Source organism: Pseudaeromonas pectinilytica (assembly GCF_054780855.1).
In genome coordinates, this window is sequence record NZ_BAAGVN010000026.1 from 1 (window position 1) to 169,689 (window position 169,689).

147 protein-coding genes are annotated in these 169,689 nt (G+C 58.2%); 72 read left to right on the forward strand and 75 right to left on the reverse strand.

The window, feature by feature from the left end; translation table 11 throughout:
* On the forward strand, window positions 1–567 hold a 567-nt coding region (locus tag ACYVG7_RS02045), incomplete at its 5' end, for a transposase (RefSeq protein ID WP_460881581.1).
* Between the two features lie 6 nt (window positions 568–573).
* On the opposite strand, the gene ACYVG7_RS02050 is transcribed toward ACYVG7_RS02045, so the two are convergent.
* The 13 genes from ACYVG7_RS02050 to ACYVG7_RS02110 form a co-directional block, all read right to left on the reverse strand.
* On the reverse strand, window positions 574–969 hold the full coding sequence (locus ACYVG7_RS02050) for a pentapeptide repeat-containing protein (RefSeq protein ID WP_460881582.1): 396 nt from the start codon (window positions 967–969) through the stop codon (window positions 574–576).
* A 400-nt stretch (window positions 970–1,369) separates the two neighbouring features.
* Window positions 1,370–2,017 (reverse strand): oxygen-insensitive NAD(P)H nitroreductase, encoded by a 648-nt coding sequence (gene nfsB / locus ACYVG7_RS02055; RefSeq protein WP_460881583.1) that lies wholly within the window; start codon window positions 2,015–2,017, stop codon window positions 1,370–1,372.
* Window positions 2,018–2,214: 197 nt separating this feature from the next.
* Window positions 2,215–3,228, reverse strand: coding sequence for a succinylglutamate desuccinylase (gene astE, locus ACYVG7_RS02060; protein WP_460881584.1), 1,014 nt, complete (start codon window positions 3,226–3,228; stop codon window positions 2,215–2,217).
* Window positions 3,229–3,270: 42 nt separating this feature from the next.
* Window positions 3,271–4,605: an N-succinylarginine dihydrolase gene (gene astB / locus ACYVG7_RS02065; RefSeq protein WP_460881585.1), complete on the reverse strand. Its 1,335-nt coding sequence runs from the start codon at window positions 4,603–4,605 to the stop codon at window positions 3,271–3,273.
* Window positions 4,605–6,101, reverse strand: a complete 1,497-nt coding sequence (astD, locus tag ACYVG7_RS02070) for a succinylglutamate-semialdehyde dehydrogenase (protein ID WP_460881586.1) — start codon at window positions 6,099–6,101, stop codon at window positions 4,605–4,607. Before astD ends, astB begins: the two co-directional genes overlap by 1 nt.
* 2 nt (window positions 6,102–6,103) lie before the next feature.
* Window positions 6,104–7,129, reverse strand: a complete 1,026-nt coding sequence (astA, locus tag ACYVG7_RS02075) for an arginine N-succinyltransferase (protein WP_460881587.1) — start codon at window positions 7,127–7,129, stop codon at window positions 6,104–6,106.
* Window positions 7,130–7,201: 72 nt separating this feature from the next.
* A complete protein-coding gene (locus tag ACYVG7_RS02080) occupies window positions 7,202–8,242 on the reverse strand; it encodes an arginine N-succinyltransferase (RefSeq protein WP_460881588.1) in 1,041 nt (346 codons plus the stop codon).
* Window positions 8,243–8,247: 5 nt separating this feature from the next.
* A complete protein-coding gene (locus ACYVG7_RS02085) occupies window positions 8,248–9,465 on the reverse strand; it encodes a bifunctional succinylornithine transaminase/acetylornithine transaminase (RefSeq protein ID WP_460881589.1) in 1,218 nt (405 codons plus the stop codon).
* A 91-nt stretch (window positions 9,466–9,556) separates the two neighbouring features.
* On the reverse strand, window positions 9,557–10,558 hold the full coding sequence (locus tag ACYVG7_RS02090; RefSeq protein WP_460881590.1) for a GlxA family transcriptional regulator: 1,002 nt from the start codon (window positions 10,556–10,558) through the stop codon (window positions 9,557–9,559).
* Window positions 10,559–10,589: 31 nt separating this feature from the next.
* Complete coding sequence (hisP, locus tag ACYVG7_RS02095) at window positions 10,590–11,372, reverse strand: histidine ABC transporter ATP-binding protein HisP (RefSeq protein ID WP_460881591.1); 783 nt, start codon at window positions 11,370–11,372, stop codon at window positions 10,590–10,592.
* Window positions 11,373–11,392: 20 nt separating this feature from the next.
* Window positions 11,393–12,109 carry an ABC transporter permease gene (locus tag ACYVG7_RS02100; protein WP_460881592.1) on the reverse strand — a complete coding sequence of 239 codons (717 nt, stop codon included), beginning with the start codon at window positions 12,107–12,109 and terminating at the stop codon, window positions 11,393–11,395.
* Complete coding sequence (locus tag ACYVG7_RS02105) at window positions 12,106–12,792, reverse strand: ABC transporter permease (RefSeq protein ID WP_460881593.1); 687 nt, start codon at window positions 12,790–12,792, stop codon at window positions 12,106–12,108. The genes ACYVG7_RS02100 and ACYVG7_RS02105 overlap by 4 nt, the downstream gene beginning before the upstream one ends.
* Window positions 12,793–12,846: 54 nt before the next feature.
* Window positions 12,847–13,626: a lysine/arginine/ornithine ABC transporter substrate-binding protein gene (locus ACYVG7_RS02110; RefSeq protein ID WP_460881594.1), complete on the reverse strand. Its 780-nt coding sequence runs from the start codon at window positions 13,624–13,626 to the stop codon at window positions 12,847–12,849.
* Window positions 13,627–13,690: 64 nt separating this feature from the next.
* On the opposite strand from ACYVG7_RS02110, the gene ACYVG7_RS02115 reads away from it, so the two are divergent.
* Complete coding sequence (locus ACYVG7_RS02115; protein ID WP_460881595.1) at window positions 13,691–13,951, forward strand: hypothetical protein; 261 nt, start codon at window positions 13,691–13,693, stop codon at window positions 13,949–13,951.
* 350 nt (window positions 13,952–14,301) lie between these two features.
* On the opposite strand, the gene ACYVG7_RS02120 is transcribed toward ACYVG7_RS02115, so the two are convergent.
* Window positions 14,302–15,264, reverse strand: coding sequence for a LysR family transcriptional regulator (locus ACYVG7_RS02120; protein ID WP_460881596.1), 963 nt, complete (start codon window positions 15,262–15,264; stop codon window positions 14,302–14,304).
* A 359-nt stretch (window positions 15,265–15,623) separates the two neighbouring features.
* Here ACYVG7_RS02120 and ACYVG7_RS02125 point away from each other — a divergent pair, with 359 nt between their 5' ends.
* Window positions 15,624–16,856 carry an MFS transporter gene (locus tag ACYVG7_RS02125; RefSeq protein WP_460881597.1) on the forward strand — a complete coding sequence of 411 codons (1,233 nt, stop codon included), beginning with the start codon at window positions 15,624–15,626 and terminating at the stop codon, window positions 16,854–16,856.
* 70 nt (window positions 16,857–16,926) lie between these two features.
* Here the strand turns inward: ACYVG7_RS02125 and prlC are convergent, their stop codons facing one another.
* Window positions 16,927–18,966, reverse strand: a complete 2,040-nt coding sequence (gene prlC, locus ACYVG7_RS02130; protein WP_460881598.1) for an oligopeptidase A — start codon at window positions 18,964–18,966, stop codon at window positions 16,927–16,929.
* Window positions 18,967–19,139: 173 nt separating this feature from the next.
* On the opposite strand from prlC, the gene ACYVG7_RS02135 reads away from it, so the two are divergent.
* The 7 genes from ACYVG7_RS02135 to ACYVG7_RS02165 all read left to right on the forward strand — a co-directional run bounded on the left by ACYVG7_RS02135 (window position 19,140) and on the right by ACYVG7_RS02165 (window position 30,583).
* Window positions 19,140–21,125: an ATP-binding protein gene (locus ACYVG7_RS02135; protein ID WP_460881599.1), complete on the forward strand. Its 1,986-nt coding sequence runs from the start codon at window positions 19,140–19,142 to the stop codon at window positions 21,123–21,125.
* A 128-nt stretch (window positions 21,126–21,253) separates the two neighbouring features.
* Entirely contained in the window at window positions 21,254–21,895 is a 642-nt protein-coding gene (locus ACYVG7_RS02140; RefSeq protein WP_460881600.1) for a hypothetical protein, read from the forward strand.
* Window positions 21,896–21,898: 3 nt separating this feature from the next.
* The gene (locus ACYVG7_RS02145) at window positions 21,899–22,804 is read left to right on the forward strand and encodes a DMT family transporter (RefSeq protein WP_460881601.1); all 906 of its coding nucleotides are present in this window, start codon (window positions 21,899–21,901) and stop codon (window positions 22,802–22,804) included.
* Window positions 22,805–22,951: 147 nt separating this feature from the next.
* Window positions 22,952–24,748 carry an aminopeptidase P family protein gene (locus ACYVG7_RS02150; protein ID WP_460881602.1) on the forward strand — a complete coding sequence of 599 codons (1,797 nt, stop codon included), beginning with the start codon at window positions 22,952–22,954 and terminating at the stop codon, window positions 24,746–24,748.
* A 175-nt stretch (window positions 24,749–24,923) separates the two neighbouring features.
* Window positions 24,924–26,273, forward strand: a complete 1,350-nt coding sequence (gene pssA, locus ACYVG7_RS02155) for a CDP-diacylglycerol--serine O-phosphatidyltransferase (RefSeq protein WP_460881603.1) — start codon at window positions 24,924–24,926, stop codon at window positions 26,271–26,273.
* Window positions 26,274–26,396: 123 nt separating this feature from the next.
* On the forward strand, window positions 26,397–28,466 hold the full coding sequence (recG, locus tag ACYVG7_RS02160; RefSeq protein ID WP_460881604.1) for an ATP-dependent DNA helicase RecG: 2,070 nt from the start codon (window positions 26,397–26,399) through the stop codon (window positions 28,464–28,466).
* 95 nt (window positions 28,467–28,561) lie between these two features.
* Window positions 28,562–30,583, forward strand: a complete 2,022-nt coding sequence (locus ACYVG7_RS02165; protein ID WP_460881605.1) for an AsmA family protein — start codon at window positions 28,562–28,564, stop codon at window positions 30,581–30,583.
* 9 nt (window positions 30,584–30,592) lie between these two features.
* Here ACYVG7_RS02165 and dtd read toward each other — a convergent pair whose 3' ends face one another.
* The 4 genes from dtd to typA form a co-directional block, all read right to left on the reverse strand.
* The gene (dtd, locus tag ACYVG7_RS02170; protein ID WP_460881606.1) at window positions 30,593–31,030 is read right to left on the reverse strand and encodes a D-aminoacyl-tRNA deacylase; all 438 of its coding nucleotides are present in this window, start codon (window positions 31,028–31,030) and stop codon (window positions 30,593–30,595) included.
* Window positions 31,031–31,104: 74 nt separating this feature from the next.
* The gene (locus ACYVG7_RS02175) at window positions 31,105–32,100 is read right to left on the reverse strand and encodes a LacI family DNA-binding transcriptional regulator (protein ID WP_460881607.1); all 996 of its coding nucleotides are present in this window, start codon (window positions 32,098–32,100) and stop codon (window positions 31,105–31,107) included.
* A 106-nt stretch (window positions 32,101–32,206) separates the two neighbouring features.
* Window positions 32,207–33,070 (reverse strand): virulence factor BrkB family protein, encoded by an 864-nt coding sequence (locus tag ACYVG7_RS02180; RefSeq protein WP_460881608.1) that lies wholly within the window; start codon window positions 33,068–33,070, stop codon window positions 32,207–32,209.
* Between the two features lie 114 nt (window positions 33,071–33,184).
* Window positions 33,185–35,011: a translational GTPase TypA gene (gene typA / locus ACYVG7_RS02185; protein WP_460881609.1), complete on the reverse strand. Its 1,827-nt coding sequence runs from the start codon at window positions 35,009–35,011 to the stop codon at window positions 33,185–33,187.
* 341 nt (window positions 35,012–35,352) lie between these two features.
* Between typA and glnA the strand changes: the two genes are divergently transcribed.
* From glnA to add, 5 genes are all read left to right on the forward strand, one after another.
* Window positions 35,353–36,762 (forward strand): glutamate--ammonia ligase, encoded by a 1,410-nt coding sequence (gene glnA, locus ACYVG7_RS02190; protein ID WP_460881610.1) that lies wholly within the window; start codon window positions 35,353–35,355, stop codon window positions 36,760–36,762.
* Between the two features lie 96 nt (window positions 36,763–36,858).
* The gene (locus ACYVG7_RS02195) at window positions 36,859–37,434 is read left to right on the forward strand and encodes a DUF4124 domain-containing protein (protein WP_460881611.1); all 576 of its coding nucleotides are present in this window, start codon (window positions 36,859–36,861) and stop codon (window positions 37,432–37,434) included.
* 69 nt (window positions 37,435–37,503) lie between these two features.
* A complete protein-coding gene (gene glnL, locus ACYVG7_RS02200) occupies window positions 37,504–38,556 on the forward strand; it encodes a nitrogen regulation protein NR(II) (RefSeq protein WP_460881612.1) in 1,053 nt (350 codons plus the stop codon).
* Between the two features lie 9 nt (window positions 38,557–38,565).
* On the forward strand, window positions 38,566–39,978 hold the full coding sequence (gene glnG, locus ACYVG7_RS02205) for a nitrogen regulation protein NR(I) (protein WP_460881613.1): 1,413 nt from the start codon (window positions 38,566–38,568) through the stop codon (window positions 39,976–39,978).
* Window positions 39,979–40,123: 145 nt separating this feature from the next.
* A complete protein-coding gene (gene add, locus ACYVG7_RS02210) occupies window positions 40,124–41,128 on the forward strand; it encodes an adenosine deaminase (RefSeq protein WP_460881614.1) in 1,005 nt (334 codons plus the stop codon).
* A gap of 71 nt (window positions 41,129–41,199) precedes the next feature.
* Here the strand turns inward: add and ACYVG7_RS02215 are convergent, their stop codons facing one another.
* The 4 genes from ACYVG7_RS02215 to yihI all read right to left on the reverse strand — a co-directional run bounded on the left by ACYVG7_RS02215 (window position 41,200) and on the right by yihI (window position 45,594).
* Window positions 41,200–41,667, reverse strand: a complete 468-nt coding sequence (locus ACYVG7_RS02215; protein WP_460881615.1) for an outer membrane lipoprotein — start codon at window positions 41,665–41,667, stop codon at window positions 41,200–41,202.
* A 157-nt stretch (window positions 41,668–41,824) separates the two neighbouring features.
* On the reverse strand, window positions 41,825–42,940 hold the full coding sequence (gene ald / locus ACYVG7_RS02220; protein WP_460881616.1) for an alanine dehydrogenase: 1,116 nt from the start codon (window positions 42,938–42,940) through the stop codon (window positions 41,825–41,827).
* Between the two features lie 625 nt (window positions 42,941–43,565).
* Entirely contained in the window at window positions 43,566–44,939 is a 1,374-nt protein-coding gene (gene hemN / locus ACYVG7_RS02225; protein WP_460881617.1) for an oxygen-independent coproporphyrinogen III oxidase, read from the reverse strand.
* A gap of 52 nt (window positions 44,940–44,991) precedes the next feature.
* A complete protein-coding gene (yihI, locus tag ACYVG7_RS02230) occupies window positions 44,992–45,594 on the reverse strand; it encodes a Der GTPase-activating protein YihI (protein WP_460881618.1) in 603 nt (200 codons plus the stop codon).
* A 200-nt stretch (window positions 45,595–45,794) separates the two neighbouring features.
* On the opposite strand from yihI, the gene ACYVG7_RS02235 reads away from it, so the two are divergent.
* Both ACYVG7_RS02235 and ACYVG7_RS02240 read left to right on the forward strand, forming a co-directional pair.
* Complete coding sequence (locus ACYVG7_RS02235; protein ID WP_460881619.1) at window positions 45,795–46,031, forward strand: hypothetical protein; 237 nt, start codon at window positions 45,795–45,797, stop codon at window positions 46,029–46,031.
* Between the two features lie 134 nt (window positions 46,032–46,165).
* The gene (locus tag ACYVG7_RS02240) at window positions 46,166–46,867 is read left to right on the forward strand and encodes a DUF3334 family protein (RefSeq protein WP_460881620.1); all 702 of its coding nucleotides are present in this window, start codon (window positions 46,166–46,168) and stop codon (window positions 46,865–46,867) included.
* A 122-nt stretch (window positions 46,868–46,989) separates the two neighbouring features.
* On the opposite strand, the gene ACYVG7_RS02245 is transcribed toward ACYVG7_RS02240, so the two are convergent.
* Window positions 46,990–47,607 carry a DNA-J related domain-containing protein gene (locus ACYVG7_RS02245; protein WP_460881621.1) on the reverse strand — a complete coding sequence of 206 codons (618 nt, stop codon included), beginning with the start codon at window positions 47,605–47,607 and terminating at the stop codon, window positions 46,990–46,992.
* A 162-nt stretch (window positions 47,608–47,769) separates the two neighbouring features.
* On the opposite strand from ACYVG7_RS02245, the gene yihA reads away from it, so the two are divergent.
* Window positions 47,770–48,408 carry a ribosome biogenesis GTP-binding protein YihA/YsxC gene (yihA, locus tag ACYVG7_RS02250; RefSeq protein WP_460881622.1) on the forward strand — a complete coding sequence of 213 codons (639 nt, stop codon included), beginning with the start codon at window positions 47,770–47,772 and terminating at the stop codon, window positions 48,406–48,408.
* A 782-nt stretch (window positions 48,409–49,190) separates the two neighbouring features.
* Here the strand turns inward: yihA and polA are convergent.
* The 3 genes from polA to ACYVG7_RS02265 form a co-directional block, all read right to left on the reverse strand.
* On the reverse strand, window positions 49,191–51,929 hold the full coding sequence (gene polA, locus ACYVG7_RS02255; protein ID WP_460881623.1) for a DNA polymerase I: 2,739 nt from the start codon (window positions 51,927–51,929) through the stop codon (window positions 49,191–49,193).
* A 411-nt stretch (window positions 51,930–52,340) separates the two neighbouring features.
* Entirely contained in the window at window positions 52,341–53,006 is a 666-nt protein-coding gene (locus tag ACYVG7_RS02260; protein ID WP_460881624.1) for a 7-cyano-7-deazaguanine/7-aminomethyl-7-deazaguanine transporter, read from the reverse strand.
* Between the two features lie 174 nt (window positions 53,007–53,180).
* On the reverse strand, window positions 53,181–54,452 hold the full coding sequence (locus tag ACYVG7_RS02265) for a PqiA/YebS family transporter subunit (protein ID WP_460881625.1): 1,272 nt from the start codon (window positions 54,450–54,452) through the stop codon (window positions 53,181–53,183).
* Between the two features lie 361 nt (window positions 54,453–54,813).
* On the opposite strand from ACYVG7_RS02265, the gene ACYVG7_RS02270 reads away from it, so the two are divergent.
* The 10 genes from ACYVG7_RS02270 to ACYVG7_RS02315 all read left to right on the forward strand — a co-directional run bounded on the left by ACYVG7_RS02270 (window position 54,814) and on the right by ACYVG7_RS02315 (window position 63,025).
* On the forward strand, window positions 54,814–55,566 hold the full coding sequence (locus ACYVG7_RS02270) for a hypothetical protein (RefSeq protein WP_460881626.1): 753 nt from the start codon (window positions 54,814–54,816) through the stop codon (window positions 55,564–55,566).
* Window positions 55,567–55,683: 117 nt separating this feature from the next.
* The gene (ubiE, locus tag ACYVG7_RS02275) at window positions 55,684–56,430 is read left to right on the forward strand and encodes a bifunctional demethylmenaquinone methyltransferase/2-methoxy-6-polyprenyl-1,4-benzoquinol methylase UbiE (protein WP_460881627.1); all 747 of its coding nucleotides are present in this window, start codon (window positions 55,684–55,686) and stop codon (window positions 56,428–56,430) included.
* 33 nt (window positions 56,431–56,463) lie between these two features.
* On the forward strand, window positions 56,464–57,075 hold the full coding sequence (locus ACYVG7_RS02280) for a ubiquinone biosynthesis accessory factor UbiJ (protein ID WP_460881725.1): 612 nt from the start codon (window positions 56,464–56,466) through the stop codon (window positions 57,073–57,075).
* Window positions 57,072–58,712 (forward strand): ubiquinone biosynthesis regulatory protein kinase UbiB, encoded by a 1,641-nt coding sequence (gene ubiB / locus ACYVG7_RS02285; protein ID WP_460881628.1) that lies wholly within the window; start codon window positions 57,072–57,074, stop codon window positions 58,710–58,712. The genes ACYVG7_RS02280 and ubiB overlap by 4 nt, the downstream gene beginning before the upstream one ends.
* Window positions 58,713–58,778: 66 nt before the next feature.
* Complete coding sequence (gene tatA / locus ACYVG7_RS02290; RefSeq protein ID WP_460881629.1) at window positions 58,779–59,030, forward strand: twin-arginine translocase TatA/TatE family subunit; 252 nt, start codon at window positions 58,779–58,781, stop codon at window positions 59,028–59,030.
* A gap of 3 nt (window positions 59,031–59,033) precedes the next feature.
* A complete protein-coding gene (gene tatB / locus ACYVG7_RS02295) occupies window positions 59,034–59,432 on the forward strand; it encodes a Sec-independent protein translocase protein TatB (RefSeq protein WP_460881630.1) in 399 nt (132 codons plus the stop codon).
* Window positions 59,429–60,166 carry a twin-arginine translocase subunit TatC gene (tatC, locus tag ACYVG7_RS02300; RefSeq protein WP_460881631.1) on the forward strand — a complete coding sequence of 246 codons (738 nt, stop codon included), beginning with the start codon at window positions 59,429–59,431 and terminating at the stop codon, window positions 60,164–60,166. Before tatB ends, tatC begins: the two co-directional genes overlap by 4 nt.
* On the forward strand, window positions 60,163–60,957 hold the full coding sequence (gene tatD / locus ACYVG7_RS02305; RefSeq protein ID WP_460881632.1) for a 3'-5' ssDNA/RNA exonuclease TatD: 795 nt from the start codon (window positions 60,163–60,165) through the stop codon (window positions 60,955–60,957). The genes tatC and tatD overlap by 4 nt, the downstream gene beginning before the upstream one ends.
* The gene (hemB, locus tag ACYVG7_RS02310; RefSeq protein ID WP_460881633.1) at window positions 60,954–61,970 is read left to right on the forward strand and encodes a porphobilinogen synthase; all 1,017 of its coding nucleotides are present in this window, start codon (window positions 60,954–60,956) and stop codon (window positions 61,968–61,970) included. The genes tatD and hemB overlap by 4 nt, the downstream gene beginning before the upstream one ends.
* A gap of 20 nt (window positions 61,971–61,990) precedes the next feature.
* Complete coding sequence (locus ACYVG7_RS02315) at window positions 61,991–63,025, forward strand: LacI family DNA-binding transcriptional regulator (protein ID WP_460881634.1); 1,035 nt, start codon at window positions 61,991–61,993, stop codon at window positions 63,023–63,025.
* Between the two features lie 294 nt (window positions 63,026–63,319).
* Here ACYVG7_RS02315 and ACYVG7_RS02320 read toward each other — a convergent pair whose 3' ends face one another.
* Window positions 63,320–66,205, reverse strand: a complete 2,886-nt coding sequence (locus tag ACYVG7_RS02320; protein WP_460881635.1) for an alpha-amylase family glycosyl hydrolase — start codon at window positions 66,203–66,205, stop codon at window positions 63,320–63,322.
* Between the two features lie 458 nt (window positions 66,206–66,663).
* Here ACYVG7_RS02320 and ACYVG7_RS02325 point away from each other — a divergent pair, with 458 nt between their 5' ends.
* Window positions 66,664–68,274: a phosphoethanolamine transferase gene (locus ACYVG7_RS02325; protein ID WP_460881636.1), complete on the forward strand. Its 1,611-nt coding sequence runs from the start codon at window positions 66,664–66,666 to the stop codon at window positions 68,272–68,274.
* A 250-nt stretch (window positions 68,275–68,524) separates the two neighbouring features.
* Here ACYVG7_RS02325 and ACYVG7_RS02330 read toward each other — a convergent pair whose 3' ends face one another.
* From ACYVG7_RS02330 to ACYVG7_RS02410, 17 genes are all read right to left on the reverse strand, one after another.
* Window positions 68,525–69,757, reverse strand: a complete 1,233-nt coding sequence (locus ACYVG7_RS02330; protein WP_460881637.1) for a beta-ketoacyl-ACP synthase — start codon at window positions 69,755–69,757, stop codon at window positions 68,525–68,527.
* Between the two features lie 266 nt (window positions 69,758–70,023).
* Complete coding sequence (locus tag ACYVG7_RS02335) at window positions 70,024–70,749, reverse strand: 3-ketoacyl-ACP reductase FabG2 (RefSeq protein WP_460881638.1); 726 nt, start codon at window positions 70,747–70,749, stop codon at window positions 70,024–70,026.
* Window positions 70,746–71,207: an ApeP family dehydratase gene (locus ACYVG7_RS02340; protein ID WP_460881639.1), complete on the reverse strand. Its 462-nt coding sequence runs from the start codon at window positions 71,205–71,207 to the stop codon at window positions 70,746–70,748. The genes ACYVG7_RS02335 and ACYVG7_RS02340 overlap by 4 nt, the downstream gene beginning before the upstream one ends.
* Window positions 71,204–72,385: a beta-ketoacyl-[acyl-carrier-protein] synthase family protein gene (locus tag ACYVG7_RS02345; RefSeq protein ID WP_460881640.1), complete on the reverse strand. Its 1,182-nt coding sequence runs from the start codon at window positions 72,383–72,385 to the stop codon at window positions 71,204–71,206. Before ACYVG7_RS02345 ends, ACYVG7_RS02340 begins: the two co-directional genes overlap by 4 nt.
* Complete coding sequence (locus tag ACYVG7_RS02350) at window positions 72,378–73,019, reverse strand: DUF3261 domain-containing protein (RefSeq protein ID WP_460881641.1); 642 nt, start codon at window positions 73,017–73,019, stop codon at window positions 72,378–72,380. The genes ACYVG7_RS02345 and ACYVG7_RS02350 overlap by 8 nt, the downstream gene beginning before the upstream one ends.
* Complete coding sequence (locus ACYVG7_RS02355; RefSeq protein WP_460881642.1) at window positions 73,012–75,480, reverse strand: MMPL family transporter; 2,469 nt, start codon at window positions 75,478–75,480, stop codon at window positions 73,012–73,014. The genes ACYVG7_RS02350 and ACYVG7_RS02355 overlap by 8 nt, the downstream gene beginning before the upstream one ends.
* Window positions 75,452–76,072 (reverse strand): outer membrane lipoprotein carrier protein LolA, encoded by a 621-nt coding sequence (locus ACYVG7_RS02360; RefSeq protein ID WP_460881643.1) that lies wholly within the window; start codon window positions 76,070–76,072, stop codon window positions 75,452–75,454. Before ACYVG7_RS02360 ends, ACYVG7_RS02355 begins: the two co-directional genes overlap by 29 nt.
* Window positions 76,069–76,491, reverse strand: a complete 423-nt coding sequence (locus ACYVG7_RS02365; RefSeq protein ID WP_460881644.1) for an acyl-CoA thioesterase — start codon at window positions 76,489–76,491, stop codon at window positions 76,069–76,071. The genes ACYVG7_RS02360 and ACYVG7_RS02365 overlap by 4 nt, the downstream gene beginning before the upstream one ends.
* Complete coding sequence (locus tag ACYVG7_RS02370) at window positions 76,488–78,125, reverse strand: HAL/PAL/TAL family ammonia-lyase (protein ID WP_460881645.1); 1,638 nt, start codon at window positions 78,123–78,125, stop codon at window positions 76,488–76,490. Before ACYVG7_RS02370 ends, ACYVG7_RS02365 begins: the two co-directional genes overlap by 4 nt.
* Window positions 78,103–79,827, reverse strand: coding sequence for a glycosyltransferase family 2 protein (locus tag ACYVG7_RS02375; protein ID WP_460881646.1), 1,725 nt, complete (start codon window positions 79,825–79,827; stop codon window positions 78,103–78,105). The genes ACYVG7_RS02370 and ACYVG7_RS02375 overlap by 23 nt, the downstream gene beginning before the upstream one ends.
* Window positions 79,824–80,240: a 3-hydroxyacyl-ACP dehydratase FabZ family protein gene (locus ACYVG7_RS02380; RefSeq protein ID WP_460881647.1), complete on the reverse strand. Its 417-nt coding sequence runs from the start codon at window positions 80,238–80,240 to the stop codon at window positions 79,824–79,826. Before ACYVG7_RS02380 ends, ACYVG7_RS02375 begins: the two co-directional genes overlap by 4 nt.
* Complete coding sequence (locus ACYVG7_RS02385) at window positions 80,224–81,633, reverse strand: AMP-binding protein (RefSeq protein ID WP_460881648.1); 1,410 nt, start codon at window positions 81,631–81,633, stop codon at window positions 80,224–80,226. The genes ACYVG7_RS02380 and ACYVG7_RS02385 overlap by 17 nt, the downstream gene beginning before the upstream one ends.
* The gene (locus ACYVG7_RS02390; protein WP_460881649.1) at window positions 81,630–82,220 is read right to left on the reverse strand and encodes a COG4648 family protein; all 591 of its coding nucleotides are present in this window, start codon (window positions 82,218–82,220) and stop codon (window positions 81,630–81,632) included. Before ACYVG7_RS02390 ends, ACYVG7_RS02385 begins: the two co-directional genes overlap by 4 nt.
* On the reverse strand, window positions 82,217–82,465 hold the full coding sequence (locus ACYVG7_RS02395) for an acyl carrier protein (protein WP_460881650.1): 249 nt from the start codon (window positions 82,463–82,465) through the stop codon (window positions 82,217–82,219). Before ACYVG7_RS02395 ends, ACYVG7_RS02390 begins: the two co-directional genes overlap by 4 nt.
* Before the next feature lie 16 nt (window positions 82,466–82,481).
* The gene (locus ACYVG7_RS02400; RefSeq protein WP_460881651.1) at window positions 82,482–82,736 is read right to left on the reverse strand and encodes a phosphopantetheine-binding protein; all 255 of its coding nucleotides are present in this window, start codon (window positions 82,734–82,736) and stop codon (window positions 82,482–82,484) included.
* The gene (locus ACYVG7_RS02405) at window positions 82,733–83,521 is read right to left on the reverse strand and encodes a lysophospholipid acyltransferase family protein (RefSeq protein ID WP_460881652.1); all 789 of its coding nucleotides are present in this window, start codon (window positions 83,519–83,521) and stop codon (window positions 82,733–82,735) included. The genes ACYVG7_RS02400 and ACYVG7_RS02405 overlap by 4 nt, the downstream gene beginning before the upstream one ends.
* Complete coding sequence (locus ACYVG7_RS02410) at window positions 83,506–84,219, reverse strand: beta-ketoacyl synthase chain length factor (protein WP_460881653.1); 714 nt, start codon at window positions 84,217–84,219, stop codon at window positions 83,506–83,508. Before ACYVG7_RS02410 ends, ACYVG7_RS02405 begins: the two co-directional genes overlap by 16 nt.
* Window positions 84,220–84,559: 340 nt before the next feature.
* On the opposite strand from ACYVG7_RS02410, the gene ACYVG7_RS02415 reads away from it, so the two are divergent.
* Together ACYVG7_RS02415 and ACYVG7_RS02420 are read left to right on the forward strand one after the other, a co-directional pair.
* Complete coding sequence (locus tag ACYVG7_RS02415; protein WP_460881654.1) at window positions 84,560–84,958, forward strand: hypothetical protein; 399 nt, start codon at window positions 84,560–84,562, stop codon at window positions 84,956–84,958.
* A 41-nt stretch (window positions 84,959–84,999) separates the two neighbouring features.
* Window positions 85,000–86,064: a methyltransferase gene (locus ACYVG7_RS02420; protein ID WP_460881655.1), complete on the forward strand. Its 1,065-nt coding sequence runs from the start codon at window positions 85,000–85,002 to the stop codon at window positions 86,062–86,064.
* Between the two features lie 41 nt (window positions 86,065–86,105).
* Here ACYVG7_RS02420 and tcdA read toward each other — a convergent pair whose 3' ends face one another.
* Window positions 86,106–86,927, reverse strand: a complete 822-nt coding sequence (gene tcdA, locus ACYVG7_RS02425; RefSeq protein ID WP_460881656.1) for a tRNA cyclic N6-threonylcarbamoyladenosine(37) synthase TcdA — start codon at window positions 86,925–86,927, stop codon at window positions 86,106–86,108.
* 156 nt (window positions 86,928–87,083) lie between these two features.
* On the opposite strand from tcdA, the gene ACYVG7_RS02430 reads away from it, so the two are divergent.
* The 5 genes from ACYVG7_RS02430 to ACYVG7_RS02450 all read left to right on the forward strand — a co-directional run bounded on the left by ACYVG7_RS02430 (window position 87,084) and on the right by ACYVG7_RS02450 (window position 91,782).
* Window positions 87,084–87,764 carry an EAL domain-containing protein gene (locus ACYVG7_RS02430; protein WP_460881657.1) on the forward strand — a complete coding sequence of 227 codons (681 nt, stop codon included), beginning with the start codon at window positions 87,084–87,086 and terminating at the stop codon, window positions 87,762–87,764.
* A 129-nt stretch (window positions 87,765–87,893) separates the two neighbouring features.
* Window positions 87,894–88,652 carry a glycosyltransferase gene (locus ACYVG7_RS02435; RefSeq protein WP_460881658.1) on the forward strand — a complete coding sequence of 253 codons (759 nt, stop codon included), beginning with the start codon at window positions 87,894–87,896 and terminating at the stop codon, window positions 88,650–88,652.
* The gene (locus ACYVG7_RS02440; RefSeq protein ID WP_460881659.1) at window positions 88,649–88,984 is read left to right on the forward strand and encodes a lipid-A-disaccharide synthase N-terminal domain-containing protein; all 336 of its coding nucleotides are present in this window, start codon (window positions 88,649–88,651) and stop codon (window positions 88,982–88,984) included. The genes ACYVG7_RS02435 and ACYVG7_RS02440 overlap by 4 nt, the downstream gene beginning before the upstream one ends.
* Before the next feature lie 62 nt (window positions 88,985–89,046).
* Window positions 89,047–90,759 (forward strand): ArnT family glycosyltransferase, encoded by a 1,713-nt coding sequence (locus ACYVG7_RS02445; protein WP_460881660.1) that lies wholly within the window; start codon window positions 89,047–89,049, stop codon window positions 90,757–90,759.
* 12 nt (window positions 90,760–90,771) lie between these two features.
* Entirely contained in the window at window positions 90,772–91,782 is a 1,011-nt protein-coding gene (locus tag ACYVG7_RS02450; RefSeq protein ID WP_460881726.1) for an NAD-dependent epimerase, read from the forward strand.
* A gap of 61 nt (window positions 91,783–91,843) precedes the next feature.
* On the opposite strand, the gene ACYVG7_RS02455 is transcribed toward ACYVG7_RS02450, so the two are convergent.
* Window positions 91,844–91,975: a lasso RiPP family leader peptide-containing protein gene (locus tag ACYVG7_RS02455; protein WP_460881661.1), complete on the reverse strand. Its 132-nt coding sequence runs from the start codon at window positions 91,973–91,975 to the stop codon at window positions 91,844–91,846.
* A 152-nt stretch (window positions 91,976–92,127) separates the two neighbouring features.
* On the opposite strand from ACYVG7_RS02455, the gene ACYVG7_RS02460 reads away from it, so the two are divergent.
* Together ACYVG7_RS02460 and ACYVG7_RS02465 are read left to right on the forward strand one after the other, a co-directional pair.
* Complete coding sequence (locus ACYVG7_RS02460) at window positions 92,128–93,327, forward strand: nucleotidyltransferase family protein (RefSeq protein WP_460881662.1); 1,200 nt, start codon at window positions 92,128–92,130, stop codon at window positions 93,325–93,327.
* Window positions 93,324–93,770, forward strand: coding sequence for a lasso peptide biosynthesis B2 protein (locus ACYVG7_RS02465; protein ID WP_460881663.1), 447 nt, complete (start codon window positions 93,324–93,326; stop codon window positions 93,768–93,770). Before ACYVG7_RS02460 ends, ACYVG7_RS02465 begins: the two co-directional genes overlap by 4 nt.
* Window positions 93,771–93,780: 10 nt before the next feature.
* Here ACYVG7_RS02465 and ACYVG7_RS02470 read toward each other — a convergent pair whose 3' ends face one another.
* Together ACYVG7_RS02470 and ACYVG7_RS02475 are read right to left on the reverse strand one after the other, a co-directional pair.
* Window positions 93,781–95,568 (reverse strand): ABC transporter ATP-binding protein, encoded by a 1,788-nt coding sequence (locus ACYVG7_RS02470; protein WP_460881664.1) that lies wholly within the window; start codon window positions 95,566–95,568, stop codon window positions 93,781–93,783.
* Window positions 95,568–95,834 carry a PqqD family protein gene (locus ACYVG7_RS02475; RefSeq protein WP_460881665.1) on the reverse strand — a complete coding sequence of 89 codons (267 nt, stop codon included), beginning with the start codon at window positions 95,832–95,834 and terminating at the stop codon, window positions 95,568–95,570. The genes ACYVG7_RS02470 and ACYVG7_RS02475 overlap by 1 nt, the downstream gene beginning before the upstream one ends.
* A gap of 157 nt (window positions 95,835–95,991) precedes the next feature.
* Here ACYVG7_RS02475 and ACYVG7_RS02480 point away from each other — a divergent pair, with 157 nt between their 5' ends.
* The 4 genes from ACYVG7_RS02480 (at window position 95,992) to ACYVG7_RS02495 (ending at window position 100,566) form a co-directional block, all read left to right on the forward strand.
* A complete protein-coding gene (locus tag ACYVG7_RS02480; RefSeq protein WP_460881666.1) occupies window positions 95,992–97,854 on the forward strand; it encodes an asparagine synthase-related protein in 1,863 nt (620 codons plus the stop codon).
* 9 nt (window positions 97,855–97,863) lie between these two features.
* The gene (locus ACYVG7_RS02485) at window positions 97,864–98,709 is read left to right on the forward strand and encodes a hypothetical protein (protein ID WP_460881667.1); all 846 of its coding nucleotides are present in this window, start codon (window positions 97,864–97,866) and stop codon (window positions 98,707–98,709) included.
* Window positions 98,706–99,566, forward strand: a complete 861-nt coding sequence (locus tag ACYVG7_RS02490) for a sulfotransferase domain-containing protein (RefSeq protein ID WP_460881668.1) — start codon at window positions 98,706–98,708, stop codon at window positions 99,564–99,566. Before ACYVG7_RS02485 ends, ACYVG7_RS02490 begins: the two co-directional genes overlap by 4 nt.
* Window positions 99,567–99,732: 166 nt before the next feature.
* On the forward strand, window positions 99,733–100,566 hold the full coding sequence (locus ACYVG7_RS02495) for an HDOD domain-containing protein (RefSeq protein WP_460881669.1): 834 nt from the start codon (window positions 99,733–99,735) through the stop codon (window positions 100,564–100,566).
* Between the two features lie 40 nt (window positions 100,567–100,606).
* Here the strand turns inward: ACYVG7_RS02495 and ACYVG7_RS02500 are convergent, their stop codons facing one another.
* The 11 genes from ACYVG7_RS02500 to ilvC form a co-directional block, all read right to left on the reverse strand.
* Entirely contained in the window at window positions 100,607–101,044 is a 438-nt protein-coding gene (locus ACYVG7_RS02500; protein WP_460881670.1) for a hypothetical protein, read from the reverse strand.
* Between the two features lie 183 nt (window positions 101,045–101,227).
* Window positions 101,228–102,580 carry an MATE family efflux transporter gene (locus tag ACYVG7_RS02505; RefSeq protein WP_460881671.1) on the reverse strand — a complete coding sequence of 451 codons (1,353 nt, stop codon included), beginning with the start codon at window positions 102,578–102,580 and terminating at the stop codon, window positions 101,228–101,230.
* Between the two features lie 170 nt (window positions 102,581–102,750).
* Window positions 102,751–103,170 carry an ExbD/TolR family protein gene (locus ACYVG7_RS02510; protein ID WP_460881672.1) on the reverse strand — a complete coding sequence of 140 codons (420 nt, stop codon included), beginning with the start codon at window positions 103,168–103,170 and terminating at the stop codon, window positions 102,751–102,753.
* Window positions 103,170–103,931 (reverse strand): MotA/TolQ/ExbB proton channel family protein, encoded by a 762-nt coding sequence (locus tag ACYVG7_RS02515; protein WP_460881727.1) that lies wholly within the window; start codon window positions 103,929–103,931, stop codon window positions 103,170–103,172. Before ACYVG7_RS02515 ends, ACYVG7_RS02510 begins: the two co-directional genes overlap by 1 nt.
* Window positions 103,932–103,946: 15 nt before the next feature.
* Window positions 103,947–104,819 (reverse strand): energy transducer TonB, encoded by an 873-nt coding sequence (locus ACYVG7_RS02520; protein ID WP_460881673.1) that lies wholly within the window; start codon window positions 104,817–104,819, stop codon window positions 103,947–103,949.
* A 5-nt stretch (window positions 104,820–104,824) separates the two neighbouring features.
* Window positions 104,825–106,897: a Fe(3+)-hydroxamate ABC transporter permease FhuB gene (fhuB, locus tag ACYVG7_RS02525; protein ID WP_460881674.1), complete on the reverse strand. Its 2,073-nt coding sequence runs from the start codon at window positions 106,895–106,897 to the stop codon at window positions 104,825–104,827.
* The gene (locus ACYVG7_RS02530; protein ID WP_460881675.1) at window positions 106,897–107,829 is read right to left on the reverse strand and encodes an ABC transporter substrate-binding protein; all 933 of its coding nucleotides are present in this window, start codon (window positions 107,827–107,829) and stop codon (window positions 106,897–106,899) included. The genes fhuB and ACYVG7_RS02530 overlap by 1 nt, the downstream gene beginning before the upstream one ends.
* The gene (locus tag ACYVG7_RS02535) at window positions 107,829–108,596 is read right to left on the reverse strand and encodes an ABC transporter ATP-binding protein (protein WP_460881676.1); all 768 of its coding nucleotides are present in this window, start codon (window positions 108,594–108,596) and stop codon (window positions 107,829–107,831) included. The genes ACYVG7_RS02530 and ACYVG7_RS02535 overlap by 1 nt, the downstream gene beginning before the upstream one ends.
* Complete coding sequence (locus tag ACYVG7_RS02540; protein ID WP_460881677.1) at window positions 108,593–109,402, reverse strand: hypothetical protein; 810 nt, start codon at window positions 109,400–109,402, stop codon at window positions 108,593–108,595. The genes ACYVG7_RS02535 and ACYVG7_RS02540 overlap by 4 nt, the downstream gene beginning before the upstream one ends.
* 189 nt (window positions 109,403–109,591) lie before the next feature.
* Window positions 109,592–111,790 (reverse strand): TonB-dependent siderophore receptor, encoded by a 2,199-nt coding sequence (locus ACYVG7_RS02545; RefSeq protein ID WP_460881678.1) that lies wholly within the window; start codon window positions 111,788–111,790, stop codon window positions 109,592–109,594.
* A 316-nt stretch (window positions 111,791–112,106) separates the two neighbouring features.
* Entirely contained in the window at window positions 112,107–113,591 is a 1,485-nt protein-coding gene (ilvC, locus tag ACYVG7_RS02550) for a ketol-acid reductoisomerase (protein ID WP_460881679.1), read from the reverse strand.
* A 179-nt stretch (window positions 113,592–113,770) separates the two neighbouring features.
* Between ilvC and ilvY the strand changes: the two genes are divergently transcribed.
* The 6 genes from ilvY to ACYVG7_RS02580 all read left to right on the forward strand — a co-directional run bounded on the left by ilvY (window position 113,771) and on the right by ACYVG7_RS02580 (window position 121,596).
* Complete coding sequence (gene ilvY / locus ACYVG7_RS02555) at window positions 113,771–114,658, forward strand: HTH-type transcriptional activator IlvY (RefSeq protein ID WP_460881680.1); 888 nt, start codon at window positions 113,771–113,773, stop codon at window positions 114,656–114,658.
* A 135-nt stretch (window positions 114,659–114,793) separates the two neighbouring features.
* The gene (locus ACYVG7_RS02560; RefSeq protein WP_460881681.1) at window positions 114,794–115,189 is read left to right on the forward strand and encodes a cytochrome b562; all 396 of its coding nucleotides are present in this window, start codon (window positions 114,794–114,796) and stop codon (window positions 115,187–115,189) included.
* A gap of 255 nt (window positions 115,190–115,444) precedes the next feature.
* Window positions 115,445–116,269: an HDOD domain-containing protein gene (locus ACYVG7_RS02565; protein ID WP_460881682.1), complete on the forward strand. Its 825-nt coding sequence runs from the start codon at window positions 115,445–115,447 to the stop codon at window positions 116,267–116,269.
* 299 nt (window positions 116,270–116,568) lie between these two features.
* Window positions 116,569–118,215: a glucose-6-phosphate isomerase gene (gene pgi / locus ACYVG7_RS02570; protein WP_460881683.1), complete on the forward strand. Its 1,647-nt coding sequence runs from the start codon at window positions 116,569–116,571 to the stop codon at window positions 118,213–118,215.
* 140 nt (window positions 118,216–118,355) lie between these two features.
* The gene (locus ACYVG7_RS02575) at window positions 118,356–119,168 is read left to right on the forward strand and encodes an undecaprenyl-diphosphate phosphatase (RefSeq protein WP_460881684.1); all 813 of its coding nucleotides are present in this window, start codon (window positions 118,356–118,358) and stop codon (window positions 119,166–119,168) included.
* A 109-nt stretch (window positions 119,169–119,277) separates the two neighbouring features.
* On the forward strand, window positions 119,278–121,596 hold the full coding sequence (locus ACYVG7_RS02580) for a putative bifunctional diguanylate cyclase/phosphodiesterase (protein ID WP_460881685.1): 2,319 nt from the start codon (window positions 119,278–119,280) through the stop codon (window positions 121,594–121,596).
* Here the strand turns inward: ACYVG7_RS02580 and rep are convergent.
* Window positions 121,593–123,617, reverse strand: coding sequence for a DNA helicase Rep (rep, locus tag ACYVG7_RS02585; protein ID WP_460881686.1), 2,025 nt, complete (start codon window positions 123,615–123,617; stop codon window positions 121,593–121,595). The genes ACYVG7_RS02580 and rep overlap by 4 nt on opposite strands.
* 163 nt (window positions 123,618–123,780) lie before the next feature.
* Between rep and ACYVG7_RS02590 the strand changes: the two genes are divergently transcribed.
* From ACYVG7_RS02590 to ACYVG7_RS02600, 3 genes are all read left to right on the forward strand, one after another.
* Window positions 123,781–124,272 carry a hypothetical protein gene (locus ACYVG7_RS02590; RefSeq protein WP_460881687.1) on the forward strand — a complete coding sequence of 164 codons (492 nt, stop codon included), beginning with the start codon at window positions 123,781–123,783 and terminating at the stop codon, window positions 124,270–124,272.
* Between the two features lie 185 nt (window positions 124,273–124,457).
* Window positions 124,458–125,678, forward strand: coding sequence for an aminotransferase class V-fold PLP-dependent enzyme (locus tag ACYVG7_RS02595; RefSeq protein ID WP_460881688.1), 1,221 nt, complete (start codon window positions 124,458–124,460; stop codon window positions 125,676–125,678).
* Window positions 125,678–126,136, forward strand: a complete 459-nt coding sequence (locus tag ACYVG7_RS02600; RefSeq protein WP_460881689.1) for a SufE family protein — start codon at window positions 125,678–125,680, stop codon at window positions 126,134–126,136. The genes ACYVG7_RS02595 and ACYVG7_RS02600 overlap by 1 nt, the downstream gene beginning before the upstream one ends.
* A 9-nt stretch (window positions 126,137–126,145) precedes the next feature.
* Here the strand turns inward: ACYVG7_RS02600 and ACYVG7_RS02605 are convergent, their stop codons facing one another.
* Window positions 126,146–128,317 carry a TonB-dependent receptor plug domain-containing protein gene (locus tag ACYVG7_RS02605; RefSeq protein ID WP_460881690.1) on the reverse strand — a complete coding sequence of 724 codons (2,172 nt, stop codon included), beginning with the start codon at window positions 128,315–128,317 and terminating at the stop codon, window positions 126,146–126,148.
* 380 nt (window positions 128,318–128,697) lie between these two features.
* On the opposite strand from ACYVG7_RS02605, the gene ACYVG7_RS02610 reads away from it, so the two are divergent.
* Genes ACYVG7_RS02610 through ACYVG7_RS02620 form a run of 3 tightly spaced genes read left to right on the forward strand, consistent with a single transcriptional unit; the run spans window position 128,698 to window position 134,407 of the window.
* The gene (locus tag ACYVG7_RS02610) at window positions 128,698–129,255 is read left to right on the forward strand and encodes a YfiR family protein (protein ID WP_460881691.1); all 558 of its coding nucleotides are present in this window, start codon (window positions 128,698–128,700) and stop codon (window positions 129,253–129,255) included.
* The gene (locus tag ACYVG7_RS02615) at window positions 129,252–131,954 is read left to right on the forward strand and encodes a response regulator (protein WP_460881692.1); all 2,703 of its coding nucleotides are present in this window, start codon (window positions 129,252–129,254) and stop codon (window positions 131,952–131,954) included. Before ACYVG7_RS02610 ends, ACYVG7_RS02615 begins: the two co-directional genes overlap by 4 nt.
* Complete coding sequence (locus ACYVG7_RS02620; protein WP_460881693.1) at window positions 131,951–134,407, forward strand: two-component system response regulator; 2,457 nt, start codon at window positions 131,951–131,953, stop codon at window positions 134,405–134,407. Before ACYVG7_RS02615 ends, ACYVG7_RS02620 begins: the two co-directional genes overlap by 4 nt.
* Before the next feature lie 17 nt (window positions 134,408–134,424).
* Here ACYVG7_RS02620 and ACYVG7_RS02625 read toward each other — a convergent pair whose 3' ends face one another.
* The 3 genes from ACYVG7_RS02625 to rhlB form a co-directional block, all read right to left on the reverse strand.
* Window positions 134,425–135,708: a DEAD/DEAH box helicase gene (locus ACYVG7_RS02625; protein WP_460881694.1), complete on the reverse strand. Its 1,284-nt coding sequence runs from the start codon at window positions 135,706–135,708 to the stop codon at window positions 134,425–134,427.
* 77 nt (window positions 135,709–135,785) lie between these two features.
* Window positions 135,786–137,294 (reverse strand): guanosine-5'-triphosphate,3'-diphosphate diphosphatase, encoded by a 1,509-nt coding sequence (gene gppA, locus ACYVG7_RS02630; protein ID WP_460881695.1) that lies wholly within the window; start codon window positions 137,292–137,294, stop codon window positions 135,786–135,788.
* Between the two features lie 13 nt (window positions 137,295–137,307).
* The gene (gene rhlB / locus ACYVG7_RS02635) at window positions 137,308–138,588 is read right to left on the reverse strand and encodes an ATP-dependent RNA helicase RhlB (RefSeq protein WP_460881696.1); all 1,281 of its coding nucleotides are present in this window, start codon (window positions 138,586–138,588) and stop codon (window positions 137,308–137,310) included.
* 131 nt (window positions 138,589–138,719) lie between these two features.
* On the opposite strand from rhlB, the gene trxA reads away from it, so the two are divergent.
* Both trxA and rho read left to right on the forward strand, forming a co-directional pair.
* The gene (gene trxA / locus ACYVG7_RS02640) at window positions 138,720–139,046 is read left to right on the forward strand and encodes a thioredoxin TrxA (protein WP_460881697.1); all 327 of its coding nucleotides are present in this window, start codon (window positions 138,720–138,722) and stop codon (window positions 139,044–139,046) included.
* A 192-nt stretch (window positions 139,047–139,238) separates the two neighbouring features.
* Window positions 139,239–140,504: a transcription termination factor Rho gene (gene rho / locus ACYVG7_RS02645; RefSeq protein ID WP_460881698.1), complete on the forward strand. Its 1,266-nt coding sequence runs from the start codon at window positions 139,239–139,241 to the stop codon at window positions 140,502–140,504.
* 95 nt (window positions 140,505–140,599) lie between these two features.
* Here rho and ACYVG7_RS02650 read toward each other — a convergent pair whose 3' ends face one another.
* Window positions 140,600–141,598: a D-alanine--D-alanine ligase gene (locus tag ACYVG7_RS02650; protein ID WP_460881699.1), complete on the reverse strand. Its 999-nt coding sequence runs from the start codon at window positions 141,596–141,598 to the stop codon at window positions 140,600–140,602.
* 205 nt (window positions 141,599–141,803) lie between these two features.
* Between ACYVG7_RS02650 and ACYVG7_RS02655 the strand changes: the two genes are divergently transcribed.
* The 4 genes from ACYVG7_RS02655 to fre are packed head-to-tail and all read left to right on the forward strand — an operon-like array spanning window position 141,804 to window position 145,060.
* Window positions 141,804–142,424: a hypothetical protein gene (locus tag ACYVG7_RS02655; RefSeq protein ID WP_460881700.1), complete on the forward strand. Its 621-nt coding sequence runs from the start codon at window positions 141,804–141,806 to the stop codon at window positions 142,422–142,424.
* A gap of 18 nt (window positions 142,425–142,442) precedes the next feature.
* Window positions 142,443–142,814 (forward strand): MmcQ/YjbR family DNA-binding protein, encoded by a 372-nt coding sequence (locus tag ACYVG7_RS02660; protein WP_460881701.1) that lies wholly within the window; start codon window positions 142,443–142,445, stop codon window positions 142,812–142,814.
* Between the two features lie 56 nt (window positions 142,815–142,870).
* The gene (ubiD, locus tag ACYVG7_RS02665) at window positions 142,871–144,340 is read left to right on the forward strand and encodes a 4-hydroxy-3-polyprenylbenzoate decarboxylase (protein WP_460881702.1); all 1,470 of its coding nucleotides are present in this window, start codon (window positions 142,871–142,873) and stop codon (window positions 144,338–144,340) included.
* Window positions 144,341–144,364: 24 nt separating this feature from the next.
* Complete coding sequence (gene fre, locus ACYVG7_RS02670; protein ID WP_460881703.1) at window positions 144,365–145,060, forward strand: NAD(P)H-flavin reductase; 696 nt, start codon at window positions 144,365–144,367, stop codon at window positions 145,058–145,060.
* A 219-nt stretch (window positions 145,061–145,279) separates the two neighbouring features.
* Here fre and ubiK read toward each other — a convergent pair whose 3' ends face one another.
* Both ubiK and recQ read right to left on the reverse strand, forming a co-directional pair.
* On the reverse strand, window positions 145,280–145,537 hold the full coding sequence (ubiK, locus tag ACYVG7_RS02675) for a ubiquinone biosynthesis accessory factor UbiK (RefSeq protein WP_460881704.1): 258 nt from the start codon (window positions 145,535–145,537) through the stop codon (window positions 145,280–145,282).
* 96 nt (window positions 145,538–145,633) lie between these two features.
* Window positions 145,634–147,496 carry an ATP-dependent DNA helicase RecQ gene (gene recQ / locus ACYVG7_RS02680; protein WP_460881705.1) on the reverse strand — a complete coding sequence of 621 codons (1,863 nt, stop codon included), beginning with the start codon at window positions 147,494–147,496 and terminating at the stop codon, window positions 145,634–145,636.
* 245 nt (window positions 147,497–147,741) lie between these two features.
* On the opposite strand from recQ, the gene ACYVG7_RS02685 reads away from it, so the two are divergent.
* Both ACYVG7_RS02685 and rarD read left to right on the forward strand, forming a co-directional pair.
* Window positions 147,742–148,275 (forward strand): AbiTii domain-containing protein, encoded by a 534-nt coding sequence (locus ACYVG7_RS02685; protein WP_460881706.1) that lies wholly within the window; start codon window positions 147,742–147,744, stop codon window positions 148,273–148,275.
* A gap of 204 nt (window positions 148,276–148,479) precedes the next feature.
* A complete protein-coding gene (rarD, locus tag ACYVG7_RS02690; RefSeq protein ID WP_460881707.1) occupies window positions 148,480–149,373 on the forward strand; it encodes an EamA family transporter RarD in 894 nt (297 codons plus the stop codon).
* Window positions 149,374–149,417: 44 nt separating this feature from the next.
* On the opposite strand, the gene ACYVG7_RS02695 is transcribed toward rarD, so the two are convergent.
* Entirely contained in the window at window positions 149,418–150,110 is a 693-nt protein-coding gene (locus tag ACYVG7_RS02695; RefSeq protein WP_460881708.1) for an aspartate/glutamate racemase family protein, read from the reverse strand.
* A 197-nt stretch (window positions 150,111–150,307) separates the two neighbouring features.
* Complete coding sequence (locus ACYVG7_RS02700) at window positions 150,308–151,627, reverse strand: PTS sugar transporter subunit IIC (RefSeq protein WP_460881709.1); 1,320 nt, start codon at window positions 151,625–151,627, stop codon at window positions 150,308–150,310.
* 282 nt (window positions 151,628–151,909) lie between these two features.
* Here ACYVG7_RS02700 and ACYVG7_RS02705 point away from each other — a divergent pair, with 282 nt between their 5' ends.
* The 10 genes from ACYVG7_RS02705 (at window position 151,910) to ACYVG7_RS02750 (ending at window position 162,819) form a co-directional block, all read left to right on the forward strand.
* Complete coding sequence (locus tag ACYVG7_RS02705; RefSeq protein WP_460881710.1) at window positions 151,910–152,215, forward strand: PTS sugar transporter subunit IIB; 306 nt, start codon at window positions 151,910–151,912, stop codon at window positions 152,213–152,215.
* A 46-nt stretch (window positions 152,216–152,261) separates the two neighbouring features.
* A complete protein-coding gene (locus ACYVG7_RS02710) occupies window positions 152,262–153,587 on the forward strand; it encodes a PTS sugar transporter subunit IIC (RefSeq protein ID WP_460881711.1) in 1,326 nt (441 codons plus the stop codon).
* A 60-nt stretch (window positions 153,588–153,647) separates the two neighbouring features.
* Window positions 153,648–155,030: a glycoside hydrolase family 1 protein gene (locus tag ACYVG7_RS02715; RefSeq protein ID WP_460881712.1), complete on the forward strand. Its 1,383-nt coding sequence runs from the start codon at window positions 153,648–153,650 to the stop codon at window positions 155,028–155,030.
* A 59-nt stretch (window positions 155,031–155,089) separates the two neighbouring features.
* Window positions 155,090–155,401, forward strand: coding sequence for a PTS N,N'-diacetylchitobiose transporter subunit IIA (gene chbA / locus ACYVG7_RS02720; RefSeq protein WP_460881713.1), 312 nt, complete (start codon window positions 155,090–155,092; stop codon window positions 155,399–155,401).
* Between the two features lie 25 nt (window positions 155,402–155,426).
* Window positions 155,427–156,347: an ROK family protein gene (locus ACYVG7_RS02725; RefSeq protein WP_460881714.1), complete on the forward strand. Its 921-nt coding sequence runs from the start codon at window positions 155,427–155,429 to the stop codon at window positions 156,345–156,347.
* The gene (gene manA / locus ACYVG7_RS02730) at window positions 156,344–157,501 is read left to right on the forward strand and encodes a mannose-6-phosphate isomerase, class I (protein WP_460881715.1); all 1,158 of its coding nucleotides are present in this window, start codon (window positions 156,344–156,346) and stop codon (window positions 157,499–157,501) included. The genes ACYVG7_RS02725 and manA overlap by 4 nt, the downstream gene beginning before the upstream one ends.
* A 146-nt stretch (window positions 157,502–157,647) precedes the next feature.
* Window positions 157,648–158,775, forward strand: coding sequence for a carbohydrate porin (locus ACYVG7_RS02735; protein ID WP_460881716.1), 1,128 nt, complete (start codon window positions 157,648–157,650; stop codon window positions 158,773–158,775).
* Window positions 158,776–158,928: 153 nt separating this feature from the next.
* Complete coding sequence (locus tag ACYVG7_RS02740) at window positions 158,929–159,891, forward strand: LacI family DNA-binding transcriptional regulator (RefSeq protein WP_460881717.1); 963 nt, start codon at window positions 158,929–158,931, stop codon at window positions 159,889–159,891.
* An 847-nt stretch (window positions 159,892–160,738) separates the two neighbouring features.
* A complete protein-coding gene (locus ACYVG7_RS02745; protein ID WP_460881718.1) occupies window positions 160,739–161,941 on the forward strand; it encodes a DUF5677 domain-containing protein in 1,203 nt (400 codons plus the stop codon).
* 161 nt (window positions 161,942–162,102) lie between these two features.
* Window positions 162,103–162,819, forward strand: coding sequence for a phospholipase D family protein (locus tag ACYVG7_RS02750; protein ID WP_460881719.1), 717 nt, complete (start codon window positions 162,103–162,105; stop codon window positions 162,817–162,819).
* A gap of 188 nt (window positions 162,820–163,007) precedes the next feature.
* Here the strand turns inward: ACYVG7_RS02750 and ACYVG7_RS02755 are convergent, their stop codons facing one another.
* The 5 genes from ACYVG7_RS02755 to ACYVG7_RS02775 all read right to left on the reverse strand — a co-directional run.
* The gene (locus tag ACYVG7_RS02755) at window positions 163,008–163,301 is read right to left on the reverse strand and encodes an antibiotic biosynthesis monooxygenase family protein (protein WP_460881720.1); all 294 of its coding nucleotides are present in this window, start codon (window positions 163,299–163,301) and stop codon (window positions 163,008–163,010) included.
* A 544-nt stretch (window positions 163,302–163,845) separates the two neighbouring features.
* Window positions 163,846–166,044 (reverse strand): DNA helicase II, encoded by a 2,199-nt coding sequence (uvrD, locus tag ACYVG7_RS02760; RefSeq protein WP_460881721.1) that lies wholly within the window; start codon window positions 166,042–166,044, stop codon window positions 163,846–163,848.
* 169 nt (window positions 166,045–166,213) lie between these two features.
* Entirely contained in the window at window positions 166,214–167,413 is a 1,200-nt protein-coding gene (gene traF, locus ACYVG7_RS02765; protein WP_460881722.1) for a conjugal transfer protein TraF, read from the reverse strand.
* A 189-nt stretch (window positions 167,414–167,602) separates the two neighbouring features.
* Window positions 167,603–168,136: an Lcl C-terminal domain-containing protein gene (locus ACYVG7_RS02770; protein WP_460881723.1), complete on the reverse strand. Its 534-nt coding sequence runs from the start codon at window positions 168,134–168,136 to the stop codon at window positions 167,603–167,605.
* 56 nt (window positions 168,137–168,192) lie between these two features.
* On the reverse strand, window positions 168,193–169,689 hold a 1,497-nt coding region (locus tag ACYVG7_RS02775), incomplete at its 5' end, for a PKD domain-containing protein (RefSeq protein ID WP_460881724.1).

Here is a 169,689-nt window from a genome sequence, read left to right on the forward strand (position 1 = left end):
AAAGTGGCAACGCCGGGCCAGAATCGCAAACATTACCTCGCTGGCGCCCTGCATGCCGGAACAGGTAACGTGACCTATGTGGCAAGCGATAGCAAAGACACGGACTTGTTCTTGTCACTGCTCCAAACACTAAAGCGGACTTATCGGCGCGCCAAGAGCATCACGCTGATCCTGGATAACTACATCATCCACAAGAGCAAAAAAGCACAGCGATNAAGCGATAGCAAAGACACGGACTTGTTCTTGTCACTGCTCCAAACACTAAAGCGGACTTATCGGCGTGCCAAGAGCATCACGCTGATCCTGGATAACTACATCATCCACAAGAGCAAAAAAGCACAGCGATGGCTGGCAAAAAATCCGAAGTTCATCGTGCTTTTTCAGCCGGTGTATTCGCCATGGGTGAACCAGATTGAGCGGCCGTGGCATGCCCTCCATGAAACGATCACCCGGAACCACCAATGCCGCACATTGGGTGAGTTATTACGTCGCGTGTTCTACTTCCTGGATCATGCCGCCCCGTTCCCCGGTAATGGACATGGGCTTATGCAACTGGAGCGAAATTAGGATCAGCTATTTAGTTTCTTCTGCAGTGCAGTACGATAAATTTGCATTTTCAAAGTCGCATTTATTGAAACTTGCTGAACCAATTTTACTCACAGCAATTGATGCTTCATTAAAAATACAGTTATTGAAAGACGAAAAGCATAAATCAGAAAAGTTGATATCACTCCCAGCAATAAAGCAATTTGTAAATGATGAGTTTCTCGCTACAATTCGATTTAAGTTAGATCTCGACAAATCGTACCCAGTAAATTCTGGACAGTCATACGTTGATTTATATGTATGCAAATCTGACTCAAAATTAGCATCAGACAAATCAGGTCGAACAGTTGGATTGGCAGCCCTCCATTCATTCCATACTTTAGCTCCTTGTTTAAATATTTTTACATGTTCAGAATTTGCCACCAGTCCTCCTAAAAATAAAAAAACCAATCACATTTCTGTTTTTGTAGAACATCCATGCGCCCTGTCGACTATGCCCTGCTCATTGGAAAATTCATACGACACCATTCTCAGAGAGTATTCAAAAACTTGCTGCCAATGTTTGCGGTATATCAAAAAGCGACGGAACAAAGTGACTTGGGGTGAATAAGATGCCGAGGTTGGCGGGTGGACGATAAGCCGACCGTGGGCGGCAGGGATGCCGCCTTCGAGCTACAGGGATGTATTCACGCGCGTCGGCGTTCGGTCAGACGCCAGAGCCCGGGCAAAACGGGACCAAGCGCGACGGCAACACAGAGCGCCGGGTAGAGAGACAAAAAAACACCCACCGCCTGAACGCGGTGAGTGTCTTAGAGTGAATAGCTTACAGCCGGGTCAGCACCTGCTCGGCAGGCAGCCGGGATTTGGGCAGCGCGGCGTTGAAGTCCTGCTCGCTGCCATAGCCGACGCTGGCGACGACGACGCTCTTGAGGCCAAGCTCGGTCAGGCCGAGGGCGGCGTCCAGCTTCTCGGGGAAGAAGCCTTCGATCGGCGTGGCGTCCAGATCCAGGGTCGCGGCCCCCATCAGCAGGAAACCGAGTGCAATATAGGCCTGACGAGCCATCCACTCCTGCTGCTTCTGGGCTGAGGTGCTGTTGAGACCGACATAGTAGCGGCGCGCCCCATCGGCACCCTTCTTGGCCTCCTCATTGCCGCCGAAGCGACCATCCAGATCTTCCTGCGCCAGTAGAGCCTGCAGGTGGTCGTCATCCAGCTCGGTCTTGGTGGCGATGACTACAGTCAAGGGGGCGCTGCGCACCTTCTCCATATTGTGTTCGGTCAGGGCCGGCACCAGCTTGTCCTTGCCCGCCTCGGAGGTAACGAGGAAGAAGTGCCAAGGCTGGGAGTTCACCGACGAGGGGCTATACCGCAGGATCTCCTGCAGTTGCGCCAGTTGCTCTTCGCTGAGCGGGCGCTGGGCATCATAGGCTTTGCAGGTGTGGCGGCTGCGCACCAGTTCGGCAATATTCATCAAGCATCTCCTTGCAAGGATCGAGAGGGAAATTAGGAAGCGAATCAGCGTCATACTACACCGGATAAGTCCCCGGATAATGACCGATTTTAGCTAAACTCTGCTGCTTATCCGTCAATAATCGACGGTACTCCCATCACCTGTTGCACGATAGAGCCGCCCTGGCAGCCCGGCCCCTAACCCGCCGTTTGCCTCGCTCATACTCTGGTAAACAGCGCCGAGAAGGGCTGCGGCACCAGCATCAAGCCGGCCCGCAGGCCGGGCCGCACCCCGGCATTGGGAAACAACAGATACTCCTCGGCCGCCTCGACCCGATAGCAGGTCTCGCCATCCTCGGCCAACAGGCTACCCTGGGGAAAGGGTGTGAAATTGAGGACCTGGCCATCAAACGCCAGACGGAAATCCGGGCTCAATTTTCGTAACTCCTGGCTGACGCGGAATACCTGGAGTTCATGTTCGGCACGGCGAACATCCGCGGAGAAGTCGCCGCTGACCTGGGCCGCCAGCGCCGCGGCCACACCGGCAAACTCGGCCAGGTCATTGGCGCCAAAGGGACGCGCCTTGCCCAGCTCCAGCGTGCAGCTGGCAGCGGCAAACTGTTCGCTGCTGTAGTGACTGAAGGTGCCTCCGGGCCGGTTGTGCTGGACCAGAGCCGTGATCCCGGCCTGAGGAAACCAGGCCAACAGCTCGGCGGCATAGGGGCGCGGCTGACAGGGCAACAGGGCGAAGCGCGGATGCAGGGAGCCGCGAATGGCGGTGTGCAAATCATAATGCAAGCGCGGCCGTGTCGAGGGATGGGGCCAGAACGCTTGCAAGACCGACTCCAGCTCGCGGGCCCGCACCACCTCGACCGGAGCTGCGCCCGCTGTGGCACCCTGCGGGTAACGGCCACCGAACAGACGATTCAGATCCAGCTGCTGATAGCGACATCCGGCCGCCATGGCAGGCGGGTTGCCCAGGATCAGCAGCAAGCGGACTGCCAGCGTCCGACGACCGGAGAGCAGCTCATCGAGCAGCGTCATCAGCAGCTCCACCGGCGCTGTCTCATCGCCGTGAATGGCCGCCGACAACACCAGATCCCGCAGCGGCGGCTGGTGCGGCTGCAACTCCAGCAGACCATGACCATGCCATTGCCAGCTCAACTGTGCCGTGCGCCCCCGGGTGGCTTCCGGAGTCTTTCCGGCCAATGTCATCTGCAGAAATTGCTTCATCGGGTCTCCCGCCGGGGATGGCTCCCCGTGCACTCAAGTCGGTTAACGTTGAAACGGATAAATAGAGCCCAAGCCCAGCAGCCGGGTCAGTTCATCCAGCGCCTGGCGGTTCTCGATCAGCAGTTGCGGATCGGCCAAATCGGCCTCGGTCAGTTGATCCCGATAGTGACGATCCACCCACTGATTGAGTGTCTGGAACAGGGTATCGTTCATCCGCACACCGGGGGCAATGGCCGCCAGCTCGGCGTCGTTGAGCACGACCCGCAACCGCAGGCAGGCCGGTCCACCGCCATTGCGCATGCTCTCCCGCAGATCGAAGACTTTCACCTCATCAATCGGGCCGCCGCTGGCGATCAGGCCGCTCAGGTAACGCCAGACCCCGGCATGTTGGCGCGACTCTTCCGGCACCACCAGCACCATGCGACCATCCGGCTTGCTCAGCAGCTGGCTGTTGAACAGATAGGTGGCCACCGCATCGGCGACCGAGACCTCTTCGGCCGGCACCGCAATCGACACCAGATCATGCCCCTGCCGCGCCAGCTTGCGGCGGATTTCGTCCAGTCCCTGCGCCTGATGGAGAAAGGCCTGCTGGTGGTGGAACAGCACGTTGCGATTGCTGACCGCAATCACATCGTTATGGAATACCCCCTGATCGATGACCTCCGGATCCTGCTGCAGCAAGACGCAGCGATCCGGATCCAGCTGGTGCAGCCGCATCACCGCCTCGCAGGCTTCCCGGGTCTGGCGGGCCGGATAGCGGCGGGGGGCCAGTTCGCCCTGCTCCGAACGACCATAGACAAATACCTCGACCCCGGCCTCGCCATACTCACCGCAGAGGCGGTTGTGGTTGGCCGCCCCCTCGTCCCCGAACATGGCCACCTGGGGCAGCGGCTCGTGATGCACAAAGGACTCGCCGCGGAAGATGGCCCTGAGCATGGCACCGGTCGTTTGCGCCTCGCTGGCGCGATGGAACTTGTTATTCAAGTTGGCCACCGTGAAATGCACCCGGCCATCGGCAGTATCACTGGAGGGTGAAACGGTCGCGGCATTGGCCGTCCACATCGCCGAAGCCGAACTGACGGCGCAGAGCAGACGTGGCGCTTGCTGCGCAGCGCGGGCCAGCACCTGGGCATCCGTGCCACCGAATCCCAGCTGGCGCAACAGATCGACCTGGGGCCTTTCATGGGGCGGCAACACCGCCTGCACAAATCCCAGATCCGCCAGCTGCTTCATCTTCAGCAGCCCCTGCCGGGCCGCCAGTTTCGGATTCGCCACCGCCTGCTGGTTACGAGTCGAGGCCACATTCCCGAACGAGAGCCCGGCGTAGTGGTGGGTCAGCCCCACCAGACCATCAAAATTGACTTCATAGGCAGACATTAAACGGCTCCTTGGGCGGCTTCAGCCGGAAAGACAACCCCGGCGGGCAGAGTCACTGGCAGCGAGATGGACTCGCTCTCCATGGAGGCCATGGGCCAGGCGCAGTAGTCTGCGGCGTAGTAGGCGCTGGCTCTATGGTTACCCGAAGCCCCGATGCCGCCGAACGGCGCGCTGCTGGCCGCGCCGGTCAGCGGTTTGTTCCAGTTGACGATCCCGGCCCGGGCCTCCAGCAGCAGGCGTTCGTAATCGGCACGCTCCGGCGAGAGAAGCCCGACCGCTAGCCCGAAGCGGGTCTGGTTGGCCAGCGCCAGCGCCTCGTCAAAGCTGTCGTAGCGCACCACGCACAGCAAGGGGCCGAAATACTCCTCATCCGGCCGCTGCAGCACAGAGGTCACCTCGAGAATACCGGGTCGCAGCAAGGCGCCCCGCTCACCGATCCGCGCCAGCGGCAAGAGTGCCCGGGCACCGCGAGCCAGCAACTGCTCCTGGGCCGCCAGCAGAGCATGCATCGCCTGATTCGAGATCACAGGGCCCATGAAGACCGCAGGCGTGGCATCCCAGCGTCCGATCGCCAGTTCAGAAGTCACCGCCACCAGGCGCGCCAGAAAGGCATCACCCGCCGCACCGCGCTTGACCAGCAAGCGGCGGGCACAGGTACAGCGTTGACCTGCGGAGATAAACGCCGACTGGATCGTCAGCAGCACGGCGGCATCCAGATCGGCATAGCCTTCGACGATCAGCGCATTGTTGCCGCCCATCTCCAGCGCCAGTATTTTCTCCGGTTGCCCGGCCAGTTGGCGGTGCAGCTGATAACCGGTTCCCGCGCTGCCGGTGAACAGCAGGCCATCGACGCCAGGATGGGCACTCAGCGCCATGCCGGTCTCCCGCCCACCCTGGACCAGATTCAACACCCCATCCGGCAACCCGGCCGCCACCCATAGCTTCATGGTCTCTTCAGCCGTCCAGGGCGTCAGCTCGCTGGGCTTGAATACCACACAATTACCAGCCAGCAAGGCGGGCACTATATGACCATTGGGCAGATGCCCGGGGAAGTTATAGGGCCCGAACACCGCCAGTACACCATGGGGTCTATGCCGCAACACAGCCGCGCCATCCGCCATCGCCATGCTGCGCTCACCGGTCCGCTCCTGATAGGCCTGCAGCGAGATCGCCACCTTGTTGATCATGGTTTGCACCTCGGTCAGTGCCTCCCAGGTCGGCTTGCCGGTCTCCCGGGAGATGACCTGGGCCAGCGCACTCTGATGCTCGCCCAGCAATTCGGCAAAGCGGGCCAGCACCGCCTGCCGCTCGGCCAGCGGACGGCGCGCCCAGGCCGGGAACGCGGTGCGGGCCGCGTCGACGGCCAGCCCGACATCACTGGCACTGGCCGAGTTGGATTGCCACAGCAGGCTCTCGTCCAGCGGATCGAACTTGCTAAACCGCGGGCCCAGCCCATGGTGCCAGGAGCCATTAATCAACACGGAAGGATGCAACATGCCTATTTCTCCTCGGCAAACAGGGGGACGAAGCGGACTGTATCCGCTGCTGTGACGTGCAGGGCGGCGGCGGTCTCGGCTGACAACACAACAGCATCATCACTCAGCGAGATGTGGGCCAGCAGGGCGCGGAATTGGGTGAAGCGATCATTGGAGAGCAGATAGAGGGGCCCTTCGGTCGATGGCGTGCCGAGGCGCACCGGCAGTACCCGACTGTCGCGTACGGCACGGATCTCGCTGACATAGGACTCCAGAGTCGGACCGCCGTCGAAGATATCCACATACCCTTCGTAGCGCAGCCCTTCGCTCTCCAGAATGGCGCGGGCCGGTGCGGTCTGCGGATGCACCTGACCAATCACGGCCCGGGTCTCGGGGGTGAGAAAATCCACATACAGCGGATGCTTGGGCATCAACTCGGCGATAAAGGATTTCTGGCCAATGCCGGTCAGGTAATCAGCCTCGGAGAAGTCGATGGCAAAGAACTGGCGTCCCAGCCCCTCCCAGAAGGGGGAGCAGCCGTCACTATCGGAGTAACCGCGCATCTCGGCTATCACCTTGTCGGCAAAACGCTCGCGAAACGCGGCCATAAACAGGAAACGCGCCTTGGAGAGCAGTTGGCCGTTCTTGCTGTGCCGGAACTCCGGATCCAGAAACAGGGTGCAGAGTTCGCTGTAGCCGGTATGGTCATTGCTCAGAAACAGGGTCGGCATCTGGCTGTAGACGCTCAACTCCCTGGAGGCATGAACCAGAGTCCCGACCCGGTAGTTGTACCAGGGCTCGGCCAGCCCGACCGCCGCTTCCAGACCACTGATCCCCACCACCTGCTGCTGTTCGCTCTCCTCGAGCACAAACAGGTAGCCCTGCTCGGCCAGGGGGGCTGTCTCATCCCAGCTGGCGAGCATTCGCTCGATCCGCGCCAGCAGGCGCTCTTCATTGAGGGGGAGCGAGGTCACACCGACCCCGGTCTTAGCCGCCAGTCGGGTGATCGCGGCCAGATCATCGCGCCGCACCGGACGAATGAGCATCATGATAACTATCCTTGTGCATTGAATTTAAAACGAAAAATGGACAAACATGGGCACAGCCGAGCGCAATGGTTGCTACTGCTCCGGCAGGGGTAACCAGCGCACGTCGTCCCCCACCCGGACTCCCAGATCCCGCGCCAGATCCGGACTCAACACCAGGGGGTTTTGCTGCGGATCGGCCAGTGGCGCCACCAGGGCCCGTACGTTCTCCAGCTGATCGTTCATCAGCAGATACCGGGTGTGACCGGCCTCTATGGGCTGGCACAGCGGCTCGACCGCAACCAGGGGGCTGACACGGCTGTGCTGCCAGCTCTGCAGCAGCCCGCGGCGCGCCGTGAGGACAGGGCCGGCATCGAAAATCTCGATGTAGTCATCCGCCTCGAAACCTTGTTCGACCAGCAGTTCAAATTGCAGGCTGGCATCCGGATGCACCTGTCCCATGACTGCCTGGGCCTCTTCGGCCAGCAGGGAGACATAGAGGGGATGATGGGGCATCAACTCGGCAATAAAGGTCCTGTTGCGAGTCCCGTGGTAGTACTCGACCTGGTTGTACTCGATGCCGAAAAACTTCCGCCCCACCTGCTCCCAGAAGGGCGAGCGCCCCTGACCATCCGCCACCCCGGGCATGACAGCCGCCAGATCCGGAGCAAACCGCTGCGGATGCTGGGCGATAAACAGCAGACGCCCCAGCGACAGCAGTTGCGGCCAGTGACCTTGCCGCCACTCGGGATCCAGATAGAAGGAGCAGAGCTGGCTGTGATCGCTCAGGTCATGGGCCAGCGTCAGGGCATGCAGGCGGTTGTGCACCTGTAACGCCCGGGAGGAGTGGATCAGGATATCGTTGCGGTAGGCGTAAAACGGCTCCCGATACCCCGCCTGGGCAATGATGGCCGCCGTCCCCAGCAAGCGGCCGCTGGCACGCTCTTCCAGCACGAAGAAGTAGCTCTCTTCACCCGGCACCTGCACATCGGCGCGCAACGAGGCCAGGGAGTGGCTGATCTTCTGCCGCAGATGGTCACGACTGACCGGCAGAGTGCAGACCATGGGGCCGCTGGCCAAGGCAAGCTGCTCTATCTGGGGCAGATCGGCCAGCTGGGCGGGTCGCAGCAGCACCATGGCGGTTATCCCTGTACCAGACGGGCAACCGCCAGCGCGAAACGCTCGAGTCCGGCCTCCACATCGGCCTGAGGAATAATCAGTGATGGCGCAAAGCGCACCACATCCGGCCCGGCAATCAGCGCCAGCAGACCGACCTCGGCGGCGTAATTGGTCAGCGTCTTGGCCTTTCCGGCATAGGCGGGAGCCAGGGCACAACCGATGAGCAGGCCACGGCCGCGGATCTCGCTGAAGAGGGAGTACTGGGCGTTGATCTGAGCCAGCCCTTGCAGGAACCACTCATGCCGCTCGCGAACTCCCGCCAGCACGTCAGGGGTATTGATGATCGACAGGCAGGTGTCAGCCACAGCGCTGGCGAGTGGGTTACCGCCATAGGTGGTGCCGTGGCTACCGACGGACAGCGCCGTCGCATGGCGGTTGGTGGCCAGCAGAGCGCCGATGGGGAAACCGCCGCCCAGCGCCTTGGCGCTGGTCAGCAGATCCGGCGTCACGCCATATTCCATATAGGCGTAGAGGGCACCGGTCCGCCCCACCCCGGTCTGCACCTCGTCGAATATCAGCAGCGCATCCTGGGCATCACAGAGTTCGCGCAAGCCGCGCAGGAAAGCGAGATCCGCCGGCACCACGCCCCCCTCGCCCTGGATCGGTTCGACGATCACAGCACAGGTACGGGGACCAATCACGGCACGGGCCGCTTCCAGATCGTTATAGGGGACATGGAAGATCCCGGCCGGCAAGGGGGCAAAATCCTGGGCATATTTGGGCTGGCCACCGGCGCTGACGGTGAACAGAGTGCGGCCATGAAAGGCGTTGCTGAAGGCGACAATCTCGCATTTCCCGGCTCCGGCCTTGTCATGGGCGTATTTGCGCGCCAGTTTCAGCGCCGCCTCGTTGGCTTCAGCGCCCGAGTTGCAGAAGAAGACCTTGTCGGCGAAGGTGGCCTCGACCAGTTGCCGGGCCAGACGCAGCACGGGTTCGTTGGTATAACCATTGCCCAGATGCCACAGTTGCCCAGCCTGCTGTTGCAGGGTTCGACAGAGCTCAGGGTGGGCATGGCCCAGCGCATTGACCGCGATACCACCGGCAAAATCGATATAATCCCGTCCGGCCTGATCCCAGACCCGGGAGCCTTCACCGCGCACCGGAATAAAAGGTGCGGGAGCAAACATCGGAATAAAATAATCATCAAACGCTTGACGGGAAACAGCTTCACGGCTGGACATGGCGACCTCGATATAAGGCGAATTGGAGTAGAGTCATTCTATATCCAGCGGCAAAACTGGAATTACATAAACGCGACCTATAGTTATATTTTCACCCTAATTCATTAGCCTGGCATGGGGCTTTTAATTTGCGATTACGTTCATCTCGGGGCGTTAAATTGAAAAATGATTTATAGGCACTGGAAAAATGCGGGCCACTGGAAAATCCGCAACCCAGACCGATCTGGATAATGGATTTATTACTACTCAGCAGTAATTGCTGAGCCCGTTTTAAACGCAATTCCAGATAATAACGCGCCGGCATGTTGCCCAGATCCCGCTTGAATAACCGCTCCAGATGACGCCGGGATAGATTCACCCGTCGGGCAATATCCTCGGTGGCCAGCGGCTCCTCGGTATGCTCTGCCATCAACTGCAGCGCCTGCTGCAATCGGGGTTGCAGCTCGCCGCCCTGCTGCAGAACCGGCTGACGTTGCGGTTCGTCAGCCTGCCGGATCCGCGCTAGACAGAGCCACTCGGCAATCTGGGCCGCAAGCTCTTCATCATCCTGTTTTTCAATAAGATGCAGCATGAAATCCAGAATAGAGGCCTGACCGGCACAACTGGCGCGCGTGCTTTCCAGATCCAGGATCCGGTCACTGAGCGCCAGCTCCGGAAACTGTTCTGCACTGGCCGGCACCCCCTGCCAGTGCAGGATCAATCCCTGGTCCTGCACCAGACCCGACGCCGCCAGCCAATAGCCGCCGAGCTGGACACCGATCAGCCGGGTGCTGGAGTGGGCCGCCAGACGCTGCAGGAATTTCCGGCTGCGCAGCGTTATTTTCTCATTCGGAAGTTGCTCACTGACAATAAATAAAAAATCCAACTCGGGCGTATCATCAATGGAATAATCAATCGCCACCGAGATACGGCCAGAAATAGTGAAGCAGGGCATCACATCTGCAATATAAAAGATCTTGTATCGCTCATAGCCTAATAATAAATTCGCCTGTTCCAGGGGTGAATGTATAGCGCCCAGCGACAGCATGGAGCAGGAACTTGCAATATAGATCCCGACATGAATCGTCGCTTCGGGATCTGTGATATACGGCATTATGAACACTCGACCAATAATGGAGCCCTGATTATTTCAAGGCCCCGGATAAAAATTGCTGCAGACGTTCACTCTTGGGGTTGGTAAATAATTCATCCGGATGTCCCTCCTCCTCAATCACCCCCTGATGCAGGAAGATGACATGGTTGGAGACATGGCGGGCAAAGCCCATTTCATGGGTCACCACCACCATGGTTTTTCCCTCATCGGCCAACTGCTGCATGATGCGCAGCACTTCGCCCACCAACTCGGGATCCAGCGCCGAGGTCGGTTCGTCGAACAGTAACACCTCCGGCTCCATGGCCAGGGCCCGGGCAATGGAAACCCGTTGCTGCTGCCCGCCGGAGAGATGAGCCGGATACTTGGCCCGGGCCCGTTCATCGATCCCCACCTTCTCCAGATAGCGGATCGCTCTATCGTGGGCCTCTTCCCGGCTCACCCCCAGCACATGCAGGGGAGCCGCCATGACGTTATCCAGCACCGTCATGTGGTTCCACAGGTTGAAATGCTGGAACACCATGGTCAGCTTGGTGCGCAACAGCTGCAGCTGCTGAGGGTCAAATACCTTCAGCTGATCATCCAGATCCCGCACCATGCGGATCTCTTTGCCATTGATGTAGATGGAGCCCTCGCTCGGCTTCTCCAGAAAGTTCAGACAGCGCAAGAAGGTGCTCTTGCCCGAGCCGGAGGAGCCGATGATGCTGATCACATCCCCCGCCTTGGCGCGCAAGGAAATTCCCTTGATCACCTTGTGGTTGCCGTACTGTTTGTGCAGCTCTTTCACCGCCAGCTTGTAATCCTGCATGTTCTGCATCGCTTCTAGTTTCCGTGACATCAGTGGTGAGTAATGGGTTTGAGATGGACCAGCCAGCGTTGTTCTGCCAGCCGGAACAGCGCCACCAGCCCGAAGGAGATCAGCAGGTAAATCAGCGCCGCCAGGCCGAAGGAGTAAAACGGCTGATAGGTAGCGGCATTAGCATCCCGGGCCACTTTCAGGATATCCGGCACCGTAGCGGTAAACGCCAGCGAGGTGGCATGCAACATCAGGATCACCTCGTTGCTATAGGCCGGCAGCGCCCGGCGCAACGCCGCAGGCAGGATAATGTGCCGGTAGAGACGCCAGCCGCTGAAGCCATAAGCCCGGGCCGCCTCCACTTCGCCATGGGCCAGATCGCGAATGGCGCCGGCGAAAATCTCCAGGCTGTACGCGCAGGTGTTCAGGGTCAGAGCCAGCAGGGTGCACAGATAGCCGCTGCGGAAAAACCAGTTCAGAAAATCCACCTCCCGCACCCAGCTCAGGGAGTAGACCCCGGAGTAGAACACCAGCAATTGCACATAGAGCGGCGTACCGCGAAACAGATAGGAAAAGCACCACACAGGTAGCCAGCATGCCTTGCGCCGGGAGACCCGGGCGACGGCCAGCGGCAGGGCCAGACAAAAACCGGCCACCACAGAAATGACCAGCAGCCACAGGGTCACGGCCACCCCGCTGAAGTGGTAACCATCACTCCAGAGGAAGGCCTTGCCGTACTCTTGCATCAATTCGATCATAACTGCGCCTCCCGCACACCGGCGCCATAACGGCGGGCGAGCCAGTAAAACACCAGGTTGGAGAGGGTGGTAAACAGCAGGTAGATGGCGGCGGCCACCAGGGTAAACAGGAAAAAGTGAAAGGTGCCCTTACCGGCGTTCTGGGTCGCCTTGACCACATCGGCGAGGCCGATAATCGAGACCAGGGCCGTTGCCTTGAGGGTCACCAGCCAGTTATTGGCTATGCCCGGCAGGGCAAAGCGCATCATTTGCGGAAAAGTGATGATATGGAAAATCTGCCAGGCGCTGAATCCATAAGCCAGCCCAGCTTCAGCCTGCCCCTTGGGGATGGCCATAAAGGCACCGCGGAAGGTCTCGGCAAAATAGGCGCCGTAGATAAAACCTATGGTCAGGACACCCGCGACAAAGGGATCTATATCCAGCTGGCTCACGCCCAGCCACTCGGTGAGCTGGTTCACGGCGATCTGCAGACCAAAGAAGATCAACAGCATCAGCACCAGGTCGGGGATCCCCCGCACCAGCGTGGTATAGACTTGGGCCAACGCCACTAGGCTGCGCCGTCCGGACATCTTGGCGCTCGCACCCAGCAGCCCCAGCAGCACCGAGACCATCACCGCCAACAAGGCCAGCTGCAGGGTCACCAGGGCGCCTTGCCACACCACCTTTTCATATCCATATAGCATAACGACTTCCCTTTGCGCCGGATCCCGGGCGGGCCAGAGGCCCGCCCGTTACTCTCATTTACCGTAGATATCGAAGTCGAAGTACTTGCTGGCAATCTTTTGGTAACTGCCGTCCTTGAGCATGGCGGCCAGCGCAGCATTCAGCTTGGCTTTCAGCTCGTCCTGACCCTTGTTCAGACCAATCCCGGCTCCGACGCCGAAGTACTTGGCATCCGCGACTTCCGGGCCGCTGAAGGCAAATTCAGCGCCCTGGGGCTGCTTGAGGAAACCTTCATTGGCGGCAACCGCATCCTGGAAGGCGGCATCCAGACGACCGGAAGCCAGATCGGCATACACCAGATCCTGGCTCTGGTAGACCACTACCTCGACGCCCTTCGGCTGCCATAACGCCTTGGCATAGGTTTCTGCGGTCGTGCCCTGGAACACACCGACACGCTTGCCTTGCAAGGCTGCCGCTTCCGGCGCCAGAGTTGCGCCCTTGGCCGCAATCAGACGGGCCGGGGTTCCGTACAGCTTGTCGGTAAAGTCGATCTCTTTTTGCCGTTGCTCGGTAATGGACATGGAGGAGAGGATGGCATCGATCTTCTTGGCCTTGAGGGCGGGGATCAGACCGTCGAAGTCACTCTCGACCCAGCGGCACTTGGCCTGGATCCGTTGACACAGCTCAGTGCCCAGATCGATATCAAAACCAGCCAGTGCACCATCGGGGGTCTTCATCTCGAAGGGGGCATAACCGGGCTCGACCCCGAGGCGAAGTTCCAGAGGTTCGGCAGCCAACAGAGTTCCGCTCACGGCAGCCGACAGCAGGCAAAGAGTCTTTAACAGAGTACGCATGTTTATTTTCCCTGACTTGATTGAATAAAGGATCCACATCAGGGAATAGAGCAGGATGTATGCCATGGCATACATGGGCTTTTTATCCGGACTGGGCAATAAATATCCTTTGAATAACTATTGGATACAGGGTGAATATAAACTCATTAATCCGCTGAATATTCCTCAGCCCATTCAGATTCGGCCCGCAAGATATTTAAATCGGCCCACCAGGCTATTCCCTGAAATGCGGCAGAGCGCCCAACCCATGGCCAAGAGAGAACCCCATAACAGTGCAAACCGCGCATCAGACCACCAGCGGCTCTTGCTGCAAAAACAATCATAAGCCGCATAATAAATCGCATTAAGCCGCAAATGATGCACTCTTTATCGGAACAAGGCGGGATCTACCCTAGATTTTAAAATGCGTCATTGCGCTTATGCAGCCCGATACCGTCGCCCTATTCACTGGGGTTCGCCCTATTCACTGAGGTTCGCCCTCAGCCCCAGGATATTGCATGGACGGAACTATAGCGGTGAAGTTGAATGGTGCTAATCAGGATTCAATAGGGATATATTTAAAAATAAACCGGATTTGCGACCGGAAAATATAGATCAGCGACAGAGTGAATATATATTCCGGCATGCACTTCAGTTGCGACTGATTTTCTGCCGAAATAATCGGATCCAGGATGGTTATTTCTCACCCACAGCACAAAGCGGCGGGTGCAGCACGGGCGCCACAAAGCTATCCCCAACCTGCAACGCGAACTCCTGCACAATCTGGCTGGCCAGCGCCACTATCTCCTGACAGAACTCCAGGCCGGAGCCCAGACGCCAGGAAGCCACCAGCGACAGGCTGGAGAGTCCATGGTGGGAGCCATCGCCGACCTGCAACAAGGTGAGTTTGCCCTGCTGCAGCTGTTCGCGGACCAGGACTGGCGGGATAGCCCCGACCCCGAAGCCATCCTCGATCAGTCGCCCCATGGCCGCAAAGGAGTTCACACAGTTCACTCGCGGCGCCACTATGCCATTGAGATGCAGCAGGCTGAGAATATCCTGATGGGGACGCGAGTGGGCACCGAAGGTGATGAGCCGCTCCTGGGCCAACTCGGCGAGCGAGCCATAATCGCGGTTCAGTGGTGATGCGCTGGCCACAATCCAGCCGATGGGATAGCGCGCCAGCTCCAGGTTCTCCACCGCATCCAACCGCAACAGATCGGTCTGGAAGACGATATCCAGATATCCTTTTTGCAACTGGTGGCTGAGACTGCGGGCACTGTCCGAGGTCAACTCCAGCTCCAGATGGGGGAAACGGGCGGAGATAGCGGCCACCAGCGCCGTCAGCCAGGTGTAGACCACAGAATCTATGACGCCGATGCGGATCTTGCCCTTGCCCTGGCGCGCCGCACCAACCGCTTGCTGGAGTGCGTGACTCTGACTGACCAGGCGTTCGGCATGCTCCCGGACCAGCTCGCCATCCGGGGTCAACGTCACCCCCTTGCTGTCGCGCACAAACAACCGAACCCCCAACTCCTCTTCCAGTACCGCAATCCGGTGCGATACCGTCGCCTGGGTCAGAAACAGCCGCTCGGCGGCCAGGCGAAAACTCTTCAATCTGGCAACCCAAAGAAAGGTCTCCAGCACTCGAACCTGCATATCGATCTCCAAACAACCCGAGCGCCTGTCACGGCAGATGGCGCCTCATCAGGATGAATACATGGGGGTTGGCCCGGTCAGGGCGACCGCGCCGTGCATCTGCAGCAACCTGCAGGTTACGGGCCAACTATTGAGATGGCGGCCACCTGAACCCGCGCATGTCCCGCGGCAGCGAATAAGCGCAACCACAGGGGGTGAACGAAATCTTCTATCACAGGCCATGCAAATTACTCGTTAGACAGGTCTGCATTCGAGCTCAATAATCGCCACATCAACGGGAGAGTGGGCCAGATACCCGTTGGATCCGCTAAAAAATGAGCCCAGCCAAGATTATTTCTGTAGCCAGTGCCGAGTCCACTATGAACCCTCAACAGCCTTCCCCGGCTGTCCATTCCCGCTTGGGATGGACTCCGGTTGCCTTCTCCTGCCTGCTGATCGCCGTCGGTCAATCCGGAGTCGGATTGATACTGCCCGCATTACCCGTGATGGGCGAATCCCTCGCCGTCTCCGGTCAGGAGGTCCAGTGGTTGCTGTCGGCCTTCCTGTTGGGCTTTGGTCCCAGCCAACTGCTCTATGGTCCGCTCTCCGACCGCTATGGCCGCCGTCCCGTGCTGCTCTCCGGGCTCTTGCTGGCGCTGGCCGGAGTGCTGATCTGCCTCATCGGCCATGACTCCTTAGGGGCCATTCTGACCGGACGCCTGCTGCAGGGGATCGGGGCCGGTGGTGCCTCGGTCATAGCCAGGGTCAGTCTGCGGGATCAGTTCGAAGGAGCGCGTCTGCGTCAGGTGATGTCTCATTTCGGCACCATGATGGCGCTGTTTCCGACCCTGGCCCCTCTGGCCGGAGGCCTGCTGACCGAACGCTGTGGCTGGCTAAGCCTGTTTATTGCCATGGCTGGATATCTGGTGCTGCTGGTCTTGTTGGTTGGCTGGCGCTTTGCCGAGACCCATACCGCCGTGGCGCAGGGCCCGAGCCCCCGGGACATACTGCGCCAGTACCGGCAGTTGTTGGCCAACAGCCATTTTTGCTGCTACTCGGGGATTGTCTGGATCCAGTATGGGCTGGGGATCCTCAGCCTCTCGCTCATCCCTTTCATCATGCAGCGGCAACTGGGGGTCGATAGCGAAACCTACGGCTACTGGACCCTGTTACCCGCCGCCGCCCTGATGCTGGGTGGTGCGCTGGCCAATCGCCTGCGCCAGCACCTGAGCCAGGAGCAGGTGCTTTGGCAAGCGGCCCTGCTGCAAGGACTGGCTGGTGTCGCCATGTGCGCCCTACCCGCCACCCCCTGGAGTGTCATGGCAAGCCAAGCCCTGTTTACCTTTGCCACCGGCATGGCGTTTCCCAATGCGCTTTCCTGTCTGCTCGAGCCCTTCCGGCGCAAGGCCGGGACCGCCACCGCACTGGCCGGTGCCGGCCAGATGCTGACCGCCTCCTTAGGCAGCGCCCTGTTGCTTCATGCCGGGGTCAATACCTTGCCCGAGCTCGGCTGCATCCTGTTCATCGGCGCGCTCTTGCTGGCCTTGCTGGTGCAACTCGGGCATCACGCGATCCCGGCCTCCGATGAATGGATCCGGCGCCAACAGGCCTAGACCCGGCGGCACACCACAATAAAAAACCCGGCGCAAATGGCCGGGTTGGATGTAACCGATCGAATCAGGGTTAGCCGGTGATGCCGCTGTGGCGCAGCAGGGCATCGATGGTCGGCTCCCGGCCACGGAAGGCGCGGAACAATGCCATCGGGGAGCGGGAGCCCCCCATCTCCAGCACCTGATGCAGGAAGTCCGCGCCGGTCTTGGCGTTGAAGATCCCCTCCTCCTCGAAGCGCGAGAAGGCATCTGCCGACAGCACTTCCGCCCACTTGTAGCTGTAGTAACCGGCCGCATAACCACCGGCAAAAATGTGCGAGAAGCTGTGCTGGAAGCGGTTGAAGGCAGGCGCCGGGAACACCGACAGCTTGCGCACATCATTCAGCACCGCCTGGACTCGAGCGCCTTGTGCCGGGTCAAACTCGTGATGCAGACGGAAGTCGAACAGCGAGAACTCCAGCTGACGCAGCATTTGCATCGCCGACTGGAAGTTCTTGGCCGCCAGCAGCTGATCCAGCTCGGCCTGGGGCAGAGGTTCACCGGTTTGATAATGACCGGAGAGGAAGGCCAGCGCCTCGGGTTCCCAGCACCAGTTTTCCATAAACTGGCTCGGCAACTCGACCGCATCCCAAGGCACACCGTGGATCCCCGCCACCCCGGCCACATCGATCTGGGTCAGCATATGGTGGATGCCGTGACCAAACTCGTGGAACAGGGTCACCACTTCGTCGTGGGTAAACAGCGCCGGTTGGTCACCGACCGGGCCATTGAAGTTGCAGGTCAGATAAGCCACCGGCCGCTGCAGAGAGCCATCCTGACGGAAGCGACGGCCGAGGCAATCATCCATCCAGGCTCCGCCGCGCTTGTGCGGACGGGCATACAAGTCCAGATAGAAGCTACCGCGCAGTTCGCCATCGCGGTCGTAGATATCGTAGAAATTCACATCCGGGTGCCAGGTCTCCACCGCCAAACGCGGCTGGATGCGCAAACCGAACAGGCGGCGTACCGTCTCGAACAGCCCGGAGATGACCCGCGGAGCCGGGAAGTAGGGACGCAACACCTCATCGGAGATGGCGTAGCGATGTTGTTTCAGCTTCTCGGCATAGAAGGAGAGATCCCAGGCCGCCAACTCGGTGACGCCAAACTGCTCGGCAGCAAACTGCCGCAATTCGGCCAGCTCCCGTTGTGCCTGGGGCCGGGAACGTTCGGCCAGGTCATTCAGGAAGCCCAGCACCTGCTGCGGACGCTCGGCCATCTTGGTCGCCAGCGAGTAATCGGCATAGGTGGCAAAACCCAGCAGCTGCGCCAGTTCATGGCGCAACGCCACGATCTCGTCCATCAAGGGCGAGTTATCCCATTTGCCGGCATTCGGACCCTGGTCGGAAGCGCGGGTGGCAAAGGCGGTATACAGCTCCTCACGCAGTGCCCGGTTCTCGCTGTACATCATCACCGGCAGATAGGAGGGGATGTCCAGAGTAAACAGCCAGCCTTCCAGCTCGCGACTGGTCGCGGCCTGTTTGGCGGCAGCGCGGGCGGATTCCGGCAGTCCGGCCAGCTCGGCTTCGTCCAGCACCTGACGCTGCCAGCCCAGGGTGGCATCCATCACCTGATTACTGAAATTGGAGGCCAGCTCGGAGAGCCGGGCCACAATTTGGCCATAGCGCTGCTGCTGCTCTTTGGGCAGACCAATGCCGGAGAGGCGGAAGTCGCGCAGGGTATTTTCGATCTGCTTGCGCTGAGGCTCGCTCAGACGCGGATATTCATCACTGGCCGCCAATTGCTGAAAGGCCTGATAAAGCCCTTCGTGTTGACCGACGAAGGTCTGGTATTCGGAAAGCAACGGCAGACAGCCATCGTGGGCCTCGCGCAACTCGGCGGAGTTGAGCACAGAATTCAGGTGCGACACCGGTGACCAGATGCGTCCCAGGCGATCGTCCACCTCTTCGAGGGGGGCGACCAGGCTATCCCAGGTCTGGGGTTCTGATCGTTTGAGCACTTCGGCGATACGCGCCTTGCAATCGGCAATCGCCTGTTCGATGGCCGGTTTGACATGCTCGGGCTTGATCTGGCTGAACGAAGGCAGCCCTTCCATGGACAACAGGGGATTCGACATAGTGCTACAACTCCTTAGCCCGCAAGAGATACGCCTCACGGATAAAACCTTATGGATCACTAAGATGTAGGCAGTGTCACCAATTATCAAGCATCCCTTGACTTGTTACTGGCCCAAGCGGTTATAAACTCTGTATATCGCTTGGTCAGCATTCATTCGAAGACAGGAACGCCATGTCCAGTTCACTCTCGAAAGCCCTCAAGGCCTCGGCCCGCCACAGCCTCTCCTTCCGGCTGCTCTCCTACATCCTGGCCTGTAGTACCCTGCTCGCAGTCCTCATCACCACACTGCAGCTGTTCTGGGACTACCGTCAGGATCGCGGCATGGTCGAGAGCAGTCTCAACCAGATCGAAGCCTCGTTTCTGCAACCCATAGCCTCCAGCCTATGGAATCTGGATGAAGAGCAGATCCAGGTACAACTCGAAGGCATCATGAACCTGCCGGCCATGCAGTTTGTCGAGGTCAAGGAGGCGATGGGCGACAGCCAGGTCCGCTTGCAGTCCCTGGGTAAGGAGTTACCCAGTTACGATATTTCCCGGGAATTTGATCTGGTCTATCAGGGCGAGAAGGTCGGCAAGCTGTTTGTCGCCTCCTCGCTGGAGATGATCTATCACCGCCTGCTGGAAAAGTCGGTGATCATCATGATCTCCCAGACCTTCAAGACGCTGATTGTCTCGTTCTGTATCTTGCTGATTTTCTACTACAAGGTCATTCGCCATCTCAACCGTATCGCCAGCTATACCGAAACCTTCTCCCTCGGCCATCTGGAAACGCCGCTGGAGCTGGAAAATCGCCCTCGGAGCCCGAAGAAACTCGATGAACTGGATTTGCTGGTCAACAGTATCAACCGCATGCGCATCTCCCTGGCCGATGAATTTGCCTCCCGACAATTGATGACCGAAAAGCTGCAGCAGGAGCGCGACTTCTCCACCACCCTCATCAACTCCTCTAACCTGGTGATCTGCTGTCTGGATACCCAGTTGCGCATCGTCACCGTCAACCCGGCAGCGGTGCTGCTCACCGGCTATGTGCAGCAGGAGATGCTGGGTCTGCCGTGGCCGGAGCGTTTCGTTTCGGTCGATGAGCGCGAGCTGCTGACCAAAGAGCTGGAGCAGGTTGGCGTACTGGAGAACCGCGAGGTCACCACCCTGGATCAGCAAGGCGAAGAGTTGATCCTGCAGTGGAGTTTTGTCCCCTTTTATGAGGGGCCGGATCTGAAATACCGCATCGCCTTCGGGTACGACATCACCCCGCTCAAACGGGTCGAGCGGGAGATTATTCGCCTCAACGAAGAGCTGGAGGCCAAGGTCGATAAACGCACCCGCAGCCTCAAGGAGAGCAATGAACAGCTGGCCAAGGCCTATGACAACCTGAAGGTGGCCCAACAAACCCTGGTCGAATCGGAAAAGATGGCCTCCCTCGGTTCCCTGGTGGCCGGGGTCGCCCACGAGATCAACACTCCGGTCGGGATCAGTGTCACCGCCGCCTCCTTCCTTCAGGAGCGGATCAAGGACTTCCAGAGCAAAATCGACGACAAGCAGCTCTCCCGTAGTTACCTGACCGAGCTGATCCACACGCTGGATGAGTCCACCATGCTGCTGCAAAACAACTTGCGCCGCGCCTCGGAGCTGATCTCCAGCTTCAAACAGGTCGCAGTGGATCAATCCTCCCAGGCGCACTACCAGTTTAATGTCGCTGATAACCTGCATCAGGTGGTGATGTCGCTGGGCCACAAACTGAAAAAGAGCCAGGCCGAAGTCGACATTCACTGCGATCCCAAGTTGACGGTGAACTCTTATCCCGGCTCCTTTGCCCAGATCTACTCCAATCTGATCCTCAACTCTATCCACCATGGCTTCGAGGATTGGGACAAACCGAAGAAGATTGAAATCCATATCGAACAGCTCGACCACGAGTTGCTGATTGACTATCGCGATAATGGCCGCGGCATAGACCCCAAGATACTACCCCGCATCTTCGACCCCTTCGTCACCTCCAAACGGGGTCAGGGCGGCAGCGGTCTGGGCACGCACATTGTTTACAATCTGGTGGTGCAATTGATGAAAGGGCGCATCAGTTGTGACAGCGAGGTGGGTGAAGGCGCACGCTTCCAGATCCGTCTACCACTGGATAAGAACGACCAGGAGATTGCCGCCTGAGCCACGAATCACCAAGGTCCACCGGCACAGGCTGAGGATTGCTGCAAGATCCTGTGCCGGGTTTTGACGGTCTGGATTATCATGTCATGCCCGCATCCGGGGATGACCCTGCCAGACGAGAGAATGCCATGCCATTGATTCGACGCTATTTCACCACCGGACTGATCGTGCTCTTGAGTCTGGTGGCCCTCCAGGCCATCTATGTGCTGATCACCGGCGAGCTGGGTTGGGGCGAAGTCAAAGCACTGCTTACCGCACTGATCGGCTTTGCAGCCGGTCTCAATGCCATCACCTGCCTGACCTGCCGTCACGAAGTGCCCAAACCCTGGCTGGCCTGGTGCGGCATCGGGCTAGGCATTCTCAGCGCCTGTCTGTTACTCGCCCTGTTGTGGCTGGATATCCACAGTCCCCACTACTGGCAAGTGACGGGGGTCACCCTAGTCTGGACCCTGGTCTACACCCACTGCCTGTTGCCCTCGCTCATCAAACTCGAGGGCTGGAAACAGCGGGTGCTAGTCCCGCTGACCCGGGCCAGCAGCTTGCTGCTCGGTGGCTTGCTCAGTTATGCCATCGTCGGTGGTGTTTATGCCGGTTGGCTGGTGCGCACCTCGTCCGTGCTCTGTATTCTGGTCGGCTTTTTCACTCTGCTATTGGTGATCCTGCATCGTCGTAACAAGAGCCTGACACCACAATTGATCCTCACCCAGAGCGAGGATGGCCTCTTCATGGATGCCAGCGGCCGCTACTATCGCGTCACGCCGGTGGAATAAACCATGCCCAATCAGCGCAAAGCCTGGCTGTATGCACTGGCCACAGTGCTGCTGTGGTCAACGGTCGCCAGCGCCTTCAAACTCTCCTTGCAGTTCTTCACCCCCAGCCAGTTGTTACTGGTCGCCAGCGTCACCTCTGTGCTGCTATTGGGTGGGCTGCTGGCCGGTCAGCGCAAGCTCGGCTTGGCGCTGACCACCCTGCGTCGCCGACCGTTGTTTTTCATCAGCCTCGGGCTACTGAATCCGGCGCTCTACTACCTGCTGCTGTTTGAAGCCTATCGACTATTGCCCGCTCAGCAGGCCCAGGCCATCAATTATACCTGGGCTATCGCCCTCTCCTTGCTGGCGGTGCCCTTTCTCAAACAACGGCTGAATCGCTTCGATGGGGTGGCCATTGCCCTGGCTTATCTCGGCGCCTTGATCATCGCCACCCGCGGAGCACCGTTCAGCCTGAACTTCGACTCGGGCTACGGCGTGCTGTTGGCCCTGGCTTCGACCCTGATTTGGGCCAGCTACTGGATCCTGAATACGCGCAATACCACGGAGCCCCTGCTCAGTCTGTTTCTGACCTTCAGTTGCAGCCTGCCATTTACCCTACTGGCCTGTGGCGTGCTGGCGGACTTCGAGTTGCGAGCCTGGCAAGGCTGGCTCGGCGCCATCTATGTCGGTCTGTTCGAGATGGGCATCGCATTTTTGCTCTGGTTGCTGGCTCTGCGTCACGCCCGACAAGCCGCCCACATCAGCAATCTGATCTTTCTGTCGCCGTTTATATCGTTGTTGCTGCTGCGCTGGCTGGTGCATGAACCCATAGCCCCTGCGACTCCGCTCGGCTTGTTACTGATTGTGGCAGCACTGCTGGTACAGCAATGGCCCGGCTGGCGAAAGAAAGAATCGAGTGACACCCATTGATTCCACCACAGAAAAAGTTGTGGCAAAAATGGTGTTTTTTTGCACATCTCGACGCTTGCACAGGCAGACGGCCCGGGGTTTTATGATATTCTCGCCCACCTGCTACTAATGGCAGTGCAGACTTCAAGCAATGATCAGGTTTTTACCATGACGACTCATGAACTCATCGCCTCGCGCCTCGCGGCCCTGCGTGCTTATATGGCATCCCACGCGCTGGATGCGCTGATCATCCCTCACGATGATGAACATCTGGGCGAGTATTTGCCTGCCGAGGCCGAACGCCTGGCTTGGGCGACCGGTTTCACCGGATCTGCGGGGCTGGCGATTCTATTTGCCGACAGCGCCACCTTGTTTGTCGATGGCCGCTACACGGTCCAGGCCCGTCAGCAGGCGCCGGCCGAGCTGTTCCATTACCAACATCTGGTGGATCAACCCCATCTGGAGTGGCTGCAAGGACAACTGGATCGTCGGCAAAAAGTCGGTTTCGACCCCCGGTTGCATAGCCTGACCTGGTACCAAAAGGCGAGCGCCATTCTGGCCCAGAAAGAGATTTCACTGGTCTGTCTGGAACAAAACCCCATCGATCAGCTGTGGCAAGATCGTCCTGCGCCGAGCAAGGCCGAGATGATGATCTATTCCGAGCAGTTCAGCGGCCAAGGCAGCCTCGCCAAGCGCGAAGCGATCGCCAGCAAGCTGCGGCAGCAAGGTCTGGACGCCGCTTTACTCTCTCAGTCGGAATCTATCAACTGGCTGTTGAATATTCGCGGTCGGGATATCCCCTGCTTCCCGGTGGTGCTCTGTTTTGCCGTCATTTATAGCAATGTCAGCGTCGATTTCTTTATCGACACCGACAAGCTCGATTGCAACGCCTTCAGCCAGCATGTCGGCAATGATGTTTCTGTCTACCCGCTGGAAAAACTGGGTGCCGTACTCAAGCGCATGGGGGAAGATCGTCTCAAGGTGCAGGCCGATGCCGACACCACCAATGCCTGGACCCAGCTCACCCTGCAAGAACACGGCGCCACTCTGGTTCAGGGTCAAGACCCCTGCATGCTGCCCAAAGCCTGCAAGAATGCCACTGAACTGGCGGGTATGCGTCTGGCCCACCAGAAAGATGCCGTGGCCATGTGCCGGTTTCTGGCGTGGCTGGATCGGCAAACGGATAAAGGACTGGAAGCCGATGAAGGCACACTGTCGGATCAACTGACTCGTTTCCGCGAAGAGCAGGAAAACTACATCGAGCCCAGCTTCGATAGTATTTCAGCTCTCGGTCCCAACGCCGCCATGTGCCATTACCACCACACCAACGGCACTCCGCGTGCCTTTGGTCAGGATGGTATGTACCTGATTGATTCCGGCGGCCAGTATCTGGAAGGCACCACCGATATCACCCGCACCGTCAAGGTCGGCGAGGTCACGGACGAGATGCGGCAACAATTTACCCGCGTCCTGCAGGGTCACATCGCCATCGATCGGGTACGTTTTCCGAAAGGCACCGCCGGCATCCAGCTGGACGTTCTGGCGCGGATGCCGCTGTGGCAAGCCGGTTACAACTACGACCACGGTACCGGTCACGGCGTGGGCCACTTCCTCAGCGTCCATGAAGGGCCACAACGGATCGCCAGCAAGGGCTCGCTAGTGCCGCTAGAACCGGGCATGGTGATCTCCAACGAGCCCGGCTACTACCGGGAAGGGGCGTTCGGCATCCGCTGTGAGAACCTGTTGGTGGTGGAGACCAGCGATGAGCCGAGCGAAATCCCCATGTATCGTTTCAGCCGTCTGACCCTGGTGCCATTTGATGTGCGCCTGCTGGACAAGAGCCTGCTCAGCGACAGTGAAATCACCTGGATCAACAGCTACCACGCCGAAGTACGGGATGCGGTAAAGTCCCACCTCAGCGACCACGAGATGGGCTGGCTGCTGCAGGCGACTGCGGCGATTTAAGCCGCAATTGAGTGACCAGAGCCGCGGAAACGCGGCTTTTTTCTGGTCATGATAACGAGCGGTCGCGGTATCCCGGCGGCAAAAGCTGGCGCTACCCCGGCAAATTGGTAGAATCCGCAGCTCAATCGTCAGCACAATGGGCGCCAGATGGCGCAATCAGAGATCAGGTATTGGTATGTTCACTCCGGCACATTATCGAAAACAACTCGAGAAATTGCCCCAGCTTGCCTTACAAGCCGATAGCTTGCGCATTCTCCATTCCGCCAGCGAGTTCAAGCAACGCATTCTGGCGCTGATCGCCTCGGCACAACGACGCATCTATCTGGTCGCCCTCTATCTGCAAGACGATGAGGCCGGCCGGGAGATCCTTAGTGCCTTGTATGCGGCCAAAGCTGCGCGCCCTGAGCTGGATATCAAGGTGTTTGTCGATTTCCACAGAGCTCAGCGCGGTCTGATTGGTAAAGGCAAACAAGCCGGCAACCACCTGCTCTATCAAGCGCTGGCCGCTGAACATCCCGATGCCATCGAGTTTTATGGCGTACCGGTCAAACGTCGGGAATGGCTGGGCGTGTTGCATCTTAAGGGCTTCCTGTTTGACGATACCCTGCTCTACTCCGGGGCCAGCCTCAATAACATCTATCTGCATCAGCAGGACCGCTATCGCTACGATCGTTACCATGAAGTGGCCGATGCTCACCTGGCCAGCAGTTGGGCTCACTTCATCATCCAGACCTTCGGCTTGGATGCGGCGGTTCAGCGATTGGATCGCGCTCCCGTTCCGACCATCAAGGCCATTCGCGGCGAGATGCGCCGCTTCCGCATCAAGCTGCAGGGCGCCAAATATGAATTCGCAGCCGCAGCCATTGGCCCCCGTCAAGTCGGACTGACACCACTGGTCGGTCTGGGTAAACGGAATAATCGACTGAACAAGGCGATCCACAACCTGCTGCGCAGTGCCGTCAGCGAGGTCTTCATCTGCACGCCGTACTTCAATCCCCCCAAGCTCATCGCCAAGGATCTGGCCCAGTTACTGCGCCGTGGCGTGCGGCTGACGTTGGTGATCGGTGACAAGACCGCCAATGACTTCTATATCCCGCCCGGAGAGCCCTTCAATACGGTGGGTGGCTTACCCTATCTGTATGAAGTGAACCTGCGTCGCTTTGCCGAGCGCTACCAGCGCTACATCGACAGTGGACAACTGAACCTGATGTTGTGGCAACACGAGCAGAATTCCTACCATCTCAAGGGGATCTTCGTCGACGAACAGTTGACCCTGATTACCGGCAGCAACCTGAATCCCCGCGCCTGGTCGCTAGATTTAGAAAACGGCCTGCTGGTACAGGATCCGCAGCGACTGCTGGCCGAACCGTTTGCCCAGGAGCGCCAGCAGATCCTGCAGCACGCCCATCGCTTACAACACTTCAGCCAGCTGGAGCAGATCAAGGATTACCCGGAAGAGGTACGTCGCCTGCTGGTTCGCCTGCAACGGTTCAAGGCCCATCTGCTGCTGAAACAACTCATCTAGCGCTAGCGCTCCGGTCACGGGGTGGTGCAGACCGCCCCTGTCGGCCGCGACAGCAGCGCTCCCGTTCTGCGCTCGGCTCTGTTATGATCTGATCATATTTACAGTATTTTCGGTCGTGCGCCCATGGAGCTGGATCAGATACCGCTAACCGGCCTGAAAGGGGTTGGCAGCAAACTGGCAGAAAAACTTGGCCATCTGCACCTGCAGACGGTGCAGGATCTGTTGTTTCATCTGCCCCATCGCTACGAAGATCGCACCCTCAGCTCCCCGATTGCCGAGCTGCTGCCCGGCATGCAGTGCAATGTCGAAGGTTTCATCCAGGATTGTCAGATAGTCCCTGCCCGTCGCCGCATGATGGTTTGCCGGATCAGTGATGGCAACGGCACCCTGACCCTACGCTTCTTCAATTTCACCCAAGGCCAGAAAGCCGCTCTGGCCAGCGGCCGGCGCCTGCGTTGCTTTGGTGAAATCAAAGCCGGTCACTATGGCCTCGAGATCATCCACCCTGAATACAAGCTGCTGGATGAAGCCAGCCCGCTGGAGCTGGAGGAAAAACTCACTCCCGTCTACCCCACCACCGAGGGGTTACGCCAGCAGACATTGCGCAATCTGACCGATCAGGCACTGGCTCTGCTCGCCGCCTATGGCGTGCGGGAGTTACTGCCACCGGGGCTCTATCCACAGCAGATTGGCCTGGGTGCCGCCCTGCAACTGCTGCATCGGCCGCCGCCGGAACTGGCGCTGTCGATGCTGGAGTTCGGTCAGCATCCGGCCCAGCAGCGGCTGATCATCGAGGAGTTGCTAGCTCATAATCTCTCGGTGCTCGAGGTCCGTCAGCGCAGTAAGTTACATCCGGCCTGTGCCCTGCCACCTCATCCGCACCTAGTCGAACAGCTACTGGCGAGCCTGCCCTTTGCGCCGACGCGCGCACAATCCCGTGTCGTGGCCGAAATCAGTGCGGATCTGGCCCGCCCTCATCCCATGATGCGCCTGGTACAGGGCGATGTTGGCTCCGGTAAGACGCTGGTGGCGGCGCTGGCCGCACTCCAGGCCATTGGCCATGGTGGCCAGGTAGCCCTGATGGCGCCGACCGAGCTACTGGCGGAACAACATGCCCTGAATTTTGCACGCTGGCTCGAGCCGCTAGGTATCGGTGTCGGCTGGTTGGCGGGCAAACAGAAAGGCAAGGCCCGGGAGCAGCAGATGGCCGCCATCGCCGAAGGTCGGGTACAGATGGTGGTGGGAACCCACGCCATGTTTCAGGAGCAGGTGCGCTTTCACCATCTGGTACTGGCCATCATCGATGAACAACACAGATTCGGGGTTCATCAGCGACTGGCGTTGCGGGAAAAAGGTGCCCAGGCCGGGCTCTATCCTCACCAACTGATCATGACCGCCACCCCGATCCCGCGCACCCTGGCCATGACGGCCTACGCCGATCTGGATACCTCGGTCATCGATGAACTGCCACCAGGGCGCACGCCAATCACCACGGTCGCCTTGCCGGACACCCGACGGGCCGAGGTGATGGACCGGGTCCGCCAGGCCTGTGCCGAAGGTCGCCAGGCTTACTGGGTCTGCACCCTGATCGAAGAGTCGGAGCAGCTCGAATGCCAGGCTGCCGAAAATACCGCACTGGAGCTGCAACAACAGCTCAGTGGACTCCACATCGGTCTGGTACATGGCCGGATGCGGCCGCTGGAAAAACAGAAGGTGATGGACGACTTCAAATCAGGCCGCTTGCATCTGTTGGTGGCGACCACCGTTATCGAAGTGGGCGTCGATGTACCCAACGCCAGTCTGATGATCATCGAGAACCCCGAGCGTCTGGGATTGGCACAACTGCATCAGCTCCGTGGTCGGGTCGGCCGGGGTGCCGTGGCATCCCACTGCGTCTTGCTCTATCACGCCCCCCTGTCAAAAACCGCGCAGCAGCGTCTGGCTGTGCTGCGGGACAGCAACGATGGCTTTGTCATCGCCCAAAAAGATCTGGAGCTCCGGGGCCCGGGGGAATTGTTGGGTACCCGGCAAACCGGCCTCGCGGACCTAAAAATTGCCGATCTGGTCCGGGATCAGGAACATATACCACGGGTTCAGGTGCTGGCCCGGGAACTGTATCTGCATCATCCAACCGCCGTGGCCCCCTTGATCCGGCGTTGGCTAACGGCAGGGGAGCACTACGCTCAGGCTTGAAGCCTCCGATCGGGGGCTTCGCATCATGAGCACAAACGCCTATGATTGGGCTTAACTCTCATTGGGCTTCACTATCAACCCCATACGGTCTGACCATGCGCCTTGCGATTCGAATTTTTCTATACGGTATTCTGAGTCTGGTCATCGCCCTCTGGCTGGCCTTTGGCCTCTTCAAACCTGAATATCTCAAAGCGCCGCTTGCCGCCTGGGTGCAGCAGCAGACCGGCTTGCCTCTGACCATTGGTCGTCTGGAGTTCAACCCGTTTTATCCCAATGTGTTGCTGGCGGAGCAGATCAAGCTCGGCGATGTCATGAGCGCCGAAAAGCTTTATATCGAAGTGGACTCAGGGTCCTGGCTCGAGCGCCGCATCCAGCTCGCACATCTGGATGTGATAGCGCCGCGTATCGAGCTTAAACCCGACCAACCGTTACCCTCCCTCCCCTTCCAGAGCCTGACGATCCAGGATCTGAATGTCGATCGCCTGACGCTGCTGACTCCGGATCTGAAGCTGGGGGGAGCCAGCTTCCATCTGGCCGACTGGCAATTATTGGCGGGCGGTAACTGGCAGCCCCTCGCCCGGGCCGAATTCAGTGGCGAAGCCAATCTGTTGGAGTGGCAAGGACTCCACCTAGCGAAGATCAGTGCCGACGGCGGGATAACGGCGGGGAAAATAACCCTCAAGGAAGGCAAGGCCCGGCTGCTCGATGGCCAAATCCAGGGCTCGCTGACATGGGACTCGCTCAACGGGGCATTGCTCATCGAAGATCTGACACTCACTCGCCTGCGCTTGACCGATGTCGCCCTTCCCGCAACCGCCCTGCAGCAGGTTACCCTCAAACAAGGACAGCTCAATCATCTGGTGTGGCGCCGGAGCGACGACGACATCACTGTGAATGATATCAATCTCGCGCTGCACGACTGGCAGTGGCAAGCAGGCCAACCCTGGCGTGGTGCACTGAGCGGCACCATTGGCGAAATCGCCTCTGGCTCAGCCTCCATCACCGAGCTCAGCGGTAAGCTCACGCTGCAAGCCGATAGCTGGCAAGGCGAGCTTCAGGGGCAACTGCTGGAGGGTATACTCAGTGCCACCGGACATTACCAACCATCAAAGCGCCATTTGACACTGGATGAAGTGCAACTCGCCCAGTGGCAGGCAGAGCTGCCCGCAGACTGGCGCAACATGCTACCGGCCTGGCCGCTGGATCGACTCACTATCCGGCGCCTGGATGCTCACCAACTCGCGCTGATTTCCTTTGATGATAACCTGCCCCTGTCCCTCAAGGGGGGCGAGTTTTTTGTCACCGATCTGGACTATGACCTAGCCCACGGCCTGCAACCGGCCAGTGACAAGTTGCGCTGGGAAACCAGCTGGGGCGAGTTGGTGTATGGCGGTCTGGTCAGCCGGAGGGGCGAAGCCCAAGGGGAAATTACCGCCGCCAGCTACCGTCTGCGCGAACTGTCACTGCCGCTGGAGCAAAGCCTGCTCAAGGCTGAAGGTGAGTGGCAGCGTGGTGACCAAGCTGCACACTGGCTAACCCTGCAAGCCAAACAGCTGGATCTGGACAAACTCAATACCCTGCTGCAACCCCGTCATGAACTGGCAGGCAATATCGACCTCAGCCTGGATCTGCAGAGCAAGGGGCGCAGCATTGCCGAATCATGGTCGCAATTAGCCGGCGATATCCAGTTGAGTGGCAAGGATCTGTTTTTGGACGGAATTCGCCTCGACGGCTATCTGGATGAGGTGCTGCGCCAGACTCCCAAGCCCAGTCGATTGAGCGAGCTGTATAGCCAGTTACCGAGTGGCGGAACCGGCATCAATCAACTCATGCTGCAGGCACAAGCCAAGCAAGGCGTGCTGGACCTGCAAGGGACTATGGCCACCATTACTCACTTGCTGGGGCTAAGGGGCACGTTGGATCTGAACCAGCAACAGTGGCATGCCGAGTTGGGACTACTGAACCAGCGTCATTGCGCCGAGCTGACCAGTACAGTACGCGGACCCAGCTTGGACCCATCCTTCATCGTTCAACTACCATCCCGTTGCCAGCCATGGCCGTCGTCATCGGTTCCCTATCCGCCTCAGGGACGCCGAGGTAGCTTGCGAGGTGAATAGCGATGATCCTCACACCTCCAACCAAAAAGTGACTGGTCCGTCGTTGAGCAATGAAACCTGCATATCGGCGGCAAACCGGCCACTGGCGGTCGGGATCCCTGCCGCCTGACTCTGCGCGATAAAGTAATCGTACAGCCGTTCGGCCAACTCAGGCGCGCCGCCATTGGAGAAGCTGGGTCTGAGTCCTTTATCGGTTTCCGCCGCCAGGGTGAATTGGGACACCACTAACAGGCTACCTCCGGCTTGCTGCACATTAAGATTCATTTTGCCCGCGTCGTCGGAGAACACTCGGTAGTGACTCACCTTGTGCAGCAACTTGTCGGCCTTGGCTTCGTTGTCGTCACCTTGTACACCCAACAATACCAGTAATCCCGGGCCTATCTCACCGACTGTTTCTCCACTCACGGCAACGCTGGCGTGGGATACCCGCTGGATCAGCGCAATCATCTGTTTCTCCTGGATAGGTAGCCTGAACACAAAGGGCCCGAAACGGGCCCGATGGGAGCATGGCAGGTCTGTGCTTAGGGTCGTGGTGATGCCGTTGACTGGCGAACCACCAATTCAGGCAACAATAGAGCCTGAGGCTCATGGGCCTCGCCGGCGATCAGTTGTTGCGCCAAATGCAGGGCGCGCTCGCCCAATTGCTCCAGTGGCTGGGCCACCGTGGTCAGAGCCGGATCGGAGTAGACCGCCAGTTCGTTATTATCGAACCCGACGATCGAGAGTTGCTCCGGAACCTGCATACCAATGTGTTGGGCATGGTGCAGGGCACCGATCGCCATATGATCGTTGAAACAAAACAGCGCGGTGATTTCTGGATGCTGCTGTAATAAGGTTGCCGCGGCCTGCCGACCAGATTCGGCGCTGAAATCCCCGGCCTGAATCAACGGCTCGACCAATCCTTGAGCCTTGAACCAGTCCCGGCAAGCCGACAACCGCAGTTCGCACTCACTGTTTTCCTCCGGGCCGGAAATCAGACCAATTTGCCGATGCCCCAAGGCATACAAATGATCCAGCGCCAAGCGGACGCCATAGCGATTATCCACCGCCAAAGAACGCTCGCGGTGGAGTGCCGAAATGCAATTAAGCAACACGGCATTCGGCTGCATAGCCAGAAAACGCTGCAATCCCTCATCATCCATAAACGGTACGCTGGCAATGATGGCATCACATTGACGGCTAGCGAGACGCAAGGCCGCATCCATCACATCGTTGCTATCGTGGTTGCCACAATTGATCAGCGTAAAGACATTACGGCGCCGGGCTTCGGCTTCGATGCTATCGATAATCCGCGCGTAATAACCGCCTGAAATATTGTTAACCAGGATGCCGATGACTCCGGAGCGACTGGTCGCCAAGCTCCGGGCATTCAGGTTGGGAATGAAGTTTAACTCGACCATCACCTCTTTGACGCGAGCCTGAGTTTTCGGCGCCACTTTATCCGGTTCATTCAACACACGAGAAACAGTGGCGACTGACACCCCGGCGAGCCGGGCTACATCACGAATGGTATTCAAGGCCGTTACTCTCTACTTTTTTATGTATGGGCACGCCAGCCAATATAGCACAGCGCTCGAGGCAATCCGGAAACACCCGACATCGTTTGCGCAGACCCGTAGTCGCTTAATCCCAAATCGGGGTGCGTCGAGTCCGGTAATCGCCCATGCTGGCGGTAAATTCGGCACCCAGCAGCACCAGCCACCAGCTCAGATAGACCCAGACAAATAGGATCGGGATTACCGCCAAGGCACCATAGATGGTCTGGTAGGACGTAAAGTGGGTGATATACAAGGCAAACACCTTCTTGGCCCCCTCCAGTAATAAGGCCGATACGGCCGCGCCCACCAGCGCATCTCGCCAACGGATCTTGACGTTCGGCACCAGCACAAACAACAACATCAGACTGAAAAAAGAGAGCACAAATGGCAGTAGCCCCAGCATCAGACTGGCTGCACTACTCAGCAGTTGCATGTGGTGGAATACCCGCAGCGAGACCACATGTGAGGTAGCCAGAATACTGGCTCCGGCCAACAGCGGCCCGAGCGTCAGTATCATCCAGTAGACGGCAAAGGTGGTCATCTTCGGCCGCTGGCCGCGACTGCGCCAGATATGGTTCAGGTTCTGATCGATGGCCGAAATCAGCAGTAGAGCCACCAGTACCAGGGCCACCACACCAATCGAGGTCATCTTCGAGGCATTGGCCACGAAACGAGAGAAGTGGTGATGAATGACATCGCTGGCCGCCGGCACAAAGTTGGCAAATACAAACTCTTCAACCTGCAAGCGCACCGAGGCAAAAATAGGAAAGAAAGAAAAAATAGAGAAGACCACAGTCACCAGGGGCACCAGAGACAGCAAGGTCACATAGGCCAGATGTCCCGCGAGTACCGAGAGTCGGTCTTCCTGGATTCGTCGCCAGCACAGCAGGGAAAATGCCGATAGATGATGCCAGATATTCATCCGTCGAAAACAGTTCAATACCTCCACCCCAGACTCCATTCCCTAAGTGATTGTCATGGCAGCATGCCAGTTTAGCACTTGATAAACCAGATAAAAAAACCCCGCACCAGGCGGGGTTTCGTGTTCAATCACAGGTAAGAATTAATCTTCTTTACCGGCGCTACGGTTGTAACGCTTACGATCCATTTCAGTCAGCAACTTCTTACGGATGCGGACGCTCAGCGGGGTCACTTCCACCAACTCGTCATCATCGATGAACTCCAGCGCCTGCTCCAGGGTCTTCTTGATAGGCGTGGTTAGCACGATCGCTTCGTCAGTACCGGAAGCGCGCATGTTGGTCAGCTGCTTACCCTTCAGACAGTTTACGGTCAGGTCGTTGGAGCGGCTGTGAATGCCGATCACCTGACCCTCGTACACTTCGGTGGCATGTTCAATGAACAGACGACCACGTTCCTGCAGGTTGAACAGCGCAAAGCCCAATGCCTTACCGGTAGCGTTGGAGATCAACACACCGTTCTGACGTTGGCCAATAGAGCCGCCCTTGTGCTCACCGTAGCACTCGAACGAGTGATACAGCAGACCGGTACCTGAAGTCAGTGTCATGAACTCGGTCTGGAAACCGATGAGGCCTCGAGCCGGGATCAGATAATCCAGACGGACACGTCCCTTGCCATCCGGCACCATGTTACGCAGATCAGCCTTACGCTCACCCAGCTTCTCCATGACCGAGCCCTGGTGCTGGTCTTCGATGTCGACTGTCAGAGTCTCCATCGGTTCCATCTTCACACCATTCTCTTCACGCATGATGACTTCAGGGCGGGATACCGCCAGCTCGAAGCCTTCGCGACGCATGTTTTCGATCAGGATCCCCAGGTGCAGTTCGCCACGGCCAGAAACGCGGAATTTATCCGGATCATCGGTGTTATCGACACGCAGCGCCACGTTATGGACCAGTTCGCTTTGCAAACGTTCCAGAATATTCCGTGAGGTCACATACTTGCCTTCTTTACCGGCGAACGGTGAAGTGTTCACCTGGAAGGTCATGGTTACCGTCGGCTCATCGACGGACAGCGGAGGCAGTGCCTCAACCGCAGCGTTGGAACAGATGGTGTCAGAAATCTTCAGTTCGCCCAGACCGGTAATCGCAATGATATCACCGGCTTGCGCCTCGGCGATTTCGGTACGTTGCAGCCCCAGATAGCCCATGACCTGACCGATTTTACCGGTACGAGTCTTACCATCGGCACCGATAACGGTGACCTGCATGTTGGACTTCGCCTTGCCGCGCGTGAGACGGCCGATGCCGATAACACCCACGTAAGAGGAGTAGTCCAATTGGGAAATTTGCATCTGGAACTCACCATCCGGATCAGCCTTCGGCGGCTCGACGAAATCGACGATGGCCTGGAACAGCGGATCCATGTTCTCGGACGGGTTCGCCAAGTCCATGGTGGCATAGCCTTGCAACGCTGAGGCATACACGATCGGGAAATCGAGCTGCTCGTCGGTGGCACCGAGATTATCGAACAGGTCGAACACCTGCTCCACAACCCAGTCCGGGCGCGCACCTGGACGGTCAACCTTGTTGACCACCACGATGGGGCGCAGGCCTTGGGCAAATGCTTTTTGGGTTACAAAGCGAGTTTGTGGCATGGGGCCATCAACCGCATCAACCAGCAGCAATACGCAATCGACCATCGACATAACACGTTCGACTTCACCACCGAAGTCGGCGTGGCCGGGGGTATCTACGATATTAATACGGTAGTCGTTCCAACGAATGGCGGTATTTTTAGCGAGGATGGTGATGCCGCGCTCCCGTTCCAAATCGTTGGAATCCATGATCCGTTCCTGACCTTCACTGGTACGGTCCAGGGTGCCGGATTGCTGTAACAGCTTATCTACCAGTGTGGTCTTGCCATGGTCAACGTGCGCAATAATGGCAATATTGCGGAGCTTCTCTAACATCCTCGCCTCTAAAACAAGTGGGGAAAAATTGGTCGGTCATTTTACTCGCCAGCGTGTGATCTTCCTAGCATATTCCGCGTAAATTTAATGAAGCCTGATGGCGAAGATCACAGTATTATTCCCCATGTAATCGCAAAGGTGCAGATTTTGCACCAAAACGATGCACCATTTTGATCCAGCGCCGCACCAAATGCGCGCATCACTCCATCTATGGTGCACTCAAAGTGCTATTACTGATTGTTACTTAAGGGATTTTATTTATTGGCATAGTTTTGGCTTATCTGTAATAACAGGTTTCTGCCGCTAGTTTCAGTTATCCACGACACCGGAGGTTATTTAGCATGTCAGCAGCAAATGTTCTGGCTCTGATCAAAGAACAAGAAGTGAAGTTTGTCGATCTGCGCTTCACCGATACCAAGGGCAAAGAACAACACGTTTCCGTGCCTCATCATCAAATCGACGAAGGTTTCTTCGAAGACGGCAAGATGTTCGATGGTTCTTCCATCGCTGGTTGGAAGGGTATCAACGAGTCAGACATGGTGCTGATGCCGGATGCCTCTACTGCCCTGCTGGATCCGTTCACTGAAGAAACCACTCTGATCATCCGTTGTGACATCCTGGAACCAGCCACCATGCAAGGCTACGATCGCGATCCGCGCTCCATCGCCAAGCGTGCCGAAGGTTTCCTGAAGTCCAGCGGCATCGCCGACACCGTTCTGTTCGGACCGGAGCCGGAATTCTTCATTTTTGACGATGTTCGTTTTGGTAACACCATGGGTGGCTCATTCTTCAAGGTTGATGCCGAAGAAGCTGCTTGGAACTCTGCTACCGAATACGAAGGTGGTAACAAGGGTCACCGTCCTGGCGTGAAGGGTGGTTATTTCCCAGTTGCTCCTGTCGATTCTTCACAAGACCTGCGTTCCGCCATGTGTCTGGTGCTGGAAGAGATGGGTCAAGTAGTTGAAGCTCACCACCACGAAGTGGCGACTGCAGGTCAAAACGAGATCGCAACTCGCTTCAACACCATGACCAAGAAGGCCGACGAAGTTCAGGTTCAGAAGTACGTTATTCATAACGTCGCTCACGCCTACGGCAAGACTGTAACCTTCATGCCGAAGCCGATGTTTGGTGATAACGGTTCAGGCATGCACTGCCACCAGTCTCTGGCCAAAGACGGGGTTAACCTGTTCGCCGGTGATCTGTACGGCGGTCTGTCTGAAACTGCCCTGTTCTACATCGGCGGTATCATCAAGCACGCCAAGGCTATCAACGCCTTTGCCAACCCGACCACCAACTCTTACAAGCGTCTGGTCCCTGGCTACGAAGCTCCGGTCATGCTGGCTTACTCAGCCCGTAACCGTTCTGCTTCTATCCGTATCCCGGTGGTACCGAGCCCGAAAGCTCGTCGTATCGAAGTTCGCTTCCCGGATCCGGCTGCCAACCCGTACCTGGCGTTTGCTGCTCAGTTGATGGCCGGCCTGGACGGTATCATCAACAAGATCCATCCGGGCGAAGCCATGGACAAGAACCTGTACGATCTGCCGCCAGAAGAAGAGGCGTTGATCCCGACTGTTTCTGGTTCACTGGAAGAGGCTCTGACCTCTCTGGATGCTGACCGTGAGTTCCTGACCCGTGGTGGCGTGTTCACCGATGACTTCATCGATTCCTATCTGGAACTGAAGCAAGTCGACGTGGATCGTGTTCGCATGACCCCGCACCCAGTTGAGTACGAACTGTACTACTCTGTCTAAGTCACAGAGTGTTGAAAAACCCGCCTCACGGCGGGTTTTTTTTTCGTCATTGGTTAATATGGCTGCAATTGACTATTTCCTACAGGAGATCCTCCGATGCGCTTGTTCTGGTTTTGTCTGCTGTTGTTCACTCTGCCTCTCTATTCGGCGCAAACGGTCCATCGCTGGGTTGATGAACAAGGCAATGTTCACTTCTCCGATCAACCCTCGGGGCAGCACCAGTCCGAGCTCATCGAGGTGGTTCCACCCACAGCAAGCAGCACCCCGGTTCCCGAGACTCAGCAGCCCGAAGTGGTCGCTAGTGCCGAAGCGGCCAATGCCCAGCGACCCACGGGTCCACTGTTGCTCATTGAGTCTCCATCCAATGGCGAGATAGTGCGGGAAAATAGCGGCCTGGTCATCGTCAAAGCCTCATTGGCTCCCCTCCCGACAGGCTCGTTCACCATGCGTGTGATTCTGGATGGTCAACAGAAAGGGAGTGCCAATAATACCCTGGTGGTCGAGCTGGAAAATGTCGAGCGGGGCATGCATCAACTAGAACTGCAGGTCTTTGATGAAAGCGGCAAGCTCCTTGCATCATCAAGTAAGACAACGTTCTATCTGCTTCGTGTTTCGGTGCTGTCTCGACCAAACAACCAGCCAACACCGAAAGTAAATGGTGCATCCGGATAAAGATGCGCACCAATTCGGGTAGAACAAAGCACCACATTTGAGCAAGGCACCAATTTGGGGAGCTTGTAATTGAATACCCGCCCGGAGTTACCCGGCACGTTACTGGATAATCTGCTGACCGCCGTTATTTTGGTGGATAGCAACCTAGTCGTGCAGTACGTCAATCCGGCAGCCGAGCAGCTGCTGGGCGTCAGTGCGCGTCGGCTACTGCAAAATCGTTTCGACCACGTCGTCGAATATATTTCTCTCGATCTGGATCGCCTGCGTGATGCCCAGCGCCAAGGACAAGGCTTCACCGACAGTGAGGTAACGCTGGTCATTGATGGCGATCCTCGTCTGGTGGATATCAGTGTTGTCACCATTAGCGAACACCCACAGCAGCTGATTTTGATGGAGCTGCGAAAGATCGATCAGCAAAAACGAATCAGCCAGGAGTTACAGCAACATGCGCAACAACTGGCGGCGCGAGACCTGGTTCGCGGTCTGGCACACGAGATCAAAAACCCGCTAGGTGGTTTGCGAGGAGCCGCACAGTTACTGGAAAAGGCCCTCCCTGATGCTCATCTCAAAGAGTACACCGGCATCATCATCGCGCAGGCGGATCGGCTGCGGAATCTGGTCGATCGCTTATTGGGTCCTCAGCGTCCCGGACGCCATCAGGTACACAATGTGCATTCGGTTCTGGAGCAGGTGCGACGCTTGGTGGAGATGGAATTACCTCCCGGAATACGCATTGAGCGAGATTACGATCCCAGTATCCCAGACTTCGAGATGGAGCCGGATCAACTGCAGCAGGCATTCCTGAACATAGTCCGCAATGCCGTAGAAGCCATGGGTAGCGAAGGTCACATCCGCCTGAAAACTCGGACCGTGTTTCAAATCACCATCCACGGCAAACGCTATCGACTAGCCGCCGAAATAAAGATTATCGACAACGGCCCAGGGATCCCGGAACAGATCCGCGACACCCTGTTTTATCCGATGGTAACCGGCAAAGATGGCGGCACGGGCTTAGGCCTCTCCATTGCCCAGAATCTGATCGATCAACATAAGGGACGCATTGAATGCGTCAGCTGGCCCGGACATACCGAGTTCAGCATCTATTTACCGCTACGCAAGTAAGGGATACACATGGCTGCCAAAGTCTGGATTGTCGATGACGACAGCTCTATTCGTTGGGTTCTGGAACGAGCCCTCAGCACCGAAGGATTCGAATGCCGCACCTTTGAAGATGGTGAGAGCCTGCTTGCCACTCTGGATCTGGATTTCCCAGAAGTCATCCTCTCCGACATCCGGATGCCGGGGATCGATGGGCTATCGTTACTCCAGCTGATTCAGGAAAAACAGCCGGATGTGCCGGTCATCATCATGACCGCCCATTCGGACCTGGATAGTGCGGTGAACGCCTATCAAAGTGGTGCCTTCGAATATCTACCCAAACCGTTTGATATTGATGAGGCAGTCGCTCTGGTCCGCCGGGCCGAAAGCCATCTGCGTGAACAACGCAGCAAACGCCGCAATAAGCTGCAGGCGATCACCAATGCTCCGGAAATTATCGGTGAAGCACCTGCGATGCAGGAAGTTTTCCGCGCCATCGGCCGCCTCTCCCGCTCCTCGATTTCGGTACTAATTAATGGTCAATCTGGCACAGGTAAAGAGCTGGTTGCACACGCGCTGCACAAGCACAGCCCCCGCGCCGCCAAGCCATTTATCGCCTTGAATATGGCCGCCATTCCGAAGGAACTGATCGAGTCGGAACTGTTCGGCCACGAAAAAGGGGCCTTCACCGGCGCCAATAACGTGCGTCATGGCCGTTTTGAGCAGGCTAACGGCGGTACTCTGTTCCTCGATGAAATTGGTGACATGCCACTGGATGTGCAGACTCGGCTATTGCGAGTACTGGCCGATGGGCAATTCTATCGAGTCGGTGGTCACCAGCCGGTCCAAGTCGATGTCCGCATCATAGCGGCCACCCACCAGGATCTGGAAAAGCGGGTCGCGGACGGTGATTTCCGCGAAGATTTATTCCATCGCCTGAACGTCATTCGCGTGCATATTCCGGCATTGCGGGAGCGTCGGGAGGATATCCCCCGGTTGGCGCATCACTTCCTGGTGCGAGCGGCCAAAGAATTGAATGTCGAGGCCAAACTGCTACACCCGGATACCGAGGCCTACATCAGTCGCTTACCCTGGCCCGGGAACGTGCGCCAACTGGAGAACGTCTGTCGCTGGTTGACCGTCATGGCCTCCAGCCAGGAGGTTCTGGTTTCCGATCTGCCGCCTGAGTTGCTCAATCCCAGCGAAGAACGTCCCGTCACCCGGGAGCAAATCTCGCAACGCTGGCAGGATCAACTCCAGCAGTGGGTGGCGCAGAAGCTGGCACGGGGCGAGGTGGATATTCTGGGCGAAGCCATGCCGGAATTTGAGCGCATCATGCTCAATACCGCCCTGCAACATACCCATGGCCATAAACAGGAAGCGGCGCGGCTACTCGGCTGGGGCCGCAATACCCTGACGCGAAAACTCAAAGAGCTGGATATGTAAACCGCTATCGGGGCCACCTGGCCCCGTTGTTTTATCTGAAAAACGCTTGCATTCAACTCCTCTCGACACCACAACCGCTTTTTACTTTGCATTGCTTGATCAGGGGCTAAAATAGCCGCATGCCCTGATTGTCACTGGATTTACCATGATTGATAGAAGCCTGCCCCTCACCGATCTCCACCGCCACCTCGATGGTAATATTCGCGCCAGCACAATATTGGCGCTGGGTCAGCAACATGGCATCGCCTTGCCTGCTCAGGAGCTTGAGGCGTTACGGCCCCATGTGCAGATTGTAGAAACTGAGCCCAGCCTGTTGGCCTTCCTGAGCAAGCTGGATTGGGGGGTAAAAGTCCTGGCCAATTATGATGCCTGCCGACGGGTGGCTTACGAAAATGTCCAGGATCTCCAGTTGGCAGGAATTGACTATGCCGAGCTGCGCTTCAGCCCTTGGTATATGGCCATGAACCATCATCTGGACCCACAAGGAGTCGTGGAGGCGGTGATCGATGGCGTGCAGGCGGGTTGTCGCGACTTTGGTGTACAAGCAAACCTGATTGGTATTCTGAGTCGGACCTTTGGTCAGGCACAGTGCGAAAAAGAGCTGACCGCCTGCCTGGCTCATGCCGATCAACTGGTGGCGATTGATTTGGCGGGCGATGAGCTGGGTTTTCCCGGCCCCCTGTTTGCTGACCATTTCCGTCGGGTTCGTGACGCTGGACTACACATCACTGTGCATGCGGGTGAAGCGGCTGGCGCGGATAGCATCTGGCATGCGATACGCGCGCTGGGGGCGGAGCGAATTGGTCATGGCGTGAAAGCGATCCAGGATCCGGTGCTGATGAACTATCTGGCGGAACAGGGCATCGGCATCGAATCCTGTCTCACCTCCAATATCCAGACCAGTACAGTCGTCAGCTACGACAGTCACCCTCTTCGGCACTTCCTGGCGCATGGCATTCTGGCGTGCCTAAATACCGATGACCCAGCGGTGGAAGGCATCGAGCTGCCCTATGAGTATCAGGTTGCAGCCCCAGCCGCTGGATTGAGCGCTCAACAGATCCGCCAGGCACAAATCAATGGCCTAGAGCTGGCGTTCCTCAGCCAGGAGGAGAAGCAAGCATTGCGCACGCTCGCGGCACAGCGCAGCTGACAGGTCCGCAAAACAATCAGGGCTCCTGAACGGAGCCCTGATAAGAGATTTCAATTAACGCAGAGTCAGGGTCATTCAACCACGGCCACATTGGTCTTGCCGGCGGATTGCACCATGCGCACGCGCTTGCCAGGGACAAAGGTCGGGCTGGCCTTTTGAACCACCACGACACTGTCACCGTTTTCTTTCTTAATTTCGATCTCGACGCCATCAACCTGGTTCAGCTTATCACCGGCCGCCTTGCCAGCTGCCGCACCACCAATGGCACCAGCCACAGTGGCAATGTCCTGGCCTTTACCGCCACCCACAGCACTGCCCAAGACCCCGCCGAGTACACCACCAGCAATGGTGCCCAACACAGAATCATCACTGGTTTGGATCTTGATCGGCCGCGTCGCGGTTATGGTTCCGTAGGAGACGGTTTGAACGGTTTTCGCCTGATTGGCGCTATAGACATCACCCGAATAGGTATCGCTGTTGGCACAGCCAGCCAATGCCACCAGAGTGCTGAGAGCCAGAAGGGTCAGATGCTTGGACATATCAATCTCCTATTAAGTCACTCTGTGACTCACGATTTATACATCCTATAGTACGCGGCTCTATCGATTGCTCAAGTACTGACCACGTAGATACCTGTACCCAAGCTAAACAGAATGTGATCTTGAGCTCTTTCGACATGAAAGGGCTCAACTGCGGTTAACCGTTCAACACGGTCAGCGGATCCGCACAGGCATAACCCAGAGATTCAGCGACCCCGGCATGGGTAATTTGCCCCTGGAATACGTTCAAGCCATTCCGTAGGTGAACATCTTGACGCAGGGCATCCAGACCCTTATCGGCTAACGCCAGCGCATAGGGCAAGGTGGCATTATTCAGGGCAAAGGTCGAAGTGCGAGGCACAGCGCCCGGCATGTTTGCCACACAGTAATGAATGACGCCATCCACCAGATAGGTCGGCTCATCGTGAGTGGTGGCGTGAGAGGTTTCAAAGCAGCCACCTTGGTCGATGGCGACATCCACCACCACAGATCCGGCCTTCATTTGCTTGAGCATGGCGCGGGTCAGCAACTTGGGCGCGGATGCACCAGGGACCAAAACTCCGCCGATGACTAAATCAGCATTCTGGCAGTGGGCTTCGATGGCATCACGAGTCGCATATTGGGTGTTGATACTGTTGCCATATTGCCGCCACAAGTTGCGCAGCACATCGACGTTCCGATCCAGCACCCAAACCTCGGCGCCCATACCGACGGCAATCATGGCCGCATGTGACCCCACGACACCACCGCCCAGGATCACCACCTTGGCAGGCGCCACTCCGGGAACTCCTCCCAGCAGTATCCCGAGCCCGCCGTGGGGTTTTTCGAGGAAATAAGCGCCCGCTTGAATGGCCATCCGCCCTGCCACTTCCGACATGGGAGCCAGCAAGGGTAAACCACCGGTAGCTGAAGTGACGGTTTCATAGGCGATACAGGTCGCGCCACTGGCCATCAAGGCTTGAGCCTGTTCAGGATCCGGAGCCAGATGCAGGTAAGTAAATAGAATTTGTCCCGGCCGCAAACGTTGGCACTCGATCAGTTGCGGCTCCTTGACCTTGACGATCATCTCGCTGCGGGCAAAAACTTCCTCCGCAGAGAGCACAACCTCGGCTCCGGCCTGGCGATAATCTTCATCGCTCATCCCGATGCCGGCACCAGCTTGTGTTTCCACCAGTACGCTGTGACCACGTTCGGCCAATTCCCGCACCGAGGCGGGAGCCAAACCAACACGATACTCTCTGACTTTAATTTCCTTGGGAACACCGATAATCATACTGAACTCCTGTCATTTAGGTAGGTAGCAATATCCGTAGCAGCTTGTTTTATTGTTCTTCCAGTTATCCATTCATTCATCGAGTCATTCAGTTGCAAACCAGATGATAAAACCAGTAACTAGCCATAAATCAGCAAACTATATGCCAAAAATTAACAGTATGATTTATAAAGAGTTTGTCTTATACCCTTCAGTCTTACACGAGATCCAGCACAATAAAGGGTAGATTTTCACCAAAATAGAACACCAACAAATCTCGAATAATTAGCACCATTTCATGGTAAAGATAGAAAATAACTCCAACTAAAACCAATATATGACACATATAAAGAATATTAATCTGGCGAAAATTCAAGTGGCACGGTGAACGTTCGGCCCAGGCCCCAATTCCAGTCGGTTCTAACGGTGACAGAGGCATCGGCCGCAGAATAGCGCGCGCAGAGGGTCAAGCGAGCAGGAGATAAAAAGAGGAGAAAAAACCATCAAAGATGGAGGACAGATAGACAATTGCGGTCAATATCCTTTCCGCTCGGTTCACGGATCAGGTCGCGAACATGGATTGTCCAGTCGGGAGTAACAAAAACGGCGCCAGGATGGCGCCGCTGAAGTTGTCACGAAGAAGGGATCAGATGACCCGAGAAAACTGTTGTTGGCGGGCTCGCTGCCGCAGATAGATATCAAAACACATACAGATATTGCGGATCAGTAAGCGGCCAGTGGTATTCACTCGAACACCGTCATCGTCACGAGTGACCAGACCATCATCAATAAACGTCTGCAGTAACGCCAGGTCCTGAGCAAAATAGTCGTTGAAACAAAGATCATAGCGCTCGGCAATTTCGGTGAAGTTCAGCTGGAAATTGCAGATGAGTTGCTTGATCACATCCCGGCGGATCTGGTCATCTCGATTCAAACGGCAACCTTTCCACTGTGCCTGACCCTGCGCTTCAATCGCCGCATAATAGAGTTTCAGATCCTTCTGGTTCTGGGAATAAGCATCGCCCAACATACTGATCGACGAAACGCCCAAACCGAGCAGATCACACTCACCCTGGGTGGTATAGCCCTGGAAGTTACGATGCAGCTTGCCTTCTCGCTGCGCGACTGCCAACTCATCATCCGGCAAGGCAAAATGATCCATGCCGATGTATTGATAGCCTTCGGCAGTCAAAAACTCGATGGTGTCCTGCAACATGGCCAATTTTTCAGCGGCTGGCGGCAAGGTTTCATCTTTAATTTTATGTTGGCCGGCAAAACGACTGGGCAAATGGGCGTAATTGAAGATGGAGAGTCTGGCGGGTGCCGTCTTAACCACCTCTTCCAAGGTATGGCGGAAACTGGCGCGAGTCTGTAACGGCAGACCGTAAATCAAATCCAGATTGGTCGAGCGAAATCCAAGTTCCTTGCTCCGAACCAGAAGCGCACGGATGAAATCATTATCCTGAACGCGATTTACCGCGACCTGAACCTCATGATTAAAATCCTGAACGCCAATACTCAGGCGATTAAAGCCAACTTCCTGGAGCACATCCAGCATCGAGAGTTCGATTTCCCGCGGATCGACTTCAATGCTGATTTCCCCCTGATCCGCAAAATTGAAATAGCGTCGTAACAACGCCATCAACTGCCGGATCTCGTCAGGAGAAAGATAGGTCGGTGTTCCACCACCCCAGTGCAACTGGGTGACGGTGCGATTGGCAAATCGTGGAGCTAGATGGGCGATTTCCTGCTCGAGGTATTCCAGATATTCAGCGGCCTTACGCGTTTGTCGAGTGATTATCTTGTTGCAGGCACAGTAGTAACAGAGCATGTGGCAGAACGGAATATGCACATACAACGAGAGAGGCCGTTCAGGATACTCTGCGGCAGCATACAAAAAATCATCGACACCGAATTCTTCGCTAAATTCCAGGGCGGTCGGATACGAGGTGTAGCGAGGTCCGCTGTAGTTGTATTTTTGGATGAGCGCTTCATCCCACACGACCTTGTCAAACTGCACCCTAACCTCCGGAATTCAACGTTCAATACCGCAGCACGCTCGCCGCTCTGTGTTACTTTTTACTGGGTTTATACTCAGGATCGATCTCGCTGGGATCAAAATCATCGTTAATAAAACGCTGCAACAAATCATCGGGCGAGGCCGGTTCAGCCACGTCGTCGTCATCATCGTCATCCATCCCCAACGCGACTAACAACTCCTGATGGCGCGCCAGACGGGCATCAAGCCAAGCCTCGTCGTCGGCAGACACGCTCAGACCGTCATCCAGGCGATCCAGTAACAGATTCAGACGTTCATCGTTCTCGATGGCCGCCAACTCCTGTTCCAACTTCAACTGCAGTTGTTTAGCCTGCTGCTCAGCAATCTGCTCCGCAGTTTTCACCGCTTTTGCCGTCTTTGCTGCCACAGGCTTTTTCGCCGGTTCAACGACCAGAGCGACCGGCTTGCGAGAGCCAACGCGGGGATCTTTACTACCGCTGCCGCTCTTGATGCCGGAGGTTTCTTGTTCAACGGCCTGACGAGAACCAGCCTTCAGACCTTTCCGCTTATTATCGCGTTTGCGTTGACGCGCCGCATGGGCACTTTCTTGCGATTCGTTTCTCTTATGGACCTTGCCCTTCGGCGACGTCTGACGGGGCTTTTGCGTGTCAGCCATGGTGATCTCCGGCTTACATAATGATGAATGAAGGGCCGACTGGCCAATGGGGCAGCATTGTGACATGAAAGGGGCAAGCCCCCAAATTCCTCCTCAAGAATAGGCGAAAAAAGACCGATTTCGCCTGCACAGGTCATGCACAAGGCCGTGGACTCCAGGTATCCTTACGCGGTATTCGTTCTTGAACCATGGAGTGGACCATGAGCCAACCCCTGAAAGCCCCCCTACCACTATTGATCCTGGATATTCTGGGCTCTGTGCTCATGCTGTGGGGCATCATAGAGCATTTTGAAATCGTGCAGTTGATGCCGGAAGCATGGCGTTTTCCGTTCTATACCCCGGTATTACTGGTCAGCGGTCTGTTGTTGATCATGCCGTATCAATTCACGATTGTTCTCGAAGCATTGCGGCGGCGGAACAGCAACACAAAACCATGAGAAGATCGCCAAGATCCCAACAGTGGCGCATCGACTCTGCCATAATCTGGATCAGAATTATCACCACCGCTGGCGGCCACGCCTGTTAGCGGCCTCACGGGAGGGCGAGGCATGTCCCTCCTGGTATCGCGACTATGATGAAGACAAAGAAAAACGCACCGATTTCGACCGAAGATATCCTGCTCAAATTGTGTCATTCCGTCAGCAGCGTTCTGACCGAAGCCACCCACCATGAAGTCAACTACTCACCCATGGTACAGCGGATCAGCAAGACCTGCTTGCGGCCTGACATCGGCTGTTTTGTATTATTCGACGGTGCATTTTCTGGGTTGGTGGTGATTAACTTTACCGCCGCCGCCGCCCTCGAGGTGTATCAGAACTATCTGATGAACATGGGAATACCGAAGGAAGAGCTGGCCACCCTGCACACCTCAGACGAAGTCGGTAACGTCATGGGTGAATTGATGAACCAAATCCTGGGGGATTTTACCAACAAGGTGAGCCAGGAGCTGCAAACCTCGATCAGCCAGAGTCAGCCGAAGATGCTGACCCTGAATAAACAGGTACTGATTTCGGTCGATACCAACCTGGATCGTCCTCAAGCTCGTCGCGTCTCCTTCTTCACCGAGAAGAACAATATCTTCTACATGGAGCTGGCGATGGATAAAACCGAGTTCATCCAGTTGCATGACTTTACTCGTCATGAAGTAGTCGATCCGGATAGCCTGCTGCGCAGTGTCGCCAATGGCGAAAACATGGGCTCTCACGGCAGTGCCGCACCGGCCAGTCAAGGCAATGACGATCACGATGACCTGCTGGCCTCGCTAGGCCTGTAACCTTATTATCAAACCGCCTACGGGCGGTTTTTTATTCCATCGTCAGCGCATTCAATAATGTCACCCCATCTTCAGCTCGGGCTGAGCTCATCAGCGACGCACCTCTGGCTATCCACCATTCGTTAAACAGCGGAGGAATAATCCCGCAGCTGCTCCCATGCCAGTCGGATAGCCATGAACTGCAATGCATCGCCTTGCCGGTCCGGGTGATGCTGGAGCGCCAGTTGTTTCCAGCGCTGACGGATCATCGGATACGTGGCGGTATCCCTCAGACCCAGCGTTGCTAGCGCCTGGCGACGCACCTGCGCAGAGAGTGTCGGTCTAGCCGCGTAAATCCGCCAAAAATCATGCAGTAGAAGTTCAACCTCTCGCTGGGTCGCCACGAAACAGTTGCGCCAATCGAGATAGTAATCCCGCAGCGGATCCGCCTGTTGCAACCCGGGGTGCCCAGCCGGAATGGGTACCAGCTGCAGGGCCAATGGTATCACCTGCAACCAGGTTCCACATTCCAACAGTCGCTGCTGCAATTGATACAAACCATTCATGAGCAGGAAATTGGTACGAAACAGTTGTATTTCAGCCGTAGTTTCCCAATCAGGGAGACAACCTTGATTCGCCAGACATTGCATCAACTCATGCAGCTTATGAACCGGGGCATCGGCCAACAACTGAGCCAAGATCGGCGTCAGCAGCGGGTTCTGGTATGTCTGGTATGCTTGCTCCCCATGTTCCGCATTCATCGCCATAGACTCCATCGGGTTTCTCATCGCCAAAAACCGCGCTACGCGTCTGGCAAGCCATAACGCCATGACTCATGATACTATATGAGCAACTAGGCGGTTGATGGCCGCCATTTGAGACTCAGCAAGACTCTTCACTTTTTTGATAATGGGAATTTAACCGTGCAAACGCCAACCCTGAACTTTAACAAGGTGCACTTTGTGACCAGCGCCCCGGATATTCGCCACCTTCCGGATGATAGCGGTGTCGAGGTGGCCTTTGCGGGGCGTTCCAATGCAGGAAAATCCTCAGCACTCAACGCTCTGACCAACCACAAAAACTTGGCACGGACCAGTAAGACCCCTGGTCGTACCCAACTGATTAACTTGTTTGAGCTGGAGCCTGGCCGACGCCTCGTCGATCTACCCGGCTATGGCTATGCCCAAGTACCGGAAGAGATGAAGCGTAAATGGCAGGCTTCACTCTCTGAATATCTGCAAAAACGAGAGTCGCTCAAAGGGCTGGTTCTGTTAATGGATATTCGCCATCCGCTCAAAGACACTGATCAGCAGCTGCTGGAGTGGGCCTCCAGCAACGAGTTGCCGGTGCTGGTGCTTCTGACCAAGGCCGACAAGTTCAATGCCGGCCCCCGGAAAAATATCGTGCAGCAAGTCCGCCAGGATGTACTGCCATTCGGGCATTTAGTGCGCGTAGAAGCATTCTCGTCCCTGAAAGGTCTCGGCATAGATCTGCTGGCCGAGGTATTAACCGAGTGGTATTACGCCGATGCAGGGCCGGAAGAAGAAACCAACGCTGAGTAATTCCGAAATTTGATTTCACTTTAAAAACCGCCCACGTGGCGGTTTTTTTATGCCATCAGCAATCACCATCGACATATGGCAGCAACAGATAGCGCTTTCAAAAGAATATTAAATTGATAACAAAACAAAAGTCAGAACAGGAAACCAAAAACGTAATTTTATTACAGATGGCATTAAAAAAACGCCAGATCTTCATCTGGCGTTAGGAGACAAGGTCTCAAAGGGGGAGGCGCTAACCTGCAAGACGGATCTGGCAATCGGCCTTGCAAGCGCTGGGTTAATTATAGCAGCTACGAATAAATAAAATGCAGTAATTACTCTATTTCATCACTCATATCGCGCCAATCCTCATATTCTTCGGCATGATTGCCTCACCAATAAAAAAGCCCCGGTGAATCATCACCGGGGCGGCTAAGCAGCCTGACTATGTCTCAAAGCAAAATGTGTAAGATGGAATATCTTACCTCTGTACCCTACCCCTCAAACTCTACGCCCCGTGCCGGGGCCATGCCAAGCAATTTATGGTGTAAAAAAGTCAGGACGTGACTGGTAACATTTTCAATGGCCTCATCGCCCAAATAAGCAGGAGCACTCCCCCATTGCGACGCTGATCGACCAATATCTAGGGTCATCTAATCTGCAGATAAAAAAAGACCTCCACGAGGGAGGTCTACAAAATGGTCCAATTTCTGCTATTAAGTTAGTCAGCAGATTTCGACGAAAGTTCCTACATCCGAAGAACTTTTTTCTGGGTGCCAGAAAAATAGCCGCACAAGCTGCAGTTAATGCGCCTGATCCCAGTTATCGCCGACACCAATCCCCACCTCGAGCGGCACGGCCAATTCGGCGGCCTGACTCATCAAGCGGCGAATTTCCGGCATATAGCCGTCGACTTTGTCCTCACGAACCTCAAACACCAATTCATCGTGCACCTGCATCAACATACGGATGCTGCCTGTCTCACAGCTTGGCAGCCACTCGGCGAGTTGAATCATAGCCCGCTTGATAATGTCAGCAGCCGTACCCTGCATCGGCGCATTGATGGCGGCCCGCTCGGCTGCCTTGCGCAATCCCTGATTACGGGCGCGAATATCAGGGAGGTAGAGACGACGACCAAACAGGGTTTCGACATAGCCCTGCACCTCGGCTTGGGCCCGGGTGCGCTCCATATAGCGCTGTACACCTGGGTAGCGAGTAAAATAGCGATCCATATAGTGCTGTGCCTCACTGCGCGGAATACCCAGTTGCTTGGCCAGACCAAATGCACTCATGCCATAGATCAGACCGAAGTTGATCGCCTTGGCGTTACGCCGTTGCTCGGTGGTGACGTCAGCAGGGGCGATGCCCATGATTTCGGCTGCCGTTGCGCGGTGAATATCCTGTCCCGCCGCAAATGCGCTTAACAGACCTGGGTCCTCAGACAGATGCGCCATGATCCGCAATTCGATTTGCGAATAATCCGCCGCCACCAGCTTGTAGCCCGGCGCCGCAATGAAAGCCTGGCGGATCCGTCGTCCTTCTTCGCTGCGGATCGGTATATTTTGCAAGTTTGGATCGGTGGAGGAGAGACGTCCGGTTGCCGTGACCGCCTGATGATAGGAGGTATGCACCCGTCCGGTCGTCGCATTCACCATCAACGGCAGTTTATCCGTGTAGGTGGATTTCAACTTGGCCAAGGTGCGATGCTCCAGCAGCAGGCGTGGCAACTCGTAGGTTTCCGCTAGCTCGGCCAATACCTCTTCCGCGGTGGAGGGGGCGCCTTTGGGCGTCTTTTTCAGGATCGGCAGCCCCAGCTTTTCAAACAAAATTTCCGCCAACTGTTTCGGCGATGCCAGATTAAACGCCTGCCCAGCCATGGCATGGGCCTGCAGCTCCAGTTCATGTAACCGCACTTCGATTTGCTGACTCTGCTCGGCCAGCTTAGGAACGGAAATCAGCGCCCCACAGCGCTCCATATCAGCTAGGATCGGCACCAGCGGTAGCTCTATGCTCTCCAGCACCGACTTTAACGCCGGTACCGCCGCAACTTGTGGCCACAGGGTCTGATGCAGCCGCAAGGTAATATCGGCATCTTCAGCCGCATAGGGGGCCGCCTTCTCCAGTTCAATCTGGTTGAAGGTCAGCTGCTTGACGCCTTTGCCTGCGATCTCTTCGAAGGTCACGGTCTTGACCCCCAGATACTTGGCCGCCAAATCATCCATATTGTGCCGGGTCGCCGTGGAGTCCAGCACATAGGATTCGAGCATGGTATCGAAGGCAATGCCCCGCAATTCAATGCCATGATTGCGCAACACGTTGCGATCAAACTTCAGATTCTGGCCAACTTTCAGTTTGCTGGCATCCTCCAGCAGTGGCTTGAGACGGGCCAAGGTGGCATCCCGATCCAGCTGTGCCGGAGCGCCCAGGTAGTCGTGGGCCAAGGGCAGATAAGCTGCTTCCCCAGCCGTTACCGCAAAAGAGACACCCACAATCCGGGCTTGCATGTAATCCAGAGCATCGGTCTCGGTATCAAAGGCAAACAGTTCGGCCTCAGCCAAACGCTGTAACCAGAGAGCAAAATCAGCCTCGTCGAGGATGGTGTGATAGCTCACCGCATCTGGCGCCTTCGGCAAAGCGGATTGCGCCTCGGCCGCCGCCGCCGCACTACCTTCCTCTTCCATCAGCCCCTTGAATTCGTATTCCCGATACAGCGCCTGCAAGGCTTGGTGATCCGGCGTCGGCTGGGTAATGTCGGTAATTCCCACTTCCAGCTCGACATCGGTCTTGATGGTTGCCAGTTCATAGGAAAGGCGAACCACCGCCTCCTGCTCGCGGAATTTCTCGGCAAAGCCTTTGCTGCCACGAAACGCCAGCGCGGCCACCCGATCCAGGTTATTCGCCACCTCATTGATACTGCCAATCCCCTGCAACAGCGCCACCGCGGTTTTCGGACCGACGCCCGCCATACCCGGGATGTTGTCGCTGGAATCGCCCATCAACGCCAGATAGTCGATAATGAGCTCGGGCGGCACGCCAAAACGATCGATCACCCCTTGCCGATCCGTGGTCTCACCTTTCATGGTATCGATCAGCGTCACATGGGGAGACACCAACTGCGCCATATCTTTATCACCGGTACTGATCAGGATCTCGATCTGTTGCTCGGTGGCCTGACGTGCCAGCGTCCCGATGACGTCATCCGCCTCCACGCCATCAATCACCAGCAGCGGCAAGCCCATAGCGCGAATAATGGTATGGATCGGCGCAATCTGAGTCCGTAGCTCATCCGGCATTGCTGCGCGATTAGCCTTGTATTCCGGATAGAGATCGTTACGGAAGCTCTTACCCTTGGCATCAAACACCACGGCAACCGGAGAGTTCGGATACTGCTTGAGCAGACTACGCAACATATTGGTCATCAGGCGAATCGCGCCCGTAGGCACCCCGGCGGCAGTCCGCAAATCAGCCTGTTGCGAGGCAAAAAAGGCACGATAAAGGTAGGAAGAGCCATCCACCAGGATGAGCGGAGCTGGGCTTGTCATGAAGCGGGTCCTGCAGAATTCGGAAGTGGGCTAAGGATGCCACAGCGACCTCGATTCGGCCACGGCGCAACCTGTGCATAATTTTAACAAGCTGTGGATATCTCTGTTGAGGAAAAAACAAGGATCAACAAATGGTGCTTTCACTCGAAATGAAAACACGAATTTAACTATGCATATCAGCAAGTTAAATAATGAAGGATCCTGAATCGCACAGGATCCTGATCTCGGTCAATGTGGAAAACATTCGCGACGTCTACAGCAGAACCACAAAAACTGACTTTTTTCCGCTACCTGACAGTAGGGAAGAACGGCAAGGCGGACACTTTCCGCACTTTCGAAGCGTATGGATTTGCGGCAGATCACAAACTACACAACAGGTCATTTGAATCTGCCCACATAAATCGATCCGCCCTAACTCAATTGGCGATTCAACTCGGCCTGTTGGGACCCCAACAACTTCGCCATGAGATAGCGCAACAAGACACCATACGCAGGCACAAACAATCCGATACTGATCAGCAGCTTCACTCCATAGTCCACCGTTGCAATCTCGACCCAATGGGCGGCCATGAAGGCATCCGGGCTACGCCAGAACGCGATGAAAAAGAATGCCACCGTATCCAACAAATTACCGACTATGGTGGAGGCCACCGGAGCCACCCACCAGGCCTTGAGCTGACGCAGGCGGTTAAACACCGAAACATCCAGGATCTGCCCCAGCAAATAGGCCATAAAACTGGCGCAGGCGATTCTCGCCACGAACAGATTGAACTGCGCTAACTGTCCGGCTCCCTGGAACTGGCCTTCAAAGAACACCACCCCTAACAGATAGGAAACCAGCAAGGCAGGCATCATCACGACCAGAATGATGCGGCGCGCCAATTCGGCACCGAAGATCCGGACGGTCAGATCCGTTGCCAAAAAGATGAACGGAAAAGTAAATGCACCCCAGGTGGTGTGCAATCCGAACAGGCTGATGGGCAGCTGAACCAGATAATTACTCGCAGCAATAATAGCCACATGGAACAGGGACAGACGAATAAGCGCCGTCTGATAGTGCGCGGGAGATAACTGCATATTGTGTCCTTTTTGATGATTCAGATCCGTCAGACGGGGTTAGGGAACCCGTCAAACAGCCTTGACTACTTTCTTTCGCGGCACGCTCAGGATCCAGTGTGGATCCGCGCCCGGCGGCAGGCAAGGCGGCGCATTATACGGAGTTTTATCCGGACGGCAAGCTCCAGCGCTGACTCAGCGCGGACGACGATCCCAGATCAGTCTCGGATCAAACAACATGGCGGCAATCATGGTCACCACCACCACACCAGCAAACGCCATCGCTGCCGCACCGGGATAGATGGACATCAGCTTACCCATCCGGATCAAGGCCACCAAGATCGCAACCACAAACACATCCACCATAGACCAGCGGCCAACAAACTCGGTCAGCCGATAGAGACGGGTTCGGCCTCGCCGATGGTGAACCTCTCCCTTCCGCACGGTATAGCAGAGCCAGAACAGTGCCAGGATCTTGGCGATCGGCACCAAAACACTGGCCACGAAAATGACGATGGCGATCGGATAAGAGCCCATGTTCCACAGCAGGATCACCCCAGCTAGGATCGTGGAATAGATATTAGTACCCAGGCTTTCTGTCACCATGATAGGCAGCAGATTGGCCGGAATATAAAGGATGCAGGAGGTGATCAGCAGCGCTACACAGTATTCGATGCTGTGGGGGATACGCGTATGCACCACGCTCTGGCAACGGGGACAACGCACGGCATCGGCCAGCAGAATGCCATCACAACCATGGCAATGGGTTACCCCTTGCGCCAGAGCATTCTGTCCCTCCAGCAACAAGGGAATTTCCGGCATCGGGCCGCGGATCTGCTCCCACATCCAGCCCTTGTCCAAGTACAACATGCTTTTTAAATAGGAGAGACTGAACACGCAGAAACACCAGAAACCTGAACCGACCGAGATCTGGGCCAGTGACGCGATCTTGATGAGGCTGATGAGCACTCCCACCAGAAACACCTCGACCATGCTCCAAGGCAAAAGCAAAAATAGCCACCGGGTTGCAGATGCAGCCAAAGGTGGTGGCCGTCGCCTTAAGCGGAACCCCAGATAGAGATAACAGACCAGCCCCAGACAACACAGCGGCAACAATTGCATGCACAGGAATACCAACACCGACAAGACTCGGTACTCCTCGCTGAACAGCACCGAGGCCGCTTCGAACAGGCTCATGCTATTGACCATCCCCTGAGCGTTGATAGCCAAGAATGGCAACACATTGGCACACATCAGCATGATAATACTGGTCAGCGCAAAGACCGGTGGCCCCACCCGGGGATTGTTCGGCAGATGCGCCAGTACATTACCGCACTGCGGGCAAAGCGCCTGTTCTCCCTCCTGCAATGCCGGGACGGCCACCAATAAATCACACTCGTGGCAAACGCTCTCCCGGGCAGGAAGTTGCTCTTTCGCGGTCGGGTTGGTCACGGTATTTGAACTCATGGGCATTCGGAAAAAACAGGAATTTATCATCCGTGATCCCGGCTGGCGGTACAAGGGGTTACGCCTTAGAGCCGTAGCAGAGCAAAATCCAGCACACATGGCCTAAAGACCATCCAAATGATGGGGAACGCAAAGTTTAACTTTCGATTGCTGACTCAATTGACACTTGACACAAAACCCCCTAAAACTCAGATCCAGCGCATAAAATCGAACCTCCCGGCCTGTCGGTTCCGCCATTTTGTAAAATTTTGTAAAAAATGGAATCGCGGCTACGGCATTGCAGCCAACAGTCAGTGCATTATTCGCCGTCAGAACGGCCTCAAGGATGAGAGCACCGGCTAATTCAATACGGGTAGAGAGCATGTTGCAATGGATTAGGGAACAATGGCACCAGGCACAACTCAGAGAATCCGCAAAAAAATCACCGCCCAACCAGAGCGCCGAGCGGGAGGCGTTGCTGTTTAGTGGGCTCTGGCGCGAACTTCAGGATAACCAATTGGATTCTGTGGTCAGTGCCGCCGGTGTGTTGTTGGAGCGCGGTAGCCCCCAGGAGCTCATCGAAGCCTGTAAAATTCTGGCTCATGCTCATCTGAACAATCACCGGCATGACGAGGCGGTCAGTTACTTCCGCTTTGTCGCCGAACAACAGAATACCCCCGATGCCTGGTTCAATCTGGCAACCGCTGCCACCTTGGCCAAGGATTTTGCTACCAGTCAGCCCGCCTATGAACAGGCTCTGGATTTATGCACCACCACCGGAGCGGCCAGCCATTACAGCATCCCCTACATGCGGATGAACTTCTGTAATGCTCTGGAGGTACAACAAGAACATGCTCAAGCCTTCGAACAATTGCAGTTGCTGCTGCGCAGTTATCTGGATCCTGCGCCCGCTGCGTCGCGACTCTCCTCCATACTGCCCATCCAGCCGTCGTTGCCTCAATTACTGATCATTGCCTCGCGGATCTTGGCTCATCACTCCATAGCGGAAGCTGAAATCTGGTATGGCACTCTGGCACAGGGGTTATCCCCCCATGAGCGGCAACTGCTCTCCCGTTTTCATATCCATATCAACGATGCTCAGAATCCCGGACCCGATCCCGAACCCATCACCTAGCCGATTGGCACGCGGTTTTCTGCCACATCGTCGACAACCCTGTCCTCTTCTCCCTGATCTCGACCGTAAATTGCGATACACTGCGGCTGTTTTTTGGACCAGAGAACGGATCTAGAGATGAGTGACGAAACAACGCATTTTGGCTACAAGACAGTCGCTGCCCACGAGAAAGAGCAGATGGTGGCGGGTGTGTTTCATTCCGTCGCCGCCAAGTATGACCTGATGAACGATCTGATGTCGTTTGGCATCCATCGTCTGTGGAAACGCTTTGCCATCGATTGTGCCGGTCTGCGTCCCGGCCATAAAGCGCTGGATCTGGCAGGCGGCACCGGCGATCTGACCGCCCGTTTCTCGCGCATCGTCGGTGAAACTGGGGAAGTGGTGCTGGCGGATATCAACGACTCCATGCTCAAGGTCGGTCGCGACAAACTGCGCAATCTCGGTCTGGTCGATAACATCCGTTACGTCCAGGCCAATGCCGAAGCCTTGCCCTTCCCGGATAACCATTTTGACCTCATCACCATCGGCTTCGGCCTACGAAACGTCACCGACAAAGACAAGGCGTTGGCCTCCATGTTCCGGGTGTTGAAGCCCGGAGGACGCCTGCTGGTGCTGGAGTTCTCCAAACCCACCAGCGAATTGATGGCCAAACTCTATGACCTCTATTCGTTTCACATACTGCCGAAAATGGGCCAACTGGTGGCGCAAGATGGAGACAGCTATCAGTATCTGGCCGAATCGATCCGTATGCATCCGGACCAGGAAACCCTCAAGGGCATGATGGAGGCGGTCGGCTTCGAAGCCGTCGAGTATTTCAATCTGACCCAAGGCGTCGTCGCCCTGCACCGCGGTTACAAATTCTAAAATTCAGGAGTTGCGATGTCATTGCCGCTGCCAATGCCACTGGAGATCCTGCTCACCGCCGGGTTGGAAACTGCGCTGAATCAGTTGCTGGCGCTGGATGAACGCGCCGCCTTTCGCCGTCAGCCATTGCATGGCAAGGTGCTGCAGCTGGATATCCGTGAACTGAAACCGCTGTGGCTGGTGTTTTCGCCCAGCCAGGTGGATATTCTGACCCGCTATAGCGGTGCCGCCGATGCCGGGATCAGCCTGAACCTCGATGCCCTGCCCCGCTTGCGGGACAAGAACCAGCTCACGCCGCTGATCCGTGAAGGCAGGGTCGATCTGCAGGGCGACCCCGCCCTGTTCAACCAGTTCGCGATCCTGCTGGGTGAGTTGCACATCGACTGGGAAGGGCATCTGGCCCGCTACACCGGGGATGTCATCGCCCATACTCTCTGCCACTCCGTCCGTAGTCTGCACCAGAGCCTGCGCCAACAGCGGGGTCTGCTGCGTCAGGACGTGGCGGAATATGTCACTGAAGAGGCGCGTCTCGCCCCCGGTCCTCTGGAAGTGGCCTGCTTCAGTGACGATGTCCGCGCGCTCAAACAGCAATTTGATAGCACGGCGCTGCGCCTGGAAAAACTGGCTCACAGGATTGGACTATGAGACTGCGCGAGTTACGCCGCCTGTACCGCATCGGTGCGGTTCTGCTCCAGCACGGTCTGGATGAATTACTGCCCCGGCAGTGGCAGCCCTGGCCTATCCGCATCTGGCGCCGCAGCTTGTTCTGGTTACGCAACCGCCACCCCACCGCCTCACAAGGCAAACGGCTGCGACTCGCTTTCGAAGCCCTGGGTCCAGTATTTATCAAGTTCGGACAGATGCTCTCCACGCGCCGTGACCTGCTGCCGCCCGATCTGGCTGAAGAGCTGGCCCTGCTGCAGGATCGGGTGCCACCGTTTCCGGGCGCCCTGGCCCGTCAGCAGATTGAGCACAGCCTGAAGCAACCCATCGAAGCCCTGTTTGATGACTTTGACGAGACCCCACTCGCCTCGGCGTCCGTTGCCCAGGTGCATACCGCACGGCTCAAAAGCAGTGGCGAAGAAGTGGTGCTGAAGGTGATCCGCCCGGATATCCGCCCGGTGATCGATGCCGACCTGGAGTTGCTTGAAGCCTTGGCTCGCCTGGTGGCCTGGCTGGTGCCGCGCAATCGCCTGCGTCCGGTGGAGGTGGTGCGGGAATATCGCAAGACGCTGCTCGATGAGCTGAACCTGATGAGTGAAGCGGCCAATGCCATCCAGCTGCGCCGAAACTTCGAGGGCTCGCCCCTGCTCTACGTCCCGCGCATCCATACCGATCTGTGCCGGGAGAATGTGCTGGTGATGGAGCGCATCTACGGTATTCCGGTCTCCGACCGACCCGCTCTGGAAGCCAATGGCACCAACCTGAAACTGCTGGCCGAACGCGGGGTGGAGGTGTTCTTCACCCAGGTATTCCGCGACAGCTTTTTCCACGCCGATATGCATCCAGGCAATGTCTTTGTCTCTTATGAACATCCCGACGATCCACTGTGGATTGGCATCGACTGCGGTATCGTCGGTACCCTGAATCGCGCCGATAAACGCTATCTGGCGGAGAACTTCCTCGCCTTCTTCAATCGGGATTACCGCCGGGTTGCCGAGCTGCATGTGCAATCGGGTTGGGTTCCGCCCGATACCAAGGTGGAAGAGTTCGAATCGGCACTGCGTACCGTGCTCGAGCCCATCTTTGCCAAGCCACTGGCCGAGATCTCGTTCGGTCAGGTGTTGTTGAATCTATTCAACACCGCCCGACGCTTCAATATGCAGGTGCAACCCCAGTTGGTGTTACTGCAAAAGACCCTGCTATATGTCGAAGGACTGGGCCGCCAGCTCTATCCACAGCTGGATCTGTGGCAGACCGCCAAGCCCTTTCTCGAACGCTGGATGCGACAACAAATTGGCCCGCAAGCCGCCTGGCGCGCCCTGCAGGAGAATGCACCCTTCTGGCTGGAGAAACTGCCCCAGTTGCCGGATCTGGTTTACGATGCCCTGCAACAGGCGCAGCGTCAGCAGCATCAACTGGATCGGCTCTCGCACCAGTTCCAGCGGCAGCACCAGCAGCAAGGCCGGGCCCGCTATCTGCTTGGCATCGGCGGCGCTGTGCTCATCGGCAGTTGTCTGTTACTCGAAAGCCGGTTCCACAATCTCGGCGTATGCGGCATAGTGGCTGCCGCCCTGTTCTGGCTCGCGGGCTGGCGCGCGATGGCCGCCCAACGTCACTGAACTCGCCCACCGGCTCCATAACGGATAGCCGGCTCAACCTGACCGCCACTCAACGTGAGGTGAATCATGCATTTTAGTATTACCGAACTCCTGCTCATCGCCTTCATCGTGCTGATCCTGTTCGGCACCAAGAAGCTGCGCAACATGGGCGGGGATCTGGGCAGCGCCCTGCGCGATTTCAAGAAGGCGCTGCATGATGAGCCCAAGGCCGACAAGCCCCCCGTAGAGCCGGAACAACTGGCCGATGCCCAGTTTCATGCCGACGCCGAACCCTCGCCGAAAAAACCTGCCGCCACCGATACGCCGCAGGATAAGTAAGCCATGTTCGATGTCGGCTTCTGGGAGCTGGTACTCTGCGCCATTGTCGCTCTGGTCGTCCTGGGGCCTGAGCGCATGCCGGTTGCCGTCCGCAGCGTGGCGCACTGGGTTCGCATCGCCCGCTCGACCCTGAATGCGGTGAAATCCGAATTTGAACATGAACTGGCACTCGGTCCGCTCAAACCGGAGCAAACACCCGACCTGCAGCCCCCTCACATAGCTGCCGCCGAGCCCTTGCCATCATCGCAAACCGCCGTGGCGACCGAGATCCAGCAGGCGATTGCCGAGCTCAAGGCGGCCGCGGTGCAACGTGCCGAAAACATGGGCGTCGGCAACTTGGGCGCCGGAAACGTGGGCGCCTCTCCCCCCCGTACCTCCGCCGACAGTGACAAACAGACATGACCCTTCATCAACAACCGCTGATCAGCCATTTGCTGGAATTGCGCCGCCGTCTGTTACGCTCGCTGGCGGCCGTTGCGGCCCTGTTTGTGGTGCTGATCTACTTCGCCAACGATATCTACCATCTGCTGGCGCTGCCCCTGTTGCGAAACATGCCCAGCGGTGCGCAGATGATCGCCACCGATGTCACCACCCCCTTCATGATCCCGATGAAGCTGACCCTGTATGTGGCGTTGTTTGTGGCTATCCCCTACGTGCTGTACCAGATCTGGGCGTTTGTGGCGCCAGGCCTGTATCAACATGAACGCAAGATGGTATTACCCTTGGTGGTGGCCAGTACCGGGCTCTATTACCTCGGCATGCTGTTCGCCTATTTTGTGGTCTTCCCCATGGTGTTCAGCTTCTTCGCCCAGACGGCACCGGAAGGCGTCACTATGGCCACCGACATTGCCAGTTATCTGAGCTTTATCATGGGCATGTTCTTCGCCTTTGGCCTGGCCTTCGAGGTGCCTGTTGCCGTCTGCCTGCTGTGCTGGAGTGGCGCCACCACACCCCAGGCCCTGGCCGAGAAACGTCCCTATTTCATCGTCGGGGCTTTTGTGGTCGCCATGTTTCTCACCCCGCCCGACGTGCTCTCGCAAACCCTGCTGGCAGTCCCTATCTGTCTGCTCTTCGAGCTGGGGCTGATCATGGGCCGCTTCTACCGTAAGCCAGCCCCGCCGGAGGATACCCCATGATTGATATTGGCCTGAATCTGGGGAATGCCCAGTTCGCCCATGACCAGGATGCCGTGGTGCAGCGGGCTCGCGACGCTGGGGTCGAGGCCTTGATCCTGACCGGTACCGATCTGGCCGAGAGTGCCGCCGCCGCCGAATTGGCCCAGCGTTGGCCCGGCTATGCCTTCAGCACCGCAGGGGTCCACCCCCATGATGCCCGCCACTGGGACAGCCAGAGCGCGCAAGCCCTGCGGGAGCTGGCCACCCAGCCTCAGGTCGTGGCCATCGGCGAGTGTGGACTCGATTTTAATCGCGACTTTTCCCCTCGCCCGGCACAGGAAGCCGCCTTCAGCGCCCAGCTGGAGTTGGCCGCCGAGCTGCAGCGGCCGGTATTTCTGCACTGTCGCGATGCCCATGCGCGTTTCGTGGCCCTGCTCGAACCCTGGATGTCGCAACTGCCCGGCGCCGTGTTGCACTGCTTTACCGGTAACGGTGACGAGTTGGCCGAGTGTCTGGCCCTGGGGCTGCACATCGGCGTGACGGGCTGGGTCTGCGATGAACGTCGGGGGGAGGAGCTCCGCGCCCTGGTGCCGCAGATCCCCGCCGGTCGCCTGATGATCGAAACCGATGCCCCCTATCTGCTGCCGCGGGATCTGAGCCCGAAACCCAAATCCCGCCGCAATGAACCGGCCTTCCTGCCCCATATCGCGGCCAGCATCGCCATGCTCCGCGGGGAACCGGTGAACCAACTGCTGGCCCATACCCGGGCGACTAGCAGAGCCTTCTTTCGCCTTGATGAGGTACCGTTATGACCCAATTCGTTGCCGCTGCCTTTCCGGCCCGCCGCCCGCGCCGTTTGCGCAAACATGACTTCAGCCGCCGCCTGGTCCGGGAGAATGTTCTGACCGTGGATGATCTCATCTATCCGGTCTTCGTACTGGAGGGAGAGAACCGCCGCGAGGCCATCGCCAGCATGCCGGGGATCGAACGCCTGTCACTGGATCTGCTGCTGCAGGAGGCCGCCGAGCTGGTCGCTCTGGGCATACCGGCGATTGCCCTGTTCCCGGTGATTGGACAGGAGCACAAGAGTCTCGACGCCACCGCCGCCTGGGATGATCAGGGCCTGGTCCAGCGTACCGTGCGCGCCCTGAAGGCGGCCTTCCCGCAGCTGGGTGTCATCACCGATGTCGCCCTCGACCCCTACACCACTCACGGCCAGGACGGCATCATAGATGACAGTGGTTATGTGCTGAACGAAGTGACCACCCGGGCACTGGTGAAACAGGCACTCTCCCATGCCGTGTCCGGAGCCGATGTCGTCGCCCCTTCCGACATGATGGACGGCCGCATTGGTGCCATCCGCGAGGCACTGGAGAGCCATGGCTTCTCCAACACCCAGATCATGGCCTACTCGGCCAAATACGCCTCTCACTACTATGGTCCGTTCCGGGACGCAGTCGGCTCGGCCGCCAATCTGGGCAAGAGCAGCAAGGAAACCTACCAGATGGATCCGGCCAACAGCGATGAGGCCCTGCACGAGGTGGGTATGGATATCGCCGAGGGTGCCGACATGGTGATGGTGAAACCCGGCATGCCCTATCTGGATGTGGTGCGCCGGGTCAAGGATCAGTATGGTGTCCCGACCTTCGCCTATCAGGTCAGTGGCGAGTATGCCATGCACATGGCTGCCATCCAGAATGGCTGGCTCAAGGAGCGCGAGACGATTCTCGAATCCTTGATCTGCTTTAAACGAGCCGGTGCTGATGGCATCCTCACCTACTTTGCCAAGCGCGTTGCTCAATGGCTACGCCAGACACCGGCCTGACCGGCTAAAGGACATCCATCATGAGCAAGCTGACGATCCGGGACGTGGCGCGAGAGGCCGGGGTATCCATTGCCACCGCCTCCTATGTGCTGAATAACAAGCCGGGTAAGGTCTCCAGCGCAACCCGAGACCGGGTATTGTTGGTTGCCGAGCAACTCGGTTACCGACTGCATCCGGGCGCCCGTCAGCTGCGTGGCATCTCTCATACCCTGCTGATCCTGTTGCCTGGACACAAATGGGCGCCGGATCTGCGTGGCATCCTGATGGACTATCCCTTCTTCAACGAATTACTGGCCGGGATAGAACATGCCGCCTTCGATGCCAAGTTGCAGCCCTCCCTGCAGCGCATCGAACGCCCCGAGGATATTCGCCATCTGCTCAATGGCCCGACACCGAGCGGTGTTCTGATCCTGGGAAAACACGATGAAGGGGTGCTGCAAGCATTAGAAGCCTTGGATGCGCCCGTCGCCCTGATCGATGACCGCGATTATTTCAGCCAGCATCCGATGTCCCGTTTTCATGACTACAGCATTGACGATGCTCTGCTCGGTGAGCTGGCGGCCGAACACCTGTTGAGTCTCGGCCACCGCCGTCTAGTCCTGCTGTTTGGTACCCTCAGTGCCTCCTCCGTCCACCGCGACCGTCTGAACGGGGTGCGCCGAGCCTTGAGTCGCCATGGTTTGAGTCTGGATAGCGACTGGCTCATCGAAACCGATGTCACTCTGGCTGGGGTCACCCAGATCGAGCCGCAACTGCTGGCCCAACTGCAGCAGGGCGCCACGGCGATCCTGGCGATGGCCGATATTCTAGCCATCGGCTGCTTCAAGCTACTGTTTCAGACCGACTATGGCATCCCTGAGCACGTCTCACTGCTCGGCATCGACAATTTGCATGTCCTCAACTATTTGCCCCTGCGCCTGACCACCGTCGGACAGGATGTTTACGGCCGCGGTTATCAGGTGGTTCGTCTGCTTCAGGGCCACGGCTCGGAACTGGCGCCGGTCAGCCTGATCCCAGGCGACACCACAGGCCCATCCCCAACCACGCCCCGCTAATTCCTGTCATAACAAGCCCCCTTCCGATATCTAACCACGCGCCATAAGAAAGGCTCTATGCCGGTTACGAGTTGTGCATCAAGCGGAGCGGAGTCTGGGCGAATAGCAGACCGTGGGTGGCAGGGGGCCCCCATCGAGTCGACAGGGATGTCTTCACGACGTGTCTGCGATCGTCCAGGCTCCTGAACGCCAGCCTGATACCGGGTTTTGATTCGAGCAACGCATAACTGGGACAGCGCCATAAAAAAGCCCCGGCACATGGCCGGGGCAAGACTCCACACAACAAGAAAACTATTACTGGCTGATCAGCACCCTACCATAGAGTGCCGGAACAGTCAGAGACAGAGAGCCGTCCTCCGCAACCGTAAAGCCGCTGCTGGTCAGCACATCCTGATAGCTACCCGCCAGGGTGGCAGGCAATGCCAAGCTCAGGGCTTTTTCTGTGGTGCCGTTGTTCAGCATCACCAACGCCTTCTGGCCATTCAACTCCCGCAGCAGCACCACGATGTTGGCATCGCTATACAGCGGTGCACTCAAACTACCCTGACGCAGAATCGGGTAGTCCTTGCGCATCTTGATCAGGCTCTTATAGGCCGCCAGCAGATCGGTATCCGGCTTGCCACCGACGTCGGACCACGGGTAGGTACCGCGGTTGAACGGGTCTTCCCCGCCGGTCACACCCACTTCATCGCCATAAAAGATGGCCGGAGCGCCGGGATAGCTCATCTGGAACAGAGCCGCCAGCTTGACCCGCTGTTTGGCCTGAGCAATCACGGCCGCATCCGTGGTGTCGGAGGTATAACCGAACTTGTACAAAGCTCGGGCCGCATCATGAGTCGACAGCAGATTCATCAGCGCATAGAAGGCCTGTGGCGGATAGTTTTCTCGCATCAGCTCCAGGTTGTGATACAGCTCGGCCGCATTGCCACCTGCCGCATAGTCCAGCACGGCATTGCGGAAGATGTAGTTCATGGTCGAATCGAACTCGTCACCCAGGAAGAACTTGGAGGCGTCGAACCAGGTTTCCGCCACGGTCAGCGCATCAGGATCCTTGCTCTTCACCGCTGTACGCCATTCACGCCAGAACTCATCACTGACCCAAGGCGCGACGTCCATCCGCCAGCCGGCCAGACCCTGATCCAGCCAGTACTTGGTCACCGAGTCATCGTTGCGGTAGGCAAAGTTCTTCCAACTCTCCGACTCGACCAGCTCAGGCAGCGTCGAGACGCCGACCCAGCCCTGATACATGCCTTCCGGTGTGGTGGCATCGGTGAAGAACTTATACCAGCTGTAGTAGGGTGATTCCGGATGTGGTGTACCGCCTTCGAAGGCACCCACGCCCGGGTACTTGCCGTAGCGGTCGAAATAGGCCGAATCGCTACCGGTGTGGTTCAACGAGGTATCCAGGATCACGCGGATGCCGCGCGCCTTGGCCTCAGCCGTCAGCTTGGCGAACAGCGCATTGTCACCAAAGTTGTCGTCGACCTGCATATAGTCGGCGGTGTCGTACTTGTGATTGCTGGGCGCTTCGAAGATCGGGTTGATGTACAGGGTGTTGACCCCGAGATCGACCAGATAGTCGAGTTTCTCGATGATGCCAGCCAGGTCGCCGCCGAAGAAGTCGTTGTTATAGACCTCATCATCACCGCTGTTGCCATCGTTCTCACCCGGCACATAGGGTTTGTCATTCCAGTTGCTATGGAATTCGACCGCCTGATCCAGATAGGTATCGGTACCCGGTTTCGGATCGTTGGCGGTATCACCATTGCGGAAGCGTTCCGGGAAGATGTAGTAATAGACCGCATCCTTGGCCCACTCTGGCACCGCAAAATCGCTCAGGTAAACGGTCTGGCGATAACGACGGATCTGGCTGCTGTCCTTAGGCTTAAATGCGACCAGACCCGGTCCGGCAGAGCCCTTTTCAGAGGTCCAGTAGACGGTTTCCTTATTGTTTTGATACACATAGACCTGATCACCGATCGTGAACTCGAAGTAGTAGCCGTACACCCCCTTGGTCGGGAAGGTGTAGCTGCCACCCCAGCGCTCGGAGCCGTCGATCACGGTCTTGCTCAAGGGCACCCGGGTCAGCTCGTCGTACTCGAGCAGATCCTGATTACCTTCCAGCGTCCGGTTATCAATCACCAGATTGACACTGTCGATACCCGGCAGTGCGGTCAACGCGTAGTCGATGGTCTGGCCTTCGGTCACGGCACCAAACGGCTGCTTGAAGTTGCTGTTACGGGAGTCGAAGCTCACACTCAGCGCGATCGGATCCGTCACCTGAGCATTACCAGAGCCGACGAAGGTCTGATCGCCGATGGTCAGCTTCGGATTGCTGGCATCCGCATCCAGAGTCAACTTGGCAGTATGGGCGCCGGTGAAGTTGAACTTCAGATTGCCGGTACTCGCCCCCAGAATGGCATCGCTGGTGATGGCCAGCGGCGTGCCGTGGGTCAAGGTGTTGGAGGCACTGTCGGCAGAGCCGAAGCTGCTGGCCGCACTCCAGCCGGAATCCGCCAGCTTGAATTCATATTCCCCGGTTTCGTTGACGTTCAGATAGAAGGCATCGCAACTGTAGGTGAACAGATAGTCGGAGACCGCCGTCCAGCTATTCATGCCACCCCGCAGGAATAGAGCCGTTTCACCCAGCGGATTATCCGGACACTGATAGATGGTCAGAGTCGGTTCGGTGACCGACTTGGAGAGATCCAGCACCAGCTTGTTCACTCCGGAGAAGGTAAAGCTAAGGTTACTGCCCTGCAGGGCCAGCGGCAGCGGGGTACCAGCCACCACCTGGCTGCTGCTCGCGCCACCAAAATCCGAAGTCGCGGACCAACCGGCATCCCCGATCTTGAACGACTGATCGCCATCGGTTTCCGTCACCAACTCGAAATGGTCGCAGACATAATTGAATTTGTACTCTTCAGCCGCATTCCAGCTGTTCATGCCACCGCGCAGATAGAGCGCGGTATCACCCATGGGATTCGCGACACAGGTCGATTCACCGGGTGTTTCTGGTGTGGTTGGTGTTTCCGGTGTGGTCGGCGTTTCTGGCGTCGTCGGTGTCTCGGGCGAGGTACTGCTATCACTGTTACAGGCGGTGAGAGCCAACGCCAGAGAGATGGCCAGCGCCAGTCGATTAACCGGCTTGGCAAAGTGAATGTGCAAGCTTGTTGTCATGATTCCTTCCTGATGGTTATCTTATCCAAAACAAGGTTAAATGTTTAACCTGCTTCTATGTACGATAAGCCATCCAGGAACACAATCAGCCCTTTGCCACACTGTGGGGCGAATCACAGCTTTCGAATGACATCATAAGACTCTTCGTCCGGAATAATAACGGCGATGATGGATGACCATTACGCCGAAAGTTAAACGGTTAACTTAATGTGTCGTTATCTGCAAATGTACTCAGCCCAGCAACACCGCAACACCGCAACACCGCAACACCGCAACAAATTAACTAATATGAGCCCTTCATGAACGCCGACTTGGCTCGGCTTAAGGTTTCTTTAAGCTAAACTGACGATCATGCTTCAAATGAAAACACACCCTCGGTTACCGCAGCGCCGTCCCCCTTCCATGTGTACGGCAGGTGCGGTAACCCCTCATTTTTCTCACCGAGTCATGATTGCACCATGAAAAGCCATTTTTCTCTGGGCGTCATTCGCCTGACCCTGATCGCCGCGCTGTTCTTTGTCCTCTCCGGCAATCAACAATTCTGGGGCCAGTGCCTGGCCTTTTTCACCCCGCTGCAAGGCCACAATCTGCTGTTGATCGGCTCGCTGTTCAGCGTCACGCTCTGCCTGATGCTGTTCCTGCTCAATCTCATCGCCATACCCCGGCTATTCCGCCCCCTACTGACGCTGATCCTGCTCGGTCACGCCGCAGCCGCCTACTTCATGAACAGCTACGGCATCTTGATCGACCGCGACATGCTGCAAAACGTGTTCGAAACCAATCCGGCGGAAGCCTTCGAGCTGGTCAATTTGAAACTCATCGGGTATCTGCTGGTGCTGGGGGCCTTGCCCAGCGTCCTGCTGTGGCGTACAGAGATCCGCTATGGTAACTGGGGGGCAGCCCTGGGTCGCAAACTGGGCATCATGGCGCTGGCCCTGGCGGTGATCGGTGGCAATGCCTGGTTCTTCTATCAGGATTACGCGTCGTTCTTTCGCAACAAGGGCGAGGTCCGCCGTTTCTTTACGCCGGCCAACTTCATCTATGGCACCGGGGATTACATCCATCGCCACTGGTTCAAAAAGCCCAGTAAGCTGGAAGCCGTTGGCCTGGATGCCAAGCGCCTGAGTACGGGCCGTGACAAACCCACGCTGTTGGTGCTTGTGGTCGGAGAAACCGCTCGCGCCGCCAACTTCGGTCTGGATGGCTATCAGCGCCAGACCACGCCGCAACTGGCCAAACTGGACATCATCAATTTCCCGCAAGCCAGCTCCTGCGGTACCGCCACCGCCACCTCGGTACCTTGCATGTTCTCGCCGATGGCGCGCCGCGACTACAAAACCAGCCAGCACCAAGAAAGCCTGCTGGATGTGGTGCAAAGGGCTGGCATGCCAGTGCTGTGGAAGGATAATAATTCGGGCTGCAAGGGAACCTGCAACCGGGTACCGACCGAAGATGTCAGTAGCCTGAAAGATCCACGCTGGTGCCGTGATGGCGAGTGTTTTGACGAAGTGATGCTCGAAGGGCTCGACCAGCAGTTAACGGCCCATAAAGGCGATCTCTTGCTGGTCTTGCACCAGAAGGGCAGTCATGGTCCGGCCTATTACCTGCGTTACCCGGATGAATTTGCCCGTTTCACCCCGGTGTGCCAGACCAACAAGCTTCAGGAGTGTAGTCAGGAGGCCATCACCAACGCCTATGACAACACCATCCTCTATACCGACCACTTTCTGGCCCGTCTCGTAACCCTGCTGCAACAGCAGCAAGGCCGCTACAACACCGCTATGTGGTATATGTCTGACCATGGCGAATCCTTGGGTGAGAACAACCTCTACCTGCACGGCGCCCCCTACGCCTTTGCCCCCGAGACTCAAACCCATATTCCCATGGTGCAATGGATATCCGATGGCTTCGCGGCCCAGAGCAAGCTGGATCTGAACTGCCTGCGTCAAACCGCCAACCAGCCGGTCAGCCATGACAATCTGTTCCACTCGGTACTCGGTATTCTGGATATCCAGACCAGTGCCTATCAACCGGAGCTGGATCTGTTTAAAGCATGCCGAGAGCACTAATGCCAGTCAGTTAGCGAAGGAGAGATAGCCTTTTGAGCCAACCGTTGGCGGCAGGGATGCCGCCATCGAGCCCTCACGGAAGGGTTTACGGCGAGTTGGCGAGAGAGGATGTCTCGCCCGAACCTCTTAACTGACCAGCATTATGCCAAGAGCACCCCTAAATAAGTCAGGCTTCCATAACCGGGATGCAGGCAAATCCCGGTTATGAAAAAAATCACGAACAGCCTTAGTTAGAGGAACTCCAAACAGCTTAATTCACCGACCAACGCTTGAAGATCAGCGAGGTGTTGATGCCACCAAAGGCAAAGTTGTTGGACATCAGGTAGTCGATCTGCAGCTCACGACCTTCCCCCTGGATGTAATCCAAGGCTCCGCAGACCGGATCCGGCGTTTCCAGATTCAGGGTCGGCGCAAACCACCCCTCGGCCATCATCTCCAGACCGAGCCAGGCCTCCACGGCCCCACAGGCGCCTAGCGTGTGGCCAAAGAAACTCTTCAACGACGAGATGGGGGTCTGACTGCCGAAGATGGCGTGGGTCGCCTGACTCTCGGCGATATCCCCCCGATCGGTGGCGGTGCCATGGGCGCTGATATAGCCAATCTGCTCGGCCGTCAGCCCCGCCTGATCCAGGGCCATCTGCATGCAGATCTGCATGGTCGCCTTCTGGGGCTGGGTCACATGGGCGGCATCGCAGTTGCTGGCATAACCCACCAACTCGGCCAAGATGGTGGCGCCTCGGGCCTGGGCATGTTCCAGCGACTCCAGCACCAGAGAACCGGCCCCTTCGCCGATCACCAGACCATCGCGACCGGCATCAAAGGGGCGCGGCGAGAGCTCGGGCTGCTCGTTCATCTGACTGGTGGCAAACAGAGTATCGAACACTGCCGCCTCGGAGGGGCAGAGTTCCTCGGCCCCTCCGGCCACCATCACGGTTTGATAGCCGTGCCGGATCGCCTCGGCGGCGTAGCCGATGGCCTGACTGCCGGAGGTACAAGCACTGGAGGTCGGGATCACCCGGCCACGCAACCCGAAGAAAAGCCCGGCGTTGACCGCCGTGGTATGGGGCATCATCTGCACATAGGTGGTGGCCGTGATGTGCTCAGTACTCTTGTCGTTGAGCATGGCGCCAAACGCACTGATGGGGGCCGTGCTGCCGGTCGACGAACCATAGGCGATGCCGGTGCGGCCATCGGTCAGCACCTCGTTCCCCAGCAAGCCGGATCGCTGCAACGCCAGTTCGGTGGCCACGGTCGCCAGTTGTGAGACTCGGCCCATGCTGCGGGTCTGCTTGCGGTTGTAGTGACCCGGCAGCGTGAAGTCGGCAATCGGCGCCGCCAGACGGGTATTGAGCCCGGCGTAGACATCCCACTCCGGCATAGTAACCACGGCACTACGCCCCGCCTGCATGCGCTCACGAATAGTGGGCCAATCATTGCCAAACGCTGTCACCCCGGCCATGCCGGTGACTACCACTCGTTTCACTCGTTCTATCCTCTTCGCGGGCGCCTGGGCGCACCAAATTAATTCTGTTGTCTTAGCGAGTGGCCCGTCTGGTTCAGCCATGCCCCATTGGGAATATCCAGTCGCTGCATCTAACGAGCGTTCTTCTTGCGACATCGACCGAGCAGAGCACACAGACACGCCGTGACCCCATCCATGGGGGCTCCACCGCGCCATCTCTGGCGCGGAGGGTCTGCTTAGCCCAGCCCGGTCGCTGTCACTATGGTCCTATGATTCAAAACCGCCGCTCAGACCATACCGCCATTGATCGAGATGACCTGGCGGGTCACGTAGGCGGCGATATCTGACATCAGATAGCTGACCAGCCCCGCGACCTCATCGGCCTGGCCCATGCGCTGAGCCGGGATCAGTTTCATCGCCTCGGCCAACACCTCGGGAGCAACCATGCCGGTGTCGATAAGGCCTGGCGCCACGCAGTTGACGGTGATCTTGCGCTTGGCCAGCTCCAGAGCCAGCGCCTTGCTGGCACCTATGATCCCCGCCTTGGCAGCGCTGTAGTTGACCTGACCGCGGTTGCCCATGATGCCGGAAACCGAGGAGAGGGTCACGATGCGCCCCCCTTTACGGGACGCAATCATCGGCATGATGCACGGATGCAGCACGTTGTAGAAACTATCCAGATTGGTGTGGATCACCCCATCCCAATCCGCCTCGCTCAAGGCCGGGAAGGCCGCGTCACGAATGATACCGGCATTGCTGACTACCCCATAGTAGGCGCCGTGCTGCTCAATATCGGCTTCCAGCACGGCACGGCACCCCGAACGGTCGGCGATATCGAACTGCAACAGACGCCCCGAGCCACCCGCAGCACAGATAGCTTCCAGCGTCGCTTCGGCACCACCCTTGTCGCTGTGATAATGCACCAGGACACAAAATCCATCGGTCGCCAGTTTGAGGGCTATGGCCCGGCCAATCCCCTTGCTGGCACCAGTCACCAGGACGCTACGACTCATGCTTGTCTACTCCCCAACAGGGTCTCTAATTGTTCGGCATCCGGCTGTATGGTACTGAGCCGGGCCTCGGCCACGAGCTCGCCATCACAGCGCAAATAACATTGAAAACTGGCCAAGGCGCCATCCTGCAGCAGCTGTTCACAGTCGATGGTCAGCAGGCTGCCTGCAGGCAGACGAGCCAAGTGGCATTGATACTTGCGGGCACCGAGCAACAGGCCGATCTGAGGCTCCTCCTGGCGCAGGTGGCCCTGATAGCCAGACCAGGCCGCTACCGTCTGGGCCATCAACTCGATGCCCACCCAGCCCGGCAAAGCACCATCATCGCGCAAGAACAGCGCCAGGGTCTCACCGACGCGCACCTCGCAACGGGCTGTGGTGGCCGTCGCCTCGCAGAGACGATCAAGCAGCAGCATGGGTGCGGCATGGGGTACCAGGCTCGCAATCGGCGGATAACTCATGGCTCACTCCTGGCCAGCAGCAGGCTGACGTTGTTACCACCAAAGGCGAAGGAGTTCGACAGCACCAGGGGCCGCGCCAGGGGTTGCGGCGCCAGCAGCAGATCGATGGGCGCCAGGCTCTCATCGCGCTCGCTGGCCGCATAGCTCTGATGAGGCAGTGGCAGATCCTCGGTCAACAGCAGCCAGGCCAGGGCCGCTTCTGTGGCACCCGCCGCCCCCAGGGTGTGACCGGTCAGCGCCTTGGTGGAGCTGCAAGGCACCTTATCACCAAACAGGCGGTGTACCGCCTTGGCTTCCATCGAGTCATTGAGCCGGGTGCCAGTACCATGCAGGTTGATGTAGCCGACCTGCCCGGGTTGCAACCCACCCTGCTCCAGCGCCATGCGCATCGCCGCCTCGGCGCCGAACCCTTCGGGGTGGGGCGCCGAGACATGGTAGGCATCGGAGGACTCCCCTGCGCCCAGCAGCGCCACCGGGCCCACCTCGCGAGTCAGCAGACACAGAGCCGCCGCCTCGCCGATGTTGATGCCATCCCGGTCGCGGGCGAAGGGGGCGCAGGTCGCCGTGGCCAGCGACTCCAGGCTGTAAAAACCGTTCAGGGTCAGGCCGCACAGGGTATCGGCGCCACCAACCAGCACCACATCGGCCATATCGGCCGCCAGCAGGCGCTGGGCGCTGATGAAGGCCCGGGCGCTGGAGGAGCAGGCGGTGGAGAGTGTATAGGCGGGGCCATGGACCCCGAGATAATCGGCGAGGAATAGGGCCGGACTGCCCAACTCCTGCTGGCAGTAGTGGTAACCGGGCGGCACTTCCTCGGCAGCCAGGGTCTGGATCCCCTCATCGATCCCCGAGGTGCTGGTGCCCAGCACGATGGCGATGCGCTCGCTGCCAACCCGCGCGCGCCACTGCTCGACGCACTCCCGGATCTGGTTCAGCGCCGCCAACAATAGACGGTTATTGCGGCTGTCATGGACACCCAACTCACTCGGTATGGGCGGCAACTCGCCCTGCACGGCACCAACCATCACCCGGCGGCCGTCATGCAGGGGCTGAGTATGCTCACGCAACGGCTGAAGTTCAGGCTGCCGCAACGCCGCCACTACCTGAGGGACATCGTTGCCCAGCGCATTGATGAGGCCAACGGCCTGGATATAACAAGGAGTCATGGGCTCACTCACGGTTGGCGTCCTCCGCCTCATTCGATGATGTCTGGTGCGGTAACGTCTGGATCGTTAGCTGATAATCGAAGGCATGTTGCCACAGGCGGACCGGATTGCGATCCCCCACCTGCTGCTGATAGGTAATTTCGCTGACCAATTCACCCTTTTCATCACGCAGCTCGCGACGCAGCGGCTGGTCGATCAGCTGCCATCCGGCGGGCAGCACCGCCCGCCAGGTGTCACCAGGCCAGTAACTGAGCAGCACATCGGCCAACACCTGGTTGGCCGGCGGCAGGGCACCCAGCGCCGCCAGGGCGGGCAACTGCTCCACGCGAATGCCATCCACCCGATACTCGACGCGGAACAGCCGCACCCCGAGCAACGAGAAACCCACCAGGCTCAGGCGCTGGCCATCGGCTTCCATCACCACCAACAGACTATGTCCATTGGTCTGTCCCTTGATCTGGGCCGTCAGGATCTGCTCGACATGCAGCGGCGAATCGCGAGTCGGCGCTGGCAACGGAACCACCGCCTGCGGGGTCAGATTGGCCTCGGGCCGGGTGCTCTCCGGCGGGGTCGTGGTCGTGCTGGCGCAACCGGCCAGCCACAGCGTCAGAGCGCCGACCAGGGCGAGAGATATGCGGCTACGCATCGGCTTTCTCCCGCGATGGATAACGGGCCGGCATCGCCAGGGGTGCCAACAGGAAGGAGACAAACACGCCGACGCTCAGCACCAGACCGAAGCTGGCGATGGCCTGGGTGTGACTCAAGGCCAGCAGACCGAACGCCAGCTGGGTCGTCAGGTTGGCCAGCAACACGGCCAGCAGGGTCGCCACCAGCCGCTCCTGAGCCGCACCATCGCCACTGCCTGTCGGCTGACTGCTGTGGGCGAAGAAGAGGCCGTAATCGATGCCGATGCCAAACACCAGACTCAACGCCAGCAGGCTGAATAGGGTAAAAGGCATGCCACAAAAGCCCAGGGCTGCGGTGGCCAGCGCCAAGGCGATGCCGTTGCCCAGTAGAATGCGCAACGTCATCGCCCGCCCCAGCTTGTGCCAGAGCAGCCCAGCAGTCAGCAAGGCGCCCAACCCGAGGAACAGGCCGAGCAGCAGCCGATAGCGAGCAAACAGATCGCTCCAGCTCTGCCGCTTGTCCTGCCAGTGCACCCCCTGCAGCTGGGCGGTGGCGCTCTGCAGCCGAGCCCCGTCATGGACGCCGTTGACTGGCACCAGCACGGCCACCTGCCCCTGCGGTTTGCTCAGCCCCTGCGAATTGCTCAGCCACAGCAGCCGCATCCCCTCGCTGACCGGGCTGTGCAACCAGCTCTCCGGCAGCAGAGGTTTCAGCGGTGGCACAGTCGAGGAGGAGGCTTTCATGGACAGGCCGGCCTGTTGCAGTCGACTCACCACCTGGGGCTGCAACTCCGACAGTGCGGCATGAGTCGCGCGCTGGTGAGCCTGGGAGGGCAGACTGTCGCTGAGCAGACGATAACTGTCGATGACCCCCTCGCCCTGCAACGACGCCAGGATCGGCTTCAGCGTCTCCAACCGTTGCAGGGTCTGTTCACCGTTCACCCCCAGTACCAGAAAGCCGGTCAGCTGGCTCGACTGACCCGTCAGACGGGCCAGTTGCTGATCTTCGGCCTGCAGCGCCTGCGGCAGAGGTTGCAGACGACGAATGTCGTCATCGACCACCAGGCGGCTCAAACCGACTGCCGACACCGCCAGCAGCAGCACAGGAAGGGCCTGCCGCAGCAGGCGGCTGTGCTGCCACCCCTGCAACCAGCGCAACATCAGGGCGCGCAGCGGCAGGGGGCGCTCGGTCATGGTGCCCACCAAAAACGGGAACCAGACAAAGACGGTGATGAAGGAGCCGATGAGGCCGGCCAGCGAGAAGACCGCCATCTGCTGCAAGCCGGGGAATGGTGCCAGCCAGAGCAGCAGATAGGCGAACAGCGTCGTGATGAGCGCCAACAGCAAGGGCTGGCGCAGCCGCAACGCCGTGGCCAGGGGCGACTCCTCGTGACCATGCAGACGGCGCTCGCTCAGGTAGTGCAGCGAATAGTCGTCCGAGATGCCGATGAGGCTCGAGCTGATGACCAGGGTAAACAGGTGGATCTGCCCAAAACAGAGCAGCACCGCCAGCAGACCACTGACCATGCCAACCGCCAGCGGCAACATACAGAGCCAGAGTGGGCGCAGACCGCGAAAGGCCCACCAGATGAGCAGCAAGACACCGAGCAGCGAACCCAGCCCAATGGTTGAGATATCGGCCTGGGCCAGCTCGGCGGCATGATCGCTGTAGTAGAGGGTACCCCGACGCAGCAACTCACTGCCGGGGAAGCGCTGCTGCAGCTCGGTGCGCAGCTCCTGCAGTCGAGCCGCCAGCTGGCGGCCACCCCGCAGATCGAAGGCGGAACCCTTGAGCTCGGCGCGCAGCAGGTACCAGTCGCGGCCCGTGCTGACGTCGTGGCTGACCAACCAGCCACTTTGCAGACGCAGCGGTCCAGTATTCTGCCCTTGTACCACGGCGCGAGTCAGCAGCAGGGGATCGGCTTGCCACTCGGCGGGCCCCACCCCGGCAAAGGGGGAATAGACCTGACCCAGCACCCACGGACTCCAGACGGCAGCGCCCTGGGCCAGCCGTTGCTGGCTGGCGGCATCCAGCCGCTGGTAGCGAAAATCGTGCAGGAAGTGGCGCCAGGCGGCCACATCCACCGCATTGGGTCCCTGAATGGTCTGCAGACCCGGCAGCTCGTGCAACGCCTGATACCACCAGAGTGCGGCGCTCTCGCCACGCTGACCGGCCGGCAGGCTGATGAGCCAGAACAGCTGGCGATCCAGGCGATTGCTCAACTGCTCCTGCCAGACGGGATCCAGCCCAGAGTCCTCATCCTGGGGCAGCAGCGCCATCACGCTGCTGTTGATACGCGCCTCCGGCAACAGGGCCAACAGCCCCGCCAACATCAGCAGGGAGGCCACCAGCCAGCCCCAGGACAGGCGACGCCAGCGCCGTTGCTCGACCGGACTCGGTTCCATGTGGGGCGTCGGCTTCATGGGGGGAGTCGGCTCCGCCACGGCGACCTCAGTCGGCAAATCGGCGCTGTTCGACATCGGTCAGCTCCTCGGGGACATGCTGAATGGCGCTGAAATTCAGTTGGGTTTCATCCCCCTGGCGGTCACGGATCAGCAACTGCTGCAACTCCAGGCTGCCCTGCATCTCCAGCTGTGCGAACACCTGATTCAGCGGTGGCTGTTTCGGCGTTAACTGCAGAGTCCACGTCTGGGGGGCCGGGGTAAACGCCAGGGTGAAGTGCTGCGCCATCGCCTGCTGATCGGCCGTGAAGAGACTCAGCAACAGGTGGGAAAACTCGAACAGCTGCGGATTGGCATCCGCGGTGATCGCCTCCGCCGGCTGTCCAGCCAACTGCTGCACCAGACGCCGATCATCCAGGGTCAGTGTCAGCTCGAAGGGCTCGGTCTGGTGCCACCAGAGACCATGAGCGCGGGAGAAGAGCAACTCGCCACTGGAACGCAGCGGCTGCGCCAGCCCGCTGACCCGCTTGAGCTGCACGAAATGGGCGCGCAGGGTCGGCGCCGCCGTCAGCTGGCGCTGCAGATCCGCCAGCGTCTGGGGGCTGGCGGGCGCCGCCGCGGCCGACTGCCAGCACACGAGCAGCAGCCCCAGGAACCAACCCAGCCTCATGACGGTATCCCCAGCTTTTGCAGCAGGATGGGGGGGGAGACCAGCCGCATCTCGCCGGCAGGCATGCTAACCGCCACCTGGATTGTGTACCCCTTGCTGGTGCGCGCGCCGCTGGCCACGTCGAAGAATTCGTAGTCGATGCGCAGACGGTTCTCGTACTCGCTGATCCGCGCCTCGACCCGCACCAGTTGGTCGAACAACAAGGGGGCTATGTACTTCATCCGGGTATCGATGATGGGCCAGGCGAAGCCCGAGGCCTCCATCTCCCGGTAGCCGTAGCCGATCTGCCGCAGCAGCTCGCAACGCACCTGCTCCATGTAACGGAAGTAGTTGCCATGCCAGACCACCTGCATCGGATCGACATCGTTGAACGGGATGCGCAGCGTAATAGCCGCACTCGGCAGTTGCAGCTCACTCATGCCAGCTCTCCGCAGAGTGCGGCCTGGGCCGAAGCGGCCTGCGACTGACGGCTCTCATACAGGGGCCAGCGTGCCTGCTGGATGGTGGCAATCAGTGCACGCAGCTCACCCTCCAGCGGCCGATCCTCGGTCAGCACCGGGCTCATCGCCCGCACATCGCTCAGGGTCTGGCGCAGGGAAGGCGCCAAGCGGCTGACGCTCTGACCATCCAGCGCCAGCCGCTGCTCGGTGCCCTGCACCGCCGCCAGCAGGGCGGCCGCCGCCACCTGCTCGGTCAGTTGCAGCACCCGCAGGCAGTCGCGCGCAGCTATGGTGCCCATGCTCACCTTGTCCTGGTTATGACACTCGGTGGAGCGCGAGAAGATGCTGGCCGGCAGGGTCAGCTTCAACGCCTCGGCGGTCCAGGCGGAGGCGCCGATCTGCACCGCCTTGAAGCCGTGGTTGATCATGCGGCGCTGGCCGGTGGCGCCGCTGAGGTTGCTCGACAACCCCTTGTTGAACTTGACGTCCACCAGCTGGGCCAGCTGGCGGTCCAGCAGATCGGCCAGGTTGGCGATGGCCGTCTTCATGCTGTCCATCGCCATGGCGATATGGCCACCGTAGAAGTGGCCGCCGTGCATCACATGCTCCTCTTCGCCATCGATCAGCGGGTTGTCGTTGGCGCTGTTGAGCTCGTTCTCGATCAGCTGCCGCCACCAGGGCAGACCATCGGCCACCACGCCGATGACATGGGGGGCACAACGCAGGGAGTAGCGATCCTGCAACCGATCGCTGTGGCGCGGCAGCGCCTCGGCCTGCAGATCGGCACGCAACCAGGCGGCGATCTGTTGCAAGCCCGGATGGGGCTTGGCGGCAAACAGCCGGGCATCGAAGTGGAAGGCATTGCCCGCCATCGCCTCGGTCATCAGCGCCGTGATGCGGGTGGAGAGCCGCATCAGATAGTCACAACGGGCATAGGCCAGACAGGCCAGCGCCGTCATCACAGAGGTGCCGTTCATCAGGGCCAGTCCCTCCTTGGGACGCAGCACCAGCGGCTCGACTCCCAGCTCGCGGTAGACCTCGGCACTGGGACGCAGGGCGCCACGCCAGTAGACCTCGCGTTCACCCACCAGCACGGCCGCCACATAGGAGAGCGGTGTCAGATCGCCACTGGCGCCGACCGATCCCTCTTCGGGGATGCGGGGAATGATGTCCTGGGCCAGCAGCCAGTTCAGCCGCTCCAGCAGCGGCAGGCTGACCCCGGAAACCCCCTGGGCCAACGAGCACAGCCGGGTTGCCAGCACGGCGCGTCCGGCCTCGATGCTCAGGTTGGCCCCCAGGCCGCAGCCGTGAAAGCGCGTCAAGTGCAGCGGCAGCTCGAGCACCAGCTCGGTTGGCACCGCATTGGTCACCGAGTCGCCATAGCCGGTGGTGACGCCATAGATCACCCCCTCTTCGGCCAGCAGGCGATCGAGAAAATCGGCGCCATTTTGGATGCGACGGCGAAAATCGGCCTGACTGTTGAGTTCAGGGAGTGCCTGCCGATGGGCCAGCGCCACCACCTGTTCGATGGTCAGGCGTTCGGCGCCAAATGTCACACGTTGGGCATCAGCCTTCATCGGCTCGCCGCACTCACTGTTTGTCTGTGTTGTCATCGGATAAATGCCAGAAATCAAAGAAATTAAACCAGTCGAGCGGCGCCTTCAGGCAGTGGTGTTGCAAACGCTCGGCATACTGTTGAACCAGAAGCGGCAAGGCCGCCGCCCGCTCACGACGCGGCAACTGCAGCTGCGCGGCAAACGGCTCGAAATAGACGCGAAAACGGCCCTGCTCGCGCAGACCGAATAGCAGATAAACCGGGGCTCCGAGGGCCGCCGCCAGCATGAAGGGGCCTTGCGGGAAGGGAGCCGGAGCGCCGAGAAAGTCAGCCCAGATCACCCGCTTTTCCCGGGTCACCGAGGTGCGATCGCCCACCAGCACCACCCACTCGCCGGCGTCCAACTTCTCCTTGAGCAAGATGGCCGTCTCCGGCCCCACCTCGCGCACCTGGATCAGCTGCAAATTGGCCTGGGGATTGACCGCCTGCAACAGGCGATTGAAGCGTTCGGCATGATCAGTAAAGACCAGCGCATTGACCGTCACCTGCCCCAGCGAGCGGCTCAGGGCGCGGCACAGCTCCAGATCGCCCAGATGGGAGCCGAGGATCAAGATCCCTTGCGGCCGCTCCCGGAGCGCCTGGTAGGCGCCGTTGTCGATGAGTTCGACCTGTTCGTGGCGGATCTCGCCACGCCAGCCCGCCAGCTTGTCCAGCATCGCCTCGCCAAAGCGCAGGAAGTGACGGAAGCTGCTGCGGGGCTCCGCGGGCAGGGTGATGCCCCGGGCCGCAGCGAAGTTTTCCAGCCGTTGCAGATACTCGGTGGAGGCGCGGCGCTGGCGCACGCCGGTCAGCCAGAAGTAGGCGATCACCGGATAGAGGCAGAGTTGAAAGCCACGCCGCCCGAAGGTGTCATAACACCAGAGCATGAAGTTCAGCCCCCACTGGGCACCCCGCTCCGGCGTCCGTGACCAGTGCAGACGGCGACGGCAGCGCCCCCAGGTCAGATCCAGCATGCGCTCGCAGACCAGGCGGGTGTGCATCCAGGAGATGCGCAGGTTGTCACGCCAGACATCGAAATGGGAGAGACCATCGGGCGGATAGATGACCCGGGTCGGCAGGAAGCGCACCGCCACCCCGGCCCAGTAGAGTCGCACCATCACCTCGGTGTCGAAATCCATGCGCTGACCGAGACTCCGTCGATCCAGCAGTTCCAGGGTCGAGGCCAGCGGGTAGACCCGAAAACCGCACATGCTGTCGCGGATCTCAAAGGAGGAGGTCTCCAGCCAGACCCAGACATGGGTGACATAGCGACCGTAGAAACGCCCCTTCGGCACCGACTCGTCATAGACGGGGGCACCGGAGATCAGCGCCTGCGGGTACTCTTGCGCCTCGGCCAGCAGACGCGGCACATCCGCCAGATCGTGCTGACCGTCGGCATCCAGCTGCAGGGCATGAGTGAAACCCAAGGCTGCCGCCTGCCGCAGCCCCTGGCTCACGGCGCCCCCCTTGCCCTGATTGAGCGGCAGTCGCAGCAGGGTAATCCAGGCGTGGCGTGCCACCAACTCGTCGAGCAACTGGGCCGTCTCGGCGCCGCTACCGTCATCGACGATAAGACAAGGCAGCAGGGTTTCATCATCCTGTGACTCGCCATGCGGCGCCGCCAACCACCCATCCAGCATGCGCACCAGCGCCGGGCCATGGTTGTAGCAGGGGATCAGCAGACAGGGGCGAAACGTCAGCGAAGAGTCCAGGGTCGTCATAGTTTGACCCGCCCACTGCTGGCCGCTTCACCATCCTTCAGATAGCAAAACTGCAACTTGCGCGACTCGGCCTGCCAGCTCAATTGCAGTGTCACCTCGACGCCTGGCTGCAGCGGCCGCTGAAATTTGAGCATCTCCAGACCCGCGAACCGCTCCTCGATGGCCCACTGCTCGCAGGCGTAGCCGATCGCCAGATGCAGCTGCGCCACCCCCGGCAACAGGGGGGCACCGGGAAAATGGCCAGCAAACCAGACCAGCTCCGGATCGAGCCGCAGCTGCAGGGTCGCGGTTTCGCCATCCAGCGACTTGCTCACCAGCGTCGGCAGCATAGGCCTCAACGCCTCGGGCGCGAGGGACGCATCCGCGCCCACGGAGAGATCAGGGGAGCGGCATGCATCAGGAGAGAGGGACATCAAACAACTCCTTGAGCTCGAGATAGGGCAACTTGCCCTGAGAATTACGCGGCAGTGTAGTGACACAACGGACGCGCCGAGGCAGGGCCACCGGCTCCAGCCAGGGGCGCAGCTGCTGCCGCAGATCCAGCATAAAATGACCGCCACCCAGCCGCTGCCACTGCCGTTCGCCTTCTGCAGAGAGCACCAGCACGGCGGCCAGCGACTGGCGAGCCCCCTGCTCCAGCGGTAGCACCACAGCCTCCGCCACCCAGTCGAGGGCGCGCAGTCGGCGTTCGACCTCATCCAGCGAGACGCGCTTCTCGGCCAGCTTGACGATGCGATCCTGACGCCCCAGCAGGGTGAAGCCATCGGCGTGCAAAGCAATCTTATCCGTGGTCAGCCAGGGCTGCGCATCGGCCAGGAATGGCGAACTCAGCCGCAGACATCCCTGCTCATCCTGACTGACCTCCAGACCCGGAAGGGGCTGCCAGGGCGTATCGACCTGGCTGGCCTGGCGCCAGGCGATGCCACCGGTCTCGCTGCTGCCATAAATTTCGACGGGCAGAGAGCCAAACAGCTGCTGACTCTGCAGGGCGGCGGCATGCGGCAGCGGGCCGCCGGAGGAGTAGAGCAGGCGGCAGCCGGCCACCGCCAGCTTGGGATCCAGCCGGGCGAGGAAGGCCGGCGAGCTGACGAGCAGCCAGGACTCTCCCGGGTGGTCAGCCACCCACTGGCAGATCTGTTCGGGAAATTCCAGATTCTGGCTGGCAAACGGCACCCCGGCACACAGGGGCAGCAACACCCGGAACAGCAGACCGTAGATGTGCTGATGGCTCACCGTGGCCAGTATACGCCCCCCCTGCCACTGGGAGCGCCACAGCGACCACTGGATGGCCAGCTCGGCCTCCAGCTGGCGCTGGCTCTTGGGGATCGCCTTGGGTTGCCCCGTCGAGCCCGAGGTGAACAGCACACAAGAGAGCTCCGTCGTCCACTCCGGCAGGGCGGGCGTCTCGCCCTCGATAGTCTCATCGCCCACCGTCGAGCAGACCGGCCAGGGCAGGTTGAGCCCAGGCTCCAACGGCAGATCGGTCAGCACCCCATCGAGGTGCTCTGCCAGTTCGGCCAACTGGGCCAGACGGTTATGACCCGGCAACACCACCTGGCAGCCGACGTAGCCACAGGCGAGCAGCGCCACGGCAAAGGGGTAGCTCTCCTGATAGCAGAGTGCCCAGCGCCGCACCGGTTGCCCCTGCAGACGCGTCACCACCCGAGCCACATCACGGCGCAGATCGGCGAGGGTCAAAGGGCATTCTGCCCGCCGGGTAGTGGTGCGATCGGCAACCCAGGCGATGGCGCGATCGCTCTGGGGCTGGCTCAGCAGTTGGGAAAGGGTGAGCAGGGGGCGGCTCATGACTGGGCCTCCAACGACGAAGCGGCCAGCCGCTCCTGCAGACGGCGCCGCAGCAACCACTCGCCGCCCATCAGGGAACCCATCAACAGATAGCTGAGCAGGCCGTTGTAGAGACTCCACAACGCCATATCGCCGAGCAATATGGTGCCAAGGGCCAGAGTGCCATTCACCACGAAGAAGCCGCACCAGACCTGGGTCACGCGGCGGGTGTAACGGATGGCCTCCGGCGGCAACTGGGGATCCTGCAGCCGAGCCAGCCGCTCGATCAGCGTCTGCGGTTGCCACAGGCTGCGGACAAACAGCAGCAACAGCAGCAGACTCACCAGTACGGGGTAATAGAGCAGCCAGTGGCTGGCGTGGCAAACGAGCGACAAGAGTGCCAGCAGCAAGCCGCACCCGGCCATGCTACGACCCAGCCACAGCCATTCGCCCAGGCGTCCACCAACGGGGAGTAGACGCAGGGCAAACAGCAGGATCAACCCGCCACCCAGCACCGTGAGCTCACCCTTGTGCACCCCCCAGTAGACAAGAAAAGGATAGAGCAGCAGGACGACGGCCAGCAGACCCGTCGACAGGCGACGAATCACGGCTTGGCTAGCAGTTGAGCTACAGCCTCAACGACATCGGCGACCGTTCGCACCGTCTTGAACTCTTCCGGCTTGATCTTCTTGCCAGTCAACTTCTGCAACCGCACCACCAGATCGACGGCATCTATGCTGTCGAGTTCGAGATCCTGGTAGAGGTGAGACTCCATAGTCACAGCCTCGGCATCCAGTTCGAACAGCTCCACCAATGCTGCCTGTACCTGAGTAAAGATTTCTTGTTGATTCATTCTGAACTCCTGCTAATCAGCGTTGGGACTCGACAAAGGTGGCCAAAGCCGCCACCGAGGCGAAGTGACGACGGGTATCCTGATCGTCAGCCGCCAGCACCAGACCATACTTGCCCTTGATTGCAAGACCCAGCTCCAGTGCATCAATACTGTCCAACCCCAGGCCACTGCCAAACAGCGGCGCCTCGCTATCGATATCCTCAGGAGTCAAACCCTCCAGGTTCAGGCTATCGATGATGAGTTGTTTGATTTCTGGATGTAATTCGCTCATTGCCTTTCCCATGCAAGCCCCTGCTCATTTGGCATCAGGGCATTTGTTAAAAAATCCGTTAAACGTCGTGCAGCAACCGCAGGTGTCGGTGCATCAGCCAAAAATGGGTCTACCGCCACCTTCTCGCTGATGATCACATGAAAGTGAGGTTTCCGCGGCGGGATATGATACCAAGACTCCTGCTTGGTCAATGTGGTTGGCTGACAAATGATGTGAGCCAGACGCAGATCGGCCTGACAGCGCACGGCTATGTTGGCCGCCCCCCGTTGCAACTGCATCGGCTGACCCGGGGTGGTACGAGTCCCCTCGGGGAAGATCAACAGAGTTCCCCCCGCCGCCAGCTGCTGCTCGCACAGAGGCAGCAACCGCCCCGGCGCCACATTCGGCAAATAGCCCGCGGCCCGCACCACCCCAGCCACAAAGGGGTTACGCCACAGGGCCTGCTTGACAATGCAATCACAGCGCGGCAGTACGGAGGCCAGCAACACGTAGTCGAGCAGACTCGGATGGTTGGCCACCAGCAGGCAACCATCATCCTGTTGCAGCCGTTCGGCGCCGTCGATCCGGTAGCTCATGACCCCCAGAGCCGACATCAGCCGTAAAAACAGGCGAAAGCAACAGCGGATAGCCGCCTGAGCCCGGCGCTGACGCACGCCAGAGTCGCGGCCGAACAGCCACAGCAGCGGAAACCAGACCAGTGACAACCCCAGAGCACCGAGACCAAACAGAGCAAAGCTGATGGCGGTACCCACCAAGCGCCCCAGACGATTCACTCTGCCGCGCATGACCAGCGATGCCCCCCGACCGAGCTAGGCAGAGACACGGATGTCGCATCCTGCAAGCGGCTGCGCCAGAAGGTCAACGCCTGATTGAGCCCGGACGACGAGGAAGCTTCACGGCCCAGATAACGCCACTGACTGCCTGGGGCCAACACAACAGCCACCGCATGAGGCGGTTCACACTCAGCAACCCAGGGGCGATAGAACTCCGGCAGGGAGCCTTCGAAATAGAGCAGCAGCACCGGACCCGAGACGGCTTGCAGTGTCGCACAGGCCTCCAGCAGGCCGGCATGAAAACTATCGACACCCGCCGCCAGGGATGAGGCAGGCAGCGGCTGCTGGCCGACTATGGTCGTGAGCCCAGCCACCGTATTGTGAACCGACATGGAGAAATCGGTCGGAGACAATGGCTGCTGCTGGATAAGCTTCTGCAACAGGGTGAAGGTGCGGGCCAGTTCCCCATGTCGACTGACACAGAGCAGATGGCGCGGTTGCCACTGGGCGATCAGTGGCAGCGCCAGCTGCACCGCCAGGCGGGCTGACTGGCTCATGCGCCGGGCGGTCATGGTCGGGATCAGGGGGGTTGCCGGAAGTGAGGAGGCCTCAGGCCAGAGGAGATCCTCGCTCCACTGCCGCCAACGCTCGCCGGAGTCCAATCCGGAAGCTAACGCCTGTATATCCAACAGAGAAAACGAAACCGCCATGATCCTCTCTTCATCATCCATAACGAGCATTGGCCGCTACCAGATGTAGCCATTTTTTGTGAAAGATAACATGGGGTTAATGTCGCATTAACAGCCCCGCCATATTCACGTAAAATCCATGTTATTCAATCGGATAGACTTACATGTTTTCAGCGTTAACTAAAGCCAAATAGTGGAAAGATGCGAGCAACTTCACCACTCACAAGCAAAAACTCTAATTGCCATGATAAGAGTCCATAAACCACTACAATCGGCGTGGGGCATGCTGGTATTATCAAGCGAGTCCAGTGAGAATAACATTCTGTTTATCAAAAAGATTTTATCCAGGAAGGAATATTTCATGAAGGTTTACACCTCGTCTTTGTTTTTGGTCGTCGTTTTGCTACTCGGTGGCTGTACCGCTATGACCTCGACAGGCATCAAAAACGTGGAGCAGGACGCTATCACCCAGACTTTGACCCAGGCTCAGATCGAAAAGGCCATTCTAACCGCGGGCGCGAAACGCAACTGGCAGATGAAGGTCGTATCTCCAGGGTTGATTCGCGGTGACCTGACCGTCCGGACTCATCAAGCGAGTATCGATATCCGATACAACGAGCGTAACTTTTCCATCACCTATGTCAGTAGCAATGGATTAGGCGCCGATGGTAACGGCAACATTCATCGTAGCTACAACAAGTGGGTTACCCTGCTGGACAGAACTATCCAGAAAGAACTGGCACTGACAAAAAATCCCTAATCCACTACATCAGCACAATCGCACCGCTCAAGGAGTCATCGTTGTCCCAGTTCACATCAGGCCCAGTGTTGTCTGCTCTGGATGCCATCACGGAGGCTCAGAAAATTGCCTTCGCCCCCATTCTGTTTCAAACGGCCTGGTGCCTGCGTGAAACCGGCTTGCTCGCCTTCTTTGATCAACACCCGGAGGGGGCCTCCACCGAAATGGCTGCCGCCGCCTGTGATTTGACCCCTTACGCCGCTGGCGTACTGCTCGATATGGGCGTCAGTGGAGCCATCATTTACACACACACCAATGGCTACAGCCTGAGCAAGGTCGGCCACTTCCTGCTGCACGACAAGATGACGCGGATCAATATGGAGTTTACCCAGAACGTCTGTTATCAGGCGATGGGCCATCTGCTGGAGTCGATCCGTGAGGGAAAACCGGCCGGACTCAAGGTGTTTGGCGATTGGGCGACCATCTACCCGGCGCTCAGTCAGCTGCCGGAGCCGGCCAAGACCAGCTGGTTCGACTTTGACCACTTCTATTCCGATAACGCCTTTGCCACCGCCCTGCCCCATGTGCAGGCGCTGCAACCCAAGCACCTCTACGATGTCGGCGGCAACACTGGCAAGTGGGCTCTGATGTGTGCCGCGGCCGACCCAGAGCTGCAGGTCACTCTGGTCGATCTGCCACAACAGCTGGCACTGGCCCAGGTCAACATCGAGGCCGCCGGACTAAGCGACCGAGTTCGCGGTCATGCCGCCGATCTGCTCCACGCCGAGACACTGCCGGGTGAAGCCGATGTCTGGTGGATGAGCCAGTTCCTCGACTGCTTCAGCGAAGAACAGGTGGTCACCATTCTGCGGCTGATCCGCCGCAGCATGAAGCCTGAAGCCCGAGTCTGCATTCTGGAGCTGTTCTGGGATCGCCAGCCCTTCGAGGCCGCTAGCTTCAGCCTGAATGCCACCTCGCTCTACTTCACCTGTCTCGCCAACGGCAACAGCCGCTTCTACCACTCCAAGGTAATGACGCGTTGTCTGCGCGAGGCCGGATTCAAGATCGATGACGAGATTGACCACATAGGGCGTGGTCACACCCTGCTCATCGCCTCGCCTTGCTGAGGCCTCGGGGCTAATGCTCCAGAGCTAATCGCCCCAAATCCTCAGGCGTCCGCGCTCTTTGACGGCGGGCGCAGGGCCTTGGCGCCGCGCTCGGCAATCTTTTTCAACACCCGCGAGACGGCGGTGAAGCCGAAGGTGGCGGTGACGACTGTGGTAGCGCCAAAGCCGGAGGCGCAATCCATCTTCAGGGTGCCATCGCTCTGGGCCTTGCTGAGACATACACCGCCCGCACCATCGGGATAGCGCAGCTGTTCGGTGGAAAACACGCAATCAACCCCGAATTTGCGTTGCGGATTCTTACTGAAGTTGTGCAGGCGCCGCAGCTCCCCTCGCACCTTGGCTGCGAGCGGATCCATGATGGTCTTGCTCAAATCGGCGATCTGGATCTGGGTCGGATCCATCTGCCCGCCCGCGCCACCCGCGACTATGATCGGGATCTTGCGATACTTGCAGAAGGCAATCAGCGAAACTTTGGCCTTGAGGCTGTCGATGGCATCGATGACATAGTCGAAGTCGTTGTGAATATGCTCGGCCATATTCTCGGCGGTGACAAAATCATCCACCACATGCACCTGGCACTCCGGATTGATGGCGCGAATGCGCTCGGCCATCACCTCGACCTTGAGCTCCCCCACCGTCTGCTGCAAGGCATGGATCTGGCGATTGCTGTTGGTGATGCAGATGTCATCCAGATCGATGAGGGTCAACTGGCCGATGCCGGAGCGCGCCAACGCCTCGGCAGCCCAGGAGCCGACCCCGCCGATGCCGACCACACAGACATGAGCGGCGGCAAATTGCGTCAGGGCCTGTTGGCCATATAGGCGGGCTATGCCCCCAAAGCGTTGTTGGTATTCCGGACTCATGACTTCCTCAATGGCAGGGGGTGAGCTGACGAGCTGTCACTCAGCGGCGGCATTATAGCAAGCGCAACGCGGAACCCAAATCAGGCCCGAGAGAGCCCGAAACCCGCAGAATGGATTACACTCAAAGCAACCGCCGCTCACTATGAGGCTGATGGCATGCTGCAAGGACTACCTGGCATCCTCAATTGCGCCGAGATGCACTTCATCGCGCAACCGATCTTGCATCGCGGAGGCGAGTTGTTCGGGCATGAACTGTTGCTGCGATTCAAGCAGTATGCCGACCCACAGGCGCTGCTCAAGATCGTCAAGCATCTGGATCTACGGCATGCGCTGGATCTGCAAGTCTGTCAGATGGCAACCGAGCTCAGCGCCATCAAACCGGATACCGGCTGTTGGTTATTGAACCTGTACGCCGAATCGCTCCCCAAGGCCGACATTCAACTGGCGTTAGAAACACTGGTTGAAACTCTGCAACCGGCAGCCTTATGGCTACACGTACTGGAGCTGGATCAGACTCAGGATATGCCCCTTCTGCGCAATGCCATGCGCCGCCTGCACGATGCCAACATCAATTTTGCGCTGGATATTGGCGATCTGGAGCACCCCTACAGTCAATTCCTGCCCTTCGATCTGCTGCGCATGAATGTGGCCGAGATCCAGCACCCACGCTGGAGCCAATGTCTGGAGGAGGCTAGGCTGCGCAATATCCCGTTACTCGCCTATCGAGTCGAGAATGAAGCCCAGGTTCATGCGCTGAGTCAACAACGGATTGACTATCTGCAAGGCTATGCAGTGCGCGATATCATCACCTTGGAAATACCTCGTTATACGGTGTAACCAGTTTTCATCGCAGCCACCGCGCCTCGTTCGAGAATTTACAGTCGCCATCGGCTGGGGCAGAATAGCCACCCGAATACTCCGGTCATCGGTTCGCCATCGACCTTCGTCAACTGCAAGGACTCCATCATGAGTGAATTGCTGTCCCAGCAAACTCCTGCTGTCTCTATCGTTATCCCAGCCAAGAATGAAACAGACAATATTCGTCCTTTGATCGCCGAAATTCAGGCGGCGATGGACGATCGTTACAGCTATGAACTCATCTATATCGATGATGGCAGCACCGATACCACCTGGGATGAACTGCAGGCCCTGCGCGCGAGCGGATTTGACCGCCTGAAGCTGATCCGTCACCAACAGAGTGTGGGTCAGAGCCTGGCCATCATCAGCGGTGCCTGGGTGGCTCGAGGGGAATGGCTGGTGGTCCTGGATGCCGATGGCCAGAACGATCCGGCGGATATTCCCGGCATGCTGGATGCCGTGCAGGCGGCCCGGGCGCAGGACAGCCGGGTTTGGGGGGTGATCGGTCATCGCGTGAACCGCCGGGATGACTGGGTCAAACGCCTCTCCTCCAAGGTGGCCAACGGCTTCCGCGACTGCATGCTCCGCGATGGCATACCGGATACCGGCTGTGGCCTGAAAGCTGTACTACGCGAGCGCTACCTGCGTCTGCCGTCGTTCAACCATATGCATCGCTATATTCCCACCCTAATCCAGGCCCAAGGCGGCATCATGCGGGTACATCCGGTCAACCACAGGCCGCGGATGGCCGGCACCTCCAACTATGGCGTCTGGAACCGGTTATGGGTCGGTCTGGTGGATGTGCTCGGTGTCTGGTGGCTGAAGCGCCGCGCCAAAGTAGTACAAATTCGGGACTACCAAGCATGAACTGGCTGGATATGCCCATCACCTGGTTGTTCTGGACCGGGATCCACATCACCGGCTGGAAACTCATCGGTTATACTGGTGCCCTGATGTTTGGCGGCCGCTGGCTGGTGCAATTTGTCGCCTCCAAGCGCGCCGGCAAACCGGTGATCCCGCGCCTGTTCTGGTACATGAGCGTGGTCGGTAGCCTGATGACGCTGAGCTATTTCCTGTTTTCCGCCAAACAGGATTCAGTCGGTGTGCTGCAGAACCTGTTTCCGGCTTTTACCGCGCTCTATAGTCTCTATCTGGATATCAAACACCGTGGTTGGCACCGGGATCTGGCGGGGCACTAACACCTGCTTGCCGGATCACCATCCGGCATCCTCTGTCACCGCTGGCTTCTCAAGGATCCGCTATGTTGACCGATCAGCACACCCTGCACGGGCCCAACTCCGAACGCCAAGCCTTCTGGTTACTCTTGTTACTCGGCCTCATCATTCTCGGTGCCGGTCTGGGACTGCGTGACCCCTGGCCCGCCGATGAGCCCCGTTTTGCTCTGGTTGCCAAACAGATGGTGGAGTCCGGGCAATGGTTGTTTCCGTTCCGCGGTGGTGAAATCTACCCCGATAAACCGCCGATGTTCATGTGGGCCATAGCCCTCTTTTATCAGCTGACCGGTTCGATGCGCGTAGCCTTTCTGCTACCCAGTCTACTGGCGGGCCTAGGCTCTCTGGCTCTGGTGTTCGATATCGCCCGTCGGGTCTGGGATCCGCGCACCGCGTTTCGCGCCGGACTGCTACTGCTGTTTACGGTCCAGTTCACGGTACAGGCCAAGCTGGCCCAGATCGATGCGCTAGTCACCTTCTGCATTACCCTGGGGCTGTATGGTTTCCTGCGTTTTTTGCTATGCGGGGGGGAGTGGCGCTGGTACTACCTGGGCTGGTTTGCCGCCGGTTTAGGCATCATCACCAAAGGCGTAGGCATTCTGGCGGCGCTGGTGCTGATCCCGGCACTCTGGACCCATCGCCACAGCATTTGCTCCGCACCACGGAGCGCCTGGCTCAAAGCTCTGGTCGGTCCACTGTTTATGGGGCTGGCCATCGCCCTGTGGTTGGTCCCCATGGTGCTGACCGTCGCCGCCAGCCATGACGCCAGCTTCGAGGCCTACCGCAATAACATTTTGTTCCGGCAAACGGTGACCCGCTATGCCAATGCCTGGCACCACGTCAAACCTTTCTGGTACTACCTGACCGAGGTAGTGCCAGCCTTCTGGCTGCCGCTCTCGCTGTTGCTGCCCTGGATTATCTGGCAATGCCGGGAGGCGTTCCGTCAGGGTAATAAGGCGGTGATCCTGCTGGTTGGCTATCTGGTGCTGATGCTCTGCTTCTTCTCCTTTTCACCCGGCAAACGCGGGGTCTACATCACGCCGGGGACTCCAGCTCTGGCACTGCTGGCCGCACCCTGGCTGCCTTTGCTGCTGGAGCGTCGCTGGCCCCGTCGTTTGTTGCAGGGCCTGGGTTGGTTGGTCAGTGGCTTGTTCCTCATCGTCGCCATCGCCCTGCTGATCAGCCCTAAACTAGCGGCCAAAACTGCCGAGCTGGGCAGTAATCCCTGGTTGCTGGCGTTGTCGGTCGGGCTGTGCAGCCTGCTGGTGAATACTCTGTTGCACCGGGCGCCGCTCAGTGCAGTACTCGGCACTCTGAGCGTGGTCTGGCTGCATTACAGCCTGTGGGCCTACCCACTGATGAACGATGTGCGTACCCCACGCGGCATCATGAGCGAGGTCAGCACCCAGGTTCCGGCCCAGGATGAGCTGTTGATCGTCAAGTTCCGCGAGCAGTTCCTGCTGTTTGCCGATCGCCCCATCCAGCACTGGTCCTATCAGGCTGAGAACAAGGCCCAGATCCAGGCCAGTGCCCACTGGATACAAGGTGCGCCGAACCGCTGGTTACTGGCCCCGGCCAGTATGCTGGATCCCTGTTTCGACCCGGCCAAGGGCCAAGCGTTGGGGTTGCGTCACGGCGAAGTCTGGACTCTGTATCGCATCGACGCTCTGCGTCCGGTCTGCCAGCAAGCGACCGCCGAACTCAGCTCTTACCGTTATGTGCCCCAGCACGGCTACCAATAAGCGAGACCCATGATGAAGATATTGATCACCGGCGCCGCCGGATTTATCGGCTTCCATGTTGCCGAACGCCTGCTGGCCCAGGGTCACGACGTGGTCGGCATCGACAATCTGAATGACTATTACGACGTCAACCTCAAGCGAGCACGGCTGGCCCGCATCGAGACCCAACCCAACTTCCGCTTTCTCAAGCTGGAGTTGGCAGATCGGGCGGCAATGGCCGAGCTGTTTGCCCGCGAGCGGTTCGAGCGGGTCATCCATCTGGGGGCTCAGGCCGGGGTGCGTTACTCCATCGACAACCCGCACGCCTATGCCGATGCCAATCTGGTGGGGCATCTCAACGTGCTCGAAGGCTGCCGCCAGAATGGCGTCGGTCATCTGCTCTACGCCTCATCGAGCTCTGTGTATGGCCTGAACCGCAAGACGCCGTTCTCCACCAGCGATAGCGTCGATCATCCGGTCTCGCTGTATGCGGCCACCAAGAAAGCCAACGAGCTGATGAGCCACAGTTACGCCCATCTGTATGATCTGCCGACCACAGGGCTGCGCTTTTTCACCGTCTACGGCCCCTGGGGCCGCCCGGATATGGCGCTGTTCAAGTTCACCCAGGCGATCCTCGATGGCAAACCCATCGACGTCTACAACCAGGGCGATATGCGCCGTGACTTCACCTATATCGACGATATCGCCGAGGCGGTGGTGCGTCTGACCGAGGTGATCCCGACGCGCAATCCTGCTTGGACGGTAGAAACCGGCACCCCGGCCGAGAGCAGCGCCCCCTACCGGGTCTACAACATCGGCAATAGCCAACCGGTGCAGTTGACCGAATTTATCCACCAGCTGGAACAGGCGCTGGGAGTCACGGCACAGATGAATTTGCTACCGATGCAGCCGGGAGATGTGCTGGAAACCAGCGCCGATACCTCGGCCCTGGAAGCCGCAATCGGCTTCAAACCACGAACTGATTTGAAGGTTGGGCTGGAGAAATTTGTGGGGTGGTATCGCAGGTTCTACCTAACAAAGTAAGCCCCCAAACAAGAACGCCTCCCAATGGAGGCGTTCTTGTTTAAAGCACATTACAGTGCATTCATGATGCAGAGGTAACTCCATCGAAGCTAGGACCAATGCCGTTCTGAGTGTCACTTGCGACATCACCCAGCTCGATTAGCTCTGGTGCCTGCCATGTTTTTACGTTTTGAATGTCCTTTTGATTCTGCATGAATCTCTCCTTGGGTATATATAAAGTCTTTCAACGCCGGATCGAAATTGGCTACAGGTTATCAGCTCATCGCGTTTCGGCACCAGAGGGCATCGTCAAATTTGTAACAATTGATTATCATCTGCCGCTGATGTTCTCTCGAGCCCTGCCCTATGTCTGACCAAAACCCAGCACTGCCCTTCCCCCTGCAACTGGCGCGCCTCTGTGCCTGGCGTCCGCTGGAGACCGGGGCGCGCGACCGGCAACTGGCCGAACTCGCTAGCGAACCCCAGAACTTGGATGCCAACTGGCGTTATCTGCAGGATCACCGGCTCTGGGGATTGGCGGCAGAAACCTTGGGCGAGCGCTGGGGCGCACATTTTTTGGGGCCACATTGGCAAGCCTTGCAACAACGAGCCCGGCAACAGAAGCTGAGCCTGCTGAAACTGGCCGCCATGCAGCAACGACTGGAACAGGCCTTTGCCCAGGCCAGGCTCGCTTTGCGCGTGTTGAAGGGGCCAGGTTTGAGTCAGCGACTCTACGGCGATGCCACCGTACGTCATAGCAAGGATCTGGATCTGCTGGTCCCTGTGGACCAGCTCTGGCAAGCCTGCGGGTTGCTGCAACACCAAGGCTTTGTGCTGCAAGATACTCCACCCTTACAGACCGAAAATCGCCGTCTGATCGCCCGCCATTACTGGCATCTGACCCTGTTGCACCCCCAGCATCAGGTACTGGTGGAGCTGCACTGGCGTTTCGAGCCGGTACAGGCGCCCAGCCGCGAGCCGCTGTGGCCGGAGCAATTTGCCGTGAACCGGGTCGATGAGGCGGAATTTCTCTATCTTATCCATCACGGTAGCCGTCATCACTGGTTCCGCTTGAAATGGCTCGGCGACATTCTGGCCATCAGCGAGCGCCAACCCAACCTGTGGCAGAGTTGCCAGCCATTGGCTGAAATTTTAGGCCTGCAAAATGCGCTGGTGCAGGCAGTAACTTTGATCCAGTGGTTGTGGCCGGAACAGATGACAGCAGCCATGCAGACCATTCGACAACAAGAAAGCTCCGGAGCCCGTCTGATGGCCTTGGAGGCCCGTCGCTATCTGCTGGCCCACGACTATCCGGAGCTCAAGGGTAAAAGTCTGCTCTCCGACCGGTGGCGGATGCACTATTACCAGTGGCAGCTTAACGCCCGTTACCAGCCACGGGAGCGCTGGCTCAATCTACGGGATCGGCTGATGTACGCCCCGTGCGACATCGAGCAGTTGCAGTTGCCTGCCCACCGGCACTGGTGCTACCCGCTGCTGCGCTTGCCCTTACTGGCTCGCCGCTGGTGGATAGCCCGGACGGATTTAAAGGCGGTGCGTCACGGATGAAATCTTTGCTCAGCGCATTCCGCACCTATCGCAGACTCTCGCCGCTAAGGCGTCGAGAAGCCTGGCAGTTGCTGCTGGCTCTCGCCCGGGCACGCTGGCAGGTACGGGGCCTGCCGATTCAGCAGCTCTTCGGGCAATTACCACGGGGATATCCGCTATCTCAGAGCCTTGAGCTGCGCGAGATACGCCAGCTGAGCCGGCGACTACAACGACTGGCTGGCTGGGTGCCCTGGCGCGCCAAGTGCCTCGAGCAATCCTTGGTGATGAGCCAGCAGTTGGCCGCCCAAGGTATCCCCTATCAGCTCTGTATCGGCGTGAAACGCGGTGAGCAGCAAGCCTTTACTGCCCACGCCTGGATCCTGGTGGCAGGCGAGGTGGTACACGGTGGCCCCGTGCACACCTACGCCCTGATTAGTCAGCACGCCAGTCATTCGTCGCCCTAGGTGGTGATTGTTAACCCAACGCTTCGTAACTCGCAGCATCCTCTTTGGGCTCTGACCAGGCCGCGGCATAGCGGCCGCCTTGAGCCACCAGGCTGGCATGGCTGCCCTGTTCGACGATCTGACCTTCTTCCAGCACCAGGATCCGATCCGCCTGTCGTGCTGCACTGAATCTGTGGGTCACGAGCAGTATGGTGCGTCCCTGAGCCCACTGGCGCAACCGGGCAAACCAATCCATTTCCGACCAGCCATCCAGAGCACTGGTCGGTTCATCCAGCAAAATAATCTCGCACTCCCCCAGTAGCACCCGAGCCAGACACAACCGCTGCCACTCACCACCACTGAGATCGACACCGCCAAACAATCGTCCTAGCCTGGTGTGCAGTCCTGCGGACAAATCGTGTATCAGGCTCTCCACACCCGCGGCTTGCAGTGCAGGCTGACAGGCATCCAGCTCCAATTCACGATCCAGCAGCAGGTTATCCTGCACTGTGCCCTGGAAACGGCTCGGCTCCTGTAACATCAAGCCAATCCGCTGCTGACGCTCTTCGGCCGTGAACTGATCCAATCGCTGCCCCTGCAACCAGATGGCACCACTATCCGGGTGATAGAGGCCCGCCAACAGTTTGAGCACTGTGGATTTTCCAGCACCATTGCCACCCACCAGCGCACAAATCTCGCCGCGTGGAACCGACCAGGAGAACTCCTGTAGCGAAGCCTGGGAGGCCCCCTCATAACGAAAGCTCACCCGATCAAAACAGATTGCCGCATCGACATCCGGACAGAGTGCCGATTGTGGGCGAGAAGAAACTGGATAGCTCGGCGGCCGCAGCAGGAAATCTCGCACCTCATGGAGAAACAGGCCGGCACGTGCCACCCGGATGGCGCTATCCACTAACTGGCCCAGCATGCGGATCGCCAACCACAGGGTTTGGACCCAAATCACCAGATCCGCAACCGAGGTTTGCCCAGACTTCCAGCTCTGATAGAGACGGCCAGCGGTCCATAGCAGGCCACAACCCAGCAACAAGGCGCCGAGTAAATTGACCCACCAGCCCTGATTGTCCAGCCGCCGCTGCATCTGCTGCTGAGCCTGCTGGGCCTTCAAGAATCGCTGCCGGAAATATTCCCCCAGACCGAACAAACGCAAATCGGCGGCATGCAAACGGTCGGTCAGTACATAACTCAAGTAATTGGCTTGACGCTGCAGCTGGCTAAAACGCTGGTGATGCTCGACCCGTCGCAACGCATGCCACAGCCCGACTACCAATGCCAAACATGCTGCCAATCCCAAGCCAAGCAGAATATCGGGACGGTAATAGAAGATGCCACCGGCAATCAGTGTCAAAAATAGTCCGCCATGAACCAGTTGCCCCAGATGCTCCACCAGCAGCAGCGGCTGACTCAGCAAATCAGCCCGCACCCTATGGATGCGATCATAGGTAGCACGCCGATCCAGTAATTCGAAAGGCAGAGCCGTGACCACCTGATGCAACTGATCCTGCATCCGGATCTGGAATTGCTCGGCCAAGCGACCATGGAGCCACTGTTTGCTTTGATTCAACAGCGGTAACAGCACGAAAGAGAGCGCCAGCACGGCCATCAGCGGCAGCAAGCCATCCTGTTGGCCCTGCTGAAGTTGTTGCAATAGCCGATGCAGCAACGCCAGCACCGCAAAAGGTGCCGCCGCCGATAGGAACAGTAAGCCCAGCCAGCCCCATAACCAGCGGGAACCCGCCAACTGCAGCTGGCGGATCCCCCAGCCACAATCGATGAACCATTCGCGCAATCGCTGGGGCATCAATCCGCCTGCCGAATCAATAAACCCACCGCCAGCAAGCGTTCGATAAAGGGCGCGGAATCCTGTCGGCATTGTGCTTCGGCAATCCCGTACTCCGCCGCCAATTGACCATACAGGGAGTCCTCCTCCTGAGGCGCTTCCAGTAATTGCCAGATGGCCAGTCCGCTATCCTTCAGGCTGTAGTACTTGCCGGTCTCCAAATCCATAAACACCTGCTCACCATTCAACTCGGTGCTCGGCACGGCCGGATTACGTTGCAACTTCATCTATGTCTCCTGTGACAAACCATGACGGGATAGACATCCCACTATTCCCTCATGCCAGGCAAGAGAGCATGCCCATAGCTGGCGCAGATTCACCCCCTTCCGCTATGATGCCGGCTCATACTAACGAGCCCACATTCTGTTAACAATGTTTGCCTTCTTGCATCATATCCGCTCGACTCTTGAACCCGCCCTGCGCCAGCAGCTGACTTTGCTGTTTGCAAAACGCGGTCCGCTGCAGCAACGACTGGACGAAGCGGAAAACACGGCGTTGTTTGCCGCAGTACAGCACAGCGAATGGGACGATCCGCGACAAGCCCGGATTTATGAATCGGATGAGTGGCTGATAGCCGCCTGGGCGCGGCTGGATCAGCCTGAAAAATTGGTGCAGCAACTGGGAATAGTCACTGGCGAAATACCCGATGCCGAGCTGATCGGCCACTATTGGGCCCGTTTCGGCGCGGAAGGACTGCCCTCGATCTATGGGGATTTCTCCTTCGCGGCCTGGCATCGCCGCGACCGGACACTGCATCTGGTGGTGGATCATCTCGGCAGCCAACCGCTGTTTTACTATCAAAACGCCGAGGTGTTGCTGGCCAGCCCACTGCGCCAGGCCCTGCTGTTGCATCCGCAAGTACCAAAACAGCTCAATCCGCGCACACTCGCCGAGCTGGTGACAGCCCATATGCCTGAGGGCGACCCCTGGTCTGCATTGCAACATGTGCCGGGCGGGCATAGGGTCATATTGCAAGCCGGAGCCGAGCCCCGTCTTGAGCGCTGGTGGCACCCATCACTGCAGCACAACCTCTATTACCGCAATCCCCAAGCCTACGCCGACGAGGCTCAGGCGCTGTTTGCCCAGGCGATGCAACATCTGCTGCGCGGTAGACAACCCATAGCCAGCACCCTCTCCGGCGGATTAGATTCGTCTCTGGCCACGGCCTATGCCGCCGAGATCCTGGCGCAGCGAGGACAAACTCTCGACAGTTACACCTCGGTACCCCAACCAGGCGATTACCAGCATATTCAGCGTGCTAATTGGGATCTGGACGAGTGGTCCCTGACTCAGGAGTTGGCCAAACGGTATCCGAATATTCGCCACCATGCCGTACAGGCCGATAACACCAGCCTGCTGGGGAAACTGAGCCAGCAACAGCAGGGCAGCTGGAATCCGCTGCGTAACTGTGCCAACTACAACTGGCTGGAGCAGATATATAGTCGCGCCCAAGATCAAGGCTGCGCACTCCTGCTGACCGGTGGCAAAGGTAATGCCTCCTTAAGCTATGCAGGAACTGGCGGTTTGGCGCGTTTGCTACCCCGCGGTCTGCTGGGATGGGCTTGGCAACATCTTCGCGCCAAACCACTGACACCACGCCAATGGTTGGGGCAACTAGCCGAGCTGTGCGGAGTGGCGGCACCGCTGCGCCAATTGCATTCCCGACAACCACGGACCCAGATCCCGGATGGCATCAATCCCGAATGGTTGAATTCGCGCTGGCGGCAGGAGGTGGATTTTCACTTTCCAACCCAATCCTCCCGGAAATGGAGCAGTCGGGTCCAATTTCTGACCAAACCTCGTCCTGTGTATGGTCCTAATCCCCTGTGGCAGTTTGATCTGCTTACCGTCGATCCCTTTGCCGATCGCGCTCTGATCGAGCTGCTGCTGCGTTATCCGCCAGAAGCCTATATCGGAATGGGTTATCCACGTCTGCTGGCCCGATTGGCCGGTGAGGGACGGGTACCCGACAGCATCCGCTGGCGCACCCAGCGAGGCGAGCAAGCACCCGACGAAGGATTCTGGATCCAACGGGATGGGGAACACTATCGGCAGATCTGGGCTAGGTTACGCAACATCCCTGCGGTCGCCGAGCTATTTGATCTGCACACTATCGATGCGTTGGTGGCGGACACCACTGGTCGATCGGTTCCTCGCCTCCAGAGCAGCAGTCTGCACCGGATCCTCGACATCGCCCTGTTTATCGAGCAAAGCCAGCAACGCTGGGATGCCGAACTGGATTATTAAGGAGACACAATGCTCACCCTTCCCCTCGAAGCCTGCGAAGTGATCCTGACCGATCAGGCGCCCGAATTGCTCGGCCCCTGGCGTCTGGACCGCCCACACTGGAAAGCTCGCCGGGATCTGATGTGGATCCGCATACCAGGGCTGGCCGAATACACGGTCCGGGATGGCCGTCAGGTTGAGGTTTATCCCTTGTCCAACGAGGCGTCTGCGCTCAATCTGCAGCACTTTTTGCTGTCGACTCCGCTGGCTGCCATCAGCTTGCAACGGGGGGAGCTGCCCCTGCATGCCGCAACTCTGGTCTCCCCCGACAACAACGACGCCATCTTGTTATGTGCGCACTCCGGAACCGGCAAATCGACCACGGCTGCCGCCTTATGCCAGCAAGGTTGGCGTTTGATGAACGATGATATCAGCCGTTTGAGCCTGCAAGAGGGCCGCATCCATGTGTGGCCAGGTGTGAGCCAGATCCGCTTGTGGCCTGAAGCTTGTGATCTGCTGGAGCTCAATACCGAGCAACTGGCGTTCAGTCAGGGCATGAAGAAAAAACTGCTGTGGCAACCGGAAGCGGATACCACACCCCGTCCGGTGCGAGCCATCATAGAGCTGGTGCGACCACGCAAAGAGGGACTGACCGAACTGGAGACCGGTTGGCAGACCGTCAACGGCAGCGCCGCCATCGGTTTGCTCAAACTGCATACCTTCCGACCACCGCTGATTGCAGCGTTGGAGGCGAGCCTGAGCCATTTTCAGATCAGTGCCCAACTAGCTCAAAACGTCACCCTGGAACGACTCACACTGAGCCCGGAGCTCACACCGCAGCAAGTGGCGGCCTTTATTGCGGAGCGCTGGATATGAGTGCTTCCATGATTTTGCTGGCCAGCTATCCGAAATCCGGGAACACCTGGTTGCGCATCCTGCTCTCCAACCTGCTCTATCCGGCGGAAGCTCCGATCTCCATCAACGATATCCGGGTCGGCGGCTTTGCCTGCGACCGGAGGGAGTTGTTTGACCAACTCGCCCCCTGGGATGCCAGCGATCTGAATTTGGCTCAAGTCGACACCTTTATCCCCGAAGTCTATCGCGAGGCCTTGCAGCAACGTCAGCAGCCGGTGTATCTGAAAACCCACGACATGGCGCGGCGGAACCCGCAAGGAGAGTGGATTTTCCCGGGCGATTGCGTTGCGGCGGCCATTCATATTGTCCGTCATCCGCTGGATGTGTTGCCCTCGTATGCCAAGCACTTTGGTTTGAGTCATGCCGAGGCGCTGGAGAGCATGCTGGCACCCGAGCAAAGAAGCTGCAAACTCCTGATCCGCGACAAGCGACGATTACCGGAGCAGCACGGTAGCTGGAGAGAACACACGGCCAGTTGGCAAGATCCGGAGTTGCCCTTTCCGGTCTACCGGGCGCGCTATGAAGATTTGCGCCGCAATCCGCAGCAGGAGTTCGGCCGTCTGTTGCGCGCCATTGGTCTGAGTTTCAGTCAGCAGGAGCTCGCCACGGCGCTGGAATACAGCAGCTTCCAGGCCTTGCAGCAACAAGAAAGCCACAGTGGGTTCAAGGAGCGGCTACGCAAGAGTGCGGCACCCTTCTTTCGCAAGGGTGTAATTGGCAGTGGACGTCAGGAAGTAGAGCCTGAATTGCAACAACGCTTGCTCGAGACTCTGGCTACTGAGTTGACGGCCTGGGGATATGATTCGGAACAGCCGTAAGCTTCTGTTGTTACAGAAAACGGATGTATGAAAACAAGACAGTCGTTGTGCGGCCTTGATGATGCGCTGAGTTTGTCGATGGCGACAATTTTGTCAATGGCGGCTTGCCAAGCAGTACCGTGTGACCCCCTAATGGTGACCTTATATTGTTGAGGAGGAGTTTGTCGTGAGCCTGGACCCTATCCTCGCCGCCGTCGGTGCCCGTCTGCAACAGCAGCTGGAGCAAGATACCCTGGTGTTGCCCAGTCTGCCGGAGGCGGCACTGCAAGTGCGTTATCTAGCTCAGGATCCCCGCTCCAGCCTGAAACAGATTGCCGATGCCGTCAGCGGCGATCCGGCGATGGCCAGCCAATTGATACGCCTGGCGCAGACCTTGCGCTATAGCCATCCCAGCCAGCCGATCACCACGCTGCCGATTGCCATCGCGCGCATCGGCCTGCAAGGCACCGTCAATGTAGCGCTGGCATTGGCCATTCAGCAGCTTTTCAGTTTCCACTCCCCCCAGATCCGACTGCTGTGCCGCGAGATCCAACAGAAATCGGTGCATCTTAGCCGCCTCGCGCTCACGCTCCATGATATCCAGCAGGCAGAAGCGTCTTCGCAAGCGGCTGACTTCATAGTGCTGGCTGCCGTGTTGCTGGATATAGGTTGTCTGCCGTTGCTGGCCGAATTAGATCAATTGGTCGCTCAGGGCATGCATCTGCCGGAAAACCCCATCCTGCTCGCCTGGTGCCAGCAATTACGCTTACCCCTCGGGCATGCCATGCTCGACAAATGGCAGCTGGATGCCAGTTTTGCCGAACTCTTGCCGCTCACTCCAACACCAACCCTATCCGCCGCGGCACGCACATTGATCCTGGCGCACGACTACTATCAGTGGCGACAGTCATCACCCCAGCAACCGCCACTGGCCGAAGTACAAACGGAGCAGGCGTTGCACGCACTGCCGGAGGGGGATGAGTATCAAATGTTGGCAGGGTGGCTGGAGCAGAAAAAATAACGGCACCCGAGTGTGGGTGCCGAACAGAAGGCGATCCGCATTAGACTTGAGCTGAAAAGAGAGAACCCTGCTGATTAGAAACACCGACCATACCATCGATACGCTGCTGCAGCGGGTTGGTCTTGCTCTTTTCGAGAGTGTCCAGTGTCTGGGTGGTTTGGGCCAGTTGCTGGCGCTGCTGAACCTCGCGCAGATCGCTGACGCTCACCCCGGCATTGCTATTTACATCGCTGCCGGTACTCATGCTGATGTAGAGATCAACATTGTCCTGCTTGCTCTGCGCCGCAGAATAGTTGACCACAGCTGTGCGCTGGGCGGTCTTCTGATCTTCTACCGCCGCCTGGCGAGTCGCCTGGGCATCCTGCACCGCATCCTGTTTGTTATTCTTCTCTTCAGGGGACAAACCGGGCTGCACCGGCAACTGAGTCGGCAGTTGGGTCGGTCTATAGCTGAAGGACGAACTACCATTGATTTGCATGCTGAACCTCGTCATACCCTAAACATCATCAGGCGGGACTAACCCCGCCTCTTAATTCTAGGGAATCCACTCCCAGAGGGCAAAGAAAACGCTCGTAAATTAGCCGCATGTTAAGACCGTATTCAGCTTGGCTGAGCCGCTCTTATGTCCAAAAAGATTGGCATCGCATTTGAATCTCCTGCTTCAGGCTGCAACCTGAACCAGAACCTTCTTTTCCCAACGGCGGCTGCGCCAACGCCAGTACATCGCCAGACCCCGCGTCCACTCGTCTGCGGCGAAAGCCAACCAAATCCCGACCAGCCCCCAACCCAGATGTAAACCCAGGAACCAGGCCAGCGGGATCGCGATCCCCCACATAGAGACCAGCGCCATCATCAGCGGAAAACGTGCATCGCCTGTTGCCCGTAGCGAGTTGATGACCACGATATTGAAGGTGCGCCCCGGCTCCAGGATCAGGCTGATAAAGAACAGCTGAGTCGCCATGGCGACGATATCGGCATCCTCAGTAAACAGACTCATCAGATAATGACCTCCGCCGAAAGCCATCGGCACCACCACAATCGCGGTCACCAGTAACCCCAGTTTCAGGCTCCGCAGCAGTTGGCGATAAGCCAGCTCGAACTTGCCCGCACCGACCATATGCCCAATCAGGATCTCGGTACCCAAGCCAATCGATAGGCCAAACAGCAAGATAAACAAGCAGATCTGGAAGAAGAAGGATTGGGTCGCCAGCGCCTTGTCCCCCATCAGGGCTACGAAAGAAGTCACCACCATGAACTGCAGCATCCAGGAGAGATTCTCCCCGGCGGCGGGTAGCCCGATATGCATGATCTTGCCCAGCACCTCACGCGGCCACTGGAACAGTTGACGAAACACCAGGCGGATCCCAGTCCTCTTCTGTAGCAGGTACACCAGCAACGCCAGAGCTACCAAACGCCCGACCACGGTACTCCAGGCGACACCAGCCACCCCCATTTTCGGCAAACCGAAATAGCCAAACAGCAGCAGGGCGTTGCCGACAAAGGTGATCAGGTTGGCCACCAACGTCACATACATAGCCTCCCGGGTATGCCCATGGGCACGCAGCGCGGCGGCCATACACAAGGCCGCGGCCTCGGGTAACAGACACAAACCAATCACCGTCAGATAGATATGCCCATCCTTCATCAGGTTGTCAGGCATATTCATCAGATGGAGCAAACCATCGGCACCGAAGATTACCGTCAGGGAGCAAATCAGACCGACCAGCAGATTAAAGCCGATAGCGGTATGCACCACCCGCCGGGTCATGGCCTTGTCACCAGCCCCCAGATATTGGGCGATCACCACGCTGGAGCCGATACCGATGAAGTTGAACAGCGTGATACACAGATCCAGGATCTGGTTGCCGACCGCCAGTGCCGCCACCGATTGATAAGAAACCTGGCCGACCATGAAAGTATTCAGGGCTCCGGTCAGAAAGTGAAAGGCAATATCGATGAACAGCGGCCAGGTCAGCTGAAACAGCGACCCGGGCTGGGAATGAGCGTTGGCCATAAAATACCTGGAACCCGAACAGAGATGAAAAATGTGATCCGCGGTGGATTAAACGCCAGAGTCCGGCGCAATGCAATCGGAAGCAGGGTGGAGTCTGGGGGTTGACCCGGAGCCGGGAAACCGGACTGTCATGGACAGTCCGGTTTCCCGCACCGAACAGTGACGTCTGGTTATTCGCTCTCGGGGGTGCTGACGAAGGCCAGCTTATGCAGGCCATGGCGGGAGGCCATGGCCATCACCTTGGCGACCTGTCCATAATCCACCTGTTGATCCACCTTCAACTGCAACTCGGGCAAGGGCTGTCGGGCTGCACTCTGGGTCATCAAGGCTTCCAGTTCGGTTTCGCTCTGAACCTTGCCATTCCAATGCAAGGTGCCATCCGTCGTGATGGCGAGGGTTATATCGGCTGGATCGGGCTGATTCTGCTGACTGCTGGCCTCGGGGAGATCCAGTTTGACCGCATCGGTCAATAAAGGTGCGGTAATCATGAACACGATCAGCAGCACCAGCATGACATCAATCATGGGGATCATATTGATATCCGACAGTGGCTGATCATCCCCCTCATCGGATAAACGACCAAATGCCATCAGACCACCCCCAATTCGGCTTCAGGAACGTGTGTTGCTCTGGTCTTCGGATGTGCTCCAGACGGTTCAACATTCAGCACACCGGAGCCGGTAGTCAACAAGGCAAACAGGTCGTGGGCAAAACCATCCAGAGACGCCAGCTTCATACGGTTCAAGCGGACAAACAGGTTGTAAATCAGCACCGCGGGCAATGCCACCGCCAAGCCAAACCCCGTCATGATCAGGGCCTCACCGACAGGGCCTGCCACCTTGTCCAGACTGCTCTGCCCGGCTGCACCAATCGCCAGCAGCGCATGGTAGATACCCCAGACGGTACCGAACAGGCCGACAAAGGGTGCCGCCGAGCCAACAGAGGCCAGAAACGTTAGCCCGGCCTCCAGGCGCAGACGTTCACGGCTGATCGCCTGGCGCAACGCGCGCAACAGGAACTCATCCGCAGGCCCTAAAATCAGCAGACCCGCTTGGCCATCCCGGCGACTCAGCTGGGCTTTGGCCGCCAGAGCGGCGGCAGCCAGGCGCCCATAAGCCTCCTGCGGTTGATGTTGTAGCAGTTGCTGTTCCACGTCCTGGAGATGGCGGCTTTGCCAAAAGCGCTGCAAGAACAGTCGGCCGAGCCGTTTTTCTTGCCAACCCACCCAGCTTTTGAATAACAGGTAGTAACAGGTACCCACTGACATCAACACCAGTAGCACCAGCGGCACTAAGCCAATACCGCTACTTTGACTCAACAGATGAGCGATGCCCATGGCACCCGGATCCATTGCTTCATTCATGACTTATCTCCTTAATTGAAAAACGACAGGAACTCGTAACCAGGTCTGAAGGGTTTCCTGACCTTGCTTGGCGGGAATAAATCGCCATTTTGCGACCATTTTTCGAGCAGCGGCATCCAGTCGCGGATAACCGCTGCTCGTGAGCAATTCGACGGCTAACGCCTCCCCGGCAGGCGAAACCAGCACTCGCAGCAGCACCTTCCCCTCCTCCCCGAATCGCTGGGAGAGCGGCGGATAGCTGGGCGCCGGATTGCGCAGGGATGCCGACTGATACTGGGCCTCCTGAATGGGAGGCGGAGCGGCGGGGCTGGGTTTGGCTTTCGCCACCACGGGCGGCGCAGGCGTTGGCTCGACCACGGCCGGAACCGGACGCACGGTTTGCGGACGAGTCACAGCTCTGGGCTTGGGTTTGATCACCGGCTTGGGCTTGGCCACCGGTTTCGGTTTGACGACTGGAACCTCTTTCGGCGGCGGCACTACCTCGGGTGGCGGACTCACAGATGGCACAGGGACTGCCGGCTGAGGTGTCGGTGCCGCCATCCAGCGCACAGCCACCACCTCGGTTTTAGGGCGCGTCAAAGGCTCGGAACTGGAGTGCAAAATAGCCACCGCCACCAGCAGATGCAGTAATACCACCAGCACTCCGCATACCAGTTGGGCACGCCATAACGGGGGCATGCCACCCGCTTGCCGCGTCGGTTCGGCGCGGCCAACTCCCGGCGCGACCGCATCGGCTGTGGAGATTCTGGCGTGCGGGGCTAGGATTTTTCCCTCAATTGCCCCCTCACTCCCTAAACGGGTCATGGCAAAGCCATTCATCATCTGCTCCTCGATTCTTATCCGGTCGGCGGTGTCGGCGATATCCGTACGACTCATCGCCGTCATCCCCGTCGCCATAAGCTGAGCATGAAATAACCGCCACCCAGCAACGACGCCATCAGGCCCGCCGGGATCTGGTCCGGAAATAGCCATTGTCGGCCCGCCCAATCGGCAACCAGCATCACCAGCATGCCGCAGCCCACGGCACCCAGCAGCTGTTCCCTAGCCCGACAAAAACCCAGCCGCCGAGCCAGATGGGGCGCCAACAGGCCAATAAAACTGATGGGACCGACGAGCAGGGTCGAAGCGGCGCTCAACACCGCGGCCAACAATAGGATCACCAAGCGGCTACGCGCCGGATCGACGCCAAAACTGCTGGCGGCCACAGGCCCCAGCGGCAAGAGCTCCAGCCAGCGCGTCAACGGCCAACTCAAGGCCAGCAACAGCGTCATCACGGCCAGCAAACTCCAGCCCAGTTCGGCGGTCACGTAGTAGGTCGAACCGGACATCCAGCTCAACAGTTGCAAGCCACGCGGATCACCCGAGCCCAGCACCAGGCTCTGGCTAGCGGCAAATAGCGCCGTGACTGTCATGCCACACAGCAACAGGCGCAGCGGGGCAAACTGGGCGCGGCGGCTCCATACCAGTAACACGGCCAACAGCGCTAGCGCACTCAGACTCGCCACCAGCAGTTGCAGCGGACGACTCGCCTGGGGATAAAACAGCCCCAACAGGATCAATCCCAAGCCGCAACTGCTGCTGATGCCGAGCACCTCGGGGCTGGCCAGCGGGTTACTGGTCAGACGCTGGATCAGCACACCGGCTAATGCCAGCATGCCACCAGCCGCCAAGGCTGCCAGCACCCGGGGCAGTCGCCATTGCGCGATCAAGTTCCAATCCCCGTGGGCAAACCAGCTCCAACCCTCGGCATCTCGCGCCAACCCCAATCCGACGACAAGCCCGCACAGACACAGGACTCCAATTCCCCACAGCAGCCGGTGTGGATGCTGGTGTCGTATCCCCAGACTGACTACCGTAGCTGGAGCCTCGGGCAGACGAACCCGCAACACCAACCAGAACAACAAGGGCGCCCCCAGCAAGGCAACTAGGCTACCCGTAGCCCACTCACCGCCCCCCGGGAGCCAGGCCACCAGCAGATCTGTGACCAGTAGCAGCGCACTACCCAACAGAGCCGCGCAGATGAGACGCGGCAGCAAACGCTGCGCTCCGGCCATCCGCGCCAGCAGAGGTGCTGCCAGCGCCACAAAACTAATCACTCCCACCTGGCTGACCACGGTCGCGCTCAAGTAAATCGCGAGGAGCATGGTCAACAAGCGTAGAAATGCGGGCGAGACCCCAAAGCTGCGTACCGCCTGATCCCCCACCTCCAGTAACCGCAGCGGACGGGCAATAAGCACCATCAACACACCCACGATCAGCAGCCGGGGCCAGAGATGTTGCACCGGTTGCCACCCATCCTGCGTCAATGAGCCGGCATTCATCGCCAGCAAGCTGACCAGTGCCAAGTCATGGTTGAGCAGCAGTATCGTGAGCAAGGAGCCACTCAGCAGGCTGACCAGCATTCCCGCCAGCAGCAATGCCAGCGGCGAATTCTGGCGACGTGCCGCCAGCGCCAGCACCAGACCTGCGGCCAGTAACCCCCCGGCAAAAGCCACCCACTCGGCACCATGGGTCAGCCAGAGCGGTTGGTACAGCACCACCAAGGCCAAGGCCAGCAACCCCCCCCCCTGGATCCCCAGGGTTTCCGGAGCCGCGAGCGGGTTGCGCAATCCCTGCTGCAACAAGGCACCTGCAGCACCCAGTGCCGCCCCGACCAGCACTGCTATGGTCAACTGGGGCAGCAGCGTAAAGCGCCATAACAGCGCCTCCAGACCCAACTGCTGACTGGGGCGCGACAGGATCTCCAGCCACTGGGCAAACGGAACCTCGCTCGTCAGCCGACCAAGGGCGAGGGCTAGCAACAGCAGCAGAGCCAGAACCGCCAGCACTAATGCCCGGGTATCACCGGTTGCAGAGATTGTTTTTTGATCGACCGAGAGCGAAAGCCCGGCCGAGACCTGTGTGGCGGTCGAGGCCCGTGTCGGCTCGGTCAGAGCATCCAGATGGTGCGACATCAGTGAGTCTCCCCTGCGATACGCCTGTCCGCGCCGGTGGCAACAGCAGCCAGCGGCCCGGGCTGTGGCCAATGGGTCACCAGCAGGCGAGAAAAATAACGGAGGGAGGGCAGTCCATTCCCCAGCCAGACCGGCGGTAAGCCAACAACCCGGCCCTCACGCACGGCAGGCAGGTGCTGCCACAACTGGTTATCCGCCAAGGCATCCATATCTGGAAATGGCAGAGGCGCTATATAAATAATCATGGCTTCCGGCTCAGCCATCAGATCGGTCAAGGGAGCGGTCGTGAATCCCCACAGATTGGTGCTCTGCTGCCAAGCCAGGGGGATACCGGCCGCCGCCAGACCACCACCAAACAGACTATTGGCTCCAAGCATCCAGCCATGACGCCGATCGGCAAAACGCAACAGATAGAGCGGTCGCATGGTGCGGGCATCCCCGACCAGAGCCTGACGCAGTTGTTGCAGTTCTTGCTCCGTTTCCCGCAACAAGGACTCGCCTTGTGCCTCGCGTCCCAACAGCCGAGCCAGCTCGCGAGTAGCCTGGCGCGCTTGCAGATAACTATCCGGCTGGAGTTCCGAATTAAATGCCACGACATGGACCGGTGCGATACGCCGGAGTAACGGCTCAGCGCCCTGCTGCATCGGCGAGATCAGGATAAAATCCGGTCGCAACGCTCGGATCAACTCCAGGTTGGACTCCATCCGCAAACCCACATCCACCACAGAATCCGGCATCGGCATTTCACCGCTCCAGATCCGGTAATCGGCGAGCTGGGACATACCCACCGGGGTGACACCCAATGCTTGCGCGGTTTCAGCGCAGGCCCAATCCAGAGCCACCACACGGGGTAGTGCCGCCCAAACCGGTACGGTCCACATCAGCCCCAACCACAGCAGGCTGGATATTGCGGATCGGGATAAACGCCCCATCACAACACCACACTCACCGGCTCACCGGTCACCGGGTGGGGTAATACCTCCATCGGTAGCTGGTAGATGGCCTGCAGAGTCGTCGCGTTCATCAATTCATGGGGCGTCCCCTGACGCAGCAAAGCTCCCTCCCGCAGCGCCACCAGCTGATCGCAATAGCGAGCCGCCATATTGATGTCGTGAAGCACCACGACGACCCCCAGATCCAGCTCATGGCTTAATTGCCGGATCAGCGCCAATACCTCGACCTGATGGGCCACATCCAGCGCCGAGGTCGGCTCATCCAGCAATAGATAATGGGTCTGCTGGGCAATCAGGGCCGCCAGCCAAACCCGCTGGCGTTCACCACCGGAGAGCGACTCCACCATCCGGTTGGCATAATGATCAACCTGGGTCAGCGCCATGGCGCGCTCCACGGCGCGACGATCGACGTCGCCGAAACGGCCCAACAGACCATGCCAGGGTTGGCGTCCGAAGCGCACCAACTCTCGCACCGTCAACTGATCCGTGGTTGCAGGCTGTTGGGGCAAATAGGCTACCCGCTGGGCAAATTCACGGCTGGAATAGGAGCCCAGAGCCCGACCATCCAAGGATATTTGGCCCCCGCTGACCGGCTGCTGCCGGGCAAGCAGCTTGACCAGAGTGGACTTGCCAGAACCATTGTGACCAATCAGACCACACACTTGACCATGGGGAAGTTGCAGGTCCAGAGGCTGCAGCAAGGTGCGATGACCCAAGGTAAAGTGCACCTGCTCGAGCACAATCATGAAGAAACTCCTCTTCGCCGTAACGCCGGCGCCTGAACCAGTGGGCAATAGCTACACAACGCCAGACCGGGCAATTGGTAACGCTGGCAACAAACCCGCCGCACCCAGACCGGTTGTCCGCCCGAAGTCCGTAGACGCAAGGGCTGATACAAGGGATTCCGACCCAGTTGCAGCAACCGGGTCGGTTCATACAACGCCGAAATTGGTAGGCTCGCCTGCTCGATAAACTCCAGCGCCTGGGCGTATCGAGATTTGGCCAACGGCGCTTGATCCGATGAAAGAGTCGCCAGGCATGCGGTCAATTCCGCCGATTGCAACCACCAGCGCCAGTACGTCGCCAGCGTGCACCAGAGGATCCGGCTTCGACAGCCCGCGACTCGCGCCAGTTGCAGCATCCGCGGCAATAACTCCTGTTCCAGCCACCATGACAAAGAAGCAGCCGTCAGTGATTGCTCCTGCTCGGCCAAGTCGTCAACCGAGGCATCTGACGTGAGTGTCATCCTCCCGACAGATAGTGCGGAAGCCCAAAGCAGCGACTGGGGAAGACCGCCATGGGGGAGCTGCAAACCTGCAACGCTCTGATCCGGCGTCCAGTGCAATCGGTATGACAACAGCCGTCCGGTAAGTACCAGCACACTCAATACCGGTACCACCAGACGATAGAACAGTGACCGCGACCATTCCGATGCCAGCGACTCCGCTTGCAGTGGCTCCAGCTCGGTCAATGAAACAACACGCGGTAAATCAGGATGTTGCCGCTCGGCAAATACCAGTAATCGGCTTGCTAACTCAGCATCCGAGTCCATGGTGCTCGCATGGTCGACCCCATCCTCGATCACGGGCGGTAGCCAGGTCGCTAGGGAACCCCGCCAGAGTGGCTGCAGTGCTGCGAAGGGCACTGCCCCACACGGATGCAGACGGGGTTTCCCCCCGTCTGCTCGCGAGTGCGAGAAATTCGCCAGCTCAGCCGTCATAGCTTCCGCACCGCGTCAACATCAGAAAGTCCAACCCGTGGTCAGCGTGAAGCTGCGTGGAGCGCCATAGAAGCCCTGATCCCAGTACAGGCTGTTCAGGTACTTTTTGTCGGTGACATTGTCCACATTCAGTTGGGTGTGCCACTGCTTGTTAATGTCATACCGAGCCATCAGGTTCAGCAAGGCATAGCTACCCTGCTTAGTCGTCGTCCCGGCACCATTGATGCGGGAAATCTCATCCTGCCAGTTCCAGGTGCCACCCAGCTTCCACTTGGCCAGCTGATAGGTAGAGGCCAATTTGAGCAACTGCTTCGGGGTGTAGGTCTTGGTGGCATTGCCATCGGCGTCCTGGATCGAGAAGTCGGTATAGCTGGCAGCCAGTTGCCAATCGGTCATCACCATGCCGGAGGCTTCCAGTTCGTAGCCTTGGCTACGCACACCATCGACGCCCTCGTAGTAATACTCGGTGGCATTGTCCGGCATGGTCCCCGCGATCTGGGCCAGATTGTTTTGTCGGGTCTGGAACAGCGCCAGGCTGGTGTTGAGCGCACCATCCAGGAACTCACCCTTCACCCCGGTTTCGTAACTGATGCCGTCGACCGGATCGAGTTGCTGACGATGGATATCCGACGCCCGTTGCGGGGTGAAGATGGTGGTATAGCTGGCATAGGTTGAAACCTCATCGGTCAGGTCATACACCAGACCGGTATAAGGCGTCAGCTCGCCATGGACGGCCATGGACTTGGCCACGCCATAGCTCTGCCCTTCGGTTTCCCAGCTGGTCAGACGACTACCCACAATCCAGGAGAGATCGTCCATCAGGCTGAATCGTGCCGCCAGATAGCCAGCCACTTCCTGATCATTCCAGTAGCTGCCATTCGGATAGAGATCAAACGCGGGTTGGGTATAGCTGCCATCCCAGCTTTCCAACGGTGGCAAGGCGGTGCCGATATCGTTGCTGTACAGCGACAGCTCATCCACCGTGGATCGTGAAACTGTGCCACCCACCACCAATTGATGCTCGCGGCCCAATAAGCGGAACGGACCGGAGGCGGTCACATCGGTCACATGCTGCTTCATATGCATCTGGTACAGACCCGGATAGCTCAACAGACCCGTGCCCGTGGTCTTATCCGGAGTGCCATAGATATAGAACAGGCGGGAATCCTGACGGGTATCGATAAAGTTATAAACCGCCTTGCCTTGCCAACCATTGGCAAAGGTCTGACTCAACTCGGCAAAGGCACGGCGATTATCCACGTTCCAGAAGGACCAGTCGGATGAAGTGCTGGTGGAGACGTCGTAATCCGTCTGGGAGCCATCGGTGTAGTACAGCGGCAGCGCGCCCCACATCGGGCTATCACTGTCACTCTGTTGCAGGCTGTACCCCAGAGTCAGCAGGGTGCTATCAGTCACATCACCTTCCACCACACCGTACACCACGGTTTTGTCGTTGGCGTAACGGTCCAGGTAGGACTCCTTGTTCTGCTTCACCAGCACAGTCCGGCCACGCAGCTTGTCCGATTCGACCAGGGAGCCGGAGACATCCATCTCAGCACGGCCATTCTCCCAAGAGCCCGCAGAACCCTTAACCGAGGCCTGGAATTCGGTAGTCGGACGCTTACGAACCATGTTGACGGTGGCCGATGGATTACCCGCTCCCGTCATCAGTCCATTTGCGCCGCGGATCACCTCGACACGATCGTAGATGGCAGTATCCAGATCGCCATTGACGTTACCGTTAGCCAGCGGCAGACCCAGACCATCCACCTGGAAGTTGGTGATATCGAAGCCCCGGGAGGTGTAGTAGGTGCGGTCGGTTTCAATTTTCTCGACAGTTACCCCGGCCACGCTACCCAGTACGTCGTTGATGGAGGTCTGATTGAAATCCTCCATCTTTTGCTGAGTCACCACAGTCACGGATTGCGGTGTCTCACGCAGGGTCAGTGGCAGCTTGGTCGCCGTGCTGGTGCTCGCGGTGGTATAGGAACCACTGCCTTCTGTTGTCCCCACATCCGTATTCGCAGTGACCAGAACCGCACCCACTTGGGTTTCAGCTGCGGCAGATGTTCCTGTCGCCAACGGAGCCGCCTCAGGTTCTGGTGTGGCCGCCAGAGCCGGAGTCGCCACAAGAGGTGTCAACAAGACCAGGCGAATAGCCAAAGCCAGCGGCGAGGCGGCCAGACCAACCGTAGATACAGAGCGGGGGAAAACAGACATGCGCCATTCCTTGTGAGCTGAGTCATAGAATCAAAGACGGCGCAGTATAAATTCAGATGAGATAAGATCTCAACTACAAATGAGATAAGATCTCAACTTGTATTGGTAATCCGATCATGGCGGAACCGATTGAGGCGCAAGGCTGCTCGTCACACCACAACACAAACCATATGGCTGGCATAGCCTGAGTGATAGCAACTGCCACAAAAAAGAAAACCGCCTGGATAAGGCGGTTAAAGAAACCCTTGTGGGGTAAGTGACAAACCAGCCCAACGGCTGGCTTGCACAGGGAAGAAAAAAGTTGCGGAAAAAAGGATTAACCGCCGACGGCGATGCGCTTCATGTCTTTCATGTAGCCGCGCAGCACTTTGCCAATCGCTTCGATCGGGTGATTACGAATAGCGTCGTTGACTTGAACCAGTACCACGTTATCCACGCCGTTGGACTGAACACCCAGACCCTTACCGATCACGTCCAGATTCACCTTCGGCATGATGTGGTCACGCAGCAAAGGCACAGCGGCGTTGGCAAACAGGTAGTTACCGTATTCAGCGGTGTCGGAGATGACCACGTTCATCTCGTACAGACGCTTACGGGCGATGGTGTTAGCGATCAGCGGCAGCTCGTGCAGTGATTCGTAATAGGCGGACTCTTCGATGATGCCGGAAGAGACCATGGTTTCGAACGCCAGCTCGACACCGGCCTTGACCATGGCGACCATCAGGATGCCGTGATCAAAATATTCTTGCTCGCTGATGTTACCGGCGAAAGTCGGTGAGTTCTCGAAGGCACTCTTACCGGTCTCTTCGCGCCAGCCCAGCAGCTTGGCATCGTCATTGGCCCAGTCAGCCATCATGCCGGAGGAGAAAGCACCGCCGATGATGTCATCCATATGCTTCTGGAACAGCGGACGCAGCAGGACCTTCATCTCTTCCGCCAGCTCGAACGCCTTCAGCTTGGCCGGGTTGGTCAGACGATCCATCATGGTGGTGATACCACCCTGCTTCAGCGCTTCGGTGATGGTTTCCCAACCGAACTGGATCAGCTTGCTGGCGTAACCGGCATCGACACCACCAGCAACCATCTTGTCGTAGCAGAGAATGGAACCGGCTTGCAGCATGCCACACAGAATAGTCTGTTCGCCCATCAGGTCTGACTTCACTTCGGCCACGAAGGAGGATTCCAGAACACCGGCACGGTGACCGCCAGTCGCGGCAGCCCAGGCCTTGGCGATGGCCATGCCTTCACCGCGCGGATCATTTTCCGGGTGAACGGCGATCAGGGTCGGAACCCCGAAACCACGCTTGTACTCTTCACGCACTTCGGTGCCCGGGCACTTCGGAGCAACCATGACCACGGTCAGATCCTTACGAACCTGGGTGCCCTCTTCCACAATGTTGAAGCCGTGGGAGTAACCCAGCGCAGCGCCTTCCTTCATCAACGGCATCACCGCCTTGACGACGCTGGTGTGCTGCTTGTCCGGAGTCAAGTTCACCACCAGATCGGCTGTCGGAACCAGATTCTCATAGGTATCAACCACGAAACCATTGGCAGTCGCTTGTTGCCAGGATTTGCGGCGCTCGGCAATGGCTTCGGCGCGCAGGGCATAGGCCACATCCAGGCCGGAGTCACGCATGTTCAGACCCTGGTTCAGACCCTGGGCACCACAACCAATGATGACGACTTTCTTGCCCTTGAGGAAATCGCAACCGGTGGCGAATTCATCACGGTTCATGAAACGACACTTGCCCAGTTGGGCCAGCTGCTGACGCAGATTCAGGGTATTGAAGTAGTTAGACATGGTTGGCTCCGTAAAAAAACTGTGAATTCCTTGTGCCTGCATAAGGCAGCAACCGCAGCACTATAGCCCAGGCAAATCATTGCCTGAAATGATATATTCGAAACAGAATGTTGCATTTTACGAAACGTGAAGTCTCTCCGGCTGGATCCGGCCGAAGAGGCGGCAAAGAGGATTTATTCATGGACCTGCGCAACCTGGAGTTGTTTCTGCATCTGTCCGAGAGTCTGCATTTTGCCAAGACCGCCGATGCCATGGCGGTGAGCCCCTCCACCTTGAGTCGTGCCATCCAGCGCCTAGAGCAGGAGGTGGGCTGTCCGCTGTTCGAACGGGATAACCGCAGTGTCAGCCTGACCCCGGCGGGTGATCGATTACGGGAGTTCGGTCTGCATCTGCTGGATGACTGGCAAAAGTTACGTCATGAGTTGCGCCATGTCGGTGAGCCGCTGCAAGGACGCTTGAAAGTCTATTGCTCGGTGACTGCTAGCTATTTTCTGCTGCCGGATACCCTAGGCCGCTTCCGTGCCCGTTACCCACAACTGGAAATCAAGCTGGAAACCGGAGACCCGGCTCTGGCGGTGGACAAGGTGCTCTCCGAAGAAGCCGATATGGCCATCGCCGCCCGGCCCGACGCTCTCCCGGGTAAGTTGCATTTCATCTCCCTGCGCCGAGTGCCGCTGGTGTTTATTGCCCCCCGCGCCGCCAGCCCAATCTCCCGCTGGCTCAAAGAGGATGAACCGGATTGGGAACACCTGCCGGTGATCCTCTCCGAGCAAGGACTAGCCCGCAAACGCTGCGATCAATGGTTTCGCAACAAGGGCATCAGCCCGAATGTCTATGCCGAGGTCGCCGGTAACGAAGCCATCGTCAGCATGGTAGCGCTGGGTTGCGGTATCGGGCTGGTTCCCGAAGCCGTCATTGATCACAGTCCCATGGGCGACAAGGTACGGATTTTGGAGGCACGTCCGGCCTTTAAACCATTCGACGTTGGCCTGTGCGTACAGAAACGACGGCTGGATGAACCCTTGATTCGGGCCTTCTGGGAAACGGCTCAGCAGAGCGGAGGCTGAACACTTGTTGAATAAATGTTAATTTGACGCGAAAAAGGATTGCCGAGCAGGCGAGAACTCGGGTATCACTTAAGCCACGCTTAAGCCAAAGCGCCTACACTCGGTACTGTCATTTCCCAAGGTGAGAGCTCAACCATGAAAAAAATCGCCACCCTTTGCTGCACTCTGTTGTTAACCGCCAGCTTTACCGCGCCAGTGTTAGCCGCCAATCCAGTCAAAACCGATATGAAAGCCATGGGCAAAAGCATGCGTGCCGCCAGTGAAGCCGAAGATGCGGCCAGCATGAAGGCCGAGCTGACCAAGCTGCGCGGATATGCCGCACATGCTAAGACGCAGACACCTCCCGATTTTAAAGATCAACCCGCCGATGGTCCGGAGCGTAAAGCCTACGTCGAAGGTCTGGATACCCTGATCAAACAAATCGACGATACCATCGGCTTGCTTGATGCCGGCAAACTGGATGAAGCCAAGGCGGCGCTCGAGGGTATGGCGCAGACAAAAAAGGAATATCACCAGAAGCTGAAGGTCTAAATCCTTAGCGTCTTATCTCAGGGCCAGCCATGCTGGCCCTTTTTGTCCGTCATGTAACCAAACCGTCCCGTCATCCGTAACAACATGCTGGTTGGTCACCAGCTGGCGAATCCTCGGCGCTCCTGATCTGTGAGTCCAATGGTAAAACTGCTTTTCTCCATCACACTGCGCAAAATCTGCCCATACTTAGTATCGATGTAAGCAAGAAGTATCTTTCTGCCACCATACGCGCCTACCTGTTTGACGGGGATCTTTATGCCAACGATGACCGAGTTGCTATCCAAACCACAAAATTTGCCCAGCGTGCCGGAAGTGGTGCGCGAGTTAATCCAGAGCTTCAACGAACCCGAGCCGGATCTTTTGTTGATCGCCGGGAAAGTCGCCAAGGACCCTGTGCTGTCGGCAAAATTGTTACGCTTGGCCAACTCAGCCAAATTTGGCTGTAGCCGACAGATAGCCACCGTGAAAGAGGCTGCCGTGCGATTGGGCACCGACTCGGTTCGTAACATGGTACTGGCCTGCAGTCTCACCGGTTCGCTCAAGACAGTCCCCGGTATCGATTTGAAACATTTCTGGGCTCATGTGTTTGATGTTGCCGCGCTGGCTAAGCAGCTGTCCAAGACCCAGGGCAACAAGGGCGAAGAGGTGTTCACCTGCGCTCTGCTGTATGACTTGGGGCGACTCATCATGCATCTGGGTCTACCCGAAAACTTGGTCTTGCGCATCTGTGATCTGGAGCCACACAAGGGAAGAGCGGCGGCCGAACAGGCAGTCGTCGGCTTTACCTACGCCGATGTCGGAGCCGAGCTGGCCAAACAATGGAACTTCCCTGACAGCTTCTGCCGGGCCATCTGCTACCACTATCATCCGCTGAAGGCCGAGCCCTTTTCGAATGAGGCGGCATTGATTCATCTGGCCATTGCCTTGAGTATCCTGCAAGAAAACATCCCCGAAGAAGAGCCCGAGGATTGGCCGCATGCCGTGGCGGAACGCCTGGGTCTATCCTGGCTGCAATGCCGTAATGAAGCTCGTCTGCTGCAAGAACAAGGGCATGGCTACGCGGCACTGATTGCTGCCTGATTCCCTCCCCATCCTCGGCAGCACCCGACAGGTGCTGCCGATTGTTATCACTCTCGCACCAGGAAACACCCATTCGATCGATTGCCATTGCTCCTCATCACCCCGGCAAGCGACCTGGTCACCGCCTCTTTATGCGCTAGCGCAAATCAGTGCTGCAGCTTCTGCAGCATAATCCCGGCAAAAACGTGTAAACTGTCGCCGGTTTTCGGCTTGGCGCGCCGCCCACAGCGGTAACCGGTGTCAGCAAAGGCGCACAGGACGCAAAGGTTTTATTAATCGACTCTTAGGAATGCGAACCGATGAAAAACATCAACCCGACCCAGACCAAGGCCTGGAAGGCGCTGGAAGCCCATTTCGCCGCCAACAAGGATCGTCAAATCAAGGATCTGTTTGCCGCCGATCCCACCCGTTTTGACAACTTCTCCACCACCTTCGGTGGCGAGATCCTGGTCGACTACTCCAAGAACATCATCAGCGAAGAGACCCTCAAGCTGCTGGTAGATCTGGCCGAAGAAACCGATCTGCGCTCTGCCATCGACGCCATGTTCAACGGCGAAGCCATCAACCAGACCGAAGGCCGTGCCGTGCTGCACGTGGCCCTGCGTAACCGCTCCGACCGTCCGGTGGAAGTGGATGGCAAGGACGTGATGCCGGAAGTGAAGGCAGTACTGGAGAAGATGAAGGGCTTCTGTGCCAAGATCATCTCTGGCGAGTGGAAGGGCTACACCGGCAAGGCGATCCAGCATGTGGTCAACATCGGCATCGGCGGTTCCGATCTGGGCCCAGTGATGATCACCGAAGCCCTGCGCCCCTACAAGAATCACCTGCAGATGCACTTTGTCTCCAACGTCGATGGCACCCACATCGCCGAGACCCTGAAGAAGATCGATCCGGAAACCACCCTGTTCCTGGTGGCGTCCAAGACCTTCACCACCCAGGAGACCATGACCAACGCCCTGACCGCCCGCGACTGGTTTATCAAGACCGCTGGTGACAAGGCCCATGTGGCCAAGCACTTCGCGGCGCTGTCCACCAACGGCAAGGCCGTGGCCGAGTTCGGTATCGACACCGACAACATGTTCGAATTCTGGGACTGGGTGGGTGGCCGTTACTCCTCCTGGTCCGCCATCGGCATGCCTATCGCCTTGTCTGTCGGTTTCGACAACTTCGAAGCCCTGCTGCAAGGCGCCTTCGAGATGGACATGCACTTCGCCACTGCCGCTTTCGAGCAGAACGTGCCCGTGCTGCTGGCCCTGATCGGTCTGTGGTACAACAACTTTTATGGCGCTGAATCCGAAGCCATTCTGCCCTACGACCAGTACATGCACCGTTTCCCGGCCTACTTCCAGCAAGGCAACATGGAATCCAATGGCAAGTACGTGGATCGCAACGGCAATCCGGTCGACTACCAGACTGGCCCCATCATCTGGGGTGAGCCGGGCACCAACGGTCAACACGCCTTCTATCAGCTGATCCATCAAGGTACCAAGCTGATCCCCTGTGACTTCCTGGCTCCGGCCATCAGCCACAACCCGATTGGCGATCACCATCCCAAGCTGCTGGCCAACTTCTTCGCCCAGACCGAGGCCCTGGCCTTCGGCAAGAGCAAGGAACAGGTCGAAGCCGAGTTCTTGGCCGCTGGCAAGACACTCGAGCAAGTCAAGGATCTGGTCCCCTTCAAAGTCTTCGAAGGCAACCGTCCAACCAACTCCATTCTCTTCAAGAGCCTGACCCCCAAGGTACTGGGTGCCCTGATCGCCATGTACGAACACAAGATCTTCGTGCAAGGCGCCATCTGGAACATCTTCTCCTTCGATCAGTGGGGCGTGGAGCTGGGTAAGCAACTGGCCAACAAGATACTGCCAGAGCTGAACTCTGCTGACGCCATCAGCAGCCACGACAGCTCCACCAACGGCCTGATCAACACCTGGAAGGCGTGGAAGTAATAGCTCCCGACCGCCGAAGCAAAAAGCCGCAGCAATGCGGCTTTTTTATTTCCGTCATCCGACGACGGGATCTTTGATTCCTTTCAGAAGCGGATTTGGGCATAATGCCGGCAGTTTTTCGATCAGGAATCACCTGCTTTATGTCCGATATTCTCAACAGCATCATCCTCGGCATCGTCGAGGGGATTACCGAATTTCTGCCCGTCTCCAGCACCGGCCATCTGATTGTGACCCAGGAAATCCTCGGCTTTAAGGGTAGCGATACCTTCGAGATCGTCATCCAGCTCGGTGGCGTGCTGGCAGTGCTCTGGTTTTATTTCCAAACCCTGTGGCAACAAGCCAAGACAGTACGGGATGACCGTCAGGTGCAGCGCTTCTGGATGGGGGTGATCCTGGCCTTTTTGCCTGCCGCCTTTGTCGGTCTGGCACTGCACAGCTACATCACCCACTACCTGTTCAACGGTGTGACGGTGGCGATCAGCCTGATCATGGGCGGTCTGGTGATGTGGTGGATTGAGGGGCGTCCCCAGCGAGAAGTCGCAACCACCGAGCTGGAGCACATTACACCGAAACAGGCCTTTGCCATTGGGTGTGCCCAGCTCTGCTCACTGATCCCAGGCGTCAGCCGCAGCGCCTCCACCATCATGGGTGGCATGCTGGTGGGCCTGAATCGACCCACAGCGACCGGATTCAGTTTCTTTTTGTCCATTCCGACTCTGGGTGCCGCCAGCCTCTACTCGCTGATGAAAGATATGCAGGGTGTCGGTGAGCATGGACTGCTCAATATAGGTATCGGCCTGTTCACCTCGTTTATCGTCAGCCTGTTAGCCATTGGCTGGTTGCTGCGTTACGTCAGCAAAAACAGTTTCCGCGGTTTTGCCGTTTACCGCATTGTCGCCGGTATCGTCATCCTGGCTCTCACCTACTCTGGATTCCTGCAAGTCAGCGCCTGAGCCACCACCCATCAGATGACCCAATCGGGGCTGCCATGAGCAGCCCCAGCTATTTATGCTGGCTACACTATCGCCGTCTACACTTGAAACAAGGCAAAGACGAGGAATCATGATGGTGGCCATACCAGTAAAACAACCTGGCGAGCAGCCCGCGTTTCGAGCAGCCATAGTCGCCGCCAAGGACTTGTTGACCCTCGCTCTTCTCGAACAGGATGGGGAGACCCACCTCGCCAGCCTACATGCGGCTGTCAGCTCCTGTGTACCTCTCACCCATCTCTCGGCCATCTACTGCAACGGCAACGAAATCCAGGTGCAGGAACAACCCCAACTGAGCGATCCTCTCCCCTTCACCCCTTGTAACCCGCAAGGGAAAAACCAGATTGAGCAGCTCTCTTCGACCGCGGGATGGTGCTGGGTAAGAGTCGAACACGGATCGTTGCACTGGTTGGTCGCGCGCACGCAACCGGCTCAGCGCACACTGCTGTTGCATCTGCTGGAAATTGCCGCAACCCACTTTTCCTTACTCCAGGCCAATCGCCAACTGGATTTGTTCAACTCACCACTCCTCAACCGCATTCCATTCTGGCAGGAGAAGCTGGAAAGCTTTACTCGTCTGTTGCGTCTGGCAGGCACTCTTCCCGCCCAACAGTTACTCGCTCAATTCGACTCCACCCTGCGTTTCTGGATGGGAGCGCAAGAGGTGCTATTACTGCAACGTCAGGATGATGCCGGCCGACTCATCTATCCCCAATCCGCGACGGCTGGCGAGGCGTTGCTGAACCTGCTCTGCGATGACCGTCCGCAACAGAGCGAAGATAATTGCCTGCACTGGTATAGCTTTCCCATTCTGTTGCGGCGCCAGCATCATGCGAGTCTGGCTCTGGCCCTGCAGCGACCGCTGGTCACCGAAGATCGGCAGTTGTTGTTCTTCGTCGCCGAAGAGCTCGGACTGATGACCGAGTTGTATGAGTTGCGGCAGCACAAAAAGGAAAGTTCCGAACAAGCGGAACTGGCCCCGGAAGAGATCCACCGACTGCGGGAACTCGGTAAAAATAACCTGCGACTGCAAAAGCAACTCAAACAACGGGATGAACAGGAGCGGCAACTGCAGTTAGATGCCCAGCGGGACCCCCTGACTCAGCTGGCCAACCGGGCCATGTTTCTGCACCGTCTGGATCATGCCTTCAAACACTACCAGCGCTACCCGGATCAGGGATTTGCCATCCTGCTGATCGACTTGTTGTCCTTGCACGAGGTGAATGAACTATATGGTGACGAGCTCGGTGACCTGTTACTGAAAAATATCGCCCAACTCCTGCACACCTCGACCCGGCAGAATGATCTGGTGGCCCGACTCAGTGGCGATGAATTCATTGTCTTCCTTGATGCCAGCCAAAGTACCGAAGCCATCACCCCGGTCATCAGCCGGATCCTGGAGCAACTGCAGCATCCGGTGATGATCGATAACCACGAAATCAACATCCATGCGGCGCTTGGCGTGGCCACGATCAACGCCGAGATTGATGATGTCAGTCAGTTGTTGCGCCAAGTGGATATCGCTACCTTCCAGGCCAAACGCCGGGGAGCGGACCACGCGGTGTTCTATTCCGAACTCTGCGATATCCCGGATCGGCTCTCGCCGGAGCAGACGCTGCAGCAAGCGCTGCGGGAAAAACGGCTACTGCCCTACTTTCAACCCATCTTGCGGTTGCGCGACCGCCGCGTGGTGCAGATTGAACTGCTGGCGCGCTTGCTAGATGAAGAGGGAGAAATTCATGAGGCGGGTAGTTTTATTCCCTTAGCCGAGCAGAGCGATCTGATCCTGGAGATTGACCGCATGATGCTGCGTCACGCCTGTGGTCTGTTACAAGGCTTGTTCCGCCCGCTGATCAAACAACACAGTCTGCGCATCAGCATCAACTTGTCGGGCAAGCACCTGGGCTCGCGGGAGCAGATCCAGCAACTGCTGCAGATCATTCATGAGTCCGATGTACCACCCAAGCTGTTTATCTTCGAATTCAAGGAGCGGGATTTGACGCGGCGCGACACCCAAACCCTGACCCTGCTCCATGAGCTCAGAGCCAAAGGCATTGGTATTGCCGTAGATGATTTCGGCACCGGCTTCAGTTCGTTGAATGCACTGTTTCATTACCCGGTGGACTTCGTGAAGATCGATGACAGCTTCACCCACCGACTATTGAAATCCAATCGCGACCGGGCGCTGATCCGCGCCATCCGCGATATCAGTCATGACTTGGGGATGCAGGTGATCGTCGAGGGCGTCGAACAACGGGAACAACAGTTAAAACTCAGCGAAATGGGCTTTGACCTGGCACAAGGCGACTTCTTTTCCGCCGCCATGCCTCCCGATGCCCTATTCAGCTTGCTGCCCAACCGGGCGGTCCCCCCGGAAACGAAAAAAGATTAACCCTTATCCTTGAACAGGGCGCGCAGGTTGGCAATCCCGACCTGCCCCTTCTGTTGCCGTTGTTCGGCGGTGACTTCGCGCTTGTCCCCTTCCCACTCCAGATCGTGCTGGGGCAACTCCAATAGGAAACGACTCGGCTCTGGCCGCACCGACTCCCCAAACTGGCGGCGCTCCTTGCACAGGATAAAGGTCAGCTCGGTCTGGGCGCGGGTGATGCCCACATAGGCCAGTCGTCGCTCCTCATCGACATTGTCCTCGTCGATGCTGACCTGGTGAGGCAATAACCCCTCTTCCATGCCAATCAGGAATACATAAGGGAACTCCAGCCCTTTCGAAGCATGTAGCGTCATCAGTTGCACCTGATCCAGCTCGGCCTCCTCCTCATTGCGCTCCAGCATGTCGCGCAGGGTCAACCGGGTCACCACCTCCGGCAGCGTCATCGGTGGTTCGTCTTCCTTGGCATCCCCTTCCAGCATCTCGGTGATCCAGCGGTAGAGCGTCGAGACATTCTGCATCCGCATCTCGGCCGCTTTCGGGCTGGGGGAGGATTCATACAACCACTCTTCATAGTGAATATCGCGGATCATATCGCGCACCGCCTCGACCGCATTGCCACGCTTGGCCTCATCGCCCAGCCGCACCAACCAATCGCAGAAGTGGCGCAGCGCGCTCAAGCCACGCCCAGTCAGCGTCTGCTCCAGCCCCAGTTCGAAGCTGGCCGCAAACAGGCTCTTGGCGCGCTCATTGGCGTAATGGCCGAGTTTTTCCAGCGTGGTGGGGCCTATTTCCCGACGCGGCAGATTGACCACCCGCAAGAAGGCATTGTCGTCATCCGGATTCACCAACAGCCGCAGGTAGGCCATCATGTCCTTGATCTCGGTGCGGGAGAAGAAGGAGGTGCCCCCACTGATGCGGTAGGGAATTCGGTTCTGCATCAACACCTTTTCCAGCAACCGTGACTGATGATTGCCCCGGTACAGAATGGCGTAATCGGCCCAGCGCGAACGGTTCATGAAGCGATGACCGATGATCTCCATGGCCACCCGCTCCGCTTCATGCTCCTCATTCTTGGCCTGCAGCACCTTCACCGGTTGACCGTAATCGAGTTCGGAAAACAGCTTTTTCTCGAAGACGTGGGGGTTATTGGCGATCAGAATATTGGCGCACTTGAGGATGCGGCCCTTGGAGCGGTAGTTCTGCTCCAGTTTGATCACATTCAGTCGTGGAAAGTCCTGCTGCAACAGCACCAGATTCTGCGGCCGCGCGCCCCGCCAGGAGTAGATCGATTGGTCATCATCCCCCACCACTGTGAAGCGGGCGCGCTCGCCCACCAGCAGCTTGACCAACTCATACTGACTGGTGTTGGTATCCTGATACTCATCCACCAGCAGATACTGGATTTTTTGCTGCCAACGCTCGCGTACCTCGGCATTGGTCTTCAGCAGCAGGGTCGGCATCAGGATCAGATCGTCAAAGTCGAGGGCGTTATAGGCCGTCATGTGACGCTGATAGCGCTCATACAACACCGCCTGGCGCTGTTCGTCGGCATCACGGGCCCGTTTCAAGGCCACGCCCGGCAACACCAGGTCATTTTTCCAGTTGGAGATGGCATTCAATAACTGGTTCAGCTGCTCCTTGTCGCCCTGTAGTTCGACATCGGTCAGCTCCTTGAGTAAGGCCATCTGATCGGTATCATCAAACAGGGTAAAATTGGCCTTCAGACGCAGGATCTTGTGTTCGCGGCGAATAATATCCAGACCCAAGGAGTGAAAGGTCGATACCATGAGGCCGCGCAACAGCTTGCGATCCAGCGTCTGGGATACCCGCTCCTTCATCTCCTTGGCAGCTTTGTTGGTGAAGGTCACCGCACAGATCTGTTTGGCCTGATAACCACACTTCTGGATGAGATAGGCAATCTTGGTGGTAATGACCCGGGTCTTGCCGGATCCGGCACCCGCGAGCACCAGACAGGGTCCCGAGACATGATGCACGGCCTCTAGTTGCCGAGGATTCAATTTCATCGCCACTCACCCTACTCCAGATTACCGGGCGGCGATTGTAGCAAAAAAGCAGCACGGGCGGACACGGAACCCACCCTTGGTAAGTTAGTGTAAAGATCCTAATCATTCGTAGGGTTCCGCCGATAAGGAAAGGACCCAAACCAGTATCCCTTCAGGAGGCGATATGACTCAAATCGACGGTACATCCCTCAGTACCCTGAACACCACGCTCAAACAAGTAACGGCCAGCATCCCGAGCAGTGAGGATCAAACCGGCAGCGCCAGTAGCCGAGCCGCAGCGACCACCAGCGCCACGGCGGATCAGGTCACTATTTCGGACGAAGCCAAAGCCCTGCAGCAGGCCGATGCCTCACAAACGGCGGCCGCTACAGCCGAAGAGGGCGAAGCCAAGCCAGCGGGTGGCTCCGGGGGCCCAGCCGGTGCCGGTGGTGCCGCCAAGAGCAGCAGCTCGGCCAGCTCCGCTGTCGTGGATGCCACCATAGAGCGCATCCAGAAACAGATTGAGAAGCTGAAGGAGCAGATTGCTGCCGCCCAGGCCGATACCAGCGAAGAAGGGAAGGAGAAGCTCAAGGCGCTGAACAATCAGCTGGTACAGCTCAGTGGTGCTCTGCTGGAAGCCCAGCAACAAAAAACCGAACTGGAAAGCAAGAAGTAGCCAATCAAACACTGATTTCGAAGGCTAGCAATCCCCTTGCCAGTCTCCGGCTCGCTGCCATTCCCAATGGCGGGTCCCGCGCAACGCCCTCGTTAACCCTTCACTTGCCCGCGCCCTTATCGGGCAACGATTGCCTTCGGCGGCGCTTTTACCGATCATAGGTGCCTGAACAGGAGAAACCGCCCATGTCATCGGATTTCGAGCTGGCCCCTATCCGCGCCCAGTTCCCCGCTTTGCAGCAACAGGTCAACGGCCACCCACTGATTTATCTGGATAATGCCGCTACCACCCAAAAACCCGGATCCGTGCTGCAAGCCATGGACGACTACTATCGCCACCACAATGCCAATGTGCACCGGGCTTCCCATACCCTGAGCACCCGCGCCACTCAGGCCTTCGAGTCGGCTCGAGAGCGGGTACAGCGATTTCTCAATGCCCGCTCCAGCCAGGAAGTCATCTGGACCCGGGGCACCACGGAAGCCATCAACCTGGTGGCCCACAGCTGGGGAATGAATAATCTGCAGCCGGGCGATGAAATCTTACTCTCGGTGCTCGAGCACCATGCCAACATAGTCCCCTGGCAACAGGTCGCCACCCGCACTGGGGCTGTGCTGCGGGTGATCCCGCTCACCGCGAATGGCGATCTGGATCTCGCCGCCTTTCATGCCCTGCTCTCGCCGCGCACCCGGCTGCTGACCATAGCCCAGGTATCCAACGCCCTCGGCACCGTCAATCCGGTAGCAGAGCTCATCCGGGCGGCGAAAGCCGTTGGCGTCGTCACCCTGATCGATGGCGCCCAGGCCGTCGGCCATCTGAGCGTCGATGTGCAGGCACTGGGTTGCGACTTCTATGCATTCTCCGGTCACAAGCTGTATGGCCCCACCGGGATCGGCGTGCTGTATGGCCGCGCCGAATTGTTGGAGCAGATGCCGCCCTGGCAGACCGGAGGCGAGATGATCGAGCGGGTCAGCTTCAGCGGCACCCGCTTCAATCGGCCGCCGTTTCGTTTCGAAGCCGGTACCCCGCCGATTGCCGAAGCCATTGGTCTCGCTGCCGCCCTGGACTTTCTCGCCGCATTACCCGAGGGCTGGCGCGAACATGAAGCGGCGCTGCTGCAACTCTTGCTGGATGGTCTGCAACAGTTGCCCTTCATCAAGCTGGTCGGCAGACCCAACCAGCGGGTCGGCGTGGTGTCGTTGCGACTGGGCGAGATTCACCCTCAGGATGCGGGCGAATTGCTGGATCAGATGGGGATCGCGGTACGCGTCGGCCACCACTGTGCCATGCCACTGATGGAGAGCCTGGGGCTGGAGGGCACCCTGCGCATCTCGCTGGCACTGTATAACAGCGAGGCCGAGATCGAGGCCCTGCTCGCAGCCCTGGCCCGCTTACCGGAGTTCTTCTGATGTCGAATGCGTTGCGTGATTTTCTAAACCAGCATCCGCTGGGACAAGCCAATACCGATAGTGAGGCGATCTGTGCCCGATTTGCCCGTGCCGGGGCCTGGGAGGAGCGCTATCGCGAGCTGATCCAGCTGGGTAAACAGTTGCCGGCCATCCCCGCCGAGTGGCGCGGTGAAGAGCAGGAGTTGCCGGGTTGCGAGAGCCAGGTCTGGCTGCTGGCCATGCAGGATACCGATGGCCGCTGGCACTTTGCTGCCGACAGTCAGGCGCGGATCGTGCGCGGTCTGCTGGCGGTAGTGCTGGCGGCCCTGAACCATCAGAGTGCTCCGCATATTCTGAGCTTTGATATGGAAGGCTACTTCGACACCCTGCAACTCGCCAAACACCTGAGTCCATCCCGCGGCAACGGCCTGCGCGCCATGGTGACGGCGATCCGCGCCCGGGTTGAATCCGCGCCCTGAGGGTGGAAATCAGAAGTTGTAACGGTAGCTCAAGCCTACCGCCACGGCTTCGGGCCTGTAGTTACCGACATTGAGCAGATAGAGCCGCTTGTTGAACTGCTTGTCGAGCAGCCCCAGCAGGTTGTAGCCGTTGAGGCTGAACTTGCCATAATCCCGGGTCTGATAGTGCAAGCCCAGATCGAAAAATGCCGCCTCCTGCACCGAATCGTAGTAGCCGGGATCGGTGAGATTGGTCGCCGAGGAGTTGGGATTATTCTCCCGTGCATCGTTGGTGCTATCGATCTGATCTTCGGCCCCCGGATAGCCCCAGAAATAACGCAGACTGCTGGTCAACTGCCAGGCCGGATCCAACTGCCAGGCGGCGTTGAACTTGGTCATATGGTTGCTCCAGTTGTTGAGATCATTGCCATACCCCAGGTGGGAGGCGGTAATGCGGGTGGAACCACCGGCTGCCAGATCAAAGTCATCCAGCTTGGTGTAGGCGTGGGAGAAGCCCAGACTCACCGCTTCCAGCTGATAGTTCAGCTCCAGCTCCAGGCCACCATATTTGAACTCCCCCACCGGCTGGGTATGCAGAGTGGCGAAGTTGATGCCCAGAATTTCGGCCTTGTTGTAGAAACCCGTCAGTGTCATGCGAGTGCTGGCACTGAGCTCCCGATCATAGATCAGCTCGGCGCTGGAGAGCTGCTCCGGCTCGGCATTCTCACCCGCCAGATAGAGGGCCCGCAGCTCCTCGGCGTTGTTCTTGCGCAACGAACGGCTCAAGACCCCTTTGAGAGTGTCCCGTTCGCTCAGCGCGGCCACCAACGCCAGTCGGGGCGACCACATCCAGCCCGAGTATTGGTCCTTATCCGCCCGCAGACCAGTGAATTGAGTCAGCCAGGAGTTGATCTGCCACTGATGCTCACCGAACAGGCCGACCGCGTAGGTAGCCCAGGGATCCATAGCCCCCAGCACCGAGGATTGGGCATGATCATAGTCAGCGGTCGACAGACCCCAGCGGGAATAGATTACCTCGCTACCCAGCGCTGTGGCATGGTTGGCACTGTGATTCCAGTTCAGGGTACCGCGCAGCAGATACTCCTCCTCGCGGTGGTTTTCCGGCGTGACCCCGGACTGATCCGAGTTCCACAATTCACGCATATAGGCAGTGCTGTCATAGCCCCCCTTCATCTCGAACCACATGTTGCTGTTAAGCACCCAGAGCTGGGAGAGATCCAGGGTCAGCTGTTGATAGCCAACGCCATTGGTGGCATAGGAATCTTCCGTGGCTCCCGGGGTTGCCGACCCGTTCGGTGCGGTATAAATGGTCTTATGCTCCCAGGTCAGCTGCTCGCCGCCCTGGGTAAAACGCAGCCAGGCATTGAAATCCTGTTTCTGATAGTGACCGTGCAATTTGACCTTGGGCCGGTTGTGGAATGACTCATGATTATTCGGTGTGCGATAGGAAACCGGCTGACCGCCGGTGATGGGCTCGCCCCAGCTGGTACTGTCGCTGAGACCATAGGTAAGCGGTGAACTGCCACTGCTGGCACCGGCATAGTCGCTGATCCCGGCGTATAACAGCAGGCCGTGATCCGGGCTATCCCCCAACTGCACCGCGTTTTTGACCTCGACAGAGCGAAATGCCTCCCCCTCCCCCCATTTGACCGTCATGCCATCGGGACCATGATCGGCAAAACTGTCGGTCTGGATGTTGATCACCATGGAGACAGCGCCGGGGCCATAGACCACAGAGCCCGGGCCACGGACCACATCAATCTTGCGGATATCCGCCAGCAGCGGCGTGTCCCGTTCACTCAGGGCACCGAAGTGGGTCTTTTCATTCAACACCCGGCCGTTGACCACCAGCAGATATTTATCGTCCCGATCGCCAATCAGACCGCGCATCCCCATGTGGGGCGCCTCCCAGTGATGGGGCAGGTAATGAAAATTCGGCACATAGATTTCTAGCAGATCGAACAGGCTACGAGCACCGGACATCTCTATCATGCCGCGGTCTATGCTGGTGATGGAGGCGGGCATGCGCCGGGTTGCCGTCGGCGTCAGGGTGGCGGATCCCTCCAGCTTGACCTGCATCAGCTGAGCCAGATCCATCTGCAATAGCTCATCATCACTCGAGGCTGCCAAACTAGTGATCGGCAGCAGCAGACAAGCCACTATCCAACACGCTTCTCTCATGGTCATTACTCCCGAACCATACCGTTCGTGTGACATCCCTGTACTGGGTATAGATAACAGTAGCGAGCGAGGATGCGTTTGTGCAGGCACCAGAACAGAGCCTGTGATCCGCATTCGATTGGTGATGAAAATAGCAACAAAATGAAATCCAAAAGAATCCCATTTTGCGCGGATGCTTTGAGCTGGCTCGCGCTCTGATATCAATGCAGAAGCTTGTTAAGCCCCTTTCCTCTATAAGTATTCACCAACAATGCAGCGAACCTGACTGCAAGATGAATCGTCACCGCAGGTCGAACCCGAGCCGAGTCCGTCGCGGGAACCTCGAAATTAAGCGGCACCCAAAGGATAACCATGACAGCCCCGATGCAGAGTGTGTGGTGATGGCTCACCATGACGTCAGGCCCCGTCGATACAGCGCCCTGCGTTGGTTGGGACTGTTGTTGCTGTTTTGTTGTCTGCAGGGAAGCGCCGACAACTCCTTGCGCCTGGAGAAGCTCAAAGCCGCCTATGTCTTCAACTTCCTGAAATTTACCATCTGGCCCCTGGAAGGGGCCCGCGATATGCCGTTATTTGTCTGTCTGGGCAACAGTGATGCCAGGCTGCAGCAAGCCTTCACACCATTGCAAGGCCAGCAGGTGAATGGCCGGAAAATCTATATCCGCCCCTTGCCAGTGAAAGCCGACGTGGCCGGATGCCACGTTTACTACCTGCGTCAGGGCGGCGCACCGGTACCATTGCGCACCTTGGCTCAACGCTATCCCGGATTATTAACCATAGGCGATGATGAAAACTTCATCGCCGATGGTGGCATCATCGGTTTGCAGGAAGTGGAAGGCCGTCTGCAATTTGCCATCAATCTGGACCTCATCCGGCAAGGCCACTACACCATCAGCTCGCAGTTACTAAAACTGGCGCGCAACACAGGGATGACCCCATGAAGCAGCTCTCGTTCTGGCATAGCTCCTCGCTCTCCAAGAAGGTCGCCACGCTAGTGGTACTGGTTTGCGTGGTCACGCTGAGTCTATTCTCGATTGTCTTCCTGTCGCAGCAATACAGCATGCTCCGCAGCCAGAGCAAGGCCGCACTGGAAGTGCTCTCCCGTAGCGTGGCCTTCAACAGTGCGGCGGCGGTGACCTTTCTCGATGCCTCCTCGGCCAATCAGACCCTGCAATCCCTGCAATATTCGCCAGAAATAGTACAAGCCACTATTACCCTGGAAAATGGCAAGTTACTGGCCCGCTATCATAGGGATCATGAAGCCCACGATGACAACGAGATGGTATTATCCACCCCCATACTGATGCAAGGCGAACGACTCGGTACCCTGCAATTGCACGCTCAGCTAACCCCACTGAATCGCATCATGCGGCAGAGCCTATTCACCGGCCTGGTGCTCGGCGCGGTAGCGCTGCTGCTCGCGGGCTGGATGGCGCGCCTCTCCGGCCGCATCCTGACGCAACCCCTCAACCGACTGGCGAACATAGCCAGCACCATAGCCCGGGATAAAAACTATGCCCTGCGCGCCGATGAGGAGAGTCATCAGGATGAAGCGCGGCAACTGGCTCACTGCTTTAACGTCATGCTGACACAGATCGAGCAACGGGATCAGGTGCTGGAACAGCACCGCGACCACCTGGAGCAGGTCGTGCAATTACGCACCGTGGATCTGGTGCAAGCCAGAGACTCGGCAGAATCGGCAAACCGTGCCAAGAGTGAATTTCTGGCCATGATGAGCCACGAAATACGCACCCCGCTGAATGGTGTCATCGGCATGACCGACTTGCTCAACACCACGACACTAGACGATAAACAGCGGCGTTTTGTCCGCATCATTCGCCGCTCCGGCGAAGATCTGCTGACCATCATCAACGACATTCTCGATTTTTCGAAAATCGAAGCGGGCAAGCTGGAGCTGGATCGCAGCGCCTTCAACCTGAACCTGCTGCTGGAGGATCTGGTCGAGCGCTTCGCGCCGGTCGCCCATGGCAAGGGTCTGGAGATCCTCTGTTCGCCGCCGACCCATGCCATTCACCTGCAGGGCGACAGTAAACGCCTGAGCCAGGTGCTGACCAATCTGGTCGGCAATGCCATCAAATTCACCGAACAGGGCGAAGTGGTGGTGCGCGTGGACATACTGGCCCAGGACGATGAGCAGGTGACTTGTCGCTTCAGTGTGCGGGATACCGGCATCGGCATTCCTCCCGAACGGCAAGCCAAGCTGTTTCAGGCTTTTTCCCAGGCCGACAGCTCGACGACCCGCCGCTTCGGTGGTACCGGGCTAGGGCTGGCCATCTCCCAGCGGCTGGTCCAGCTGATGCGCGGCCAAATCGAGCTACACAGTGAAAGCGGCAACGGCAGCGAATTCTTCTTTACCCTGACTCTGGCACCGGAAAAAGCCATGCAGATGCAGACCAAACAGCGCCAGCTCAATCGTCTCAAGGTGCTGATTGTGGATGACAACACCACCAATCTGGAGATCCTGACTCACCAGCTCACCGCCTGGCATTGCCAGATCTCGCTGGCCCAGAGCGTGCAGCAGGCCATGACCCTGCTCCAGCAGGCAAAAACCGTCGACAGCCCGTTCAACATGGTGTTGACCGATATGATGATGCCGGATGAGGATGGGCTGGGACTGGTCTCCCGTCTGCAAGCCGATCCCGGGCTGGCCGATATCCCCATCATCATCCTCAGTTCCGCAGGTTACTCACTACCAGCAATGGACTGTCTACAGGTGCGCAACTGCCAGCAACTCACCAAGCCGGTCCGTCAATCCGATCTCTACAACGCCATGGTGCATGGTCTTCATCAACCGATCCCGGTGCTGGGTTCTTCAGCAGCCGTCGGCGGGGCTCATACCCGGCTGCAAGGTCGCGTGCTGCTAGCCGAAGACAATCAGGTCAATCAGGAAGTAGCGCTGGCCATGCTGCAAAATCTGGGTTTGAACTACGAAATGGTCACAAATGGTGCCGATGTCCTGGAAATTCTGCACCGGCAGAGCTTCGATCTGATACTGATGGACTGTCAGATGCCAATCATGGATGGCTTCCAAGCCACGGTAGCCATTCGGCAACAGGAGCAATTTAGCGCCCAGCATATTCCCATCGTCGCCCTGACGGCCAACGCCGTATCCGGTGATCGGGAACGCTGCCTAGCCTGTGGTATGGACGATTACCTCTCCAAACCCTTTACTCAGGAGCAACTGGGCAACCTGTTGGCCCAATGGTTACCCACCATCACAGCGCCTGGCGGATCCCAGGTCACCTCGCCTCAGGCTGGCACCACGACCCTGCAGCATCACGAGCTGGATCCACGCGCCATCGATAGCCTGCGAGCGCTGCGAGCCGGTTTATTGGTCAAGGTGCTGGCGGCTTGGCTACAGGAGTCACCCAAACTGTTGGCCCAGATGCAAGAAGCCGTAGCAGAACAAAACGCCAACCGGCTGCTGCGCGCCGCTCACTCGTTGAAAAATAGCGCCGCCAACCTGGGAGCCCGATCCCTGTCTCAGCTCTGCCTGCAAATCGAACAACTGGCACGTCAAGGCACGACACAGGGGCTACAAAATTTAATGGTCGAGATAGAGTACCGATTTATGCTTACTAAGGATGAAATCACCCAGTTGCATCAGGAGGAAACATGAACGAGCAACTCCTGACCCGAGCGCAACCGCTGGTGCTGGTGGTCGATGATGAACTGAGCGCCCGGCTTATCATGCGCGCCACCCTGGAAGAGTCCGGATTCGACGTGGTCGAGGCAGCCAGCGTCGCTGAGGCCCTGGAGCAGTTTGATGCCCAACAGCCGGATCTCATCATCCTGGATGTCATCTTGCCGGACGGCAACGGCATCGAACTCTGCGCCCACCTGCGCCAGTTGGCCACGGGGCGGAATCTACCGATTGCCATGGCCACCGGCCTCGATGATGTGCCATCGATTCAGCAAGCCTACCAATCCGGCGCTACCGATTTCATTACCAAACCCATCAGCTGGGGCACCCTCGGCTATCGGGTGCGCTATCTGCTGCGCGCCCATCACGCTTTTGAAGAGCTGGCGCTCAGCGAAAGCAAGAACCGGGCATTGCTGTCGGCACTGCCCGACCTGCTGTTCCGCATCAATGGCAATGGGGTCATTCTCGATCGCCTGGCAGGCTCCGAGGCTCCAGACTGGAGCGATTGGGATCTGCAACCCGGTGCCATATTGCAGGATCACCCCAGTGCCCTGATCGCCGAGATGATCCAGCAGGAAATCACTATAGTGCTGGAGCAACAGTCGCAACATGCGCTGGAAATTGCGTTGCCGCGCAATCACGAGGGCGTCTGCTGGGAGGCGCGGATACTGCCACGCAGCGAGGATGAGGTGTTGCTGGTACTGCGGGATATCAGCCGTCGCAAACAGATGGAGAACCAGCTGCGGCTCTCGGCCAAGGTGTTTGAATCCAGTAATGAGGCCATCCTCATCACAGATCGCCGGAATCGGGTCATTTCGGTCAACCAGATGTTTGAAAAGCTGACCGGATTCAGTGCCCAGGAAGTCCTGGGCAAGGAGCCGACCTTGTTAGGCGCTGGTCAAGAAAACCGCAGCCTGTACCGTAACCTGTGGGCGCTGTTGTATGAAAACGGCGCCTGGCAAGGCGAACTCACCGATCGACGTCGTTCCGGCGAAACCTATCCGGTCTGGCTTTCCATCAGCCTGGTGCGAGATGGACAAGGCGAGCCGGAATACCATATTGCCAGCTTCTCCGACATCACAGAGCGCAAGCGCCAGGAGGCGCAGATCGAACATCTGGCCTTCCACGACGTATTGACCGGATTACCGAACCGCCGCCTGCTGACCGATCGCATCGAGGTTGCCATCTCCCAGGCACAGCGGGAAAACAGTGGTCTGGCGCTGCTATTTATCGATCTGGATCGGTTCAAAACCATCAATGATTCGCTGGGACATCAGGCTGGCGATCAACTGCTGCGCGAGGTCGGACGTCGACTCGGGCAATGGGTGCGCAGTGGCGACACCGTCAGCCGGGTCGGTGGAGATGAGTTCATCGTCTTGTGCCCCAACTGCGGCCACCCTGACGATGCCTCGGCGCTGGGCGAAAAGCTGCTGGAAGCCTTGGCCCAGCCGTACCATATTGCAGAGAACCAACTGATCATCACCGCCAGTATCGGTATCGCCCTCTATCCAGATAACGGCAGTGACGCCAACATGTTGATCGGCAATGCCGATGCCGCCATGTACCTGGCCAAAGAGAATGATCGCAACAACTGTCAGTTCTACTCTCCGGAACTGAACGAGAAGAATCTGGAACGATTACAGCTGGAGTTGCGATTGCGTCATGCGCTGGAAGCCCATGAATTTGTGCTCTACTTCCAGCCCCAGATCGATGCCCGGACCGGTGCCCTGGTCGGCGCTGAAACCCTGATCCGCTGGCTCGACCCCATCCATGGCCTGATACCACCGGGGCGTTTCATTCCCCTGGCCGAAGAGACCGGCCTGATCCAGCCCATCGGCGACTGGGTGCTGCGTGAAGTTTGTCGCTATCTCCATCGCTGGCAAGCCCAGGGATTGCCGCTCATCCCCATCGCCGTCAACCTGTCGGCGCGTCAGTTCAAGCAGCAAAATTTCATCGAGTCGGTTGCCGAAGCGTTAGCCGAAACCGGCATAGAGGCGCGCTGGATTGAGCTGGAGCTGACCGAGAGCATGCTGATGAAAGATATTCAGCAGACCACAGGCAAACTCCAGCAACTCAAGGAGATGGGGTTCAGTATTTCGGTCGATGATTTCGGCACCGGTTTCTCCAGCCTCAACTACCTGCGCCACTTCCCTCTCGACGTACTGAAGATCGATCAATCCTTCGTGCGGGAACTGTTTGAGGATGATGCGGCTCTAGCCATCATCGACTCCATCATCGCCCTGGCCAATGCCCTGGGGATGCGCACGGTTGCCGAAGGGGTGGAAACCGCCGATCAACAACTGATGTTACAGCACCACGGTTGCGACACGCTGCAGGGCTACCTCATAGCGCGCCCGCTGCCGGAGGAGGAGTTTATGCACTGGGTTCGCCAGTACACGGCAACGCAGGGCCCGGGGTTGATCGGCTAGACAGGAGCGGCAACGGTTTATTTGCTCCGACTACGCGGTGTCGTCGGAGTTTTGGCTACGAACTGTTTGATGCTGCGCTTTTCGGCCGTCCGACGATTGGCCTGCTTATCCCGAGGTGGACGCTTGCGGGCAGCCTCTTCCGTGGCCGGCACGTCGGTCACCGGAAACTCGGCCAATTCCTGCACCGGGATCCGGTTGCCAGTCAGCGTCTCGATCGCCTGCAACGCAGCCATATCATGATGCGCCAACAAGGCCAGCGCCACGCCGGAGCGACCCGCACGGCCGGTACGACCAATGCGGTGCACATAGGTCGCCGGCGCATCCGGTAGCTCGAAATTGATCACCAACGGCAAGGCGCTGATATCCAGCCCCCGCGCCGCCAGATCCGTTGCCACCAGCACGGGTAACTGCCCGGATTGCAGCTGAGCCAGCACGGCACTGCGTTCAGCCTGCGGCTTGTCACCATGCAGGGCGGCAGCGGTGATGCCCTGTTTGCACAGTCGCTTGACCAGACTATCCGCCGTGGCTCGCTGGTTGACGAATACCAGCGCCGTTTGTCCTGGCCGCTGTTGCTGCAACAGATGTAGCAATAGCGCCGCCTTGCTGCCCTTGTTCACCAAATACCCTTGCTCGTCAATCACTCCCTGCGGCCGGGACTCGACGCTAATCAACTGCGGAGTGCGCAACAGCGCCTGCGCCAACCCAGTCACCGCATCGGGAAAGGTGGCCGAAAACAATAACGTCTGTTGGCGTGCAGCAAGCTGCTTCAGAAGCTGCTCCAGTTCGCGGCGGAAGCCCATCTCCAGCAGGCGGTCAGCCTCATCCAGTACCAGTTGCCGCACCTGAGCCAAGGTCAGGGCCTGCTGGCGCAGCAGTTCAAGCAAACGCCCCGGCGTGGCAATCAGCAGATCGCAACCTGTCGCCAATGCCGCAACTTGGCCCTCGAGCGGTTCGCCACCCAACACCAGCTGGATCACAGGCGCAGGCGTCAAGGAGTTTGCCAGAACGCTGGCCACCTGGCTCACTTGCTCGGCCAGCTCCCGAGTCGGAACCAGCACCAGGGCGCTTGGCGCCGCTAGCGCAGCCGGAAGCGTGCCAGGCGTTGCCAGCCAGCTCTGCAGTAAGGGCAACAGAAAACTCAGCGTCTTCCCTGTACCTGTCGGCGCACACACCTGCACATCCATCCCTGCCAGCGCCGGAGGAATCGCCTGACACTGCACCGCCGTCGGCTGTACCCAGCCCTGTACATTCAAGGCCTGCAGGAGTTCCGGACATAGGGGCAAATCGGTAAATCGGGACATGACGTCTTCCTGTTGAGTCGGAAACAAGAAATAACAAAGGGCCCGCAGGCCCTGTGTCAACTATGAGTCAAGCAGCATCAATCTGCTACACCATCGGGTTCTTCGACCACCCGGGTCGGCCAGCCCATCAGGGTTTGACGCTTGGCTTCATCCTGCAGTTCGGAGGCGCGCAGATAATGAACTTGAGGCCAGCCTTGCGGCAACCAGATGGTCAGTTGGTCCTCGTCCGCCTCGAAGCGGAAGTCGGGAACCGTGCCTTCGGTGCGACGCATACACAGTATGATCGACAGCCGCAGGATGCGCGCCAAGCGACACGCCTGGGTCATGGAGACCGCATTTTGCCGCTCCAGTTCATCCAGTTTGAACTCATCCCGTTGATTGAGCATCAACGCCGATAACAACTGCTTCTGCGCCGGAGTAAAACCGGGCATATCGATGTGATCGATGATGTAGGCGGCATGTTGCGGCGCCTTTTTGTATTCGATACACAATCCCAGCTCGTAGAGCATGGCAGCCCAGCGCAGCATGGGGCGGCCATACTGCTCACTCAGATGCCAGCTCTGATGCAACTGGGTGAATGCGGTCAAGGCCACGTTACGCACCCGCTCCGCCTGATCCCGATCCAGTTGATAACGGGTGATCAGACTCTCGGCTGTCCGTTCACGAGCATCACAATCCCGTTTACGACCGACCATGCCATAGATGAGTCCCTCTCGCAGGGCGCCACCGGCCAGGGTCATATTGTCGATGTGCAGGGTTTCGAAAATCGCGATCAGAATGGCCAGCCCAGATGGAAAAACAGTCAAGCGCTCGGGAGCCAAGCCTTGCAACGCCAGCTGATCGATACGACCACACTGGATGGCCTGTTCCTTCAATTCGTTGAGCTTGCTCAGCGTCACCCGCTCACTACGCCCTTGAGCGATCATGATCTCTTGCAGCGCTTGCACGGTCCCGGAGGCGCCGACACAGGTGATCCAGCCCATATCGAGATAGCTCTGCTCGACTTGAGCCAGCACCACTTTGGCGCCTTCGATCGCGGCAGCAAAATTGTCGGCACTCAGCAATCCATCGGCAAAGAAGCGTCTGAGCCAGGTGATACAGCCCATATGCAGGCTGTTCAATAGCTTGGCATCACTTTGCTCACCGATCACCAGTTCGGTACTCGCGCCACCGATATCGATGACCAGGCGTTTGCCTTCGCCACTGGAGGTCCAGGAAACGCCCTGGTAGATGGTTCTGGCCTCATCTTCACCGGTGATCACTTCGATATGGTGACCGAGAATGCGCTCCGCTTCGACCAGGAAGACACCCACATTGCCCGCCAGCCGCAAGGTAGCGGTACCGACGATGCGGGTATTCTCTTTCGGTACGTCCTGCAGTTGTTCGGCAAACAGACGCAGACAATCCCAGCCCCGCGCCATGGCTTCATGACTCAGGCAATTGTCAGCATCGAGGCCAGCAGCCAACCGCACTTTGCGCTTGACCTTGGCAACCGTGCGGATCGCGCCCGCAACCTCGCGCACCACCAGCATGTGGAAACTGTTGGAGCCGAGATCAATGGCAGCATACAGAGGTGGCTGGTTCACGGGCGACGTCCTGTCAGGGTTTACGAGGGCCACGGCGGCGTCCGGCACTCGGCTGACGCTCACGCATATTACGATTGATGCCAGCACGATGGCGGTGGATCCGCTTCGGTGCCTCGGCATCCTGCAGTAACGCCTGGCGATCATACTTGCTCATCGGGATCGAGTGTCGAATGTAATCTTCGATCGCCGGCAAGTTGAAGGCATAGTCTTCACAGGCAAAGCTGATGGAATGACCACTCTTGCCAGCACGGCCAGTACGGCCAATGCGGTGCACGTAGTCTTCCGCGTCATCCGGCAGATCATAGTTAAACACATGGGTGACATCGGGAATGTGCAGGCCGCGAGCCGCCACATCGGTGGCCACCAGGATATCCAGCGTACCCTTGGTGAAGTCCTCGAGGATCTTCATGCGCTTTTTCTGCGGCACATCGCCGGTCAACAGACCAACGCGATGGCCATCTGCTTCCAACCAGCCGTGTACGTCTTCGCAGACATGCTTGGTATTAGCAAAGACGATGGCTTTATCCGGCCACTCTTCTTCGATCAAGGTCAGCAGCAGCAACATCTTGTCGTCGTTGGAGGGATAGAACAGCTCCTCTTTGATGCGTTGCCCAGTCATCTGCTCGGGCTCGATCTGCACATGCTCCGGCTGATTCATATGCTCGTAAGCCAGTTCCTGCACCCGCAGCGATAAAGTGGCAGAGAACAGCATGTTCAGACGCTGGTTTGGCAGCGGCATGCGACGGAACAGGAAACGAATATCCTTGATGAAACCCAGATCGAACATACGATCGGCCTCATCCAGTACCACGGCCTGGATCCGGGAGAGGTCGATAATCCCCTGCTTCAGGTAATCGATGATACGACCGGTAGTGCCGATCAGCACATCAACGCCTTGCTCCAGCACGGCAAGCTGCTTGTCGTAACCATCACCACCGTACGCCAGACCTAGCTTAAATCCTGTGGTCTCGGCCATAGGCTCGGCATCATTGTAGATCTGCACCGCCAGCTCACGAGTCGGCGCCATGATCAACACACGCGGTTGATTGGTCTTGCGCTCGGGCGAGGCGGGATTGATCAGCAGATGATTGAAGATACCAGCCAGGAAGGCGATGGTTTTGCCGGTCCCGGTTTGTGCCTGGCCCGCAATATCTTTGCCTGCAATGAGAATAGGGAGAGAAAGCGCCTGGATCGGCGTGCAATAGTGAAATCCCTTGGCTTCCAGACCGGCGAGAACCTGCGGTTCCAGCCCCATCTGGGCGAATTTCTGTTCAGTTAAGTGTGTTTTGCTCATGGCAGACAGGTTATCAGGTTGGGCTTGCAATAATAAACAGGATCATTTCAAATAGGGCAACTATTTGCCTTTTATTTACATCTATTGGCTATATTTGCCAACAGATCCTCAACAATAGACTGGAGTGGTAGATGAGTGACAAGATTGTTCAGCTGACCGATGCCAGCTTCGAAGCAGACGTGATCAAGGCTCAAGGCCCGGTACTGGTCGACTTCTGGGCTGAGTGGTGTGGCCCGTGCAAGATGATTGCACCTATCCTGAACGAAGTAGCTGATGAATATGCAGGCAAGCTGACTGTGGCCAAGCTGAATATTGATCAGAACTCCGAGACTGCACCTAAGTACGGTATTCGTGGTATTCCGACCCTGCTGCTGTTCAAGAACGGTGCTGTGGCCGCGACCAAAGTGGGCGCGCTCTCCAAGACCCAATTGAAAGAGTTTCTGGACGCCAACGTCTAAATCCTCCAAGAGCGCTCATCGAGCGCTCTTTGTTTTTCACCCCGACGCAATAGACGCCTTCGCGATTTGATGCTAACTTATACAGCGACCTAGTAATCCACCCGCGCTGATCTGCGCTCTCTCCTATCGAAAGCAGCCTCAACCCAGCGACCGTCTAACCGCTTCATTTCCTGTTGATACCCATTCATCGCCATGAATCTGACTGAATTAAAGAATACCCCTGTATCCGAGCTGGTAAAGCTTGGCGAATCCATGGGCCTGGAAAACCTGGCTCGTTTGCACAAGAAAGATATCATCTTCGCCATTCTCAAGGCTCACGCCAAGAGCGGGGAAGATATCTTCGGTGACGGTGTGCTGGAAATCCTGCAAGACGGTTTCGGCTTCCTGCGTAGTGCAGACAGCTCCTATCTGGCGGGTCCGGACGACATATATGTCTCCCCGAGTCAGGTACGCCGTTTCAACCTGCGCACCGGTGATACCATCTCCGGTAAAATTCGTCCGCCGAAAGAAGGTGAGCGTTATTTCGCACTGTTGAAGGTGGATACCGTCAACTACGACCGTCCGGAAAATGCCCGCAACAAGATCCTGTTCGAAAACCTGACCCCCCTGCACCCGACCAAGCGTCTGCGTCTGGAGCGGGGCAATGGTTCGACCGAAGATATTACCGCTCGGGTACTGGATCTGGCCTCCCCTATCGGTAAGGGTCAGCGAGGCCTCATAGTCGCACCGCCGAAAGCCGGTAAGACGATCCTGTTGCAGAACATCGCCCAGAGCATCACCAGTAACCACCCCGAGTGTGAGCTGATCGTACTGCTGATCGATGAACGTCCTGAAGAAGTGACCGAAATGCAACGCATGGTCAAGGGTGAAGTCGTGGCTTCCACCTTCGATGAACCAGCAACGCGTCACGTCCAAGTCGCTGAAATGGTTATCGAAAAGGCCAAGCGTCTGGTTGAGCACAAGAAGGATGTGGTGATTCTGCTCGACTCAATCACTCGTCTGGCTCGTGCCTATAACACCGTCATCCCTTCATCTGGTAAGGTTCTGACCGGTGGTGTGGATGCCAACGCCCTGCATCGTCCGAAGCGTTTCTTCGGTGCCGCCCGTAACGTGGAAGAGGGTGGCTCGCTCACCATCATCGCCACTGCACTGGTTGATACCGGCTCCAAGATGGATGAAGTCATCTACGAAGAGTTCAAGGGAACCGGCAACATGGAACTGCATCTGGCGCGCAAGATCGCCGAGAAGCGCGTCTATCCGGCGATCGATATCACCCGCTCCGGCACCCGTCGCGAAGAGCTGCTGGCTCCGCAAGACGAGCTGCAGAAGATGTGGATCCTGCGTAAGATTATCCACCCGATGGGTGAAATCGAAGCCATGGAATTCCTGATCGACAAGCTTTCCATGACCAAGACCAACGATGAATTCTTCGACGCCATGAAGCGCCAGCAGAAGTAATCGACGGCAGCATCATAAAAAATACCGGCTTTGCAGCCGGTATTTTTTTATCTGCGTATCGAGGAGAAAAGCCTCAATCGATATAAATCACGCCATCAGCCGGCACGGGCCGCCGACTGAATGCACTGCAGCAGGAACTGACCAAAGTCATGGCCGTGATGCTGCAACATCTTGGGGAACATGGAGATCGGCGTCATACCTGGGAAAGTATTGATTTCGTTCAGCAGGATTTCGCCATCCGCGGTCAGGAAGAAGTCGACCCGCGACAGATCCTTGAGCTTGAGCTGGGTAAACGCCTTGAGCGCCAGGGTGCGGATGGTTTCCACTTGTTCGGCGCTCAGATCGCTGACATCCAGTCGGGTGGTCGAATGGCTACCACTGCTGTACTTCTCGTCATAGCTATAGAAGACATCGCCCGGCACGCAGATTTCGCCAGGGCGAGTGGCAACCAGCTCATCACCATACTGGTAGACTGCCACTTCCAGCTCGCGAGGTTGGACCGCCTTTTCCACCAGCACCTGGGCCGAATAGCCAAATGCCTGATGAATAGCATCAGACAAATGAGCCAGTTCAGTCACTTTGTAGCAGCCGACGGAAGAACCCTGACTCGCGGCCTTGACGAAGACTGAACCCCAACGGCGCATCGCCTGGTGGGCTTCGGCATGGGCCGAGCTGTCATCCTCGGAGAGGAACAGATAAGGGGTATTCGGGATACCCAGCGCCGTCAGCCACAACTTGGTGCTGACCTTATTGAAGCACAGCTTGCTGCCTTCCGAGCCACACCCCAGATAAGGCAGTCCCGCCAGCTCCAGGAACGATTGTATGTCTCCGGTCTCACCCGGGAAACCATGAATGCACGGCACCACATAGTCGATCCGCTGTTCCCGGCTGCCGGTCCGCAACACCTTATCCAGCCCCAGGGAGCAGCGCTCGCCAGTGGCGGTTTGCCAGCGATCGGGGAATAACTCGACTCGCGTCATGACGATGTCCGGCAGGGCCCGGAGCTGTTGTTCGAGAAAATCGGCACTCTTGAGGGAAATTGAATGCTCACTGCCGCCACCGCCGCACATCAAGAGCACATGAAGCTTATTCATCAGGGGATTCCTTGCATCTAGACTCGCCGGCCGCGAGGCGGTCGGAATGACAATCACGCAGGGAAGTCTATCAATGGCGTCGACAGGGGGAAAGGGCTCAACGCACAAAGGTAGGGATCCAACTCCGACGTCGTGGCGTTTGCTCATGGCGGATGAAATCCCTATGCTGGCACTCGATACTGCTGTTCTCGCCCAAGGAACCCCGATGCGCCTGTTATGTTTATTCTGTGCCGTGTGGCTAAGCGCCTGCGTGACTGTCGGTCAGGATGCCGAGAAAAAGCCCAAGGCCCCCGAATTTCAGGGCGAATTTGCCCAGCTAGTTCGCCAGCCGACCGAACAGGCGGTCAACGGTCTGCTCAGTGGCAATAACCAGACCCTGGAAGCTGTGTTGACCGATCCCAACGTCTATACCCCGCCGGTACTCTTTGCCCTGGCGCATCAGCTCTATCAGCAAGGCGAGATCACCCCGGCCCTGTTCTGGTTCTACACCGCCCAGCTGCGCGCCCGCTCCGATGCCAACAAGTCCCTCGATCCGACCACCCAGCAGGGCGTCACCGAGCTGAGCAACCAGTTTGCCAAAGACATTAACCGCTATGCCCTCGGCCATCTGGATGAGCTGACCATCACGGTCAACCATGTCTTGACTTGGGATCGACAAACTAAACGCTATTACGATCCACGCTGGGTAGCACTCCATGGCCAGGAGGCCTATACCAAGACCACGATAGGCTTCAAACCGCAGAGTGAATGGCCGGTGATCGATGAACTGACCCGTCAGGGTTTCGAAAAGGGCTTTCAGCAGTTGCTGCAGAAAATCCGCGGTTAACCATGTGAGGAGTTCGTTATGGATCTCGCTGCATTACGGGACTATCTCGGTGCCAAACCCGGCGCCATGGAAGACCTGCCCTTCGGCCCCGAGGTGCTGGTGCTGAAAGTGGCTGGCAAGATGTTTGCCCTGGTGGCTTGGCAGGAGCTGCCGCTGACGATCTCCCTCAAGGCCGAGCCCCAGCAGGCACTGCTGTGGCGCGAGCTCTATCCGGCGGTCAGTGCCGGTTATCACCTCAATAAGCAGCACTGGAATACGGTCACTCTGGATGGCAGCCTGAGCGACGAGTTGCTGCGAACCATGATCGACGAATCCTGGCAGCGGGTGGTGGCCGGGCTGAAGAAAAGTGAACGTCTGGCGCTGCTGGGGCCGAACGCCGCAACTCGATGAGCCAAAAACCACCCCGGCCCGTATAATGAAATCAGACTCCGTCATAGAGTAACCATATGAAATATAAGGATCTGCGTGACTTTATCGCCCTGCTGGAACAAAGGGGCCTGCTTAAACGCATCCACCAGGAAATTAATCCCTACCTGGAGATGACCGAAATTGCCGACCGCACCCTGCGAGCCGGTGGTCCGGCGCTGCTGTTCGAGAACCCGACCGGTTATGACATGCCGGTACTGGCCAATCTATTTGGCACGCCAGAGCGGGTGGCGTTGGGCATGGGCCAGGAGGAGGTCTCTGCCCTGCGTCAAGTCGGGGAATGGATGGCCATGCTCAAGGAGCCGGAGCCACCCAAGGGGCTGCGCGATCTGATGGACAAGCTGCCGGTGTTCAAGCAGGTGCTGAACATGCCGGTCAAGCGACTGAGCAAGGCGCCCTGCCAGGAGGTCATCCTCAGCGGTGATGCCGTCGATCTCACCCGGCTGCCGATCCAGCATTGCTGGCCCGGCGATGTGGCTCCGCTGCTGACCTGGGGGCTGACCATCACCAAGGGGCCTTACAAGAAGCGGCAAAATCTGGGGATCTACCGCCAGCAGTTGCTGAGCAACAACAAACTCATCATGCGCTGGCTGGACCACAGGGGCGGCGCCATCGACCTGCGCGAGTTTCAGGAGCTACATCCCGGCGAACCCTTCCCGCTGGTGGTGGCGATCGGCTCGGATCCGGCCACCATTCTCGGTGCCGTCACACCGGTACCAGACACCCTGTCGGAATATGCCTTTGCCGGTCTGTTGCGCGGCAGCCGGACCGAAGTGGTGCAAGCGCTCTCCTGCGATATCGAGGTGCCCGCCAGTGCCGAGATCGTGCTGGAAGGAGTCATCCATCCCGGCGAGTTTGCCCCCGAGGGACCCTATGGCGATCACACCGGTTATTACAACGAGGTGGATGAGTTCCCGGTGTTCACCGTCACCCACATGACCATGCGCCAGAACCCCATCTATCACTCCACCTATACCGGTCGGCCACCCGATGAACCCGCCATGCTGGGCGTGGCGCTCAACGAGGTGTTTGTGCCGCTGTTGCAGAAGCAGTTTCCGGAGATTGTCGACTTCTATCTGCCGCCGGAGGGGTGCTCCTATCGCATGGCGGTGGTCACCATCAAGAAGCGTTATCCGGGCCATGCCAAGCGGGTGATGCTTGGGGTCTGGAGCTTCCTGCGCCAGTTTATGTATACCAAGTTCGTGATCGTTTGTGACGATGATGTTAACGCCCGGGATTGGAATGACGTAATATGGGCCATCACCACCCGGATGGATCCGGCACGCGACACCACCCTGATTGAGCATACCCCGATTGATTATCTGGACTTCGCCTCTCCGGTTTCCGGTCTGGGATCTAAAATGGGACTGGATGCCACCAATAAATGGCCCGGCGAAACCAACCGGGAATGGGGTCGCCCCATCGTCATGAGTGACGAGGTGAAGCAGCGAGTCGACACGCTATGGGACTCGCTGGGGATCTTCGACTAGAGCCTTAGGCCGCAAGGAACTTGCATGCAACGAATCGAATGCCGACTGCTGGAAATGAATGAGTGTGCGGAACACATTTGGCACATTCGCCTCGACCCGGCGCAACCGGTCCCCTTCAAACCCGGCCAGTATTTACAGGTCGTGATGGGCGAGAAAGACAAACGCCCGTTCAGTATTGCCAGCTCCCCGACCCGGGACGGGCTGGAGCTGCAGATTGGCGCCACCCCCGGCAATCCTTACCCGGGAGAAGTGCTGGAGCGCCTGCGTAGCACCGGGACTCTGACCATCGAAATCCCTCAGGGCAAAGCCTGGCTGCGGGAAGAGTCGAGCCGACCGATCCTGCTGATCGCCGGTGGTACCGGCTATTCCTACGCCCGCGCCCTGCTGCAGTACCTGATGGATACCGAAATGAATCGCCCTGTCTATCTCTACTGGGGGGTGCGTCATAAAAGCCAGCTGTATGAAGGCGCCGAAGTCCTGGCCTGGGCCAACGAATACCAGCAGCTGAATTACATTCCGGTGGTGGAGCATCCGCAGGCCGAGTGGCTGGGCCGTACCGGCATGGTGCACGAGGCGGTACTCGCCGACTTTGCCAGCCTGGATCAGTACGACATCTATGTTGCCGGACGTTTCGAGATGGCCGCCGTGGTACGCCAGACCCTGCGTCTGCGCGGCGTGCAGGATGAACACCTGTTTGGTGATGCCTACCAGTTTATTTAGATACCGATCCGGATAATGCGCCATCGACAAGGAAGCACACGCTGACACGCCGTAAACCCTTCCATGGGGGCTCCACCGCGCCATCCCTGGCGCGGAGGGTCAGTTTAGCGCTACCTAAGTCGCTGTGGTGAGTGATCTGCGATTCGGAACAGCTATCTAGTCGCCATGACGACAACGGCCACCGCTAAGGTGGCCGTTGTGCTATCAGGAAAGAACGGATTACTCGCCCCGATCGGCCAGACGCTGTTCAATCAGCGCCAACTTCTCTTCCAGTGCGGTCAATTTTTCACGGGTGCGCAGCAACACCTTGGTCTGCACATCAAACTCTTCGCGACTGACCATATCCAACTTGTTGAGCTGGGATTGCAATACCTGCTTCACCTTCTTGTCCACCTCTTCTCCCAGGCTCTTGATACCGGGCGGCAGGGCGTTGTGGATCTGACGGGCCATCTCTTCAATTTTTTTCGGGTCAATCATCGGGTTCTCCTTCCGTTGTCCTCATTGTGCCCGAGCCGGGCCGGCATCGCCAGCGAGGCGGATCACGGAGCCCGGAACCGGGTCTATTCATCCGGTTCAGCGAATGCCGTAGCAGTGATCGCGAATACAGGCCAGGAACGGCTCGCCGAAACGCTCCAGTTTGCGATAACCGACCCCATTGATCGCCAACAGCTCGTCATCGTCACAGGGTTGCTCCCGCGCCATCTCGATGAGGGTAGCGTCGTTAAACACCACATAAGGTGGCACCTCTTCCTCTTCGGCGATCTGTTTGCGCAGCTTGCGCAACTCGCGGAACAGCTTCACATCATAATCCGCACTCGCCTCATCATGACCCCGGCTGCGCCCCTTCTTCAGGCTCACCACTTCGAGACGCGGCACCGCCAGCTCCAATCCCTGCTCCCCGCGCAGTACAGGACGGGCGGCTTCAGTCAGCTGCAGCGTCAGATGCCGGGTGATGTTCTGGGTCAGCAAGCCCTTGTGGATCAGTTGCCGGAACACCGACAACCAGTGTTCGTGGCTGCGCTCCTTGCCAATGGCAAAGGTCGACAACTTGTCATGACCCTGCTCGCGGATCCGCTGATTCAGGGAGCCGCGCAGCACCTCGATGACATAGCCGATGCCGAAACGCTGGCCGACCCGATAGACACAGGAGAGAGCCTTGCGGGCATCCTCGCTGCCATCATAGGTACGTGGGGGGTCCAGACAGACATCGCAGTTACCGCAGGGCTGGCTCTGGTACTCGCCAAAGTAGTTGAGCAACACTTGGCGACGACAGGTCTGGGCTTCGGCAAAAGCAGCCATCAGGTTGAGCTTGTACTGCTCCACTTTCTGCTGCTCGGGATTGGAGTGTTCGCCGCTCTCCAGCATGCGCCGCAGGCGCTCGGTATCGGCCGGGTCGAACAGCAGCAAGGCTTCGGCAGGCAGGCCGTCGCGCCCGGCCCGACCGGTCTCCTGATAGTAGGATTCGATATTCTTCGGCGTGTCATAGTGCACCACGAAGCGCACATTCGGCTTGTCGATGCCCATGCCGAACGCCACGGTCGCCACCACCACCTCGATATCGTCGCGCAGGAAAGCCTCCTGCACACTGCCCCGCTCCTGCACCGGTAACCCGGCGTGGTAGCAGGCGGCGCGCACCCCACGCCCGCGCAGAAACTTGGCCACTTCCTCGGTCCGGCTGCGGCTGGTGCAATAGACAATGCCGCACTGGCCGCTCTGCTTGTCGATATAACTGGCCAGTTGCTCGTTCGGCTTGTACTTGTCCAGCAGGCTGTAGCGAATATTGGGCCGATCGAAGCTGGCCAGATGCACCAGCGGATCACTCTGTCCCAATCGCGCCAGAATATCCTGCCGCGTCGCCTCATCGGCCGTGGCGGTCAGGGCCAGCAGTGGAATATGGGGGAACCGCTGTTTCAGACATCCGAGCTGGGCATATTCCGGGCGGAAGTCATGACCCCATTGCGAGATGCAGTGCGCCTCGTCGATGGCAAATAGCGACAGCCGCAACTCGGCGAGCTGATCGAGGAAATCGGGCAGCATCAGGCGCTCTGGCGCCACATACAGCAGCTTGAGCTCGCCCTGGCGCAAGGCGGAGTAGATGCCGAGCAGCTCCTCCCGTGGCACCGAGGAGTTGAGACAAGCGGCGGCCACGCCGTTGGCGCGCAGGGTATCTACCTGATCCTTCATTAAAGCGATCAGCGGGGAAACTATTACCGCCAGACCCGGTCTAACTAGTGCGGGGATCTGAAAACAGAGCGACTTGCCACCGCCAGTTGGCATGATGACCAGTGCATCGCGGCCAGCCACCACGTGATCGACAATCTGCGCCTGGCCGGGACGAAATTCCTGATAGCCAAACACCTCCCGTAGCACCTGCAGCGGTGAGGGTGTCGAAGGAGGCAGAAAGCCGGAAGCGGGTTCGAGAGATGGCAGTTGCATAGGGGCGCCATTGTAGAACAGCCGGGGGCTGGGGAAAACCGCTGTCGTATGCCGAGATGAAACGAATCGAAGAAGGGATGCCGAATGGTCTAGATTGCGACCCATTGCCGTGCCAATGCGGAAAATAACACCGCCGATCCCCACGACGGTGTCTATTTCTGGCTAGAATTTGACCACTATCAATGGGCCTCAACACCTCACTCAGGATGAAGAGCCATACTTGTATTAACAGGAGGAGCGAACTCATGGGTACTGTGTCGACTGTTCAATGTAGTGGCCTGGTGGAACGTCTCAAATGCCTCCATCAAACCACCGATGAGATGGGCCTGAAGCAATGGCTGCAACGGGAGCTGGAAGGCTATGAGGACGCATCGGCCCTGCCTTGGTATCGCATCATCGAATGTCGGCAACGGGGTCTGTTCCAGCATGCCCACAGTGGTCGCCAACAAACGTGCCAAATCAATGAACAAGCTCTGAGCCAGCGGGACTTGGCGCAAGTGCGTTTCCTGTTATTACGCGGGCCTCTGGTGGCCTATCTGGATTGTCACGCTCTGGTGCTGGAGCGCTGGCCGAGCGCGCTGCTGGAGGAGTACAGGCAGATCCTGATCCCGGAACACACCTGCATGCACGCCTGGAAAGAACCCGTGGTCTCCATCAAGGACAAGCTGGTTCTCGGCGTCGATCAGATGCTGCAAGAGTATGTCCCCACCATGAGTCGGGAGATGGACTGCTGTAACCTGTCATTACGGGCCATTCAGCATCGCCGCTGGCAGATCTGAGTGATCCATGCACCACGGGCATCCCGGCGATGCCCACTTTTATGCTGTTGTGCCCCACACCTTCACTGGGCTTTACTATTTATCACCGCAATTATCGCCCCCTAGTGTGCTGATCCACTATTTTTTCTGTCGCCCTCAGAACATGCGTTTTGCTCGCTCCGCGGTCGCGTTACACTGCTCTGCCGCCAATTTGTGAGATCTGTCATGCCTGCACATACCAAAGGGGTCATTTACGCCCTCTGCGCCTTTCTGATTTGGGGCATCTGCCCGCTCTACTTCAAGCTACTGACCGAAGTCCCGGCCAGCGAAATCCTCACCCATCGCATCATCTGGTCCTGCGTCTTACTGCTGGCCCTACTGCTGGGTACCCGCCAGCTCTATCGCGTGCAGGCGGTGCTTCGCTCGCCGCGGCAATTGCTCAACCTGACCCTATCGGCGCTGCTGGTGGCCGGCAACTGGCTGCTGTTTATCTGGGCGGTGAACCATAACCACCTGCTCGAAGCCAGCCTCGGCTACTACATCAATCCACTGTTCAATATCCTGCTGGGCATGCTGTTCCTCGGTGAACGGCTGCGGCGGCTACAGTGGGCGGCGGTGCTGCTGGCGGCGATCGGGGTGGTGATCCAGGTGGTACTGATCGGCCATCTGCCGTGGATTGCGCTGACGTTGGCCAGCAGCTTTGGCATCTATGGCCTCATTCGTAAGAAGATCCCGGTGGATGCCCAGACGGGTCTGTTCGTCGAGACCCTGCTGCTGCTGCCGCTGGCACTCATCTATCTGTTCGGCATCGCCGATTCGGCAACCAGCAATTTGAGCCTGAATAGCAGCCACTTGAATCTACTGCTGCTGGCGGCAGGCGTGGTCACCACGGTACCGTTATTGCTGTTCACCGCCGGCGCCCGGCTGATCCCGCTGTCGACCCTGGGTTTCATTCAATACCTGGGCCCCAGCATCATGTTCCTGCTGGCACTGTTCTATTACGGCGAGCCGGTTCAAGCCGCCAAGCTGGTCACCTTCGGCTTCATCTGGTCGGCACTGGCGCTGTTCAGCTGGGATGGCTGGCGACGCAGCCAACGACTGCGGGCTGCCTCAGTCTGAACCCGTGGTGTAGTCGAGGTGGATAACGCACCTCGACTCGCTGGTTAAGCCGCGCCCAGAGCCCAGTTCACCGCCGCCTGGGCATGCAGCACAGTGGTGTCGAATACCGGCACCGCACTATCCTGCGGCGACACCAGCAGACCGATTTCGGTACAGCCAAAGATGATGCCTTCGGCGCCGCGAGCCACCAGCTCGGCCATGATGTCGCGATAGACCTGCCGCGAGTCGGCATGGATCTGTCCCAGGCAAAGCTCGTCATAGATGATGCGGTGCACCTGCTCCCGCCCGGCCTCTTCCGGCGTCAGCACCTGCAACCCATAGCGCCCCAGTCGCCCGGCATAGAAGCTCTGCTCCATGGTAAAACGGGTGCCGAGCAGGCCAATGCGCTGGATACCCTGGGCCTTCACCACCTGGGCGGTGGCATCGGCAATATGGATCAGCGGCAGGCCGACCCCCTCGATGGCGGACGCCACCTTGTGCATGGTGTTGGTACAGAGCACCAATCCTTCGGCCCCCGCCGCCTTGAGGGAGCGAGCGGCGTCGCTCAGGATCATGCCGGCACGCACCCAGTCCCCTTGTGCCTGCAAGGCCTCGATCTCGGCAAAATCCACCGAGAACAGGATAAGCCGCGCCGAATGCAGGCCACCCAACCGGGTTTTTACCCCTTCATTGATCAACCGGTAGTAACTCTGTGTCGACTCCCAACTCATGCCGCCGATGAGCCCCAAGGTGCGCATAGCTCTCTCCATCCTCTTGCTGCCTGATACCTGTCACCATGGCAATTTCCTGCAATGAAGACAAGGGGCTAAGCCCTAATGCTCATCAGATAAGGCCGAAGGTGTTCCCATGAAATCCCGGCTCCTCTCCAGCAGCCCGGCCGGACGCTACAGACCGAAATGGAAACCGATTGCCAAAAAGCATAAAGGCGGCATGACTATTCCGCCGTTGCCGGTTCAGTTTCCTGCTGCAGCATCATCTTCTCGTGGATGACAAAGAAGGGACGGTAGATCATCCAGCTGTTGAAGATACAAAACAGGCTCATCAGCAGATTATGCCAACTGCCATTGGCCGCCCAGGCGGCGCCCAAGGGTGCTGGTACCGACCAGGGCAGCAAAGCCACAAACCGATCCAGAAAGCCCCACTGGGTCAACTGCCAGGCCAGAATGGCATTCAGCAGCGGCACGGCGATAAACGGCAAAAAGAACAGGGGATTCATGATGATGGGAAAACCGAACAGTATGGGTTCGTTGATATTGAACAGCGAGGGCAGCAGCCCCAGCTTACCCACCGATTTCAGAGTCCGGCTGCGGCTGCGCAGCGCCATCCACACCAGAGGCAGTGTGCTACCGGTGCCGCCAATCAGCAGGAAATAGTCCCAGAAGCCTTGCAAGAAAATATGCGGTAACGGCTCTCCAGCGACCAGGGCCGCCTGGTTGGCCGCCAGATTGGCCATCCAGAATGGCGAGAGCACGCCTGTGATGATCAGCGCGCCGTGAATGCCCATAAACCACAGCAGATGGGCCACCAGCAATGCCAGCAGCAGCGCAGGCAGGGTATCGGCTCCGCTGATCAGCGGGCGAAACAGCTCGGCCATCAATTGTGGCAGCGTGATATCAAATTGCGTCTGTAACCAGACCTTCAACAGACTCAAGGAGAGCATGATAAACAGCAACGGCATGATGAGCTGGAAACCGCGCCGGGTCATCAGCGGCACCTCTTCTGGCATATGGATACACCAGCCACGCCGATAGAAAAGTCGTATCACTTCAATGGCATAAATTGCAGTACATAAGGCAGTGAAGATGCCGAGCCCACCGAGATAACCAAAAATACCCGGTTGCAACGAACTGAAATCGATCAGCATCAAGAAGGCCAGACAGCCGGTGAGACCGGATAGCCGCTCCGGTAACTGGTACGCCTTGGCCAGACTGGCCGCCGTGCCGTAGGCAATGATCAGTGAAATCAGCCCCAGGGTATGGGCATAGACGGGGTAGAGCAGCGGCGACACCAGGCGGGAGACCGCCAGCAGCCACTGCGCCAGGGGATGGACACTATCTGCCAGCACCGGCGGATACAAAAACGGCACCAGCAGGCTACCGATGATGATGAAGGGCATCGCCAGCTGAAAGCCATCCCGCAGCGCCAGCACATGCTGACTGCGCGTCAACCAGTTGGCCACAGGCACCATGCGTTGTTCGATGATGCTGACCAATATGCCCATGGCCTGCAGGTTCACCCCACTCTGTTTGCTCACCCTGCCACTCCTGTGCTGCGGTTATCCAATCCACGCCGATCCCGTCCGCGAGGCGGGAAACTATTTTCCGTCCCTATTCTCGCCATTTCAGCGCTTTGTTTCCGTCATTTCCCGACTCGACTTTGTCATTTTTTCGTCACGATCACACTTTTGAGAGCGGTTTCAGTGTGACTGGCGATCCGGATCACAAACAGGGATAAATCGAACGGAAACCGGTTTCCATTCATCATCCAAACGATCAAGAATCTGCGCCATCAGCTTTTTGAAACCGGAGAAATGGAAATGAAAAAAATCATGCTGTGTTGCTCATCAGGCATGTCCACCAGCTTGCTGGTGAAGAAGATGCAGGAAGAAGCGCTCAAGCGCGGACTGGAAACCGAGATCCGCGCCTATGGGGCTTCGGAGTTTGATGTCCAGATGCCGAACTACCAGGTGGTCCTGCTCGGACCCCAGGTCAAGTACATGCAGCAGGATCTGCAGCAAAAGGCCTCCCAGCACGGCGTTCCGGTCGATGTGATCAACATGATGGATTACGGCATGCAGCGGGGAGATCGGGTCCTGGACCACGCCCTCTCCCTGATCCGTTAACCGTCGGTCGCCAACACTGTGTCAGTGACTACCACAAGGAAATGCCATGAGTACCCTCTATAACCAGTTTGTCAGCGTCATCGAGCGTCAGATCAGCCCGCTGGCCGGACGCCTCGGCCAGCAAAAGTATGTGCAAGCCATCCGGGACGGTTTCATCGCCGCCCTGCCGTTCATGATCATCGGCAGCTTCATGCTGGTGTTCATCTTCCCGCCCTTCTCGCCGGAGACCCAGTGGGGCTTCGCCCGCGCCTGGCTCGACTTTTCAGCCAAGTACCAACCGCAACTGCTGCTGCCCTTCCAGCTCAGCATGGGCCTGATGACCCTGTTTATCTCGGTGGGGATCGGCGCCAGTCTGGCGCGACAGAATGATCTGGATCCGGTGACTACAGGCCTGCTCTGCCTGATGGCATTCCTCTTGGTAGCGGCTCCGCTCAAGGATGGCGCCATCTCGATGCAGTATCTCTCCGGTCAGGGGATCTTCACTGCCCTGCTGACGGCGATTTATGCCGCCGAGGTCTATGCCTGGCTCAAACGCAACAACATCACCATCAAGTTGCCGCCCCAGGTTCCGACCGGCGTCGCCCGCTCCTTCGAGGTGCTGATCCCGGTGCTGGTCATCATCCTGACCCTGCACCCGCTGAACCTGCTGATTGAAAGCGCCACCGGTATGATTCTGCCGGAAGCCATCATGTCACTGGTCAAGCCGCTGGTGGCTGCCTCGGACTCCTTACCGGCCATGCTGTTGGCGGTCTTGCTGTGCCAGGTGCTGTGGTTTGCCGGTATTCACGGTGCCCTCATCGTCACCGGGATCATGAACCCGTTCTGGATGGCCAACCTGGCTGCCAACCAGGCCGCCATGGCTGCCGGTCAAGCCTTGCCCCATATCTTCCTGCAGGGTTTCTGGGATCACTACCTGCTCATCGGTGGCGTCGGCTCGACCCTGCCATTGGCCTTCCTGCTGCTGCGCAGTAAAGCCGCCCACCTGCGCTCCATCGGCAAGATGGGCATAGTCCCCGGCCTGTTCAACATCAACGAACCTATACTGTTCGGCGCGCCGATTGTCATGAACCCGGTGTTCTTCCTGCCCTTCCTGCTGGTGCCTATGATCAACGCCACTCTGGCCTGGTTCGCCGTGGATATGGGTCTGGTGGCACGCGTCATGTCACTGACCCCCTGGACCACCCCGGGCCCCATCGGTGCCTCCTGGGCCGCCAACTGGGCGATCAGCCCGCTGTTACTGAGCCTGTTCTGCATGTTCACCGCCGCGGCCATGTATTACCCCTTCCTCAAGGCCTACGAACGCACCCTGCTCAAGCAGGAAGAGGTCGACGAGCAAGAAAGCCCGACTCTGGCCGCCGTACCGGCGCGCTGATCCCGACTGACGTTGCAACCCGGGCCGCTGTACCCAGCGGCCCTCATTGGAGAGTTCATCATGCAGTACCGTTTTCCGGACCATTTCTGGTGGGGTAGCGCCTCCTCCGCGGCGCAAGCCGAAGGGGCCAGCCTGCAGGGCGGCAAGGCCGCGACCATCTGGGATCACTGGTTTGCCACCCAGCCTCACCGCTTCCACCAGCAGGTCGGCCCGGAGCACACCTCGGGTTTCTACCAGCATTTTCGCGACGATATCGCCCTGATGCAGCAGCTGGGCCACAACAGCTTCCGCACCTCCATCGCCTGGGCCCGGCTGATCCCTCAGGGCCGTGGCGCGGTCAATCCGGAGGCTGTTGCCTTCTACCACGCCATGATCGACGAGCTGCTGGCCAAGGGCATACAGCCGTTTATCTGCCTGTTCCACTTCGACATGCCGCTGGCCATGCAGGAGCTGGGCGGCTGGGAGAGTCGCGAGGTCATCGACGCCTATGCCGAATTCGCCGACACCTGCTTCCGCTTGTTCGGCCACAAGGTCAAACACTGGTTCACCTTCAACGAGCCGATAGTGCCGGTGGAAGGCGGCTATCTGTACGACTTCCACTACCCGAACGTGGTGGATTTCCGCCGCGCCGCCACGGTCGCCTACCACACCATGCTGGCCCATGCCCAGGCGGTGGTGCGCTACCGGGCCCGGCAGCTGGAGGGCCAGATTGGCATCATCCTCAACCTGACCCCCTCGTATCCGCGCTCCCAGCATCCGGCGGATCTGAAAGCGTCACAGATCGCCGACTTGTTCTTCAATCGCAGCTTCCTCGATCCGGCGGTCAAGGGCAGCTATCCGGCGGAACTGGTGGCGCTGCTGCAGGAGTATGACCAGCTCCCCGCCTGCGAACCCGGCGATCGGGAACTGCTGGCCGCCGGCACCATCGACCTGCTGGGCGTCAACTACTACCAGCCACGCCGGGTCAAGGCGCGCAGCCATGCCATCAACCCCGCCAGCCCCTTCATGCCGGAGTGGTTCTTCGACTACTACGAGATGCCGGGTCGCAAGATGAACCCGCACCGCGGCTGGGAGATCTACGAGCAGGGCATCTACGACATCCTGACCAACCTGCGGGACAACTACGGCAACCTGCCCAGTTACATCTCGGAAAATGGCATGGGCGTCGAGGGCGAGGAGAAGTTCAAGGGCGGCGATGGCCAGATCCAGGATGAGTACCGGATCGGCTTTATCCGCGACCACCTGACCTGGCTGCACAAGGCACTGCAAGAAGGCTGCGCCTGCCAGGGCTATCACCTCTGGACCTTCATCGATAACTGGTCCTGGAGCAACGCCTACAAGAATCGCTATGGCTTCATTCGCCTGGAGCTGGCAACTGGCGAGCGGCGCATCAAAAAGAGTGGCGAATGGTTCGCCGATGTATCACGACGCGGCGGTTTCTAACCCCGGCGCCAATCCGGAGGTGGCCCCTTAGGTCACCTCCTCAGGAAGAGGAACACAGCATGTTTGATTTAGAAGAAACCGTGATGGGCATCATCATCAACGCCGGACAATCCCGCAGCCTCTGTTACGAGGCGCTGCGCCAGGCCAAGCAAGGGCAATTTGCCGAGGCCGACGATCTGCTGCGCCAGGCGACCGAGTCCGCCAATGCGGCCCATGCGGTACAGACCCGACTCATCGAGGCCGATCAGGGCGAGGGCAAGATCCCGGTGACCCTGGTGCTGGTGCACGCCCAGGACCATCTGATGACCTCGATGCTGGCCAAGGAGCTGGTCACCGAGCTCATCGAACTCTATCGCCGTCAGGCCGCCTGAGCCCTGGCTCCTCGAGGAATTGCAGATGTTACGACTGGGACTGGACATTGGCGGCACCAAGATTGAAGGCCTGCTGCTGGATGCGCAGGGCGGCGTGCTGTGCCGACGCCGCATCGCCACTCCGACACAGAGCTATCCGGAGTTCCTGCACGCGCTGCTGGACTTCATTGTCGGCTTTGGTGAGGAGGCGACGCCGCCGTTTTCCATCGGTATCGGCTTGCCCGGTGCCGTGCGCGCCGACAATGGCCGCATCAAGAACTCTAACTGTCTGATCCTCAATGACCAGCCTCTGCGTGACGATCTGCAGGCGGCGCTGGGCCACCCGATCTGGCTGGCCAACGATGCCGACTGCTTTACCCTGTCGGAAGCCATCGACGGTGCCGCCCAGGGCAGTGCCGTGGTGTTCGGCGTCATTCTGGGCACCGGCTGTGGCGGTGGTCTGGTGGTGCACCAGCAGCTGCTGGTCGGCCCCAACGCCATCACCGGCGAGTGGGGCCACAATCCGCTGCCCGGCTATCTGCCGGAGTGGGATGGCCCGGGCCAACCCTGCTACTGCGGACGCAACAACTGCATCGAGCGCTTTGTCTCGGGCACCGGCTTTGCCGCCCGGTTTGCCCAGAACCATGGTCAGCCGCTCAGCGCCCCGGAAATTCTCGGTGCCGCCGCCGGTGGCCTGCAAGCCGCCCGGGAGCACTACCGCCACTTTATCGATGCCCTGGCGCGCAGCCTGGGTAGCGTCATCAACCTGCTGGATCCGGATGTCATCGTCTTCGGCGGCGGCCTGTCGAATGTGCTGAGTCTGTATCAGGATCTGCCCACCGCCCTGCTGCCCTATCTGTTCACCGACAGCTGTCGCACCCGGCTGGTTCCGGCGCGCCATGGCGATAGCAGTGGCGTGCGCGGTGCGGCCTGGTTACCGGCCCTGAACGGAGGAGTCGCGCCATGATGCCTGCCGCGCTGAGCACACCGCAGATCCTGCGCGGCCACGTCCAGCACTACGCCTGGGGTGGACGCCACCTGATCCCCTCGCTGCTGCAACAACCCGGGGGCGATCAGCCCTGGGCCGAGCTGTGGTTTGGCAGCCATGAACAGGGGCCGACCCGGGTACCCGGTCTGCAGACCACGTTGCGCCAGTTGCTGGCGGATCAGCCACTGCCTTACCTGCTCAAGGTGCTGGAAGTCGCCGAATGCCTGTCGATCCAGGTGCATCCGGATCGCCAGCAGGCCATCGAAGGCTTTGCCCGCGAAGAGGCCGCCGGGATCCCCCGTGAGGCGGCAGAGCGCAACTATCGGGATGCGAACCACAAGCCGGAAGTCATGGTGGCGTTGACCCACTGCCATCTGCTGTATGGCTTCAGTGAGCCGGCGCGGATCCTGGCGCGGCTGGCCCCTTACCCCAGTCTCGCTTCCCTGGCCCACCTGCTGCGGCGCACGGGTCTGGAGACCCTGTACCGGCGGGTGCTGCAACTGAGCCTGGCCGAGCGCGACACCCTGCTCGGACCGCTGTTGGCCCAGGTGATCCCCGCCTACGAGCAGGATTTCTGGGATCAGGAGAGCCACGAATTCTGGCTGGCCAAGGCGGCGCAACAGCAAGGCGGCCGCGAGTGCCGGGATCCCGGACTGCTGCTGATGCTGCTGATGGAGCTGCTCGAAGTCGCGCCCGGCGAGGCCATCTTTCAACCGGCACGCCTGCCCCATGCCTATCTCCATGGCTGCAACCTGGAGTTGATGGCTAATTCGGACAATGTGTTGCGGGCGGGATTGACCGGCAAACACGTCGACAGCCAGGCGCTGCTGGAGGTAGTCGATATCGCGGTGCGGCCACCGTTACGCATCCAGCCGTTGCAGCTGGAGGCCGGATGCACCAGCTATCCGCTGCCCAGCGCCGAGTTTCACCTGTTCCATCTCCACGGTCAGCAGTCGCAATGGTTACCGGTGCATACCGGCCCCGGACTGTTCCTCAATCTGGGAGATGTCATCCACCTCTCCTGGCCTGGCGGCGAGATCCGCTGCGCCCGGGGCGAAGCCCTGCTGATCCCGCCCGACTGTCGATGTCGGCTCGATGGCAGCGGCGAGCGGAACCTCTACTTCGCCTGCTGACATCGCAGACCCGGTTTTAACGCACCCGATCCAGACCTCACCATCCTGAGCCGATGGCGGTCAGCTTCACCCTTGAAACGTCAAAAAGGCGTCAAAGGAAACCGACTTGCTCGCAAGTCACTTCAACATCACAAGGAATGATAACAATGAACCTCAAGACCCCTACACGTCTGATCCCCACCCTGCTGGCACTCGCTCTGGCCCCGGCCGCCCATGCCGTCGTCGAGACCAATGGCGACTTTGGCAAGTTGAGCCTGGGCGGTGATGCCGAACTCAACCTCAATGCGGCCAACACCAGTGCTGGAACCCTGATGGGCCAGAGCCATCAGCAGGATCGCTGGGATATGGACGGCCGCCTGCTGCTGAACTTCGCCGCCATCAAGGAGCTGCCGAGCGGTGCCTATGGGCAGGTGGTGATCCAGCCCACCGTCTCGGTCAACGCCGGAGCCAGCGCCGATGATGCCTGGCTGGGCTTTGGCAAGAAGGCCGGTTGGGGCATGAAGGTCGGTCGCTTCGAAGCCTACGATCTCTTTCCGCTCGGGCAGGACATCTTCGTCGAACACTCCGGGGATAGCGCCAATGACCTCTACAGCGATGGCCACGGCTACGTCTATATGCTCAAAGAAGGGCGCGGCCGTGCCGGTAAGGGCGGTCAGGTGCTGCTGAACCAGCAAGCCGGCAACTGGTATCTGGAGCTCTCCACCCTGATTGGCGACCGCACCAACCTGTTTGCCAACCAGCAGTACCATGGCTATGAGGTGACCAAAGAGAAGGATTCGCTGATCGCCCGTCCGGTGGTGGCCTGGAAGAACGAAAACTTCAAGCTGGCCCTCGGCGCAGAGAGCAACCTGATCTCCGATGCCATGCTGGCCAACGGCGAATCCGTCTCCAAGCGCAACGGCTACGGCCTCACCTCGACCTGGAGCCAGGAGAACCTGACTCTGAATGCCAACCTGGCGCAGATGTCGGCGGTGGAAGAAACCGACAGCACCGCTGGCGTCAACCTGGTATGGCAACAACTGGGTCTGGGCTACATCTATGCCATCAACGACATCGAGAGCGCCAATACCGCCACGAATGCCGATTATGGCGATCTGGTCGGCAAGCATAAGATCCACACCACCTATGCCTCCTACAAGATCCCCAGCGTGCTGGAGCTGCAGAACTTTGACATCTACCTGGGTGCCTACTGGTCACAGCTGCAACCGGATTCCGAAACCGTGTCCAATATGGACCGCTACGGTGGCCGCGTGCGCTTCAAATACTTCTTTTAATTGACTCCAATGGAACTGTGTCCACTTTGCTTTTGGCCGGCTTTGCCGGCCTTTTTTGTGATCATAGGGCTCACAATTGGCGTTTGCGCTGGGTCACACCCCCTGGCTGTGTTATCCTGAAACGAGTTAGAACCGGTTACCAGGATCAACGCCATGGCCAATATCACCGATGTATCCCGACTTGCGAATGTCTCCAAGGCAACCGTCTCGCGGGTGCTGAGTGGTACCCGCGGCGTGCGCGAAGAGAGCCGGCTGGCGGTGTTGCAGGCGGTGGAGCAACTCAACTACCGGCCCAACGCCATGGCCCGTTCATTGGCCAACCAGAGCACCGACTGCATCGGCGTGATCCTCTCGGCCCGGGAAACCGGCCGTATCACCAGCCTGCTGCCGTTACTGGAGCGCGAGCTGAGCCAGGTCAACCGCCATCTGCTGATCCGCTTCGCCGAGGGTCAGGCCCAGCAACAAGCCGCCGCCGATGAACTGCTCGGTGGCCGTTGCGATGCCATTGTGGTGATCGGGGCCAGCGCCCCGTTGGCCCGGGACGAACGGCTGATCCAGCTCGATGGCGTCGCCGAAGCCAGTGATATCAACCTCAGCTACGATTTCGTGTTTGCCTGTGAAAGCGCCTGTCGCTTTCTGCTCGGCAAGTCCCACCGCCAGATCGCCCTGCTGGTCGAGAGCCTGACCACGCCCAGCGGCCTGCAGATGGTGCAGGGCTATCAGCAAGCGCTGCAGCATCAATCCCTGCCCTATAACCGCCAACTGGTGATCGAAGCCGGAGACAATCAGCAGGCGCTGCTCGGCCTGTTGAACCGTTATCTGCCCTTTACCGCCCTGGTGGTGCAGCACGATGCCCAGGCCGCCGAAGCCATGCGTCTGCTGCGGGAGTTCAATTTGCAGGTGCCGCAGGATGTCTCCATCGTCAGTCTGGAAGGCTCGACCCTGGCCAGCCAGCTCAATCCGGCCCTTACCTGTATCGAGTACCCCAGCGAACGTCTGGCCCAGGAAGCGGTGCGTCTGACCCTGCAGGTCCTCGGCGGCCACGCCCTGCCCTCGGCGGAGCAGCAGAAGTTCACCGGCCGTCTGGTGACTCGGGATTCGGTGCAGAATCGCTGAGGGTGTTGGCGAACACCCTTTGCCCACGCTCGGTCATCTTGACCGGCAGTGACTGCGGCTCTGAGCGAGCCTCGGCCCTGCGCTTGGGCCACTGCTAACTGGCTCTACTCTCTACTGTAGATATGGTTATCGGCTGACTACGCCAGCCGTTCGCCATAAGCCTGTCGAAGGGTTGTCAAACTCGGTTTTGTCGATTGATTTGATTGGTTCGTTTCCGCCCCATCCGCTGGGGCGATTTGCCAACCTGCCGTTGGCGGGGGCGGGTCAAGGGGGAAAAGGCCTCCCCCTTGGCAATCCCGGGCCCAGGTTTATGCCGACTGTCGGGAAAGCCCCTCGCTCCGGGCCGCTCTTCACCGGCCGGGAGCCACACGCCATCCCTGGCGTGACGCTCCCTCTCCCGGTCATCCTGACCGCTCACCGCCTCCGATCCCCCCTCCCCTCGGCCCAACAGACGGCGCGGGTTTTGGTTAACCAGTCAAAGCCAACAAAATGTGACTCAGCCCATGTGAATCCATTTTCCCCAGCAGGCAAAGTGCGGTAGTTTAAAAACACAAATAACTCAAGGTTATTGCCGTGAGTGACAGCTTCGCCCGACGCACCAAGGCACTGTGGCAGCCGTAAGCCAGGGGCGGTAGCCATGATGTTTGGTGAAAATAGTCATTCATATACAAGGCTGTAAGCTTTAATACTTAGAAAAATATAACTCCCACTTAATAAGTCGTAATAAAAAAATAAGCTTAAAATTGAAATGAAAAATGAATTACCTATAAGAACATCTCTGCTAAACCGGCCTATTCGTACCAACTATACCAGCAGTGAGATACTTTTAATACGGAGAGATGTTTAAATGATGCATGAGAAATCCAGAACTATCTCACACGAAGAAATAGTTAATTCTTCCAGATTGGGAAGCAAACCGAGTGACGACTACATGCAAGTTGTCGACATGCTGGATAATATTGTTCGAGAGTGCATTTATGTGTCACGGAGCTATAGTGGTATCGAATCCCCAAGTGCAAAGCACTACTATTCATCTGTCTTGTTCACTGCGCTAGTTAACAAAGGCATCACCCTCGCCCAGATCATGCCTTTGACCCCGTGGGTAGATAAGAAAATCGAGCACTGGGACTATGCATCAGCAGCAGGCATTGTTAGAACTATGCTGGAGTTACGGATCGCGTTCTACTATTTGTGCAGCGAAAAATGTGATGAAAAAGAATGGGAGTGTCGCTGGAATATATTCAACCTCCACGACTGCACATCTCGAATCCGTATGTTCACAGCAATGGAAAACAATGAAGAAGTAGATATTTTATCAAATATTGCCGATCAAATACGTACTCGACTCATAGAGAATTCATTCTTTGAATCCCTGCCAGACAAAAAAAAGAAGGCTGCTTTAAATGGCCAGTCAGCCTATCTTTTTCCGCTCGAGGATATAGCTGAAAAAGCTGGAATTGAGAAATCTCAGTTTAGGTGGCTATACGTTTTCCTTTCATCCCACGTCCATGCCTTACCGATGTCTTTCTACCGTATTGGCGAGGAGCGAGGTCGGAGCTTACCAACGCCTGTAGAGGAAGGCTACACCAAATTATGCCTATCACTTGCATCTACATTCCTCGTAAATACACGTGATGATATTCATTTTTTGTTCCAGGATTTCAAAGAAAGATCTGATGAAATAATTGAAACAGAAAGTAGAAAAGCCCAAGAATTATTCGAAACGAAAACTAACTTGGCGTCATCTGAAAGCATCAGGGTTGGTGATACGAAAGTACTTCTATCAACTGAGGCCATGATCATTGAAGCCACCCTGATACAGGATGGCATATTAGAAGTGCGTTACCTGGATACTAAATCAGGCGCAGTTGTGCTGCAAAGCACGGAGTCAGAATCGGGCACATACCTCGATCTTTATGATCTCTACTACTGGACATTCATGCTAAATGGCGAGCGCGTAACCAACGATCAAATGAGCTTCATGGATGGAGACGATTTTGTCTTCAAAGCCGACCCTTATACAAGAACACTACATTTCAAACACGGTTAAATAATTCCGTGCTAGCACAATTAATGAATCACGCAATCGCGTACATAATTTAATAAAGCAGGTATTACATCACCAGAACAGCATAATGACAAAGACCAGTTTTTATAAAAACTAATTCCACACTGCTATCTATTAACACATAAACTCACGGGATTACTTTCATGGCTAAGTTTTTAAACACCAGCGCGACCAATTATTTTTTGGAAGAATTGATTAAAGATGCGAAAGAACGGTTGATTCTGATCAGTCCGTTTCTGAAATTGAATGATCGGATCAAGGAGTTATTGGCGGACAAGAACCGTTTGAAGATTGATGTGCGGATTGTGTATGGCAAGAGTGAATTGCAGCCGGAAGAGATCAACTGGCTCAAAGAGTTGACGTATATCCGCACCAGCTTCTGCAAGAATTTGCATGCTAAATGTTATCTCAATGAAGAGATGTGCATTATCACCAGCCTGAATCTCTATGAATTCAGTCAGGTTAATAATAACGAAATGGGAGTGCTGATCCAGCGCCCAGACGATAACGAGTTATATCGTGATGCATATGATGAGGCACAACGGATTATTCGGGTCAGTGATGAAGTCAGAATATCCCTGGAGCGTGTGGTCGATCCTGCCGTAGAGAAAGAATCAGCACCCGCTGCCGATGATGCAGGTGAGACTAATGGACAGGGGAAATTAACCTCTTCCAAATTGGCGATCAAGCTGGGTCTCAAAACTCACGACCTGATGGATAAACTGGCGGCAGCCGGTCTACTCGAACCCCGTGATGGCAAGCATTACATTACCGCCAAAGGCAAAGAAGCCGGTGGTGAATTCAGAATGAGTCCAAAATTCGGCCCTTATTTCCTGTGGCCTCAGGATTTATCGATTTGATTATTAGAGAAGGTACGGATAAATCACATGAGACGAAAGATAGTCTTTTCAGGCTTTTGCAAATAAATGGATACAAATCCAATTTCAATACAAGAGCCGCTTATTCGCACCTTCCATAACCGCTTTTTCGATTATATCTTGCATCTTCACCGCTCACGTTAATCCAATAAATGATGGCCACACTATTATTAGTCAGCAACCAGCTCATAATGTTCAACGGTGGGGAATGGATCATAGAAATGGTGCAGTAATTGTCGCCATTCCTGATATTGGGTCGAACCACGAAAACCCTGGGTGTGATCCTCAAGGGTTTGCCAATTCACCAGCAAAATATACCGGGATGGTGTTTCGAGACAGCGTTGCAATTGGTGTGACACATAACCGGGCATCGACGAAATGATCGCAGAGGCCACGGCAAACGCCTGTTCAAACTCGGGTTCTTGCCCGGAAATTACATTCAATACCGCTACTTCAAGAATCATTATTCAACCCCGCTCTTTCCCGCTTACGGTTAAAACATCATCTTGCCCACGCTACCGTAAAGCAGCAGCCAAGGAAACGGCGGAGTCTGAATGAACGCGGCCCTCTCTGTTGGAATTTGCTCACGCTCAGCAACCAATAGCATTGAACCAACGCCCCTACTCACCCAAGCCCGAAGCCGTCTGCCGGGCCGAGTGGAGGGATGAACGGAACCGGTGAACGGTCAGGATGACCGGGAGAGGGAGCGTCCGCTCATCAAGCCCTGTGCCGCCCCGAGCGGGAGGCTGGGTGGAGGGAATGAGCCGCATGGATGCGGCGAGAGTCTGCGCTGGCACAGGGATGTGCCATCGCTGACGGTCACGGAAGCCTGCCGGTAAGCGAGGATCAGGCGGCAGTGGGCGCAAAGGCCCTGGATTGCCAAGGGGGAGGCCTTTTCCCCCTTGGCCCGCCGCCGTCCACCGCAGGTGGGCAGATCGCCAACGTCTGCAAGGCGGAAACGGACACAACCGGGTCGAGGCCGACCCTGTAAGCAGCCGTGCCGCTGCCTTACAGCGGCTCCAGCCGGGCGTACGCCACCACCAGCCACTTGCTACCCTGGTCATCAAAGTTGACCTGGATACGGCTCTGCGGGCCTATGCCCTCGTAGTTGAGGACCGTGCCTTCACCGAACTTGCTGTGCAACACCCGCTGGCCAAGACGGAAGCCGGTGCTGTCGAAGCTCTCCTGGGCAAACTCGTTGTTGAAGCGGTTGCTGGAGGCCACCGGTTGCGCCCAGCTGACCTGGGTGCGCAGCCGCACCTCCTCCAGACACTCGCTCGGTAGCTCCTTGAGGAAGCGGCTCGGTCTGTGGTGCATCTCCTGACCATACAGGCGACGGTTCTCGGCGTGGGTCATATACAGCTTCTGCATCGCCCGGGTCATGCCGACATAACAGAGTCGGCGCTCCTCCTGCAGTCGCCCGCTCTCCTCGCTGGATTGCTGGCTGGGGAACATCCCCTCCTCGACACCGACCATGCACACCAGCGGGAACTCCAGCCCCTTGGCGCTGTGCAGCGTCATCAACTGCACCGCCACCTCGAACTCGTCGGCCTGGGATTCCCCCGCTTCTAGCGCGGCATGGGCGACAAACGCCGTCAGCGGTGCCATATCGCTCATCTCCTCGGAGGGCTGGAACACCCGGGTGGCGTTGACCAGCTCCTCGAGGTTTTCGATGCGCGACTGCCCCTTCTCGCTCTTCTCCGCCTGATACAGACTCCAGAGGCCACTTTCGCGGATCACCCGATCGGTCTGCAGATGCAACGGCAGCTCGCTGGTGTCGGTTTCCAACCGGTTGATCAGCGCCAAAAACTGGCTGACCGCACTGGCGGCGCGTCCGGCCAGCACCCGCTCTTCACACAGTTGCCAGGCGGCCTGCCACAGGTTCAGCCCGCGATCCCGCGCCGCCTCGCGAATGAGACCCAGGGTGCGATCGCCGATGCCGCGAGTCGGGGTGTTGACCACCCGCTCGAAGGAGGCATCATCACCGCGATTGCCCAGCAAGCGCAGATAGGCCATGGCGTCCTTGATTTCCTGCCGTTCGAAGAAGCGCAAACCGCCGTAGATGCGATAGGGCAAGCGCTCCTGCAGCAGCGCCTCTTCCAGCACCCGGGACTGGGCGTTGTTGCGATACAAGATGGCGCAATCGGAGAGCACACCGCCCTGCTCGCGCCAGGCCTTGAGGCGCCCCACCACGAAGCGCGCCTCGTCGATTTCGTTATAGGCGGCATAGATGGAGATGGGCTCGCCCTCGCCGCCTTCGGTCCACAGCTCCTTGCCCAGCCGCTCGGCGTTGTTGGCAATCAGCTGGTTCGAGGCCTTGAGGATGGTGGCGGTGGAGCGGTAGTTCTGCTCCAGCCGTATGGTGCGCGCCCCCGGATAATCGCTGAGGAAGCGGCTGATATTCTCCACCTTGGCGCCGCGCCAGCCGTAGATGGACTGGTCATCGTCGCCGACGATCATCACCTTGCTGCGGTTACCCGCCAGAATGCGGATCCAGGCGTACTGGATGGCGTTAGTGTCCTGAAACTCGTCCACCAGAATATGCGCAAAGCGCTGCTGGTAGTGGTCGAGGATATGCGGCTTGTGCAGCCACAGCTCGTGGGCCCGCAGCAGCAGCTCGGCAAAATCCACCAGACCTGCGCGATCACAGGTCTCCTGATAGACCTGATACAGCTTGTGGTAGGTGCGCGAGGCGACATCGCCGAACGGCTCTATATCTTTGGGCCGCAGGCCGTCGTCCTTCTTGCCGTTGATGTAGCCCATCACGGCGCGCGGCACCCACTGCTTCTCGTCCAGATTCAGCGATCGCACCACCCGCTTGATGAGGCGCAGCTGATCGTCGCTGTCGAGGATCTGGAAATCTTGCGGCAAACCGGCATCCAGATGATGGGCACGCAACAGGCGATGGGCGATGCCGTGGAAGGTGCCGACCCACATGCCGTGATGGCTGTGCACGCCGCCGATCCCGCCACCGAGCAGCTTCTCGATCCGACCGCGCATCTCGGCGGCCGCCTTGTTGGTGAAGGTCACCGCCAGGATGGAAAACGGTGATGCTCGCTCGACACCGAGCAGCCAGGCAATGCGATGGACCAGCACCCGGGTCTTGCCCGAACCGGCGCCCGCCAGCACCAGCAGGTTCTCCAGCGGGGCGGCTACCGCCTCCCGTTGTCGGTCATTGAGACCATCGAGCAGGGTTTCTACGTCCATCACCACTCCTGAGAATTTGTACAGTAGTGGCGATTATACACAGACCCTTTGCCAGAGCCGAGAAGAATGGTGGCATGGGAAGAACACAAAAAAGAGCAATGCATCCGCAGGGATGCATTGCTCAATTTCAGGCGCGGCACAGGCTGACGCTCTGGCCGCCAGGCAGTTTTTAGAAAGTCAAACTGGTCTGGACAACACCACCAAACTGGTTGTTACCGGCATAGGTGCCGGCCAGGTCGAGGTGGAACAGATCGCCAGGAGAAATGCCCAAGCCCGCGCTCAGCGAATCATCCAGATTGTCTTTCAGATCGTGGCGGTAACCGGCGCGCAGTTGGGCCCATTGCCACAGATCCCACTCGGCACCGAGCGCCATCATCTGCAGATCATCTTCACCGGCATCGAAGCTGGCATAGGTGCCGCTCAAGTCGGTGAAACGCCTCTGGGCCAGTAGATCGGCATCACCATTGAAGGTCAGCTGGCCCCAGCGATAGCTCACGCCGGCGGTCGGCACGGTTGACAGCTCATAGGTCGCCTGCACGCCATCGGTCAGCGGCGCATCCAGATCCCGTTTGACCAGATTCTTGATGGCGAGGCCTGCATCCCAGCCATTCTCCCAGCTGGCGGCCACACCGGCATCGAGGTTGAAGCCGTTCTCACTGCTCTGGTACTGGTCATCGGTGATGTCACCGAAGTCGCCGTCGACGGCATTGGCCACGTAGTTGAGAACCTTCAACTTTTGCGCCTTGGGAGTCACCCCAACGGACCAGCGCATGCCATCGGCATCGAACGACTTGGCCAAACTAACCCCTAACTCGCTGACCATAGCCCCCATGGCAATCGCCCGGGACTGCACATTGTCTTGATCGGTGGGCAGGGTGAGAACCAGACCATTGCCCAGATCCTGCTCGGCAAAATCCGCCTGATTGATGTCGGCGAACGCCTGCAGATCGGCGTAGCCATTGGCCATCACAGCCACTGACAGCGCCTCAAACGGCAGCGCCACCACCATGCCAGCCCCGGCACGGGCATAGCCGCTGTCACCGGCCAGATCCTGCAACTGGCCGGTAGTCTGGTCGTTCAACTGCTGTAATCTGGCCTGATTTTCAGCACTGCCGTTAGCCTGATAGGCATCATAGGCATCGCGATACTCATCATAGTTATCGCTCAGGTCATCCACCTGACCGCTCAGATCATCCTGGTCGTACACCTCGGCACCCACCACCGGCAGCAGGATGCCAACATCATCATCCGCCTTGGCAAACGCCAGGCGCGCCGGGTTATAGAGCGGGGCACTCAGATAGCGGGCACTGGCCACACCGGTGCCGCCCATGGCCTCTTGTCGAGCCTCGAAGGCATAAGGCACCGCCATAGCCGCCGAACTGACAGCGCCCAGCGCCCAGCGCCAAAGTAAGCAACGAAAGGGTAAAACGTGAGGGCATCATCAAGCCGTACTCCTTGATTATTAATAACTTTCCTGCCGAACACCTTCGGCGTAGCTACCCTAACAGATGGCCGGCATCCCGGCCACAGCGACCTGTTCGTCGTTCAAAACACCAAATCAGGGTGCGCTACGTACCAACCGAAGCTGGTAGTAATCGTTATTGAAGTAGTGACCGATGTCACCAAAGAAGTAGTATAAAATATAGGCTCTATGAGAATCGCCAGCCACGGCCGACGAACTCCAAAAATTACCATCAGCCGATGTATTGGGGAAGCGCGCCAGATTAATTGCCGGACCCGCGCACTGGTATTCGACTAGGGAGCTCAACTCCTTAATATTGGGCACTCGCCAATCGGTAAACCCGGCAAAACCACCTCCACTATTCACCGTTTGCGCCCGCTGCAATGCCTGTGGCCAGATGAAGGTTTCGACACTGCCGCTCGTGCAATCGGCGCCAGATTGTCCTTCAGAACACTGTTTCCACATCAGCCCAGTCTTAAGGTCTGTGATGGTGCCATCGCCATTATCCTGCAACTGGCTATCCGGCGTACTGGCCGGAATCGACTCTGGTCGACAAATTTGGGCCTGAACCGCCCCGGCCATCAACGAGAAAAGTAAAAAAATCAGCCCTGTCCATGTTTTGTTATGCATTGCTTGCTCCTTGTCATCCAACAGCCGCACAGACGCAGCACCGGTTGTGGGGTAATTTAATGTTGATCACGTCCAGCGCCCTGTGTGGGGTTGCTACGCACCAACCGAAGCTGGCTGCTGCCGGACTTGCTGCTATAATCGGTGTTGCCATCCTTGAAGGCGACGCCCCAAGCACTGCCACTGTTAGCAGCCGACGAGCTCCACCAGTACCAGTTTTGCGGCGCATCGGGAAAGAACCGAGTATCGATCGTTGGGCCCGGAGCGGGAACGCTGTAATCCACCAACCCCAGCAGTTCAAGTATCGTTGGCAACCGCCAGTCGTGATAGCCACACAGCCCTGCAGCGTTGACAGCAGCAACATAGCCTTGGGTATCACAAAGGATACCACCGCTACATCGACCACCATTTTGCCAACCAGCATCGCCGCCATTGGTTGTTGCATCCGGGTTGTACCAGCTATAGGTATGCTTTTTATCGCGCAGTCCACCATCATCGGTACGGATTTCCCACAGCAGGCCGGTGACATTGTCTTGAACGCAGCTCCACTCGGGGGCCGAGGCGGCTAGCGGCTGACCGCTGCTACTCACCTTGGTAAAGCTAAAGCCGGCATGGCCATCGCTGTCATCGTTGGCGCTTACATCCCGCCCCGACTCGGCATCCTGACCCGGAAAATCCGCCACCGGACAGGGTAGCGACCAATTGCTAAAATCGGCACAGCTAGTGATGCCAGTATCGTTGAACTTGCCGGTCCCAACCGTCTCGGTACGATTGTCCACCGTAACACTCTGACTGAGCAAATGTTCGCCACCACGATCATCGGTGACCATCAGGGTGACGGTGTAAGTTCCGGCCACTTGATAACTATGCTGAGGCTTCTGCTCGGCGCTTTGGTTTTCACCACCCACCGCAGGCTCCCCAAAATTCCACAGATAGCCGACGATACGACCATCGGCATCCACCGAGGCGGAACCATCAAACTGCACAGCCAGATGGTTGACCTGCACGCTGAAGCTAGCGGTAGGCAACTGGTTTGCCGCCACCACATTAACGCTGGCACTCTGACTGGCTGTCGCGCCCTTATCATCGGTCACCGTCAGGGTGACGCTGTAGGTTCCAGCGGCGCTGTAACTGTGACTGGAGGTCTTGCCGCTGCTAGTCGCGCCATCGCCAAAGTTCCAGCTGTAGCTGGCAATGCTGCCATCGCTGTCGCTGGAGGCGCTGGCATCAAAACTGGCAACTAGATCAGCCTCGGAATGAGTAAACGCAGCGGTCGGCGCCACATTGGCCGCCACCACGCTAACGCTGGCGCTCTGGCTGGCTGCTGCGCCCTTGTCGTCGGTAACCGTCAGGGTGACGCTGTATGTTCCCGCCGCCGCATAGCTGTGGCTGGCGCTCTTGCCGCTGCCAGTCGTGCCATCGCCAAAGTTCCAGCTGTAACTTGCGATGCTGCCATCGCTATCGCTGGAGCTACTGGCATCAAAATTAGCAACTAGGTCAGTCTCCGAATGAGTAAATGCAGCGGTTGGTGCCACATTCGCCTTGACCACGCTGAC

Excerpts from the sequence above, each read along its gene's own strand:
- ACYVG7_RS02105 (WP_460881593.1), bottom strand. The coding sequence starts at position 12,792 with ATGCTATATGGATATGAAAAGGTGGTGTGGCAAGGCGCCCTGGTGACC.
- ACYVG7_RS02435 (WP_460881658.1), top strand. The coding sequence starts at position 87,894 with ATGAGTGAATTGCTGTCCCAGCAAACTCCTGCTGTCTCTATCGTTATC.
- ACYVG7_RS02530 (WP_460881675.1), bottom strand. The coding sequence starts at position 107,829 with ATGGGGCGTTTATCCCGATCCGCAATATCCAGCCTGCTGTGGTTGGGG.
- ACYVG7_RS02355 (WP_460881642.1), bottom strand. The coding sequence starts at position 75,480 with ATGTCGAACAGCGCCGATTTGCCGACTGAGGTCGCCGTGGCGGAGCCG.
- ACYVG7_RS02410 (WP_460881653.1), bottom strand. The coding sequence starts at position 84,219 with ATGGCGGTTTCGTTTTCTCTGTTGGATATACAGGCGTTAGCTTCCGGA.
- tatB (WP_460881630.1), top strand. The coding sequence starts at position 59,034 with ATGTTCGATGTCGGCTTCTGGGAGCTGGTACTCTGCGCCATTGTCGCT.
- astA (WP_460881587.1), bottom strand. The coding sequence starts at position 7,129 with ATGATGCTCATTCGTCCGGTGCGGCGCGATGATCTGGCCGCGATCACC.
- ACYVG7_RS02715 (WP_460881712.1), top strand. The coding sequence starts at position 153,648 with ATGCAGTACCGTTTTCCGGACCATTTCTGGTGGGGTAGCGCCTCCTCC.
- ACYVG7_RS02350 (WP_460881641.1), bottom strand. The coding sequence starts at position 73,019 with ATGCGTAGCCGCATATCTCTCGCCCTGGTCGGCGCTCTGACGCTGTGG.
- ACYVG7_RS02315 (WP_460881634.1), top strand. The coding sequence starts at position 61,991 with ATGAGCAAGCTGACGATCCGGGACGTGGCGCGAGAGGCCGGGGTATCC.
- ACYVG7_RS02560 (WP_460881681.1), top strand. The coding sequence starts at position 114,794 with ATGAAAAAAATCGCCACCCTTTGCTGCACTCTGTTGTTAACCGCCAGC.
- ACYVG7_RS02270 (WP_460881626.1), top strand. The coding sequence starts at position 54,814 with ATGTTGCAATGGATTAGGGAACAATGGCACCAGGCACAACTCAGAGAA.
- ACYVG7_RS02445 (WP_460881660.1), top strand. The coding sequence starts at position 89,047 with ATGTTGACCGATCAGCACACCCTGCACGGGCCCAACTCCGAACGCCAA.
- ACYVG7_RS02260 (WP_460881624.1), bottom strand. The coding sequence starts at position 53,006 with ATGCAGTTATCTCCCGCGCACTATCAGACGGCGCTTATTCGTCTGTCC.
- ACYVG7_RS02510 (WP_460881672.1), bottom strand. The coding sequence starts at position 103,170 with ATGGCATTTGGTCGTTTATCCGATGAGGGGGATGATCAGCCACTGTCG.
- ald (WP_460881616.1), bottom strand. The coding sequence starts at position 42,940 with ATGATTATCGGTGTTCCCAAGGAAATTAAAGTCAGAGAGTATCGTGTT.
- ACYVG7_RS02165 (WP_460881605.1), top strand. The coding sequence starts at position 28,562 with ATGCGCCTTGCGATTCGAATTTTTCTATACGGTATTCTGAGTCTGGTC.
- ACYVG7_RS02610 (WP_460881691.1), top strand. The coding sequence starts at position 128,698 with ATGGCTCACCATGACGTCAGGCCCCGTCGATACAGCGCCCTGCGTTGG.
- hisP (WP_460881591.1), bottom strand. The coding sequence starts at position 11,372 with ATGCAGAACATGCAGGATTACAAGCTGGCGGTGAAAGAGCTGCACAAA.
- ACYVG7_RS02745 (WP_460881718.1), top strand. The coding sequence starts at position 160,739 with ATGATGCATGAGAAATCCAGAACTATCTCACACGAAGAAATAGTTAAT.
- ACYVG7_RS02605 (WP_460881690.1), bottom strand. The coding sequence starts at position 128,317 with ATGAGAGAAGCGTGTTGGATAGTGGCTTGTCTGCTGCTGCCGATCACT.
- ACYVG7_RS02475 (WP_460881665.1), bottom strand. The coding sequence starts at position 95,834 with ATGAAGTTGCAACGTAATCCGGCCGTGCCGAGCACCGAGTTGAATGGT.
- ACYVG7_RS02620 (WP_460881693.1), top strand. The coding sequence starts at position 131,951 with ATGAACGAGCAACTCCTGACCCGAGCGCAACCGCTGGTGCTGGTGGTC.
- ACYVG7_RS02365 (WP_460881644.1), bottom strand. The coding sequence starts at position 76,491 with ATGAGTGAGCTGCAACTGCCGAGTGCGGCTATTACGCTGCGCATCCCG.
- ilvC (WP_460881679.1), bottom strand. The coding sequence starts at position 113,591 with ATGTCTAACTACTTCAATACCCTGAATCTGCGTCAGCAGCTGGCCCAA.
- rhlB (WP_460881696.1), bottom strand. The coding sequence starts at position 138,588 with ATGAGCAAAACACACTTAACTGAACAGAAATTCGCCCAGATGGGGCTG.
- ACYVG7_RS02135 (WP_460881599.1), top strand. The coding sequence starts at position 19,140 with ATGTCCAGTTCACTCTCGAAAGCCCTCAAGGCCTCGGCCCGCCACAGC.
- ACYVG7_RS02695 (WP_460881708.1), bottom strand. The coding sequence starts at position 150,110 with ATGCGCACCTTGGGGCTCATCGGCGGCATGAGTTGGGAGTCGACACAG.
- ACYVG7_RS02535 (WP_460881676.1), bottom strand. The coding sequence starts at position 108,596 with ATGATTGTGCTCGAGCAGGTGCACTTTACCTTGGGTCATCGCACCTTG.
- ACYVG7_RS02580 (WP_460881685.1), top strand. The coding sequence starts at position 119,278 with ATGATGGTGGCCATACCAGTAAAACAACCTGGCGAGCAGCCCGCGTTT.
- ACYVG7_RS02685 (WP_460881706.1), top strand. The coding sequence starts at position 147,742 with ATGGGTACTGTGTCGACTGTTCAATGTAGTGGCCTGGTGGAACGTCTC.
- glnG (WP_460881613.1), top strand. The coding sequence starts at position 38,566 with ATGGCTGCCAAAGTCTGGATTGTCGATGACGACAGCTCTATTCGTTGG.
- traF (WP_460881722.1), bottom strand. The coding sequence starts at position 167,413 with ATGGCGGTGCCTTATGCCTTCGAGGCTCGACAAGAGGCCATGGGCGGC.
- ACYVG7_RS02740 (WP_460881717.1), top strand. The coding sequence starts at position 158,929 with ATGGCCAATATCACCGATGTATCCCGACTTGCGAATGTCTCCAAGGCA.
- ACYVG7_RS02470 (WP_460881664.1), bottom strand. The coding sequence starts at position 95,568 with ATGCCCCAGCGATTGCGCGAATGGTTCATCGATTGTGGCTGGGGGATC.
- ACYVG7_RS02145 (WP_460881601.1), top strand. The coding sequence starts at position 21,899 with ATGCCCAATCAGCGCAAAGCCTGGCTGTATGCACTGGCCACAGTGCTG.
- rep (WP_460881686.1), bottom strand. The coding sequence starts at position 123,617 with ATGAAATTGAATCCTCGGCAACTAGAGGCCGTGCATCATGTCTCGGGA.
- ACYVG7_RS02450 (WP_460881726.1), top strand. The coding sequence starts at position 90,772 with ATGAAGATATTGATCACCGGCGCCGCCGGATTTATCGGCTTCCATGTT.
- ubiB (WP_460881628.1), top strand. The coding sequence starts at position 57,072 with ATGAGACTGCGCGAGTTACGCCGCCTGTACCGCATCGGTGCGGTTCTG.
- prlC (WP_460881598.1), bottom strand. The coding sequence starts at position 18,966 with ATGTCGAATCCCCTGTTGTCCATGGAAGGGCTGCCTTCGTTCAGCCAG.
- ACYVG7_RS02520 (WP_460881673.1), bottom strand. The coding sequence starts at position 104,819 with ATGAGTCGTACGGATATCGCCGACACCGCCGACCGGATAAGAATCGAG.
- ACYVG7_RS02705 (WP_460881710.1), top strand. The coding sequence starts at position 151,910 with ATGAAAAAAATCATGCTGTGTTGCTCATCAGGCATGTCCACCAGCTTG.
- ACYVG7_RS02575 (WP_460881684.1), top strand. The coding sequence starts at position 118,356 with ATGTCCGATATTCTCAACAGCATCATCCTCGGCATCGTCGAGGGGATT.
- polA (WP_460881623.1), bottom strand. The coding sequence starts at position 51,929 with ATGACAAGCCCAGCTCCGCTCATCCTGGTGGATGGCTCTTCCTACCTT.
- ACYVG7_RS02320 (WP_460881635.1), bottom strand. The coding sequence starts at position 66,205 with ATGACAACAAGCTTGCACATTCACTTTGCCAAGCCGGTTAATCGACTG.
- tatD (WP_460881632.1), top strand. The coding sequence starts at position 60,163 with ATGATTGATATTGGCCTGAATCTGGGGAATGCCCAGTTCGCCCATGAC.
- ACYVG7_RS02655 (WP_460881700.1), top strand. The coding sequence starts at position 141,804 with ATGCGCCTGTTATGTTTATTCTGTGCCGTGTGGCTAAGCGCCTGCGTG.
- ACYVG7_RS02360 (WP_460881643.1), bottom strand. The coding sequence starts at position 76,072 with ATGAGGCTGGGTTGGTTCCTGGGGCTGCTGCTCGTGTGCTGGCAGTCG.
- ACYVG7_RS02625 (WP_460881694.1), bottom strand. The coding sequence starts at position 135,708 with ATGTCCCGATTTACCGATTTGCCCCTATGTCCGGAACTCCTGCAGGCC.
- ACYVG7_RS02150 (WP_460881602.1), top strand. The coding sequence starts at position 22,952 with ATGACGACTCATGAACTCATCGCCTCGCGCCTCGCGGCCCTGCGTGCT.
- ACYVG7_RS02565 (WP_460881682.1), top strand. The coding sequence starts at position 115,445 with ATGCCAACGATGACCGAGTTGCTATCCAAACCACAAAATTTGCCCAGC.
- ACYVG7_RS02770 (WP_460881723.1), bottom strand. The coding sequence starts at position 168,136 with ATGCATAACAAAACATGGACAGGGCTGATTTTTTTACTTTTCTCGTTG.
- ACYVG7_RS02540 (WP_460881677.1), bottom strand. The coding sequence starts at position 109,402 with ATGGACTCGGATGCTGAGTTAGCAAGCCGATTACTGGTATTTGCCGAG.
- ACYVG7_RS02120 (WP_460881596.1), bottom strand. The coding sequence starts at position 15,264 with ATGCAGGTTCGAGTGCTGGAGACCTTTCTTTGGGTTGCCAGATTGAAG.
- ACYVG7_RS02115 (WP_460881595.1), top strand. The coding sequence starts at position 13,691 with ATGGCATACATGGGCTTTTTATCCGGACTGGGCAATAAATATCCTTTG.
- uvrD (WP_460881721.1), bottom strand. The coding sequence starts at position 166,044 with ATGGACGTAGAAACCCTGCTCGATGGTCTCAATGACCGACAACGGGAG.
- ACYVG7_RS02375 (WP_460881646.1), bottom strand. The coding sequence starts at position 79,827 with ATGACGACCCTGGACTCTTCGCTGACGTTTCGCCCCTGTCTGCTGATC.
- recQ (WP_460881705.1), bottom strand. The coding sequence starts at position 147,496 with ATGCAACTGCCATCTCTCGAACCCGCTTCCGGCTTTCTGCCTCCTTCG.
- ACYVG7_RS02340 (WP_460881639.1), bottom strand. The coding sequence starts at position 71,207 with ATGAGTTATCCGCCGATTGCGAGCCTGGTACCCCATGCCGCACCCATG.
- ACYVG7_RS02090 (WP_460881590.1), bottom strand. The coding sequence starts at position 10,558 with ATGCCGTATATCACAGATCCCGAAGCGACGATTCATGTCGGGATCTAT.
- ACYVG7_RS02735 (WP_460881716.1), top strand. The coding sequence starts at position 157,648 with ATGAACCTCAAGACCCCTACACGTCTGATCCCCACCCTGCTGGCACTC.
- ubiD (WP_460881702.1), top strand. The coding sequence starts at position 142,871 with ATGAAATATAAGGATCTGCGTGACTTTATCGCCCTGCTGGAACAAAGG.
- ubiE (WP_460881627.1), top strand. The coding sequence starts at position 55,684 with ATGAGTGACGAAACAACGCATTTTGGCTACAAGACAGTCGCTGCCCAC.
- fhuB (WP_460881674.1), bottom strand. The coding sequence starts at position 106,897 with ATGTCGCACCATCTGGATGCTCTGACCGAGCCGACACGGGCCTCGACC.
- ACYVG7_RS02395 (WP_460881650.1), bottom strand. The coding sequence starts at position 82,465 with ATGAATCAACAAGAAATCTTTACTCAGGTACAGGCAGCATTGGTGGAG.
- astB (WP_460881585.1), bottom strand. The coding sequence starts at position 4,605 with ATGTCTGCCTATGAAGTCAATTTTGATGGTCTGGTGGGGCTGACCCAC.
- ACYVG7_RS02265 (WP_460881625.1), bottom strand. The coding sequence starts at position 54,452 with ATGAGTTCAAATACCGTGACCAACCCGACCGCGAAAGAGCAACTTCCT.
- trxA (WP_460881697.1), top strand. The coding sequence starts at position 138,720 with ATGAGTGACAAGATTGTTCAGCTGACCGATGCCAGCTTCGAAGCAGAC.
- dtd (WP_460881606.1), bottom strand. The coding sequence starts at position 31,030 with ATGATTGCGCTGATCCAGCGGGTATCCCACGCCAGCGTTGCCGTGAGT.
- recG (WP_460881604.1), top strand. The coding sequence starts at position 26,397 with ATGGAGCTGGATCAGATACCGCTAACCGGCCTGAAAGGGGTTGGCAGC.
- astD (WP_460881586.1), bottom strand. The coding sequence starts at position 6,101 with ATGTTGCATCCTTCCGTGTTGATTAATGGCTCCTGGCACCATGGGCTG.
- pgi (WP_460881683.1), top strand. The coding sequence starts at position 116,569 with ATGAAAAACATCAACCCGACCCAGACCAAGGCCTGGAAGGCGCTGGAA.
- ACYVG7_RS02465 (WP_460881663.1), top strand. The coding sequence starts at position 93,324 with ATGAAATCTTTGCTCAGCGCATTCCGCACCTATCGCAGACTCTCGCCG.
- manA (WP_460881715.1), top strand. The coding sequence starts at position 156,344 with ATGATGCCTGCCGCGCTGAGCACACCGCAGATCCTGCGCGGCCACGTC.
- ACYVG7_RS02280 (WP_460881725.1), top strand. The coding sequence starts at position 56,464 with ATGCCACTGGAGATCCTGCTCACCGCCGGGTTGGAAACTGCGCTGAAT.
- tcdA (WP_460881656.1), bottom strand. The coding sequence starts at position 86,927 with ATGAGTCCGGAATACCAACAACGCTTTGGGGGCATAGCCCGCCTATAT.
- ACYVG7_RS02505 (WP_460881671.1), bottom strand. The coding sequence starts at position 102,580 with ATGGCCAACGCTCATTCCCAGCCCGGGTCGCTGTTTCAGCTGACCTGG.
- ACYVG7_RS02750 (WP_460881719.1), top strand. The coding sequence starts at position 162,103 with ATGGCTAAGTTTTTAAACACCAGCGCGACCAATTATTTTTTGGAAGAA.
- ACYVG7_RS02335 (WP_460881638.1), bottom strand. The coding sequence starts at position 70,749 with ATGAGTCGTAGCGTCCTGGTGACTGGTGCCAGCAAGGGGATTGGCCGG.
- ACYVG7_RS02590 (WP_460881687.1), top strand. The coding sequence starts at position 123,781 with ATGACTCAAATCGACGGTACATCCCTCAGTACCCTGAACACCACGCTC.
- ubiK (WP_460881704.1), bottom strand. The coding sequence starts at position 145,537 with ATGATTGACCCGAAAAAAATTGAAGAGATGGCCCGTCAGATCCACAAC.
- yihI (WP_460881618.1), bottom strand. The coding sequence starts at position 45,594 with ATGGCTGACACGCAAAAGCCCCGTCAGACGTCGCCGAAGGGCAAGGTC.
- nfsB (WP_460881583.1), bottom strand. The coding sequence starts at position 2,017 with ATGAATATTGCCGAACTGGTGCGCAGCCGCCACACCTGCAAAGCCTAT.
- chbA (WP_460881713.1), top strand. The coding sequence starts at position 155,090 with ATGTTTGATTTAGAAGAAACCGTGATGGGCATCATCATCAACGCCGGA.
- ACYVG7_RS02385 (WP_460881648.1), bottom strand. The coding sequence starts at position 81,633 with ATGAGCCGCCCCCTGCTCACCCTTTCCCAACTGCTGAGCCAGCCCCAG.
- ACYVG7_RS02710 (WP_460881711.1), top strand. The coding sequence starts at position 152,262 with ATGAGTACCCTCTATAACCAGTTTGTCAGCGTCATCGAGCGTCAGATC.
- ACYVG7_RS02370 (WP_460881645.1), bottom strand. The coding sequence starts at position 78,125 with ATGACAACACAGACAAACAGTGAGTGCGGCGAGCCGATGAAGGCTGAT.
- ACYVG7_RS02195 (WP_460881611.1), top strand. The coding sequence starts at position 36,859 with ATGCGCTTGTTCTGGTTTTGTCTGCTGTTGTTCACTCTGCCTCTCTAT.
- ACYVG7_RS02455 (WP_460881661.1), bottom strand. The coding sequence starts at position 91,975 with ATGCAGAATCAAAAGGACATTCAAAACGTAAAAACATGGCAGGCACCA.
- rarD (WP_460881707.1), top strand. The coding sequence starts at position 148,480 with ATGCCTGCACATACCAAAGGGGTCATTTACGCCCTCTGCGCCTTTCTG.
- ACYVG7_RS02650 (WP_460881699.1), bottom strand. The coding sequence starts at position 141,598 with ATGAATAAGCTTCATGTGCTCTTGATGTGCGGCGGTGGCGGCAGTGAG.
- ACYVG7_RS02380 (WP_460881647.1), bottom strand. The coding sequence starts at position 80,240 with ATGTCCCTCTCTCCTGATGCATGCCGCTCCCCTGATCTCTCCGTGGGC.
- ACYVG7_RS02235 (WP_460881619.1), top strand. The coding sequence starts at position 45,795 with ATGAGCCAACCCCTGAAAGCCCCCCTACCACTATTGATCCTGGATATT.
- ilvY (WP_460881680.1), top strand. The coding sequence starts at position 113,771 with ATGGACCTGCGCAACCTGGAGTTGTTTCTGCATCTGTCCGAGAGTCTG.
- ACYVG7_RS02325 (WP_460881636.1), top strand. The coding sequence starts at position 66,664 with ATGAAAAGCCATTTTTCTCTGGGCGTCATTCGCCTGACCCTGATCGCC.
- ACYVG7_RS02215 (WP_460881615.1), bottom strand. The coding sequence starts at position 41,667 with ATGTCCAAGCATCTGACCCTTCTGGCTCTCAGCACTCTGGTGGCATTG.
- ACYVG7_RS02660 (WP_460881701.1), top strand. The coding sequence starts at position 142,443 with ATGGATCTCGCTGCATTACGGGACTATCTCGGTGCCAAACCCGGCGCC.
- ACYVG7_RS02400 (WP_460881651.1), bottom strand. The coding sequence starts at position 82,736 with ATGAGCGAATTACATCCAGAAATCAAACAACTCATCATCGATAGCCTG.
- ACYVG7_RS02725 (WP_460881714.1), top strand. The coding sequence starts at position 155,427 with ATGTTACGACTGGGACTGGACATTGGCGGCACCAAGATTGAAGGCCTG.
- ACYVG7_RS02615 (WP_460881692.1), top strand. The coding sequence starts at position 129,252 with ATGAAGCAGCTCTCGTTCTGGCATAGCTCCTCGCTCTCCAAGAAGGTC.
- ACYVG7_RS02755 (WP_460881720.1), bottom strand. The coding sequence starts at position 163,301 with ATGATTCTTGAAGTAGCGGTATTGAATGTAATTTCCGGGCAAGAACCC.
- ACYVG7_RS02600 (WP_460881689.1), top strand. The coding sequence starts at position 125,678 with ATGTCGAATGCGTTGCGTGATTTTCTAAACCAGCATCCGCTGGGACAA.
- ACYVG7_RS02430 (WP_460881657.1), top strand. The coding sequence starts at position 87,084 with ATGCTGCAAGGACTACCTGGCATCCTCAATTGCGCCGAGATGCACTTC.
- glnA (WP_460881610.1), top strand. The coding sequence starts at position 35,353 with ATGTCAGCAGCAAATGTTCTGGCTCTGATCAAAGAACAAGAAGTGAAG.
- ACYVG7_RS02460 (WP_460881662.1), top strand. The coding sequence starts at position 92,128 with ATGTCTGACCAAAACCCAGCACTGCCCTTCCCCCTGCAACTGGCGCGC.
- ACYVG7_RS02545 (WP_460881678.1), bottom strand. The coding sequence starts at position 111,790 with ATGTCTGTTTTCCCCCGCTCTGTATCTACGGTTGGTCTGGCCGCCTCG.
- ACYVG7_RS02415 (WP_460881654.1), top strand. The coding sequence starts at position 84,560 with ATGAAGGTTTACACCTCGTCTTTGTTTTTGGTCGTCGTTTTGCTACTC.
- ACYVG7_RS02080 (WP_460881588.1), bottom strand. The coding sequence starts at position 8,242 with ATGGTGCTGCTGCGACCCGCCCAGCTGGCCGATCTGCCCCAGATAGAG.
- pssA (WP_460881603.1), top strand. The coding sequence starts at position 24,924 with ATGTTCACTCCGGCACATTATCGAAAACAACTCGAGAAATTGCCCCAG.
- ACYVG7_RS02240 (WP_460881620.1), top strand. The coding sequence starts at position 46,166 with ATGATGAAGACAAAGAAAAACGCACCGATTTCGACCGAAGATATCCTG.
- ACYVG7_RS02515 (WP_460881727.1), bottom strand. The coding sequence starts at position 103,931 with ATGGATCCGGGTGCCATGGGCATCGCTCATCTGTTGAGTCAAAGTAGC.
- ACYVG7_RS02440 (WP_460881659.1), top strand. The coding sequence starts at position 88,649 with ATGAACTGGCTGGATATGCCCATCACCTGGTTGTTCTGGACCGGGATC.
- rho (WP_460881698.1), top strand. The coding sequence starts at position 139,239 with ATGAATCTGACTGAATTAAAGAATACCCCTGTATCCGAGCTGGTAAAG.
- ACYVG7_RS02100 (WP_460881592.1), bottom strand. The coding sequence starts at position 12,109 with ATGATCGAATTGATGCAAGAGTACGGCAAGGCCTTCCTCTGGAGTGAT.
- ACYVG7_RS02140 (WP_460881600.1), top strand. The coding sequence starts at position 21,254 with ATGCCATTGATTCGACGCTATTTCACCACCGGACTGATCGTGCTCTTG.
- ACYVG7_RS02125 (WP_460881597.1), top strand. The coding sequence starts at position 15,624 with ATGAACCCTCAACAGCCTTCCCCGGCTGTCCATTCCCGCTTGGGATGG.
- ACYVG7_RS02490 (WP_460881668.1), top strand. The coding sequence starts at position 98,706 with ATGAGTGCTTCCATGATTTTGCTGGCCAGCTATCCGAAATCCGGGAAC.
- ACYVG7_RS02085 (WP_460881589.1), bottom strand. The coding sequence starts at position 9,465 with ATGTCCAGCCGTGAAGCTGTTTCCCGTCAAGCGTTTGATGATTATTTT.
- tatA (WP_460881629.1), top strand. The coding sequence starts at position 58,779 with ATGCATTTTAGTATTACCGAACTCCTGCTCATCGCCTTCATCGTGCTG.
- fre (WP_460881703.1), top strand. The coding sequence starts at position 144,365 with ATGCAACGAATCGAATGCCGACTGCTGGAAATGAATGAGTGTGCGGAA.
- ACYVG7_RS02485 (WP_460881667.1), top strand. The coding sequence starts at position 97,864 with ATGCTCACCCTTCCCCTCGAAGCCTGCGAAGTGATCCTGACCGATCAG.
- astE (WP_460881584.1), bottom strand. The coding sequence starts at position 3,228 with ATGAAGCAATTTCTGCAGATGACATTGGCCGGAAAGACTCCGGAAGCC.
- ACYVG7_RS02500 (WP_460881670.1), bottom strand. The coding sequence starts at position 101,044 with ATGCAAATCAATGGTAGTTCGTCCTTCAGCTATAGACCGACCCAACTG.
- ACYVG7_RS02110 (WP_460881594.1), bottom strand. The coding sequence starts at position 13,626 with ATGCGTACTCTGTTAAAGACTCTTTGCCTGCTGTCGGCTGCCGTGAGC.
- typA (WP_460881609.1), bottom strand. The coding sequence starts at position 35,011 with ATGTTAGAGAAGCTCCGCAATATTGCCATTATTGCGCACGTTGACCAT.
- ACYVG7_RS02405 (WP_460881652.1), bottom strand. The coding sequence starts at position 83,521 with ATGCGCGGCAGAGTGAATCGTCTGGGGCGCTTGGTGGGTACCGCCATC.
- hemB (WP_460881633.1), top strand. The coding sequence starts at position 60,954 with ATGACCCAATTCGTTGCCGCTGCCTTTCCGGCCCGCCGCCCGCGCCGT.
- tatC (WP_460881631.1), top strand. The coding sequence starts at position 59,429 with ATGACCCTTCATCAACAACCGCTGATCAGCCATTTGCTGGAATTGCGC.
- add (WP_460881614.1), top strand. The coding sequence starts at position 40,124 with ATGATTGATAGAAGCCTGCCCCTCACCGATCTCCACCGCCACCTCGAT.
- ACYVG7_RS02245 (WP_460881621.1), bottom strand. The coding sequence starts at position 47,607 with ATGAATGCGGAACATGGGGAGCAAGCATACCAGACATACCAGAACCCG.
- ACYVG7_RS02595 (WP_460881688.1), top strand. The coding sequence starts at position 124,458 with ATGTCATCGGATTTCGAGCTGGCCCCTATCCGCGCCCAGTTCCCCGCT.